Origin of the sequence: Alkalihalobacterium chitinilyticum (assembly GCF_029028005.1) — a bacterium.
GTDB lineage: Bacteria > Bacillota > Bacilli > Bacillales > Bacillaceae_F > Alkalihalobacterium > Alkalihalobacterium chitinilyticum.
Genome location: NZ_JAOTPO010000002.1, coordinates 1 through 230,686, shown reverse-complemented (window position 1 = coordinate 230,686; position 230,686 = coordinate 1). Strand labels below are relative to the sequence as shown.

209 protein-coding genes, 2 tRNA genes, 2 riboswitches and 6 other annotated features (1 of these 219 cut by a window edge) are annotated in these 230,686 nt (G+C 38.1%); of the genes, 29 read left to right on the top strand and 182 right to left on the bottom strand.

The features are described 5' to 3' along the window. The 9 genes from N7Z68_RS03800 to N7Z68_RS03760 all read right to left on the bottom strand — a co-directional run. Positions 1 to 117, bottom strand: the 5' end (the start) of a protein-coding gene (locus tag N7Z68_RS03800; protein ID WP_275117127.1) for a chemotaxis protein CheW. 351 nt of this gene lie to the left of the window's left edge; the window shows 117 of its 468 coding nt (coding positions 1-117); it begins with the start codon at positions 115 to 117; its stop codon lies off the left edge, out of view. Positions 118 to 142: 25 nt separating this feature from the next. Continuing rightward, entirely contained in the window at positions 143 to 2,215 is a 2,073-nt protein-coding gene (locus tag N7Z68_RS03795) for a chemotaxis protein CheA (RefSeq protein WP_275117126.1), read from the bottom strand. Between the two features lie 335 nt (positions 2,216 to 2,550). Beyond that, positions 2,551 to 3,153, bottom strand: coding sequence for a FixH family protein (locus tag N7Z68_RS03790; protein WP_275117125.1), 603 nt, complete (start codon positions 3,151 to 3,153; stop codon positions 2,551 to 2,553). Positions 3,154 to 3,308: 155 nt separating this feature from the next. Beyond that, positions 3,309 to 4,697, bottom strand: a complete 1,389-nt coding sequence (locus tag N7Z68_RS03785; RefSeq protein WP_275117124.1) for a sensor histidine kinase — start codon at positions 4,695 to 4,697, stop codon at positions 3,309 to 3,311. Continuing rightward, positions 4,694 to 5,380, bottom strand: coding sequence for a response regulator transcription factor (locus tag N7Z68_RS03780; protein ID WP_275117123.1), 687 nt, complete (start codon positions 5,378 to 5,380; stop codon positions 4,694 to 4,696). Before N7Z68_RS03780 ends, N7Z68_RS03785 begins: the two co-directional genes overlap by 4 nt. Next, entirely contained in the window at positions 5,373 to 6,356 is a 984-nt protein-coding gene (locus N7Z68_RS03775) for a YncE family protein (protein ID WP_275117122.1), read from the bottom strand. Before N7Z68_RS03775 ends, N7Z68_RS03780 begins: the two co-directional genes overlap by 8 nt. A gap of 119 nt (positions 6,357 to 6,475) precedes the next feature. Continuing rightward, positions 6,476 to 6,949: a thioredoxin family protein gene (locus tag N7Z68_RS03770; protein ID WP_275117121.1), complete on the bottom strand. Its 474-nt coding sequence runs from the start codon at positions 6,947 to 6,949 to the stop codon at positions 6,476 to 6,478. 6 nt (positions 6,950 to 6,955) lie between these two features. Continuing rightward, the gene (locus N7Z68_RS03765; protein ID WP_275117120.1) at positions 6,956 to 7,384 is read right to left on the bottom strand and encodes a disulfide oxidoreductase; all 429 of its coding nucleotides are present in this window, start codon (positions 7,382 to 7,384) and stop codon (positions 6,956 to 6,958) included. A 258-nt stretch (positions 7,385 to 7,642) separates the two neighbouring features. After that, the gene (locus N7Z68_RS03760; protein WP_275117119.1) at positions 7,643 to 9,121 is read right to left on the bottom strand and encodes a methyl-accepting chemotaxis protein; all 1,479 of its coding nucleotides are present in this window, start codon (positions 9,119 to 9,121) and stop codon (positions 7,643 to 7,645) included. 295 nt (positions 9,122 to 9,416) lie between these two features. On the opposite strand from N7Z68_RS03760, the gene N7Z68_RS03755 reads away from it, so the two are divergent. Continuing rightward, the gene (locus tag N7Z68_RS03755; protein WP_275117118.1) at positions 9,417 to 10,316 is read left to right on the top strand and encodes an EamA family transporter; all 900 of its coding nucleotides are present in this window, start codon (positions 9,417 to 9,419) and stop codon (positions 10,314 to 10,316) included. A 34-nt stretch (positions 10,317 to 10,350) separates the two neighbouring features. Here the strand turns inward: N7Z68_RS03755 and N7Z68_RS03750 are convergent, their stop codons facing one another. Then, entirely contained in the window at positions 10,351 to 11,181 is an 831-nt protein-coding gene (locus N7Z68_RS03750) for an HAD family hydrolase (RefSeq protein ID WP_275117117.1), read from the bottom strand. A gap of 237 nt (positions 11,182 to 11,418) precedes the next feature. Between N7Z68_RS03750 and N7Z68_RS03745 the strand changes: the two genes are divergently transcribed. The 4 genes from N7Z68_RS03745 (at position 11,419) to phnE (N7Z68_RS03730) (ending at position 14,870) form a co-directional block, all read left to right on the top strand. Then, positions 11,419 to 12,372 (top strand): phosphate/phosphite/phosphonate ABC transporter substrate-binding protein, encoded by a 954-nt coding sequence (locus N7Z68_RS03745; RefSeq protein ID WP_275117116.1) that lies wholly within the window; start codon positions 11,419 to 11,421, stop codon positions 12,370 to 12,372. A 137-nt stretch (positions 12,373 to 12,509) separates the two neighbouring features. Then, the gene (gene phnC / locus N7Z68_RS03740) at positions 12,510 to 13,286 is read left to right on the top strand and encodes a phosphonate ABC transporter ATP-binding protein (RefSeq protein WP_275117115.1); all 777 of its coding nucleotides are present in this window, start codon (positions 12,510 to 12,512) and stop codon (positions 13,284 to 13,286) included. Then, entirely contained in the window at positions 13,279 to 14,070 is a 792-nt protein-coding gene (gene phnE, locus N7Z68_RS03735) for a phosphonate ABC transporter, permease protein PhnE (protein ID WP_275117114.1), read from the top strand. Before phnC ends, phnE (N7Z68_RS03735) begins: the two co-directional genes overlap by 8 nt. Next, the gene (phnE, locus tag N7Z68_RS03730; RefSeq protein ID WP_275117113.1) at positions 14,070 to 14,870 is read left to right on the top strand and encodes a phosphonate ABC transporter, permease protein PhnE; all 801 of its coding nucleotides are present in this window, start codon (positions 14,070 to 14,072) and stop codon (positions 14,868 to 14,870) included. Before phnE (N7Z68_RS03735) ends, phnE (N7Z68_RS03730) begins: the two co-directional genes overlap by 1 nt. A gap of 52 nt (positions 14,871 to 14,922) precedes the next feature. Here phnE (N7Z68_RS03730) and N7Z68_RS03725 read toward each other — a convergent pair whose 3' ends face one another. The 4 genes from N7Z68_RS03725 to N7Z68_RS03710 form a co-directional block, all read right to left on the bottom strand. Then, positions 14,923 to 15,072, bottom strand: a complete 150-nt coding sequence (locus N7Z68_RS03725; protein ID WP_275117112.1) for a YrzI family small protein — start codon at positions 15,070 to 15,072, stop codon at positions 14,923 to 14,925. A gap of 536 nt (positions 15,073 to 15,608) precedes the next feature. Next, positions 15,609 to 15,971 carry a YisL family protein gene (locus tag N7Z68_RS03720; RefSeq protein ID WP_275117111.1) on the bottom strand — a complete coding sequence of 121 codons (363 nt, stop codon included), beginning with the start codon at positions 15,969 to 15,971 and terminating at the stop codon, positions 15,609 to 15,611. 82 nt (positions 15,972 to 16,053) lie between these two features. Then, complete coding sequence (locus N7Z68_RS03715) at positions 16,054 to 16,758, bottom strand: CBS domain-containing protein (protein ID WP_275117110.1); 705 nt, start codon at positions 16,756 to 16,758, stop codon at positions 16,054 to 16,056. Positions 16,759 to 16,875: 117 nt separating this feature from the next. Continuing rightward, the gene (locus N7Z68_RS03710) at positions 16,876 to 18,501 is read right to left on the bottom strand and encodes a Na/Pi cotransporter family protein (RefSeq protein WP_275117109.1); all 1,626 of its coding nucleotides are present in this window, start codon (positions 18,499 to 18,501) and stop codon (positions 16,876 to 16,878) included. 513 nt (positions 18,502 to 19,014) lie between these two features. Between N7Z68_RS03710 and N7Z68_RS03705 the strand changes: the two genes are divergently transcribed. After that, the gene (locus N7Z68_RS03705; protein WP_275117108.1) at positions 19,015 to 19,356 is read left to right on the top strand and encodes a hypothetical protein; all 342 of its coding nucleotides are present in this window, start codon (positions 19,015 to 19,017) and stop codon (positions 19,354 to 19,356) included. Between the two features lie 312 nt (positions 19,357 to 19,668). On the opposite strand, the gene phoU is transcribed toward N7Z68_RS03705, so the two are convergent. The 10 genes from phoU to N7Z68_RS03655 all read right to left on the bottom strand — a co-directional run bounded on the left by phoU (position 19,669) and on the right by N7Z68_RS03655 (position 29,251). Next, positions 19,669 to 20,322, bottom strand: coding sequence for a phosphate signaling complex protein PhoU (phoU, locus tag N7Z68_RS03700; protein WP_275117107.1), 654 nt, complete (start codon positions 20,320 to 20,322; stop codon positions 19,669 to 19,671). 19 nt (positions 20,323 to 20,341) lie between these two features. Continuing rightward, a complete protein-coding gene (gene pstB / locus N7Z68_RS03695; RefSeq protein ID WP_275117106.1) occupies positions 20,342 to 21,175 on the bottom strand; it encodes a phosphate ABC transporter ATP-binding protein PstB in 834 nt (277 codons plus the stop codon). Positions 21,176 to 21,195: 20 nt separating this feature from the next. Then, complete coding sequence (gene pstA, locus N7Z68_RS03690) at positions 21,196 to 22,080, bottom strand: phosphate ABC transporter permease PstA (RefSeq protein ID WP_275117105.1); 885 nt, start codon at positions 22,078 to 22,080, stop codon at positions 21,196 to 21,198. 1 nt (position 22,081) lies between these two features. Further along, positions 22,082 to 23,011 carry a phosphate ABC transporter permease subunit PstC gene (gene pstC, locus N7Z68_RS03685; RefSeq protein WP_275117104.1) on the bottom strand — a complete coding sequence of 310 codons (930 nt, stop codon included), beginning with the start codon at positions 23,009 to 23,011 and terminating at the stop codon, positions 22,082 to 22,084. Positions 23,012 to 23,153: 142 nt separating this feature from the next. Continuing rightward, positions 23,154 to 24,173, bottom strand: a complete 1,020-nt coding sequence (locus N7Z68_RS03680) for a PstS family phosphate ABC transporter substrate-binding protein (RefSeq protein ID WP_275117103.1) — start codon at positions 24,171 to 24,173, stop codon at positions 23,154 to 23,156. A 332-nt stretch (positions 24,174 to 24,505) separates the two neighbouring features. After that, positions 24,506 to 25,276, bottom strand: a complete 771-nt coding sequence (locus tag N7Z68_RS03675) for a response regulator transcription factor (protein ID WP_275117102.1) — start codon at positions 25,274 to 25,276, stop codon at positions 24,506 to 24,508. A gap of 135 nt (positions 25,277 to 25,411) precedes the next feature. Beyond that, positions 25,412 to 26,227: a phosphate ABC transporter ATP-binding protein PstB gene (gene pstB, locus N7Z68_RS03670; RefSeq protein ID WP_275117101.1), complete on the bottom strand. Its 816-nt coding sequence runs from the start codon at positions 26,225 to 26,227 to the stop codon at positions 25,412 to 25,414. A 62-nt stretch (positions 26,228 to 26,289) separates the two neighbouring features. Continuing rightward, positions 26,290 to 27,144, bottom strand: a complete 855-nt coding sequence (gene pstA / locus N7Z68_RS03665) for a phosphate ABC transporter permease PstA (RefSeq protein WP_275117100.1) — start codon at positions 27,142 to 27,144, stop codon at positions 26,290 to 26,292. Continuing rightward, entirely contained in the window at positions 27,137 to 28,138 is a 1,002-nt protein-coding gene (gene pstC, locus N7Z68_RS03660; RefSeq protein ID WP_275117099.1) for a phosphate ABC transporter permease subunit PstC, read from the bottom strand. The genes pstA (N7Z68_RS03665) and pstC (N7Z68_RS03660) overlap by 8 nt, the downstream gene beginning before the upstream one ends. Positions 28,139 to 28,243: 105 nt before the next feature. Next, positions 28,244 to 29,251, bottom strand: coding sequence for a PstS family phosphate ABC transporter substrate-binding protein (locus tag N7Z68_RS03655; protein WP_275117098.1), 1,008 nt, complete (start codon positions 29,249 to 29,251; stop codon positions 28,244 to 28,246). Between the two features lie 458 nt (positions 29,252 to 29,709). Between N7Z68_RS03655 and N7Z68_RS03650 the strand changes: the two genes are divergently transcribed. After that, positions 29,710 to 29,847 (top strand): hypothetical protein, encoded by a 138-nt coding sequence (locus N7Z68_RS03650; RefSeq protein WP_275117097.1) that lies wholly within the window; start codon positions 29,710 to 29,712, stop codon positions 29,845 to 29,847. A gap of 59 nt (positions 29,848 to 29,906) precedes the next feature. Here the strand turns inward: N7Z68_RS03650 and N7Z68_RS03645 are convergent, their stop codons facing one another. Genes N7Z68_RS03645 through mntA form a run of 3 tightly spaced genes read right to left on the bottom strand, consistent with a single transcriptional unit; the run spans position 29,907 to position 31,473 of the window. Beyond that, on the bottom strand, positions 29,907 to 30,641 hold the full coding sequence (locus N7Z68_RS03645; RefSeq protein ID WP_275117096.1) for an MBL fold metallo-hydrolase: 735 nt from the start codon (positions 30,639 to 30,641) through the stop codon (positions 29,907 to 29,909). 6 nt (positions 30,642 to 30,647) lie between these two features. Continuing rightward, a complete protein-coding gene (gene hepT, locus N7Z68_RS03640; protein ID WP_275117095.1) occupies positions 30,648 to 31,061 on the bottom strand; it encodes a type VII toxin-antitoxin system HepT family RNase toxin in 414 nt (137 codons plus the stop codon). Then, on the bottom strand, positions 31,054 to 31,473 hold the full coding sequence (mntA, locus tag N7Z68_RS03635; protein WP_275117094.1) for a type VII toxin-antitoxin system MntA family adenylyltransferase antitoxin: 420 nt from the start codon (positions 31,471 to 31,473) through the stop codon (positions 31,054 to 31,056). The genes hepT and mntA overlap by 8 nt, the downstream gene beginning before the upstream one ends. A gap of 188 nt (positions 31,474 to 31,661) precedes the next feature. Between mntA and N7Z68_RS03630 the strand changes: the two genes are divergently transcribed. Next, positions 31,662 to 32,591 (top strand): nuclease-related domain-containing protein, encoded by a 930-nt coding sequence (locus N7Z68_RS03630; RefSeq protein WP_275117093.1) that lies wholly within the window; start codon positions 31,662 to 31,664, stop codon positions 32,589 to 32,591. Positions 32,592 to 33,384: 793 nt separating this feature from the next. Here the strand turns inward: N7Z68_RS03630 and rpmA are convergent. The 4 genes from rpmA to N7Z68_RS03610 form a co-directional block, all read right to left on the bottom strand. Beyond that, entirely contained in the window at positions 33,385 to 33,669 is a 285-nt protein-coding gene (gene rpmA, locus N7Z68_RS03625) for a 50S ribosomal protein L27 (RefSeq protein ID WP_275117092.1), read from the bottom strand. A gap of 5 nt (positions 33,670 to 33,674) precedes the next feature. Next, on the bottom strand, positions 33,675 to 34,013 hold the full coding sequence (locus N7Z68_RS03620; protein ID WP_275117091.1) for a ribosomal-processing cysteine protease Prp: 339 nt from the start codon (positions 34,011 to 34,013) through the stop codon (positions 33,675 to 33,677). 11 nt (positions 34,014 to 34,024) lie between these two features. Further along, the gene (gene rplU / locus N7Z68_RS03615) at positions 34,025 to 34,330 is read right to left on the bottom strand and encodes a 50S ribosomal protein L21 (RefSeq protein WP_216828788.1); all 306 of its coding nucleotides are present in this window, start codon (positions 34,328 to 34,330) and stop codon (positions 34,025 to 34,027) included. Positions 34,331 to 34,344: 14 nt separating this feature from the next. Further along, positions 34,345 to 34,422: a sequence feature (ribosomal protein L21 leader region), on the bottom strand. Positions 34,423 to 34,477: 55 nt separating this feature from the next. After that, positions 34,478 to 35,977, bottom strand: coding sequence for an Rne/Rng family ribonuclease (locus tag N7Z68_RS03610; RefSeq protein WP_275117090.1), 1,500 nt, complete (start codon positions 35,975 to 35,977; stop codon positions 34,478 to 34,480). 321 nt (positions 35,978 to 36,298) lie between these two features. Here N7Z68_RS03610 and N7Z68_RS03605 point away from each other — a divergent pair, with 321 nt between their 5' ends. Beyond that, a complete protein-coding gene (locus tag N7Z68_RS03605; RefSeq protein ID WP_275117089.1) occupies positions 36,299 to 36,688 on the top strand; it encodes a response regulator in 390 nt (129 codons plus the stop codon). Between the two features lie 148 nt (positions 36,689 to 36,836). Here the strand turns inward: N7Z68_RS03605 and N7Z68_RS03600 are convergent, their stop codons facing one another. The 29 genes from N7Z68_RS03600 to N7Z68_RS03460 all read right to left on the bottom strand — a co-directional run bounded on the left by N7Z68_RS03600 (position 36,837) and on the right by N7Z68_RS03460 (position 70,972). Then, positions 36,837 to 37,619, bottom strand: coding sequence for a M50 family metallopeptidase (locus tag N7Z68_RS03600; protein ID WP_275117088.1), 783 nt, complete (start codon positions 37,617 to 37,619; stop codon positions 36,837 to 36,839). A gap of 52 nt (positions 37,620 to 37,671) precedes the next feature. Beyond that, positions 37,672 to 38,469 carry a M23 family metallopeptidase gene (locus N7Z68_RS03595; protein ID WP_275117087.1) on the bottom strand — a complete coding sequence of 266 codons (798 nt, stop codon included), beginning with the start codon at positions 38,467 to 38,469 and terminating at the stop codon, positions 37,672 to 37,674. A 668-nt stretch (positions 38,470 to 39,137) separates the two neighbouring features. Next, on the bottom strand, positions 39,138 to 39,935 hold the full coding sequence (gene cobA / locus N7Z68_RS03590) for a uroporphyrinogen-III C-methyltransferase (RefSeq protein WP_275117086.1): 798 nt from the start codon (positions 39,933 to 39,935) through the stop codon (positions 39,138 to 39,140). A gap of 21 nt (positions 39,936 to 39,956) precedes the next feature. Next, positions 39,957 to 42,125, bottom strand: coding sequence for an assimilatory nitrate reductase catalytic subunit NasC (nasC, locus tag N7Z68_RS03585; protein WP_275117085.1), 2,169 nt, complete (start codon positions 42,123 to 42,125; stop codon positions 39,957 to 39,959). 70 nt (positions 42,126 to 42,195) lie between these two features. After that, on the bottom strand, positions 42,196 to 42,522 hold the full coding sequence (nirD, locus tag N7Z68_RS03580; RefSeq protein ID WP_275117084.1) for a nitrite reductase small subunit NirD: 327 nt from the start codon (positions 42,520 to 42,522) through the stop codon (positions 42,196 to 42,198). 15 nt (positions 42,523 to 42,537) lie between these two features. Next, the gene (gene nirB / locus N7Z68_RS03575) at positions 42,538 to 44,970 is read right to left on the bottom strand and encodes a nitrite reductase large subunit NirB (protein ID WP_275117083.1); all 2,433 of its coding nucleotides are present in this window, start codon (positions 44,968 to 44,970) and stop codon (positions 42,538 to 42,540) included. Between the two features lie 48 nt (positions 44,971 to 45,018). After that, a complete protein-coding gene (locus N7Z68_RS03570; protein ID WP_275117082.1) occupies positions 45,019 to 46,527 on the bottom strand; it encodes a NarK family nitrate/nitrite MFS transporter in 1,509 nt (502 codons plus the stop codon). Between the two features lie 1,420 nt (positions 46,528 to 47,947). Further along, positions 47,948 to 48,742: a septum site-determining protein MinD gene (minD, locus tag N7Z68_RS03565; RefSeq protein ID WP_275117081.1), complete on the bottom strand. Its 795-nt coding sequence runs from the start codon at positions 48,740 to 48,742 to the stop codon at positions 47,948 to 47,950. A gap of 49 nt (positions 48,743 to 48,791) precedes the next feature. Then, the gene (minC, locus tag N7Z68_RS03560) at positions 48,792 to 49,481 is read right to left on the bottom strand and encodes a septum site-determining protein MinC (protein WP_275117080.1); all 690 of its coding nucleotides are present in this window, start codon (positions 49,479 to 49,481) and stop codon (positions 48,792 to 48,794) included. A gap of 104 nt (positions 49,482 to 49,585) precedes the next feature. Further along, positions 49,586 to 50,110, bottom strand: coding sequence for a rod shape-determining protein MreD (gene mreD / locus N7Z68_RS03555; RefSeq protein WP_275117079.1), 525 nt, complete (start codon positions 50,108 to 50,110; stop codon positions 49,586 to 49,588). Continuing rightward, the gene (mreC, locus tag N7Z68_RS03550; protein ID WP_275117078.1) at positions 50,107 to 50,976 is read right to left on the bottom strand and encodes a rod shape-determining protein MreC; all 870 of its coding nucleotides are present in this window, start codon (positions 50,974 to 50,976) and stop codon (positions 50,107 to 50,109) included. Before mreC ends, mreD begins: the two co-directional genes overlap by 4 nt. A 19-nt stretch (positions 50,977 to 50,995) precedes the next feature. Next, positions 50,996 to 52,036, bottom strand: coding sequence for a rod shape-determining protein (locus tag N7Z68_RS03545; protein ID WP_275117077.1), 1,041 nt, complete (start codon positions 52,034 to 52,036; stop codon positions 50,996 to 50,998). Between the two features lie 140 nt (positions 52,037 to 52,176). Beyond that, positions 52,177 to 52,869, bottom strand: coding sequence for a RadC family protein (radC, locus tag N7Z68_RS03540; protein WP_275117076.1), 693 nt, complete (start codon positions 52,867 to 52,869; stop codon positions 52,177 to 52,179). 69 nt (positions 52,870 to 52,938) lie between these two features. Further along, positions 52,939 to 53,511, bottom strand: coding sequence for a Maf family protein (locus N7Z68_RS03535; RefSeq protein WP_275117075.1), 573 nt, complete (start codon positions 53,509 to 53,511; stop codon positions 52,939 to 52,941). A 551-nt stretch (positions 53,512 to 54,062) separates the two neighbouring features. After that, the gene (locus N7Z68_RS03530) at positions 54,063 to 55,235 is read right to left on the bottom strand and encodes a hypothetical protein (protein WP_275117074.1); all 1,173 of its coding nucleotides are present in this window, start codon (positions 55,233 to 55,235) and stop codon (positions 54,063 to 54,065) included. A 176-nt stretch (positions 55,236 to 55,411) separates the two neighbouring features. Then, positions 55,412 to 56,635, bottom strand: a complete 1,224-nt coding sequence (locus N7Z68_RS03525; protein WP_275117073.1) for a type II secretion system F family protein — start codon at positions 56,633 to 56,635, stop codon at positions 55,412 to 55,414. A 26-nt stretch (positions 56,636 to 56,661) separates the two neighbouring features. Continuing rightward, positions 56,662 to 57,702, bottom strand: coding sequence for a type IV pilus twitching motility protein PilT (locus N7Z68_RS03520; RefSeq protein WP_275117072.1), 1,041 nt, complete (start codon positions 57,700 to 57,702; stop codon positions 56,662 to 56,664). 10 nt (positions 57,703 to 57,712) lie between these two features. After that, complete coding sequence (locus N7Z68_RS03515) at positions 57,713 to 59,386, bottom strand: GspE/PulE family protein (RefSeq protein ID WP_275117071.1); 1,674 nt, start codon at positions 59,384 to 59,386, stop codon at positions 57,713 to 57,715. 43 nt (positions 59,387 to 59,429) lie between these two features. Beyond that, entirely contained in the window at positions 59,430 to 60,914 is a 1,485-nt protein-coding gene (locus N7Z68_RS03510; RefSeq protein WP_275117070.1) for an SPOR domain-containing protein, read from the bottom strand. Next, positions 60,911 to 61,471 (bottom strand): hypothetical protein, encoded by a 561-nt coding sequence (locus N7Z68_RS03505; RefSeq protein WP_275117069.1) that lies wholly within the window; start codon positions 61,469 to 61,471, stop codon positions 60,911 to 60,913. The genes N7Z68_RS03510 and N7Z68_RS03505 overlap by 4 nt, the downstream gene beginning before the upstream one ends. A 38-nt stretch (positions 61,472 to 61,509) precedes the next feature. Then, positions 61,510 to 62,640: a type IV pilus biogenesis protein PilM gene (gene pilM, locus N7Z68_RS03500; protein WP_275117068.1), complete on the bottom strand. Its 1,131-nt coding sequence runs from the start codon at positions 62,638 to 62,640 to the stop codon at positions 61,510 to 61,512. A 24-nt stretch (positions 62,641 to 62,664) separates the two neighbouring features. Next, positions 62,665 to 63,750 carry a hypothetical protein gene (locus N7Z68_RS03495; RefSeq protein ID WP_275117067.1) on the bottom strand — a complete coding sequence of 362 codons (1,086 nt, stop codon included), beginning with the start codon at positions 63,748 to 63,750 and terminating at the stop codon, positions 62,665 to 62,667. Between the two features lie 11 nt (positions 63,751 to 63,761). Next, the gene (locus N7Z68_RS03490) at positions 63,762 to 64,217 is read right to left on the bottom strand and encodes a PilW family protein (RefSeq protein ID WP_275117066.1); all 456 of its coding nucleotides are present in this window, start codon (positions 64,215 to 64,217) and stop codon (positions 63,762 to 63,764) included. Then, entirely contained in the window at positions 64,214 to 64,672 is a 459-nt protein-coding gene (locus N7Z68_RS03485) for a type IV pilus modification PilV family protein (protein WP_275117065.1), read from the bottom strand. Before N7Z68_RS03485 ends, N7Z68_RS03490 begins: the two co-directional genes overlap by 4 nt. A gap of 11 nt (positions 64,673 to 64,683) precedes the next feature. Next, positions 64,684 to 65,433, bottom strand: a complete 750-nt coding sequence (locus N7Z68_RS03480; protein ID WP_275117064.1) for a prepilin peptidase — start codon at positions 65,431 to 65,433, stop codon at positions 64,684 to 64,686. Positions 65,434 to 65,507: 74 nt separating this feature from the next. After that, positions 65,508 to 65,858 (bottom strand): prepilin-type N-terminal cleavage/methylation domain-containing protein, encoded by a 351-nt coding sequence (locus tag N7Z68_RS03475; RefSeq protein ID WP_275117063.1) that lies wholly within the window; start codon positions 65,856 to 65,858, stop codon positions 65,508 to 65,510. Between the two features lie 202 nt (positions 65,859 to 66,060). After that, a riboswitch (cyclic di-GMP riboswitch) is annotated at positions 66,061 to 66,143 on the bottom strand. A 264-nt stretch (positions 66,144 to 66,407) separates the two neighbouring features. Further along, on the bottom strand, positions 66,408 to 68,144 hold the full coding sequence (locus tag N7Z68_RS03470) for a sensor domain-containing diguanylate cyclase (protein ID WP_275117062.1): 1,737 nt from the start codon (positions 68,142 to 68,144) through the stop codon (positions 66,408 to 66,410). Positions 68,145 to 68,263: 119 nt separating this feature from the next. After that, positions 68,264 to 69,559: a bifunctional folylpolyglutamate synthase/dihydrofolate synthase gene (locus N7Z68_RS03465; protein ID WP_275117061.1), complete on the bottom strand. Its 1,296-nt coding sequence runs from the start codon at positions 69,557 to 69,559 to the stop codon at positions 68,264 to 68,266. A 144-nt stretch (positions 69,560 to 69,703) separates the two neighbouring features. Beyond that, positions 69,704 to 70,972, bottom strand: a complete 1,269-nt coding sequence (locus N7Z68_RS03460; RefSeq protein ID WP_275117060.1) for a bifunctional folylpolyglutamate synthase/dihydrofolate synthase — start codon at positions 70,970 to 70,972, stop codon at positions 69,704 to 69,706. Between the two features lie 124 nt (positions 70,973 to 71,096). Here N7Z68_RS03460 and N7Z68_RS03455 point away from each other — a divergent pair, with 124 nt between their 5' ends. Continuing rightward, positions 71,097 to 71,975, top strand: a complete 879-nt coding sequence (locus tag N7Z68_RS03455) for an ATP-grasp domain-containing protein (RefSeq protein WP_275117059.1) — start codon at positions 71,097 to 71,099, stop codon at positions 71,973 to 71,975. A gap of 117 nt (positions 71,976 to 72,092) precedes the next feature. On the opposite strand, the gene N7Z68_RS03450 is transcribed toward N7Z68_RS03455, so the two are convergent. Beyond that, on the bottom strand, positions 72,093 to 74,735 hold the full coding sequence (locus N7Z68_RS03450) for a valine--tRNA ligase (RefSeq protein WP_275117058.1): 2,643 nt from the start codon (positions 74,733 to 74,735) through the stop codon (positions 72,093 to 72,095). Between the two features lie 150 nt (positions 74,736 to 74,885). Continuing rightward, positions 74,886 to 75,171, bottom strand: a binding site (T-box leader). 174 nt (positions 75,172 to 75,345) lie between these two features. On the opposite strand from N7Z68_RS03450, the gene N7Z68_RS24430 reads away from it, so the two are divergent. Next, complete coding sequence (locus tag N7Z68_RS24430) at positions 75,346 to 75,537, top strand: YszA family small membrane protein (RefSeq protein ID WP_502550502.1); 192 nt, start codon at positions 75,346 to 75,348, stop codon at positions 75,535 to 75,537. Between the two features lie 159 nt (positions 75,538 to 75,696). Here the strand turns inward: N7Z68_RS24430 and ysxE are convergent, their stop codons facing one another. The 9 genes from ysxE to hemA all read right to left on the bottom strand — a co-directional run bounded on the left by ysxE (position 75,697) and on the right by hemA (position 85,893). After that, positions 75,697 to 76,728 carry a spore coat protein YsxE gene (gene ysxE, locus N7Z68_RS03445; RefSeq protein ID WP_275117057.1) on the bottom strand — a complete coding sequence of 344 codons (1,032 nt, stop codon included), beginning with the start codon at positions 76,726 to 76,728 and terminating at the stop codon, positions 75,697 to 75,699. After that, a complete protein-coding gene (locus N7Z68_RS03440) occupies positions 76,725 to 77,648 on the bottom strand; it encodes a hypothetical protein (RefSeq protein WP_275117056.1) in 924 nt (307 codons plus the stop codon). Before N7Z68_RS03440 ends, ysxE begins: the two co-directional genes overlap by 4 nt. Positions 77,649 to 77,801: 153 nt before the next feature. Then, positions 77,802 to 79,250, bottom strand: coding sequence for a stage VI sporulation protein D (gene spoVID / locus N7Z68_RS03435; protein ID WP_275117055.1), 1,449 nt, complete (start codon positions 79,248 to 79,250; stop codon positions 77,802 to 77,804). A 362-nt stretch (positions 79,251 to 79,612) separates the two neighbouring features. Continuing rightward, on the bottom strand, positions 79,613 to 80,899 hold the full coding sequence (gene hemL / locus N7Z68_RS03430) for a glutamate-1-semialdehyde 2,1-aminomutase (RefSeq protein WP_275117054.1): 1,287 nt from the start codon (positions 80,897 to 80,899) through the stop codon (positions 79,613 to 79,615). 18 nt (positions 80,900 to 80,917) lie between these two features. Continuing rightward, entirely contained in the window at positions 80,918 to 81,898 is a 981-nt protein-coding gene (gene hemB, locus N7Z68_RS03425) for a porphobilinogen synthase (protein ID WP_275117053.1), read from the bottom strand. Then, positions 81,891 to 82,682 carry a uroporphyrinogen-III synthase gene (locus tag N7Z68_RS03420; RefSeq protein WP_275117052.1) on the bottom strand — a complete coding sequence of 264 codons (792 nt, stop codon included), beginning with the start codon at positions 82,680 to 82,682 and terminating at the stop codon, positions 81,891 to 81,893. Before N7Z68_RS03420 ends, hemB begins: the two co-directional genes overlap by 8 nt. After that, entirely contained in the window at positions 82,682 to 83,614 is a 933-nt protein-coding gene (gene hemC, locus N7Z68_RS03415) for a hydroxymethylbilane synthase (protein WP_275117051.1), read from the bottom strand. The genes N7Z68_RS03420 and hemC overlap by 1 nt, the downstream gene beginning before the upstream one ends. 48 nt (positions 83,615 to 83,662) lie before the next feature. Then, positions 83,663 to 84,469 carry a cytochrome c biogenesis protein CcsA gene (gene ccsA / locus N7Z68_RS03410; RefSeq protein ID WP_373323106.1) on the bottom strand — a complete coding sequence of 269 codons (807 nt, stop codon included), beginning with the start codon at positions 84,467 to 84,469 and terminating at the stop codon, positions 83,663 to 83,665. Between the two features lie 32 nt (positions 84,470 to 84,501). After that, on the bottom strand, positions 84,502 to 85,893 hold the full coding sequence (hemA, locus tag N7Z68_RS03405; protein ID WP_275117049.1) for a glutamyl-tRNA reductase: 1,392 nt from the start codon (positions 85,891 to 85,893) through the stop codon (positions 84,502 to 84,504). 266 nt (positions 85,894 to 86,159) lie between these two features. Here hemA and N7Z68_RS03400 point away from each other — a divergent pair, with 266 nt between their 5' ends. Then, entirely contained in the window at positions 86,160 to 86,636 is a 477-nt protein-coding gene (locus N7Z68_RS03400; protein WP_275117048.1) for a LiaI-LiaF-like domain-containing protein, read from the top strand. 116 nt (positions 86,637 to 86,752) lie between these two features. Here N7Z68_RS03400 and yihA read toward each other — a convergent pair whose 3' ends face one another. The 16 genes from yihA to ilvE form a co-directional block, all read right to left on the bottom strand. Continuing rightward, complete coding sequence (gene yihA / locus N7Z68_RS03395; protein WP_275117047.1) at positions 86,753 to 87,340, bottom strand: ribosome biogenesis GTP-binding protein YihA/YsxC; 588 nt, start codon at positions 87,338 to 87,340, stop codon at positions 86,753 to 86,755. Then, positions 87,337 to 89,670, bottom strand: a complete 2,334-nt coding sequence (lon, locus tag N7Z68_RS03390) for an endopeptidase La (protein ID WP_275117046.1) — start codon at positions 89,668 to 89,670, stop codon at positions 87,337 to 87,339. Before lon ends, yihA begins: the two co-directional genes overlap by 4 nt. Before the next feature lie 307 nt (positions 89,671 to 89,977). Continuing rightward, on the bottom strand, positions 89,978 to 91,651 hold the full coding sequence (gene lonB, locus N7Z68_RS03385; protein ID WP_275117045.1) for an ATP-dependent protease LonB: 1,674 nt from the start codon (positions 91,649 to 91,651) through the stop codon (positions 89,978 to 89,980). Between the two features lie 428 nt (positions 91,652 to 92,079). Further along, positions 92,080 to 92,604: an Ltp family lipoprotein gene (locus tag N7Z68_RS03380; protein WP_275117044.1), complete on the bottom strand. Its 525-nt coding sequence runs from the start codon at positions 92,602 to 92,604 to the stop codon at positions 92,080 to 92,082. 377 nt (positions 92,605 to 92,981) lie between these two features. Further along, a complete protein-coding gene (gene clpX / locus N7Z68_RS03375) occupies positions 92,982 to 94,247 on the bottom strand; it encodes an ATP-dependent protease ATP-binding subunit ClpX (RefSeq protein ID WP_275117043.1) in 1,266 nt (421 codons plus the stop codon). Between the two features lie 497 nt (positions 94,248 to 94,744). Next, positions 94,745 to 96,040, bottom strand: coding sequence for a trigger factor (gene tig, locus N7Z68_RS03370; RefSeq protein WP_275117042.1), 1,296 nt, complete (start codon positions 96,038 to 96,040; stop codon positions 94,745 to 94,747). A 112-nt stretch (positions 96,041 to 96,152) separates the two neighbouring features. Further along, positions 96,153 to 97,196: a tetratricopeptide repeat protein gene (locus N7Z68_RS03365; protein WP_275117041.1), complete on the bottom strand. Its 1,044-nt coding sequence runs from the start codon at positions 97,194 to 97,196 to the stop codon at positions 96,153 to 96,155. A 316-nt stretch (positions 97,197 to 97,512) separates the two neighbouring features. Further along, complete coding sequence (gene leuD, locus N7Z68_RS03360) at positions 97,513 to 98,097, bottom strand: 3-isopropylmalate dehydratase small subunit (RefSeq protein ID WP_275117040.1); 585 nt, start codon at positions 98,095 to 98,097, stop codon at positions 97,513 to 97,515. A 74-nt stretch (positions 98,098 to 98,171) separates the two neighbouring features. Further along, the gene (leuC, locus tag N7Z68_RS03355; RefSeq protein WP_275117039.1) at positions 98,172 to 99,584 is read right to left on the bottom strand and encodes a 3-isopropylmalate dehydratase large subunit; all 1,413 of its coding nucleotides are present in this window, start codon (positions 99,582 to 99,584) and stop codon (positions 98,172 to 98,174) included. A gap of 100 nt (positions 99,585 to 99,684) precedes the next feature. Then, the gene (gene leuB / locus N7Z68_RS03350) at positions 99,685 to 100,773 is read right to left on the bottom strand and encodes a 3-isopropylmalate dehydrogenase (protein WP_275117038.1); all 1,089 of its coding nucleotides are present in this window, start codon (positions 100,771 to 100,773) and stop codon (positions 99,685 to 99,687) included. A 27-nt stretch (positions 100,774 to 100,800) separates the two neighbouring features. Continuing rightward, a complete protein-coding gene (locus N7Z68_RS03345) occupies positions 100,801 to 102,348 on the bottom strand; it encodes a 2-isopropylmalate synthase (RefSeq protein ID WP_275117037.1) in 1,548 nt (515 codons plus the stop codon). Continuing rightward, complete coding sequence (gene ilvC, locus N7Z68_RS03340) at positions 102,335 to 103,357, bottom strand: ketol-acid reductoisomerase (RefSeq protein WP_275117036.1); 1,023 nt, start codon at positions 103,355 to 103,357, stop codon at positions 102,335 to 102,337. The genes N7Z68_RS03345 and ilvC overlap by 14 nt, the downstream gene beginning before the upstream one ends. Positions 103,358 to 103,412: 55 nt before the next feature. Continuing rightward, positions 103,413 to 103,931 (bottom strand): acetolactate synthase small subunit, encoded by a 519-nt coding sequence (ilvN, locus tag N7Z68_RS03335; RefSeq protein WP_216828844.1) that lies wholly within the window; start codon positions 103,929 to 103,931, stop codon positions 103,413 to 103,415. Next, positions 103,928 to 105,652 carry an acetolactate synthase large subunit gene (gene ilvB, locus N7Z68_RS03330; RefSeq protein WP_275117035.1) on the bottom strand — a complete coding sequence of 575 codons (1,725 nt, stop codon included), beginning with the start codon at positions 105,650 to 105,652 and terminating at the stop codon, positions 103,928 to 103,930. Before ilvB ends, ilvN begins: the two co-directional genes overlap by 4 nt. A 135-nt stretch (positions 105,653 to 105,787) precedes the next feature. Then, positions 105,788 to 106,050 (bottom strand) — a binding site (T-box leader). Positions 106,051 to 106,075: 25 nt separating this feature from the next. Next, entirely contained in the window at positions 106,076 to 107,743 is a 1,668-nt protein-coding gene (ilvD, locus tag N7Z68_RS03325; RefSeq protein ID WP_275117034.1) for a dihydroxy-acid dehydratase, read from the bottom strand. Positions 107,744 to 107,796: 53 nt separating this feature from the next. After that, the gene (gene ilvE / locus N7Z68_RS03320; protein WP_275117033.1) at positions 107,797 to 108,705 is read right to left on the bottom strand and encodes a branched-chain-amino-acid transaminase; all 909 of its coding nucleotides are present in this window, start codon (positions 108,703 to 108,705) and stop codon (positions 107,797 to 107,799) included. Positions 108,706 to 109,085: 380 nt separating this feature from the next. On the opposite strand from ilvE, the gene N7Z68_RS03315 reads away from it, so the two are divergent. Then, positions 109,086 to 109,493: a hypothetical protein gene (locus tag N7Z68_RS03315; RefSeq protein ID WP_275117032.1), complete on the top strand. Its 408-nt coding sequence runs from the start codon at positions 109,086 to 109,088 to the stop codon at positions 109,491 to 109,493. A 160-nt stretch (positions 109,494 to 109,653) separates the two neighbouring features. On the opposite strand, the gene N7Z68_RS03310 is transcribed toward N7Z68_RS03315, so the two are convergent. From N7Z68_RS03310 to glcT, 12 genes are all read right to left on the bottom strand, one after another. Next, positions 109,654 to 109,730 (bottom strand) — tRNA-Arg (locus N7Z68_RS03310). Between the two features lie 4 nt (positions 109,731 to 109,734). Further along, positions 109,735 to 109,808: transfer RNA gene (locus N7Z68_RS03305), tRNA-Gly, on the bottom strand. Between the two features lie 366 nt (positions 109,809 to 110,174). Continuing rightward, positions 110,175 to 110,690 (bottom strand): metallophosphoesterase family protein, encoded by a 516-nt coding sequence (locus tag N7Z68_RS03300; RefSeq protein ID WP_275117031.1) that lies wholly within the window; start codon positions 110,688 to 110,690, stop codon positions 110,175 to 110,177. A 42-nt stretch (positions 110,691 to 110,732) separates the two neighbouring features. Further along, entirely contained in the window at positions 110,733 to 111,326 is a 594-nt protein-coding gene (locus tag N7Z68_RS03295; protein WP_275117030.1) for an XTP/dITP diphosphatase, read from the bottom strand. Continuing rightward, entirely contained in the window at positions 111,323 to 112,099 is a 777-nt protein-coding gene (gene rph / locus N7Z68_RS03290) for a ribonuclease PH (protein WP_275117029.1), read from the bottom strand. Before rph ends, N7Z68_RS03295 begins: the two co-directional genes overlap by 4 nt. Before the next feature lie 185 nt (positions 112,100 to 112,284). Then, positions 112,285 to 113,373 (bottom strand): GerMN domain-containing protein, encoded by a 1,089-nt coding sequence (locus N7Z68_RS03285; protein WP_275117028.1) that lies wholly within the window; start codon positions 113,371 to 113,373, stop codon positions 112,285 to 112,287. A 244-nt stretch (positions 113,374 to 113,617) separates the two neighbouring features. Further along, positions 113,618 to 114,415 (bottom strand): glutamate racemase, encoded by a 798-nt coding sequence (gene racE, locus N7Z68_RS03280; RefSeq protein WP_275117027.1) that lies wholly within the window; start codon positions 114,413 to 114,415, stop codon positions 113,618 to 113,620. 32 nt (positions 114,416 to 114,447) lie between these two features. Further along, positions 114,448 to 114,903: a MarR family winged helix-turn-helix transcriptional regulator gene (locus tag N7Z68_RS03275; protein ID WP_275117026.1), complete on the bottom strand. Its 456-nt coding sequence runs from the start codon at positions 114,901 to 114,903 to the stop codon at positions 114,448 to 114,450. 146 nt (positions 114,904 to 115,049) lie between these two features. Then, on the bottom strand, positions 115,050 to 116,768 hold the full coding sequence (ptsP, locus tag N7Z68_RS03270) for a phosphoenolpyruvate--protein phosphotransferase (RefSeq protein ID WP_275117024.1): 1,719 nt from the start codon (positions 116,766 to 116,768) through the stop codon (positions 115,050 to 115,052). Then, positions 116,768 to 117,031 (bottom strand): phosphocarrier protein HPr, encoded by a 264-nt coding sequence (locus N7Z68_RS03265; RefSeq protein ID WP_275117023.1) that lies wholly within the window; start codon positions 117,029 to 117,031, stop codon positions 116,768 to 116,770. The genes ptsP and N7Z68_RS03265 overlap by 1 nt, the downstream gene beginning before the upstream one ends. A 29-nt stretch (positions 117,032 to 117,060) precedes the next feature. Beyond that, positions 117,061 to 119,031 carry a glucose-specific PTS transporter subunit IIBC gene (gene ptsG / locus N7Z68_RS03260; RefSeq protein WP_275117022.1) on the bottom strand — a complete coding sequence of 657 codons (1,971 nt, stop codon included), beginning with the start codon at positions 119,029 to 119,031 and terminating at the stop codon, positions 117,061 to 117,063. Positions 119,032 to 119,266: 235 nt separating this feature from the next. Next, positions 119,267 to 120,106 (bottom strand): glucose PTS transporter transcription antiterminator GlcT, encoded by an 840-nt coding sequence (gene glcT, locus N7Z68_RS03255; protein ID WP_275117021.1) that lies wholly within the window; start codon positions 120,104 to 120,106, stop codon positions 119,267 to 119,269. Between the two features lie 186 nt (positions 120,107 to 120,292). Between glcT and ctaD the strand changes: the two genes are divergently transcribed. Further along, entirely contained in the window at positions 120,293 to 122,173 is a 1,881-nt protein-coding gene (gene ctaD / locus N7Z68_RS03250) for a cytochrome c oxidase subunit I (protein WP_275117020.1), read from the top strand. 201 nt (positions 122,174 to 122,374) lie between these two features. On the opposite strand, the gene N7Z68_RS03245 is transcribed toward ctaD, so the two are convergent. The 6 genes from N7Z68_RS03245 to N7Z68_RS03220 form a co-directional block, all read right to left on the bottom strand. Then, positions 122,375 to 122,599 (bottom strand): helix-turn-helix domain-containing protein, encoded by a 225-nt coding sequence (locus N7Z68_RS03245; protein ID WP_216828860.1) that lies wholly within the window; start codon positions 122,597 to 122,599, stop codon positions 122,375 to 122,377. 161 nt (positions 122,600 to 122,760) lie between these two features. Next, positions 122,761 to 123,228 (bottom strand): acyl-CoA thioesterase, encoded by a 468-nt coding sequence (locus N7Z68_RS03240; RefSeq protein ID WP_275117019.1) that lies wholly within the window; start codon positions 123,226 to 123,228, stop codon positions 122,761 to 122,763. Positions 123,229 to 123,394: 166 nt separating this feature from the next. Next, positions 123,395 to 124,150 (bottom strand): succinate dehydrogenase iron-sulfur subunit, encoded by a 756-nt coding sequence (sdhB, locus tag N7Z68_RS03235; RefSeq protein WP_275117018.1) that lies wholly within the window; start codon positions 124,148 to 124,150, stop codon positions 123,395 to 123,397. Then, positions 124,147 to 125,916: a succinate dehydrogenase flavoprotein subunit gene (gene sdhA / locus N7Z68_RS03230; protein WP_275117017.1), complete on the bottom strand. Its 1,770-nt coding sequence runs from the start codon at positions 125,914 to 125,916 to the stop codon at positions 124,147 to 124,149. Before sdhA ends, sdhB begins: the two co-directional genes overlap by 4 nt. Positions 125,917 to 125,929: 13 nt before the next feature. After that, positions 125,930 to 126,559, bottom strand: a complete 630-nt coding sequence (locus N7Z68_RS03225) for a succinate dehydrogenase cytochrome b558 subunit (protein ID WP_275117016.1) — start codon at positions 126,557 to 126,559, stop codon at positions 125,930 to 125,932. 644 nt (positions 126,560 to 127,203) lie between these two features. Beyond that, positions 127,204 to 128,550: a TrkH family potassium uptake protein gene (locus tag N7Z68_RS03220; RefSeq protein ID WP_275117015.1), complete on the bottom strand. Its 1,347-nt coding sequence runs from the start codon at positions 128,548 to 128,550 to the stop codon at positions 127,204 to 127,206. A 134-nt stretch (positions 128,551 to 128,684) separates the two neighbouring features. On the opposite strand from N7Z68_RS03220, the gene N7Z68_RS03215 reads away from it, so the two are divergent. Further along, on the top strand, positions 128,685 to 129,107 hold the full coding sequence (locus N7Z68_RS03215; RefSeq protein ID WP_275117014.1) for a YslB family protein: 423 nt from the start codon (positions 128,685 to 128,687) through the stop codon (positions 129,105 to 129,107). A gap of 391 nt (positions 129,108 to 129,498) precedes the next feature. Here the strand turns inward: N7Z68_RS03215 and N7Z68_RS03210 are convergent, their stop codons facing one another. From N7Z68_RS03210 to N7Z68_RS03130, 17 genes are all read right to left on the bottom strand, one after another. Beyond that, entirely contained in the window at positions 129,499 to 130,728 is a 1,230-nt protein-coding gene (locus N7Z68_RS03210) for an aspartate kinase (RefSeq protein ID WP_275117013.1), read from the bottom strand. 109 nt (positions 130,729 to 130,837) lie between these two features. Beyond that, a riboswitch (Lysine riboswitch) is annotated at positions 130,838 to 131,024 on the bottom strand. Positions 131,025 to 131,087: 63 nt separating this feature from the next. After that, positions 131,088 to 132,872, bottom strand: a complete 1,785-nt coding sequence (gene uvrC / locus N7Z68_RS03205; protein ID WP_275117012.1) for an excinuclease ABC subunit UvrC — start codon at positions 132,870 to 132,872, stop codon at positions 131,088 to 131,090. 470 nt (positions 132,873 to 133,342) lie between these two features. Next, positions 133,343 to 133,657 (bottom strand): thioredoxin, encoded by a 315-nt coding sequence (gene trxA, locus N7Z68_RS03200; RefSeq protein ID WP_275117011.1) that lies wholly within the window; start codon positions 133,655 to 133,657, stop codon positions 133,343 to 133,345. 294 nt (positions 133,658 to 133,951) lie between these two features. After that, positions 133,952 to 134,926 carry an electron transfer flavoprotein subunit alpha/FixB family protein gene (locus N7Z68_RS03195; RefSeq protein WP_275117010.1) on the bottom strand — a complete coding sequence of 325 codons (975 nt, stop codon included), beginning with the start codon at positions 134,924 to 134,926 and terminating at the stop codon, positions 133,952 to 133,954. 14 nt (positions 134,927 to 134,940) lie between these two features. Beyond that, on the bottom strand, positions 134,941 to 135,711 hold the full coding sequence (locus N7Z68_RS03190; protein ID WP_275117009.1) for an electron transfer flavoprotein subunit beta/FixA family protein: 771 nt from the start codon (positions 135,709 to 135,711) through the stop codon (positions 134,941 to 134,943). 26 nt (positions 135,712 to 135,737) lie between these two features. Continuing rightward, positions 135,738 to 136,514, bottom strand: a complete 777-nt coding sequence (locus tag N7Z68_RS03185; RefSeq protein WP_275117008.1) for an enoyl-CoA hydratase — start codon at positions 136,512 to 136,514, stop codon at positions 135,738 to 135,740. Positions 136,515 to 136,558: 44 nt separating this feature from the next. After that, positions 136,559 to 137,146 (bottom strand): fatty acid metabolism transcriptional regulator FadR, encoded by a 588-nt coding sequence (fadR, locus tag N7Z68_RS03180; RefSeq protein WP_441296785.1) that lies wholly within the window; start codon positions 137,144 to 137,146, stop codon positions 136,559 to 136,561. Positions 137,147 to 137,665: 519 nt separating this feature from the next. Further along, positions 137,666 to 139,363 (bottom strand): AMP-binding protein, encoded by a 1,698-nt coding sequence (locus N7Z68_RS03175; protein ID WP_373323096.1) that lies wholly within the window; start codon positions 139,361 to 139,363, stop codon positions 137,666 to 137,668. Positions 139,364 to 139,789: 426 nt separating this feature from the next. Next, the gene (locus N7Z68_RS03170) at positions 139,790 to 141,508 is read right to left on the bottom strand and encodes a long-chain-fatty-acid--CoA ligase (RefSeq protein WP_275117006.1); all 1,719 of its coding nucleotides are present in this window, start codon (positions 141,506 to 141,508) and stop codon (positions 139,790 to 139,792) included. A 280-nt stretch (positions 141,509 to 141,788) separates the two neighbouring features. Further along, positions 141,789 to 142,202 carry a DUF350 domain-containing protein gene (locus N7Z68_RS03165; protein WP_275117005.1) on the bottom strand — a complete coding sequence of 138 codons (414 nt, stop codon included), beginning with the start codon at positions 142,200 to 142,202 and terminating at the stop codon, positions 141,789 to 141,791. A 19-nt stretch (positions 142,203 to 142,221) separates the two neighbouring features. Continuing rightward, positions 142,222 to 144,582: an endonuclease MutS2 gene (locus N7Z68_RS03160; RefSeq protein WP_275117004.1), complete on the bottom strand. Its 2,361-nt coding sequence runs from the start codon at positions 144,580 to 144,582 to the stop codon at positions 142,222 to 142,224. A gap of 33 nt (positions 144,583 to 144,615) precedes the next feature. Next, a complete protein-coding gene (gene polX / locus N7Z68_RS03155; protein ID WP_275117002.1) occupies positions 144,616 to 146,328 on the bottom strand; it encodes a DNA polymerase/3'-5' exonuclease PolX in 1,713 nt (570 codons plus the stop codon). A gap of 304 nt (positions 146,329 to 146,632) precedes the next feature. Continuing rightward, a complete protein-coding gene (locus N7Z68_RS03150) occupies positions 146,633 to 147,172 on the bottom strand; it encodes a CvpA family protein (RefSeq protein ID WP_275117001.1) in 540 nt (179 codons plus the stop codon). Beyond that, a complete protein-coding gene (gene zapA / locus N7Z68_RS03145) occupies positions 147,165 to 147,443 on the bottom strand; it encodes a cell division protein ZapA (RefSeq protein WP_275117000.1) in 279 nt (92 codons plus the stop codon). Before zapA ends, N7Z68_RS03150 begins: the two co-directional genes overlap by 8 nt. Before the next feature lie 366 nt (positions 147,444 to 147,809). Beyond that, positions 147,810 to 150,236 (bottom strand): phenylalanine--tRNA ligase subunit beta, encoded by a 2,427-nt coding sequence (gene pheT, locus N7Z68_RS03140; protein ID WP_275116999.1) that lies wholly within the window; start codon positions 150,234 to 150,236, stop codon positions 147,810 to 147,812. 14 nt (positions 150,237 to 150,250) lie between these two features. Continuing rightward, on the bottom strand, positions 150,251 to 151,285 hold the full coding sequence (gene pheS / locus N7Z68_RS03135) for a phenylalanine--tRNA ligase subunit alpha (protein ID WP_275116998.1): 1,035 nt from the start codon (positions 151,283 to 151,285) through the stop codon (positions 150,251 to 150,253). Positions 151,286 to 151,356: 71 nt separating this feature from the next. Continuing rightward, positions 151,357 to 151,593 (bottom strand) — a binding site (T-box leader). Between the two features lie 68 nt (positions 151,594 to 151,661). Continuing rightward, the gene (locus N7Z68_RS03130) at positions 151,662 to 152,417 is read right to left on the bottom strand and encodes a TrmH family RNA methyltransferase (protein ID WP_373323095.1); all 756 of its coding nucleotides are present in this window, start codon (positions 152,415 to 152,417) and stop codon (positions 151,662 to 151,664) included. A gap of 566 nt (positions 152,418 to 152,983) precedes the next feature. Here N7Z68_RS03130 and sspI point away from each other — a divergent pair. After that, positions 152,984 to 153,193: a small acid-soluble spore protein SspI gene (gene sspI / locus N7Z68_RS03125; protein ID WP_275116996.1), complete on the top strand. Its 210-nt coding sequence runs from the start codon at positions 152,984 to 152,986 to the stop codon at positions 153,191 to 153,193. Here the strand turns inward: sspI and N7Z68_RS03120 are convergent. The 3 genes from N7Z68_RS03120 to N7Z68_RS03110 form a co-directional block, all read right to left on the bottom strand. Further along, the gene (locus tag N7Z68_RS03120; protein WP_275116995.1) at positions 153,171 to 153,347 is read right to left on the bottom strand and encodes a hypothetical protein; all 177 of its coding nucleotides are present in this window, start codon (positions 153,345 to 153,347) and stop codon (positions 153,171 to 153,173) included. The genes sspI and N7Z68_RS03120 overlap by 23 nt on opposite strands. 208 nt (positions 153,348 to 153,555) lie before the next feature. Further along, positions 153,556 to 154,641 carry a M42 family metallopeptidase gene (locus N7Z68_RS03115; protein WP_275116994.1) on the bottom strand — a complete coding sequence of 362 codons (1,086 nt, stop codon included), beginning with the start codon at positions 154,639 to 154,641 and terminating at the stop codon, positions 153,556 to 153,558. 81 nt (positions 154,642 to 154,722) lie between these two features. Beyond that, positions 154,723 to 155,220 (bottom strand): dUTP diphosphatase, encoded by a 498-nt coding sequence (locus tag N7Z68_RS03110; RefSeq protein ID WP_275116993.1) that lies wholly within the window; start codon positions 155,218 to 155,220, stop codon positions 154,723 to 154,725. A gap of 171 nt (positions 155,221 to 155,391) precedes the next feature. Here N7Z68_RS03110 and N7Z68_RS03105 point away from each other — a divergent pair, with 171 nt between their 5' ends. Further along, complete coding sequence (locus tag N7Z68_RS03105; RefSeq protein WP_275116992.1) at positions 155,392 to 155,781, top strand: sigma-w pathway protein ysdB; 390 nt, start codon at positions 155,392 to 155,394, stop codon at positions 155,779 to 155,781. A 24-nt stretch (positions 155,782 to 155,805) separates the two neighbouring features. Here the strand turns inward: N7Z68_RS03105 and N7Z68_RS03100 are convergent, their stop codons facing one another. From N7Z68_RS03100 to N7Z68_RS02965, 28 genes are all read right to left on the bottom strand, one after another. Further along, positions 155,806 to 156,378, bottom strand: a complete 573-nt coding sequence (locus N7Z68_RS03100) for a TVP38/TMEM64 family protein (RefSeq protein ID WP_275116991.1) — start codon at positions 156,376 to 156,378, stop codon at positions 155,806 to 155,808. Between the two features lie 79 nt (positions 156,379 to 156,457). Further along, positions 156,458 to 156,718, bottom strand: a complete 261-nt coding sequence (locus N7Z68_RS03095) for a DUF1294 domain-containing protein (RefSeq protein ID WP_275116990.1) — start codon at positions 156,716 to 156,718, stop codon at positions 156,458 to 156,460. Between the two features lie 171 nt (positions 156,719 to 156,889). Next, the gene (gene rplT, locus N7Z68_RS03090; RefSeq protein ID WP_275116989.1) at positions 156,890 to 157,249 is read right to left on the bottom strand and encodes a 50S ribosomal protein L20; all 360 of its coding nucleotides are present in this window, start codon (positions 157,247 to 157,249) and stop codon (positions 156,890 to 156,892) included. Between the two features lie 35 nt (positions 157,250 to 157,284). Continuing rightward, positions 157,285 to 157,485 (bottom strand): 50S ribosomal protein L35, encoded by a 201-nt coding sequence (rpmI, locus tag N7Z68_RS03085; protein ID WP_034627113.1) that lies wholly within the window; start codon positions 157,483 to 157,485, stop codon positions 157,285 to 157,287. Between the two features lie 40 nt (positions 157,486 to 157,525). After that, complete coding sequence (infC, locus tag N7Z68_RS03080; protein ID WP_236034958.1) at positions 157,526 to 158,029, bottom strand: translation initiation factor IF-3; 504 nt, start codon at positions 158,027 to 158,029, stop codon at positions 157,526 to 157,528. 150 nt (positions 158,030 to 158,179) lie between these two features. Continuing rightward, positions 158,180 to 158,296 (bottom strand) — a sequence feature (ribosomal protein L20 leader region). A 161-nt stretch (positions 158,297 to 158,457) separates the two neighbouring features. Next, a complete protein-coding gene (locus tag N7Z68_RS03075) occupies positions 158,458 to 160,602 on the bottom strand; it encodes a sensor domain-containing protein (protein ID WP_275116988.1) in 2,145 nt (714 codons plus the stop codon). A gap of 366 nt (positions 160,603 to 160,968) precedes the next feature. Further along, positions 160,969 to 162,909, bottom strand: a complete 1,941-nt coding sequence (gene thrS / locus N7Z68_RS03070; protein WP_275116987.1) for a threonine--tRNA ligase — start codon at positions 162,907 to 162,909, stop codon at positions 160,969 to 160,971. Between the two features lie 53 nt (positions 162,910 to 162,962). Then, positions 162,963 to 163,225: a binding site (T-box leader), on the bottom strand. Between the two features lie 83 nt (positions 163,226 to 163,308). Then, positions 163,309 to 164,175: a putative sporulation protein YtxC gene (gene ytxC, locus N7Z68_RS03065; protein WP_275116986.1), complete on the bottom strand. Its 867-nt coding sequence runs from the start codon at positions 164,173 to 164,175 to the stop codon at positions 163,309 to 163,311. A gap of 176 nt (positions 164,176 to 164,351) precedes the next feature. Beyond that, positions 164,352 to 164,504, bottom strand: coding sequence for a hypothetical protein (locus N7Z68_RS03060; RefSeq protein ID WP_275116985.1), 153 nt, complete (start codon positions 164,502 to 164,504; stop codon positions 164,352 to 164,354). A 57-nt stretch (positions 164,505 to 164,561) separates the two neighbouring features. Continuing rightward, positions 164,562 to 165,452: an MBL fold metallo-hydrolase gene (locus N7Z68_RS03055; RefSeq protein ID WP_275116984.1), complete on the bottom strand. Its 891-nt coding sequence runs from the start codon at positions 165,450 to 165,452 to the stop codon at positions 164,562 to 164,564. A gap of 390 nt (positions 165,453 to 165,842) precedes the next feature. Next, the gene (gene mqnC / locus N7Z68_RS03050; RefSeq protein ID WP_275116983.1) at positions 165,843 to 166,949 is read right to left on the bottom strand and encodes a cyclic dehypoxanthinyl futalosine synthase; all 1,107 of its coding nucleotides are present in this window, start codon (positions 166,947 to 166,949) and stop codon (positions 165,843 to 165,845) included. Between the two features lie 253 nt (positions 166,950 to 167,202). After that, entirely contained in the window at positions 167,203 to 168,138 is a 936-nt protein-coding gene (gene dnaI, locus N7Z68_RS03045) for a primosomal protein DnaI (protein ID WP_275116982.1), read from the bottom strand. Next, a complete protein-coding gene (locus N7Z68_RS03040; protein ID WP_275116981.1) occupies positions 168,139 to 169,587 on the bottom strand; it encodes a replication initiation and membrane attachment family protein in 1,449 nt (482 codons plus the stop codon). A 75-nt stretch (positions 169,588 to 169,662) separates the two neighbouring features. Beyond that, complete coding sequence (gene nrdR, locus N7Z68_RS03035; RefSeq protein WP_275116980.1) at positions 169,663 to 170,130, bottom strand: transcriptional regulator NrdR; 468 nt, start codon at positions 170,128 to 170,130, stop codon at positions 169,663 to 169,665. Between the two features lie 270 nt (positions 170,131 to 170,400). Beyond that, positions 170,401 to 170,784: an adenosylmethionine decarboxylase gene (speD, locus tag N7Z68_RS03030; protein ID WP_275116979.1), complete on the bottom strand. Its 384-nt coding sequence runs from the start codon at positions 170,782 to 170,784 to the stop codon at positions 170,401 to 170,403. A 195-nt stretch (positions 170,785 to 170,979) separates the two neighbouring features. Further along, positions 170,980 to 172,008, bottom strand: coding sequence for a glyceraldehyde-3-phosphate dehydrogenase (locus N7Z68_RS03025; RefSeq protein WP_275117360.1), 1,029 nt, complete (start codon positions 172,006 to 172,008; stop codon positions 170,980 to 170,982). Positions 172,009 to 172,289: 281 nt separating this feature from the next. Then, positions 172,290 to 172,889 (bottom strand): dephospho-CoA kinase, encoded by a 600-nt coding sequence (coaE, locus tag N7Z68_RS03020; RefSeq protein ID WP_275116978.1) that lies wholly within the window; start codon positions 172,887 to 172,889, stop codon positions 172,290 to 172,292. Between the two features lie 266 nt (positions 172,890 to 173,155). Next, positions 173,156 to 173,815 carry a sporulation membrane protein YtaF gene (ytaF, locus tag N7Z68_RS03015; RefSeq protein ID WP_275116977.1) on the bottom strand — a complete coding sequence of 220 codons (660 nt, stop codon included), beginning with the start codon at positions 173,813 to 173,815 and terminating at the stop codon, positions 173,156 to 173,158. A 60-nt stretch (positions 173,816 to 173,875) separates the two neighbouring features. After that, entirely contained in the window at positions 173,876 to 174,700 is an 825-nt protein-coding gene (gene mutM / locus N7Z68_RS03010; RefSeq protein WP_275116976.1) for a DNA-formamidopyrimidine glycosylase, read from the bottom strand. Positions 174,701 to 174,712: 12 nt separating this feature from the next. Next, complete coding sequence (polA, locus tag N7Z68_RS03005) at positions 174,713 to 177,343, bottom strand: DNA polymerase I (protein WP_275116975.1); 2,631 nt, start codon at positions 177,341 to 177,343, stop codon at positions 174,713 to 174,715. A gap of 144 nt (positions 177,344 to 177,487) precedes the next feature. Next, a complete protein-coding gene (hflC, locus tag N7Z68_RS03000) occupies positions 177,488 to 178,420 on the bottom strand; it encodes a protease modulator HflC (RefSeq protein ID WP_275116974.1) in 933 nt (310 codons plus the stop codon). Then, a complete protein-coding gene (hflK, locus tag N7Z68_RS02995; protein ID WP_275116973.1) occupies positions 178,420 to 179,367 on the bottom strand; it encodes an FtsH protease activity modulator HflK in 948 nt (315 codons plus the stop codon). The genes hflC and hflK overlap by 1 nt, the downstream gene beginning before the upstream one ends. Before the next feature lie 935 nt (positions 179,368 to 180,302). After that, the gene (gene pnpS / locus N7Z68_RS02990; RefSeq protein WP_275116972.1) at positions 180,303 to 182,087 is read right to left on the bottom strand and encodes a two-component system histidine kinase PnpS; all 1,785 of its coding nucleotides are present in this window, start codon (positions 182,085 to 182,087) and stop codon (positions 180,303 to 180,305) included. Continuing rightward, positions 182,080 to 182,799, bottom strand: coding sequence for a response regulator transcription factor (locus tag N7Z68_RS02985; protein WP_275116971.1), 720 nt, complete (start codon positions 182,797 to 182,799; stop codon positions 182,080 to 182,082). The genes pnpS and N7Z68_RS02985 overlap by 8 nt, the downstream gene beginning before the upstream one ends. A gap of 336 nt (positions 182,800 to 183,135) precedes the next feature. Next, positions 183,136 to 184,080: a malate dehydrogenase gene (gene mdh, locus N7Z68_RS02980; protein WP_275116970.1), complete on the bottom strand. Its 945-nt coding sequence runs from the start codon at positions 184,078 to 184,080 to the stop codon at positions 183,136 to 183,138. Positions 184,081 to 184,214: 134 nt separating this feature from the next. After that, positions 184,215 to 185,483 (bottom strand): NADP-dependent isocitrate dehydrogenase, encoded by a 1,269-nt coding sequence (gene icd / locus N7Z68_RS02975; RefSeq protein ID WP_275116969.1) that lies wholly within the window; start codon positions 185,481 to 185,483, stop codon positions 184,215 to 184,217. Between the two features lie 121 nt (positions 185,484 to 185,604). Continuing rightward, positions 185,605 to 186,720, bottom strand: a complete 1,116-nt coding sequence (gene citZ / locus N7Z68_RS02970; RefSeq protein WP_275116968.1) for a citrate synthase — start codon at positions 186,718 to 186,720, stop codon at positions 185,605 to 185,607. Positions 186,721 to 186,941: 221 nt separating this feature from the next. Then, positions 186,942 to 187,415, bottom strand: coding sequence for a DUF441 domain-containing protein (locus tag N7Z68_RS02965; protein ID WP_275116967.1), 474 nt, complete (start codon positions 187,413 to 187,415; stop codon positions 186,942 to 186,944). A 260-nt stretch (positions 187,416 to 187,675) separates the two neighbouring features. Here N7Z68_RS02965 and ytvI point away from each other — a divergent pair, with 260 nt between their 5' ends. Further along, positions 187,676 to 188,791, top strand: a complete 1,116-nt coding sequence (ytvI, locus tag N7Z68_RS02960) for a sporulation integral membrane protein YtvI (RefSeq protein WP_275116966.1) — start codon at positions 187,676 to 187,678, stop codon at positions 188,789 to 188,791. Between the two features lie 282 nt (positions 188,792 to 189,073). Here ytvI and N7Z68_RS02955 read toward each other — a convergent pair whose 3' ends face one another. The 8 genes from N7Z68_RS02955 to dnaE all read right to left on the bottom strand — a co-directional run bounded on the left by N7Z68_RS02955 (position 189,074) and on the right by dnaE (position 199,907). After that, positions 189,074 to 189,469, bottom strand: coding sequence for an FxsA family protein (locus N7Z68_RS02955; RefSeq protein WP_275116965.1), 396 nt, complete (start codon positions 189,467 to 189,469; stop codon positions 189,074 to 189,076). A 174-nt stretch (positions 189,470 to 189,643) separates the two neighbouring features. Beyond that, entirely contained in the window at positions 189,644 to 191,398 is a 1,755-nt protein-coding gene (pyk, locus tag N7Z68_RS02950; RefSeq protein ID WP_275116964.1) for a pyruvate kinase, read from the bottom strand. Between the two features lie 90 nt (positions 191,399 to 191,488). Then, positions 191,489 to 192,448, bottom strand: a complete 960-nt coding sequence (gene pfkA / locus N7Z68_RS02945; RefSeq protein ID WP_275116963.1) for a 6-phosphofructokinase — start codon at positions 192,446 to 192,448, stop codon at positions 191,489 to 191,491. A 120-nt stretch (positions 192,449 to 192,568) separates the two neighbouring features. Next, on the bottom strand, positions 192,569 to 193,543 hold the full coding sequence (accA, locus tag N7Z68_RS02940) for an acetyl-CoA carboxylase carboxyl transferase subunit alpha (protein ID WP_275116962.1): 975 nt from the start codon (positions 193,541 to 193,543) through the stop codon (positions 192,569 to 192,571). A gap of 17 nt (positions 193,544 to 193,560) precedes the next feature. Beyond that, positions 193,561 to 194,403 (bottom strand): acetyl-CoA carboxylase, carboxyltransferase subunit beta, encoded by an 843-nt coding sequence (gene accD / locus N7Z68_RS02935; protein WP_275116961.1) that lies wholly within the window; start codon positions 194,401 to 194,403, stop codon positions 193,561 to 193,563. Between the two features lie 115 nt (positions 194,404 to 194,518). Further along, entirely contained in the window at positions 194,519 to 195,184 is a 666-nt protein-coding gene (locus N7Z68_RS02930) for a FadR/GntR family transcriptional regulator (RefSeq protein WP_275116960.1), read from the bottom strand. Positions 195,185 to 195,208: 24 nt separating this feature from the next. Continuing rightward, positions 195,209 to 196,441, bottom strand: a complete 1,233-nt coding sequence (gene ystJ / locus N7Z68_RS02925) for an NADP-dependent malic enzyme (RefSeq protein WP_275116959.1) — start codon at positions 196,439 to 196,441, stop codon at positions 195,209 to 195,211. Between the two features lie 121 nt (positions 196,442 to 196,562). After that, complete coding sequence (gene dnaE / locus N7Z68_RS02920; RefSeq protein WP_275116958.1) at positions 196,563 to 199,907, bottom strand: DNA polymerase III subunit alpha; 3,345 nt, start codon at positions 199,905 to 199,907, stop codon at positions 196,563 to 196,565. A 242-nt stretch (positions 199,908 to 200,149) separates the two neighbouring features. On the opposite strand from dnaE, the gene ytrH reads away from it, so the two are divergent. From ytrH to N7Z68_RS02905, 3 genes are all read left to right on the top strand, one after another. Continuing rightward, positions 200,150 to 200,482, top strand: coding sequence for a sporulation membrane protein YtrH (ytrH, locus tag N7Z68_RS02915; protein ID WP_275116957.1), 333 nt, complete (start codon positions 200,150 to 200,152; stop codon positions 200,480 to 200,482). After that, positions 200,479 to 200,982 carry a sporulation membrane protein YtrI gene (gene ytrI / locus N7Z68_RS02910; protein WP_275116956.1) on the top strand — a complete coding sequence of 168 codons (504 nt, stop codon included), beginning with the start codon at positions 200,479 to 200,481 and terminating at the stop codon, positions 200,980 to 200,982. The genes ytrH and ytrI overlap by 4 nt, the downstream gene beginning before the upstream one ends. 170 nt (positions 200,983 to 201,152) lie before the next feature. Next, positions 201,153 to 201,362: a YtzJ family protein gene (locus tag N7Z68_RS02905; RefSeq protein WP_275116955.1), complete on the top strand. Its 210-nt coding sequence runs from the start codon at positions 201,153 to 201,155 to the stop codon at positions 201,360 to 201,362. Between the two features lie 223 nt (positions 201,363 to 201,585). Here N7Z68_RS02905 and N7Z68_RS02900 read toward each other — a convergent pair whose 3' ends face one another. Next, a complete protein-coding gene (locus N7Z68_RS02900; RefSeq protein ID WP_275116954.1) occupies positions 201,586 to 202,533 on the bottom strand; it encodes a DHH family phosphoesterase in 948 nt (315 codons plus the stop codon). Between the two features lie 103 nt (positions 202,534 to 202,636). Between N7Z68_RS02900 and N7Z68_RS02895 the strand changes: the two genes are divergently transcribed. Further along, on the top strand, positions 202,637 to 202,936 hold the full coding sequence (locus tag N7Z68_RS02895) for a YtpI family protein (protein WP_275116953.1): 300 nt from the start codon (positions 202,637 to 202,639) through the stop codon (positions 202,934 to 202,936). A 131-nt stretch (positions 202,937 to 203,067) separates the two neighbouring features. On the opposite strand, the gene N7Z68_RS02890 is transcribed toward N7Z68_RS02895, so the two are convergent. From N7Z68_RS02890 to N7Z68_RS02855, 8 genes are all read right to left on the bottom strand, one after another. Continuing rightward, the gene (locus N7Z68_RS02890; RefSeq protein ID WP_275116952.1) at positions 203,068 to 204,375 is read right to left on the bottom strand and encodes a CBS domain-containing protein; all 1,308 of its coding nucleotides are present in this window, start codon (positions 204,373 to 204,375) and stop codon (positions 203,068 to 203,070) included. Between the two features lie 95 nt (positions 204,376 to 204,470). Continuing rightward, a complete protein-coding gene (locus N7Z68_RS02885) occupies positions 204,471 to 204,716 on the bottom strand; it encodes a hypothetical protein (protein WP_275116951.1) in 246 nt (81 codons plus the stop codon). Positions 204,717 to 205,010: 294 nt separating this feature from the next. Then, positions 205,011 to 205,694 (bottom strand): metal-dependent hydrolase, encoded by a 684-nt coding sequence (locus N7Z68_RS02880; RefSeq protein ID WP_275116950.1) that lies wholly within the window; start codon positions 205,692 to 205,694, stop codon positions 205,011 to 205,013. Between the two features lie 63 nt (positions 205,695 to 205,757). Beyond that, positions 205,758 to 206,612: a YitT family protein gene (locus N7Z68_RS02875; protein ID WP_275116949.1), complete on the bottom strand. Its 855-nt coding sequence runs from the start codon at positions 206,610 to 206,612 to the stop codon at positions 205,758 to 205,760. 241 nt (positions 206,613 to 206,853) lie between these two features. Continuing rightward, positions 206,854 to 207,972, bottom strand: a complete 1,119-nt coding sequence (ald, locus tag N7Z68_RS02870; protein WP_275116948.1) for an alanine dehydrogenase — start codon at positions 207,970 to 207,972, stop codon at positions 206,854 to 206,856. Positions 207,973 to 208,109: 137 nt separating this feature from the next. Next, the gene (locus N7Z68_RS02865; protein ID WP_275116947.1) at positions 208,110 to 208,484 is read right to left on the bottom strand and encodes a hypothetical protein; all 375 of its coding nucleotides are present in this window, start codon (positions 208,482 to 208,484) and stop codon (positions 208,110 to 208,112) included. Between the two features lie 221 nt (positions 208,485 to 208,705). Continuing rightward, the gene (locus tag N7Z68_RS02860; protein WP_275116946.1) at positions 208,706 to 209,464 is read right to left on the bottom strand and encodes an SDR family oxidoreductase; all 759 of its coding nucleotides are present in this window, start codon (positions 209,462 to 209,464) and stop codon (positions 208,706 to 208,708) included. A 149-nt stretch (positions 209,465 to 209,613) separates the two neighbouring features. Continuing rightward, complete coding sequence (locus N7Z68_RS02855; RefSeq protein ID WP_275116945.1) at positions 209,614 to 209,763, bottom strand: hypothetical protein; 150 nt, start codon at positions 209,761 to 209,763, stop codon at positions 209,614 to 209,616. Positions 209,764 to 209,945: 182 nt separating this feature from the next. Between N7Z68_RS02855 and N7Z68_RS02850 the strand changes: the two genes are divergently transcribed. Beyond that, a complete protein-coding gene (locus N7Z68_RS02850; protein WP_275116944.1) occupies positions 209,946 to 210,386 on the top strand; it encodes a universal stress protein in 441 nt (146 codons plus the stop codon). A 351-nt stretch (positions 210,387 to 210,737) separates the two neighbouring features. Next, a complete protein-coding gene (locus tag N7Z68_RS02845) occupies positions 210,738 to 211,535 on the top strand; it encodes an ATP-grasp domain-containing protein (RefSeq protein ID WP_275116943.1) in 798 nt (265 codons plus the stop codon). Between the two features lie 93 nt (positions 211,536 to 211,628). Here N7Z68_RS02845 and argH read toward each other — a convergent pair whose 3' ends face one another. Beyond that, the gene (gene argH / locus N7Z68_RS02840; RefSeq protein ID WP_275116942.1) at positions 211,629 to 213,008 is read right to left on the bottom strand and encodes an argininosuccinate lyase; all 1,380 of its coding nucleotides are present in this window, start codon (positions 213,006 to 213,008) and stop codon (positions 211,629 to 211,631) included. Beyond that, positions 213,005 to 214,228 (bottom strand): argininosuccinate synthase, encoded by a 1,224-nt coding sequence (locus N7Z68_RS02835; protein ID WP_275117359.1) that lies wholly within the window; start codon positions 214,226 to 214,228, stop codon positions 213,005 to 213,007. The genes argH and N7Z68_RS02835 overlap by 4 nt, the downstream gene beginning before the upstream one ends. 265 nt (positions 214,229 to 214,493) lie before the next feature. Here N7Z68_RS02835 and N7Z68_RS02830 point away from each other — a divergent pair, with 265 nt between their 5' ends. Next, entirely contained in the window at positions 214,494 to 214,808 is a 315-nt protein-coding gene (locus N7Z68_RS02830; protein ID WP_275116941.1) for a hypothetical protein, read from the top strand. Between the two features lie 122 nt (positions 214,809 to 214,930). On the opposite strand, the gene N7Z68_RS02825 is transcribed toward N7Z68_RS02830, so the two are convergent. The 6 genes from N7Z68_RS02825 to N7Z68_RS02800 all read right to left on the bottom strand — a co-directional run bounded on the left by N7Z68_RS02825 (position 214,931) and on the right by N7Z68_RS02800 (position 223,884). Beyond that, positions 214,931 to 216,391, bottom strand: coding sequence for an NADP-dependent isocitrate dehydrogenase (locus N7Z68_RS02825; protein WP_275116940.1), 1,461 nt, complete (start codon positions 216,389 to 216,391; stop codon positions 214,931 to 214,933). A gap of 215 nt (positions 216,392 to 216,606) precedes the next feature. Further along, positions 216,607 to 217,440 carry an EcsC family protein gene (locus tag N7Z68_RS02820; RefSeq protein ID WP_275116939.1) on the bottom strand — a complete coding sequence of 278 codons (834 nt, stop codon included), beginning with the start codon at positions 217,438 to 217,440 and terminating at the stop codon, positions 216,607 to 216,609. After that, positions 217,431 to 219,884, bottom strand: coding sequence for an ATP-binding protein (locus N7Z68_RS02815; protein WP_275116938.1), 2,454 nt, complete (start codon positions 219,882 to 219,884; stop codon positions 217,431 to 217,433). The genes N7Z68_RS02820 and N7Z68_RS02815 overlap by 10 nt, the downstream gene beginning before the upstream one ends. A 32-nt stretch (positions 219,885 to 219,916) precedes the next feature. After that, positions 219,917 to 220,843 (bottom strand): 3'-5' exoribonuclease YhaM family protein, encoded by a 927-nt coding sequence (locus N7Z68_RS02810; protein WP_275117358.1) that lies wholly within the window; start codon positions 220,841 to 220,843, stop codon positions 219,917 to 219,919. A gap of 344 nt (positions 220,844 to 221,187) precedes the next feature. Further along, positions 221,188 to 222,375, bottom strand: a complete 1,188-nt coding sequence (locus N7Z68_RS02805; RefSeq protein WP_275116937.1) for an acetate kinase — start codon at positions 222,373 to 222,375, stop codon at positions 221,188 to 221,190. Between the two features lie 513 nt (positions 222,376 to 222,888). Further along, on the bottom strand, positions 222,889 to 223,884 hold the full coding sequence (locus tag N7Z68_RS02800; protein WP_275116936.1) for a class I SAM-dependent methyltransferase: 996 nt from the start codon (positions 223,882 to 223,884) through the stop codon (positions 222,889 to 222,891). A 252-nt stretch (positions 223,885 to 224,136) separates the two neighbouring features. On the opposite strand from N7Z68_RS02800, the gene N7Z68_RS02795 reads away from it, so the two are divergent. Both N7Z68_RS02795 and N7Z68_RS02790 read left to right on the top strand, forming a co-directional pair. Beyond that, positions 224,137 to 225,045, top strand: a complete 909-nt coding sequence (locus tag N7Z68_RS02795) for a nuclease-related domain-containing protein (RefSeq protein WP_275116935.1) — start codon at positions 224,137 to 224,139, stop codon at positions 225,043 to 225,045. 33 nt (positions 225,046 to 225,078) lie between these two features. Next, the gene (locus tag N7Z68_RS02790; protein ID WP_275116934.1) at positions 225,079 to 225,489 is read left to right on the top strand and encodes a hypothetical protein; all 411 of its coding nucleotides are present in this window, start codon (positions 225,079 to 225,081) and stop codon (positions 225,487 to 225,489) included. 33 nt (positions 225,490 to 225,522) lie between these two features. On the opposite strand, the gene tpx is transcribed toward N7Z68_RS02790, so the two are convergent. The 5 genes from tpx to sppA all read right to left on the bottom strand — a co-directional run bounded on the left by tpx (position 225,523) and on the right by sppA (position 229,058). Beyond that, positions 225,523 to 226,023 carry a thiol peroxidase gene (tpx, locus tag N7Z68_RS02785; protein ID WP_275116933.1) on the bottom strand — a complete coding sequence of 167 codons (501 nt, stop codon included), beginning with the start codon at positions 226,021 to 226,023 and terminating at the stop codon, positions 225,523 to 225,525. Between the two features lie 214 nt (positions 226,024 to 226,237). Next, positions 226,238 to 226,717 (bottom strand): GerW family sporulation protein, encoded by a 480-nt coding sequence (gene ytfJ, locus N7Z68_RS02780; protein ID WP_275116932.1) that lies wholly within the window; start codon positions 226,715 to 226,717, stop codon positions 226,238 to 226,240. 94 nt (positions 226,718 to 226,811) lie between these two features. Further along, complete coding sequence (locus N7Z68_RS02775; RefSeq protein WP_275116931.1) at positions 226,812 to 227,468, bottom strand: DUF2953 domain-containing protein; 657 nt, start codon at positions 227,466 to 227,468, stop codon at positions 226,812 to 226,814. Between the two features lie 92 nt (positions 227,469 to 227,560). Further along, on the bottom strand, positions 227,561 to 228,049 hold the full coding sequence (locus tag N7Z68_RS02770; RefSeq protein ID WP_275116930.1) for an RDD family protein: 489 nt from the start codon (positions 228,047 to 228,049) through the stop codon (positions 227,561 to 227,563). Between the two features lie 10 nt (positions 228,050 to 228,059). Beyond that, positions 228,060 to 229,058 (bottom strand): signal peptide peptidase SppA, encoded by a 999-nt coding sequence (gene sppA / locus N7Z68_RS02765; protein WP_275116929.1) that lies wholly within the window; start codon positions 229,056 to 229,058, stop codon positions 228,060 to 228,062. A 159-nt stretch (positions 229,059 to 229,217) separates the two neighbouring features. Between sppA and N7Z68_RS02760 the strand changes: the two genes are divergently transcribed. Continuing rightward, complete coding sequence (locus N7Z68_RS02760) at positions 229,218 to 230,015, top strand: NAD kinase (RefSeq protein WP_275116928.1); 798 nt, start codon at positions 229,218 to 229,220, stop codon at positions 230,013 to 230,015. Positions 230,016 to 230,331: 316 nt separating this feature from the next. Beyond that, positions 230,332 to 230,655 carry a transposase gene (locus N7Z68_RS02755; RefSeq protein WP_275116927.1) on the top strand — a complete coding sequence of 108 codons (324 nt, stop codon included), beginning with the start codon at positions 230,332 to 230,334 and terminating at the stop codon, positions 230,653 to 230,655. The last annotated feature ends 31 nt before the right edge of the window (positions 230,656 to 230,686 follow it).

The following is a 230,686-nucleotide window of genomic DNA, read 5'->3' as shown; positions in this document are numbered from 1 at the left end:
TACAGGTTGCATTCTCTCAATCGATTGAATATATTCTACTTCAATCGCATACTCTTCGTCTTTCAACTGAAAAACAATGACTTTTAATTCATTTCCTACTGCACTTTCAACAGACATCAGGGTTTGCCTCCCATCCTTGTAATTACTTAATTAGTGCATTTGTATCGACGATTAAAGCTACTTGACCATTTCCAAGAATAGTTGCACCTGAAATTGCAAATACATTTGTCAAATAGTTTCCTAGTGACTTAAGCACAATATCATGTTGTCCAATTAGAGAATCAACAACAAGTCCTGCAATTTTATCGCCTTTATGAACAATAACTAAAGAATAAAACTCTTCATCTTCCTCTTGTTCTACAGGAACTTCAAAAATATCCTTAAGGAATACGAGAGGTACTACCTTCCCACGGAAGTCAATTACTTTTTGATTATGTGCACTATACACTTCTTGTTTGTTGACAATTGCCGTCTCCACTATCGAAGACAGCGGGATTGCATATTTTTCATCGCTTACTTCTATTAACATAACATCAATAATAGATAGTGTTAACGGTAATTGAATGGAGAAAACAGATCCTTTACCTAGCGTTGAATCAACGGTTACTACACCGCCTAATGATTCAAAAGTAGACCTAACGACATCAAGACCTACACCTCGGCCTGAAACATCAGTCACTTTATCAGCTGTACTAAAACCAGCTCTAAATAAGAGGCCATAGATTTGCTGATCTGTCATTTTACTTGCTTCTTCTTCAGTAACGACACCATTAGTCAGTGCTTTATTTAAAACTTTATCACGATTAATACCGGCTCCATCGTCTTCAATCTCAATAAACACATTATTTCCACTGTGATACGCTTTAAGGTTGACGGTTCCTTCTTCTGGTTTACCTAATTCACGTCGTTTTTCTGGAGTCTCGATCCCATGGTCAATCGAATTACGGATTAAATGAACGAGCGGGTCTCCAATTTCATCGATAATCGTTCGATCTAGCTCTGTTTCAGCACCATGGATTTGAAGATTAACTTTTTTATTTAAATCTTTCGATAAGCTGCGAACCATACGCGGGAAGCGGTTAAACACCTGCTCGACTGGCATCATTCTCATATTTAAGATTATTTCTTGGAGATCACCAGAGATCCGCGACATTCTTTCAACCGTTTCATTCAACTCATTATTTTTTAAATCACTAGCAATTTGCTCTAGACGCCCACGATCAATGACTAGTTCTTCAAATAAGTTCATTAAAACATCTAGTCGCTCAATATTTACTCGAATGGTTTTATTTCCGTCAGTGGATTTTCTTCCATTCTTATTTGTTTTATCTTCCGCAGACGTTTCTTGTACTTGTTGGACAACTTCTTGCTTATCCACTATTTCAGCTTCTGCTTTAACAACACCAGCTTCTTTATCAGAAGATGCTCTCTTTAATTCTTCCAGATTTAATTGATGAACTTGTACATCAACAATTTCTGAAACTTTATTTACTCGCTTAATAATCTCGTCTCCAGCAATTTTGGAAATGTAGGTGACGACAAATTCTAAGTCAAATTTTTCTTCTTCCAGGTCTTCTGCACTTGGATTCGATTTAATAATTTCACCGACTTGTTCAAGTACTTCAAATACCATGAACACACGAGCAGCTTTTAGCATCGTCCGCTCATCTAAAGAAATTTTTACTTGATACGATTGATAGCCTTGTTCTTGCGATTGCGTCAGAACCGTAAGCTCAAACTGATCATAGGAAACATCAAAAGCTGCTGTGACTGTTCCTTCTTCAGCCTCAACAACATTTGTCATTTCTACAGTAGCCGCAACTTGTGAAGGTACGCCACCTTTTTCAATTTGATCTAGTAACTCTGTTACATTTGCAACATCACGCTTACCTGTTCCACCTGAAGCGATGTCATTAACCATTGCTTCTAGGTCATCTACTGCTGCAAAGACAACATCTAAAACAGCTGTTGTCGCTTCCAATTTTTGGTTTCTTATTAAATCTAGTACATTTTCCATACTATGTGTTAAATGAGCTAAATCTTCATAACCCATCGTTGCTGCCATACCCTTTAACGTATGTGCAGATCGAAAAATTTCCCCAACAATAGCTAAATTGCCAGGTTCATTCTCTAATAATAGTAAGTTGTCATTTAATGACTGTAAGTGTTCTTGGCTCTCATCGATAAACACATCTAAGTATTCTGAAGTACTCAAGACTATCTTCACCTCAACATATTAGTCTAACGAAGTTTTGTTATATAAACATCAGTTCTACAAACTTGATACAACACATTAAAATTCTAAAAATCTAAGTATAGTAAACAATTAAATCATACCATAATACATAGTAAAAAAGTAACACTAAAAGAGCCTACTTAACCATATAATAAACTAATCTCACTTAAGAATATAGTCGAATCAATAAATTCTATAAAATAATTACTAATAAATTGACGATTTCTAGTAGAAAGGTTCCAGAGACTAAAAACATAAAAAGCTTAGGGAACATCACTCGTTCTCTAAGCTTTTAGAACATTTTCTAAATATGATTAATGGTTGTGTTCATCTTCTTCTTCATCGTTATTATGATGATCGTGTTCATGCTCATCGTCGCCTTCATGGTCTTCGTGATCTTGGTGCTCATCTTGCTCATCATGCCCTCCGTGTTCACCATGACCTTCCATTTTAGTTGTTACTGTATCTGGTTGAGCTGTAATCGCTTCTACATCCACATCTCCTACGACCACCATCTGCTTTTCCATACGGTGCATCGCACAAGCTGTCACATGATAATAAGCATAATATACGCCTTCTTCTGGGAACGTCCAGTCTAATGTGTATAAACCGTCCCCTTGATTTTCAGTTTCTAACATATGGTGGTAATCTGGGTTCGCATGTTCCCATATTTCAAATTGAACGTCATCGGCCTGTTCTACATTAAATCCATCGTGGGTTACATGAGCAGTGAATTGGATACTTTCATCACTAACTATTGTTTCTGGGTCCCAAGTAAAATCAACTTCAATCGGAACAAGTGGATTTTCACATGGACCACTAGCTACATTAGCTTGTCCATCATCTCCTGTTTGACCGCAGGCTGTCATAAGTCCTAATAATAGAACAGAACCAATAATACTTAATTTCTTTTTCATTTTTAATATCTCCTTCTATGATCATATAAAGACCTTTAGATTACTGTTTCGTCTTCATATACGTTATATTGAATTTGTGATAAAACTTTGAAATCTCTCAAACAAATCTTTGAACATTTAATTAGACACTTTGTTTCACCTGTTTTTATCAGTAATTACTCAAAATCAAATAGTGGGATGGCGATAGAAACGGCTGTACCTTTTCCGACTTCAGAATCGATCATCAGTCTGCCATCATGCAGTTTCACTAGTTGTTGAACAATGGCCAGTCCTAAACCTGTTCCACCTTCACTACGTGTCCGTCCTTTATTTACTCGATAAAACCGTTCAGTAATTTTCTCTACATCCTCTTCCGGAATTCCTTCCCCTTCATCGGTAATTACAAGTACGGCTTCATCGTTAATTGTAGACAGAACAACATTAATTAATCCATGTTCTCTACTATAGCGTATTGCATTATTCAACACATTGGAAATGACTTGAACTAAACGGTCTTCGTCACCTTCAACAATAATCTCTTCATCTAAATTCTTTTGAATATTTATCTTCTTTTCTTTAGCATGCCATTCAAATTTTTCGACCACATCTTCAATAAGCTGTGCGAAAGGCAACGGTACTTTTGTTATTGGATAAGAGTCACCTTCTAATTGTGCTAAATCTAACAAGTCATGTACAAGCCTGCCAATATAGGCAGTCTCTTTTTTCATTGTATCAATATATTTTTCTTGCGATATCATCTCTTCTTCTAATGCCTCTGTATATCCTTTCATATAACTAATCGGTGTTCGCAGTTCATGGGAAACATTAGATAGGAACTCTCTACGCTTCGACTCTACTTGTTCAAGTGAATACGACATTCGATTAATAGACGTAGCTAATTGGCCCAGTTCATCTTTTCTATTAATATTTGCACGTTTAGAAAAATCGCCATCTGCCATCTGGTTTGTGACTTCCATCATTTTTTCAATCGGATGAATAAAAAAACCTGTAATTTTCCGAGTAATTACGCTAATAAAAATGAGTGTGAGCATCACTAATCCAATGAGAATAAAGCGGATCGACTCAAACGGCTCATACACTGCAGCTAAAGGCATATATAAAAAGAGGGCCGCCTCTAGTCCGTTGTTCCCCTGAATAGGGATAACTACTGCTACAATATCTTGAGCAAACCTTGGGTGTTCCCGGATTAGTATAAGTGTTTCACCTTCTAATAACACTTGTCGCTCTTCAAACGTAATTAATGTTTCTTCTATTTCAATCTCAAATGGAAGTCCGCCACTTAGTAACATGGGATCTTTCGTATAAATAACATTCGCTTCTAACACAGTATCCAGCCAGGCGATTTGATCGATTAGTTCAGCCTCTGAAAACTGATCATATTGCGTGGCAACAGCTTGTCCATGATGTTGTAATAACGAGATCTGTTTTTCAACATAAAACTTTTCGTACAAAAAATATGTCAATACAAAAGTTGCTATTACAGTTAAGGACATGAGGAGAATAAAGGACATCCAGATCCGTTGCTTTAACCCGCCCTTCTTCATTCATTGTCTCCATCAAATTTGTATCCAACACCCCAAACCGTCTTAAGCCAATTTCCATACTTTCCTAATTTGATACGCAGTGTTTTAATATGTGTATCAACGGTTCGAAACGTTCCTTTTTCGTAATCCATTCCCCAGACGAAATCATGAATTTGTTCCCGACTAAATACCATCTTTTCATGTTCAACAAGATATAAAAGTAAATCATACTCTTTTCTCGTCAATGTCACGTTTTGTTCATCTGCCATAACGGTTCTTCCTTCAGTATCAATTTCAAGACCTCCAAACCGTATAGCAGAAGCCTTTTTCGTCGTTAGTTCTATCCGCCGGAGTTGTGCTTCAATTCTAGCTACTAATTCTTTAGGGCTGAAAGGCTTAACAACATAGTCATCTGCGCCAATTTTTAACCCTTGCACGCGATCCATTTCACCGCCTTTTGCCGTTAGCATAATAATTGGCATTGTCCATTTTTCCCTTATTTTTTCACATGCTGTATAGCCGTCCATCTTCGGCATCATAACGTCTAGAACAATTAAATCTACTTTTTCTCGCTGTAAAATAGGAAATATTTCGGCCCCATCATGAGCTTTTAATACGTGATAGCTTTCCTTTATTAAGTAAGAAGTAACTAACTCTACTAATTCTTTTTCATCATCAACCACTAATATTGTTTTTCTACTCATTTTCAAACTCTCCTATAGCAATTCCAAATGGTCCAGCAGCCAATTCGATTTCCGTTACTACTTCATAATTTTTACGATCAATAACTGATAAGACATTACCATCTAAACCTGTTACAAAAAGGTGTTGTAACGTGGCACTCATATAATGCGGGTTATCCCCGACAACAACTCGTTCCATAACTTCATACGTGTTACGGTCAACTGCATACAAATCGCTAGAGCCGTGACATAATACGTAAAAATGATCTCCTATCGCATCATCATAAATAAAGATTGGCATTAGACCTACATCAACTTCTTTCACTTTTTCACCTGTAAGCGGATCATATGCCTCAATGCTTTCATTCCAATTTGTAAAGTGCCCATGACCGGCCACCCATAGGTATTTCCCGTCAAAAAATAAATCAGTTGGCAACTCTAACACAGGGAAAGTTAATTCTACTTCATTATTTAAACGATTAATGACTGTTATCGTTGGTGTTTCTCCGCTGCTAAGGACAAATAATAGTTCTCCATTATCATCTAAATTAGCTTGAATTGGATTTGGTTCAACATCTATTGAGATGAGCTTTTGTTTATTTTCTAACTGATAAACATGTAATTGATTTTCTTTCGCGTCTGTAATAAATAAAAGTTGTTCTTGCGCATCCACGTTCATACTCGTGATTCCTGCACCAAATTCAAGTAACGTTTCTATTTTTCCTGAATGCAAATCTACCAGTAATACTTCTTCCTCCAGCTTCCCGGCAATTGCCACTTGATTCGGTCCGATCGTTTCAAGCGAATGAATCTCAAATGGAAACTCTTCGGAATAAACCACCTCGTAGGACTCCAAATCAACAAAACTAAGCTTTTTATCCTTGAGATGTGTCACCATTACGAGCGGCTGTTTATCTGGTAGAGTCAGGTGAAGTTGTTGACAGCCTGTTGAGACAAACACGAATAGCAAAACAGCTATAATTAATTTTTTCTTCATTTTCATCACCTATTTTTACAGTAATCGTTTCTTCGTTTTAAAGTATCATACATTTGTGATGAGTTTGTGAAATCCACAAAAAGAGACTAACGTCTACTGTTAGTCTCCCCTGTTTCACCTTAGTTTAAAGCCTTCACTTGTTCAAACCAAGAACGATATTCTTCTTCTGAATATAAACCTTCCACTCTTCCAAGCTCTTGTCCATTCTCATAATGAACAATCGTCGGTGTTGATTGGATATTGTGCCCTGACCAACCTTCATTAAACTCAAGAAGGTTATATAGTTTTAAATCTATTCCCATGTCCGCAGTCATCGGTACAATAATTGGAGATGCTTCTACACATGCAGGACATGTTGGCTGATAAAAGTACACCGTCATACTTTCCCCATCTTCTAAAGACGATGTAAGTTCGTCCGGTAAAATAATATTTTGATAATTAGGATCATCTAATTGATTGATTGTTAACTGGTTAAGATTAGACTTTCCATATGGATTTCCTTCAACCTTTTTACTCGTTGAAGCATTATTGACAACTGCTAGAGCCGCAAAAATCCCGACAACGACGACTAAAAAAATAATGATTTTCTTCATCGGCTTCTATCTCCCCTGATTTGTTTTTAATATAACGACGCTAATGACAAAAATAATCGTAAAACCAACTAAAGCTAAAAATGGTATCGTAATAAACCCGAACCAATTAATATATTGACTTGCACACGGAATTAGCCCACACGAATCAAGTTTTGTCATCGCTGGTACTTTTTGCACTAAATAATGATAAAACGCAATGATTAAGCCAATCCCTGAAAATACAGCAGAATATAAGGCTTGCTTTGTATCCTTTTTGACCACAGCAATTCCTAGTATGATAACAATAGGATACATGAAAATGCGTTGATACCAGCAGAGTTCACACGGAATAAAACTGAGTATTTCCGAAAAATACAAACTGCCAATCGTAGCGATCAATGAGACGCCCCATGCTGCAAATAAAAGATTTTCGTTTTGTTTTATGTTATTTTTCATCGTTCACCCTCATTAAGCTTATTCGTCATAAACTCTATTCTTAATAGTACAAAAAAAAAGGACATTCAGCAATCAAACACCACTATATAATAATAGGAAATTATGAATAAAATATGAAACTGCACCTACTTTATCAAAAATAAAAGGATCTCAAACTACTTGTTCGTTATTCTTTAGTTTTCGTAAAGAGGAAGCAGTCACAAGAGACCTTTCCAAAACTAACTAAAAAATTAAAAAGAGAAAGGAAGGTCCTCTCTCTTACTCATTGACTAGTGCATTTAATTCTTTTGTTAAGCCTTCTAACTCTTTAAAACTATCAATAATTTCTACTATATATTGGTGCTGCTCTTCTACACTTGCAAATACTTCTTCCACCATTGCACTCGACTCTTGTGTCACATTCGTGACTTCAGATAATTCACCTGAAATCTTATTAGATGCATTTTCTAAAAGAAGCACCATATCCTCTAATTTTTGACTAAAAGAAACCACTTCTTCGGTATTTCTTAAAATTTCATTAAAACTTACTTCTGTATCTTCGGTTACTTTTATACTTTCGCCAACAATTTCTTCGCCTTTTTGAACTTCTTCTGTCACTTTCTCTGTTTTAGTTTTAATGTCTTGTAATATCGTTTCAATTTCTTTTGTTGACCGTTGTGAATCTTCAGCTAAACGTTTCACTTCATTTGCGACAACAACAAAACCTCGTCCATGTTCACCCGCTCTGGCCGCTTCAATCGAAGCATTCAGTGCTAGTAAGTTGGTTTGATTTGAAATATCGCTAATTGTTGTTAGGATGGTACTGATTTTTTGGCTTTGTTCGTTTAATTCCTTCATAACTACAGCTGCTGAAGTAATCACAGATTGAACATTATCCATCGTTCGACTTAACTCATTGACTTGCTTGTTGCCTCTATTCGTATGGTTGAGCGTTTCATTCGCAATGTTCTTGGCAGATTGTGTTAGTGTTGAAACATTTTGAACAGCAGTATTCTTATCACCCATTGACTCATTAATATCACTCACAGTTGAAGCTTGTGTTTCTACTCCTCTAGCCACTTCGGAAAAAGTTGATGTTAAGTCAGTTGAAACTTTTTGTGTGGCTTCAATATTCGTTTTCACTTGTTGACTAAACTCTGTAATGACGTTCACAGAATTCGTCACTTTTGCTAGCAACTGATCTACTTTTTGTTTACCCAGTAATGCTTCTTCTCCTTTTGTTTGAACATCTTTTTGCATATTCTCACCAATACGAGCTTGAGCAATTAAAACACCCGTAATAATAATGACAAAAACATTTAATGAAATGAGAATATTATTTTCTTGCCCAATAAACATGCTGTCTCTCAATGTAAAGAAGAAATAATTCGTCAACAATAACCCAATTCCTCCAGATAAGGCAATCGAGCGATAATTATGGAATAACGTTATAAATACAAGTCCTATGTAAACCATTAAATAATTCGATAGTTTCGGTGAGGTTACTCCCATGACAAAAGTTAACACACCAAGTCCAACAGCAATAGAATATTGTAAAGAATACGGCAACAATTTTTTGTAGGCCATTACTGAAAAAAAGATGGATAGAGACATACCTGTGACAGTATAGGCAATAATTCCTCCCATAGGTACGTCACTAATGAAGTTACTTATTAACCCAAGTAAAAATGCTCCCCAAAGGAGGTTAGATACTAGTTTATTCCTTTTGGCATATACTTCTTTATCTATTATTGACATATAAGTGCCCCCTTAACTTTGCTGAAATAAAAAATGAATGAATGATCATTCATGATCACTTCAGATATACATCCTTTAGTAAAATAGTTTTATAACTAATAGTTTACAAAAATTCTGACTAATACACAACTACTATTTTACAACATGGTAGTAGTATTTATTATTACTTTTGGTCTAGTTTTCAGTCATTTCACTATTATTTCTTTTTACAACTCGGTTTATGAAGAAGTTTTTTACTTGATCAATTTTCCAGCCTTCGATAAGATTAACCCGTTATGAAAAGGAGTTAAGTCAATTGAAATTAAAATATTCGTTATACGTCTTTATTGGAGCATGCAGCTATGGAATACTATCGACCTTTGTGAAACTTGCATATGAACAAGGGTTTATTCACCGTGAAGTCATCAGCAGTCAATTTCTGGTCGGATGGTTTTTATTATTACTTTTATTCTTATTTATAAGAAAACAAAAAGTATCCCGGAAGCATTTCTTCCTATTACTTGGTGCCGGAACGACAACGAGTTTAACAGGAATTTTTTACTATTTAGCTTTAGAAACCATCCCCGCTTCGTTAGCCATCATTTTATTATTTCAATTTACTTGGATTGGGGTATTCATTGAAGCGGTTACTGATCGTAAATGGCCTTCCAAAACAAAATTAATATCCATAGCCATTATCTTGGTTGGAACATTACTTGCAGCAGGACCTCTTTTACAAGTAACCAGCGAAGTGACACTCACAGGTCTCATTTACGGGTTAATTGCGGCTTTTTCATTTGCGTGGTTTATTTTTTTAAGCGGAAAAGTAGCGTTATCTGTTCATCCAATGACGAGAAGTTTCTTATTTATTACAGGTGCAATGATCTTAACGCTAATTCTGTTTCCGCCGACTTTTATTTTAAGCGGTGCAATACAAGAAGGTCTGTGGATCTATGCTCTACCATTAGGTTTCTTTGGATTAGTGTTACCGACGATTTTATTTGCAGTCGGTGTCCCCAAAATCGGTACAGGGTTAGGAACAATTCTCGGGGCTGCCGAATTACCAACAGCTGTTATCATGTCTGTCCTTGTTTTAAAAGAGTATGTCTCTCTTCTTCAATGGATGGGTGTCCTCTTAATCTTAATGGCTATAATCTATTCGCAGCACCAAAACCTGATTACTGAACTTTATAAAAAGAAAAAGCTAGAGACTTAATAAATAGAGTCTCTAGCTTTCTACTATTCTTACCTTACTTAAAACATTCTGAGATTTTATTGACAATTTGAAGAGTGTTCGTTTCCATAAGATCTGTTTCATGTGGTTGTATGTAAATGGCTTTCATCCCAAGTAAAAGGGCAGGGGCGATTTCATTAATAAAATTATCCCCAATAGAGATTACCTCTTCTTCTTTCACATCATACTGATCCATTAAATGCCTGAAAATATCAACCGTAAACGATGGCTTTCTTGCAGATGAAACAATATGTGTAAATACGTCAAGAAGTTCTAATTCTTTTAGTAGCCTTAACACATCTTCTTTATCACTATTTGTAAGTAATACAGTCGTCTTCCCCTGGTTTTGTAATTCAAGGATCCACTCTTTTAATCCAGGAATGGCTTGAAGTTCAAATGCTTCAGTGACCATATATTCCTTAGTTGCTAAATAGCTGCTGTAACAATCGTCTATTCCGTAATGTTTAGCCACAGTAAAAGGAAGCCACCACCCATCTCCTATAGCTACGATATTTTCAAAATCAAAGTTGACTTCATTAGGAAAGAAAGTTTTTATCTGCTCCTCGCCCCAAACCGTGCCGTCCCACTCTTCCACTTTCGTTACCGTCAACTTCATCGGATCAATGGAGAGAAGCACATCGCGGTTCACATCATAGGCTTTACCAATTTGTACGACATGGTTCCCAGATTTCGCTTGTTCATATTCTTTATAAAAAGTGTCTTGAACATCATTAGCCAGTTTATTCATTAAATGTCTCGCATAATAGTCAAAGTGCTCTGTACCTTCGTAAAGTGTTCCATCCAAATCAAAGACAATTAATTGACTATCCTTAAAAATGTGTTTCATTATATTCACCTCGAAAGAATTATATTAGAAAAAAGATAACATACAAATATAATACCTAATATACAGGTTTCACTGATGAAGTAAACCATTCTATTGTAAATTTAACGTAAATTTCGTTAAGATACGAATAATTATTTTAAGAAAGTTTAAAGATGTTCGTACTACCTATAGATTTTTTTTGAATTATGTTGCATAATGACAAAGTACTACAAATTTCTTACAGAGGTGAAAAAAGAAATGAAGAAAATTTATTCATTTGTATTAGCTGTAGCAATGAGTGTTGCACTAGTTGGCTGTGGAACAGCTGATGAAACTCCTGCTCCAGAAGAAACTGCTGGTGGAGACACACCAGAAACTACTGAAGAAGCACCAGCTGCGGATTACCCTGCTGAACTAGTGATGGGATTTGTTCCTTCTCAAGATTCAGCTAACATCGCAGACACAGTTGCTCCTCTTGCAGACCGTCTTTCGGCTGAGTTAGGTGTAACCGTTCGTGGTGAAGTTATGACTAACTACACAGCATTAGTAGAAGCAATGGGTAATGACCAAGTACATATTGGTTTCATCCCAGCATTCGGTTACGTATTAGCTACTGACCGTTATGACAACATTGAAGCTGTATTAAAATCAATTCGTCACGGTAGCTCAACGTATAAAGCTCAATACACAGTTCGTACAGATTCAGACATCCAATCTATTGAAGATTTAGAAGGAAAAGTTTGGGCTTTCCCAGATCTTGCTTCAACAAGTGGTTACTTATTCCCTGCTGCACAATTAGTTAACGAATACGGTGTTGATTCAGAGAACATCGCTGGTTTCTTTTCTGATATGATCCAATCTGGTGGTCATGATAACGCTTTAATTCAAGTACTAGAAGGAAATGCAGATGTTGCAACAACATTCGATGATGCTCGTACAGCAATTGAAGGAGACTATCCTGAAGCTATGACAGATCTTCGTGTACTTGGTTACACTGCTGAAATTCCAAACGACACAATCTCTTTAAATACTAACCTACCTCAAGAGTTAAGAGATGCTATCGTTGCAGCATTCATGGCATTTAACGATGACGAAGAAATGTTAACAATTATGGATGAAGTTTATAACTGGACTGGTATTGATACAGCTTCTGACAGCGACTACGATGTAGTTCGTGAAACAGCTGCCGTTTTCCCAGACATGTTAAAATAATCTAACTAGTTATTAAACTATTAAAAAATGTATTAGGGGAGAAGTTAACTTCTCCCCTCCTCTTATGTCCTATATGAATAGAACATAAGAAGAGGGGCCAAACACCTTCTACAAAGCTTACGAAATGAGGGAAAGAAATGATCGAATTTAAAGACGTATCACTTGTCTATCCTAATGGTACGCAAGGATTAAAAAATGTAAACCTTAAAATAAATCAAGGTGAGTTTGTAGTAATTGTAGGATTGTCTGGTGCAGGAAAATCCACTCTTATTCGTAGTATGAACCGTCTTGTTACACCTACAGATGGTGAATTACTCATTGATAACGAGGATATTCTAAAATATAACCAGCGCAAACTAAGAAAGCTTCGTACTGAAGTAGGGATGATCTTTCAAAACTACAATCTAGTAAAACGTTCCACTGTAATGAAGAATGTTATATCAGGTCGTTTAGGTCATACAGGTACGATTGCTAGTTTACTAAACATCTTCCCTAAGGAAGCCGTTTCACTAGCCTATCGCAGCCTTGAGCGTGTCAACATTGCTGAAAAAGTATATAGTCGTGCAGATCAATTAAGCGGTGGACAACAACAACGTGTAGCTATTGCGCGTGTGCTAACTCAACAACCTAAAATTATTCTGGCAGATGAGCCGGTTGCAAGTCTTGATCCACCAACTTCACATCAAGTAATGACGTATTTACGTAAAGTAAACAAAGAAGACAATATCACAACAATAGTTAACCTCCACTTTATCGATATGGCGATGGAATATGCTGATCGTATTATTGGAATGCGTGCAGGAGAAGTCGTTTTTGATGGACCTGCCAGTGATGTATCTGAACAAACATTTGAAGAGATTTACGGTCGAAAAATTCGAGAGGATGACCTTGTAGGGGGTCAAGAAGATGAGTAATCCCCAAATAAAAAGCGTTGTTTCCTCAAGAGCGAAGCTACGAATGACGATTATTCTCATAGCTATCGTCGGTATATATATTTACACATCTTGGGCTACACGTTCAACACCCGTTGACCTTATTAAGGGTTGGGGCGGCTTTCAGCGGATCTTAACTGATTTATTCCCACCAAACTGGTCGTATGCACCACAAGTTTGGGACAAGCTAGCCGAAACGATCCATATGGCAATTATTGCAACAACTCTTGCTGCCATTGTGAGTGTCCCTATTTTCTTATTATCAGCAGCAAATCTATTCCCGAGTCCTTGGATCCACCAACCTGTACGTTTTATTATGAATGTCTTGCGTACAATACCAGACATTTTACTAGCCATTATTTTCGTCGGTATTTTCGGTGTAGGTGTTTTCCCTGGGATTATCGCTCTATTTATTTTTTCTCTAGGTCTTCTCGCAAAATTAATGTATGAGACAATCGAAGCCATTGATATGAACCCGCTAGATGCTATCCGTGCATCTGGAGGAAATACCATTCAAGTAATCTGGTATGCGGTACTTCCGCAAGTATTACCACAATTCGTCTCCTTTAGCTTGTATGTTTTTGAAGTAAACGTTCGTGCCTCAACTGTTTTAGGTTTTGTCGGAGCTGGTGGTATCGGCTTATTACTTCAGCAACAAATAAGTTTCTTCAATTACCCGAGAGTCATGACGATTATTCTAATCATTTTCTTAGCTGTAATCATCATTGACTACATTAGTAATAAGATAAGGGAGAGAATTGTCTAATGGAACTAATTATGCCACCGAAGAAAAAACGTTCGGTTAAGAAGATTATTCGTAACATTCTTATTGCAGTTGCTATCATTGCTCTATATACTTGGACGTTTGTTTCCATTGATATTCGCTGGGAGCGAATTTTCAGTCAACAAACAATAAACAATTTTGGTCGAGTCATTCCACAACTTTTTTCACCAGATTGGAGTGCCTTTCCAAAAGTCATGGGCTTAATGTGGCAAACCTTACAAATGGCATACACAGGAACACTGCTAGCTGCCATTTTAGCAATTCCATTTGGATTTTTTGCCGCTAGTAATATGGTCAAGAACAAAGTATTAAACAACCTTTCTAAAGGTGCTTTAAACGGTATCCGTGCGTTTCCTGAGTTAGTACTAGCTTTAATGTTCGTTGCTGCTGTTGGTCCACGACCGTTTGCCGGCGTTTTAGCGATTGCAATCGGTTCGATTGGGATGCTTGGAAAACTTTACTCAGAAGTTATTGAATCAATTGACATGCATGTTGTGGAAGCACTTCAAGCAAATGGAGCGAATCGAATACAGGTTCTTTTCTACGGAGTTTTACCTCAGATTATTCCTGAATTTTTATCGTATGCGATCTATCGATTTGAAATTGACGTCCGTGCCTCTACGATTTTAGGAATTATCGGTGCGGGGGGAATTGGTACTTTAATTACCATTTCCATTGCAAACCGTAAATGGGATGAAGTAGGAATGATTTTACTTGTCATAATTATCGTCGTAACGATTATTGACACCATCAGTGCCCAAATTCGTAAGCGTATCGTTTAATGGTAATAGTAAAAGAGCGTTCATTTTAGAACGCTCTTTTTTGATGTTTATATTAGAGATACTGACGCATATGTCGATAACGGTCAATTGTATCTTGCATTCGTTTTTCACTTTTTTCGCGTTTGTAATATTTTTCTATATCACGTCCCGCTTGTTTACGCTTTGTAATCGTAATTGTGAAAAATAAAAATTGAATCGTCATAATTTACTGCCTCCTTTTCATAAAACATGATTAGGTGAGGCCTTTCACCTTTTCATACCAGTTAATTACAGCACATTGAACAATCATCATTGTTATTACCTCCTTTTTTGTATTTTATAAGTCAATATATATAGAAAAAGCCACAGGTCGGCCTCTGACCTGTGGCTTTCTATAACAAAATAAAAGAAAATACATTAAATAGAAAACAGTCTATATCCAGGAACCAAACGTATGATAAAAGTATTTAATTGTAAGATATATGTTGATTTTACTGCTCTCATCATTTTGTTCAGCCCCTTTCCTTTTAATAGTTATTGTTCTTACAAAGGAAATTATAACCAATTAGTGTTCGTTTGTAAATATCTAATTTGTAAAATAGGTGTAAATATTCAAACAGTTAAGTCAATAACGTCACTTCATACATGAAAAAAAAGTAGGAAAAGGCATAATGATCCACCTGAATATTAAACACCGTTCCATATACAGCTTTTCCAAAATAAAAAAACAGACCCACATTGGAGTCTGCTTCTTTTCAATTAGAATGCAATTACATTAAATCCGATTAGAACAACAAGGACTAATGTAGCAACAAACATAATCCAATAGTAAGGTCCTTTGCCTGCTAATGCATCTTTTTTCGTACGAACTAAAATCATTTCCATAAAGTATATTAAAGAGATAGCCAAAATACCTTTTAATACGAATGTGAATGCAAAATTCCACTGAATTAATAGTCCAATTCCTGTAAGAACCATAATCACGTAGAATAGGCGTAAAATCATATGAACGATTTTTGCTCCCTTTTCTTTATTGGCTTTAATTAAGAAATAAGCAATAAAAAATAATAACACTGTTATCGCCCATGAACTGGAATGGGTATGTAATAAACCTGTATACATGTTATCCTCCTAAAACAAATAAATTTATAATCCTCTACCATTATAATATAACGTCGACAATAAACCAAAATAAATAACTTTTTTATGGGATGCGAATTGCATCAAATGGCGTTACAATCCCAAGCAATGGCTCATTTGGATTCCCATTTTCCGTAATCAACACTGCCTCAAGTCGTGTCACTTTTTTATCGATATGGTGTAGAAACAATTCTTTCACATCATAAATTGATTTATTCACACAAACAAACTTCACATTATTCATATGTTTTTCATAAATAATAACATCTGAAATCTTTACCTTATCCACTTCGAAAGCAAATTGATTACGATGATGCGCCAGCCATGCGGTTATACCATAATTGGTAAGAAGGCATTTAAAATTCCCATCTTCATAGATTGGGAATTGCGTATAGGCATGTCGCTCAATCGTTCCTAATACAGTTTCTAGTGGCTCATCGATGTTAAACGTCTTAACTTGTCGTTTATACTTCGGAATGACCATCTCAGGACTAATTAATTCCCGATGGATCTTTTCAATCGTTTGAACAATCCCAGGATGAGGCTCTGCAATGACAAAATCAGGTGCAGTTTGTTCATGAACAATGACATTTCTGAGTTCTGCAAATTTTTTTAAATCCATTTCATATTTTGCAACGAGTGGATGTTTCTTCTTAGCGCCATCAATCATTCGCGAAAAAGAAAAATGACGATGCATATTTAGTTGATCTTTTAGTGCTTTTTCAATTGAATTAAATGCTGCCAAAAATCGATCAGCGTTTTCCCCCATATTTTTTTACAACTCCTATCCCATTCCTGCTGATAGTATACTATTCGCTAAAAAGTTGTAAGTTCCTGTCGAAAATAAAAAAGGCTGGCAAAAATATTGCCAGCCTCAATTTATATTTTATTCGTCTTCTCCGATAACATCGTCAGCAATATTTACCGCATGGTCCCCAATACGTTCTAGGTTACTTACAATATCAACATACACGATACCAGCTTGACCCGTACAGGCACCTTCATTTAATCGAATAATATGCTTTTTACGAAGATCACGTTCCATTTTATCTATTCGTTCTTCTTTCTCCAATACTGCTCTAGCTTCTTCAATGTCATGTGTTTCCAAAGCTTTAATCGACTGTCTGAGAGTAGATAGAGTCAACTCAAACATTTCATCTAGGTCACTAATTGCTGTGTCAGAGAACTTTACTTTATTTGTAATTTGATAGTCAACTAATTCCATTATATTTTCCATATGATCTCCAATTCGCTCAAGATCACGAATCGTACTCATCAGTGTTGAATGGAGCTTTGAATCTTGCGCTGATAGAGAATGAGACGACAATTTAACAAGATAATCTGTAATTTTACGATCTAAATTGTTGATTGCATCTTCAAACTGAGGTACTAGCTCCCCGTGCTTCTTCTGATGTGTTTTCAAGTATAAGCTAGTCTCTTCAAGACCTTTCTCAGCTAATTCAGCCATTCTCAATATCTCTTTTTGTCCTTGTCCTAAAGCAATCGCTGGAGACTGTCTAATAAAGGCTTCATCTAAGTGAACGGCTTTGTACTCTACAGCTGAATCTTTTCCAGGGATGAGCTTTACAACAATCCACGCTAGCACTGCAATAAACGGTAATTGAATTAAAGTATTCGAAACGTTGAAAATACCGTGTGCAAAAGCGATTGTCATTTCAGGGTTAAGCTGCCATGCTCTTTGAATTGTTTCTACTAGATAAGTAAATGGTACTAATAAAATTAAAACAATAATAGTACCGATAAGGTTAAAGATAACATGGGTTGCAGCTGCACGTTTTGCTGCAATTGAAGCACCAATCGCTGCTAATATGGCTGTGATTGTTGTACCAATATTATCACCAAATAATACAGGTAAAGCTGCATTTAAATCCATCGCACCTTGTGCATAAAGGGTTTGTAACAAGCCAATTGAAGCGGATGAACTTTGCACTGCGACTGTAAAAATGGTTCCAATTAGTACTCCTAATAACGGGTTTTCACTCATACTAACCGTTAAATCTGCAAATGCTTGTACATCACGAATGGGCTTTAAGCCATCTCCCATTAATTTCAAACCATAAAATAATGCACCAAAACCAAAAACAACTTGACCATAATTATTTACTTTTCGATTTTTAAAGAAGAAAATGAGAAATGCACCTAAAGCTATAATTGGTAGTGCATAGTCAGTAATTTTAATACCGATAATGAAAGCAGTAACCGTCGTACCAATATTTGCTCCTAAGATGACTCCTATGGCTTGTTGTAATGTCATAAAGCCAGCATTTACTAATCCAATGGTTAATACGGTAGTACCTGAACTGGTTTGCAATAGAACAGTTACAAATATCCCTGCAAACACACCCATTACTGGATTAGTCGTGAAGCGATCCAGGATATCTCTGAGTCCATCTCCAGCAATTTTCTGAAGTCCATCCCCCATTGATTTAATACCGAATAAAAAGATACCCAAACCACCGAAAAACACAAAGAGTATTGTTTGTAAATCCAACTGAAAATCATCCCTTCAAAGTAATTATATCCCCTTCGACAATTCTCTACAAAAAGAACCCCTCATCAATACTAAGGAATTATTAAGAGATTGTAAATATTAATTAATGTAAAGTTTTTGTAAAGTTTATTTATTATTAAAATTTGTTCTTGACATAGCTCATTTTAAAAGGGCTTTACTATTGTTTCCAGATGGATGTGTATGTATGAAAAATTTTTTAATTAGGGGTCAAATTGAATGAAAATAACCATACCTATGTGTAGAGCTGTTTGGCTATTCTATTACTTTTTCCAACACGAGGAATATAACCTTTGCTAAAGCTGAATATATTCGTTATCCGAAACAACCATTTACATTCCCCGTTACAAAAGTATCTCATGTCAATTATTAAATATTATTCTTCTCTTCCTACATTTTTTGAATCATACCCTATTTATAAATTCTTTAAATTACAGTGCACCAAATTGTGGTAAATTCAAAGAGAATAGTTTTTTCCGAAAGGACGTTGTACTAATGGAGATTGAATTATTTGAAGAAAGCTATCTACTTCTTCCACCGTTTTACATAACCGTCATTACCGTTATCATCATTTATTTATTAGTTCGGTGGAAAAAACAATCAGAAATAAGTGGTCTAAAAATTTTCTTATACTTCTTAATTAGTACGCATATTACACCAATATATTCCCATGGATCACAAGATGGTTATTTTCAGCTCTGGGTTCCACTTGGATTTATTTTAATTTCCCTTTATTTGTTTCGAAGTGAAAAATACCATCCATCTAAGATGAAAGCTAGTTTGTTAGGTTTATTAATTGCTATTTATCAAATGATTCAACAGTATATTGGATGGTAATTTCAATTCATTCATTTACTTATATAGAAAGGCAATGAAGGTTGTTTATTCTGAGTAAATAATTTTTTTAACTCCTGTCATTATTGTTGCAATTTTTGTAACACTTATATGCGTCGGGATTTAATACAGAAACATTCCAGCAATCCTCTTTATGTAGGAGTTTGGAGAGTTCCAGTAAAAAGAAAAAGGAGCCAATTCAGTGATAACTACACTTTCAAAGGCTCCATCTTCCATATCTATTCCTAATACCTTGCCCTACTCATTACTCATATGAATCGTTTTCTTTCATGCCGACAGTTTTGTTCTGGTGGTTCAATTCAAATCAAAATATTGCCCATTGACTTCATACACAATACATTCAGCTAAATTAGTAGCATAGTCAGCAATGCGTTCAATATATCGTCCAATGAACGCCAAGTTTATGGCTGTCTCTAAATGATTCTGACTATCTTGTATCTGGAACAAATTTTGAATAAATTCAGCATACATACGGTCTACTGTATCATCAAGAGTTGCAATTTTTTGCGCTTTTAATACGTCACTATGGTAATAAGCAGCAATTGCTCTTGAGAGCATCTCAGTAGCACGTTCGGATATTGCAATTAAGTGATCCCGGTATATATCAAGCTCAGAAGGTTTAACACGTTTTCCAACTTTCGCAATGTCAACGGCCAAATCTCCGATTCTTTCCAAGTCACTTGATATTTTTAGAGCAACAATTAGTTTACGTAAATCCGATGCTACAGGTTGCTGTTTAGCTATAAGTAGAGTGACACTCTCATTAATTTGAAGCTCATATTGATTTACCTTTTGATCATTTCGTATAACTGTGTCCAGTACTACATGATCATTAGTCCTAAATCCATCCAATGAATGTTGTAATGCCATTTCAACGACTTGACCCATCTCAAGTATTTTTGTTTTGATTTCCCTAAGTTCAGTTTCAAAGTTGCCTCTAATCATCATGTTTAATCACTTCACTTCCTTATCCGAAGCGCCCAGTAATGTAGTCCTCTGTTCGCTTATCAGAAGGGTTTGAGAAAATTTTACTAGTCTGGTCATATTCTACTAACTCACCCGTTAAAAAGAAAGCCGTTTTATCTGAAATACGAGCAGCTTGCTGCATATTGTGAGTAACAATTACAATGCTATATTCTTTTTTCAGTTGTTGTACTAGCTCCTCAACTTTAAGGGTAGAAATGGGGTCAAGGGCAGACGTCGGTTCATCCATTAAAATAACATCTGGTTCGATGGCTAAACATCTTGCAATACAAATACGTTGTTGTTGACCTCCAGATAAACCATACGCGTTTTCATGAAGACGATCTTTAACCTCATCCCAGATCGCTGCTCCACGCAAGCTTTTTTCAACAATCTCTTTTAAGATTTTTTTATCCCTAATCCCGTGAATTTTAGGACCATACGCCACATTTTCAAAAATTGACTTCGGAAATGGGTTAGGTTTTTGAAATACCATTCCTACACGTGTTCTTAGTTCTTCCACACCGTAGGATCTGTCAAGAATATTGCGATCTCTATATAATATTTCACCAGAAACCTTAACTGAAGAAACTAATTCAACCATTCGGTTTAATGTCTTAATATACGTTGATTTCCCACAACCTGAAGGCCCAATGATAGCCGTTACTTCATTTTCATAAATTGGAAGATTAATATTCTTTAGTGCTTGATCTTTGCCGTACCAAAGATTCAAGTCTTTCGTATGATAGACGATCTTTTTATTTTCTTTAGGAGAAACCCCTTTTTTTGCCTCTTTATTAACCTTATTGTAATCTACTGAAATTGAAATAGATGACATCTTACATACCCCCATATTAATCAGTATCTATTCTGAAATTTGTTTCGAATAATAATTGCGATCGAGTTCATAATAAACAAAACGATTAACAAAACAAGAATGGTAGCGGCAGCTAAATTTGCATACTCGTCTACTAGTACTGCATCAATTGTCCAATAATAGATTTGCATCGGTAGTGCAGTAAAACTGTCAAAAATACTACCTGGAATTGGAATGAGTAATGCTGGTATTCCGATCACAACTAACGGTGCTGTTTCACCGATAGCTCTTGATAAGGCTAAGATCGTTCCTGTTAGTATACCTGGCAGTGAAGATGGTAAAACGATGTTCTTAATCGTTTGCCACTTCGTAGCCCCCATCCCATAGGATGCTTCTCTGAGGTATGAAGGTACAGAACGGATCGCCTCTTGGCTAGCAACAACAACAATTGGTAAAACGAGTAAAGCCATCGTTAAACCACCGGCAATAATGCTCGGTCCAAAACCAAACGTCCGTACAAATACTGTTAGACCCAGTAAACCAAATACTATAGATGGTACCCCTGCTAAGTTGGTAATGTTGGTCTGAATAAATGAAGAAAGTTTGCCTTTTTTTGCATATTCCTCTAAATAAATAGCTGTTCCTACCCCGAGTATCATTGTCACTGGACCTACAATCAACATGAGCCATAACGTACCGACAATGGCTCCTTTAATACCCGCTCGCTCTGCACTGGTAGAAAGCTTATTAGTTAAGAACTCAAAGTTCAACCACCCGATACTTTCTACAAATACACGATATAAAAGGATGGCTAGAACAACTAGACCAAATAATGTCGATAATAAAAACAAATACTTAAGGAGGTTGTTTAAGAATAATCTCGATTTCATCTTCTTCTGAACGATTTCAGTATCTATATACTTCATTTTAATAAACCTCCCTATATTTGCGAGAGATGTATCTTGCAAGCAAGTTCATCAGTAACGTGAATACGAAAAGAGTCATGGCTACCGCGTATAAGCTGTAATAAGCTGTGGTTCCAGCCGCAGCATCACCACTTGTGACTTCTACAATATAAGCTGTCATAGTCTGCATCGATTGTGTAATATCAAATGTTAAATTTTTTGAACTACCGCTTGCAATAGTAACGATCATCGTTTCTCCAATCGCACGTGAAATTCCTAGTACGAACGAAGCTACGATACCAGAAATTGCAGCAGGGATAACAACACGAAATGTCACTTCTAATTTAGTTGATCCCATTGCTAATGCCCCTTCTCTCATAGCATTTGGGACTGAGTTCATAGCATCTTCCGATAATGAAGCTACCATTGGAATAATCATAATTCCCATTACAATACCAGGGCTTAGAACGTTTGTTGCCTGTAATGCAGGGATGAACTCTCTTAAAAGTGGAGTTACAAATGTAAATGCAAAGAAACCATAAACGATTGTTGGTATTCCTGCTAAAACTTCAATAAGTGGTTTTAATACTTTTCTTGTATTTTCAGAAGCATATTCACTTAAGAAAATGGCTGTAGTTAATCCGATTGGAATAGCTACAAGCATCGCAATTAGTGAACTCATTAGTGTACCGACTAATAATGGCAAGATACTAAATTTTGGTTCAACTGGACTTAATGGTCTTAATTCTTTACTTGTAAAAAACTCGATAAATGAAACAGCTTTGAAGAATAATGTTGTTTCATATATTAATGTAAAGACAATACCTACGGTTGTTAATATCGAAATAAGTGCTGCCCCAAAAAGAAGAACGGGAATAACTTTTCCAGTCACCTTATTAACACTCATCGTTTTATTATTTTTCTGTATTAACTCTTTAACACTAACAGCCATTTAAAACTGTCCCCTTTCGAACGATTCCTTGTTTCAACAATTTCAGGAAAATAAACCCTTTCGTATCTTTAAATGATATAAGATGAGGAGATGCTTTCCTCCTCATCTTATATTTCTTTAATAAGGACTTAACCTACATAAATTATTTAATAGATTGTACAAATTCCAGGTTAGCTTTTAACTCTTCCTCTGGAAGTGGAGCAAATCCAGTCTCACCAGCGAAGTCGTTAGCTGCAGTAAAGATATACTCAGCAAAAGCCTTTACTTGAGCTTTTTCTTTAGCAGCATTAATGCTTAAGTTTGTAAATACAGGACGTGTGAATGGTCCATACTCACCATCTTCTTTAATAGTGTCTAAAGAAGGTGCTACTGGTCCGTTACCAAAGTCAACTGCTACAGCTTTAATTTTGTCAGTGTTGTTCGCATAGTAACCATAACCAAAGAAAGCAATTGCGTTTTTATCTTCAGAAACTAGACTTACTAGAGTTGAATATTCTTGTTGAAGGTTAATTGTTTTAACTAAATCTTGTTTTTCAATAATTACATCTACAAAGAATTCATTTGTTCCGTGGTTTTCGTTTGGTCCGTAGAAGTTAATTTGCTCTTCAGGCCATTCAGAACGAATGTCTGACCACATTACAACATCATCTTCTTTGATGTTTCCTGTAACGAACATCGTTTTAATTTCTTCTTCAGTCATTTCTCCAGCCCAGTCATTTTCCGGGTGAATAACCATTGTTAAACCATCTAATGCTACTTTAAATTCTTTTGACTCAATGTTGTTAGCTTCTAATTCTGCTAGTTCTTCATCTTTAATTCCACGAGATGCGTTAGAAAGATCCGTTTCACCTACTACATATTTCTTCATACCAGCACTCGTACCAGCACGGCTCACTTCAACACTTACTTTTTCTTGCTCATTTAACATGAATTCTTCAGCAAGACGAGCCATTAATGGATAAACTGTACCTGAACCATCAATTAGTACTGAACCAGATAATTCATCTACTTGCTCTTGTTTAGGCTCTGCATCATTATTGTTACTATCATTAGATGATGAACCACCAGTCTCAGTATTTGAACCACTAGATCCACAAGCTGTAGCAAAAAGCATCATTGAAGCCATTCCTAAAGTTAAAGCTGAACGTTTAAAAAATTTCATTAATATTTCCCCCTAAGAGTTAATTGTTTTTTTGATTAGTTTTAATTATTGATAGAATGGTTAAATTGTTTGGAAACCCTCTACCATCCCTCCTCAGCGCGCTTGTGTTACTTACTACGTTTCTAAGAATACTCTCAATCTATTAACCTGATATGAATAAATTGTAAACCTTTTGTAAAGATCACCTTTTTAATCGATTTACATTTCGACACTTTTACGGTAAAAGCCTGACCAATCAACATTTTTCTTGTTCTCCTCTTTAAAAATGTTCCAATTGTTCTTTTCTAAAATAAATAAAAAAACTGCTGACTTCTAGTCAACAGCCTTTAAACTCATATAATTACAACCCAACCAAAACTTAAAACCTTCGAACTCATGTCCTGAAGCATGTATCCAACATTTCTAACGGTTTTAATGTACTTTTTTTCACTATGGGAAGGTTCTATTTTACTGCGAATACGATTAATAAATACGTCTATGATCCGATGGTCGCCTGTCTCCTCATAACCTCGAATGGCAGTTAATAATTTTTTTCGAGACACTGCCTTACCACGATACTCATACAAAAACATAAAGATTTCAAATTCCTTTTGAGTTAATTCAATTGGTTCTTTTTTATAATATACAGTATAACTCTCTGGAAATATATCAATGTCTCCTATAGTTAGTTTACGATTTTTCTTCTGATAGGAAACCACTTCAGCAGGAATCTTGCTTTCACCTAAGCCTACTTGTGCTCTTCGTAAAATGGCTTTTATTTTGGCTACAAGCTTTTTGAAGTGAACTGGCTTTGCATAATAAGCATCTGCACCAAGTTCTAAGCCCAGTACGGCATCTAACTCATGGAAATGATCTGACAATAAAATAATTGGTGTCCAATTCTTTTCCTCATAACGCATGTGGCGACAGAGATCAATTCCATCAATTTCTGGGGCATGTATTTCTGAAATAATAGTTACTGGCTTCTTTACTTTTATTAGTTCAACAGCTTCTTTATCGTGTGATGCAGTCACTAAACCATATCCCACTTCTTCAAGTCGGTACCGTAATGTCTTGATGAGAGATTGATCAGTAGAAATTAATAGGATGTCATTCCCATTCACCTTTTCTTCCCTCCCGAACACCCTAATAATCAGTCGTGGTGTCTTTTTTTATTTATTATACATAATCAATGTAAATTTTTTATAAAATCTTACACAATAAATGCGTGCCTCATCATTAAAGACACGCACCTCCTCTTAACCGAAACGACCAGTAATATAATTTTCTGTACTTTCATTGTTCGGGTTTGTAAAGATCGTATTCGTTTCATCAAATTCTACTAAATCACCATTTAAGAAGAATGCTGTTTTATCTGAAATACGCGCCGCTTGCTGCATATTATGGGTAACGATGATAATGGAATACTCTTCTTTTAATGATTGTATTAACTCTTCAATATTAGCTGTAGAACGCGGGTCAAGAGCTGAAGTAGGCTCATCCATTAAGATCACTTCGGGTTGAACGGCTAAGCAGCGAGCGATACACAGACGTTGTTGTTGGCCTCCTGATAGACCAAGGGCCGAATCATTCAAACGGTCTTTTACTTCATTCCAAAGTGCTGCTTCTCTTAAACTTTTTTCAACTAACTCAGCAAGTTTCTTCTTATTCTTTAGTCCGTGAACACGGGGTCCAAATGCTACATTATCAAATATTGATTTAGGAAATGGATTAGGTTTCTGAAAAACCATACCAATGGCACTACGTAATTCAACTAGATTGACGGATGGATCAAAAATATTCGTATCATGATAGATTACTTCCCCGCTAATTTTCACAATTGGTACTAATTCAATCATCCGATTCAAAGTTTTTAAGAAAGTTGACTTTCCACAACCTGAAGGTCCGATAATTGCTGTAACACCATTTTTAGGAATTTTCATGTCAATATTCTTTAATGCTTGATCGTTTCCATACCATAAGTTAAGACCTTTAACATCGAAGATATTTTCTTTAATCTCTGGCTTTTTATTATCATTTTCATTTGTCTTCAGTACCGTTTCTATAATTGCCATATTCTCTTCCTCCCTTATTTTTTACTCATGTGAAGAAAATTGTCTTCCATCCCTAAAAAAACTTATAATAGTTCATTTTTCTTACGGTAATAGTTTCTAATTAATATAGCTGATAAGTTTAATAGAACAACCATAATAATTAAAACAAGTGCTGTTCCGTATGCGATTGGTCTTACTACAGCCGTTTGTGCATGCTGCGTTGCCAGAATAAATAAATGATAAGGCAGGGCCATAAATTGATCTGTTACGCTTTGGGGTAATACCGGTATAAAGTATGCAGCCCCTGTCAAAATGATCGGTGCTGTTTCTCCAGCTGCTCGTGCGAGACCAAGAATAGAACCTGTTGCCATACCAGGAATTGCTGAAGGAAGAACAAGTTGACGAATCGTTTGCCATTTTGTTGCACCTAGAGCTAAACCACCTTCACGGAAAGAGGTTGGCACCGCCTTTAATGCTTCTTCTGTAGCAGTAATTACCCATGGTAAGACCATAATTGCTAATGTGATAGCAGCAGTAATTAAACCCGTACCTAATTTAAGCATAGATGCAAAAATAGCTAATCCAAATAGTCCGTAAACAATTGATGGAACACCTGCAAGATTTCGAATACTCATGCGGATCATTCGTACAATAGGTCCTTGTTTGGCATATTCATTCAAATAAATAGCAGCCCCTACTCCAACAGGAACTGAAATTAATATAGTCAGTGATGCAACATAGAAAGTACCTACAATTGCCGGCCATATTCCGCCCTCTGTCATATTACTTCGAGGTCGATCAGTTATAAATGTCCAACTTAAAACATGTGCTCCATTACTTACAATCCAATAGAGTAATAGAAGAAGTGCCCCTATGGTCATCGCAGCAAAGAAACCGCAAATGGTAAACCATGCTTTTTCTTTCATTTGTTTAGTCATTTTGTAGTTTCCTCCTTTGCTTCGAAATTAAGATATCTGCAACGAGGTTCACTACAAATGTAATCGTAAATAGAATTAATGCAGTGACGAACAATGCACTATAATGAAGACTTCCCCACGCAACATCCGATCCTTCAATCGCAATATTGGCAGTTAGAGTTCGAACTGAAGTTAGAAAGTCAGGTACTACAACCCCAAAAAATTCACGCAAAGGCATGTCAATTGCATTTCCTGCTGCCATGAGAACAGTCATTGTCTCTCCAACTGCACGACCAAAACCTAACATGCAACCTGCTACTATTCCTGATTTTGCTGCAGGTACAACAATGATCTTAATCGTCTCCCATTTAGATGCACCTAAAGCATATGCCGCTTCACGATAGTCTTTCGGGACACTTCTTAATGAGTCTTCAGCAATACTAATGATTGTAGGAAGAGCCATAACCGAAAGAATAACTGATGCCGTTAAAGCCGTTAAGCCATTCGATAAATTAAAGATATTTGCAATGATTGGTGATAAAATAACTAAGGCAATAAATCCTAATACAACTGACGGGAAAATTGCTAGTATTTCAATAACCGGCTTTAAAAATTCTCGAACTCTTTTAGGGGCAATTTCTGCTATAAATATCGCAGTAAAGATTCCCCAAGGAATAGCAATAGCTAGTGCCCCTAGTGTCACCATAAATGAACCAATAATAAATGGAAGTGCACCATAACCCGCTCCTTGTGGTGATGAAGGATACCATCTAGTACCTGTTAAAAACTCCATTAATCCTACTTCTCGAATAGCTCCTGAACCTTCTCTTAGAAGGAAAAATAGTATCATTGCTAAAATAAATATAGCCATCATTCCAAATAGGAAAAATGCTTTTTCAACCAAATAATCCATAATATTGGACTTGAACGATTTCTGTGTTAATTTTTCTTTCGTTACGAGTTTGAGTTGATTTAATTTTTTACTGTCAGTTGTCTTCTCAGCTTGCAATCCCACGGTTTCCCCTCCAAACCTTTTCATAGACATGTATTCTAGCAGCAATCATAACTATAGGAATTACCCTGGCTGGGCAATTCCTAAGCTATGTGGTTTATTATTTAATTACCAATCGATACCTAGATCAGAATAAACTTTCTTATTATCTTCTTGGTATGCACCAATTTCAAAGAAGCCAGTTGCTTCTACTTGAGCTGTTGCATCTGCATCTTGCAGGACCCAAGTTAAATAATGTAATACTAAACCTTCAGGACTACCGTTTGTATAGAAGAATAGTGGACGAGCAACTGGATAATCACCACTTGCAACGTTTGCTTTGTCTAATGGAGAGAAATACTCTGAGTTCTCATCTAATGCAACTTCAAGTGCTGTAACGTTATCATCGACATAACCAACACCAATATAACCAATTGCATTTACTTCTTGTTCAATAGCTTCTTTAATTGCAGAAGTACCAGGCATAAACTTCGCACCAGCTCCAAAGTCTTCCGTATCCATTACAACTTCATTAAAGAAGACATATGTACCTGAGTTTGATTGACGTGAATATACAGAAATTTCTCCACCGTCTTCCCATCCAAGTTCAGACCAATCTGTAACTACTCCAGTAAAGATATCTTTAAGTTGACCAATTGTCATTTCTGTAATTGGGTTTTCTGGGTTTACTGCTACTGCTACTCCATCCTGCCCTACAACAAACTCATGGACATCTACACCATTTTCTGCTGCTAACTCAATCTCTTCTTCTTTAATTGCGCGTGAAGATTGAGCGATATCCACATCATTGTTAATTAATGCTGTAATTCCAGTTCCTGATCCTCCACCAGTTACAGCAAGACCTGCACCTTCGTTTACATTATCCATGTAATATTCTGCTAATGCCTGTCCTAAGTTAACCATTGTATCTGATCCACGAATTTGTAATGTACCTGATGGCAACTCAGCCTCTTCGACTTCTTCAACTTCTTCTGTTGGAGTTTCGTTTGAGTTATCTCCTCCTGTTGTTCCGCCATCGTTTGCTGTCGGCTCTGATGAGTTACCCCCACCACATGCTGCTAAAGCCATAATTGAAGCCCCTAGAACTACGGATAAAACTCTTCCTCTAAATTTCATCGTATTGCTCCTCCTTCTCCAAATCACACTTTTGTTTTTTGTGTTTCTTATGTTTCATTTCGATTACAAGTATAAAATTTGAATATTAAGGAATTCATGAGGAGGCGTTAACAAAACGTTAAACTAATATAAACAATCATTAATATTTGAAATATGGAGACGTTATTTTACTTAATATTTCTTTAATATACAGATTTTTAAAGTGAATACATTATTAATTTCAGTTGATATTACGCCAATTTTCTACTTTTTTTATCCATAACAGATTCCAGAATATGTGAAACTATATGATGATTTGTAATTATTTAAAAATAAACATGTCTCTCTTATATTTCCAGATTTTTTCTAGTATGATGGCAATAACACATCAGCGATTGCTTATGTGAGATCAATGTCGATGTCACTGTCTCATGAGTAATTAGTTGGAAGACACTCAACTCAACGGAGGGAGAATAATTATGAAAAAATGGTTACTTACTTTAATGTCTGGGGCTTTAGCAATTAGTGTTTTAGCAGCATGCGGGGAAGTTAATGAGGACTTCACGGAAGATCAAACGGATGAAATCCCAATTGAGGAATCTGAAACAACAGATTAATTGCTTTCATAATGTAAAAAGGGTGGAACCTATAATCCACCCTTTTTCTATGACTTCATTTAATTTTCATATACCCAGCCTGTTTTAGCTAGTTCTGCAGGGCCTTGATAGTAGGCTTTTACTTGTTTGATTAACTGATTACGATCACCGAAGTGGGGTAGATGTGTTAATAACAGCTTTTTAGTATTTGCTTTTTGTGCAAGTAAACCGACGTCTCGGCTGTTCATATGTCCTGCTGCGGTAGGATCTTGATGTTCATAAAAGCTACATTCGGCAATTAGTAAATCACAATCTAAAGCAAACTGGTGCAGTTCTTGAAAATAACTCGTGTCTGCTGTATATACAATCGTCGTATTACCATCTGTTATTTTCATGGCAAAGCACGGGGACGGATGTTTGGTTTTCAAAAAAGTGATTGTAAAAGGACCTACATTTAAGACTTTTTCAGGATTATAAGGAATGGCGGTGACATGCGGTTCATAAGATAGCTGATTATATTTCTCCTTATCAAGTAAATGTCCATAGACAGTGAGCTTTTTGTCCTCAGCTTTCCAAGCATTATGTATGAGACGCGCATATTGGAGAACACCAATATCTGAAAAGTGATCATGATGGTAGTGTGAGAAAATTAATGCATCTAGTTTCTCAATTGGGCAATAGTTCTGAAGTTGACTCACTACCCCGCTTCCACAATCAATTAGTAATCGAAAATCATCTTTCTCAAGTAAATATCCACTACATGCCTCCCCCGCTTCAGGAAAACCATGCCAATAACCAAGTACAGTAAACTTCACCCTGCTTCACTCTCCTTTAGTCTGTATGATCGACTTTGTATATTGTTGAAAATCTGTTAAGTGATTCTTTAAGATACTTTCTAAAATAGCTAAATTTACTTTTTGATAATCGTGGACAGCTATATTCCTAAACCCAACCATTGCTTTCATTCTTTGATTTAAACTCTCACAAATGATTTTATTTTCATGCAAGACGTCAAAAGCTTCCCTGCTGGTTTGGGGGAGGCCTAACTTTTTTGTAGCGATTAAATGCATAGCAAGATCAATTGATGCTTCACATGCTCTTTGTATGTTAAGAATAATAGAATCTTGTTTAGTGTAATTCTTCAAGTTTTCTGGATTATTGGCATACTCTTCATTAATTCTTTTTAAACATCGTTCAATGACGGTTACTTTATTAATGATTACGTCATCATTCATATACGCTTCCACTCTCTTTTATTTGATCTATAATAGGTTTTCTTTCTTCATTCAATTTAGCATACTTTTTTAACGTAAGCATTTCAAATTCCTGCCGTGTTCTTTCATCAGAACAATAAATTAACTTTCCATAACCTACAATTTGCGCTTGAAACACAGTGGATGCTTGCTCGAGATCAACTAAGTCCACTTCTCTTTTCATAATATCTGCTAATTGTTGAGCTAACATAAACCTCTCATAATGGGTTAGCTTTATTTTTGATAAAAAGGCAATATCTATATCGCTTTTTTCAGTTTGGGTACCTTTAGCAAAGGAACCAAAAATATAAATCATTATAGGCTTGAGATGGTCTACAAGTTCATCTATTATTATCTTTTCTTTTTGCGATAAAGACTTCATTTGATCCCCCATCTCTTTTATCCACTTTTCATCATGTATAAGTAATTAGCCTCTTATACATTAATTTCCTGCAAAGAAGAAAATTAATACTCTAATTGTACTGAATATTAACTGTAAACTAAGTCTAGTTTTTTCTTGCCCTGGGATCGGATGTTTTCTAAAATGAAAATGAAGTTAGTAAATTTACTAGGAGGGTTTAAATGATTATTAAAGCACGAGAAGAACCATTAGAACTAAGAATGTGGCGAGTTTTATTGTCACGCATGAGGTTATCTGAAAACGATATAAGTTATTACCACAGTTTAGATAAAGGCTTTCAGGGAGAGTTGCAGTTTGACTATTTAATAAGGAATTTAAGGAGTGACATACTAATTCTTAATGATTTATTATTTAAACATAACCATACGATATTTCAAATTGACTCTCTACTGATCACCGGTGACAGCATCTTCTTAATTGAAGTTAAAAATTATGATGGTGACTACTATATCGAAGGAGAAAAGTGGTATCCATTAACAACAACGGAAATTAAACGCGAAGTTAAAAACCCCCTACTCCAACTAAAACGAACTGAAACGATGTTTCTTCAATTACTCCATCATTTAGGTTTTTCATCTATTACATCCACTGTTAAATCACAACTAGTTTTCGTTAATCCAAACTTTTTCCTCTATCATGCACCGCTACAATTCCCTATTATCTTCCCGACACAAATCCAGCGCTTTATTAATAATTTAGACGACATAAGGTCAAAAAAAAAGATTAAGGATATTCATCATAAATTATCAAACGAATTGGTATCTATTCATCTAAAAAATTCCCCATATAACAGGCTTCCACAGTATAATTATGAGCAACTAAAAAAAGGAATACCATGTAAAAAGTGCTCAACATTTATTAATGAATTTAATCATTCAATATTAATTTGTCAGCAATGTGGCTTTCATGAAAAAACTTCAGCTGCCGTTTTACGTTGCATTGAGGAATATGCGTTGCTTTTTCCTGATCATCGTTTCACCACAACAGCAATTTACGACTGGTGTAACATCGTCCCAACTTATTCTATTAGAAAAATTCTCACGAGACATTTCAAACTTATGAGACAAGGAAAGTCATCATACTATGTTTAAAGGAAAGAGCAGCCGATTATGATTGACTTATCGTTGGTTACTGTATGGGTTATCTTAGCGTTATCACGCACATTCCTTGGCCTTCGTTCACATTCTCTACTATTATTTTACTTTAGCGCTCACGATTTTTTCCCTTGCGTTCACGTTTCCTCCTAGTTTTTTCCTCTAGTCCTCACGATTCACTCTCTTTTGTTCACGTTTTCGCCTATTTTTTTCCTCTAGCGCTCACGAGTCGTTCTCTTTCGTTCACGCTTTCTCCTATTTTCTTCCTCTACCGCTCACGATTTTCTCTCTTTCGTTCACGCTTTCCCCTAATTTTTTCCTACAACGCTCACAATTCTCTCTCTTTCGTTCACGCTTTCTCCTATTTTCTTCCTCTAGCGCTTACGTTTCTTTCCCTTTCGTTCACACTTTCTCCTATTTTCTTCCTCTACCGCTCACGTTTCTTTCCCTTTCGTTCACGTTGCCTCCTAATTTTTTCCTCCAGTGCTCACGATCCATTCCCTTTCGTTCACGCTTTCTCCTATTTTCTTCCTCTAGCGCTTACGTTTCTTTCCCTTTCGTTCACGCTTTTCCCTAGTTTTTTCCTCTAGTGCTCACGATTTATTCCCTTTCGTTCACGCTCCCTCCTAATTTTTTCCTCCAGTGCTCACGATCCTTTCTCTTTCGTTCACGCCCTCTCCTAATTTTCTCCACCACCACTCACCACTACACCCCTCGACCTTTTATGTCCACCGCGAAAACAGAAAAACCCGCTGAACTCAAATGAGTTCAACGGGTTTTAGTAACAGCATTATTGTGCTGCTGGGTATACACTTACTTGTTTGCGATCACGACCAACGCGCTCGAATTTAACCACGCCGTCTACTTTCGCGAATAATGTGTCATCTCCACCTCTACCTACGTTTACACCTGGGTAAATGCGAGTTCCACGTTGACGTACTAGAATTGAACCGCCTGTTACAGTTTGACCGTCAGCACGTTTAGTACCTAGACGCTTAGAGATAGAGTCACGACCGTTCTTTGTACTACCTACCCCTTTTTTACTTGCGAAAAATTGAAGGTTCATTTTTAACATTGAATTCACCTCCCCTGATTTTGGATTGTAATATGCTTGCTGTATTCTGCTTCAATTGAGCGTAAGGCAACGACCATACCTTCTAAAAGAAGTTGTACTTTCTCATAGGTTTGTACGTCTAGTCCATCTGGAACCGTACAGCGGAGAAAGCCACCGTCGCCTTCTAAGTCAATATGAGGTTCCACTTGACAAAGCTCTGCGATTGCATTGATCGCTCCAAAAGAAACGGCAGAAGCACCTGCACAAACGATGTCCTGACCATAAGGACCAGCCTCTGCATGGCCACTCATCGTAAATGAATGTATGTGTCGCTTTTCATTACGTTCTATTTGAACTGTAATCATCGATACACCTATTACGCGTTGATTTTTTCAATAACAACTTTTGTGTAAGGTTGACGATGACCTTGCTTACGACGGTAGTTTTTCTTAGCTTTGTATTTGTAAACAGTGATCTTCTTAGCACGACCGTGTTTTTCAACTTTAGCCGTTACTGAAGCACCTTCAACAAATGGAGCTCCAACTTTAACGTCGTTACCACCAACAAATAGTACTTTATCGAAAGTCACTTGCTCATCTTCAGTGTTTAACTTCTCGATGTAAACCTCTTGACCTTCTTGTACTTTAATTTGCTTTCCGCCTGTTTCAATAATTGCGTACATGTACTTGCACCTCCTTGAATTCTAAGACTCGCCATTTGCAGGTAGCTAATGGAATAACTTTTAAAACCTGTTCTGTGCGGTTGTAGCTTTTTGGGTGCGATCCAAATAACTAACAAAAAATATAATACCATATTTAAAAACTAAAAGTCAATCCTCTTTCCTTAACCGTTCCAGCTTATTCTTCGCATCTTCCAGGCTGCCCATAAACGGGATTTCATATTGTTGTTCAGTCATTCCTCGGTTTTCAAAAATAAGAATACGATAATGAAGCGCCTCTTCCAAACGCTTCAAATGCTCATCTTTTTTTCCACGTAAAACATGAGAGACATGCGGTGGTAATTCTAGGACGAGTGCCTCATGATCCATCCCGCGGTATTCCCATAATAGCCGCTCAACATGAAAAGCTTGAGCTTCATCTGAAAGTACAGATCCTTTGCCTTTACACGTAGGACAGACTTTCGACAGGCTGTCTTGTAGATTTTGCCTGATCTTTTTTCGCGTCATCTCGACGAGACCAAGTCCTGTTAATCCAAGAACATTCGTCTTCGTACGGTCTTTTTCCAAGGCATTTTTAAAAAAGTTTAAAACATCAATTTGATCTTGCTCTAACTTCATATCGATAAAATCAATAATAATAATCCCTGAAATATCTCGAAGTCTCAGCTGTCTTGCAATTTCTTTTGAAGCTTCTATATTTGTGCGCTTAATCGTATCTTGTAAGTCGTTTTTTCCAATGAACTTCCCAGTGTTCACGTCAATTACCGTTAACGCTTCTGTTCGATCGATCATGAGATAAGCGCCATTTTTGAGCCAAACTTGTTGTCTCATCGCTTTGTCTAGTTCTTTATCAATACCAAAGGAAGAAAAAATATTTTCTTTCCCTTGGTAAAAATGGAGCTTATCTTTTCTTTGCTCCCCGAGAAGATCAACCATCCGTTTGTAATCATAAAAGTTATCTATGTACACTGCATCTACAAGATCCAATGAAAAATCACGAAAAATACGTTCGATTAAACCGGTATCCTGGTGTATAAGAGCTGGCGGCTTGTCCTCTTTCTTTTCCTTCCAAGTGTCTTCCCAAAATCCTCGTAAAATACGGATGTCTTCTTCAATCTCTTCTGTTGTCGCCCCTTCGCAAACGGTACGGATAATTAAGCCTTCCTCATTCTCAGTCAGCTCTTCTCCTAACTTTTGCAATCTCGTTCTTTCTTCTTCTGAACGAATTTTCCGGGAAACTCCAATGTAATTTCCATTTGGCATATAGACGACAAACTTACCTGGAAACGAAACAACACCCGATAATCGAGGACCTTTTGTACCAAACCCTTCCTTTGTTACTTGTACGAGAAGTTCCTCTCCTTTTTTAACGAACTCACTAATATTCTTCTTCTTTTTTTCTTCATCTGATAAAGCTAACTGCTGAAACGACAGTAAATCATCTCGGTATAAAAATGCATTTTTATCACGCCCAATGTCTACAAAAGCAGCCTGCATTCCTGGAAGGACGTTTACCACACGGCCTTTGTATACATTCCCGACAATTCGCTTTTCAACAGAACGTTCAATTAGTAACTCAACTACTTTATCCTTTTCAAGAATGGCTGCTCGCCGTTCTCTTGTTGCCATATTGAAATAAATACGATACAACTGCCATCACCAACTTCAATTTATATCTTCCTATTGTACTGTAATCTTCACTAAAGTGAAAACTCGTTACTCCTATTTTGTCCTGACTTCTTCACTTTTTTTCTCACTCTGTTCTTCTGACAAGAAAAAAACTTGTTCTAGGACAAAATCAAAAATTCAAACTTAACTAATAAATAAGTTAAGAGATTAACACGGTTCGACGTTTTTCTATTTTTAATTGTAAATTTTTTAATAAAGAAATTGCTATATTTTTTACAAAGAGTTAATATAAATAATAAATAGATAAATAAATATACATTTTTTCATATTGCGGGAGGAATTATGGGTAGGAAACCGTTTATTTATTTGGTTGAAGATGAGCCGGCTCATGCAATGTTGATAACCTATCATATTGAAAAGCTTGGTTATGAAGTTGTTCACTTTGATAATAGTCCTGATTTCCTTCGAGCGCTGCCAGACGATCTTGATTTTCTCATCGTCAGTGATCAATTAGCTGATATTGAAACTTTTAAATTGTGTCAAATCGTCCGAGAGAAGCTCGATAAACCTGTTCGTGTTATTGTAACTAGTACTGGAGTTTTCAATCATCAACTTAGCGAATACGCAACCTTTACTTCTTACTTACAAAAGCCTTTTTCAATATCCGACTTAAAAGAAAAACTACAATTTACGTTTAAACAGCCTGTTCTTACATACCAGCATGGTAACTGAGACAACATATAAAATAAGCAGACGATTTCACTTCGTCTGCTTTTATTTTGTACTTATTTAGCTTAAAAGTATCAATTTAATTGAAAAAATGCTCCTCATATCGATATAACCACTACTCACTATCTTCTAGCTGCCTTCCGTTTCACCCTTAAGAAATAAACACTTCCTTTAACTTTCGGTCAAACGCTTTTTGATTAAAATAAGCATCTAATAACATTTTCTCTGAGACGCAATGATTTCGGTCAATGGTAATCGTATGTTTGTGTCCACGCCGAAACTGCTCCAATACTTGACGGACTTTCATATTTTGGTGCACTTGCAGCGAATATCGCTTTAAATGACGTTCTTCTAAGTAAAAACGATCCAACAGAAACCGCATAAAGATATAATGCCGCTGTTTCCATTCTAGATAGTTGGCAATACATAAAAAGGACAGAACGACCCAAAGATTTAAATGAAAAGGAAATAATTTCAGACTGATCATTCCAATGATGACAATACCTGTTGTAGATAGTAATAATGTTAACTTCTGTCCTTGCTTATAAGGAAGCTTATACGTACAGGCTAAATGTAATATACGTCCGCCGTCCAATGGCCATATCGGTAATAAATTAAATCCGAGTATCATTAAATTATGCCAAACAAAAAGTTGATGATCTGCCGTTGACCAAAGCGGTGTTTGGACCAAAAGAAAAGATGCTCCAATCATCCAGAGGTGTTGGGTTGGGCCGGAAACAATGACAATCAACTCCTCGCGAAACGGTCGATTTGAACTCTCATTCATTTCAGCCACACCTCCGAATGGAAGCAACTCTATTTTTGAAATCCTCCACTTAAACCATTTTGCAGCAAATACATGTCCCATCTCATGAATAAACACGATCAAAAACACCATGATGACTTCTTTAAAATAGCCTGTAATGATCCCCATTCCGAGCACGAACCAAAATAGAGGATTAATTTTTATTTTTGAAAGAAGCGAATTATTCAAAGCTAATCACATCGTTTGGATCAATATAGTCTTCGCCTTCTTTAATGGAAAGATAATATATTCCTTTTTCTGCTCCTTCACTAGCTGAAACTCTACCAACCGGTTTTCCAGCCTCAATATGATCATACAACTTTACATCGACGGTCTCTAACATTCCATACCATGATTGCCCCCCGTCATAATGCTGAATGGCAACGGTACGACCTAGTCTCTCTTCTTCACCTACAAAAATAACAAGACCCGACTTCACCGCTTCAACATTCGCACCGATTTCGGTTTCTACTAATATCCCTGTACCATTTTGTTGAAAGTCTTCACGGATCTGTCCAGTTGCAGGTACAGCATAGGCGACTGGAGGTGCTTCTTCTGTATCTTCAAGTGCTACGTCCATAGACATCGGTAAAAGGGCTAGCGGACGGCCGAATTGATTTTCATACCAATCAGCAATAGCTGCAAACTGAAATTCCTGCTCATAAGACTGCTTGACGACTTGCCTCGCACTTTCAAGCTGGGGCATACTACTATTGAACATGATGGCAACAAGTAAAAATAAAACAACAGCGATGAGTGATCTCATTAAAAACCAATCTTTTTGTTTCCACTTTTCTTCTATGGCCGTTTTCTTTTTTTCTTCTTGAAAAACGTAAAAGTCTGGTTCATCTCTCGATTCGGTATGGCGATCATAAAAAAGCGGTGCTGAACGTTCTCGTTCTTTTCGAGCCCCTTTCCCTTGAGCCTCTCTTCTTCTAGACTCTATTTGTCTCCTAATTTTATCAATTCGTTTAGACATCACATACCCCATCCTTTTCACGACAAATTCTTCTAGTGCGTGTTCAAAAAGGAGGACAAAAAGATCCAAGAAGTTCGAGGCGATGAAGTTGCGAGTACCACAGCGTATGCTATTCATACGTGAGGAACACAGCAACAAACCAACGACATTCCACAGGATGTGGTGACTTCGACGTTCCCACAGGACGTGGGGGGCTTAGTCGAAGATCACTACTGACGGAGATTTTTCCCGGACTTTTTGAACATCCTCTTCTAGTCTCGTCCCACTTTTTTACTCTATCTTATGACTTGTCCGTTCTTTATATGACATAAATCAAATGTTTAAATGTTTCATAGAAACAAGATAAAGCCTAAGCGCCACGTTCGGACTGGAGCCACTGTATCAGATTAAGGAAACACGGTGTGCGCTAGTGAGCCGATGTTGACTTATCGCAAGGTGGTGATTGAGGTTTCCCAGGGGGCTGAAGCTAGATATAGGAAAGCGTAAGGTGCTTCTTATAGAGGACAAGCGCTGGAGGTCCTGTAATAAGTGTCTTGCTCTTTAGACACGTTTGATGTTCCGAAGCGACCTATAGCCGATGGCACCTAAGCTAGACATCTTGGAATTTTATACTTTCAAGCTCATACAAAAAGACACACGGATAGCTGTGTGCCTTTATAAAACCAAAATTATCCAATATTTACTTCTTGCCAATTCGAGATGGAATCAGCTTGAATTTCTTCATACCATGCAAGCTTGTTCCTTAACTGGACGACATCGCCGACAATAATAATTGCAGGGGATTTTATTTGGGCATTAGCGGCTTTTTCAACAATGTTAGCTAGGTCGCCAACGAGTGTTCGTTGCCTTTTCGTCGTTCCTTGTTCAACTAAAGCGATTGGGGTGTTAGGTGAGCGCCCGTAAGTCATTAGATTTTCGCATATCAATGAAAGATTGGACAGCCCCATATAAAATACAAGTGTATCCGAACCCGTTGCAAGGTGCCGCCAGTTCATTGCTTCTCCACTTTTATCTGATCGCTTATGGCCTGTAACAAACGTCACCGACGAACTATAATCCCTATGTGTCACCGGGATTCCAGCAAACATCGGAGCAGAAATCCCTGACGTAATTCCCGGTATAAATTCAAACTCAACCTGATGAGCAGCACAATACTCAGCTTCTTCCCCGCCACGCCCAAACATGCATGGGTCGCCTCCTTTCAGGCGGACGACTTGTTTTCCTCGTTTAGCTTGAAGGACTAATATCTCGTTAATATGCTCCTGTGGAATCGTATGTTGATTAGGCAGCTTACCGCAATATATGAGCTCGACGTTACGGTTTGCATAACCGATCAGTTCAGGATTAACTAATCGATCATAGACGATGACTTCTGCGCCTTGAATTGCTTCTAAGCCTTTAATCGTTAAAAGTTTGGGGTCACCGGGTCCCGCTCCCACTAGAAAAACCTTTCCTTTCGCTTTCATTTCTATCTCCCCCCTCTTTGTTTATGAAATGACCACGGATTCTTGTGCAACCTTTTCTTTTACTGGTTGAACCGGACTGATTTTTACTGAACTGACTTTAAATTCAGGCATCCGACAAACTGGGTCTAAAGCAGGATTCGTAACCCGGTTAATACATTGAAAATCCCCCCAATGAAATGGTGCAAATAGCGTGTCCTCGCGAATACTTTCAGTTACTTTACTCTTTACAATGACAGATCCTCTTTTTGACTCAATCCGGACTAATGTATCGTTTTCAATGTTATATTCTAAGGCTGTTTGTGGATGGATTTCTACAAAAGGTTCCTTTGATCGCTCGATTAGCTCCTGGCTTCTTCTCGTTTGGACCCCTGTTAAGTAGTGCTCCATTAAACGACCTGTCGTAAGAATTAGCGGGTATTTCTTGGTCGCTTTCTCACTACGAATCAGTTCATGGCCAATGTGGAATTGTGCACGACCGTCTGTGGTATGAAAGGATTTTTCAAACAGGCGCAAAGTTCCCTGGTGTGATGAGTCTGGGCACGGCCAGAATACACCTCCATTTTTAACTCGATCATACGTAATTCCGAAGTAATCAGCAGTTCCTCCTTTACTGGCCTGACGTAATTCATTAAATATGTCTTCCACTTTTTCATACGTAAAATAATGATCTTTTCCTAAGGATTTTGCCAACTCACAAACGATTTGCCAATCGTGCTTCACTTCTTTTGGTGCTTTTCGTTCGGCATGCCGGTAAACGACTCTTCCTTCTAAATTGGTCATCGTTCCTTCATCTTCAAGGTAAGAAGTTGTTGGTAATATTAAATCAGCCATTCGAGCGGTTTCTGAAATAAACATATCTACTACAACTAGAAAATCTAGTTTTTCTAATGCCTTCTCTACAAAAACAGCATTTGGACTGGAGACGACTGGATTAGAGCCCATTAAGAACAACGCTTTAATTTCTTCTCGGTCGATCTTTTCGATAAGTTCATAGGCAGAAACACCTTTGCGCGGCAACTCACTTTCATCTACACCCCAAATGTCGGCAATATATTTTCGATCAGTTTCATTTTCGATTGATCGGTAACCTGGGAGCTGGTCGGCTTTTTGTCCATGCTCCCTCCCGCCTTGACCATTCCCTTGACCCGTGACGGCACCGTATCCACACGCATGCTTGCCAATCTTTCCTGTTGCCAATACTAGGTTTAAAAAATGTCGAACGGTTTGATAGCCGTTGGCATGTTGTTCGACTCCTCTAGCAGTAAAAATCATCCCCGTTTCTGCTTGACCGTAGTGACGTGCCGCTACTCGTATTTCATCACTTGTAATCCCGCATTGTTTTGCAATCGTGGCAACGGATACCTGATTTACCTGATCTAGAACTGGCTCAAAACCTTTCGTCCGTTCGGCAATAAAAGTTTCATCACAGTACTTTTCATCTACAAGCACTTTGAGCATCCCCATAGCTAAATTCGCATCTGTCCCTGGTTTCACCTTAATGTGCAGATCAGCAAATTTAGTTGTGGCTGTTTCTCGAGGATCAATCGCAATAATAAAAGCGCCATTCTTTTTCGCTTTCCGGAAATACGGCATAATCGTCGGCTGGCACTCCGCAATGTTCGTTCCGGCTAAGATAATGCACTTCGCATCAGCTATTTCAGTCAGCTGGTTTGTCATCCCACGGTCGATACCAAACGTCGCGTTGGCAGCTGATGCTGCTGCACTCATACAGAAACGTCCGTTATAATCAATATACTTTGTTTTCAAACCAACTCTAGCAAACTTCCCTAGTAAATACGCTTCCTCATTCGTTAATGAACCTCCGCCGTATACGCCAATTGAATCACTCCCGTACTCTTGTTGTAATGACGAGAATTGTTCTGCGATCATCTCAAGTGCCAAGTCCCAGGAAATTCGAACCCATTCTCCATCAATCTTATATAGCGGGTACTTCACACGCTCTCCATTAATCGCATGTTGATGAGCTTGAAGCCCTTTAATACACAGCCTTCCTTCTGACGTTGGATCTTGTTTATTCGGTTTTACTTTAAATCGTTTTCGCTGAATGATGTGCTCTTCAATCAGCTCCATCGAACATTGCATACTACAGTATGGACAACGCCCTTTCATGATCTGTTCAGAGCTTTGTTTTAGCTGCTTTTCACGAAAATATTGAATTAAATCGCTCATTACTTAACACCCTCTTGCTCCCAAAAGTATAGATGGTATCACGGGCTATTTATAGGAACCCTCTATTCTCCTAGTTAATGACAAGAAAAACGGTCTCTTCTTCAATTATCGCTTCATAGGTTTTAACGCAACCTGTATCCGGTTTTTGAACCAATCCATCATTTAAGCAAACCTTCCAATCGTGTAATGGACAGAAAACATGGTCACCGGCGACTATCCCTTGAGAAAGGGGGCCGCCTTTATGAGGACATTTGTTAGCAACCGCACGAACGGCACCCGAAGCCAAGCGGAATACAGCTACACTCTGATCACCGATGATTACTTCTTTCCCATACTTTTTAGGTATATCCGTTAGTTTGCCAATCATCACTTTACTTCCAGCTTGAATTTTACTCATAGACAGTTCCCCCTTTTATTGAATGACTTCAACGTGTTTATTTTTAAATAATTCAGTTTGCAGTTCGTTACTTTCGTAAATTTCGCTCCAAGGTTCTTTAACAGTTGATAAGACAATTTCCATTCGCTCACTTAATTCTTTTTGATTTTGCTCATTTGAAATGACTTGGTCGATGACATAATCAAGTCCCACTCTTTCAATCCAATGCGATGTTCGCTCTAAATAACGCGCATTTTCACGATAAAGTTGTAGGTAAGCAGCCGTTATTTGGAGGACCTCTTCACTTGTTTTTACTTTGCAAAGCAGGTCGCCTTTTCGAAGTTCAGTTCCTCCATTCCCTCCGACATAAATCTCCCAAGCACCTTCAACCCCTACAATTCCGACATCTTTAATTCCTGATTCCGCACAGTTTCTCGGACAAGCAGATACAGCCATCTTGACCTTATGCGGTGTATTTAAGCCTTCGAACTTTTTCTCAAGAGCAATCCCCATTCCAATTGAATCCTGGGTTCCAAAGCGACAGAAGCTCTCACCTACGCATGTTTTTACCGTTCGAAGCGTCTTGCCGTACGCATGACCGGATGGCATCCCAATTTCTTTCCAAACATTCGGCAGGTCTTCTTTTTTTATACCGAGTAAATCGATGCGCTGACCTCCGGTTAATTTCACGAGCGGTACGTTATACCTTTCAGCTACTTCAGCAATTCTTTTTAATTCTGTTGGGTTTGTAACTCCCCCATACATCCTAGGTACAACTGAATAAGTACCGTCCTTTTGGATGTTCGCATGCATTCTCTCATTTACAAAACGAGACTCTCTTTCATCTTCAAAGTTTGTTGGATGAACCATTCCTAAGTAGTAGTTAATAGCTGGACGACATTTTGAACATCCATCTTCATTTTTCCACCCTAGTACATTCATCACTTCTCGTGTATGTGTTAGCCCTTTTTCACGAATTTCAGCAACAACTTCTTCATGAGTTAAATCCGTGCACCCACAAAGGGCTTCTGTTTTGGCAGTAGCGTCAAATTCATCTCCTAATGTATCGGCCAACAACTCTGATATCATCGGCTTACACGTCCCGCAGGAGCGACCGGCACTCGTACAGCCACTGACTTCTTCTACTGAACAAAGGCTTTGATCACGAATTGCTGAAACGATCGTCCCTTTTGTAACACCATTACAGCCGCATACATTGTCATTCGCTGCTAATGAAGCAGTTAAACTTTCAGACACTGCGTCATTACTTTGCAAAATATTAATCGGCGCCATATCTGAAACATCTGCACCTTCATTAATCATACTTAACAGTTTTGTACTTTCTTTTGTATCTCCAAATAATACAGCCCCAACGACTTTGTTATTGCGAATCATTACTTTTTTATAAATCCCTTCAAATTCGTCGTACACTCGGACACTTCTCGTCGAGCCATCATCGACGAACTCACCCGCAGAAAACACATTGACACCTGACACTTTTAATTTGGTTGATAGAACGGTCCCTTGGTAACCAGCACCAGCATTTTCCCCAACAATATGGTTTGCAAGTACTTTTCCTTGCTCATAAAGAGGTGCGACTAACCCATAAACGACTTCGCGATGTTCCGCGCATTCCCCAACAGCATAAACATCTTGAGCATTCGTCTGCATGTAATTATTAACGACTACACCGCGATTGACTTCAATGCCACTTTCACTTGCTACTAGCGTATTCGGGCGGATTCCGACAGCCATGACTACGAGGTCTGCTTCGGTTTCCGAGCCATCTTTAAAAATTACTTTTTCAACTCGATCCGTTCCCACGATTTTGTCAGTAAGCTTTGGCATCAGGAAATTCATTCCTTGTTTTTCAAGCTCTACTCGAAGAAGCTTTGCTGCATCTTGGTCTAGCTGTCTTTCCATTAAATGATCTTGTAAATGAACAACATCGACTTCCATACCTAGGTTTAATAGACCACGGGCTGCTTCTAATCCAAGTAAGCCCCCGCCGATTACGACTGCTTTTTTATAGTTTTTAGCTGCATCAATCATCGTTTCGCAATCTTTTATATCTCGGAAGGCTATAACTCCTTCCAGGTCAGCACCTGGAACTGGTAATATGAACGGGTTAGAACCTGTAGCCATAATGACGTAGTCGTATTTCATTTCTCGGTCTTTGTTCGTATAGAGAACTTTCTGCTCTGTGTCTAATCTCGTGACGGTCTCATTTGTAAACAGCTCAATTTCATTTTCTGTATACCATTCAATACTATTAATCTCGATATCTTTTATCGTCGTATCCCCGGCTAACACCGCAGAAAGCATAATGCGGTTATAGTTGACATGAGGCTCACTTCCGAATATCGTAATTTCAAATTGATCTTTTCCATTAGCCAGCTTTAAAATTTCTTCAATACAACGAACACCAGCCATTCCATTTCCAATGAGCACAAGTTTCTTTTTCTCCATCTTAACCCCTCCTGAAAATCTATAAGTTTTTTATTTGTACGGCTTGCTTTATAGAGCTTTTCTTTCTAGTACTTTTTCCTCTGATCCAACCGCTGCTTCTTCTCGATCAACTGATGATAAATGATAATCTTCACCAAACGAATTATCAGGTTCTTCTAAAAGGAAGTAACAAATAACGAAACTTAGAAATGCCCCCGTTGCTAGAATGAAAAAGAATTGTTGCGGCGTAACGAGTGTAAATAACGTTAAGTAAATAGTTGAACCGACATTTCCGTAAGCTCCTGCCATTCCTGCTACTTGACCGGTAATTCGTTTTTTAATCATCGGAATAACTGCGAAAGTTGCCCCTTCTGCGCCTTGAATAAATACAGAAGTTAAAACAGTAACGGCAACAGCTACAATCAGCGGCCATGATGAGTCGATAAAGCCCATCGCGACTAGGCCTAACGTAATCCCAACCATGTAAACGAGCATGACTTTTCTTCGGCTTCCCATTCGGTCAGATAACATTCCTCCAAGCGGTCTGGCTACTAAATTAATAAAGGCAAATGAGGCAGCGATAAGACCAGCTGATGTGGCACTAAGTGAAAAAGTTAGCTGAAAAAACATCGGGAGCATGGAAACAATCGCTAATTCTGCCCCAAAGTTAGCAAAATACGTACTGTTTAATGCAGCTACATTTTTAAATTTGTATTGATCATCTTTAGGTACACCCTTTTTTAAGATGGGGATATTCACTTTCAGGATTTTATAGACTTGAAAAACAATGGTAAGTGCGATCGCTGTATAAAGGGCATACAGCACATTCGTTGAGATAAAGCCCATTCCTTCCAATCTCCAAGACAGTACGGCTAATGCACCACCTAATGGAACCGTCCAGATAATGAGCCAAACTAAGTCCCCCCAGCTGCTAACTTCCATCGCCCCAGTTCGTTTTGGTTTAATGTACTCTTTTCCTTCCGGGGTATCGCGGACATTTAAGTAATAAATGACCCCATAAACGAGACAGAAGACGCCGGTTAAAGCAATTGCATAACGCCAGCCGTTATCTCCACCAAACATCGTTAAAGCGATCCAAGGTAGTAACATCGCACCTGCAGCTGAACCAAAGTTACCCCAACCGCCGTATATTCCTTCGGCAAAACCAACGTCTTTCGGCGGGTACCATTCAGCTACCATTCGGATCCCAATAACAAAACTTGCACCAATACTACTTAACAACAACCTGGAAATCATCAGTTGTGACCAACTATCTCCAAAGGCAAAGATAAACGTCGGAATGGACATGAGGATGAGTAAACCAGAATAAACGACCCGCGGTCCAAATCGATCTAACAGCACGCCAATAATAATACGGGCCGGGATCGTTAAAGCGACATTGATGATCGCCAGCGCTGAGATATGTTCCCTTGTCAGCCAGTCTGAGCTTTCTAGCATCGTCGTAGCAAGCGGCGCCATGTTAAACCAAGTGAAAAAAGATACAAAGAATGCAAACCAAGTAAAATGTAATATTTTTGTCCTCTCATCCTTAAACGTAAATAAATCCGAAACTTTCAATCCAGTTACCCCCTCAATTTTCTTTGGACTTCTTTCCGACTGGTTGTTGATCTAAGAAAGTTAATTAAAACTATCGGTTTATAAGGAATTATGCTTATAAAAAACTAATTTCCATTAGCTAGTGTAATGGGTGTTACGCAGGCTAAGTTGCAAATATAAAATTCTGACTTTTTTGATTAATTTGATTGTGCCATAAAAGTAATTCACTGTGTTCGAGATTGAAAGAAGATCTAACAAGGTTTTCCCTATAGCAACAATGAAAACGCTATTATTTTTGTTGGTGTTTTGGATGGCAGGTTTGGTAGGTATAAGGGAAGTGATTTGGGGATCAAGCGCGGGAACCACTATTAGAGGGTGTAAAAGAATAGGGTTTGGTATATGTGGGATTGATGAGTATAGATCTTTGTTGGTTGGATTAACTTTTGAGTGCGCTATTAGAAGGGGTTATCGTAATTCATAACACTTGTGAGTCAGCGCAGATCTAAAGGTCAAGGCATACTAAGATTAGAGCACTAATAATTTTATTGACTGTTATCCTCTTTGATTCACACTTCCTCCTAGTTTTTTCCTCCAGCGCTCACGATTCTTTCCTTTGCGTTCACGCTTCCTCCTAGTTTTTTCCTCTACCGCTCACGATCACTTCCTTTTCGTCCATGCTTCCTCCTAGTTTTTTCCTCTACTGCTCACGATTCTTTCCTTTGCGTTCACGCTTTCTCCTAGTTTTTTCCTCTACCGCTCACGATCACTTCCTTTTCGTCCACACTTTCTCCTAGTTTTTTCCTCTACCGCTCACGATCACTTCCTCTTCGTCCACACTTTCTCCTAGTTTTTTCCTCTACCGCTCACGATCACTTCCTTTTCGTTCACGCTTCCTCCTAGTTTCTTCCTTTAGCGCTCACGATTCTTTCCTTTTCGTTCACGCTTTCTCCTAGTTTTTTCCTTTAGCGCTCACGATTCTTTCCCTTTCGTTCACGCTTTCTCCTAGTTTTTTCCTCTAGTGCTCACTATTAGTTCCCATTCGTTCAAGCTTTCTCCTAGTTTTTTCCTTTAGCGCTCACGATTCTTTCCTTTGCGTTCACGATTTCTCCTAGTTTTTTCCTCTAGTGCTCACGATCACTTCCTTTTCGTTCACACTTTTTCCTAGTTTTTTCCTCCAGCGCTCACGATTCTTTCCTTTGCGTTCACGCTTTCTCCTAGTTTTTTACTTAAGCGCTCACGATCCATTCCCTTTCGTTCACTATTCCTCCTAATTTTTTCCTATACTGCTCACGATTTTTTCCTTTTCGTTCACGCTTTTTCCGATTTACTTCCTCTAACGCTTACCATTTCAAGCACCTAGTTAATAAAACTAGCTCCTAACATAAAAAAGCGTAACGGATTTTTGACAAATCCATCACGCTTATAATCTTCAAATCTACTATTAACGGATACCAAAGAACTTCTTTACTTTTGTAAAGACGCCTTTGTCCTCACCAAGTGACATAAGAGGAACCGTCTCACCTTGTATACGTCTTGCGATATTACGGTATGCAAGCGACGCTTTGCTTCCAGGGTGAAGAGCAACCGGCTCTCCTTTGTTTGAATGCTTAATGACATTTTCATCATCAACGACGATCCCTAGTAATTCAATTGCTAGAATACTAACAATTTCATCAACGTCTAACATTTCACCGCTCTTCATCATATGATTACGGATACGGTTTACAATCAGTAATGGTGGTTCAACATTCTCTTTTTCTAGTAAACCGATAATACGGTCTGCATCACGAACCGCTGATAACTCAGGAGTCGTCACAACAATCGCTTTATTTGCACCGGCAACCGCATTTTTAAATCCTTGCTCGATACCCGCTGGACAGTCAATTAAGACATAATCATAATCTCGTTTTAATTCTTCTACGATAATTTTCATTTGCTCAGGTGTTACTGAAGACTTGTCCTTTGTTTGAGCAGCTGGTAATAGATATAAACATTCGAACCGCTTGTCTTTAATTAGGGCTTGCTGCAAGCGACAACGCTCTTCTGCCACATCAACAAGATCATATATGATTCGGTTTTCTAATCCCATGACAACGTCCAGATTGCGAAGACCAATATCTGTATCGATTAAGCAAACTCTTTTACCTGAAAGGGCTAGGGCTGTTCCGATGTTAGCGGAAGTTGTCGTTTTCCCGACGCCCCCTTTTCCAGAAGTAATTACGATAGCCTCTCCCACACATATTTCCCCTTTCTTCCTCTATGTCAAATTCCAACCGATTTTCCTTTTAACTCGTCACTTTTTCAAGTGACCGATTTAAACTTGGACGTAACCAAGGTAATTGTTGAATTCGTTCCAAAACAATCGTATCATCATTGGAATTTATGTACGCACACTCCATTTGACGGTCCACTTGTTCATTTCGATTAGGTTCTTGACGTAAATGTTCATTAATTTTTAACTGTGACGGTGCCATCACAGACGCAGCAATGACTGCTGTTTCATCACCCTCACTGCCAGCATGCGCCATTCCCCGTAATGCTCCCATGACAAAGATATTACCTGAAGCGACTACTGCTCCTCCAGGGTTAACATCACCAATCAATAATAAATCTCCATTAACTTTAAAAACTTGACCCGAACGAATGATTTTAGAGACCATTACCGTTTGCTTTTCCTCTGCCATTCGTTCTGCTTCTTCTTTAGTAATGACTTTTGTTTCAATTTGATCGATTACTAAATTTTTTCCTTCACAAACGAGTTCTTTAAGTTCCTTTTCTTGCTCTACAGTTAAATAACGGTGACCCGTATCAATATAAACTTTCACTGCAGGACCATCGGATTTCTCGTAATGTTTAGAAGATAATTTTTCTTTAAGCTCTTCCATGATACTTTCTAAACTACAATTATCACTTAATAAAAATGTTAATCCGTCTTTCGTCCCTTTTATTGTAACGTGGTGTTTCTTTTGTAACATTTATAGTTCACCTCAGAGTAGGTTAGATCCATTTACACCATTACTGTTATTTCTACAAAAAGACTAAAAACTCCTCTTTTAGCGGAAAGAAAATTCAATTTACTTTAATGTTTTTGTATTTCTTCCATTTTCTTTAAGTAAAGAAGATACTTACGTAAAGGATACAAAATAATGAGTGAAAAAATAAAATTTAAACCTAATGTCGATAATAAACGTCTTTGTAAAAACTCATCATGGGTCATTGCCGTAATATTAAGCATCGAATTAATTCCAAAAGTAAAATATTCTACAATAATTACCGCCACTAATGTAAGTAACACAACAACAGTATAGCTTCTTCTCACATAAAGGTGTGATAAGGATAATAGATAAGCAATGAACCCAAGGCAAAACATATACACACCAAGTAATTCTGTATAAACGACATCATAAAGAAGGCCAAAGATTAAGCCATATATAATTGCATGAGTCTTCCCTAAGAAAATACCGATAATGATTATTGCAACGACCACAAATCTTGGGATATAAAGCAAATCACTCCCATATTGCTCAGGTGCATACACTTGAAAAAGTGACCCTTCAATGACAAAAATAAACAACATAATTAAAGGAAGAAGAATTCGATTCACAATCCATCTCCCTCCGTAAGTTCAGGATCTAATGTCGTACTTGTTCGTTCAATTACAATCACATAGTCTAAACCATAGAAATCTGCTGCAGGTTGGATGTACGCATTTTTTGTTAATCCGTATTCATCCGGCTCAATCTGAACAATTTCACCGATAATTAAACCACGTGGATACACCCCGCCAAGTCCCGAAGTTGTAACGGTTTGTTCTACTTCGATATCAGCGTCAATATCTAATTTTTTCAACATCAGCATTCCTGTCTCAGGATCAAAGCCTTCAATAAAACCATAAGCAGGTACTTCAGCTTGAACCATTGCAGATACACGGTTGGTGCGATCATTATCGGTTAACAATTGAACTTTAGAAGAAAATTGTCCGACTTGATGGACCTTACCAATTAAACCGCCTGCCGTAATGACCGCCATATTTCTTTGAATGCCATGTTCTGATCCGCGGTTAATTCCTATAAATTCGCTCCAGCGGTCTGGGTTACGATGAATGACCGTTGCTGTTCGCATTCTAAAATCACTTAACGTTTCTTCTATTTCGAGAGTTGCTTTTAACGTATCATTTTCAGCCTTTAACATATTACGCTCCACTGATACTTGAGCGTACTCTTCTAATCTTGCTTTTAATACTTGATTTTCCGCATAGAGTCCTTGTAATTCATTAAGATTCTCAAAGAAACCCGCTGCAAATTGAGCGGGTTTGGAAACCAGGGTTTGAACCCATCCAACAGTGTCCTTCATAAATTGCTCTGGCCAAGTTACTCGGTCACGGTCACTCATGGAATATCCAATTAGCGCAACAAGTATAATAATGCTCACCATTAAGACAATGAGCCGTTTATTTGAAAAAAATGTCATTGTCTACACCTACTTACAATTACGATTTGCGACCGGAACGAACTGTGATCCCCGCTCTTGAGCGGAATAAATGAATATTTTCTAATGCTCGACCTGTACCAAGTGCTACACAATCGAGTGGATCTTCTGCAACAATAACCGGCATATTCGTTTCATCACTAAGTACACGATCTAAGTTACGAAGAAGCGCACCGCCTCCTGTTAAAACGATTCCACGATCCATAATATCTGCTGCTAATTCAGGAGGAGATTTCTCTAGTGTATTTTTCACTGCATCTATAATTGCATCCACCGTATCTTTTAGGGCATCTGAAATTTCGACAGCTGTAACTGTAATCGTCTTTGGCAATCCTGTTACAAGGTCACGACCACGAATGTCCATGTCCTCTACACCTTCAGGAGAACCTGCGGAACCAACTTCTAGCTTTAATGCTTCTGCTGTACGTTCACCGATCATTAAGTTATACGTCTTTTTAATGTATTGAATAATTGCATCGTCCATTTCATCACCGGCAACTCGGATCGATTGACTGGTTACAATACCGCCTAAAGAAATAATGGCGACTTCTGTCGTTCCACCGCCAATATCAACAACCATACTACCGGTTGGCTCCCATACTGGTAAATCTGCGCCAATCGCTGCTGCAAACGGCTCTTCAATCGTATAAGCTTCACGAGCACCCGCTTGCTTTGTCGCATCTTCAACAGCACGCTTTTCAACAGCAGTAATTCCTGATGGTACACAAACCATCACATTTGGTTTTCTTGTAAAAATCGAACGTTGCCTCAGAGCTTGTCGAATAAAATGTTTTAGCATTGTTGCAGTTGTATCGAAATCAGCAATTACACCGTCTTTCATTGGACGAACCGCAACGATGTTTCCTGGAGTACGACCGATCATATTTTTCGCATCGTTACCTACCGCCTCAATCGAACCTGTATCTGTTCGCAGTGCAACTACTGAAGGTTCACGAACAATAACACCTTTACCCTTCACATATACGAGGGTATTGGCTGTACCTAAATCAATTCCTAAGTCTTTTGAAAAACCACCAAACATCTATGTATCTCCCTTCATGAAACCCAAAACTCATAAAGTATATTATACTGAATATCCTTGCAAATGAATAGTCTCAAAGTACTCTATGCGATAATTTTACACGTTTATTACAAGAGTGAAATATTGGATTTCTTAATATTTTATGTCAAATATCCTTTCTCCTTTAAACTTATATACGTTCGATCCCCAATTATGACATGGTCCAACAGCTCAATTCCAAGAATTTTTCCACACTCGCCTAAACGTTTCGTTACCTCAATGTCCTCCCGACTTGGCGTCGGATCGCCTGAAGGGTGATTGTGCAGACAAATGAAAGAAGCTGCCGAACGGCGAAGGGCTTCTTTAAACACCTCCCTTGGATGGACGATGCTGGCATTCAAGCTGCCGATAAAAATCGTTTCCCGATGAAGAACGTGATTTTTCGTATTCAAATAAAGACATACGAAATGCTCTTGCGTTAGAGACCGCATGTCCTCCATTACGTACCGTGACACATCTTCTGGTGATCGTATGACATATCGTTCTTCAAGTTTAAGGCTCGTAATTCGTCTTCCTAACTCTAGGACCGCACAAACTTCAACCGCCTTTGCTTCACCAATCCCTTTAATTTCCTTCAGTTCTTCAACAGTCGCATCCTTTAGCATCGTTAACCCGTCAAATTTCTGTAAAACACGTTGAGCCAGTTGTAAAACTGATTCATCTTTTGAACCCGTTCGTAAAATAATTGCAAGCAGTTCTTGGTTCGATAAATACTTTGCCCCATCCGCTAGAAGCCTCTCGCGGGGACGCTCGTGATTAGGAACATCACGAATCAGAAGGGACTGCTTGGTCAAGTAACATCCTCACCTTCCTAGCGTTTGCCATTTTTCTTCATTTCATCCAAATAGAATAGGAATTTTTATCTATATATTAGGGGTAATTCCAAAGTGGCTTAATTCTCGAACGGTCAAAGCCAATGGCAAACCTACAACCGCAAAATAATCACCAGCAATTTCTCGGACTAATGTAGCTCCAAAACCTTGAATTCCGTATGCTCCTGCCTTATCAAAGGGTTCATTCGTCTCCAAATAACGTTCAATTTCGGCATTGGACAGTTCCCAAAATTGCACACGAGTCTCAACAAAAAAGGTCTTTTGTTGTTCGCTGCTTAAGATGGCGACACCTGTTATTACAGAGTGCTGCTTTCCTGATAAAGCAGTGAGCATTTCTTTGGCGTGATCACGGTCTGCAGGCTTTCCAAGAATTTGGCCTTCTAATACAACAACGGTATCCGAACCTAGCACGACAGCATCTTGATTTGAATTAAATACAGCTTCTGCTTTTTGTAAGGCTAACGACTGAACGAATTGTTCGGGGGAAAGGACGGGATCGATCGTTTCATCAATATCGCTCGTTTGTACGGTAAACGAAATGTTCGCTTGTTCCAATAACTCTTTACGGCGCGGAGAACCTGAGGCTAATATGAATGGTTTCATGAAGGGCACATCCTTTACAATAAAATATCTTAGTAATAGCTCTATTGTACAAGGATTAGTTAAACTATACCAAATGATACTATCGGATTTAAAGGGGTGGCAGCGAAACTTTACAGTAATTAAACATTTCGATAAGATGGTTCGGTAAGAGTTCAATTAACTAAATATATGGGGGGACGACATCTATATATCGGACTGAGGATAAATAAAATCCTGTCATGTCGATGACCACAGCATGAAACTTGAAGTCCATTAATTAAGGGGACTGAGAGGCTCTTATTTGCGCTAAATCCTACTAATTAGACGATTTAAAGGACTGAGAGGCCCTTATTTGGTTGATTTTTTTAAAAATCAACACAGATTGTAGTAAATAAAGGCCCCTGAGTCCGTTACGGAGTCAAAAAAGCCATTTTTTACTGAAATAAGGGCCTGTGAGTCCGCAAAAAAGTGTCAACACCAATACTTAGGTCTATTAAGCGTAAGTGCTCCCAATTCATGGAAACACAAAACGCTCAGATTATACTCTGAGCGTTAATAGAATTTGTTTTAAGTTATTTTATCGTTTGAACAAATGCGTCATACGCAAGTAATGCTTCTAGGAGATGTTGTTGGATGCCCCATAGGTTTGCTTCTTGTTGTTCACCTTTATACGCTTCAATTTGAGTAGCGGCCCCGGCCATGCTTGATAGGAATTGCTCAGCATGCCCTTGTGCTTCTGTCGGCAGTTCAGCAATTACGGTTGACCCTTGATTGCTCCACTTCTCGTATTGCTCTAAAAAGGTGTCGATGTTTTCCAAAGCGTAACTTTGTCCGGATAAGCCAGCAATTGAAAAGCGTGCCAAGTCGTTAAACATTAAGCCACCTTGAGCAAAGAACTCTTTTACTGCTTCACTTTCAATCGACTGCATCGAACCATTTACGGCAAACGGCTTCACATACGTATCTTGACCGTGTTGTTGATATATTTGGCTTAAGCGACCGGCTTCTTCTTTTTGGAGTCCGAGACCAATGAACATCAGCATTGGATCACCATTGGTTTTTAATACAGCTGCTTGTCCTCTGCTTTTTATGGAAGAAACAATTTCATTTCCTTTTTCACTGCTTGAAAAAGCGCCGCCTTGAACAATTTCAACCGATAAGTCCGGCAGCGTTACAGCTGAGGCCTGTCCATTCGCCATTGTTTCAACTGCTTCAGTTGGTGGAACTAGCGAAGCGGCGGTGTTTCGTTCCGCGTCTCCGGTAAAAGCGGTTAAGACCATAAATCCGAAACCGACGCCGACGATAATTGCAGATACACCAGCGATAATAAGTGAAATCGGCAAGCCCGAGAACGTGTTCTTTAGTCGATCTCCCGCCTTTTTCTTTCGATTGTTCGGCGGGAGTTTTGGCACCCACTTCCGGTTCCCATCATCCCAATACGGTTGTTCTCTCGTTTCTCTTTCTTCTTTCATCTGATTAAAGTCGATGATATTGCTTGTAAAATAACTTGGAGTATCCTCCACCTTTTCCGCCTGCTGTTCTTCTATTCGTTCCGTTCTTTTTTCCTCTTTCAATTCGAAGTCTGGTTTTAACGGCGGTGGTTCTGGACTTTTGGGTCGGATCGGTTCATTCAAAGGACTAGGCTCAGCCGGCTGAGCGTTTTTTGTTTTCTCTATTTGATGAAACGAATGTTCTTTACCGTTCAATTTCACTGAAATGCGTTGCTTTTCTTGCTCCACCATCACTCTCTCCTCTCCTGCTTCTTATTTTCTTAATTCTATTCTATTAATTTGAATTAGTAGATAGAACTAAAAGTAGAAATTTAATAGAGAAGAATTTGAAATCATTCAAAGCACGACTCCAGACAATAAAAAAAGAACAAAACTTAGGATTAAGTCTTGTTCTAGCTGCTCGTTCGATATTACCCAAAGTTGTTATAAATAGAAAACATCGGCAACATCGCTGCAAGCACGATCGTACCCACTATCACCCCTAAGATGACGATCATTAACGGTTCGATGATCGCACTCATACGTGAAGCCATTTGTTCTACGTCTTCTTCATAAAAATCGGCTACCTTTTCTAGCATGGTATCTAACTGACCGGTTTCTTCGCCGACTTTAATCATATGACTGACAATCTTCGGGAAAACCCAGCTTTTATCCAATGGCTCTGACAGACTTTCACCTGCTCGCAGTGACTCTTTTGATTCATTAAGTACTTTAGCTACAACATCATTGTTAGCTATTTCTGCACTCATCGTTAAGGTTTGCAGGACCGGAACTGAGCTGGAAAATAACGAAGCCATCGTTCGGGTAACTCTGGCGATAATCGTTTTTTGAAATAATAAACCGAAGACAGGAATCTTCAATTTTAAATAATCTAGCATAAAATGCCCTTTAGGATTTCGATAGATCGCAATAAAAATAAGCACAAATAAAGCAACAAATAATAGAACTAAATACCATCTGTATATAAGGAAATCAGAAATACTCATGACGATTTGAGTAGGAACTGGTATTTCTCCACCCATGCTCGTTAAATTGTTTAAAAGACTCGGTAAAACATTCGTTAATAAAATGATCACAACGACTACAGCAATAATCGATACCGCAATCGGATACATCATCGCTGATTTCACTTTTTCTTTTACACGATGTTCTTTTTCATAGAACGTTGCTAATCGATCCATGACATTTTCTAAGTCTCCACTCGTTTCCCCAGCACGAACCATATTAACAAAGACTTTATCAAAAATCTTTGGAAAGTCAGAGCAAGCTTCAGAAAAGGATGTCCCAGAACGTATATCATTATAGACATCTTCAAGCGCTTTTTGAAAAATCTTCGATGAGACTTGTTCTGATAGAATCCGAATCGAGTCAGTGATCGGTGTTCCTGCCTTTAATAAGGTAGCTAACTGCCGGCAAAAAACTACGAAATCTCGGTTTTTAACAGGCTTCCCTATGACGATGTTTAACTCATCTAAATCTTTATTCCAAACCGTTTCCTTACGCTTTGAAAGCTCAGCAATATAAAGCCCTTGACCTTTCAATTCCTTAACAGCTACTTCTTGTGTCGGGGCGTATAATTTACCTTTTACTTCTTTTCCGGTTTTTGAATCAATTGCTTTATAGAGAAAGAGCATAATGTTCTCCCTTTCATACAAGTTTTTTACTCATGTCGGTCCCATCCAGGAACAAATTCATCAGCGACAGCACGAGTCACTACCCCTTTTTGAACAAGGTCAGTTACTGCCATGTTAATCGTCTGCATGCCGCTACTTTTACTCGTTTCTAAGATCGTTAAGATTTGATGAATTTTATCCGAACGGATCAAGTTCGCAACTGCTGGATTACTTACTAATATTTCTAATGCTGCAACTCGTCCTGTTTCGTCTGCAGTGGGCATTAAACGTTGTGAAATAACACCAGAGAGCGTACTCGCTAATTGCATTCGAATTTGCTGATGCTGTTCTCCTGGAAACACGTCTATAATCCGGTGAACCGTTTGAGAAGCTGTTGTCGTATGAAGAGTACCTAATACAAGGTGACCCGTTTCAGCAGCTGTAATCGCCGTTTGGATCGTATCTAAATCCCTCATCTCACCTACTAAAATGACGTCAGGATCTTGTCTTAATGCTGCACGCAAACCAATCGAAAAGGATTGACTGTCTTGTCCAATTTCACGTTGGTTGATGATACTCTTTTTATGATGATGTAAATACTCGATCGGATCTTCCAGTGTTAAAATATGCTTACTCATATGGTCATTAATATAATCAATGATCGCCGCAAGCGTTGTCGACTTCCCGCTTCCAGTAGGGCCTGTGACCAGTAATAAACCTTGTGTTTGTTTGGCAAAAAACTTTACGACATCTGGTAGGTTTAAATCGCCGATCGTAGGGACTTTACTATGAATGACACGAAATACAATACCTACGGCTCCCATTTGTTTAAATAAATTAACACGGAAACGACACGCATCTTCTAATGCATAGGAGAAATCTAACTCGCTCGTTTGTTCAAATTTTTCGAACTGGCTTGGAGTGGTAATCTGCCGGGCTAAGTCAAGGGTCAGCTCTTTTGTTAAAAATTGTGAGCCTACTTTTTTTAGCTTACCGTTAATTCGTACAATCGGTGTCGTATCGACCGTAATGTGTAAGTCTGATGCTCCATTTTGAAAGGCAAAATATAATAGTTTTTTCATATCCATGACCAATCACCTACTCCCCAACGGTTACTCTATAGATTTCATCCAATGTCGTTAATCCCTTAGCTACTTTCATGAGGCCATCTTCAAACATCGCCACAAATCCTTTTTGCTCTACGTAATGACGATACTCAGAATCAGAAGCTTTTTTCGTAATCATTTCTCTTAAAAAATCATCAATCATTACAGTTTCGTGAATCGCCATTCGTCCTTTGTAACCCGTACTATTACACGTGGCGCAACCTTCGCCTTTTACGATTTTTGTTGTTTCAATTCCTCTTGAAGTGAACAGTTCACGTTCTTTATCGGTTAATTCGTATGATACTGCACACGAAGGACATACCCGGCGAACGAGTCGTTGCGCAACAACACCGGTAAGTGATGATGACACAAGGAACGGTTCAACTCCCATATCGATCAAACGGCTAATCGCACTAACGGCATCGTTTGTATGCAAAGTGGTCAATACTAAATGTCCAGTCATCGCTGATCGCAAAGCAATTTCAGCCGTTTCGGAGTCACGAACCTCACCGACCATAATAATGTCTGGATCTTGTCGCAAGATCGAACGAAGACCAGCGGCAAACGTCATACCGATATTCGAATTCACTTGTACTTGATTAATTCCTTTTAACTGGTACTCGACAGGATCTTCAACCGTAATGATGTTAACATCATCTGAGTTTAAGTTTGATAAAGCGGAGTATAAGGTCGTTGACTTACCGCTTCCGGTAGGACCAGTAACAAGCATTATCCCATAAGCTTGTTTAAGCATCTTTCGGAAATTCGCTTCATTTTTTTCAGAGAAACCTAGTCGGTCAATTCCTAATAAAACATTACTAGTGTCCAAAAGACGCATGACCACTTTTTCACCAAAAATGGTAGGTAAACACGAAACACGCAAGTCTATTCTGCGGAGATCTACATCCATTTTAAAACGTCCATCTTGCGGCAAACGCTTTTCAGCAATGTTTAAATGCGATAAGATCTTGACCCTTGAAACGAGAACATTGTGCATGTTTTTAGGGATCGTTCGTTCAGGACGAAGAACACCATCGACACGGAAGCGAATGACCGTTTCCGTGTCTAGTGGATCAATATGAATATCACTGGCACCGACTTGAGCGGCTTGGCTAATCAACTGATTAATCATTTTTGCAACCGGTGAATCATCGGATTGTTGCGCCTCGATCAGCACTTCTTCATCATCATTCGTATTGATATCTTTTAACATCTGATCAATCGATCTCTGCATTCCGTAGTAACGATTAATCGCTAAACGCAGCTCTTCTTTTTTCGCAATCGCCGGCTCAATTTCAAACCCCGTACTCAACCGAATATCATCAATCGCAAAGTAATCTAGCGGATCTGCCATCGCAATCATCAAACGGTCTCCAGTACGTTTAACTGGAAGCAGTTGATAGCGACGTGCTAATTCTTCATTAATAATCCCAATAATTTTCGGGTCAATTTTTTGTTTATATAAATTGATATGAGGAATGCCAAGCTGAAACTCAAGGACCTCAATAATTTGTTGTTCGTCAACAAAGTTCAATTGGACGAGCTGGTCTCCTAAGCGATTTTTCGTTGACTTTTGTTCATGAAGGGCTTCCATCAGTTGATCTTCCGTGATGACACCTGCTTCAACGAGCAAATCTCCTAAACGCCTGCGTTTTTGTATGGCCATCTTTATAGCTCCTTTTCTATCAAACTAGCTATTAAGGCTGTAATTACTTTTCTGTAAAATTAACATATCCATTCAAGGTAAGCATGAAATCAAGCATCGCGCCTTGTGCCTGCCACAAGTGAGATCGTTGGTTTTGATTTTGGTAGTTCTTTAACGCCGTTTCAAGTTGTTTTGTATAAATTAACGTATTTTCTAATTGTACTTTCCAATTCATATCCGAGCTATTCGCCATCGCTTCTGTCGCTCTTAATTCATAGACACGAATTTTAGCAGCAATCAGTTCCATTTGTTCGGATGAGATTTGATAATCCGTTTCCGTTAACCCTTTTGTAATAACAGGAGAAACAGAAGAAACCACATCCTGTGCATCTTTTGCTAATGCCGTATTTCCTTTCACACTAAAAGGAACTTGATCGACCCACGAATGAAAATCTTTATTTACTGACTTTAAGTAATTAGCTAACTGTTCAGCAGAGGATTTGTCATGAGCCACCCCAGTATAAACGACAAATCTAGTTTCATTGGCTTGGTTTTCTCTTTCGACTTCTCTTGGGAACATGCCGGCATTTCGCAAATTAGTGACTTGTTCATATAACGTCGCTTCCGTATTGTACCCGCCCGTTTGAACAACGTAAAATGCTAGATTAGCTTCTTTTTCACCTGCCACAGGATTAAAGTATCGTTTAGACTGATCAACAGGCTTAGCTTCTATATTTGATGTTGATGTGTCTGATGGTGCAGCAGATGAATTTTCACCATTCGTTCCTGTCTCATTCGGACCTTCACTTCCACTGCTTATTTCAGGTGTTACTTCTATATATCGGTTTAATTTATTGGGATCAAAATTATAATCTAATTTAAAGTCACCGGCATCTTCAATAAACTCTAAAAAGTCTTCACAATAAAAGGCACGGAGTGTTGCCGAAGCCTGTAATCGTTCCGTGTCACTATCTAGTGAATAATCATAGCTCTGTACATGGATGATTCGCTTTAGCTTTTCAATTTCTTCAATGAAAGAATGAACATCCGCTTCTTTTCCGTTCATACTAATAGACAATTCAATAGAGGAGACATGGAGCGCATTTACATCAGCTACTTGTGTTTCAAGAAGGGAATATAAGTCCTCATCTAAAATGTTTCTCCAGGAATAAACGTCTTGTCCTTCATTTTCCTGTGCCTCACTTCGTTCACTTGGATGAATACTAATCGATACACTGTCAATCACAGCACCTGTCTCCAGCTCGGTTCTTTCTAAGTCCGCAATTACTTGTTCCACATTAGGGCGCATCGGTACACGGTCAAGTAATGTCTTTTTCTGCAGTGGTGTTAAAGATTGAGCAGTTAGTTTACTAATCTGTGTTTGATAGTGAGCGATGTCCGTTTGAATACGATGGAGTTCCTCTTGTTGACTGCGTTCCTCTGCCTGTAAAGGACGAATGAAATACATAAAGAATACTACTAATAATAAAAAGAAAATAAGAACACTGTATAAGATCGGATTTTTATTGTTATTCAACCATTCAGTCACGATTCTTCACCTACTATCGTATCGAGCTTTAACGTAAATTGAGATTGATAAAGCAAATCTTCATTAGAAGTTGAAATCGTTTGTACTTCAGCACTCGTCACTAAGTCAGCATTTAATAGCCGATTTAAATAAATCGCAGCATCGCCTTTTGAATGGAACGTGATTTGCATCGAAAGATCACCATTGTTTAAAAAGGAATAAGAATTTACTTCCGCTCGATCAGGTAGCAACATGTAGACACGTTCTTTTAAATCAATCGTATCTTTGTAGATCGTATCTAGTAAAGTGTTCATATTCGTATAATAATCAATATAATTGTATTCCGTCATTCCCGTTGTTTTCGTAAGAAACTCCTGTTGAGCCGTGTTACGGACTTCCGTTTGAGCCGCAACTTCCTGTTCTAACGATTGAACGGAGCTTTTCGTATCAACATACATAAAAGTAAGAAAGCTAGCGGCTACAATAACCGTACAGGCCCCCGCAACTGGAATGACAGGAACGCCTCCTCTTTCTTTTGCTTTTACTCGTTGAGGTAACAAATCTATGCTAATGTTCACAGGTATCGCTCCAATCCTTTTGAAACGTAAGTAGTCATTTACTTCTTTTTCTTCTCTCTTTTTTCATTGCCCCGCATCGCTAGCCCGATCGCAACGCTGCAACGATCCAGCAAGTCATGTTGCATAAATCCAATATCAACAATAGAGCTATAATCAATATGAACCACTTCATTCGGAAGTCGTTCAACTAACCTTGAAAAAATGTGCTGCGTTTTTTCTCCCGTAACAATGATTCGATCAAACTCACTATCTCGTTCCCCTAAAGAATAGCGGTAGAAGTTTTGTGCTTTTTGAATTTCATTGAGTAAATCTTCAACATACGAATCCATTTTATCTTCTTTTGTAATTTCTGCTGTTGCAGCCACTTCATCCTGTAAAGTTAATTCCTTTGTATCAAAAGAAAGAACATCGTCTGCTGGATTTAAATCTACCGTTAATTCACTACGGTTTAGCTCCATCGTCCGTGAAAAAACAATTAATTCGTCTTTGAAAATATGAATATCCACAGACCCACTAGACGCATCAATAATCATTTCAGTACCATTCAGCCAGTTCGGATGCGTGTGTAGTAATAGACGTTGAAGGGCTAACGCTCTTAATTCCGCTGTTAACGGTTTAAACCCTGCCTCTTCACAGCTTTCTAGCAAACCTTCCGAAAGTTCACGAGACGTTGCGAAAAATAAAACTTCACTGCGCGGTCCTTGCAGCTCCTTCTCGACACTTTCCGTTAACTCTTCTAAAGTAAAATCATCTTCTTCTGAAGCATTTTCTTTTTCTCGTTCAGGTTGGATTGAACCAATTTTAACAAAATCATAGATCGGATCTTCAAACGGAAGGTGGATCGTTTCACCAATTTGAAAGTGAAGCAGCTTCGCTAATTCAGGCTCCCCTACATCAGGTAGTGTATTCACTTTACGAATTAACGAATGCTGTGTCGGGATCGCTAAATGCGCATGCTTAGAAGCTTCTTTATGTTGCTGTAAGTAGGTTCGAAGTGCCGTTTCAAGCAAACCCTTTTCTTGCACTTTTCCACCAGCAATAACCGAATCTGTTAATGTCGTTTCATAGACTTGCTGCAGGACGGGCAGCTCCTTGTCCATTTTAATCGTCGCAAACGTCACTTTCTTCTCACGAAAATCAATGCCTGAGTATTTGTTGTTGAAAAACATAGGGTCACACCTTCTATCGATTATTTATCTTTCTGTTCTCATATCTAAAATCGTGTCGATATCTGAACTTACAGTATAATCACTTTCAGTGATCGTTGGTCTAGGAGGCTTATATCCCCCACCTTCACCCGTATCTGGATTAACACCTGCTCGAGCGTCAATAGTTATAGCATTTGAACCAAACTCTACATCTTGACCAATTAGTGCACCTACCAGATTAAATTTACCATTACCAGTAACCTTTAAGTCATTTATAATTAAAAATCCATTGATAACAAGAGTCCCCCCTGTACTATGAAACTGTTGTATATATACTAAGTGGCCTTCAGGTATGGTTATCGTGTCATGATTACCGATACTAATACTATTAAAATGATGTTTATTTTTAGTAGAGTCAAATTTATATGCTGAATTTAAATTTCCTGAAGCTAAACTGGGCTGTAATTGATAAAAACTTAGAATTTCAGCAAAGCTAGTACCTATCATAGTAAACGCAGGATTTTCCCGTAGGTTTGGGTTTAAGTCTAACTTCTTTGTGGCCTGTACAGCAGACCCTGTAAAAGGTGGGATTGGTGCAGGAACTTCTACCCCTTCAAATATAGTTGGACCTGTTCCTCTATTGATTTTTAAATCTATATTTCTTTGAAGCTTAGAATTCGCTACTTGTTTTGCATTCAACGTGATATTGTACACGTCTCCTGTAAGCGTCTCATTCAAAATATGGACTTCAATTAATTCTCCATCTATGTTATAAGTTTGTACTCTCGGATTCGTATTATTTGCAAGATAAAAGAATGGACCTTTTTTAACGATTGGTATTTGCTCTCCATTCTCTGTAATTGGGTGAAGGTTTCCATTACCATCTTTATACTTTAATACATCATTTTCACTAGAATCTTGATAATGGTTCATTTCACTAATAAAAAGGTCGATGGCTCCCTCTAATTTATAAAACTCTTGTTGTTCTGATAATGCCGTCACATTTGTTTTTTTACCATAAAAAGTAGTGTTCAATAATCCAGCCCCTACTATTGAAACAAACACGATAATAAATAATGTTAATAAGAGTGCTGCGCCTTTTTCATTCTTGATTGGTATTGTCTGTCTCACTCACTATCACCTCATCTTTTAAAACGTGAGTTTGCATCATGGTAAACTGTTGTTTCTAATTGGAAAGTACGATCTCTATTTTTTAATCGTAGTGAAACATTATATTTTACTGGATTTTCTATAGGCTCCGGATGAACTTCAAAATGTTCAACATGACTTGATAACACAGTGTCTCCGTCCTTTAAATAAACTTCATTTAATGAGTGATTATAGCGAATAAAGACCTCACTACCTTTTCTTAATTCCCAAGAATCTGCGGAAGATTGAATACGTGCACCATCTCTTATTTTCTCGCTTATATACTGCGTAATAAACCTCGCCTCATGTTGCAATTGATTATCAATACTCGTTTCTTGATGAACTTTCATCGTACTGTTAACTAACAAAAAAACTGGGGCCGACACTATCCCCATAATTGTTATCGTTAATAGTAACTCAACTAATGTTATTCCCCGTTGGTTTCTCATGTTTGCTTTTTCACCACCGTCACCAACATCACTTCATGACTGTTTGGTTCGCTCGATTTAACTACCACTTCGATCTCATAAAAGTTTTTTTCTAGCAGTTCATTTCGACTCGACTCATTAGTTGCACTGGTTAAAACTTGAAAGTGAATTTCATACAAGATTTCAGAACTTGTCAATGTAGGCATTGAAAGTTTATTTGTATCAATTTCTGAACAGCCTGATTCAGGTGTACAAACTCCGTATATTGTTTTACCACCTAAGTTACCTGGAAAGGAATTAACTCTTGCCTCTTCTATTACTTCTTGAGCAAAATATTGAAGCTGACTTTCTTTTCCTTGAGATACGGTATTCGTAAAAGTCCCTGTCATTAATGTGAGAATAGGAATGACAACAATCCCCAAAAGGGTAATGGTTACAAGTAACTCGATTAATGTAATTCCTCTTTGATCCTTCATAATCTCACACCCTACCATAATAAGTTCAAATACCAAATCCATATGTCATATCCAAATAAATAAGCTAACAGCGTCCCAATAAAAATAAACGGCCCAAACGCAATCGGTTGTTTACGCTTCACGATGCCAAGCACCAAGAGCGTAATGCCAACAATCGTACCAACAAATGATGCTAATACGAGACTCATAACGGTCATCCACGGTCCTAATGCAACACCGATCGCCGCATAAAGCTTTACATCACCACCACCCATACCACCACGGCTGACGATAGCAATCAGTAGTAACAATGCAAAACCAACAACCCCACCAAGTAAATAGTACCAAAACGGTTCCGAACCAATGAGTAGGCGACTTATAATCAATAAGCCAAGCATTGGTAACGTCACCACATCTAAAATAAGTTGTTTGCGAATATCGGTTAGTACTGAGATAACGAGTAAAATAGTTAAAAGAAGTGCCGGAATTAATTCTAGCTGAAGACCGACAAATTTATAGACGATAAAAATTGATGTTGCTGTTAATAATTCTCCAAATGGATATAGAGGAGAAATTTTTGTTTGACAGTAACGGCATTTTCCTTTTAAAAATAGGTAACTGAATACAGGAACTAGATCGAGTACTGATAACTTATGCTTACATTGTGGACAATGGGAAGGTGGGAAGGCTATGGATTCTTTATTTAATAGACGGATGGCTACTACGTTTAAAAAACTACCTATAACTAAAAATAATGCTAGAATATAAATGTCTATTAACATTTTCCCATTCCACCCCACTGTAAAATAAAATTTATAAAATAGCTGCCACTAATAAGCGACAGCTATCTAATAGATTAATCTGTATTTCCACACTTGTTATCTGCTACTAACATGCCATTAGCATCAACAGTAAAAGTTTTTGTTGCACCGTTTGCACATTTTGGGATCTCTCTAAGGTAATTTGCATTTTTTAACGCTGTTGCATCTGCTGCATAACTACCAGTGATAGCAAAATAACGGTCGTGTGCATCCTGAACTATTTTATTTGTTTGAGCATTAGCTTCTTTTACAGCATTTGTACGATTATCCATCAACGACGGTATCGCTATCGCCGCAATAATCCCCAAAATAACAATTACTACTAGTAACTCGATTAGTGTCAAACCTTTTTGGTTTTTAAGACGTTTTTGAATAAGTGCCTTCATTTAAAAATCTCTCCCTTTTTTCTCATAGTTAATTTATTTTTTGAGCTTTCTGCTCTCAAAACCGTGTCTTCGTTCTTGTTGCTAGAGTTGATCTACTTTTGGTGTTTTTGACCTTGTTCGCTAACTTTTTTACCTTAATTTGTCATAAAGTGACAGTTTAAGAGCAAAAAAATAACCTTTACTAGACCACCTCCGAGATGTCATATGTAAAAGCCGGTTGCACCACTAGCTCCGTACGACTTAGGTGCCCACATATAAGTCGTATTTCATCGCGCCTTTATTTTCGATATATTGAACAATTCTAGTAATAAATACCCTAATTCCTTCTGTTTCAAACCTATTATAACAAGTTCTACTCCTCTGGTCATTAGAGTTGTTAAATTCCCTTTAATTTACTAGTCTGTTTGCTTCACCCTTATAGCTCTGATTATAGCAAGAATCTCCTAAATGAAAATACTTTTCGATAAAATTTTTTATGGAATTTATATCAAATTCATGACTTTAGTCACAAAAGTGACAATAGTAATAACTATTAGAAATTATATACACTTATCTCGTTAACGTATCTTCCATCGTACCTGCTGCTATTTGTACTACTGGTCCATCCCCATACACCGCAACGCGGTTCCTGCCTTTTTGCTTTGCTCCTGTATACATCGCCCGGTCTGCTTGTCGGACAAGTGATACCGGATTAGACTCTTCATTATCGCTAGTTGCCACACCAATACTCGCTGTGACCTGGATCGTTGTCACTTCTCCTTCGTTGAGGTCGTTATGAATAAGGAACTGGTGTTGTGCAATTCGACTGCGTAATTCCTCCGCTTTCATGTATGCGACCGTTGAATTTGTGTTTGTTAACAGAATAACAAACTCTTCACCGCCATAGCGAGCAACAATTCCGCTTTCTCCTATCGTTTCTTCCATCAGTCTCGCGATTTGACAGAGTACTTCATTGCCGGCTTGATGCCCGTACGTATCGTTTACAGATTTAAAATGATCTAAGTCTAGTAAAATGACAGCTGCTTTTTCGTTCTGAATGAAGCTTCGTTCATAGTTTTCAATTAATAGTCGCTCAAACGAACGATAATTATAGAGACTTGTCAGCGGACACCGTTCACTTTCCTTTTTCGTTGCTTCGTAATGCCGGGCGTTATCAATGGCAACACCGACGAAATTTGCGAGGATTTCAATTAACATGACATCTTGTTTTTTATAAGCACTTTTTTGATTAACGGCGATAGTGATGATCCCTTTTAATTCACGATGCTGGATCATCGGGACGACCATTACCGAATGAGCTGTTTTTAACCAAAGTCGCTCTGGCGTCGGCCATTGGCTCCTGTTTTGAAAGACAACTGCTCTTTTTCTGCGGTACACTTTTTCCGTTACCGAGTCAATTGTTTTTCCGGTTGAAAATAGATCCGTTGGGTCTTTTTGATAAGCTTCAAGAAGTTCCAGCCTGGTGTTTTCTATTGTATATAAGTAGATGTAATCGCTTGGGAATAAATCTTTTATTTTATTGATAAATAAGTGAGCCGTCTCATTTACTTCCCACGTACTGCTTAATTCAATGCCGAGTTCATTTACTTTTTTCAGTTGTTCATTCATCAATTCACTTCGACGGTAGACTTTTAACATAATAGAAATACCGATAAAAGCAACTGCGACGATTCCAGACGCTCCGTAACCAATTTCTTGGTACATCATGACAAGGATTAAACTCATCGGCAGGACGAGCGCTGCCGTTGCAAGTTCCCACAATGTTCCTCTATCAATAAACTTTGTTTTGATTTTAGCCAAATGATTTCGAATGAGGAAGATTAACACATGGTTAACGAACAAAAATGTACAAACATAGGCTGCTAAAGGAACAAAAAATTCTAGCGCATTGGGAAGCGGTAATCCTACGACGAAGTAATACACACCCGCAGCAGAAAGAGACGTAATATAGAACATAATGGAATTCAGTGGAATTCGATACAAGCTTTCACGATTAATTTTCATTAATAGAAGGGAAAATAGCAGTGCAAATTGGGTCACAATGATTTCAATTAAGAGACCATATAATAGAAAACTAGCAAGAGATACCCATTGAAATAAGACGAATGAATACCCTCGATAATGAATGGGAAAAACTGCAGCAATTGCAGCTAATACGAATAAAGAGAGGATTTCTTTTTCATTTCCAGCAATTTGAGAGAAAGCATATTGATCAAAAGCAGTGATAAAAAAAACAGTCATAATAAACCAAATTGTCCACAATGATGCTTTTACTGAACCCGACACAAACCTTCCCCCCTATTAATTATTTTCTGAAATTTCGATCTCTCTTTATTATATTACTACAATAGTGTAAAAATTCCTACTTTAAACATAGTGATAATATAATTAATGGTATTATTATACTATGAATTTACTTTTTCAAAATGTAACCTTGCTTGTGAAATAAAATATAATGATCCTGTTATAAGAAATAAGTCCCACTCTTCTAGCATTGGCAGTTTCGTTTGAATGTAACTCTTCCAGTCAGTGACCATCGTTTTATCTTCATAGCTGCAATTTTCATATAAATCGGTTGCTGTAGCTGCCCGCGGAAAATCAAAACTAGTAAAACTAATTTCATCTATTACGTCATATAGAGGAGTGAGCATCTTTTCAACATCTTTTTCTTTGGTGGCCGCGAATAACACCTTAATGTTCTTATCTGCAAACTGTTCACGTAAAATGCTTGCTAAGGCTGCTATTCCTTCCTCGTTATGAGCACCATCGATATAGACAAGAGGTGTTTCACTGATTTTTTCAAAGCGTCCGATCCACATCGCCTTCTTTAGGGCCCTTCGAATTTCTTCTTCTGTAATAAGAAGCGCTTGATATGTTTTTAAATAATCAATAACCATTAAGGCAAGTGACGCATTTTTGATTTGATGTTGACCGAGCATCGTTAGTTCCAGATCCTCTATTTTCCGAAATGGTGATGTAAAGGTGAACGTTTGTAAACCACTTGTTGAAGCCGTATCTTCGACGAAAAAGTCATTGTCTACCATATAAAGTTTCGAGCGCTTTTGCTTTGATTGGTGTTTAAAAATCTCCAGGATGTTCTCATCACTTTCCGTCGTGATGAGCGGTACGCCCGCTTTAATAATTCCTGCTTTTTCCCATGCAATCTCTTCTTTCGTTTCACCTAGTAAATGCATGTGGTCCATGCCGATATTTGTGATCGCAGTTACTAGAGGCATCGAGACATTCGTTGCATCGAGTCGACCTCCCATTCCTGTTTCTAAAAGTAAAAAATCGACTGGACGAACTTCTGCAAAATAGTAAAACATCATGGCCGTTAAACTTTCGAATTCAGTCAACATCGCTTGTCCACTTGCTTCAAATCGTTCGCGTGCTGGTGTTAATTGATCAAAGACGTGGACAAAGTCCTCTTTCGTAATCGGTTTTTTATTAATAGAGATTTGCTCTTCATAGCTGAGTACCGCAGGAGTTGTAAACGCACCGACATCGTATCCGGCTTCTAGTAACAACTCTCGAATAAAATTTAACGTTGATCCTTTCCCGTTCGTACCAGCAATGTGAATGATCTTTAACTTTCGCTGAGGGTTTCCGATCTCTGCTAGAAACCCTTCCATATTTTCTAGTCCTAGTTGAATAACATTACGTCCTTGTATAAACTCAACTATTTCTGCAAATGTTTTCATCCGTAATACGCCCTTTCTTCCGAACTAACAGTGTCTATATTATTATCTCCTACTCACCTCAAATAGAAAAGCCCCTGCACAAAAGATTACTCTTGTAACTGAGGCATTTCTATTACTTAATTATCTAATTTATCTACCTATTTCTCAAGCTTGCCTCACAAACGAAAGAAAATTAAGCGAGCCAGTGACGACGAGAACCTCGTCCTCTTGCAGGTCACCTCTTAATTGGTGGAAGGCGATTTTGTAATCTTCTACAAATTGAAGCGAATGATGGTCAAGTACACGATAAATCTCATCTCGCTGAATAGAACGCGGATGAGGGAACGTTGTTACGATAATCTTATGGGTGAGTTGCTGCAACGATTGGATCATTTCTTTTACCTCTTTATCGACCATCGCTGAAAATAGGACGATGAATTTTTTATCCGGAAACGAGTTTAGTAATGTATCGACAAGGGCTTTGATCCCCTCTTGATTATGACCGCCGTCCATGATAACCATTGGCTCAGTTTGCACGACTTCAATTCGGTTTTTTATTGTTGCTTGTTGTAGGCCCGACCTTAATGCCTCTTGTTGTACTTGAACATCGTGAAATGCTTCTAGTAGTTCAATCGTTTGTATAGCTAATGCAGCATTGGTTTGTTGATGGGTACCGAGCATGGCAAGCTGTAAGTCGGTGTAGGTATGTTGTTCAGATGTATAAGTAAACGTCTCGTTTGAATGGTGTACCTCAAATTGACTTCCTAATTGGTGTAGTGATGATTGTTGTTCTGCTGCCGTTTTCTGGAGCAGTGAGATGACTTCTTGCTGCGTACATCCTGAAACGAGAGGAATTGAAGGTTTAATAATTCCTGCTTTTTCATTTGCGATTTGCAGCAGGTCATTTCCTAAAAATTCGATATGATCAAGGCCAATATTGGTGATAATCGCAACTAGTGGTGTAAGAACATTCGTCGGATCTAACCGGCCTCCTAATCCTGTTTCAATAATCACAAAGTCAATATTTTCTACTTGAGCAAAATACATAAAAGCGAGTGCTGTCATCACTTCAAATTCAACAGGTGCACCGTAATCCGAGCGTTTGAGCTCTTCGATAACCGGGAGTATTTGTTCCACTAGTTGTACAAAATCTTCTTGTGAAATTGGCTTCCCGTCTAGTTGAATTTGATCGTTTCGTTGAAATAGATAGGGTGATGTAAATGTACCGACGCGATACCCAGCCTCATTTAATATAGAACGCAAATAGGTTAAGGTCGACCCTTTTCCGTTCGTGCCGGCAAGGTGAATACTTCTTGTCTTCTCATGCGGGTTCCCTAGCTTTTCAAGTAAGACTTGCATTCTTTCAAGTCCGAAATAAATTTTGTTTTCCTTTGTTTGTTCGATTAACTCATTTGCTTTATGGTAAGAAAGCATGGATAAGCTCCTTTGAAAAAAGTATGCAAAATAATGTCTTTTCCTTTATGATGAAACAAGACAATTCAATATACTCTATTTAATCACTTATTGTTGTTCAAAGAAATAGATCAGGAGAGGTTTTATGAAAAAAAAACGAACAGGATGGCTCATTTATAACCGAGAAGATGCTGACAAAAATCAAGCCTATATCGATTGGATGTTAGAAGAAGCTAACTTATTAGGCATCGATTTATCCTTTTACCTAAAAGAGGACCTCCTTTATGGCGTCATAGATCAGCAGCTGTTTATTCACCACCATCAAAGTGAACTTCAACTACCCGAATTTGCGATTATGCGAAATATTGATCCACTTTTTAGTCAACAACTAGAAGCACTAGGTGTTACTGTTTTTAATACCTCGTTCGTTTCCGGGCTTTGTAACGATAAAGCAAGAACGCACCAATTTTTAACGCGGGCTGGCATTCCGATGTTGAATACCTTATTTGTAAAAAAGAATGAATTTGTGCCCTTGCACCTTCCGTTTTCTTATCCGATCGTTGTCAAAGAAGTATCAGGGAGAAGCGGACAGCAAGTATACGCTGTGGAAAGTCTGCAGGCATTAGAAGCGTTGTTAGCTAACATCACTTCAAACGACTTAATCATTCAAGAGATGGGAGACGTTCCTGGGAAAGATGTTCGCGTCTTTGTCATTGGCTCGACAATCATCGCTGCGATCTTACGCTATTCTTCAACTGATTTTAAAGCGAATTTTTCTTTAGGCGGAAGTGCTAAAATATATGAGTTAAATGATGAGGAAACCGCATTAGTGGAAAAGATTATTGCCCAATTTGACGGACAACTTGGCCTGGTTGGGATCGATTTTCTGTTCGATAAAGAAGGACAGTTCATCTTTAACGAAATTGAAGACGTCGTAGGCTCACGAACATTATCAGCTAATTCGAATTACAATATCGTCCGACTATACTTACAGCATATGATGAAAGTATTAGCGGATGTTTAAAGAGAACACGTCCCTTTTTCTACTAAGGTAGCAGATTGTATTAGTTCGAAGTCAAGTAAAAGAAGACGAAAATCTCAGATTTTCGTCTTCTTTGTGCTTTTGTATTTGGATGTTGTTTTACCCTTTTAACTCCGCAATGCGCGCTTTCACAGATTCGCGTTTTTCAATATAATCTGCTTCTTTCGCTTTTTCTTCTTCGATGACTTTCTCTGGTGCTTTTGCAATAAAGCCTTGATTGCTGAGTTTCTTTTGTACGCGTTCTACTTCTTTGTCGTACTTCTCCAGTTCTTTTTCAAGACGGGCAATTTCTGCATCGAGATCAAGCAGACCTGCCAGCGGTAAGTATAACTCCACACCCGTTAGGACGTTAGACATTGACTTTTCAGGTGTCGGAATGTCTGTTCCGATTTTTAATTCACTTGGGTTACAGAACTTCTCAACATACTGAAGGCCGCGATTTAATTGGTCTAATACTTGAGCATCTTTTGCTTTAATGTGAAGCTCAATTTGTTTACTCATAGGGACATTTAACTCTGAACGTGTATTACGAACCGAACGAATGATGTCTTTTAACAGGTTGAAATCGGCTACAGCATTTTCAAACATTAAGTGCTCTTGCTTTTCTGGCCAAGCTGCAACAGTAATTGATTCGCCATCATGCGGCAAATGCTGCCATATTTCCTCGGTAATAAACGGCATTAACGGGTGTAATAGGCGAAGCGTTTGATCTAACACATAAGCGAGAACAGAACGTGTCGTTTTCTTCGCTTCTTCGTTATCACCGTAAAGTGGAAGCTTCGCCATTTCAATGTACCAGTCACAGAAATCATCCCAAATAAAGTTATAAAGGACACGGCCGACTTCACCAAATTCATACGCTTCCGTTAAGCGAGTCACCGACTCAATCGTTTCTTGAAGTCTTGTTAAAATCCACTGATCGGCAATCGTTTTTTCTCCAGTCAGATCAATTTCCTCGTACTTCAAGCCGTTCATATTCATTAAGGCAAATCGCGAAGCATTCCAAATTTTATTCGCAAAGTTCCACGTCGACTCCACTTTCTCCCAATAGAAACGTAAGTCATTTCCTGGAGAGCTTCCTGTCGCAAGGAAGAAACGAAGCGCATCTGCACCGTACTTGTCGATTACATCCATCGGGTCCACACCGTTACCGAGTGATTTACTCATTTTGCGTCCTTGTGAGTCACGAACGAGTCCATGAATCAGTACATCTTTAAATGGACGCTCATCTGTAAATTCAAGACCTTGGAAAATCATCCGTGCTACCCAGAAGTAAATGATGTCGTATCCAGTAACGAGTACATCGGTTGAATAGTAACGTTTAAAGTCTGCACTTTCTTGGTCCGGCCAGCCCATCGTTGAAAAAGGCCATAATGCAGATGAGAACCACGTATCTAGTACGTCATTATCTTGCTCCCAGTTCTCAATATCTGCTGGAGCCTCATGTCCAACGTACACTTCACCGGTTTCTTTATGATACCAAGCCGGGATACGATGTCCCCACCATAATTGACGAGAAATACACCAGTCACGGATGTTCTCAATCCAGTGAAGATATGTCTTTTCAAAACGTTCTGGAACAAAGTTTACTTTTCCTTCCGACTTTTGCAGTTCAATGGCTGCTTCAGCTAGCGGCTCCATTTTAACGAACCATTGGGTTGAAAGGTAAGGTTCAACAACAGCTCCGCTGCGTTCAGAATGGCCGACCGAATGTGTATGTTCTTCAATTTTGAAAAGTACACCCATATCTTGAAGATCTTTTACGATTTGCTTACGGCACTCGAAACGATCCATTCCTTGATACTTATCTGCATTCTCATTCATCTTGCCGTCTTCCGACATAACGAGTACGCGCTCTAAATTATGGCGATTTCCAATTTCAAAGTCATTCGGGTCATGTGCAGGTGTAATTTTAACGGCACCTGAACCAAATTCCATATCAACGTAATCATCACCGACAATTTCAATTTCACGGCCAACGATAGGCAGTTTTACTTTCTTGCCGATTAAATGCTTATAACGGTCATCTTCTGGATGAACCGCAACAGCTGTATCTCCAAGCATCGTTTCTGGACGTGTAGTCGCCACTTCAATAGAGCCACTTCCATCGACAAGCGGATATTTCATATGATAGAACGCACCTTGTACGTCTTTATAAATAACTTCGATATCAGATAAAGCTGTCTTTGTTTGCGGATCCCAGTTAATTATATACTCGCCGCGGTAGATTAAGCCTTTTTCATATAAGCGGACAAAAACTTCACGAACGGCTTTAGATAGACCTTCATCTAATGTAAAACGTTCACGAGAATAGTCTAGAGCCAGTCCAAGCTTTGACCATTGCTGGCGGATATGTGAGGCATACTCTTCTTTCCACTCCCATGATTTTTCTAGGAACTTTTCACGGCCTAAATCGTAACGGCTCAGCCCTTCTTCACGAAGTTTACCTTCTACTTTTGCTTGGGTCGCGATACCAGCATGGTCCATTCCAGGCAACCAAAGCGCATCGTATCCTTGCATTCGTTTCGTACGGATTAAAATATCTTGTAAAGTTGTATCCCAAGCGTGACCTAAATGAAGCTTTCCTGTTACGTTTGGCGGTGGGATGACGATCGTATAGGGTTTCTTTGCTTCGTCTCCTGTTGCTTCAAAAAACTTTCCATTGACCCAAAATGGGTACCATTTTGCTTCTGTATCTTGCGGGCTGTACTTCGTTGGCATTGTTAAATCTTGATTTTCCATTTTGTGACCTCCTTTATATGTATAGAAAGAATTGGCTATCCCTGATTTAAAATGAGTTCAAGCCTTACTTTTTCTGCTATTTACACTCGGCAACTTAACCGATGAATCACTATGATAAGTGCCGTAAAACATCAAAAAACTCCCTCCACCTCAAAGGACGAAGAGAGTTGTATTCGCGGTACCACCTTTGTTTGCAAGCTAAAAAAGCTTACACACTTCATTCAGGTAACGGCATCTGCCGACTCGATCTACTAGTATCCAAATGATAACGTCTCTTTCCGCTTGTTCCATTGTAAACGGATGACACTTCATTTAGTTTCGTTCAAACGAGCTGCTCAAGGGTGACGTTCAATTCATACATCCTGAAAAATCTCTCAGCGACTGATTTTTCTCTCTGAAGGGTTCTGAATTTACTCTTCCCTGTCTAAGCATTTATGTATATGATGTTAAAAAAATCGGGTTCTGCATATTATTCTACCTTTTTCGGTACTTTTTCGTCAATAAAAGCATCGCCATTTTTTTCTTTTTTTATGCATAGGCTCTTGATTTCACATGAATACAGCCTATGCATATGTATATAGAAAGACTGTTCTGAGGAAGGAGCCTCGATATGCCAAAGCGATATAAGCGTTTTCGACCACCCTTATGGTTAGTAAAACTACGGTTAGCTCTAATACAGATCCTGTTTCCACTTCTATGCTTTCAGTTTATCCGAACCTTGCTTTTTCCAACATCCTTTGATGTCATTTTACTAGCTTTTATGGCTATTTTATATGGGTTATTTTTCGCTGGTATCATATAAGGGTTAACGATGCCGTGTCTAAAATGGAAGTTCGTCCATATAAAAGGCTGTCCCATTTGTATGTGTAAAGCCCCCTAAGCCTAAATTGATATAAAGAAACATAATTTGCATCTCTTTATATCTCTAGGCAAGGAGCTTAGACACTTTTGGGACAGCCTTTTATTGTTGTTCAAATTGCGGTGTTTGTTCTTCTTGTTTTATTAAATATCCTTTTAACCGCTGCACTTTTCTCATCATATGAAAACGTTTCTCTAGCCTTTGGACATGATAGATTTCAGGTTTATCTTGGTTTTGTTGCAAATAAAGTTGTAGTGAAAATAGTACAGGTTCTGGGAAGCATAAATAGCCAAACAGCAACTCTTTTTCTTCATCTAGTAATGTGATGTTTCGATCATACGTTCCAAACCAGCGCACCATTTCTTCTTCATCCCATAGGTTATAACCAAACGATTGCCGACAAAATAGCGCTAGATCACGGGCGGGTGTATCCATGGACGCACGTTCAAAGTTAAATAAAATCGGATCACCGCTTGCTGTAAAAATCGTATGCTTTCTTGAGGCTTTTCCGTGACATAAAACTGTTCGATACTTCCCTTTCTCCAAACAAATATCATACCAATTTTTCAAATGGCGCTTCGCATCTTCGACCATAAGTAACATTTGATGAACGTGTGTTAAATACGTTAACTGGAAGGGAGAAATATACGTTTTTCCTTCTGCTTGATCTGCAAATCGTTCTAGATCTAATCTACGCATATCCCATCGTTTTAATAACGATTGATAAGCTTCATCAATCGTTTCTTTTGGATAATCGTCCGTCTTCGCAGTTAGTCGATGAATGATACCGAGTTGGTCCATAATCTTTTCTTCTCTAGACGTACGTCCCTGATACGGTTCCTCTTCTATCCATGGCATTAAATAGTAGGTTCGATCATCTGTTGAAAGGACATATTCTCCATACTTCGTAGGCAAGATAGGAATCATTTGACGATACCCTAACCGATCTAATTTTCGCATCACTTGTACGAATAGCTCGCCTTGCTGCCGATTCATATGAGCTTCTTTCAAGGCAAACATGCCGCGGTTTGTTTGTACTTGTTGGACTTTCCCCCAACTCTCAATATGCTCAGGATACAAATCGTAATGAAACAGGATAGGCGCATAACGATCTAATAGAGCTCGATTGGTCATGTGGCCACCTTCTTTCTATCTTCTTTTAGCCAATTAAGCAGCGTCAGTACGAGTTGCCGGCGGTCATTCCATTCTTTTTGGAACGTTGAAAAATGAACTTCTATCTCTTCCTCCTCTTCACTTTGCTGAAGATGTTCCATTGCATGAACTAACTCCCACGGAAGCCATGCTTCTGCCAACAATTCATTACCATACATCTGCCGGAATGGAATTTGCTCTTCCATCTCATTTAAAAGTTTGATTAACGATTCTTCTCCATTTTCTCCGACCCATTGTTGTAAAAAGTGAGTGAAGCTGACAAATCCGTACTCAGGTGCTTCTGCAGTACCTTGCCAAACAAACAGTTCATAAATCTTCTTGGCTTGAGTAGTAGACGAGACCTTGTCCATTATAGGAAGTCTTTTTTCTTTATCTTTTTTCCTCAATTCTAATGCTTTGTGCTTTCTGCGCATGGCCTCTTGAATACACGACTGGAGGATTTTTCGCTTTTTTTCATCGAGCAGCTTTGTTTTAGAGACCCATACTTTCCACTCTGAAGCAGACGGAAACTCACGTTTAGCCGTTGAAATACAATCATCTTTTGTTGTCGTACCGATTTCAATCATACGAGCGATAAAATGAGCCCACTTTTGTTCAAAATCTTTGGTTGGATAGGGATCAATAATATCATCGTGTACGGTTAACCAGACATCTTCTACCTTAATGGCTTTTCTTTTATCTTTCGTTTGCAACATCCGATCGGTCAATTGGTACGGATTTTGACTGCATTTTTCACGCCATTCTTGATGCCAATTTAACAATGCTTCGTCATGCCAAATCCGATATCTTTTTCGTCCTTGGTTCGTATCAATAATTCCATGGTCTAATTGGGTTTTCACTTCAAACGGATAATTTTCTTTAATTAATGGGAGAATATCCATACTCATTTTTCTCCTTTTTTTATAGATGGAGGGCAACTCATTAGTACTTATGGCCTCACAAAGATATCCAAAGGAAAATTCATCGTTCTCCTTATCTATCATTGTGAGGTGTTTAGCACTTCGCTAATGAGTCACCCTCCTCGTTTTTACATATTAACGCTTAGAGCCTACTGGGATGTACAAGATTTGTCCTTCCTCTACTCGCTCTTCATTTAGCCGGTTCACTCGAATGATTTGACTGGTTGAAAGTTCATAACGTTCCGCAATTGTATCTAATGACTCATTTTCTTGAATGATGCACATCTTTAATTTTGAAAACTGTTCTTCCCCGTCTGCCAGCATTTTCGTTAAGTAAAGTGCATTTTCATCCGTTCTCGATTTTGGAACTTTAACAGCTTCTGCGGCCGGCTCATCTTGATTTTCTACAGCAGCTTCATCCTCTAGTTCTTCTACTGCAGTCGGAGGCCTTTCGGATAACTTTTTCAACGGGGCAAAATTGATTTTTGTTTCTTCTTCTTCACGGCCGGCAGGTGCTTCTGCGGCTTGAAGTCCTGCTTCTAATGCTTCTTCTTGCTCTACTTCTTCTATCGGTCGTTCCTCTTGTTCAGTCGTTTCCTGATTTAAATGAGCTGCTTGTTCTGAAGAACGTTGGTTGTTCGGAACGAGATTATCGATTGGATTTCCTTCTTCAGGCTCAATGACATCAGGACGAGCTTCAAAGTTAAGTCCTGGAGTGTGTTTTGGTATTACAGGCTCTTGATTTTGTATCGGCTCACTGCCTTCTACTTCAAATTTTGGCGTTTCATATTGTTGTTCATATTCAGGCTCTTCCATCGCTGGAACGAGTTCCTTCGCTTCTACTACAGGCTCTTCTGCTTCTGCTTTCGGCTCCGGTATCGCCTGTTTTCTCGCTTCAAAAGAAAATGACGGAAACGGTTGAAGCGATGGTGGCTTCTCCATCTCAGGCAATTCTTCCGAGAATGAAGGATCATGCGGGATTGACGGTTGCTCCACATTAGATGTTGCATCCGTATAATAGGAAGGTCTTTCCTCCCTTTCATATGCTGTGTCTGAATAAGAAGGTTGCTCTGAATAAGATGGTTCTTGTTCATAGGATGGCTCTGAATATGACGGCTCTTGTGCATAGGATGGTCGGTTCACTTCTTGTTGCTGAGTACTCATCCCGCTGATCGCCACATCTGCTGTTAGTTGCAGACAACTTTTTTCAGGAAGATCGTAATCAAATGTCTCCACTTGTACGTAAACATCATCAATGTTTTGAATACGACTTAACGGGATGGTCACATCAATTGGGAAGAAATGTTTAATTTCACCGATGTTCTGGTCATTTAAAGTGACTTCTTCAAATGAACGAAATGCAGCAACTTCTCCCTCTTCTGTGTTTTCAGCATCATTTTGCACAGGACGGTATTCTCCGAGTAAGCGGAGACCACCTTTAATAACTACGTGGTCGTTCTTTTCTTCAATGCGGATTTCGGGATCTAATGACATTGAAAGGATTTCTGCAACTTCTTGCCCTTTATTTAACCACACCGATTCCTCAATGGAAAATGACAGTTTAGATGGATGATCTTGTGTCAATGGACGTTCCTCCTTGTTTCAAAAAGTTTACCCCCAGTTACGCTCATGCTCTGTACATTAAACTGTATGACAAGACCTTCCTCGATATGAAAAGAATTTAAAAAAAATAAGGAAAAAGTTGAATGAGGAGTGAGTATGGTGCTCTTTCAGGTAAGCAACATCACATTAGGTTTACTAATCCCAGTATCAGGAAATATTCAGTTGTAAATCTCCTATTGAGCTTGCTTTTTTATCCATTGTTAGTAAATACCTGGGAGAATGAAGTATCCATTAGCTCCGCCCCGATGAATAAAAAAGAAGCTCAGACCTAAAGTCTAAGCTTCTCTCCTCAAGTATATGTTAGGCAATGCCTAACAACACTATTACTTCAGTTTTGAAAATGCGATGTCCGCAGCTGCAATCGTGTCATCAATGTCTTTTTCAGTATGCTTGGTTGATAGGAACATACCTTCAAACTGTGATGGTGGTAGAGAAATTCCTTGGTGGAGCATCTCTTTAAAGTAAGCTGCAAAGAAATCTAAGTTGGATGTTGAAGCAGATGCAAAGTCTTTAACAGGTTGATCGGTAAAGAAGAAACCGACCATTGATCCTGCTCGACTTGTCGTATGAGGAATGCCATGCTTTGTTGCTGCAGCAGATAAGCCTTCTGCTAAACGCTTACCGAGACGGTCAAACTCCTCATAATGTTCTGGTTGAAGCTGTGATAGTGTTTCATATCCAGCTGTCATTGCCAGCGGGTTTCCTGAAAGTGTTCCTGCTTGATAAATCGGTCCAGCCGGCGCGATTTGCTCCATAATTTCGCGACGCCCGCCGTAAGCTCCAACTGGCAAGCCTCCACCGATTACTTTTCCAAGGCACGTTAAGTCAGGTGTTACTCCAAACTCGCCTTGCGCACAATGATAACCGACACGGAATCCTGTCATAACTTCATCAAAAATCAGTAAGCTACCGTGAGAGTGAGTGATATCGCGAACTGCCTCTAGGAAGCCAGGCTCCGGACGTACAACACCCATATTTCCTGCCACAGGTTCTAAAATTACCGCAGCAACGTCATCGCCGAATTTTTCGTAAGCTAGTTTTAAACTTTCTATATCATTATAAGGAACGGTTAGCGTATTTTGAGCGACGGATTCAGGTACTCCAGGACTATCCGGCAATCCAAGTGTCGCTACACCAGAACCGGCTTTAATTAATAATGAATCACCATGGCCGTGGTAGCATCCTTCAAATTTAATGATTTTATTACGGCCTGTATAGCCGCGTGCTAGACGTAAAGCACTCATTGTTGCTTCTGTTCCTGAGTTCACCATACGAACGACTTCAATCGAAGGAACACGGTCAATAACGAGCTTTGCTAGTTTCGTTTCGAGCTCACTAGGAGCACCAAAGCTTGTTCCTTTTTCAACCGATTTCTTTAAAGCTTCAACGACTTGATCATCCGCATGACCTAAAATAAGCGGTCCCCATGACAATACATAATCAATGTACTCGTTACCATCAATATCATAAATACGTGCGCCTTCTCCTCTTTCCATAAAAACAGGGTCCATCTTCACAGATTTAAAGGCACGAACAGGGCTATTTACTCCGCCTGGCATGACTGGTTTTGCTTCTGAAAACGCGGCTTGCGATTTTTCATAGGTTCTCAACTGCTTCACCTCTATCGTTTATTTTTCATTCAACCAACGTACAACATCTTTTGCAAAGTACGTTAAGATTAGATCTGCACCGGCACGTTTCATACTCGTTAATGTTTCTAATACCACACTTTTTTCATCAATCCAGCCGTTTTGAGCAGCTGCTTTGATCATTGAATACTCACCGCTGACGTTGTACGCAACGACAGGAGCACCCGAAAAATCTTTTACTTCACGAATAATATCCAAGTAGGATAGTGCTGGTTTAACAATGAGGAAGTCTGCTCCTTCATTCATATCTGACTCCGCTTCACGAAGTGCTTCTAAACGATTGGCAGGATCCATTTGATACGTTTTGCGGTCACCGAATTTAGGCGACGAATGAGCGGCATCACGGAACGGTCCGTAATAGCTTGATGCATACTTTACGGCATACGACATAATTGGAATGTCGTGATACCCTGCTTCATCTAAACCGTGACGAATCGCTGCTACAAATCCATCCATCATATTGGAAGGTGCAATTATATCAGCTCCTGCTTTCGCTTGAGACACAGCTGTTTTTGCTAATAACTCAAGGGTAGGATCATTTAATACTTTTCCTTCTTCAATGACACCGCAGTGACCGTGATCGGTAAACTGGCATAAACATGTATCTGCGATAACCGTTAGTTCAGAGTGTACTTCTTTAATTTGCCTAATCGCTTTTTGAACAATACCATGGTCGCAATAAGCAGATGTCCCGACATCATCTTTATCGTTTGGTACACCAAAAACAATAATGGCTGGAATACCTAAATCAACAACTTCATTTACCTCTTCATCTAAAAGATCAAGTGAAAGTTGAAATACACCCGGCATGGATGGTACTTCTTGACGCACTTGTTCACCTTCTGTCACAAAGATCGGGTAGATTAAGTCTTCTTTATGTAAATGTGTTTCCCTTACCATTGAACGAATCGATGCCGTTCCTCTAAGTCTGCGGTGACGACTGAAATGTAATTCAGACATGTTTGGGCCTCCCTTTATGTTCGATAATTTCTTGAATCATACCTTCAGTAGTGAATTCCTTTGCTACTAAAAGCGGTTGCAAGTTCCACTGTTCAGCAGCCTGAGCCGTTATTGGACCGATACACACAAAAGTTATCTGTTCATCTAACGTTAAATGGTTCTTATTGACCATGTTTATGAAATGTTGGACCGTCGACGGACTTGTAAATGTTAAATAGTCCAGTTTATGATTCGTTAGCATATGTACTAGATTGTCTTCTACTTCTTCGTTTTCCACCGTTTCATAAACGGTTACTTCTTCCACCGAAAAGCCATCTTCCTTTAGGCCGTCATAAAGTACATCTCGGGACAGGTTACCTTTCACAAGTAAGATGTGACTATCTTTGTGCAAGTTTGTCTGAAGCTTTTCTAACAAACTTTCAGCCACAAATTGATCAGGAAGCAGCGAAGCTGTTAACCCATAAGATTGAAGAACTTCTTCTGTCTTTGTTCCAACAACAGCAATTTGTTTTGTCATTAATTCTGACCGCTTGTCCATCTCGTCGACTTCATTAAGAAAAAAATGAACGCCATTTGCACTCGTAATTACGAGCCAATCGTATGTATGTAAATGAGACAAAGCTTTTTGAATAGGTTGTTTGTCTTTAGGTGATTGAAACGCAAGGAGCGGGACAGCAACTGCAATCCCTCCTTGAGCTTCTATCTTCTTTATAAAAGAACGAGACTGCTCCTTAGCTCTCGTTACTCCGATCGTAACACCAGCAAGAGGAAGCGAAGTCATCATTATAGATCTAACTCTTTCTTCACTTGAGTTAAAATTTCTTTTGCACCTTTGTCGAGCAGCTTTTGGGCTGCTAATTCACCAAGGTCTTGAGGATCACTTCCAGTTAACGTTTCGTGTAAAATCGTTTTTCCGTCTGGTGAACCAACTAGAGCTGTAATCGTAACATCGTTATTGTCTTCAAGTGTCGCATACGCCGCGATTGGTACCTGGCACCCGCCTTCAATTTTGTGAAGGAATGCGCGTTCTGCAGCTACGGTACGAGCTGTTTCTGCATGATTTAGATGTTGTAAGATATCAATCACTTCTTGATCGTCTGTGCGACATTCAATTCCTAATGCGCCTTGACCAACGGCAGGAATACATATTTCAGGCTCTAAATATTCAGTAACAACATCATTAGACCAACCCATACGTTGCAGGCCTGCAGCAGCTAAAATAATCGCATCGAAGTTTTCTTCTTTTAACTTACGAAGTCTCGTATCAATATTTCCACGGATCCACTGTATTTCAAGGTCTGGTCGACTCGCTAAAATTTGTGCCGAACGACGTAAGCTGCTCGTTCCGACAATTGAACCTGCAGGGAGATCAGCTAATTTTACATGATCATTTGAAATGAACGCATCACGAGGATCTACTCGCTCAGTCACTGCAGCTAACGTGAATCCTTCCGGTAATTCTGAAGGAACATCTTTCATACTATGAACCGCAATGTCAATTTCTTTATCACTCATCGCTTGCTCGATCTCTTTAACAAATAACCCTTTTCCCCCTACTTTTGAGAGAGTAACATCAAGAATTTGGTCACCTTTTGTTACAATCTTTTTGACTTCAAACTCATTTGGGACTCCTGCTTTTTTTAATTGTTCAATGACCCAATTTGTTTGAGTTAATGCTAGTTGACTCTTTCTTGACCCGATTACTATTTTTCTCATTCGTATCCTCCAAGTGTGTTCGTTTTTTCTATACACATTATACTGAATTTAATACCATAGATGAAAGTTTGAGAAACTACTTGATAAAAAGTAGTTAATTAATACAAGTAGAAAAGTTGCGATATTGGTTAATGCCATTAAGTAGCCTTTCGCATTTTTTACAGTCCTTTGGTATAAGTAATAGCCATACATCGCTAAAACGATAAGTGAACTGATTACTTTTGCATCAAGCCACGGAAGTTCCCCAAATTGGATTGACGCCCAAATAAAACCGAGAATAATACCTAGAAGTAATAACGGAAAGGCAAATAAAGCACTAAAATAGGAAAGTTTATCAAGCTTGGCTAGGTTCCCAAAACGTACCAGTCGTTTTCCCCATAGTTTTCGCTTTAACATTTGGTGTTGGATGACATACATTGAGGCAAAAGCAAATGATAATGTAAAAGCGGCATATGAAAGTAATATGAGTATCACATGAATAATTAAAAGTTCTGAAATTAATAATTGTGAAAGTTCTTCGGGAATATCGCCCGTCGGTGTAAACACACTAAGTGACATTAAAATAAATCCGACTACGTTTGTAATAAGGACGAGGAAATCTACCCGATAACGCCAGTTAATAATGAGTGAAAGCGTGACGAGCAGCCAGGCGAAAAAAAATAGTCCTTCAAACGTTGTAAGAACCGGGAACCGATTGACTTCTAACATTCGTAAAATAAAAAAAGAGGTTTGTAAAACCCAGACAATAGAAAGCAACCAGAAGGCCATTTGGTTGACCTTCCGGTTGTTTTGTATGAAATCAAAAAAGTATCCGAGGACACTTAAACTATATAAAATAACCGTTAAAAGATACATCCAATTTAAACTGATCAAACGAAGACTCCTCCTTAGGAGCGTACGGCAACACCTTTTACGTTTGTAAATTGTACAGTTTCAGCTTTCTTTTTATCCCACTGAAGTTCTGCCATTTCAATACGAAGCTTTTCTTGTTCCTTTACCTTTTGTTCTGCTAACTCATCTTCTAGAGCAAAAATCTTCGTAAACAACTCAAGTGAACGCTGTGCATCTTCTTCTGCAGCTAGTTCTTTTACTCTTGTAATTGGTTCTTTTAACAACTGATTGACGATACTCTTCGTATGTTTACTTAGTACCTTTTTATCACGCTCAGTTAAATCTGGCAGCTTGCGAACGAGACTGTCCATCGTGTCCGCTTGAATAGCTAACGCTTTTGTACGTAAAGCAGAAATAAGTGGCACAACTCCTAATGTATTCAGCCAGCCATTAAACTCAACGATTTCTTCTTCAATCATCAGCTCAATCTTTTCTGCTTCTTTTTTACGCTCTGCTAGATTCGCTTGGACAATTCCTTCTAGATCATCGATATCATATAAATAAATATCATCAAAATCTGCAAGCGCTGGATCTAGATCACGAGGTACTGCAATATCGACCATAAAGAGCGGGCTGCCTTTTCTCTTCTTCATCGCTTGTTTCGCGACCGCTGGCGTAATTACATAGTCTCTAGCACCAGTTGAACTTATTAAAATATCAGCATCAATGAGTGCATCTGCTAACTGCTCCATCGGACGAGATGTTCCTAAGAAACGCTCCGCTAGTTCTGCAGCCTTTGCTTCCGTCCGGTTAATGACTGTAATTTTACTCGCGCCGTTTGCATGTAAGTGTTTTGCCGTTAATTCACTCATTTTTCCTGCGCCTAGAATTAACACATGCTTGTCTTTAAAATCACCAAATATATTTTTCCCTAACTCAACAGCGGCATAACTAACAGACACTGCGTTATTACCAATCTCCGTCTCTGAATGAGCGCGTTTCGCTAGTGTCACTGCTTGTTTGAATAGGTGATTAAAAATCGTTCCCGTCGCACCATTTTCTTGAGCTAGTAAAAAGCTGTCTTTGATTTGCCCTAGTATTTGCGTTTCCCCTAGAACCATTGAATCTAAACCACAAGTTACTCGTAAAAGGTGCTCAATAGCATGCTCATCTTCACGTATATCTAAATAGCTTGTAAATTCTTCACGAGCTAAGTTAAACCATTCTGAAAGAAAAACTTTTGTGAAATGTCGACCTGTATGCAATTGATCTGAAACTACATAAATCTCTGTACGGTTACAGGTAGAAACAATCGTACATTCTAAAATACTTTTCATATTACGTAACTTATGAAGCGCCTGTGGAAGTTCTCCCGCTGGAAAGGCAAAGCGTTCACGAATTTCTACAGGTGCTGATTTATAATTTAATCCGACAACTAAAATATGCATGGTAAAGCTTCACCCCCACTAATAATCCTATCTATTTATTATCGGGATTTCTCTCTCTTTTCCGACATAGTCTGTCCTCATTATAACATGCTTTTTTTTCTATACAAAAAAAAATTGTGAACAGATCATGAAAGCCTGTGATATCATGATGGTATTGTCTTGGTTTTCCTGCCAGATGTTTATGATAATAGTAAAAACTTGTAAACAGGAATATATATGTAGCATATCCACCTTCGTGCCAATATATGAAAGGAGACGATAATTTAATGAAAAAACAAGGAATTTTCCCTGGAATTTTATTTATCGGTGTAGGTGCCTATTTTCTTCTGCAACAATTTGACCTCCCGTTTGCTAAGCAATTATTAACATGGCCTTCGATCCTTTTAATTATCGGGATTGCTTTTTTATTTCAATCGTATTTAGGCAATGATTCAGGTTCAATCTTCCCTGGGGCTCTTCTCGTAGGTTTAGGCATTCATTTTCATGCGATTGTGATGTTTTCCGGCTGGCCGCAACATTGGGCAATGTTTACGTTAATTGTCGGTCTTGCCTTTATGCTCTTATACTTAAGAACCAAAAGAGACGGCCTTGTTCCAGCTATCATTCTTTTTATTGTTTCAGGTTTCGGCTTCTTCTCTTCTGACATGATAAAATGGCTTGGCTCTTTCTTAGATATATTCGAAGGCTTCTGGCCAATATTATTAATCGCATTAGGGATCTATCTTATCTTTAGAAAAAAATAAGGGCAGAAGTTTTCATGTCAAAATTTTACCGAATTTCTACAAACTAAGAAATAAGCTTAACAAAAATTTCCTCGCAAAGAAAACACCACTAGAATGAACTAGTGGTGTTTTTCTGGTTATTTTTTCATATAGGCTAAGATTGTATTCCAGGCTTCTTCTTTTCCTTGAGCTGTTTCTGAGGAAAAGACGATTAAAGGGTCTTCTTTATCTTTATTCAGTACTTCTCTAATAACTTTACAATGTTTATCCCATTTTCCTTTAGGGATTTTATCAGCTTTCGTTGCAATGAGAATGACCGGAATTTCATAGTGCTTGAGCCACTCGTACATCGCCCGGTCATCTTTGGATGGCTCATGACGAATATCAATAATTTGAAGAACTGCTTTTAGTTGGTCTCTATTTTGAATGTACGTTTCAATCATTTTACCCCAAGCTTCGCGTTCCGTTTTGGATACTTTGGCAAAACCATAACCTGGTACGTCAACAAAATAGACCATCTCATTAATGAGATAAAAGTTTAACGTTTGGGTTTTACCCGGACGTTGTGACGTTCTCGCTAACTTCTTGCGATTTAACATTTTATTGATAAACGATGATTTTCCAACGTTTGATCGACCTGCAAGACCAAACTCAGGTAAACCTGTCGTCGGATACTGCTCTGGCTTTACGGCTACCGTTCCTAATTCTGCTTTTGTTACTTTCATTTTTGTTTTTTCTCTCCCAACGCTACTTTAAGGACTTCATCTAAATGCGAAACGGGTATAAATGTAAGTTCGTCACGCACACTTTTCGGGATGTCCTCTAAATCTTTTTCATTATCTTTCGGCATAATGATCGTTGTTAAACCAGCGCGGTGTGCACTCATTGATTTTTCTTTTAGCCCGCCAATTGGTAGAACTCGACCTCGAAGTGTAATTTCTCCAGTCATACCGACTTCTTTCTTAACTGGTCGCCCTGTTAAAGCCGATACGAGTGCAGTTGCCATCGTAATCCCAGCGGAAGGTCCATCCTTTGGAGTTGCTCCTTCAGGCACATGGATATGGATATCATTTTGCTCATGAAAACTTGGATCGACTTCAAGTTCATAAGAACGTGAACGAATATAACTAAATGCAGCTTGTGCCGATTCTTTCATAACGTCACCAAGTTTACCTGTTAAAATTAATTTTCCTTTGCCTTGGACAACAGACACTTCAATCGATAACGTGTCTCCACCAACTGTTGTATAAGCAAGCCCAGTAGCTGCACCGATTTGGTCTTCTACCTCCGCAAGTCCATAGCGGAATTTCGGTTTTCCGAGCATATCTTCAACTGTTCTATCTGTAACGACCACTCGTTTTTTCTCACCTGATACTAACATTTTTGCAGCTTTACGGCATAAAGTCGCCATTTGACGCTCCAGGCTACGAACTCCTGCTTCTCGTGTATAATAACGAATCACTTTTAATAATGCATCCTCTTTTACCTGAAGCTTACCTTTGGTCATCCCATGTTCTTTCATCTGCTTCGGTAACAAATAATTACTGGCAATGTGCTGCTTTTCTAATTCAGTATAGCCAGGAATTGATATAATTTCCATTCGGTCAAGCAACGGACCTGGGATCGTACCAATATTATTAGCTGTAGTTACAAACATGACTTTGGATAGATTATATGGCTCTTCAATAAAGTGATCGCTAAATGTACTGTTTTGTTCTGGATCTAATACTTCTAGTAATGCAGCTGAAGGGTCACCCCTGAAATCTGAAGCCATTTTATCAATTTCATCAAGTAAGAAAACAGGGTTAATGGAACCTGCTTTTTTCATTCCTTGGATGACTCGACCCGGCATAGCTCCAACATAGGTACGTCTGTGTCCGCGAATTTCTGCTTCATCTCGTACACCACCGAGTGAAATACGAACAAATTCACGATTTAGTGACCGAGCAATTGATCTTGCCAAAGAAGTTTTACCGACACCTGGAGGTCCAGCTAAACAGAGAATTGGACCTTTTAATTGCTTCGTTAATTGTTGGACCGCTAGATATTCAAGTACACGTTCTTTTACTTTTTCGAGTCCGTAATGGTCTTCATTTAAAATATCTTCCGCATGATTAATATCTAAGACATCTTCCGTTTCTCTCGTCCACGGTAAATTGAGTAACCAATCAATATAGTTGCGGATTACGGAACTTTCTGCTGAAGATGCAGGCATTTTTTCATAACGATCTAATTCCTTTAAAGCTTTCGTTTCAATACTTTCAGGCATGTTAGCTTCAAGTATTTTTTCTCTTAATGACGCTATTTCACCAGAGCGGCCTTCTTTATCGCCCAACTCCTTTTGAATAGCCTTCATTTGCTCACGAAGGTAGTATTCCTTCTGTGTTTTTTCCATCGATTTTTTGACGCGTTGACCGATTTTTTTCTCAAGACCTAATACTTCTTGTTCATTATTTAAAATCTCGATGATCTTTGTTAAGCGTTCTTTAACAGAGGTCATTTCAAGAAGTTCTTGCTTTTCAGCAATTTTTAATGGCAGGTGCGATGAAATAACATCCGCAAGTCTGTCTGCTTCCGTAATGTCAGCAACGGATGCTAACGTTTCATTTGAGATCTTTTTAGAGAGTTTGATGTATTGTTCAAATTGATGAAGAGTATTTCGCATTAATGCTTTTTCTTCAAGCGTATTATCCATGTGCTCTTCTTCAAGAATTGAAATTTCGACCTCAAACATTTCCGTATTATCCGTAAAGCGTTCAATTTTTGCACGGCTAAGACCTTCAACAAGAACGCGAATCGTTCCATTCGGAAGTTTTAACATCTGCTTTACTTTTGCTAATGTCCCGATCGAATAGATTTCATCTTCACCCGGTTCATCTATTGAGATTTCTTTCTGGGTAGAAAGTAAGATTTCATGGTCTTCTAACATTACTTTTTCCAGCGCATTAACTGATTTCTCACGTCCAACATCTAAGTGCAGAACCATTGTTGGAAAGACCAGCAGTCCTCGTAAAGGTAGAAGTGGAATCACTCTTGTATTATTATTTTCAACCATTTTAACAGCACCTCCGACCACCATAGTTCGTTCATCAATACTATGGAGATGTTCACAATGAACGATAGGATTAGTTCCTAATTCCTAATAAAATATGTAGAAAAGTTTACCAAGATTTCTTTTATACAATTCTATCCTATTGCCCTTTCTTTGTCTAATTTAAGTTCGTGAATAGCTTTTTGATAATGAAGAGGATAGTGACGCCATATCGAGTCGTCAATCCCTCTCCATTTTTCATTAGATTAAGAAGCTTGTGAGAAGAAAGTTAGGAGCGAAACTGATTTGCATCGCTCCTATTTTTAATTCATTATACAGATGCAGCTGGGGAGGAAACGGATCCGCTTGCTGGGATAACCTCTTCTTCTTCTTTTTCTTGCAGTAATGCAATATCAAACACTTCTTGAATAGTGGTTACAGGAATGATATTGACATCTCCTAATTCTTTTAAAATCGCTTGTTCATTTTCTTTTGGTATAATGACCGTTTCCGCTCCGGCTTGGATCGCTGCTTCTACTTTTGCGACAACTCCGCCGATAGGTTTTACCGTTCCGTGAATGCCAAGTTCACCTGTCATAGCAACTTTATTACTGATTTTAACTTCTCTAATCGCTGAGAAAATTCCTGTAGCGATCGCGATACCTGCTGATGGACCATCCACCGGTGTTCCTCCCGGGAAGTTCACATGAATATCAAAGTCACTAGTAGGTATACCCATTTTTCGTAAAACTGTAACTACATTTTCTACAGAACCTTTCGCCATACTTTTTCTTCGCACGGAACGGGCTTGGCTTCCTGAACTTTCTTCTTCTACGATACCCGTAACGTTAATCGTGCCTTTACCTTTTGCAACAGAAATGACATTTACTTCAATTTCCATGAGAGCACCAAGGTTAGGACCGAATACAGCCAGTCCATTGACGAGTCCAATTTGAGGCTCGGGATATATCTTTCGTTCTGGTCTCGGGGATAATTGACTCGATTGAATGACCCATTCAACGTCTGCTAGGGAGATCACTTTTCGATCTTCACCTGTTGCTATCCCAGCTGCAATTTGAATAACATTTACTGCTTCGCGTCCATTCGTTGCATATCCACCAATTTTTTCTAAAACACCTTCATCCGCATCAAAACCAATTTTATCGACTGATTTTTTCGCGATTGTCACGATTTCCTCTTGTGTTAGAGCTCTAAAGTAAACTTCTAAACAACGTGAACGCAAAGCTGGCGGTAACTCTTGAGGATTACGCGTTGTTGCCCCGATTAAACGAAAATCTGCCGGCAGTCCTTTTTGGAATATTTCATGAATATGTCTTGGAATATTTTGATTATCTTCATTATAATAAGCACTTTCTAAAAATACTTTTCGGTCTTCAAGTACTTTTAAAAGTTTGTTTAATTGAATCGGGTGTAACTCACCAATCTCGTCAATAAATAGTACCCCGCCGTGCGCTTTCGTTACGGCCCCTTGTTTCGGCTGTGGAATGCCGGCTTGTCCCATTGCTCCAGCCCCTTGATAAATCGGATCGTGAACAGAACCGATTAACGGGTCAGCTATACCACGTTCATCAAAACGAGCCGTTGTTCCATCTAATTCAACGAAGACTGCATCTTGTTTAAACGGTGTTTTTCCGTTTTTCTTTGCTTCTTCTAATACGAGTCGTGCGGCAGCCGTTTTACCGACACCTGGAGGTCCGTAGACGATGACATGTTGAGGATTCGGGCCACAAAGGGCAGCACGTAATGCGCGGATCCCTTCTTTTTGCCCGACGATTTCATCAAAGTTCCCTGGACGAACACGCTCTGATAAAGGTTCACTTAATGTAATTGATTTCAGCTTTCTAAGATGATCCATTTCTTTACGTGATTCTCTATCAACCGACGTCTTCTGATTGCGCTGGCTCTTTAATAAATTCCAAAAATACAGTCCAATAATTGTCCCGAATACTAATTGTATGAGTAGTGCAATTCCTGTCCAATTCATTCAAGTACCCCCTGTGTAAGTTTATGTATGACATTTTCTTTTAGTATGCTTTGATGTCTTTGGAGGTAAACGCAGAAAAACTTGCCTATTTCTGTTAATAAAAAAGTCATAAAGAAGTGTGAAAAGTATGAATGAAAGGAAGAAGAAAAGAATCCGTGCATCAAGTCAATAGAGCAGTGGATAAAAAGAGACCAGCATTAATTGCGGATCTGCTGTTTATATTAGTATTCGTTTCGCTTTGCTAATTACCACATAAAGGGAAATTGCTGATCTAAATATTTCTAATTTATTCAGTATATGTAAAATTCCGGGTCTAAAACACAGCTTTTTAAATAACAAAAGGACCACAACCCGTATGGTTGCAGTCCTTCTACTACTTCAATTGTATTGGTTGTTCAACAGCATAGCAAAACCAAGCGATATATTTGTTAATTTGGTAAATTATCTATAGCATATTGCGCTTGTTCGTTTGTATATTGATCGCCGTATTCTGATGTGAGCTGGTCAAATAGTTCTTGGTCAGACATCGGCATAATATCTAGATAGTTTATCGCCGCTTTAAGGGCTTGTTCGTTATAATCCACTTCTATATTTTCTATAGCGTATTGAGCAGCGTCCTCCGGATATTGGTCTCCATACTCAGAAGACAATTGTTGAAAAAGTCCTTTTTCTGAAAATGGCATGAAGCTGATATAATTTTCTGCAGCTCTTAAAGCATTTCGATATTCACGCGGAACGTCAGCAGCTTCTTGTTCAGCTGGTTCAACCTCATCCACTTCTTTCGCTTCTTCCACTTCGTCTGTTACTTCCACTTCTTCATCTGTAGTTTCAGTATCAATTTCCAGTTCTTCTGCTTCCTCTGTTTCAGCAGGTACTTGGTCTTCTGCTTCTCCACATGCAGTCATAACGGCAATCAATAATGCCATTAAGGTTATAGATAGTATTTTCTTCATAGTAACTTAATTCCCCCTGTATGTTTTATGTACCAGTATAATTATACCACCATTTCCAATAAGTTGTAACAAATCGTTCCAAGTAACACATATACCCCTACTAGGGTTTAGCGCTATAAGTAGTCTTTGTATCTGATGCGTCCATAGTATCGTCCTTTACAGCAAAACAGTCAGTATCCAATTCGATCCTACTGGAATTAAACTCCAAAGTAAGCCAATATGACGTATCTTAAGAAGGGTGAGCGAAGTGTTGCTAGTCGCTCACTAGGTACTGTAGCTAAGTGGTGGTACCAGGCACCTTTATCACAGTAAAGAGATAAAGGTGCCTGGTACCTAAAAAAAGAAGCTGACGGGGTCAGCTTCTTTTGGGTTTTGATTTAAGCACTTTCTTTTGGTACTTCGATTTCGTCGCCGTCTTTTGTGAGCAGCTTCGGCATTTGGTTATCTTCAACTGCTTCTTTTGTAATGACACATTTAGCAATATCTTCTCGTGACGGTAAGTCGAACATTACGTCTAACATGATTCCTTCAATAATTGAACGGAGACCACGTGCACCTGTTTTTCTTTCAATTGCTTTGTTCGCAATTGCACTTAGTGCGTCTTCTGTAAATTCAAGTTCAACATCGTCCATCTCTAATAACTTTACATATTGTTTGACTAGTGCGTTCTTCGGCTTCGTTAAGATTTCAATTAGAGCACCTTCATCTAAAGGCTCTAAGCTTGAAATGACTGGTAGACGACCGATAAACTCAGGAATTAATCCGAAGCGTAATAAGTCTTCTGGAAGAACTTTTGTTAAGTATTCACCTGGTTTTAAGTCTTCTTGTTTCATATCTGAACCGAAACCGATGACTTTTTTACCTAAGCGACGTTTAATAATTTGTTCGATCCCATCAAACGCTCCACCACAAATAAAGAGAATATTTGTCGTATCAATTTGAATGAACTCTTGGTGCGGGTGCTTTCTGCCACCTTGTGGAGGTACACTCGCTGTTGTTCCTTCAAGAATTTTAAGTAATGCTTGTTGAACACCTTCACCAGAAACATCACGAGTAATCGATGGGTTTTCTGATTTACGTGCTACTTTATCGATCTCATCAATATAAATAATTCCTTTTTCTGCTTTCTCTACGTCGTAGTCAGCAGCTTGAATTAATTTCAAGAGAATGTTTTCCACATCTTCCCCAACATAACCTGCTTCAGTTAAAGAAGTCGCATCTGCAATTGCAAACGGAACATTTAAAATTCTCGCTAACGTTTGAGCTAATAATGTTTTACCACTACCGGTAGGTCCAATTAGTGCAATATTACTTTTAGCGAGCTCAACATCTTCTGCAGACTTACCAAGAGAATTAATACGCTTATAATGATTGTACACAGCTACGGATAGTGACTTTTTCGCACTATCTTGACCAATAACATAGTCATCTAAAATTTCACGGATCTCATGGGGCTTAGGAACTTCTTGGAACTCAACTTCTTCTTCTGTTCCTAATTCTTCTTCAACGATCTCTGTACATAACTCGATACATTCATCACATATATAAACGCCTGGTCCCGCAACTAATTTACGAACTTGATCTTGCGTTTTTCCACAAAAAGAACACTTCAACTGTCCCTTTTCATCATTAAATTTAAACATCGTATCACCCCTTACAGAATTGTACCACTCCGATGCATCTTTCCATCATTGGCTTACCGACATCACAACACCAATTTATGAATGAGATTACCTCAATCTTAGAAAGTCACCAATCAAGTGTTTTATTATAGAAACATTCTAATTTGCCCCAATTATGTATAGCATTGTATCACAAAATTGTAACGAAGCGTTAATAGTAAAGCTTATGTCATGAAAGAAAAGAAGTTGCCTTACAAATTGATGTCAGTAAAATTTTCTATGCTATAGTACATTCAAGATTACTGGTAAAAAATCCTCTTTCTTTTTTACCTTTTAAGATTATGTATCGCTTATTGATAAAAACAGGAGACGTTTCTATTCATCTTGTTCAACTAGAGCGAAAATCATACTTGCATTTTCCAGTTGATTACTTTTTTAATATATGTATAACATAAACACATTATCTCTTATATATATGTAAAACAAGGCACGATACTTCGCGCCTTGTTCTTTGTTTATTATTCAGCAGTTTTACTATTTTCAACAAGTAGTTCTACTGCTTTTTGTACTTTTAAGTCTTCTTTAATCGCGTTTGTACCGCCTTGAGCAGCAAGTAAAGATTTAATTTCCTCTACAGAACGCTTGTACATTTCAGACATTTTCTCAAGCTCTTTGTCAACATCTTCGTCAGTTACTTCGATGTTTTCAGCTTGTGCAATTGCCTCTAATGTTAAGTTCACTTTAACACGCTTCTCAGCATCTACTTTGAACTGTTCACGCATACCAGCTTCGTCAGTACCTGTGAATTGTGCATACATTTCAAGGTTCATTCCTTGCATTTGCAGGCGTTGTCCAAATTCTTGAAGCATACGGTCTGTTTCCGTCTCAACCATTGCAGCTGGGATATCAACCGTTGCGTTTTCTGCTGCTTTTTCAACAACAGTATCACGTTTTTGGTTTTCTGCTTGTTGAGCTTTAGATGTTTCTAATTTTTCTCTTAAGTTTTTCTTTAAATCCTCAAGAGTTTCAACTTCTTCATCTACATCTTTAGCAAACTCGTCGTTAAGCTCAGGAAGCTCTTTACGCTTAACTTCGTGAAGTGTTACTTTGAATGTAGCAGCTTTTCCAGCTAAGTCTTCTGAATGATATTCTTCAGGGAAAGAAACTTCAACATCTTTTTCTTCACCAGATTTTAAGCCGATTAATTGCTCTTCAAATCCTGGAATAAATTGACCAGAACCGATTTCTAGTGGATAGTTATCACCTTTTCCACCTTCGAAAGCTTCTCCATCAATAAATCCTTCAAAGTCGATAACCGCTGTATCACCTTCACCAACAGTACCCTCTTCAACAACAACAAGCTCAGCTTGACGCTCTTGAATTTGCTTTAACTCTGCATCTACATCTTCATCAGTAACTGCAGTGTCAACAGCTTCTACTTCTAAGCCTTTGTATTCACCAAGTTCTACTTCTGGTTTTACAACTACTGTCGCTTTAAAAATTAGGCTTGAACCTTTTTCCATTTGCTCGACATCGATGTCAGGACGATCTACAGGCTCAATACCTGTTTCTTGAATTGCAGCCATATAAGCTTCTGGTAATAAAATATCAAGAGCATCTTGGTATAAAGACTCTACACCAAAACGTTGCTCGAATAATGGACGAGGAATTTTCCCTTTACGGAATCCAGGTACATTTACTTTTTGACTAACTTTTTTAAATGCTTCATTTAAAGCTACATCTACTTTTTCAGCGTCAACTTCAATAGTTAAGACACCGTTGTTTCCTTCTAACTTTTCCCATTTAGCAGTCATTAATTATTTCCCTCCAACTTATAAATACATTCATTCCGACTAATATATATACTTGACAACCACTCTATTATAACATACTAGAGAAGCATTTCAAGAAAAGTTCAATACAGATTTACATCTCAACCCCTTGAAATACCTGCTCTTCGACTTCAACGAGTTCATTGGCCGCCTTTACTAACTCTTGTACATTGACATTGTACAGGTTTGAAATTTCATTTTCATCAAATTCGCCGCCTAAGCTTTCTATCACTACTAGATGAACTGCCCCTGCCCAAATGTTCTCATCTTGTGGCTGCGGGAGAAAGGGAACGAGTGCGAATAAATACTGCCACCATAATTGCAACACCATGTCTTTTAAGCTCGGATTGTCTTGTTCTAACTGATATGTAATAATACTAGCCACTTTTTGACCAAAAGGATTTTCAAATAGATCATTTAATTCTTGAGGATTTATGTATTTAACTTGGTCTAGTTTCCTGATTTCAACTTGGTCTTCTATGTTCTTATCTTTAAGACTTTGTAAGATAAATGTTTTAAGGACTAGATCTTTTTCTTCATCTTTAAGGTATTCTAAGTATTTTTCTAAGACATGTGGGTGGTTGTGTTTTTTCAGCTTTTGAATAGCTGCCCATTGTTTTTTTACATCAGGATCTTCTAACAAGTTCAATTGCTCAATTGGTGGCTCTTCCTCTTTTTCTTGGAGGTTGATCACTGTATCCTCTATAATAGGTCCATCTTCACTCATTTGCCGACTAAAATGTAATAATTGGTACAACGTCTCAGCTTGGTTTGAAGGTACCTTTCCTTCAACCAACACTGCTTCGAGCATCGTCACCACTTCTTCGTAACACGCTAATTGTACTAGTAAAGAGACATGAACTTGTAAAACATCAAAATAGTCTCCAATCCCCTCTTGAAGCATTCGTTTACTTTCGGCTACCGCATCATCCAGCTGACCTAATTCAATATATGTAAGAACAACTCCGTATCGAGCTTGAGGGTGACTTTGATCATATTTTAATGCTTGCTGAAAATCGTCTAGTGCATCTTGTAAACGTTTCTCTTTTAATGAAGCCATTCCTTTCTCAACAAGTTTTTCACCAACTCCAGGAAATGGAATCACATTTTGTTCTTTACTTTTCGTTTCATCATTCATATGAACGCTCCACTCTTGGATTTATTGACCATTTACTAATAAGTCTAACAGGTAGTAAGTTGAAATACAAACCTTTATATAGTAGAAACTAGTGTAAAATCTAGCTTAAAACTTGTAAAAATTATATGGAAAATCAACTAACTCTCAACATGCATTTTTATATGGAAGCGTTTTCAATTCTCTCTTTAATTTTACCTCCTAAAAAGAGAATTTAGAAGGTATTAAGGTTATTTTCCCATTATTTTTTTGTTTTATGATCTGAAATGGAACCAAAGAGGATCAAAAGCTGAGGAAATGTTCCTCAGCTTTCTTTATATTATGCATTTGCTTTTTCGTATTCAGTGATCTTATCTTCATAACGTAATGTTAATCCGATTTCATCCCAGCCGTTTAAAAGCATTTCTTTCCAATATGGATCGATTTCAAAAGAAGCTTCAAAACCTTCAGCATCTGTAATCTTTTGATCTTTCAGATTTACTGTCAATTCGTAAATATCTTTGTCTGCTTTTTCAATCAGTTCATAAACTTGATTTTCGTCTAAACGAATCGGCAGGATCCCATTCTTGAAGCAGTTATTGTAAAAGATATCCGCAAAGCTTGGTGAGATAACTACTTTAAATCCATAGTCTTGCAATGCCCAAGGCGCATGTTCACGAGATGACCCGCAGCCAAAGTTATGTGCTGCTACTAAAATCGTTGAACCTTGATTATGAAGCTGGTTTAATTCAAAGTTCGGGTTGTCTGTCCCGTCAGCATTATAACGCCAGTCAAAGAATAAGAACTTTCCAAATCCAGTACGCTCGATACGCTTTAAAAACTGTTTCGGAATGATTTGATCCGTATCTACATTAACACGATTCATTCCGGCCGCTTTTCCTGTATGAACAACGATAGGTTCCATATATTCCACCTTCTTCTACTATTGATAAAGATTGATTTATTAGAATTACGCCTTAGCGATTTTTAGATAAAAGATTAAACTGGGGATTTCTCTAACGTACGAACATCCACAAATTTGCCGTTGATTGCCGCAGCTGCAGCCATCGCTGGACTCACAAGATGTGTTCTCGCCCCTTTACCTTGACGCCCTTCAAAGTTACGGTTTGAAGTAGACGCACAACGCTCTCCTTCAGGAACAAAATCTGGGTTCATACTTAAACACATACTACATCCAGACTCACGCCATTCAAAACCAGCCTCGATAAAGATTTGATCTAATCCTTCATCTTCAGCACGTTGTTTGATTTTTTGTGAACCAGGTACAACAATTGCACGAACACCTTCTGCCACTTTTCTTCCTTTCGCAACTGCTGCTGCTGCTCGAAGGTCACTCATGCGGGAGTTCGTACATGATCCGATAAATACGTGTTGAATAGCAACTTCTGACATCTTTGTTCCAGGCTCTAGACCCATGTACTCAAGCGCCTGCTCAATTGCTTTTTTCTCCGATGTTGCTTCAACATCATCTGGACTTGGGATTGGCTGATGGATTCCAATACCTTGTGCCGGGTTTGTACCCCAAGTTACCATTGGTTGAATTTCATCCGCTTCAATCACAACAGAATGATCATATACTGCACCTTCATCTGTCGCTAAGGCCTTCCATTTTTCAACTGCTTTATCAAACTCTTCACCTTCAGGAACATACTCGCGCCCTTTTAAATAATCATATGTCACTTGGTCTGGACTAATTAAACCAGCCTTTGCTCCAGCTTCAATTGACATATTACAGATCGTCATACGTTCTTCCATCGTCATTCCGTGGATCGCTTCCCCTGTATATTCCATAACATATCCAGTTCCGAAATCTACACCGAATTTAGAGATAATTGCTAAAATCACATCTTTTGCTGTAATTCCTTGTGAAAGACGTCCGTTAACCCGTACTTCTAACGTTTTCGGTTTACTTTGCCACAATGATTGCGTTGCTAACACATGCTCTACTTCACTCGTACCAATTCCGAATGCTAATGCACCGAAGGCACCGTGGGTAGCTGTATGACTATCGCCACAAACGATCGTTTTTCCTGGTTGTGTCAAGCCAAGCTCTGGTCCAATAACATGAACAATCCCGTTATCAGGACTATCAATACCGGCAACCGTAATACCAAACTCGTTACAGTTGTTTTCTAACGTTTCCATTTGCTTTTTAGCAATAGGGTCTGTCACGTTAAAGCGGTCTACTGTCGGCACGTTGTGATCCATTGTAGCAAACGTTAAATCCGGACGGCGGACTTTTCGACCATTAATTCGAAGACCTTCAAACGCTTGCGGTGAAGTAACTTCATGAACCATATGCAAATCAATATATAATAGATTCGGTTTACCGGGCTCATCTAGAACAGTATGGTTTTCCCAAATCTTTTCGATAATTGTTTTTGGTGTCATTCTCCTCTTCCTCACTTTCATATTTTCCATAAAAAGAGTTCCAAAGATCCAAGATTGTCATTTACTCTCGGATCTTCTTCTCCTCTGCCGTAAACGAATTTTATACGACTACTTCCCCTTTGATTAACTCTATAACTTTTGCTGTCATTTCTGTCGTTGAAAGAACTTCTTCCCCTGGATTCGCGATATCACCTGTACGGAAACCAGCTTCTAGTACTTCACTAATTGCTTGATCAATTGCATTCGCTTCTTCAGCCATTCCAAACGAATACTTAAGCATCATAGCAACCGAGGCAATTGTCGCAAGCGGATTCGCTTTGTTTTGTCCTGCAATGTCAGGAGCTGATCCGTGAATAGGCTCATATAGACCTGGTCCACCGCTTCCGATACTTGCAGAAGGAAGCATTCCTAGTGATCCCGTAAGCATCGAAGCTTCATCACTCAGAATATCCCCAAACATGTTCTCTGTTACCATCACATCAAACTGCTTTGGATTGCGGATTAATTGCATCGCTGCGTTATCGACTAGCATATGATCTAGCTCAACATCTGGATATTCTTTTCCAACTTCAATCGCAACTTCACGCCATACACGGCTTGATTCTAAGACATTCGCTTTGTCTACTGAAGTTAACTTCTTATTACGGACTCTTGCTAATTCAAAGCCTTGCTTCATAATACGTTCAATCTCACTGCGCTTGTAAGCTAACGTATCTACAACAACTAAATCGTCACCTTCTTCGCGACGTTCACGCGGTTCTCCAAAGTATAAGCCACTCGTTAATTCACGAACGATCATTAAGTCTACACCGTCAATAACTTCCCTCTTTAATGTTGAAGAGTCAGCTAAACTGTCATGTGCTGTTACTGGGCGTAAATTAGCAAAAAGGTCTAACTCTTTACGAATACCGAGTAATCCTTTTTCTGGTCTCATATGACCAGGCAACGTATCCCACTTTGGTCCTCCAACAGCTCCAAGAAGAACCCCGTCACTTGCTTTACAAGCATCAATCGTTTCTTGTGGAAGCGGAGTATCACATTCATCGATCGCAATTCCACCAATTTTAGCGTAAGTATATTCAAACTCATGATTGTATTTGTTTGCTATTGCGTCTAGTACTTGGAGAGCCCCTTGGATGACCTCAGGGCCAATTCCGTCACCAGGTAAAACGGTAATCTTTTTTTTCAATTCACTCATCTCCCACTCATTCATCCATTACAAGTTCACTTGTTCAACTGGATCTAGTTCACGTGATCTTCGATTTAACACACGATTTACAGCATTTATATAAGCTCTAGCAGATGCTTCTAATACGTCATGTGCTGTTCCACGGCCACTTGTTTCTGTACCGTCGAAGCGAACTTTAACGTATACTTCTGCTAATGCATCTCTGCCGCCAGTAATTGATTGAATACGATAGTCTAATAGCTTAACAGGTGATGCAATGATGCGCTCAAGCGTGTTATAAATCGCTTCAACACTTCCCGAACCTGTTGCTGCTTCTTGAACAATTTCACCGTCAGGCATTTTCATTGTAATCGTCGCTGTCGGAATATTTGTAGTACCGTAATTCACTTGTAAGCTGTCAACCTCATAGTATTGAACAGCTGCACCAATTTTCTCTTCTGTCATAAGAGCGAAAATATCATCTTCTGTAATCTCTTTTTTCTTATCCGCAAGTTCTTTAAATGCCTTAAAGACTTTATTAATTTGTTCATCAGTCGCTGTGTATCCGAGTTCTCTAATTTTATCTTTAAACGCATGGCGACCTGAGTGCTTTCCAAGTACCATACGGTTTGATGATACACCGACAAGTTCTGGTGTAATAATTTCATAGGTTGTTTTCTCTTTAAGTACTCCATCTTGGTGAATACCCGATTCGTGGGCAAATGCATTATTACCGACGACAGCCTTGTTATTAGGTACGACCATCCCTGTTAGCTTACTAACTAATGAACTCGTTCGTTTTACTTCTTTTAATGTCAGGCCGGTTGCTGCTTTATAAAAATCATTTCGGATATGAAGAGCTACTGCAACCTCTTCTAGAGAGGCATTTCCAGCTCGTTCACCAATTCCATTGATCGTTCCTTCGACTTGATCTGCACCTGCTTCAATCGCTGCTAATGAGTTTGCTGTTGCCATCCCTAAATCGTCATGGCAGTGCGTCGAAAGTTTGGCTTTGTGCATATTTGGTACGTTTTCTTTTAAATAGCTGAAAATATGCGTAATTTCTTTCGGAGTGATATACCCGACTGTATCTGGGATGTTAATGACGGACGCACCCGCATCTATTACTTGCTCAATAATGCGAACTAGAAAATCTAGATCAGAACGACAAGCATCTTCAGCAGACCATTGAATTTTAGGGAACCTTTGCGCAGCATATTTTACAGAAGCAACGGCATTTTCGATCACTTGGTCTGGTGTCATCCGCAATTTATGTGTCATATGAATAGGAGATGTTGCGATAAATACGTGAATTCTTGGATCCACTCCGCCTTTTAGTGCTTCCCAAGCTGCATCGATATCCGATTGTACACTTCTTGACAATCCAGTTACCGAACTGCCTTTTACGAGGTCTGCAATCGCTTTAACAGACTTAAAATCTCCAGGGGATGAAGCCGGGAACCCGGCTTCAATGATATCGACCCCTAGTCGTTCTAACTGTCTAGCAATCTCCAGTTTTTCTTCAAAGTTTAAATTAACACCTGCGGATTGCTCACCGTCTCTTAAAGTTGTATCGAATACATCAATTTTTCGCACTACCTACCACTCCTTTTGATTTGGCCTTGACGAAAGGCATCATTTCACGAAGCTCGCGACCAACCACTTCAATTGGATGATTTTTCTCACTTTCATTGATTGCTGTAAACTCTGGACGATTTGCTTGGTTTTCTAAGATCCAGCCTTTAGCAAATTTACCTGTTTGGATATCACTTAAAATCGATTTCATTGCTTTTTTCGTATCTTCTGTTACGATTTGCGGCCCAGCAACAAAGTCTCCCCACTGAGCTGTGTCAGAGATGGAATAACGCATGTACTCCAGTCCACCTTCGTACATTAAGTCAACGATAAGCTTTAATTCATGTAAACACTCAAAGTAAGCAACTTCAGGTTGGTAACCTGCTTCTACTAACGTTTCAAAACCAGCTTTTACTAGAGCTGAAGTTCCTCCACAAAGTACTGCTTGCTCACCGAAAAGATCTGTTTCTGTTTCTTCTTGGAATGTCGTTTCAATTACTCCACCGCGTGCAGAACCAATTTGTTTTGCATAAGCTAATGCTAACTCTTTTGCTTGACCTGTAGCATCTTGATATACCGCGATTAAACCTGGTACACCAGCACCTTCAGTGTACGTACGGCGAACTAAATGTCCTGGACCTTTAGGAGCTGCTAAGAATACATCTACATCTGCAGGTGGTTTAATTTGGTTGAAGTGTACGTTAAATCCGTGTGCAAATACTAACGCTTTACCTGCTGTTAATTCTGGTTCGATTGACTCTTTATAAACTTTCGGTTGGTTTTCATCTGGAAGAAGGATCATAACCACTTGAGCTTTCGCTGCTGCTTCTTGAACTGTAAGTACCTCAAAACCGTCACTTACCGCTTGATCCCAAGATTTCCCTGGACGTAAACCTACAACTACACTTACTCCACTTTCACGTAAGTTTTGTGCATGTGCATGACCTTGAGAACCGTATCCGATAATTGCAACTGTTTTTCCTTGTAATACGCCTTCGTTGATATCTCCGTTATAATAGATGTTTGCCATAATAAATCTCTCCTCTTTTATAGTTAATTTGATTTGGTTTTTATTTAATAAATAGTTAATTAATTAGCGTAATTCTGTTTGCATCTAGAGATCTTTTTGTCCCGCGCTTAAGGGCAGTGATTCCAGTACGAGCAAGGTCTTGAATTCCATATGGTTTAAGAAGGTCTAACAATGCTTCGACTTTTTCGTGATCTCCGGTAATTTCAATGGTCATATTTTCACGACCCACATCAATGATTGATGCTCTAAATGGATTGACGAGAGCTCCAATTTCAGCTCTTTGTTGCGGTGTCACACCGACTTTTATTAATGCTAATTCTCTAGCAACGGTTTGTTCATCGGTTATGTCTCTTACCTTCAGAACATCCACTTGTTTGTTTAACTGTTTTATAACTTGATCGATGTTTCCAATCGTATCTACAACAACGACAAACGTCATTCTAGAAATCGATGGGTTCTCTGTAATTCCTACTGTAATACTTTCAATATTGAAATTACGTCTAGCAAATAACCCCGTGATACGATTTAATACACCTGACGTATTATTTACAAGAGCAGTGATTGTTCGTTTCATGGTTTAATTCCCTCCATTTCATGCTGACCTTTACCAGGAGCAATCATTGGATATACGTTCTCTACTTGAGTAACTCTAAAGTCCATTAAGACTGGACCGTCATGTGCAAGTGCCTCTTCTAATGCTCCTTTGACATCCTCAACTTTATCAATTCGCATTCCTTTTACGTCATAAGCTTCTGCTAGTTTCACAAAGTTAGGTTGTGTGTTAAATACTGAATTAGAGTAGCGCTCTTCATAGAAGAGTTGTTGCCATTGACGAACCATACCGAGTGAAGAGTTATTGACGATAATGATCTTAACTGGCAGGTTTAAATCTTGCAGAATAGAAAGCTCTTGAGCTGTCATTTGAAAGCCAGCGTCTCCTAATATGGAGATAACAGGTGTATGAGGTTCAGCAAATTGTGCTCCAATCGCTGCTGGGAAACCGAAGCCCATCGTTCCTAAGCCACCTGATGTAACCCAACGATTTGGTTTATTAAACTTCAAAAACTGCGCTGCCCACATCTGGTGCTGCCCTACATCGGTAGTGACAATCGCTTCACCATTTGTTACTTCGTAGATTACTTCCATAAGCTTTTGCGGCTTAATCGTTTCTCCATCTTCTTTGTACCAAAGCGGATATTCAGCTTTCATCTTGTCTAACTCAGCTAACCAAACTCCTGTTTCACCAGCAGATCCATTTTCCTCCAACAACATTTTCAATGCTGCTTTGGCATCTCCAACAACTGGAATGTGTGTTTCCACGTTTTTCCCGATTTCAGCTGGGTCGATATCAATGTGAGCGATTTTTGCACTCGGTGCAAAATGTTGTAATGCTCCTGTTAATCGATCATCAAAACGTGCACCTATGCTAATGAGCAGATCACTTTGATGGATAGCCATATTTGCTACGTATGTTCCGTGCATGCCTGCCATTCCTAAAAATAGTTCATGTTCTCCTGGAAAAGCACCAAGCCCAAGTAACGTACTTGCAACCGGAATACGCATTTTTTCAGCATATTCAAATAATTCATCGTAAGCATGTGCATGAAGAACGCCAGCCCCCGATAAAATACATGGCTTTTTCGCTTCCGCAACAGCTTCAGCAAGCTTTCTTATTTGCAATTTATTTGGTACTACCGTCGGTTGATAACCTGGTAAATCGACTTCCTTGTCATAATCAAAGAAACCTGTCGCCACCGAAACATCCTTAGGTAAATCAATAAGGACTGGACCCGGTCGCCCTGTTGTTGCAATGTGGAATGCTTCCTTCATAATTCTCGGAAGGTCTTCTATTGTTCTTACTTGAAAGTTATGTTTTGTAATTGGCATTGTAATCCCAATCATATCTGCTTCTTGAAAGGCATCTGTTCCAATGACCGAAGTAGCAACTTGACCTGTGATCACAACAAGTGGTAAAGAATCAATCAACGCATCGGCAATTCCTGTAACTACATTTGTAGCCCCTGGGCCTGATGTAACAATACATACTCCTGGTTTTCCTGAAACTCTTGCGTACCCTTCTGCAGCGTGAATAGCTCCTTGTTCATGGCGAGCTAGAATATGACGAATACCTGATTTATAGATTTCATCATATGTCGGTAGAATTGCCCCGCCTGGATAGCCAAAGATAACATCTACACCTTCTTTAGCTAAAGCTTTAATCAACATGCTAGACCCTGAAACTGGCTGCTTCTCCTCTACTACATTTAGCTCTTTGTTTCTCAACTTGGTACTCACTTTTTCTTCCTCCCTACTACCAGTTGATTTTTTAATTCATATTTAAAAATTTATATATTTTAAGAAAGAAAAAACCTTTCTTATTACCAAATAAAAAACACCTTCTCACCCCATCATGAACCTATTGGTCCTACTAGAAGGGGTGAAAAGATGTTTTCTTTCCACGGTACCACCCTTTTTTATGACACTTTTACAAATGCCACCTCATGGACGTGAGTATAACCGGACGTCCAGTTTTAATAACGAGTGCAGTGAACACCCGACCAACCCTACTAGCTTACGTTCGAATTGGCACTCCGAGGTGAGTTCATCGAAAGGAGCATCGCCGCCTCTCAGCATAAGCGGCTCTCTGTGGATGCTGATCCTTTTCAACTACTTTTCCTCTTCAACGTTTTTACCTCTATGTTCTTTTTTTCTATTTGTTTATATTTTCATAACCCCGCCAGTATTGGCAGATGTGACAAGCTTTGAATAACGAGCGAGATAACCTTTTTTAATTTTAGGTTCAGGCTCTTTCCAATTTTCTCTTCTATTAGCTAATTCCTTGTCATCGACATTTAATGTGATAGAACGATTTGTTAAATCAAGAGTAATCGTATCTCCATTTTCAACAAAAGCAATCGGTCCGCCTTCAGCAGCTTCTGGACTAATATGGCCGATTGAAATTCCTCTTGAAGCACCAGAAAAACGTCCGTCTGTAATGAGAGCAACCTTTGTACCTAGACCGCGTCCAACAATCGATGAAGTCGGCGCTAGCATTTCTGGCATTCCCGGACCACCTTTAGGGCCTTCATAACGAATGACCACGACATGACCAGCTTTTACATCCCCATTATTGATCCCTTCAAGTGCTTCCTCTTGTGAGTTGTAGACGATTGCTTCACCTTCAAACACTTTAATCGACGGATCAACTGCCCCTACTTTTATAACTCCACCATCTGGAGCTAGGTTCCCAAATAGGACGGATAATCCACCTACAGGACTATAAGGGTTATCTTTTCGGCGAATGACATCATCATTCGTAATTTCAGCATCCTTAACTGTTTCATAAATCGTTTTACCTGAAATCGTAATACGATTAGGATGAATAGCTCCTTCAATTTCACATAGTTCCTTAATAATTGCACTTACTCCTCCAGCTTTATGAACGTCGTCCATTGAATAATCTGAGGCAGGACTAATTTTACTTAAATAAGGAACTCTTTCTGCTACTTTGTTAATATCATTTATGTTGTATTCTATTTCAGCTTCATTAGCGATGGCTAATATGTGTAATACTGTATTTGTAGAACCACCCATCGCCATATCTAACGCAAATGCATCATCAATTGTTTCTTTCGTAATTATGTCACGTGGACGAATATCTTTTTCAATCAACGTCATCAAGTGCTTCGCAGCGTCTTTAATTAGCTGATGTCTACCTTCTGAAGTTGCAACTAATGTTCCATTTCCAGGTAAAGCAACCCCAAGCATTTCCATTAATGTATTCATTGAATTGGCTGTAAACATCCCTGAACAGGAACCGCATGTTGGACAGGCAGATTGTTCAATCTCTAGTAATTCCTCACGAGACATACTTCCTGAAGCAAATGCTCCAACTCCTTCAAATACGGATGCTAATGATAAACTCTTACCATCCGCCGTTCTACCGGCTTCCATTGGTCCGCCGGAAACGAAGACTGCAGGAACATTCGTACGAACGGCTGCCATCAGCATTCCTGGTGTAATTTTGTCACAGTTTGGAATGTAGAAAACTCCATCAAACCAGTGCGCATTAATGACCGTTTCAGCTGAATCACAGATAATTTCTCTACTTGGTAAGGAGTAGCGCATTCCGATGTGTCCCATTGCAATTCCATCGTCAACACCAATCGTATTGAATTCGAATGGAATACCGCCTGCTTCTCGAATAGCTTGCTTTGCTACTTCAGCAAATTTATTCAAATGCATGTGTCCTGGAATGATATCAACGTAGGAATTACAAACACCGATAAACGGTTTATCCATATCTTCTTCTTTTACCCCAGCTGCTCTTAGTAAGCTTCTATGTGGGGCGCGATCTATGCCTTTTTTAATCATATTACTTCTCATATTTGTCCTCTCCCACATCTATTGTATTTTTTGCTAGTACCTTAACTGTATATTTAGCTGACTTCTACTTGAGAGTTCACTGCTGTGTATACTTTTTCCCCATCTTCTACTACCTTTTTACGGAACGCTTTAAGTAACTTATTAGTCTCTTTACCAGGCTTTCCATCACCAATGACTCTTCCATCTACCTTTACAACTGCAATAACTTCAGCTGCAGTTCCAGTTAAAAAGACTTCATCCGCTACATACACATCGTGCCTTGTGAATGGCTCCTCTTTCACGTCGTACCCAAGGTCTGAAGCGATGTCGATAATGGCATTCCTCGTAATTCCTTCAAGTGCTCCTACATAGCCAGGTGGTGTAAGAATTTTATTTCCTTTAACGATGAATACATTATCAGCAGATCCTTCGGCTACGTATCCTTCATTATTGAGCATTAGTGCTTCACTAACTCCTGCTAACGATGCTTCTATTTTTACTAGAATATTATTTAAGTAATTTAAAGATTTAACCTTAGGACTTAATACATCCGGACGATTTCGTCTTGTCGGAACAGTAACAATTTCTAGACCATTTTCATAAAGCTCTTTCGGGAAGAGTGTTAACTGTTCAGCAATTACTATGACGTTAGGTGTAGGGCATGATGCTGGATCTAACCCTAAATTACCTACTCCTCTTGAAACAACGAGGCGAATGTAAGCATCTTGTAATTCATTTACTTTTATCGTTTCAACGATGATCTGAGTTAACTCCTCGAGTGAATGAGGAATGTTAAGCATAATCGATTTCGCTGAATTATATAGGCGTTCTAAATGTTCTTTTAATTGGAATATGTTACCGTCATAAACACGAATACCTTCAAATACACCATCACCGTATAAAAATCCATGATCGTAAACTGAGATTTTCGCATTATGTTTTTCGACAAATTCCCCGTTTAAATAAATCCATTGCTGACTCATACGAAACACTCCTCTTGATGCTTCCAATTGTTAGAAAATTTAGAATTTTCATCATAGACACGTACACAATTTTGACTTAACAACATGTATAAGTGATTAATTATAAGTGCTTGGAAATTTTCATGCACTGCTTTTGTTAATTTTCTTTTCAAACAATTTTGTATTTGAGGACTATAATACGCTTATTATCAGTGCTGGTCAACCACTTTTTCTAAAATTTTTTGACTATTTTGATTTATGAATATCATTGTATCCGCTTACATCATTACTGCATCTGGATTACGTTAGTTAAACACATTTTTTCTCATTAATTCAAAAGATTTTTCCTGCTTTTGTAATAGGAAATGAAAGAATAGTAAAAACTAGGATCGGTGATGATTATGTTAAAGATAAAATGGAAAACTCAAAAATTGTTCTTTCTAAAAGTCTCTTTACCGAGACTAGCTACGAGAAGAAAAAAACCACCTTATCTGGTACCTGTTAATTTAGAGGAACATAAGTGTAAAAAAGAATGTGAGCGAAAGTTGTATCAAGCCCTGTTCTCTCAAAATTATTATGTAACACCTTATTTAGAATGTGGCCGGTTTGTCATTAATCTAGCACTTATTCCTTTTCGAATAGCGGTCATTGACGAAAAGCAAGCCGGTGATGAAAAATTTGAAAGAGCATTGAAGAAAGATGGTTGGACGGTGATATATTATAACGAAGAAGAATTAAATGAAAATCTAAAATCTACTCTTTTGCAGATCCAACAAGAAGCGAGCAGCTATAGACAATTATTATCATAGGAAAAATGAGTAGCGGATGAGATCGGTTTTCGGACCGGTCTTTTTTCGTGCACTCCTGTAGATAGATACTGATATTGATTAATATCAGTATAAAAAATTAATCAACTCAATAAAAAACATCCATATCTACTGATATGGATGTACTGATTACGTTATGTAGTGGCGTCCCAGGAGAGATTCGAACTCCCGACCGACGGCTTAGAAGGCCGTTGCTCTATCCTGCTGAGCTACTGGGACAGTTTGGAGCGGGTGATGGGAATCGAACCCACGACATCAGCTTGGAAGGCTGAGGTTTTACCATTAAACTACACCCGCAGTTTATTCACTTAAATGTCATGCCTCTTTCTCTTCTAGCATAATCTAAGATGTTTATGCGTCGAGGCAACTCGTCGTTTATTCACAGCCGTTTCGCTCGTGGCTGAGGTTTTACCATTAAACTACACCCGCAGTTTATTCACTTCAAATGTTTTTGCTTTCGTGTAATGTTTGTAACGACAATTATTAATATATAACATTTTGGATCCGATGTCAACTGTTCTTTAGATTTTTTTTTGCATTGGCTGACTTTTGATTTCGGCTGTTCATTCCACGCTATCTAGTATATCATATCTCATAACATTTTATTAGTGTCTCAAAATAATATCAACTAGTCAGCCAATGCTCGCGGTTCATTCTACATCCTTACATGTTATATCGAGTAGATAACTCTTCTACTATATTGCCCTCTATCGTGTAAAACGTTACATCGACTGAGTTCTTATCAATTGTGCATAAGCAATACGTATATTCTTTCCGGTTCCGTGGTAGCCTTAAACTCCCTGGATTAATATAGATAACATCATTTTCTTTAAAAGTAGTTGCTACATGAGAATGCCCGAAACAAACGAGACGCGCCCCTACTTCTTCCGCTCGATAGGTCAGCGGGACATATGTCATTTTTACATTGTAATGATGACCATGGGTTGCATAAAGTAAAATATCGTCTGTTATTTGGATCATCGCATCTTCAGGAAAATCAGTTCCCCAGTCACAATTACCTCTAACCACATTTACTCCCTTGAGTTGTTTTGCGTCCCCTTCTAATTCGGAGTCGCCACAATGGATCATATAATTGACTTCATCGCGATGACGATCAATTACATTTGCTAATTCTGTTTTCCATCCGTGACTATCACTAACAATTAGAATTTTAACCATTAACTCATCTCCCGTCATCGCACCTATCTATTATGAGATCTATTATGAAATCTCTTTCCATTTCTCTTTAAGTTGTTGAAGCGCCTTAGCCCGATGGCTAATCGCATTTTTTTCCTCAGACGTTAATTGTGCCATTGTTTTTTGTTTTTCCACTATGTACATGATTGGATCATAGCCAAACCCATAATCTCCAACTGGTTCTTCTGTTATTTTCCCTTCACAATTCCCTTCAAAACATTCAGTTCGCCCGTCTGGATAAGCTAGTGCAATTGTGCAATGAAATCTTGCTGTTCTTTCACTTTGAGGGATCCCCTTCATTTCTGCTAATACCTTTTTAATATTTTCGGCATCGTTTTTCTCTTCTCCTGCATAGCGGGCTGAATAGATACCCGGTTTTCCATCTAAAGCGTCAACAATCAGCCCTGAATCGTCTGCAATCACCGGCTTTTGAAGAGCGTTTGCGATCGTCTCAGCCTTTAACTTAGCATTTTCAGCAAAAGTTGTACCTGTTTCATCAACTTCTGGCAGGCTAGGATAGTCAAAAAGTGAAGTAACCTTGTAGCCTAGTTCACCTAGGATGGCATCGAACTCTTTTACTTTGCCTTTATTTTTGGTTGCTACAATGATCTCCTTCATTCCGTTACTTCCCCTTTTGGAGCTTCTATTTTCTCTGCTAGCTTATTCGAAATTTCGTTACCGAGTGCCAGCTTCTGTTTTGCAATTAAGTCCTCAATGCCAAGTTCAGCTAAATAAAGTAATTTGTCTAATTGACTTCGTGAAAAAGTCGCTTCTTCTCCAGTTCCTTGAAGTTCTACAAATTCACCTTTACCAGTCATTACTACATTCATATCAACGTCAGCACTAGCATCTTCTTTATAACATAAATCTAATATTTCACCATGCTCATTATCGATTCCTACAGAAACAGCAGCTAAAAAGTCGGTAACTGGTAATTCTGTTAGTTTCTTTTTCTCTACATATTTTTGTAATGCAAGTACCATAGCTACATAAGCACCCGTTATTGCTGCTGTACGTGTACCACCGTCTGCTTGGATAACATCACAATCAATCCATACGGTTCTCTCACCAAGCTTTTCTAAATCTATAACTGTTCGTAATGCTCTGCCTATTAAACGTTGTATTTCCATCGTCCGTCCACTAACTTTTCCTTTTGACGATTCACGAATATTTCTCTGCTCTGTAGCACGTGGTAGCATTGAATACTCAGCTGTAATCCACCCTTTGCCTTGATTTCTCATAAACGGCGGCACACGATCTTCAATCGATGCAGTACAAATTACTTTCGTGTTTCCAAATGCAATAAGTACAGACCCTTCAGGATGCATTAAATAGTCTGTTATAATTTCTACTTTTCTTAATTGATCTTGTTCTCTATTATCAACTCTCATTTGATAAAACCCTCCCTTGAAAAGCCTTACTTATGTAGTATCAACTTTTTCTATCCATTCTATAAGAGGAATGCTCTTATATAGTAAAAAGCTTTAGCCACGTAAAAAGGCAGCAAGTCGCTGCCCCTTTTCGTTACTACTTCGTTATTATAACAAATTTTTCTTCAATCTAATATGATAGTGTATTAAAACTTCCCTGTATTCACATTAACCGGACGTGAAACCGGCTCTGTTAATGGCTCTCCAGATACTTTTAATACTTTTGCTTCACCATTTACTTCGATTGCTACTTTTTCAACACCAGGTTGTTCTGTTAAAGACAAGACGATTAAGTTTAATACCTCATCTGAAATCGCTGTGTTTTCCATTTGGTTTAAAATGGCTTCATTAAAATTCAGCGTTACAACACCGTTCTCATATTTCGGACTATCAAGCAATTCTGCTCCGTTGCGAATGTCTGTCAGTAAGTTAGAATAAATAGATGGACCCGCTAGTAGTTGATTAACGACTTCCTTAATTGAGTCATCTGTATTCTTTACTCGTCTCGTTACTGGTACATAATAAGTGTTGTCCCCATTTTGGGCAAGGAAGTAAAGGGTTACCCCTTTACTGTTCACCACATCAGCTACTTCGCTTTTTTCAAGATTAATTCCATTCGCTCGACTATATCCTTCTCCAATTGGAGTATTGCCGACTGGCATCGTTTCCTGATCATACCCATTTATACGAATTTGGACTTTATCTACATTCTCAAATTGAGTCAATGTCCATGTAATTGATTGAAGAATTTGTAATTCTTGTTCGGGATTATATGACTTAAATTCCTCGGAGAAATCAGCTACTGCTGTACGCTCATCTTCTTTAAAATGAACATCTACTTCAGTTCCTGCAGGTAATACCGCTTGGAACCCACTCGGTAATAGATTTGATACCGGCCCGCCATCAACTAAATACTCTAATGATTGTCTAAGGACCCCTTGAGTCTTTGGTAAATCAAATGTTTTTGAAACCACCATTCCATTTTGATCAATTAAATATAGTTCTCTTGTTACCGTTTCAACTGGTCCCTCTTCGGTTTCTGCTTGTTCTTCAATTGGTTGTTCCTCAGAACCAATTAATTCTGTTTCCTCATCTAGCGCTTCTCCCTCATCGACATAATTTATTTGAGGAGTATCCATTTCCTGCATCGCTTTATTTGAGCCAAAGGAACATCCAGATACGACTAACGTTAGAAGAAGCAGCGTTGGGACCCCTGTTTTGAACAATTTCCTCATTCTTTTCCCTCCTAAGGTAGTTTGTACTAGTATGTATACGAGCCTTTTCCAAAAATAGACCATCTTTGTCTACAAATTTAAAACAGGTTTATAAACAAACCTGCTAGAATACGGTTTTCATAAGACAAACATTAAAGAAGTTTTACGTTACAGGAGGAAAATTAACTGCAGGTAACAAGTAGATAAACACAAAATCGCATTGGATTTACGCTCCAATGCGATTTTTTATTACGGGCCTCTATAATTATCCTAAATAGATCGTCTCCACATGATCGAGGTCAATTTTCAGCCAACTGCTAGCGATCTTTTTAAATGTTTCATGATCGCCTGTCGTGTAAAAAATATGAGTCGGTTTCCGATTTTCTTTATAAAGTAAATCTTGATGATATAAGAGCGCACTAACTTCTCGTGCCGTCTCATCACCAGAACTAATTAACGTAATATCATTTCCTACAACACGTTGAATGACCCCGCGCAATAACGGGTAGTGTGTACATCCAAGTATTAACGTATCAAACTTATTAGTCAGTAATGGTTGTAATGTTTCTGAAACGACCCTCACCGCTTCTTCGCCTTTAAAAATCCCTTGTTCTACTAAGGGAACAAAAGGCGGACATGCCATACTTTCAACTGTAATATTACTATTAATATCTTTTAATGCTTTATCATAAGCTTTACTTTGAATCGTTCCTGTAGTTCCAATAACAGCCACATGATCATTTTTCGTTACTTTAAGAGCTGTAATCGCTCCTGGGTGTACAACCCCAATCACAGGTATAGATAGCTTTTCTTTTACTTCGTCTAGGACGACAGCTGTTGCTGTATTACAAGCAATGACGAGCATCTTAATGCGTTCTTTTAATAGACGATCAATCATTTGCCAGGTAAACGTTCGTACTTCTTCTGCGGGTCTTGGTCCGTATGGACAACGAACGGTATCCCCAATATAAACAATTTGTTCTTTCGGTAACTGTCGAAGAATTTCTTTTGCAACGGTTAATCCTCCAAGTCCCGAATCAATAACTCCAATCGGTCTATCCAAAATTCTCCCTCAATTTCTATCTTCTTTTTTCATTAGCTGTTAAGTTCTTTTGCTGAAGATTCCATTTCTTCATGAAGGACATGTAAGTTCTTTTCTAAAAATGCAATATCCTCATCCGAGAAGTTTTGAAGAATATCTTTTAAATAATCTTGTCGTTTCTTAATTACTTCTTGGATAATCGTTTCACCTTTTTCTAATAAGTGAATACGAACGACTCTGCGATCCTTTAGATCTTTCACTCGTTCTACTAATTCATTCTTTTCCATACGATCGACAAGATCTGTTGTCGTACTACAGGCTAAGTGCATTTTATTCGATAAATCACCGATCGTCATATCACCTAATTCATTTAACCATTGTAAAGCAACGAATTGAGGTGGTGTGATCGGAAACTGATTTAGAATAACACGACCTTTTTGTTTAATGATTTGTGCTATTTTTCTTAACGACTTTTCAATATGTTCTACTTGTTCAAATTCTGCCATCATCTTCCCTCCTGTGTATGAATTCTATATATACTAGGTATTTTTTTATATTATCTTATTTATTTTCCCTGTTTTCCTATAGAATTGCAATAGAAAAACATTAAGAAATGTGAAGAAGAGTTGTCGAAAGACAACTCTTCTTTGAACTATTATAGACTGCCAAACCTAGTCTTAACCGCTTCTTGGACTTCTTCTGATGTATTTTTCATTAACATTTCTTTTGCGAAACTTTCTAATTCTTGCTTAGATAATTTGGCCATTTGACTTCGAGCTGGTAAAACAGATGTTGCACTCATACTAAATTCATCAAGTCCTAATCCTAAAAGAATTGGAATTGCAATTTCGTCTCCAGCCATTTCACCGCACATACCTGCCCACTTTCCTTCCTTGTGAGCCGCTTCAATCACCATGTTTACGAGACGAAGGATTGCTGGGTGATATGGTTGATACAAGTAAGAAACTTGTTCATTCATTCGGTCTGCTGCCATCGTGTATTGAATTAAGTCATTGGTCCCAACACTGAAGAAATCAACTTCTTTAGCAAAGAGATCAGCAATGACAGCTGTTGAAGGGATTTCTACCATCATCCCTACTTCAATAGAGTCAGAAACTTGTTGACCTTCATTTAGAAGATTTTGTTTTTCTTCCTCTAAAATTGCTTTCGCTTGTCGTAATTCTTCAAGCGCAGCGATCATCGGAAACATAATCTTTAAGTTCCCAAATGTACTCGCTCGAAGTAATGCACGAAGTTGCGTACGGAATATGTCCTGATGCTCCAAGCACAGTCTAATCGCACGGAAACCAAGAAATGGATTCATTTCTTTAGGAAGCTCTAAGTATGGAAGTTCTTTGTCTCCACCGATATCAAGGGTACGAATTACGACAGGCTTGCCTTCCATTCTTTCTAATACCGTTTTATAAGCATTATACTGTTCCTCTTCTGTTGGCAATTGGTCTCGTCCCATATAAAGAAACTCAGTTCGGTATAAGCCGATTCCTTCAGCACCATTATTAATTACGCCTGTAAGATCGTCTGGTGTACCGATATTAGCTGCTAATTCTACATGATGCCCATCAATTGTTTTCGTTGTTTCGTTAACAAGTTTAGCCCACTCTAACTTTTGTTGTTCATACGATTCTTTTTTCTGTTCATACGCTTGCATTGTTTCATTATCTGGTTGAACGATAACGACACCTTCTAGTCCATCGATAATAATAGTATCACCATTCTGGATAGAAGATGTTGCCTCTTTCGTTCCTACAATCGCAGGAATTTCCATCGATCGAGCCATGATTGCTGAATGAGATGTACGTCCACCGATATCAGCAGCAAACCCTTTAACAAACTTCGGATTTAATTGCGCTGTGTCTGAAGGTGTTAAGTCTTTTGCAATAATAATCGTTTCTTCATCAATCGCAGCTAACGATTTCATTTGGATCCCAAGTAAGTAACCTAGCACTCGCTTGGAAACATCTCGGATATCGGCTGCACGTTCTTTCATATATTCATTATCCATCGATTCAAACATTGAAATAAATGTTTGCGAAACGTCATGGACGGCACTTTCTGCATTCACTTTTTCATTATCAATATGAGCTTGCATACCGCCGATGAATTCTGGATCACTTAACACAAGAAGGTGAGCAGCGAATATCGCTGCTTCTTCTTCTCCTAGATCAACTTCTGCTTTTTCTTTAATCTGAGCTAGGTCCGCTTTCGCTTTCTCTAGCGCAGTTTCAAGTCGTTCTTTTTCAGCTGCAGGGTCAGTATCTGTTATTTTCTCAAAGGAATAGTCAGGCTCTTCCAATATATATGCGGTTGCTATTGCAATTCCAGCTGACGCAGCTATCCCTGAAATTTGTTTCATTATTCTCCTAACCCTTCCTTGATTACAGCTTCTAATGCTTGTAATGCATCATTTTCATCTGAACCTTCTGCTTTAATTGTTACTTCTGCTCCTTGTCCAACGCCTAGAGACATTACACCCATAATGGACTTTAAGTTCACTGACTTTCCTTTATATTCTAAGTTAATATCTGAAGAAAATTGTCCTGCTTTATTTACTAGTTGAGTTGCTGGTCTTGCATGAATTCCTGTTTCTGCTGTAATTTTAAATGTTTTTTCTACCATGAGATCTACCTCTTTCTCTAAAATATAATTTATTTATTTTTAATGGAAACTAATCCAGTTTCTCCAAGTTCAACTGCTGCTTTTTCTTGCAGGCTGATTATTTCGTTTTCTTTTAAGTTGGTGAATACAATCGGTGTAATCGTTGATGAGGCTTTTTGTTCGATTAAGGCTAAATCCATTGTAACCAGTTTTTGACCTTGTTCGATTTCATCACCTTCTGAAACGAATACTTCAAAGCCTTCTCCATTCATTTGAACAGTATCAATACCTATGTGAATTAGAATTTCATGACCAGTATGAGCTAAAATTCCAATGGCATGCTTTGTTGGGAAAACATTAATAATTTTTCCGGCCACAGGTGAGACTACGAGTCCTTCAGTAGGTGCGATCGCAAAGCCATCTCCCATCATCTTTTCTGCAAACACTTTATCAGGAACTTCTGTAATAGGTAAGAGCTTACCTTTTATAGGTGTAGCCACCTGTAATCTACCTTCTTCGTCGGCAGACTCACTGTTTGATTGCGGGATGACCTTCGTTTCATCAACTTCTTGATCATCGATATCTTGCATTACTTCTTTACCATCAATCAAATCTTTAATCTGTCCTTTTAACGCGTCGGATTGTGTGCCAAAGATCGCTTGTATATTATTACCCATTTCGAGGACACCTGAAGCCCCTAATTTTTTCAATTGAGAGCTATCTACTTCTGCAGGGTCTTTTACCGATACCCGAAGCCTAGTAATACAAGCATCTAACGCTGTAATATTATTCTTCCCACCTAGAGCATGTAATACATTTTTAGCTAACTCTGATTTTTTTCCTTTTGATGGCGTATCGCTTACTTGTTCCTCTGGTTCTCGTCCTGGCGTTCTTAAGTTCCACTTTCGTATTGCAAAACGGAACCCGAAATAGTATATGAATGCAAATCCAATCCCCACTGGAATGATCATCCAAGAATTTGTTGATAATCCCCAATAAAGCACATAATCAATAAATCCACCGGAGAATGTAAATCCTGCTTTAACACCTAGCAAGTCCATAATAACGAATGAAAAACCTGCAAATACACAGTGGATTAAAAATAGGACCGGTGCAACAAATAGAAATGCGAACTCAATCGGTTCTGTAATACCTGTCAAAAAGCTCGTCAACGCGGCTGATGCCATAATACCTGCGACTGCTTTCTTTCGCTCTGGTCTTGCTTCGTGATAAATCGCTAATGCTGCAGCTGGAAGACCAAACAACATAAACGGGAATAAACCTGCCATAAATGTTCCTGCTGTAGGATCTCCTGCAAAGAAACGAGTCATATCTCCTCTAACAACATCTCCAGCAGCAGTTGTAAACGTTCCAAACTCGAACCAAAACGGTTGATAAAAGATATGGTGTAAGCCGAATGGAATTAGTGCTCTTTGCGTAAAGCCGAATACAAAAGCTGCAACCGTTGTTCCTGTTTCCGTCGCTAAATGAGAGAACCAATCAATCACTCCTTGAATTGGCGGCCAAATGAATACAAAAGCGATACCTAATAAAACAGCTGTAGCTGCTGTAATTATTGGAACAAATCTTTTACCGGCAAAAAATCCTAAAAACGGTGGCAACTCTATATTATAGAATCGTTTATAAAGAGTTGCAGCTACAAGACCCATTATAATACCACCGAAGACACCTGTTTGTAGGGTCTCAATTCCAAGTACTGTAACTGTTTCAGCACCGTAGTATCCAGCCATTATACCTAACGTAGTATTCATAACAAGGTAACCAATAACAGCCGCTAACCCTGCAACACCATCACCATCTGCTAAACCAATGGCAACACCAACCGCAAATAAAAGCGCTAAATTACCGAAAATGACGCCACCTGCCTCGGCCATGATTGGAATGTTTAAAACATTTTCATGCCCTAGCCCCAGTAATAAACCGGCTGCAGGTAGTACGGATACAGGTGTCATTAGTGCACGACCAACACGCTGTAACGTTCCAAATGCCTTTTTGAACATACTCTCACTCCTTTATGTCGTATCTAGTTGTTTGAGATCATCCACACCTAAAGTAATCGTTTTCACTGATCCAGCTCATTCTTCTATGTAAAAACAAAAAAGACATGAATAAAAGAAAGCATACGAGCGAGCCAGGGAATCCTATGGATAGATTGCCCAAGTTCTACTTCATATACACTTCTTTTACTCATGCCTGATCGTATCAGTAACACGTAAATAGAGTGTGTTAAACTATTTATTTTTGAGTAAGCCTTTGCAAATGCATCGCTAAGTATACTGCTTCCGCATCAGCAACGGGTAATTGATAATGAGTTTGAATGATCTTAATCAACTTCCAAGCAAGATTATAGCATAGTGGATACTCTTGCTTCAATAGTGTCACAAATTTTTCATTTAATTCTACCGTTTCATGATGAAGCACACGATCTAGGACGTGACGAAGATGAATAACAAGCCGCGAGTATTGAAGAGAATTCTTCTCTATTTGAACTTTTAAACCTGTTTCTATGAGATTTATTAACTTTTTTAAAAGTAATGCATCATCTTTTATTTCGGATAAAGGTTTATTCTCTAACGCACTATGAATATGCAGCGTAACAAAACCAATTTCGTCTTTTGGCAATGAAATCTCTAATTGTTGATTAATCAGATTGATTACTTGTTCTGCAATTTGAAATTCGACTGGGTACATCGACTTTGTTTCAGTTAAAAAAGGGTTTGTAATGACAATTCCTTGTTCTAACCTCCGAATAGCAAACGCAATATGGTCAGTTAACGCGATATGAATATGCTCATTTAACTTTTGATCTAGCCTCCTGCTTATTAAAACGATCGCATCATTGATTGTTTCCATAATGGAATCGTCAATTTGCAATAACAATTGTTTATACTCTTCTTGTTGTTGTTCATTTACGAGTTGAAAAAGTTGATCAATATTTTGCTGGTCAATCAGGTCCCCTTGTTTTTTTCCAAATCCCAGACCTTTCCCGATGATTATCATTTCTTCATTTATTGTATTAAGCGCTATGACTACATTATTATTTAAAACTTTTTTAATCTTGTACGTTCCCCTCATTTGGCTTTTCCTTTCTAAATAGCTTCGTAAGTCATCGTAATCTGCAACATCTATTTTTTCAAGTATAACGTTTCTAAAAGTGAGACAAAATAGAAAGGAAAATTTTAGCGTGATAGTATTTTATTCCGTTAATGACATTATTTATGTTTTTTATTATTAGTGTCAGTTTAAAAAGGAGGATTTTCAGTGGAATTAGGTACTGCCAAAGTAGAAACAAATAGAAAAAAGAAAAGTGTCGTCTGGGACTGGCTGACAACTGTTGACCACAAAAAAATCGGTGTCATGTACTTAATTGCTGGGACATTATTTTTTGTGAAAGCAGGTGTTATGGCCTTACTGATTCGTATACAGCTGATGTACCCAGAAAGTTTATTTATCAGCGGTCAGACGTACAATGAAATCTTAACGATGCATGGGACTATAATGCTCTTTTTTGCCGCCACCCCAATTATATTAGGGTTTATGAATTTCATCGTCCCTTTACAGATTGGTGCGAGAGACGTCGCGTTTCCATTCGTTAACGCGCTTGGATTTTGGATCTTCTTTTTTGGGGCAAGTTTGATGAGTTTAACGTGGTTTTTTGGCGGTGGTCCTGATGCTGGTTGGACGGCATATGTACCGCTATCAGGAAGAGATTACGCTGGGATTGGGTTAGATTTCTATGTACTCGGTCTACAAGTAAGTGGAATAGGTACATTAGTAGCCGCCATCAATTTTTTAGTTACCATTATTAATATGCGTGCTCCTGGAATGACTTTAATGCGAATGCCTTTATTTGTTTGGACGACATTTGTTGTATCGACTTTAATTTTATTTGCATTTACTCCATTAGCAGGTGGTTTATTATTACTTATGTTAGATCGTCTGTTCGGTGCCCAATTTTTTATGCCTGATATGAGCGGTAATGTTATCATCTGGCAGCATATCTTCTGGATCTTTGGACACCCGGAAGTTTACATTTTAGTTCTGCCTGCTTTCGGGATCGTCTCAGAAGTAATCCCTGCGTTTTCAAGAAAACGATTATTCGGGTATACAACGATGGTATTTGCAACGATCTTAATTGCGTTTCTCGGGTTTATGGTTTGGGCCCATCATATGTTTACCGTTGGGATGGGACCAATTGCGAACTCGATTTTTGCGATATCAACGATGCTCATTGCTGTACCGACTGGTGTAAAAGTATTTAACTGGTTATTTACGATGTGGGGCGGTAAAATAACGTTTAACACAGCCATGTTGTTTGCTTCTTCATTCGTTCCGACGTTTGTCCTCGGTGGAGTTACCGGTGTCATGGTCGCAATGGCTCCTGTTACGCAGTTATACCACGACAGTTACTTTGTCGTTGCCCACTTCCATTACGTTATTGTTGGAGGTATTATTTTAGGACTGTTCGCTGGCCTATTTTATTGGTACCCAAAAATGTTTGGACATCGCTTAAATGAGACACTCGGGAAATTGATGTTCTGGATTTTCTTTATTGGCTTTCATTTAACTTTCTTTGTTCAACATATTCTTGGGGTCATCGGAATGCCTCGCCGTGTCTACACTTACCTTGGCGACCAAGGCTGGGACGGAATGAATTACATTAGTTCGATTGGAACCTACTTTATGTCAGTAGGAGTGATCTTACTAGTCATTAATATCATTTATTCTGCTTATAAAGGAGAGCGTATCAGTAACGGAGATCCATGGGATGGAAGAACACTGGAATGGTCCACTCCAAACCCGGTCCCAGAATATAACTTTGCGCAAACACCGCAAGTCCGTTCACTAGATCCTTTATTTTATGAGAAAGTACATGGAAACGGCAAGATGAAGCCTGCTGAACCGTTGCAAGACATTCATATGCCAAATGGTTCAATACTGCCGTTCATTATGTCTGTCGGATTATTTTTCATGGGGTTTGGTTTTATTATGATCAATATGAACAATCCTTGGGTTAACCCTTACCTTGTAGTGGCATTAGGTTCTGTTCTAACTTTCGGTGCAATGATCGTTCGCTCGGTTAAAGAGGACCACGGGTTTTATATCCCTAAAGAAGAAATTAAAGAAGAAGAAATGGGTTAATAATTCCCCCACTTTCGTGCCCGAAAAGTGAGGGAGTGTATCACAGGTATAACAATATTTACTTACTACCCTTCATGTAAAAAATAAAGAAGCTGACTCAGATTAGTGTCTAATGAAAAGCTCCATAGCAATATATAGCCTACTATTAAAGTAGGCTATATATTGAGTGGCTATAACACTTAAGAGTCAGCTTCATTTCAATTAAATCTCAAGTTCACCTAGTCGTACTAACTCGATCACTGCCTGGGAGCGCCCCTTAACCCCAAGCTTCTGCATCGTGTTTGAAATGTGATTGCGAACTGTCTTTTCACTAATGAAAAGCTGCTGAGCAATTTCTTTCGTAGTTTTGTCTTGAACCAATAGCTCAAATACTTCTCGTTCCCTTTTTGTAAGTAAAGGTTTTGGTCCGTATTCTGCTCCTTTCAATGAATTCACCCCTTCTTGCTCAGGCTGTACACCAAAGAGGCTTCAGATAAGAGAAATCCAAACGCGAAAAGGTTCAGGTAGACTCTTACAGAAGGTATTTAGTCAAAATATTATATGTACTGTACATTGACCTTGTGAATTCATATAGCCTTAAAGTGTTATTAAACCTCTATTTTTTTTCGAGCCGACTTCATTTTTTCAATCATTTGGTCTGTCCATTCCACAGGTTTTCCAGTTTGTTTGGAAATTTGAACAATTCTACCTCTTCCCGTAATACAGATATCTCCTTTTTCATTCTTAACCATATAATGCAAATCAACCGAAGTGTTTCCAATATGATGAGCTGTGACGTAAACTTTTAACTGTTCATCAAAAAATACTTGCTTAATATAATTACACTGAAGATCAGCCGTGACGATAATACAATCATTTTCTTTTTTCATCCATTCGCTCATCAAACCTAATGATTTAAAATATTCTATTCTTGCTTCTTCAAAATAAACAAACACTCTTGTATTGTTTAAATGTCCAAACGCATCTGTCTCAGAAAAACGAACTTTAATAGGACAGTAGTATGAAAATGTTTGTTCCCACTCTTTGATATTTTCAATATAAGGAATACTTGCCATTTGATTTACCTCAACTTTCTAATTTACCTTTTTATTTTTTTAATATATCTTTATTTTTCTGCTATATGGAATTTTAGCATAATTATGCAAAAACACAAAGTAGCAATCATAAGATGATACATAAAAAAAGGCTCTCCTGTAGGTAAGGAGAGCCTTCTTGGTGTTATTAATAGCTTCCGAAGAAGTTTTTGAATGATTGGATCGTTGTTGAACGGTTAAGAGCTGCGATAGAAGTTGTTAATGGAATACCTTTTGGACAAGACTGAACACAGTTTTGTGAGTTACCGCAGTTAGCAAGTCCGCCATCTCCCATAATTGTTTCTAAACGCTCTTCTTTGTTCATCTCCCCTGTTGGGTGAGCATTGAATAATCGAACTTGAGATAATGGTGCTGGTCCGATGAAATCTGATTTACTGTTTACATTCGGACAAGACTCTAAACATACACCACAAGTCATACATTTTGAAAGTTCATACGCCCATTGACGTTTTGTTTCCGGCATACGTGGTCCAGGACCTAAATCGTATGTTCCATCAATTGGAATCCATGCTTTAACTTTCTTAAGTGAGTCGAACATACGACTACGGTCAATGACTAAGTCACGAACGACAGGGAAAGTTTTCATCGGTTCAACACGAATCGGTTGTTCTAATTGATCAACAAGAGCTGTACACGATTGGCGAGGCTTTCCGTTGATTACCATTGAACATGCTCCACAGACTTCTTCTAAGCAGTTCATTTCCCAGTTTACTGGTGTCGTATTTTCCCCTTTTGTATTTACTGGATTACGACGAATTTCCATAAGAGCCGAAATAACGTTCATATTTGGACGATATGGAACTTCAAATTCCTCTTGATAAGGGGCGCTGTTAGGATCTTCTTGACGAGTTACAATAAATTTTATAATTTTGTTTTCACTCATGATTTAGCAGCTCCTTGTTTTTTCGACGTATAGTCACGTTTACGTGGTGGAATTAAAGAAACGTCAATATCTTCGTAATGGAATTCAGGGTTACCAGTAGAAGCATTGTATTTAGCCATTGTTGTCTTCATGAATTCTTCGTCATTACGCTCTGGGAACTCAGGTTTATAGTGCGCTCCACGACTTTCGTTACGGTTGTAAGCACCTAGTGTAATTACACGGCCTAGGTTTAACATACCTTTTAATTGACGTGTAAATGAAGCACCTTGGTTACTCCACTTCGCTGTATCAATAATATTAATGTTGTTATAACGTTCCATTAATTCTTGGATCTTTTCATCGGTTTTTAATAACTTGTCATTGTGACGAACAACTGTAACGTTGTCAGTCATCCACTCACCAAGCTCTTTATGAAGAACATACGCGTTTTCTTTACCATCCATTTTTAGAATGTTATCGTAGCGCTCTTGTTCTTTCTTCTTCTCATCTTCAAATACGCTTGAAGAAACTGCATCAGCAGACTTTTCTAAGCCTTTGATATATTCAACTGCGTTAGGTCCTGCAACCATACCGCCATAAATAGCTGATAATAATGAGTTAGCACCTAAACGGTTGGCACCATGTTGTGAATAATCACACTCACCCGCAGCAAATAGACCCGGGATATTTGTCATTTGGTTGTAATCAACCCACATACCACCCATTGAATAGTGAACCGCAGGGAAAATTTTCATTGGTACTTTACGAGGGTCATCACCCATGAACTTTTCATAAATCTCGATGATACCACCAAGTTTAATATCAAGTTCCTTTGGATCTTTATGAGAAAGATCTAAATAAACCATGTTTTCGCCGTTAATACCTAGTTTTTGCTCAACACAAACATCGAAGATTTCACGTGTTGCGATATCACGCGGTACTAGATTACCGTATGCAGGATATTTCTCTTCAAGGAAATACCATGGTTTACCATCTTTATATGTCCAAACTCGTCCACCTTCTCCACGTGCTGACTCACTCATTAAACGAAGTTTGTCATCACCAGGGATTGCTGTTGGGTGGATTTGAATAAACTCGCCATTTGCATAATATACTCCTTGCTCATATAAAGAAGCAGCAGCATATCCAGTGTTAATAACTGAGTTAGTAGATTTACCAAAGATAATACCAGGACCACCAGTAGCCATGATTACTGCATCAGCTGCAAAGTGATGGATTTCCATCGTCTTTAAGTCTTGTGCAGTAATCCCGCGACAGACGCCTTCGTCATCCTTAATAGCAGATAAGAATTCCCAGCCTTCATATTTTGTTACAAGACCAGCAACTTCCCAACGACGTACTTGCTCATCTAGTGCATATAGTAACTGTTGTCCAGTCGTTGCACCTGAGAACGCTGTACGGTGATGCTGAGTACCACCAAAGCGGCGGAAATCTAGTAATCCTTCTGGAGTACGGTTAAACATTACACCCATGCGGTCCATTAAGTGAATAATTCCAGGAGCCGCCTCACACATTGCTTTTACTGGTGGTTGGTTTGCTAAGAAGTCTCCACCGTAAACTGTGTCATCAAAGTGTTCCCAAGGTGAGTCACCTTCACCTTTTGTATTTACAGCACCATTAATTCCACCTTGCGCACATACTGAGTGAGAACGTTTAACTGGAACTAATGAAAATAAATCGACTGGTACGCCTGCTTCTGCAGCTTTAATAGTTGCCATTAATCCGGCTAATCCACCACCGACAACAATAACTCTTCCTTTACTCATAATCGCTCACTCCTTAAATGTTTGCTAGTTCTGGATTAATAAATGCTAAGATTGCACGAACACCTACCCAAGTAAGGGCTACAAAAATACCGATTGTTACGTAAGTAGAGATAACTTGCGAACGAGGAGTAACTGTAATACCCCAAGAAACAGCAAATGACCATAATCCATTCGCAAAATGGAAGATCGTAGCGATAACACCAACAAAGTAGAACACTAGCATAAACGGACTACTTAAGATATCCGCCATCATATTATAATTAACTTCAGCGCCAAACGCTGCTTGAATACGAGTTTCGTAAACATGCCATACAACGAAGACTAACGTAATGACCCCCGTCCAACGTTGTAAAACAAACATCCAGTTACGGAAAAATCCGTAATTATTTACATTATTTCTAGCTTGAAAAGCAATATAAAGTCCATAAATTGCATGATAAAGTAATGGGATAAAGATTAAGAAAATCTCTAAAAAATAACGAAATGGAAGATTTTCCATGAAGTGCGCTACTTCGTTGAAAGCACTAGCACCTCTAGTAGCAAAATGGTTAATAACTAAGTGTTGAACTAAGAATAATCCAACTGGAATGACACCCAATAACGAGTGCAGCTTCCGATTCATAAACTCTCGATTTCCAGCCATACAAATGTCCCCCCACAAATTTTTTTGACTTTTAGCACCTTGTTCTCTAGTTATCTCTTTTCTTTTCGCTTATAATGCTGTACCTCCCTATCCTGTTTTCGTAAAGCATTAATAAGATAAAATATGAAACTTTAGTAAAGTTTCTGTGAATATATTGCGACAAATTCATTTTACTCCCATCGACTTATATCGTCAAGAAAACGTATACAGGATATATTCAAAAAATTCAAATTTAACACCAGTTTAACTAGAATATATATTATTAATGAATGATTTACTAGAAAATACACCTCGTTCATTGAATATTATAGGGGTTTCTTATAATATTTTCTCATATTTTGCGTAAATTGTAATGAAAAATATGAAAATAGTCTTAAATTTCATAACCTACTAAGTTAAGGAAACTTTTAATAGTAAGGATCATGTTTTGTATTGATCTTCTTTTTGCGGTTCAGTCGTAAACTGCGCTAATGCTGTGCTTTTGCGAAACTAAACGAAATAGGCAATATGCGATGGCCAAACATTAAATCTTATAGAAACAATCAAATAAAAGAGCCAAGCAAAGCCTGGCTCTCAAACTCTTCTCTCTTCTACACAACGTAAAGCTGTTCGGTTTCAGGTTGGAAAACGATAACCTGATGCTATTAACCGATAATAATTCGCTCAGTTGGATATTTATAATGACTTTTTGTTTCCTTACGTCGGATGGAGAATAGGAACGCTACTAAACCCACCCTACCGATAAACATTAAAATCATTAGAATAAACTGACTGGCTAGATTTAAGTCAGCTGTTATCCCCATCGACAACCCGCATGTACCGAACGCAGAGGCTGTTTCAAAGATAATCGCCATCAATGGGACTTTACCGCCTTCAAATGCTGAGATCAAAATGACTGCACTAAACAACAGCAGTATAAAAACACTTAATACAATGAAAGATTTTTGACGGTCTTCAGGATGAATTTCTCTGCCAAAAACCTTTACATCTGATTTACCTAAAGCAAAGCTCCAAATCGTTAAGAACATAACCGCAAGAGTCGTAGTACGTATTCCACCACCTACAGAAGAAGGACTTGCTCCTATAATCATCAGACCGGAAATAAATAGGAGCGTGGCTATGCTTAATTCCGATACATCCATCGTTGCTAGACCACCACTACGTGACGTTGCTGAGTTAAATAAAGAATAAAATAATTGCTGGTGCCATGCGAGCCCTTCATAAAAATGACCTAGCTCAAGCAGCCATATGCCAATAACACCAACCAGAAAAACCGCAAAATAAGTTGTTGTCGTGATTTTCGTAAATAAACTAAATTTGAAGTTTGGATTTTCTTTTGAAAAATATTCTTTTACTTCTAACAAGACCGGGAAACCAATAGCCCCCGCGAAAATTAATAAAATAACAACTAGTTGAACATAATAGTCATTCGCAAAAGGAATTAAAGATTGACCTGTAATATCAAAACCAGCATTTGTAAATGCACTTAATGCTGCAAACGCTCCTTGATAATACGCTTCCCCAATCGTATCAAAGTATCTTATATAATATGTACCAAGAATAAGGGCACCAATTAGCTCAATGATTAATGCGACAAATAAGATCCCCCTCATTAAATTCACAAGACCTGAAAATGTATTTTGATTTTGGTCGACCATGATGAGCATACGCTGGGATAAGATGATCTTTCTTCCAAATAACATCCACACGAACGTTCCTAGTGTCATAATACCTATTCCACCTAACTGGATCGCCAGCGCTAAGAAAAAAATTCCAAAATAACTGTATGTTTCTGAGACATTGACGACGGTTAACCCTGTTACGCTAACCGCGCTAACAGAAGTGAACAATGCCTCTGAAAATTTAAGAGTTACACCTTCCTGATGAGATATGGGAAGATACAAAAGGATACTGAAAACAATCATTGCAATAACATACGATAATAAAATAATTCGAAAAGGTGTTAGAAACTGGTTAAGCGCTAATTTCATAAATTTACCTCCGCTTCGTTCGCGGTTTAGTATACATGATTAATTTTATAAAGTAAATTTAAAATCCAACAAATTGAACATAGAGAAAAACAAAATGTGTGATTATAATAAATGATAAGAGAGGAGTTACATAAATGAAGAAAACCGAGCAAACTATACAAAAGAGTGAACAGGTGATTCCTCTATTTGGACACCATTTAATACGAAATGTTCTCATGTCTGATTTATTAGGTAAAGATCATGAAAATATCTTATATTGGGCTGGGAAAAATATTGCAAGACAGTATCCAAGAGAAAATATGGACGATATTATTGAGTTTTTCTCTACCATTGGTTGGGGAAGCATAACTCTCACTAAAGAAAAAAAGGATGAACTCATTTTAGAACTTGTTTCCCCTTTTCATCTGGAGAGAGTCCCTGTTACTTATCAACTAGAAGCAGGCTTTTTAGCGGAACAAATTGAAAACCAAAAGAAACTTATCACCGAAGCGATTGTTCAAGAAAAAAAAGATAAGGCACTCATAACATTAAAGTGGGATTTAAAGGACCCTGTATAGGGAAGGCGCATTCGGCCGTTTGGCGTCGATTCAAAGGTGAGCCTTTATATTGTTTCGATTGTAGCGTTTTTGAATGCAGCGCTTTGAATGCAGTGCGCGTTTTAAATGCAGTGCGCTTCGAAATTTAATTGAGCGGACTCACAGGCCCTTATTCCTGTCGAATGTGTAGTATTTATTAATTTAGAGGACTCAGAAGCCCTTATTTACTACTATTTGTGATATTTATCAGTGATTTGGACTAGATAAGGGCCTGTGAGTCCGGGAAATATCCAAACATGATGGTTTTCGCTAAAATAAGGGCCTCTCAGTCCGCAAAAAAATAAGCACTATTAAAAGTCCCCACTTAATGTCATAAAGACGATCAAGTGAGGACTCTTTATAAGGAAACTTTTTATACAGTTACTTCTTGCTCTTCTAATTGAAAGGCTCTATGAAGTGCCTCTACAGCAGGAACCATAATCTCCTCTTCAACTAAGGCTGAAACTTTAATTTCTGATGTACTAACCATCTTAATGAGAATTTCATTTTCAGCTAGAATTTTGAACATTTGCGCTGCAACCCCCGGATTGGAAACCATCCCTGATCCGATAATGGATACTTTTGCAAGATCACCTTCATGTGTTAATTCTGTAAACTGAAGCTGCTCTTTATGGTTATCTAAAACTTCTAATGCTTCTTCTAATGAAGAGCGACTTGTTGAGAAAGAAATGCTTGTTTTTTCTTCAGCTGTTTGGTTTTGAATAATAATATCTACATTTATACCGTGTTCAGATAATAAGCTAAATACATTTGAAAGTGTTTCGATTTGATTAGGTAACCCTGAAACAGTGATTTTCGTTACATCGTTTTCAAATGCAATCCCGCGTACAATTAAATTTTGCTCCATTGAAACTTCCTCCTCGATTAACGTACCTACTTCCTCAACCATACTTGAGGCAACCATTAATTTCACTTGATAGTTTTTTGCAAACTCCACAGCTCTAGGATGTAAAACACCTGCTCCTAAATTAGCCATTTCTAACATTTCGTCATAAGAAATCGAATGCAACTTTCTCGCCCCGCTAATGAACCGTGGATCTGTTGTATACACACCTGTCACGTCTGTATAAATATCGCACCGGTCTGCTTTTAATGCAGCTGCGAGCGCAACAGCAGTTGTATCCGAGCCGCCTCTACCTAGCGTTGTAATTTCGCCGTCATGTGTCGCACCTTGAAATCCTGCCACAATCACAACATTCCCTAAGGATAACTGCGATTGAATTTTTTCCGTTTGAATATCCAAAATTCGTGCATTACTATGACTGTCTTCCGTCACGATGCCAGCTTGCCATCCAGTGTAAGATGTCGCTCCCAGGCCTCTTTTTTGAAGTGCCATAGCAAGTAAAGAAATGGTTATTTGCTCACCAGTTGTAAGAAGCATATCCATTTCACGTTTGCTTGGTTTATCCGATATTTCACTTGCTAACTTAACGAGTTGGTCCGTTGTTTTCCCCATTGCTGAAACGACAACAACTACTTGATGTCCTTGTGCTACTGTTTTGGCAACACGTCCTGCAACGTGTTCAATTCTTTCGACTGACCCTACAGAGGTGCCACCGTATTTTTGTACTATGATCGCCACTATTTTTCATCCTTTCTTGTAAAGGAGAAAGAAACAAAAAAAGCAACAGAAAGGAAAAGTCCTCACTGTTGCTTGGAATACCAAAAAAGGTAATAGTTGTTCCCTTGCTCCGTGAGATAGTTCTCCACACAACTTTTGGGTTGGTTGCGTGACAGCCTTGTACTTATTCAATACAAGTCCAGCATTAAGAGAGATGAGACTCTCAACACTTCGGCGAATTCCCCTTTCAGCAAAAGTCTATGGAACCCATCTTCCTCACTTTGCCTACTCTTGGTTTTCGCTCCTCTACCACCACTTCAAATTAGAAGTTCGGTATATTAAGTTGTTTTCATTTTAACAGAAGACGTTTATTCTGACAATCACTTTTTATCTTCACTGCTGTTTAATACACGTAGGATTTCTGTTGCCACTTTTTCTGGAATAGCAATCTTTCTAAAGTCTTCGACGTTTGCTTCTTTCATTTTTTTGATCGAACCGAAATGCTTGAGAAGTTTCCGGCGTCTCTTCTCTCCTACTCCAGGAATGTCATCTAAAATAGAAGAAAACATCGTTTTGCTTCGTGCTTGTCTGTGAAAAGTGATCGCAAACCGGTGAACTTCATCTTGTATCCTTTGCAATAGATAAAATTCATGGCTGTCTCTTTGTAATGGGACTACTTCAGGTGGATCTCCCATTAGAAGTTGTGATGTACGGTGCTTTTCATCTTTAGCTAAACCACAAACAGGAATGGAGAGACCAAGCTGATCCTCCAGGACGCTTTGAGCAGTGGCGATTTGCCCTTTTCCTCCATCGATGACAATTAAATCTGGAAATGGACCATTCTCTTTTAACAGCCTTGAATAACGACGGTAAACGACCTCACGCATCGATGCGTAATCATCGGGGCCTTCAACATCTTTTACTTTATACTTTCTGTAATCTTTTTTACTAGGCTTGCCATCTAAAAATGAAATCATCGCTGAGACTGGATCAGTTCCTTGAATGTTCGAGTTATCAAATGCCTCAATCCGGTATGGTGTAGAAATACCTAATGCTTTCCCTAAATTTTCAACCGCTTTTATCGTCCGCTCTTCATTTCGTTCAATGATCGCGAATTTCTCTTTTAATGCTACTTCTGCATTCTTTTGGGCCAGGTTCAGAAGATCTTTTTTATTACCTCTTTTCGGTTGAAGAACTTTGACCGACAGCAGTTGCTCCACTAAATCGGCTTCGATTTCTTCAGGTACTAGAATTTCTGACGGTTTAACATGTTCTTTTTTTAAATAAAACTGACCGATAAACGTTAAGACATCGTCGAGAGGCTCTTGATAGAATGGAAAAATCGAGACATCTCTCTCAATCAACTTTCCTTGTCTCACAAAAAACACTTGAATACACATCCAACCTTTATCGTAGGCATAAGCAAACACGTCTCGGTCAATTCTATCGTTAATCGACATCTTTTGTTTTTCCATGACCGTTTGCATTTGCTGAATTAAGTCTCGTAATTCTTTTGCACGCTCAAAATTCAAGTCTTCTGCTGCTTTATTCATTTTATCTAGTAATTGATTTTTCACATCTTCATGACCATACTTTAAAAATTTCGTAATTTCTTGTACCATCTCTTGGTTTTGCTCTTTAGTCACTTCCTGAACACATGGAGCTAAACATTGACCAATGTGATAATAAAGGCAGACACGGTCAGGCAGGGTATTGCATTTTCTTAATGGATAAAGTCGATCGAGCAGCTTTTTCGTTTCAGTTGCTGCGCCTGCATTTGGATAGGGACCAAAATATTTTCCACCGTCTTTTTTTACATTTCGTGTTGTTATTAAACGCGGATGTTCTTCTGATGTGATTTTTAAAAACGGATATGATTTATCATCTTTTAGCATGACATTGTATTTCGGATCATGCTTTTTAATTAAATTCATCTCTAAGATAAGTGCTTCAAGATTTGAAGATGTAATAATATATTCGAAATCGGCTATTTCACTGACAAGTCTTTGTGTTTTTGCATCATGTGTTCCAGTAAAATAGGATCGTACTCGATTTTTTAGTATTTTAGCTTTTCCAACATAGATGATCGTTCCTTGCCGATCTTTCATCAAATAACAACCTGGTTGATCAGGAAGTACTGCTAATTTTTCTTTCAGAGTAGACATACTTTTTCCTCCCTCCTCTCTATTGTTCTCAAAAGGAAGGAAATTTGCAACTAAAAGGTACAATCTTTTAAAAACTGGCAAATGTGGCAAGTGCTAGATGTACGGTTAGGAGAAGGGCTCTAGAAGGACTATTGTCCGCGCTAGAGACTTGTGCAGTGAAGCAGTTCTTCCTGTGTTTCTTATTATTTGTGGAACTGAGGGGACCTTATTTGCTTAAAATCACTGATATTTTCTATGAAAACTTGTAAATAAGGGTATTTGAGTGCTCTAATTATGAAAAACAGCAGGATTTGATTGAAATAAGGGCCTGTGAGTGCTCTAATTTCATTCTGCACCTAAAAAAAGTATATTCCTCACTCGATGCCAAGTGGTGGAATGATATAGCCGAATAGCAATTTAAAACAACCACTGCCAGTATAGCTATAAAAAAAAGACCCCGTTATGAACGGAGTCAATTACACTGTTATCTATTAAAGATGTTTATTTAAAAGCTCAACTAAAGCTTCTTTCGGTTGGAAGCCAACTACTTGGTCGACTTTCTCACCGTTTTTGAATACCATTAATGTAGGAATACTCATTACACCGAATTTTCCAGCTGTTTCTTGGTTTTCATCAACGTCTAATTTAACGATCTTCACTTTGTCGCCCATTTCTTCATCAAGTTCTGTTAAAACAGGAGCGATCATTTTACAAGGTCCGCACCACGGAGCCCAGAAGTCCGCTAATACTACACCTTCTCCAGTTTCAGTTGCAAAGTTTTGATCAGTTGCGTTTACAATTGCCATTATTAAAATCCTCCTTATAATCCAACTTTTTCTACAAATGCATTATACCATTACGGTATTATGATTGCTATAATGTTGCTCACACAAGTATGATACCCTTTACTATATAAATTAACGCTTTTTTATGTATATCTTTGTTATTTTAGTGTCATTTTGATTGTTGCATTTTATACTGATTGTGTCGAACGATCAAGAACGCGCGTAATTCAACTACGTGTATTTACGTTAACATACCTTTAGAAAAGATTGTTAAAAAAACCGCTTCATGTAGAAGCGGTTTCTTATTTAACCTTATTAAGATACAACTACTTTTTTAAGTTCTTCAGTTAATAGAGGAACTACATCGAATAAGTCGCCTACGATACCGTAATCTGCTACTTCAAAGATCGGTGCTTCTGGATCTTTGTTAACAGCAACGATAACTTTAGAGTTAGACATACCCGCTAAATGTTGGATTGCTCCTGAAATACCGAATGCAAAGTAAAGGTCAGGTGTTACAACTTTACCTGTTTGACCAATTTGTAATGCGTAATCGCAATATTCTGCGTCACACGCACCACGAGATGCACCTACTGCAGCACCTAATACGTCTGCAAGTTCTTGAAGCGGTTTGAAACCGTCAGCACTTTTCACGCCACGTCCACCAGAAACGATGATCTTCGCTTCTGAAAGGTCAACTCCGCCAGTTGCTTTACGTACAACTTCTTTAACAATTGTACGAAGATCTTTAATTTCTACAGAAACACTTCCAACATCTCCAGAACGAGACTCGTCCTTCTCTAATGGAGTAATGTTATTCGGACGGATTGTTACTAAAACAGTTCCTTCTTCAACCTGCTTTTTCTCAAATGCCTTACCTGAGTAGATTGGACGAGTGTATACAGCTTCACCGCCGTCAACTTCAACGTTTACTACGTCAGAAACTAAACCAGCGTTTAATTTCGCAGCAATACGAGGAGACACGTCTTTACCTATTGAAGTATGTCCCATAACAACGCCTTCTGGTTGTTCAACGTCCATAACTTGTAGAATAGCTTGTTGGTAAGCATCTGTTGTATATGCTTTTAAGTCAGCATGTTCAACTTTAACTACACGATCAGCACCAGCATGGATCATAGCGTTTGCTAGATCGCCTACTGATTCACCTAATAACGCAGCAACTACTTCTCCACCGTCTGCGATTAGTTTAGCAGCTGCAACTGCTTCAAACGAAACATTACGAAGTTCACCTTCACGAATTTCACCTAAAACTAGTACTTTCTTTGCCATGTTGATCCCCCCAATTATATGACTTTCGCTTCAGACTTTAATAATGAAACAAGTTCTTTTACTTGAGCATCCGTTTCGCCTTCAAGAATTTTACCTGCTTGTTTTTGCGGTGGTAGGAAGATTTCTACCGTTTTAGTTTTTGCTTCTACATCTTCTTCTTCTAAATCTAGGTCATCTAAATCAAGTGTTTCTAATGGCTTCTTCTTCGCTTTCATGATTCCAGGAAGAGATGGATAACGAGGCTCATTTAAGCCTTGTGTAGCTGTTACAAGTACTGGTAATGATACTTCAACCGTTTCCTCATCACCTTCAACATCACGTACGATTGTAGCTTTAGTTCCATCGATTGTTAACTTAGTGATTGTAGTTACTGAAGGCATACCTAACATTTCAGCAACGCGAGGTCCAACTTGTCCAGAACCGCCGTCTACTGCTACGTTTCCTCCTAAGATTATATCAATCTCTTGGTCTTTTAAGTATGTTGCTAGTAAAGTAGCAGTTGTGAATTGGTCAGTTTCTTCAACGTCTTCACTATCAATTAGAACTGCTTTATCAGCACCCATTGCTAGAGCTGTACGTAGTTCTTTTTCAGCATCTTCTGTTCCTACAGTAACAACAGTTACTTCTCCACCGTGCTCGTCACGAAGAACGATTGCTTCTTCAATTGCATACTCATCGTATGGGTTAATGATGAACTCAGCTCCGCTGTCATCAATTTGCCCGCCATTGACATTGATTTTCTCTTCTGTATCAAAGGTGCGTTTCATAATAACGAAAATATTCATTATAGTCCCTCCCTAAAATAGTTAACTTATTTATTTTTGAATTCTGGCTTACGCTTTTCTATAAATGCTTGGATACCTTCTTTACTATCATGAGACTCTCCAGCAGCACCAAAGAGCTCTGCTTCTTTCTCTAAACCTGCAGTAAAGTTTGCATCCTTCGCATAAGTTAATGCTTCTAATGCAAGCTTAATAGTAAAACTACTTTTCTTTGCAATTTTACCTGCTAGTTTATAAGCTTCTTCCATCATGAGCGCTTGCTCAGAATGCACTGAATTAATAAGACCTAAAGATAAAGCTTCAGATCCGGAAATCGGCTCACTCGTTAAGATTAACTCTGTTGCCTTTGCTTGGCCGACAATACGCGGTAAGCGTTGTGTACCTGCAAACCCAGGAATTAATCCTAATTGAAGTTCAGGCAAACCAAGTTTCGTATCTTCAGTAGCAAGACGAATATGGCACGCCATCGCTAACTCTAAACCTCCGCCAAGTGCTGCTCCGTGAATAGCTGCGATCACCGGCTTAGGAAAAGCTTCAATACGGTTCATTAATCGCTGACCCTCAGTTGCTGACTCAGCAAACTTGGCACCGCTTTCAAGCGTAGTAAACTCTTTTATGTCTGCTCCTGCAGCAAAAAAGCGCCCTTCTCCATGAAGAATGATAACACTCACATCTTCATTATGCTCAACCTCATCAAAAGCCTGTGCCAACTCTTGAAGCAATTGAGAAGATAAGGCATTTGCTGGAGGTCGATTTAAAGTGATTGTGGCTATTTGTTGTTCCACTTTTACAGATAAGGTTTCCATCTGTCTTTACTCACTCCTCTCATGGTAGCATCCTCTTTTTCTATTTATCTACTGCAAAGTCCACCTACCAGTAATTGATGCATTGGCTTTGCAAGTGAGACCAGATCATATTTACAATCTTTCATTACCCAGTTTGTAACTACCTCATCTAGTGTACCAAAAATCATTTGTCTTGCTAACCGGAAATCTAAATCTTCTGAGAAGTAACCGCTTTCTTTCCCTTCTGTTAGAACGGTGTCCATTAAATCTAAATATTTCTTTAACACTTCATTTATTTTCCATCTAAGCTCAGGGTTAGACTGGCGAAGCTCTAATTGCGTTACAATAGCAAGCGGTCGATTTTCTGCCAGTTGTTTGAAGTGCATTTCAATTAAGATAAAAAGTTTGTCTTTTGCAGTTAGACTTCCTTCGATCTGTTCCTGAATTTTATCAACAAATCTTCCCATCTTTTCTTCAAATAAAGATATAAGTATATCTTCTTTGTTTTTAAAATAGAGATAGATTGTTCCATCAGCAACTCCAGCTTCTTTTGCAATTTTTGATACTTGAGCGTGATGATAGCCATTTTCAGCGATTACTTTCACCGCTGCCTCAATAATTTGATCGTATTTAGGTCCTCTTTTCTTACCCATGGCATTCTTCCTTTCAGAGCAACTTTTTATTAGATTGCTCATTAAAATGAATGACCATTCATTCATATTTCATATTCTAGGGTAAGGACCGTTATTTGTCAATGGAATTATTTAAGTTGTGAGAATTTTTGAAAACAAAACTCTTTTTATACAACTCTAAAATGTAAGATAACACCTTATACATTAGTTCTATCATATAATGAAACGTATAGTAAAGCAATGTATGAAACCTTTATGAACATTACATCAAAAAAAAACGGGGGCAAAAACTCCTTTAGTTATAGCCCTCAAAACACTTTATTTACCAATAGTTACCGCAAATAAAAATGAAAGCGCAATCTTTTTGAATGTTATTTTATATAACAATCTCTTTTATTAAAGATTTTTGCTGTTGCTCTAGATCTCAAGCCAAACAGGTGGTTCGTCTTCAAGCATTTTCAAAAAACGGTCTAAAAGCAACGAGTTATACGAAGACAGCCATATAAAAAAGACTGACACAAGGTCAGCCTTTTCTATTTATTAACTAGATTTTTTCTCGTTCATTTTTTGTTCTTCTTCCTCGACTAGAACGCGACGCAATACCTTACCTACCATTGTCTTCGGCAGTTCTTTACGGAATTCATATTGACGAGGGACTTTATACGCTGCTAAACGAGCTCTACAGAACTTATCGAGCTCTTTATCTGTAACTGACTCACCTTCTTTTGTTACGATAAAGGCTTTAACAGTTTCTCCACGGTACGGATCCGGTACACCAATAATGACTGCTTCTTGGATCGCTTCATGCTCAAAGAGTACTTCTTCAATTTCACGTGGATAGATATTAAATCCACCTGCTATGATCATGTCTTTTTTACGGTCGACGATGAAGAAGTAGCCATCCTCGTCCATATAACCCATATCCCCTGTTAACAGCCAATCCTCATAGAACGTAGCTTGTGTATCTTCAGGACGATTCCAGTAGCCTTTCATAACTTGAGGCGCACGGACAGCAAGCTCTCCTACTTCACCTGGTTTAGCCACTTCTCCCGGTTCCACAAAAATAACAGCTTCAGTGTCAGGCCATGGCAGACCGATACTTCCTCCACGTCTTTCTCCCCAAATCGGGTTACAGTGTGTAACTGGAGAAGCTTCTGTTAAACCGTATCCTTCTACTAATTTTCCGCCTGTCAGTTCCTCAAACTTCACCTGAACTTCAGCAGGTAATGAAGAAGATCCACTAATACACGCCTCAATCGATGACAAATTATACTTCCCGATTTCCGGATGGTTAATTAAACCGATGTACATCGTTGGAGCACCAGGGAAAATCGTAATTTTGTGTTTATCAATAATTTGCAGGATTTCTTTTGGATCAAATTTAGGAACAATAAACATTTGCGAGCCAGTCATAATTGACAAGTTCATTGATACGGTCATTCCATACACATGGAAAAACGGAAGAGCTGCAAGCGTTCGATTTTCTTTCCCGTTTAGGTGATACATCCAATGGAAACATTGAGTCGTATTTGCAACTAGGTTGCGGTGTGTAAGCATAACACCTTTCGCTAACCCTGTAGTTCCTCCTGTATATTGAAGTAAAGCTAGATCTTCTTTAGGATCTACTTCGACTTCCGGTACTTTCTCTTTACCTTGTGAAAGAAAGGAAACAAACTTCACTGTAGTACTATTATATTCCACTTCTGGTTTAAATCCGTAATTCTTCTTTTGAATAAATGGATAGATTAAACTTTTCGGAAATGGTAAGTAATCCTTGATAGCGGTTACAATTACCTTTTCAACATTCGTGTTCTTCTTTACTGTCATTACACGTGAATAAAGAAGATCTAAACAAAGTATAAATTTTGCTCCAGAATCTGCAAGTTGATGCTCTAACTCTCTTTCCACGTATAGTGGATTCGTTTGTACGACAACACCACCAGCCATTAACGTTCCATAATAAGCAATAACAGCTTGCGGACAGTTAGGAAGCATGATCGAAACGCGGTCACCTTTTTGTAAACCAGCATCCATAAGCGCATTTGCAAACTTGCATGAAGACTGATAGAGTTCCGCATACGTCATTTGTTTGCCAAAAAAGTATGTAGCATTTTTTGATGGCGACTTTTCATACGTATCTTTCAGAAGACCATGTAGTGTTTGATCTTCATAGTTAATAGATTGAGGGACTTCTTTAGGATATTTATTATGCCAATTCATTTCAGTAACAGTTGCCAAGGTAATTCCTCCTTAAGTCTCTCCTTTTGCTACAAAACATTCATTCTCTCCTATCGTCTATTGTACTGAATGTTTGTTCATTTTAAAACAGATTTTTGAAAATTTTTTTAATTTTTTTATATATAAGTATAATAAGCACTGAAATAAGCTCAATTAGTAGAATTGTATAATTGTTAAAAATCCTACAACATACATCAAAAATTGACATTTATCTTATGTATCCGCTTACATAAAGTCATCTTAATGAACATATATCTCCCACTTTACTGTTGCTATTCTAAAGATAAAGATATATTAGTCTAACTTTTGATTAAGGGAAATGAACTCAGGCTTTAACTGTTCAATTATACAGTTTAGAAAAACAATCAATAATGTAATTCTTTTGCACAAAAAAACAACTGCCCATATGGCAGCTGCTTTTTGTGCTTATGAAGTTTGTTTATTATCCTCATTTGCTTTATCCGCGTACTTGGCTTTTTCCTCGTCGACGAGTACACGTCTTAAGATTTTTCCAATTAACGTTTTCGGTAATTCATTTCTAAACTCATATAGTTTTGGAACTTTATAGGCCGCTAAATTCTCACGGCAGTATTTGTTTAGTTCTTCTTCTGTTAAACTAGTACCCTCTTTAAGCACAACAAATGCTTTAACCGTCTCACCACGATATGGATCTGGAACACCGATAACAACCGCTTCTTGAATTTTATCATGCTCATATAAAACTTCTTCAATCTCACGTGGATAAATATTAAATCCACCTGCGATGATCATATCTTTTTTACGGTCAACGATATAGAAATATCCGTCTTCATCCATGTACCCCATATCTCCAGTTAAGAACCAATCATCTTTGAACGTTGCAGCCGTCGCTTCAGGACGGTTCCAATATCCTTTCATAACTTGCGGTCCACGAATGATAATTTCACCGACTTCTCCAGGCTCACAAAATTCACCAGTTTCGGCTGATAAAACAGCTGCTTCTGTATCCGGCCAAGGTACACCGATACTTCCTTCCTTACGTTTACCCCAAATTGGAGTTGAAATCGCTACTGGCGACGTTTCGGTTAAACCGTATCCCTCAACGAGTTTTCCGCCCGTTAACTTTTCAAACGATTGTTGAACTTCAAGCGGTAATGGAGCAGCACCGCTCAAACAAGCTTCAATTGATGATAAGTCGTAATTTTTAATCTCAGGATGATTAATCAATGCCACATACATCGTTGGCGCACCTGGGAAAATCGTAACTTTTTGCTTATCAATAGTCTTTAATACATCTTTTGGTTCAAACTTAGGAACAACAATCATTTTAGACTGATACATGATCGAAACATTCATAATAACCGTCATTCCGTAAACATGGAAGAAAGGTAATGCCGCAAGAACTCTTCCCTCGCCTTTCTCCATCTTATACATCCAATGTAAACATTGGGTTGTATTAGTGACTAAATTATGGTGAGTGAGCATAACACCTTTCGCTACACCCGTTGTCCCGCCCGTATATTGTAAAAGTGCTAAATCTTCCTTTGGCGATACTTTAATATCAAGTTCCTTTTCAGATCCCGCTTTAAGAAATTCAGCAAAGTTTAATGTTTTTGCATCATACGTAATATTTACGGTAATTCCTGTGTTTTTCTTTTGAATAAATGGATAAATTAAATTTTTAGGAAAAGGTAAATAGTCCTTTATGCCTGTGACAATAACATGTTCAAGGTTCGTTTTATTACGAACTTTCGCCACACGCGGGTATACTAAGTCAAGACACACGATGACTTTTGCACCAGAGTCATTCATCTGATGTTCAATTTCTCGCTCAACATATAGTGGATTGGTCTGTACTACGATAGCTCCTGCCATAAGTGCTCCATAGTAGCAGATAACAGACTGAGGAGTATTTGCTAGCATTATAGCTACTCGATCACCCTTCTTTACTCCAATTCCTTGTAATTGGTTCGCAAATTTCTTCGATAACGTGTAAAGCTCCTGGTACGATAATTCTTTTCCTAAAAAGTGAATCGCCTTCTTATCTGGTACCTGCTCTGCAGCTTCTTTTAAGAACGATTGAAGGCTCCTTTCAGGATATTGAATCGATGTAGGTATTTCTTCTGGGTAATGCTTCAGCCAACGCTTTTCAACCGTAGTAGTCACAGTTAAAAACCTCCCTTTTATATTCGTCTCCTTTCCAATCCATTCCCTCTCTATACTCTATTGTAGTGTAAACGGTTACAAATTTAAACTAATTTTTTAAAATTTTTAGAAAAAAGCGACAAAAACATATAAAAATGTTTCTATCGCTACTTTTTTACTCTCTTTATAGTATTATTCTATAAGTTAAACGCCATAAAAATAACTCCTATTAGTATAAATACTCCACATAAAATATAAAGTACTTTCCAAAGTGTTTCCAATTCTTTTCCTCCTACTCCAATTACGCAGACATAATACTAGCACCAATGATATAAGAAAGAGCTATTGAAATGGTCATCGCAATAAAACCTACAGCACGGTTATCATTAGCAATTTCATCATCTACCTTAAAACTTGGTGTTAAAAATTCAAACATGAAATAACACAATAATAGTAAAATGAATCCAACAACTCCCCAACCGAGCATTTCTAGTAATGAATCGTTATGAAGGATTGAATACCGAAAAATATTAGCCACACCAAATATTTTCCCTCCGGTTGCCAAAGCGACCGCGATATTCCCCTTCTTAATTTCCTCCCAATTGTTATATTTCGTTACGATTTCAAACACCGCTAAAAACACAATAATTGCAAGTACGGATACACTGTAGTAAGCTGCGGTTTGAATATAAACATTTTCAAATAGATTCCCCATTGCTATAACCGCCTTTTATCTACTTAAATTCAACAACTGTATTTCCGAGACCACCTTCATTCATGCCTCCATCTCGTGAGGATTTAACATGCCGGTGTTTTTTTAGATATTCTTTAACTCCTTTTCGAAGAGCCATCGTACCTTTCCCGTGAATAATTGAAACTTGATGATATCCAGCAAGCAGGGCATCATCGAGGTATTTTTCTAGTTTTATTAACGCTTCTTCATACCTTTGTCCTCTTAAGTCGAGTTCAGGCTTTACATGATGGTCATTTCCTTTTACAGTCGCTAATGGTTTCGTTTCAACAGGCTTTGGACGATCTAAATATTGAATATCGTCGATGTGCACTTTCATTTTCATGATGCCTAGTTGTACTTGGTACTCTTTTTCATTCACTTTTTCAACGATATGGCCTTTTTGCCCGAAACTAATGACTTTAACTTCATCTCCAGGCTTTAATTCTTGGCGTTTCGCTGCTTTCTTTATCTTTTGTTGCTTCTTCTTATTTTTTAATGAAGGCGTTGCTTCTTCTAATCTCTTTTTCGCTTCAATGAGCTGATGTTCTTTTATTACATTTGCATCTTTTTGCAGTCTACGAAGATCTTTTATGACTCCTTCTGCTTCTTGACGTGCTTTACTTACAGCATCTTCTGCTTTCTTCTCAGCTTCAGCCATCACTTGATCTTTTTCATCTTCTAGCAACTCTAGCTTCTCAATGAGGTCATTTCGTAATTTTTCAGCTTCTTCCCTAAGCTTAATGGTTTCTTCCCATTCAGCTCGTGAAGACTTTTTACTCTCCTCAAGCGAAGCAATCATGTTTTCAATCTGACTGTTTTCCGTATTAATTTGTGCTTTAGCCAAATCAATAATTTCTTCTGATAGACCTAGTCTTCTTGAAATCGCAAACGCATTACTTCGGCCGGGCACACCGATTAATAAGCGATATGTCGGACGTAGTGTTTCAACATCAAATTCCACGCTGGCGTTCATTGCGCCTTCACGATTATAAGCGTACCCTTTCAATTCGCTATAGTGGGTGGTAGCAACAACTCTCGCACCACAACGATACACATGGTCTAAAATAGCAATCGCTAGGGCAGCCCCTTCAGTCGGATCAGTTCCAGCTCCAAGCTCATCAAATAAGACGAGGCTTTCATGATCGACCTTCTTTAAGATATCAACAATATTGACCATATGAGAAGAAAACGTACTTAAGCTTTGTTCGATCGATTGTTCATCGCCGATATCTGCAAATACGGTTTGGAACACTGCCGTTTCTGACCCTTCTTCTGCTGGTATGTGCAAACCGGATTGCGCCATCAGAGTTAGTAAACCAATCGTTTTCAATGTAACTGTTTTTCCGCCCGTATTCGGCCCCGTAATAATCAAAGAAGAAAAGGTTTTTCCTAGCTCCACATCAATTGGTACAACTTCTTCATCCGCAATGAGTGGATGTCTTGCTTGAAACAGCTGTACTTGTCCGTCCGTATTTAACTTAGGCTGAACAGCTTTAAGACGTTTACTATAGTGAGCTTTAGCAAAAATAAAATCAACGTCTCCTAAAATATCGACATACACAAGTAATTCGTCGGTATGTTCACCAACATGAGCTGATAGTTCAGCTAGAATACGTTCTACTTCTTTCGTTTCTTTTGCCTTCGCTTCCCTTAGTTGATTATTCATTGTAACGACAGCTTGGGGCTCAATGAATAATGTCGCTCCTGATGCAGATTGATCGTGAACAATTCCACCAAAGGATCCGCGGTACTCTTGTTTTACAGGGACAACAAAGCGGTCATTACGAATCGTAATCAAGGCATCTGATAACATTTTTTGCGTCGACGAAGAGCGGATGATATTTTCTAACTTCGAACGGATCCCCGATTCAAAGCTGCGAATTTGATGGCGGATCGTTCGTAAAGCGGAGCTCGCTGAGTCTAACACTACACCATAGTCATCAATACATTGTTTAATGGCTCGTTCAAGATCAGTTAACGGAACGATATTTTCTGCCAACTGTTGTAATAACGGAATTTCAACTCCATCTTCCGCTAAGTCTTCTATAAAGTGCTTAAATCTGCGCCCGCCATATATCGTGCTACTGATTTCAATAAGCTCGGATGGGGATAATGAACCGCCTATCCCTGCTCTTTTCACACTTGCTCTTATATCAAATATACCACCTAAAGGAGCTTGTCCTTTCAAACGTAAAACCTTTGTTCCTTCAAATGTTTCATTTTGTCTTTGCGAGATTTCTTCAATCGAAGTAGATGGTATTAACTGCTCTACTTTCGATCTTCCTAATGATGAAGAAACGTGTTCTATAAGTTGTTTCTTCATTTTTTCATATTCTAAAACTCTAATAATTCTTTCTTGCACGAGCAATTGCTCCCTTCTAGTTCACTATACGTATTAGTGATGTCGGTTAATAAATCGCTCAAACTCTTCTCTCGTGAACGTATTAATAACCGTTTCCTTTTTTATCATTCCTTTTCTTGCAACACCTACACCAATTTCCATAAAATCAAAATGATCCGAATGGTGAGCATCGGTGTTAATAGACAGTTTGACCCCTGCATCTTGTGCTTTTTTGAGCCACTCAGCTGACAGGTCAAGTCGATGCGGGTTTGCGTTTAGCTCGAGGGCTGTGTCCGTTTCTTTCGCTAATTGAATGAGCATTTCGATATCTACATCATATCCACTGCGTCGTCCGATTAAGCGACCCGTTGGATGAGCGATTAAGTCTACATGGTTGTTACGTAATGCAGTCGTTAATCGTTTCATAATCGTTTCTCGGTCTTGTGAAAAGGAAGAGTGGATGGAGCCGATAACAAAATCAACTTGCTCTAATAATTCATCTGAGAAATCTAGTGTACTATTCGGTAATATATCCATCTCTATACCTGTAAAGATTTTAAAATCATCGTATTCTTCATTTACTCGTTTAATTTCTTTCATTTGTTCTATTAGACGTTCTTCTGTTAAACCGTTGGCTACTTTTAAATACTGCGAATGATCAGTAATCGCAATGTACGAATATCCTTTGGCCCGAGCGGCTTCAGCCATCTCTTTAATAGAGTAAGCCCCGTCACTCCATGTTGTATGCATGTGTAAATCAGATTGAATATCTTTTAGATCAATAAGATCTAAGGTCTCCCTCGATGTTTCTACTTCTCCTTGATCTTCACGAGCTTCCGGCGGGATAAAGCAAAGGTTAAAATGTTTGAAAAACTGTTCTTCGGTTTCAAACGTCTTTACTTCACCTGTTTCTACATTCTCAACTCCATACTCGCTGATTTTCTCGCCTCGTTCTTTCGCTAACTGTCTCATTTTCACATTATGGTCTTTAGAACCTGTGAAATGATGAAGTGTCGTTGCAAACTCATGAGGTTTTACTAGACGAAAGTCAACTCCCACAGGATAGTCGTATCCTAACTCGACTGATACTTTCGTGTTTCCAGCCGCAATTACGTTAACAATGCGTGGAAGGCTTAACAGCTGTTCTTTTACTTTCTCAGGGTCGTTCGTGCTGATGATAAAATCAAGATCTTTTACAGTCTCCCTTAATCTTCGCAAGCTGCCTGCTCTTGAGTACCGTTCAATATGATCGAATTGCTCTAACTGCTTTTCAATTTCAACTGCAATTGGAAGAACATAAGCGATCGGAAACCGCTCAGGACGCTTTTCCACTTCTTCAATCGCAACGAGAATTTTTTCTTCTGTCTTCTTACCGAATCCAGCCAGCACTTGAACTTTTTTCGACTCGCAAGCTTCTCGCAAACTTTCAAGATCCGTTACATTTAATTCTTGATAAAGCTTCCCAATTTTTTTACCGCCTAATCCAGGTAATTTTAATAATGGAATTAAGCCCGATGGTAACTCAGCTTGCAATTCTTCTAATAAGGAAGAAGTACCATTTTCTTTTAACTCTAAGATTACTTCACTTGTTCCTTTACCGATCCCTTTCAATTTCGAAGGATCTTCAATTTCAGCTAATGTTCGTTCATCACTTTCTAACGCTTGAGCCGCTTTACGGTACGCTGAAACCTTAAAAGAGTTCTCGCCTTTAATTTCCATATATATCGCAATAAGTTCGAGTACTTTAATGACTTCTTTCTTATTCACATTCCTCGTCCTCTCTATAATTTCTATTTATAACTATGGAGTTTAGATTTCTGCTAAAACTCCATCATGGAGCCTCGTTTGAAGGTTTTATTGTCCGATTTGATTAGTTTATTGTCTGATTTCTAATTTTATTGTCCAAATTCTAATTTTATTGTCCGTTTTTCATTTTTATTGTCTGATTTGGATTTTTTATTAGCCAAATTGTGTCCGTTATCTATTTTAAAAATTACTATCTTAATGATCATACAAATAATAGTCTGTAAAAATCAAATAAAAAACTGAGCATTATTACGACGCCCAGTTTTTACAACTTATTATTAATCCAAATTTCCTTAATCCAACTTGATAAAAATGGAGTATAATCTAAGATCAGATGTGCAAGTGAGGATTTTTGTAACTGTTCTTGAACAAATTCAACCGGTAATAGCGCTGCAACATGAAGAACAATAAATAGAATTAAATAAGCTTCTAAGAAACATAAAATGCCGCCAAGCCAGCCATTAATCGTTCTTAAGATCGGTAAATGTGCAACAAAATCTAGCATTGAACCGATAATATGCAAAGCGATTTTCGTACCGAAAAACAGTATGGCAAAAGCTATACCTGAATAATATACACTTTCAAAATTAAATGCTTCGATAAACATGGAAAATGCACTATCGCTCGAAAATTGTGGATACGGGATCCATAAGCGAATATATGAAGCTAGTTCCCCGTAATAGAGATAAGCTACAATTAATGCCGCAAAAAAACTTGCGAGATGGATCAGTTGGAGGATGAAACCCCTCTTTAAGCCAATGAAAAAACTACTAATTAATATAAAAAATATTAGTAAACTAAACATCTTTTTTGTCCTCTTCCTTTAATTTCGCTTCTAGTTGTTCTAGCCTTTTAGTCATTTTCACATAATCGTCAGCGACATTAAGTGCAGTTAAAACTGCCAGTCTAGTTGTATCTAACAATGTATTACGTTTGCGAATTTCTTTCATTTTTTGGTCGACATGTTGAGCTACCTCTTTAACATGTGCAGCTCCCTCTTCACTAACAATCGTATATTGCTGGCCGTATATTGATACAGTCGTGCGAGTTCGTTCAGTTTCTCTTTCCTCTGACACCCAAAAAGCCTCCTATCACGATCTATGGCTTCTTACTACTTCCATAATTAGCAATTTGAAAAATCCTAAGTTCTATCATAACATGAAGCGCCGGTGTTGAAAATATAAAGCCAAGCCTATTAGTCATTTCTGACGATAATTTCTAATTATTTTAACAAGAAAAGCGCAAGGCGCCTGCTTATCGGCGACAAGCGCTGGAGGGCCAGCAATACGTGTCTCGCCTTTTAGACACGTTTGCTGACCCGAAGCGACCTCGAGCGGATGGCGCCTGGAGCTAGACACCTTAGAATTTTATACTTACTCTATTCAAAAGGCAGAAAAGAGCAGATGGAACGATAAACAGTTCCTCTGCCCTCTCTTAGGAGCTTAAGCTCTTAGCTCTGCTCCGATTTCTGTTTTTAATTGATCTAAAACCTTTTGATGAACTTGGCTGACTTCTTCATCTGTTAACGTGCGCTCTGGATCAAAATACATAAGTGAAAATGCTAGCGATTTTTTACCCGCTTCCATATGCTCGCCTTGATATAGGTCAAACAACTGTACATTCTTTAATAATTGACCGCCAGCAGTGACGATCACTTGTTGCACTTTTCCTGCATGAACCGCTTCATCCACAACGAGAGCAATATCACGAGAGATGGAAGGGTAGCGCGGAATTGGCTCGTAAGCTACATCGTCTTGCTTGTAGTTGAGCAATTGCTCTAAATCGATTTGGAACACATATGTCTCATTCAAGTCTAGTTCTTTTTGTAACGTTGGATGAATTTGACCGATAAAGCCAACTTCACTTCCGTCGAGTACGATCGAAGCTGTACGTCCAGGGTGGAGTCCAGGCTTTTTCGTTTGTTCGAAAGCGATCAAGTGACTTAGACCAAGCTCTGAAATTAGCGCTTCAACTACACCTTTTGCTACGAAAAAGTCTACTGCTTTCTTTTCACCTTGCCATAAATGACTATGTGCAATTCCCGTAAAGGCTCCTGCCACCATTTCTTTTTCAGTCGGTTGCTTTGTGACTTCTTTTTCTTCTGATAGGAAGATGGAACCTACTTCATAGATCGCCACATTGTTAACTTTGCGGTTTAAATTGTAGCTGATAACATCTAATAAATGAGGAATTAAGCTCGTTCTTAACGTACTTCGATCCTCACTCATCGGCATCGAAAGTTTAACCGGTGTTAAATGTTCATTTTCATTGCTTAAACCAGTTGCTTTCTTAGGCGTTGTTAAAGAATACGTAATCGCTTGGTAAAGGCCTGCTGCTTCTAGAGACTGACGGACCTTTCTGCGACCAGCTTGATAATCTGTTAATCCCCCAGGTGTTGTTAATCCAATTGGCAATGTCGTTGGGATATGATCGTAACCGAACAACCTCGCGACTTCCTCAACTAAATCCTCTGTAATCGAAATATCATTTCGTCGTGAAGGTGCCGTTACATCGAACACTTCTCCATTTTGTACATAAGAAAATTGGAGTCGGTCAAAGATTTTTGCAATGTCTTCAGTTGTTAAACTCGTTCCAAGAAGTCGATTTACTTGTTCAGTTGAAATCGTTACTTCTCGCTCCGCTATATTTAATGTATCTACTTCAACAATGCCGTCTGCAACTTCTCCACCTGCTAACTCTGCTATGAGTTGCGCTGCACGTTCAGCTGCTTCACGCACTCGTTTAGGGTCAACCCCTTTTTCATAGCGCATGCTTGATTCACTGCGAAGACCTAAATCTCTTGAAGCCTTGCGAACCGTTTGGCTATTAAAATATGCTGACTCTAATAGAATTGTCGTTGTATCATTTTGTACTTCAGAAGTTGCTCCACCCATTACACCAGCTACTGCCGTTGCTTCTGTTCCGTTTGTAATGACTAGATGATCAGCGCTTAGCTTTCGGGTTTCATCATCCAATGTCACAATTTCTTCTCCGTCACGCGCACGACGAACAACTATTTCTTTTGATCCAAAACGATCATAGTCAAAAGCATGAAGTGGTTGACCGTATTCAATCAGGACATAGTTTGTTACATCGACTACATTACTGATCGGACGAATTCCAGCAGCTGTTAAACGGTTTTGTAACCATAACGGGGATGGTCCGATTTTTACATTTTTAATAATTTTAGCGCCGTAATACGGGTTGTCTTCTGATGCTTCCACTTTGACCGATATATAGTCAGATGCTTTTTCATTGCTTGAGCTTTCAGTGATTGTTGGGTGTTTTACCTCGCGACCTAACAATGCAGCCATCTCATAAGCAACACCTAGCATACTTAAACAGTCTGAACGATTGGGCGTTAAATCTAATTCTAAAATTTCATCTGTTAAATTAAGAACTTCGAGTGCATCTTGGCCAGGTTCAACATCTGCTGGAAAATTATAGATACCTTCAGCAAACTCTTTAGGAATTAATTTTCCTTCAATTCCTAACTCTTGAAGTGAACAAATCATCCCTTGTGATAACTCGCCACGAAGTTTCGCTTTTTTAATTTTGAAGTTCCCTGGTAATACAGCACCTACTGTTGCTACAGCTACTTTCTGGTCTGCACCAACATTGGCTGCACCACAAACAATTTGCAAGTGTTCTTCTGCACCTACATCTACTTTACACACTCTTAATTTATCTGCATTTGGGTGTTGAGTACATTCCACTACATGTCCAACCACCACTCCGCTCATTCCTTTTTTCAGGGAATGAATGATGTCTACTTCAATACCGCCTTTAGTCAACTTATCCGCTATTTCTTTCGGCGTTAAATCAGCCACATCGATATATTCTTGAAGCCACTTATAAGAAACTAACATATTCTCTCCTCCTCTTATACCTGTTTAAACTGTTCTAAGAAACGTAAGTCATTTGTATAGAAATGACGAATATCATCAATACCGTACTTTAACATCGCCAGGCGTTCCACACCCATACCGAATGCAAACCCGCTATACTTCTTCGGATCAAACCCACCCATTTCAAGTACACGCGGGTGAACCATCCCAGCTCCAAGTACTTCAATCCAGCCTGTTTGCTTACAAACTCGACAACCTTTTCCACCGCAAATCCCACAAGAGACATCAACTTCAACTGAAGGCTCTGTAAACGGGAAGAAACTCGGTCGAAGACGAATCGTGCGGTCTTCACCGAAATATTGTTTTGCAAATGTATCTAGCATCCCCTTCAAATCACTCATACGTACATTTCCATCGATGTAAAGCCCTTCGATTTGCATGAATTGGTGAGAGTGTGTTGCATCATCGTCATCACGTCTAAATACTTTTCCTGGGCATATGATTTTAACCGGCCCTTGTCCTTTGTACTTTTCCATCGTACGAGCTTGTACAGGAGAGGTATGTGTACGTAATAAAAGTTCATTTGTAATGTAAAAAGAATCTTGCATATCACGCGCTGGATGGTCTTTCGGTAAGTTCAACGCTTCAAAGTTATAGTAGTCTGTTTCTACTTCAGGACCTTCAGCGACTTCAAATCCCATTCCAATAAACACATCTTCTACATGTTCAACAACCGCAGTTAACGGATGACGAGCCCCTTTTACCACTGGTCGGCCTGGAAGTGTAACATCAATACTTTCCTCTGCTAATTTACGCTCTACTTCTTGTGCCTCCAATTGCGTTTCTTTTTCTTCTAGTTTTTCAGTAATCGCCGCACGAACATCATTAGCCATTTGTCCGATGAGAGGGCGTTCTTCAGCTGATAACTGCCCCATTCCTCGTAATACTTCAGTAATCGGACCTTTCTTTCCTAAGTATGCAACACGAATGTCTTGTAAAGCTTTTAAAGAGTCAGCTTGTACTACTTTTTCAAGCGCTTCATTTTTGAGACCTTCTAAACGATCTTTCATTTATATTTCCTCCTTCTTTTAATAACAAATTTCAATTGTTACCTAAAAATAAATAGAGCCATCGCCCCAAATTAAGGGACGATGGCTCGTGGTACCACCCTTATTAGCAATAGATATTATCTACTGCTCACTTCATTAGATAACGGTTTAAACCGATAACACCTTAATAAGACAAGTTAACCATCCTATGTTCCGGTGCTAGCTCAAGAGTGAATTCACCTGTTTCATCCATAGAAATGCTTTCAGTCTAAGACATTTCCTCCCTAGATGGTGATTGACAGCCTACTACTCTCCTTCAACGCTTTTGACAATATTCGAATATGTAATATCAAACTTATTAAAGTATAGAAAAAAATGACACACAGTGCAAGTCCATTTATTTATTTCGCAATCCATAAAGTAAAATGGCCGTAGCAATCGCCACATTTAACGACTCCGCCTTGCCATAGATTGGTACATATAAATTAGCATCCGTTTCTTTTAAAAGCTCTTTAGAAACCCCTTCACCTTCATTTCCAACCATTAAAGCAAATGAAGATGGTGACTCTATTTCATTGTAGTCTTGTCCATTTTCAAGAGCTGTTCCGTAAACAGGAATATCCAATGTCTTCAGTTTTTCAATCCACTCCAACAAATTACCTTTTACAATCGGCAAATGAAACAAGGAACCTTGAGTGGAACGAATGACTTTTCCATTATAAAGATCTACTGATCCATCTCCTAAAACAATTCCATCAACACCAGCAGCATCTGCCGTGCGGATGATCGTCCCAACGTTTCCTGGGTCTTGAACGGCGTCTATTAATAAGTATCGGCCTTGACTTGGAATAAGTTGATGTTCAAATTGCTGACAGATTGCAATGACTCCTTGTGGAGATTTCGTCTCACTTAACTCCATCATGACACGATCCGTAACGTATGTAATGGGCACTTGCCAATCCGACCAGTTTTTTGGAACATCGTACTCTTCAGAAATGATCAATTCTAAAGGATCAATACCAGATTTCCGAGCTTCTTCTATGAGATGCGTTCCTTCAATCAAAAATTGATGATCGGTATCGCGCCCTTTTTTTGTATGTAACTTTTTCCATTGTTTTACTTTCGGGTTTTTAGCTGATTCAATACGATTCATTACAAACTCCTCATCTTTATCAAAATACATTTGCTATATCATTCAAAAAGGAGGACAAAAAGAACCAAGAAGTTCGAGGCGGTGCAACTTCGAGGAGCACAGCGTATGCTTATAATACGTGAGCACAAGCTCGTATCTTCGTGAGCATAATCACCGCACGCCGGAAAAGTGACCTTCTTTTCCAAGGACCGCAGAAGCAACCCAACGAGCTTCCACAGGATGTGGTGACTTCGACGTTCCCACAGGACGTGGGGCCCTTAGTCGAAGATCAACTTTCTCAGTTATTTTTCCCGGACTTTTTGAACTTCCTCTCAATCATGTTCAAAAAGGAGGACAAAAAGAACCGAGAAGTTCGAGGCGGTGTAGCTTCGAGGAGCACAGCGTATGCTTATAATACGTGAGCACCGCAGAAGCAAACCAACGAAGAAATTCGACAGTTATTTTTCCCGGACTTTTTGAACTACCTCTCTTTTTTATAATTATACCCTCCAAATTATACATAATCCCTAAAAAATTTCACAAACTAGGAAAGATTTAATATCTACTTAGTGAAGGAGTGCTTAGCGATGAGCTTTAATTTAAGAGGTGCTATTTTAGCAAATGTTCAAGGTAGCAGTGAAGACCAAGTCGAGGCAACAATTACAGACGCAATGGCTAGCGGCGAGGAAAAAATGTTACCTGGTTTAGGTGTGTTATTTGAAGTTTATTGGAGAAATGCAGATGAAAATCAAAAGCAGCAAATGGTTACACAAATTACAAACGGTTTACAAAGATAATCCGGCGATCTTCGCCGGATTTTTTTCTTTCTTTAATGTGAAGCAAAAGCGCCCAGCGAGACGTCGCTGGGCGCTTCCACTTTTCTTGTCTAGCTGCAGGTGTCATCGGCTCGTGGTCGCTTCGGTCTATCAAATGTGTCCAAAGGCAGGACACATATTGTTAGTCCTCCAGCGCTTGTCGCCGATTAGCAGACACCTTTCGCTTTTCTTGTCTAGCTGCAGCGTCCAGCGTCTAGTGGACTTCGCTCCCCTCCTTACGATAAGTCAACATCTGCTCGTTAGCACTCGCCGTGTATCCTTTATCTCATACGGGGCGCTCCAGTCCATACGCCGCTTAACGGACGCTTCCACTTTTCTTCTGATCAATCAAATGTAATTTGTTTTACTGTATCTGTATCTAACTTTTTGATGACTTCCACAATTAGCTTGACAGCATTTTCAAAATCATCACGATGCAAGATGGCTGCGTGTGTGTGGATATAACGAGTTGCAATCGTAATTGACAGTGACGGCACCCCGTTAGCTGTTAAGTGGATGGCACCAGAGTCTGTTCCTCCACCTGCCACATAATCAAATTGGTAAGGGATGTTGTTTTCTTCAGCTGTTGAAGTCACAAAGTCTCTTAGCCCTTTATGAGATACCATTGATGCATCATACATAATGATTTGCGGGCCTTCACCCATCTTAGCCAATGCATCTTTTTCGCTTACTCCTGGTGTGTCACCAGCGATACCCACATCGACACCGAAGCCGATATCTGGTTGGATAAGGTGAGCTGACGTTCTAGCTCCACGTAGACCTACTTCTTCTTGAACAGTTCCTACACCGTATACAGTGTTAGGGTGATCTACATCTTTTAATTGTCTAAGTACTTCAATCGCAATCGCACAACCGATACGGTTATCCCAAGCTTTCGCCATTAAGTACTTTTCATTTTTCATTACGGTAAAGTCGCAAACTGGAACGACTGCATCTCCAGGGCGAACTCCAAACTCCATTGCTTCTTCTTTACTTGACGCACCAATGTCAATGAACATATCTTTTTTATCAACAGGCTTTTTACGTACTTCAGGAGAAAGAATATGCGGCGGCTTCGAACCGATAACACCTGGGACATTACCATTTTTCGTCATAATCGTCACACGTTGTGCTAGCATAACTTGCTCCCACCAACCGCCGACTGTTTGGAAACGCAGATAGCCTTTATCGTCAATGCTCGTTATCATGAAACCGATTTCATCGAGATGTCCGGCTACCATAATTTTTGGTCCTTCTTGAGAACCCGTTTTCTTAGCGATTAAGCTTCCTAAGTTATCAGTATAAACTTCAGTCGCATAAGGCTCAATAAAGCGTTTCATCACGTCACGCGGCTCTTTTTCATTACCAGGAATTCCGTTAGCATCTGTTAATTCTTTTAACATTTGTAAAGTTGGATCTAAGTTTGCCATATGTAAATGTCCTCCCTTATATGTATTCTACTCTAGTATAAACGAGTGTGTTTCGATACTCAAACAATCACCTTTTAATGTTTAATACCCTTCATCCTGACGACGATGATTCACTTCATTCTTATCATAATAAGCTTGCTCCATTTCGTCAGTCGAAAACCCTAATTTTTCACCAAGAATTAAATAGTCATCAAATAGTTCCTTGTAACTCTCAAAGGTTTGCTGCTCATGCAGTTTCGTAATTATATCGTATACTCGCTGGAAAGCTTGAACTAATGTTATCGTCTTTTCTTCACGTTGCGTATGTACTTGAATATCTTCAAATTCCAAGACAATTCCTAACGAGAGGATAAAATGTAGACCATCTACATATTCTTCTAATATGATATGACGTTCAGCAGGCGGTTTATTGCTCCAATATTTAAAACACCTTGTCTCATTGGCCAGTTCTCCTAGCTCGACTTCAAGAGCTAAAATTTGTTCAGCCAACAAATTCCGTTCTTCCAGTTTATGCTCTTTTATGATCCGTTCATTTAACTGTCGCTGCATATCAAATAATTTTTTCAAGTTCACAATCATTTCTCTCCTTCTAAATACTTTCATTCTTTTACTTTGTAGTATAAGATAAAATAAAATTGATACAAAAATAAATCACTAATATTATAGCAAATGTGCAACCTTTTTTCGTTTGAATCGTATATAAGAGAAAGAATGAAGAATGTTTTAGGCCAAGAATAGGAGGAGTTATCAATGGTCATATTATTTCGTTTACTAATCATTATTGCGTTTATTGTGATTATATATAGTGCAATTAAATACATTACAAACCCTAAACGAAAATTTGAACTTGCTCATGAAAAGAAGCAATTTCACTTTCATGACGAAAAGCAAAATGTACGGAAGAATTTCTTTGTCACCTATAAAGGGGTTTTATTTGAAGGGGAAAAATATTTAGGCACGACGGATAAAGCATTTGAAGTCATTTCGGCTCAAGTATGGGTGAAAAATCCTGAATTACTTCAAGGGTTAGACCGAGAGGATTTTGAAGTGATTGAAAAGGAAATACTTATTCATTACCCAAATGCAGAAATTGAATGGAAAAGCCCGGTTAAGGAATTCCTAAAGAAAAAGGGAGAATAGTTGCTCTAAGCACTGTTCTCCCTTTTATGATTTTGTTGCAAAAAAATCATTCCACTTGTACGTTACTTCTCTTCTACCGAGAATTGTAAAAACTACGAATAAGGCACCAACTAACGTTAAACTGATTGCGAGCGGCATTTCATGAATCATATGTCCAAAAGCAGTGAAAACAAATGCTGGCGGGATACATGCATAAAAGGAGTATTTCGTATACTCCTTCACGTTTTTAGACATCTCTAACAAATATAAAGAAATTAAATGAAAATGAATAAAGGGCATTAAACGAACAATAAACATTTGCATTAAACTCATTCTATGGTACGACCCAAAATATTTCTTTTTTAAATAGAAAAGCTTTGTCGTGACTTTAGGAAACCTTTTGGCAATCACATAAAATGCTAGACTAGTAAACGTTAAACCGACTAAGGAATAGATCGTTCCATAAAATACACCAAACAAATAGCCGCCTAATAAGCAAACGAGAATAACAGGTATAAAGAAAACTTGCCTTAGAACGTGCAGTAAAATAAAGAATAGAGGGGCTAACCATCCACTTTCCTCAATGACAAACTGAATGGAATCTAATGACTGTTCCACTACATTCCCCCTTTCATTGACACCCACCTTATTTTATTCTATGAAAACATTGTTCGAGGTAGGATTCAATTTTTTATACTTAATAGTAAAGAAAGAATAATAAGATGACTTGGCCAACGATGATCACAGGTATACCCAAATTAAACTTAGGCTTTTTCGTCTTGTGCCGAAATTGCTTCATTCCAAAATAAATACCAACAGACCCGCCGATGAAGGCAAATAGTAAAAGTGTCCGTTCAGAAATTCGCTGATCCCCATTCACCGCTCGACGTTTGTCCAAACCCATTAACAAAAAACTAACGATACTTACACCAATAAAATATGAAACAATATATATCATTGTTCTCACCTTTGATCAAAATGTGTGAATAAGGAGTGCTTTAATCCGCTTTACGGAAAGAACCGAAAAGAAACAAAAAAGGGACTAGTAAATATACCAGTACCCTTATTGTTTATTTTATATGATCCGTTCACTGAATAGCAAGTCATAACGACCACTAAGCAGTTTAACTTATGCGTTTAAGCTTGCTTTTGCTTTTGCAGCTAATTCTGCAAATGCTTGCTCATCGTTTACCGCTAAGTCAGCTAGCATCTTACGGTTAACGTTGATTTCAGCAACTTTTAAACCGTGCATTAAACGGCTGTATGATAATCCGTTAATACGAGCAGCCGCGTTAATACGAGTGATCCATAATTTACGGAAATCACGCTTCTTTTGACGACGGTCACGGTAAGCGTATAAGAATGATTTCATTACTTGTACTTGTGCTGATTTAAATAAACGGTGTTTGGAACCGTGGTAACCTTTTGCTAACTTTAATACCTTTTTACGACGACGACGAGCTACATATCCGCCTTTTACTCTTGGCATAGTAGTTCCCTCCTTGTTTCTTTAGCTTTTGCCAGTTATTTTTTGTATGTTAACATTTCTCTAATACGTTTGAAGTCACCAGAATGAACCATTCCTGCTTTACGAAGCTTACGCTTTTGTTTTTGTGACTTGTTACCGAATAAGTGGCTTGTAAATGCGTGCGAACGCTTTAACTTACCAGAACCAGTTTTCTTAAAACGCTTAGCAGCGCCTCTATGAGTTTTCATTTTAGGCATTTGTTTATTCCTCCCTTAATCGTTCTTCGTTGACGTACTATTACTTATCACTTTTAGGAGCAAGTACTAAGAACATGCTTCGGCCTTCCATTTTAGGCTTTGCCTCAACAATCGCAATGTCCTCACACTCTGTCGCTAATCGCTCTAATACTTTACGGCCAATCTCAGAGTGAGTAATTGCACGACCACGGAAACGGATAGCAGCTTTAACTTTGTCACCTTTTTCAAGGAACTTTCTCGCATTACGAAGTTTTGTATTAAAGTCATGATCTTCAATCGTCGGACTGAGACGTACTTCTTTAATATTAATAACTTTTTGATTTTTACGAGCTTCTTTGTCTTTCTTTTGCTGCTCATACTTAAACTTACCAAAATCCATGATACGGCACACTGGTGGTTTTGCATTAGCAGCAACCATAACCAAATCAAGGTTTGCCTTTTGTGCCATTTCTAAAGCTTCTTGTTTCGACTTAACTCCAATTTGATCGCCATTTGGACCGATGAGACGTACTTCACGGGCGCGAATGGCCTCATTGATCAACATGTCCTTACTAATAATGAGCCACCTCCAAGTGAGTTTAACACGGACAAAGCATTCATGCGCTAGTTCTCAAAAGACTTCATTTAAAAAGGTATGTGTCTATGTTGGTATACCAATTTTACATTGAAGTCTTGCTGATATTCAGCGTTCTTTTCAATAAAAAAAGTGCGAACGCATACTACGCCCACACTGATCCTTTAAAAACTAATCAAAACCTGTTAACAGCTCTTGCGTCAATCAGGTGAGAAGCGGGCGCTCCTGCTTGTAAATGTCCTTAATTAAATTACTTAATTAATTTATCACAGCTAAGACACGATGTCAAACATTTAGTCTAAAAAACTTAGCTATCTCTGTTTTTCCAGTTCATTTGTAGCTATGCGCCAATTTTATAACGGTTATATAGCTAAAAACAACAACCTTTTATTAAAAGCTTAATTAATAAATTTCATGAATTGATCTGCTGGTAATGGTTTACTGTAATAATACCCTTGCATGACATCACAGTGTTCACTTTTTAAAAACGTCAGTGCCTCTTCTGTTTCTACTCCTTCAGCAACCACTTCGAGCTTTAAATTTTTTGCTAAATTAATTATCGTAGTCACAATCGCTCGGTCCTCGCCGTTATTCATAATATCTCTAACAAACGATTGATCTATTTTTAAAGTCGTAATCGGAAAAGATTTTAAGTACCCTAATGATGAATACCCTGTACCAAAATCATCAATTGAGATGCCAATATTATGGTCTCTTAATTTTTTTAAGGTAAGAGCCGTATCCTTTGTATTTTCCATCAAGCTGCTTTCATTAATTTCTAGTTCTATTTTATTTCCATCTACATTTGCGTTATATAATATCTTTAGAACATTCTCAGAGAAGTCACGTCGTTTAAAGTGGCTTGTCGCTATATTAACCGACATTTTGATATTATCAATTCCTGCAGCTTTCCACTCATTTAAGTAGTCGCAAGCCTTTCTTAACACCCAATCACCAATCGGTATAATAAGGCCTGTTTCCTCTGCAACCGGGATAAACTCGGCTGGTGAAACTAACCCTTTTGTCGGATGGATCCAACGAATCAATGCCTCGACACCAATCATTTGATTGGATTCTAAGTTTAATTGCGGTTGAAAAAATAACACAAATTCTTCCCGCTCTAACGCTTTACGAATATCGCTTTCAATTTCAATTTTTCTTATAAGTTCTTCATTCATTTTCGGTGTATAAATTCTACATGAGTTACGTCCCTCATCTTTAGCTTTCAATAGTGCTAAGTCTGCTTGCTTAAGTAACTCCTCTTCATCATCTGTTTGCTTATTCGATAATCCGATACCTGCACTTAACGTTAAATAAAAATCTACGTTTTTATAAGCGAAAGGTTGTTCTATGGTTTGATATAAGCGCGAAATCATCTTGCTTACATCTTCCTCATCGAAACTTTTAATTAGAAAAACAAATTCGTCCCCACCAAGATGATACAGTTTTACTTCTTCTACTAAGTCCAATAAGTACAGGTCGGAAAACCTTTTTCCAACCTCAACGATAACTGCATCGCCAACCACATGGCCAGCTGTATCATTAATCTGTTTAAATCGGTCAAGGTCGACCAATACTACACCGAGGTTAACCTGTTTTCCTTTTCTCGCTTTCTCTAATTCACTTTTTAAGTCTTCAATTAGTTTCATACGATTCGGAAGGTCAGTAATATGATTATGGTAGGCCATATGCTTTATTTTTAACTCCGACTGCTTCAGCTCTGTCAATTCACTGACAGACCCAACAATAGCCGTAACCGCTCCATCTTTATGGATCGGCGATAACGTGACATGATAGTACCTGTTATTAACATCGAATTCGAACGAAGTATTTTCGCCTGTTTTAAAAGTTGTGACGAAGTATCCTTCTGCTAAATTACGTATTTTAGTTGAGAAAGCTTCATTAATGGATTTGTTAAGAATGTCTTTATTTTGTAAACCCAATACATTTACTAATTGACCATCAAATAGTGTAATAACAAATTCTCCGCTTATCTTTTCAACTTTAAAAACTAAATTATGAAGGTTTTTTACTACATGCTTAAAGTCATTTTTCAGTCGTTCTCGCAGTTGCTGTTCATACTTCTTTCCCTCAGTAATATCTGTTCTTGCTGAAATAAATTTATAAGGTTTTCCTTGTTCGTCTAAAAAAGGATAGATTGCAGTCTTCACCCAATAAAAAGTTCCATCTTTCCTACGGTTTTTAATTTCCCCTTCCCATACTGAACCACTGTTTATCGTTTCCCATAAATCCTTGTAAAACTCTTTGCTATGATAGCCGGATTTTAGGACATTATGGTTTTTTCCAATTAGTTCAGACCGAGAATATTGCGAAATTTTACAAAATGTATCGTTAACATCAATAATGATCCCGTTTCCATCTGTGACCGCTAATATAGAAGAATCATTTAAGACCTTCGCATAATCTTCCAACTGCTGCAGGCTTATCTGTGTTTCAATGTTAAGCTCTAATTTCTCTATGTTTTGTTTTACTTTTTCAAAAATTGTGAGTAAACCTTGTTCATACCCGATATTATTACTCACAGATCCTCCCCCTCAAAGCCACATAGGACATTTGGCTTTCACCTAATTCTAAATACCTATAAACAATAAATTGTTAAAATAGGCGAAAGCAGCATTTCCCTTAAGGCTATCATCATTAAACCCCAAGTTACTATTCTATTGTAATCGACTTTTCTTGATAAAAACAGCGTTTTTTTGTCATTAATCATCTTAATGAATTAAAATTGTTATTAGTTGTCCACATTTAACATCGCGTACTATAGTACTATTTTTGTTTTTTTACATAAAGACCCTTTTCCCTTTTCTTTAAAGGATTAAACCTAAATAACTAAAATAACTAAAATAACTAAAAAGGCTGACTCCATTAGAGCCAGCCTTCTCTATAACTTATTTGCCACGTTGTTCAACAATTTGTCTTAGTTCACTTACAAAGTCAACTAGTGGAACGGAAGTAGACTTCTGTTCCCCATATTTACGCACATTGACCGCTTCATTCTCAATTTCTTGATCACCTAAAACGAGCATGTAAGGGATTTTTTGAATTTGAGCTTCACGGATTTTATATCCGATTTTTTCATCACGCTCATCGATTTCTACACGAATACCTTCTGCCTGTAAGGCTTCAGTTACACGCTTTGCATAATCTAAGTGAACGTCTGGAGAGACTGGGATCACTTGAACTTGAACTGGAGCAAGCCAAGTTGGAAACGCTCCTTTATACTCTTCAATTAAGAAGGCAACAAAACGTTCCATCGTTGAAACGACACCACGGTGAATAACAACAGGACGATGAGGTTTACCATCTTCACCGACATATGTTAAATCAAAACGCTCCGGTAGCAAGAAATCCAGTTGAACCGTAGATAACGTTTCATCTTTTCCTAATGCTGTTCTCACTTGAACGTCTAATTTCGGTCCGTAAAACGCAGCTTCTCCCTCAGCCTCGAAGTACTCTACATCGAGTTCATTCATCGCATCTTTTAACATACCTTGAGCTTTGTTCCACATTTCATCATCGTCAAAGTATTTTTCTTTATCTTCAGGGTCTCTGTACGATAATCGGAAAGAATAATTATTCAAACCGAAATCTTTATAAACCTCTTGGATTAGACGAACGACGCGAATGAATTCGTCTTTAATTTGATCTGGCCGACAGAAAATATGTGCATCGTTTAACGTCATTCCACGGACTCGTTGCAGCCCTGTAACCGCACCGCTCATCTCATAACGATGCATCGTTCCAAGTTCAGCAATTCGAATAGGCAATTTGCGGTAACTGTGAATGTCATGCTTATACACCATCATGTGGTGAGGACAGTTCATTGGACGAAGCACAAGTTCCTCATTATCCATTTCCATCACAGGAAACATACTGTCGCGATAATGATCCCAGTGACCAGAAGTTTTATATAGTTCTGAACTGCCGAGAACTGGTGTATAAACATGGTCATAGCCTAAGCGAACTTCTTTGTCGACGATATATCTTTCAATCAGACGGCGAATTGTCGCTCCTTTCGGAAGCCATAACGGCAAACCTTGTCCTACTTTTTGTGAGTTTGTAAATAAGCTTAGCTCCTTACCTAATTTACGATGATCACGTTCTTTTGCTTCTTCTAGTAAGCGTAAGTGTTCGTCTAGATCTGCTTTTTTGAAGAATGCGGTACCGTAAATACGTTGAAGCATTTTGTTTTTACTATCGCCGCGCCAGTAAGCACCTGCAATACTTAACAATTTAAACTCTTTTATTTTCCCAGTCGATGGAACGTGAACCCCGCGACAAAGGTCAAAGAATTCACCTTGCTCATAAATCGTTACTTTTTCTTCCGCAGGAATCACTTCGATCAGTTCAAGTTTCAGTTGATCGTCAATTTCTTTATAACGAGCCACTGCTTCATCTCGGCTCACTTCTACACGATTAATGTCTAGGTTCTCATTGACGATTTTCTTCATTTCTTTCTCGATTTTTGGTAAATCTTCAGCCGTAATCGGTGTGTCGCTGTCAATATCATAGTAAAACCCGTTTTCAATAACCGGCCCTACACCGAGCTTCACGTTACCGAAGAGCCTCTTCACAGCTTGGGCTAATAAGTGAGCCGTACTATGGCGCATGACTTCTAATGCGTCGACCGAATCTTGAGTCACGATTTCTATTTTTCCATCTGTATGAAGAGCTGTACGTAAATCGATTAACTCACCATTAAATTTACCTGCAATTGATTTTTTCTTTAATCCTGGACTAATGGAAGCTGCAATATCTTCTGTCGATGTTCCCGCAGGAAACTCCTTTACAGCGCCATCAGGAAATGTAATTTGCAATACGTCAGACATCTTACTCACTCCTATTTTTTCTTTTTGAAAACATAAAAAAACACCCATCCCAAAAAAGGGACGAGTGTTAGTCTCGTGGTTCCACCCTTGTTTCCATAATTGCAAAATCAAATCCCTAAACACTTATGACCTTACATAAGCGTGCAATTATAGCTCAATTCTACAGAATAACGGCCTGGAGCCGTTAGCAGATACTGCAATTTCCCTGCTAATGTTCAAAGGTGGTAAGTCGACATTCCGTGTTAGGTAGTTCTCAGCAATCCTACCTTCTCTGGAAACCGTAAACGAAGACTCATGTCCTTATCATTACATCACACATCATTTAATTTGATATGTAAGTAATTATATGAATTGCTTAGGAGAAAATCAAGTTTTCATTTAAAAAACACGCTGAATTTTTTACGTTACACGATGAAATACACCTAAAGGATATATGACGGCTCTTTCTTGAAAGATCGTTTGCAATGTATAAATAATTCCTTGGTCTACGTCATCGGTGTAAATATGGAGTGTTTCTGGGTTAATACTAACGAGTGGTGATACAACCATCTCGTCGATGTCTAAGTCTCCTTCAAAAACTAAGGCCTCTTCCAGGAAAAGCTCTTTCTCTTCTCTGCTAATCTCTTTAAATGCACCATCGTAAAAAGAAAATTCACCATCATGTACAAGATGAAGCTCTTTCATTTTCTTTGGAGCCGTCTTTAGGTAGTATCGAAGGCTTTCCACAATGTTTTGATACTCTTGTTCTAGTAAGTACTCATCTATGGCAATTTCAACACAGTCAATTAAAATTTCACCATAATCTTTCAAACGAAATGTTAAAAATGGTTCGTAGTAAAATGTAGTATGTTTGTCAATTCCCTTTGCAAAGGCTTCATATAAATAATTTTCGCGCTCATAAAAACAATGAATAGCTGGTATATCTTCTCGATCGCCGTTTATGATTTCACAAGCTAAGCTTAGTATTTGTTCTTGCTCTTCGGGATCATTAAAATAAAACATGTGTTCAATAATTTCTAGCAACCAATCTTCTTCTTTCGTTTCAATTACATGCTGAGAAAGAACAGATGCTAATAAAGGATGAAACGAATCATAGAAGTTGATTTCATCGTCTTCATATTGGATGTATATCGTCGTATCTTCTTCACCCTCTTCTATGTCTAACGTTACTTGTAAACCTAACTGAGTATATTTAGACATATACCGGGTAAGTTGATTATATACTTGCTGGCAATCTTGCTGAGATTCGAATTGAATAGCAATCAATGGTAAATCCCCCTTAACCGATGAATTAACAATTTATTGTACCGTCGCCCGGTTGTAAGCCTTCGTGCATGACAAATCATTCTAATTCATTCCTATGACAAGCTGTAAAAAAAAGAACTAAAAAATACGCTTATTTGTTATAAAAACAAATAAGCGTACGATATATGCTGAGTTCTTTATCTGTCATAACTGCTGACAATCATTTGTGCTAAAGATTTATAAAACTCTTTGGATTCATCATCATATAAATCGTCGTCATGTTCAGTAAGTTCAATTAAACAATGGTCACATTCAAAGGTTGCATACGTTCGATGCCCATCCATCTCCAATGGAACATTCTCCCCCTTTCAACTTATTATTAATATAATTCTCTTATTAGTCTATTTTTATTTTGTCACTGCATATGCCTTGGGCATTTCAGATACAGTAAGGTTAAGACGCCGTAGATGTTTTCGGATTCCACAACGTTCCCACGTTTTAAAAATAGGTACTTTTAGTACTTCTTTCGGGTAAAATATCCCAATGTTTGTTAATTCTTCAAAGCTTAATCCTTGCCGAGCATAATAATCGATCATTTCATCGCGCTTATCGATTACTTCTAAAAATCGCTGCATTTCACTTTGGAATTCTTGTTTAGTAAATAAGCCTTTTTGGTGCCCTGTTATAAAGGTATCTGCATCAAGAGTCAGCAGGCGTTTCCCAGACTCAATAAAGTCCTCGATACTTCCATCCGTACCGTTATACCACGGACCAAATGTCGTCATGTCATAATCGCCAACATAGACTACACCCAACTCAGGGAAGTAAGGCGAAGATAAACCAGCTGTGTGTCCTGGTGTGTGTAAGAGGACCGTTTTCACTCCCCCAAAGCAATATTCGACTTCATACTGATACGTCCCCGAAATTTGCTGTAAATTGTTTACCCACTCCTGAGGCAGCTGTTTTTTCCACTGCTCAATTCCAGCTTCTCCCCATTCTTCATAAATCCCATTAGCTTTGGCAATCCCTTCAATAGATCTTGCTGTCTCAAACTCAAGTGGATTGATCCACTTTTGGGCTTTTGGGAAAAGATGATTATATTGAGTATGATCTGGATGATAATGAGTATTTACTATTAATTCAATACCAAACTGGTCGTTAACCTCTAAAAGAGTTTGAGGATCTGCTCCACAATCGATTAACACTTTTTCAGGACAATCAATAAATATATTTCTAGAATAAGGTACTTTGCTGTTATTTTTACCTTCTATGATCATCAGTGGCCCCATACGCTTCATTTCTTTCACCTCTTAAAGTGTTATTAGTTCTAGTACAAAAAAGCATTATTTGAAGGCTGTTCTCATAAACTTTGAGAAAACGTGTCATTCCGAGTGAATGTTCATTCATTATATCACATTATTTTGAAATTTTTAACTAATCTGCAATCATTATAGGGAAAGTGCAAGTGCAAGCACCCGTTCAGCAACGTACAGACTGAACTAAACCGTAAAGATAAAGGAAACACGGTAAACGGAAGTGAATTGTTGTTGACTTTTCGTACGAAGGTGAGCGAAGTGTCGCTAGGCGCTGGAACTTGACCACTTCAAAAAAATTGTACACTTATCTGCATAAAAAAAAAAAAAAAGGAGCTGGCCTCTTAAGGCCACCCCCTCTAACATTGTTCTCAATTAGTTTTGCATAACAAAATCTTTTTCTGTTTTTTCATCGTTATCAAATACGCGCAAAATATTATATTTAGTATTACGTTGCGCTGGGATTTTCCCCGCTTCGCGTATTAATTGCAAAATTTGATTTGTATTTACTTTATGAGTTGTCCCTGCAGCAGATACAACATTTTCTTCCATCATCGTACTGCCGAAGTCGTTACAACCGTATGATAACGACTGTTTTCCTACTTCCGGCCCCATCGTTACCCATGACGATTGGAAGTTCGCAATATTATCTAAGAAGATACGAGAGATTGCGACATTTTTTAAATATCCGCGCGGTGAAATTTTTTCACCTTTTAAATTAGTGTTATCGGGTTGGAATGTCCAGGAAATAAACGCAAGGAAACAATCCGTTTCATCTTGTGCATCACGGACCCGTTGAAGGTGAAGTGCACGTTCTTCAATCGTTTCTCCTAAACCAATAACCATTGTCGCGGTGCCATGCATGCCCACTTTCTTAACAGTTTTCATACATTCGATCCACTCTTGCCACGTATCTTTAATTCTGCTTACACGTCTGCGAGTCTCCTCAGTTAAAATCTCAGCACCGCCACCCGGCACAGAATCTAACCCAGCTTCTTTTAATTGAATAAGTACTTCTTCTAAAGAAAGGCCGGAGACTTCAGCCATTTTGTAAATTTCAGCAGGTGAAAAAGAGTGCATCGTAATATCAAAACGTTCTTTTATCTTTTTTAATAAATCCGTGTAATATGAAAAAGGCAGATCGGGATTCGTTCCACCTTGCATTAAAATTTCCGTTCCACCGACATCAACAGTTTCTTGAATTTTCTTTAATACTTCCTCATCTTCAAGAACATAGCCTTCTGCATGCCCAGGTGGTCTGTAAAATGCACAAAAACGACAATACGTATCACAGAAATTTGTATAATTCACATTCCTACCGATAACAAAAGTCGTCACTGGTTCTGGGTGCCATTTTTTCATAATGGTATTTGCTGCTTCACCCATCTTCTCTACTTCATCACTTTTATAAAGCTCTATGCAGTCTTCTAATGAAAGTCGTTCCCCGTTCACTGCACGCTCTAGAATGTGGTCAATGCTCATTTGATTCATAACCCCCAACTTTATCAACTAGTATTATACTATCATAGATTATTAAAAAATGCCCATTCTAAAGAAAAGCGGAAGCGCCCGTTTTGCGACGTACGGACTGGAGCACACCGTATGAGATAAAGGAAACACGGTGATCGTTAGTGAGCCGATGTTGACTTATCGCAAGGAGGTGGGCGAAGTCTCGCTAGTCGCTGGGCGCTGGAGCTAGACACCTTCGAATTTATACTTTATTTCTCAAAAAAGACTAATTCTGTTCTCTTCGATTGGAACCATCAACATAAACCGGTCTAGTATAATGACGAATCCTTTCCATAATCCGTTTCGCTTTTAACTGTTCAAATCCGCCACGTTCTGAGTAAGACAGGTGTTCTTCCAGTTCTTCATAGTCAAAATTCGATGTAAATAAAGTTGGGAGCTTTTCAAGCATTCGATATTGAAGGATAACGCCTAAAACATCATCACGTATCCAGCTGGACAGACTTTCCGCACCGATATCATCTAAAATAAGCACCCCGGCATTTTTTACGCGTTCTAGCTTTTGATTTAATGTGCCGTCACCAATCGATTGCTTCATTTCCCTAAAGAAGTCCGGAGTATAAACGAGCATCGTTTCAATTCCGCGGTCTGCTAAGGCGTTTGCCACAGCACCCATAATATACGTTTTACCGACACCAAATTTTCCATATAAGTAAAGGCCCATTGAATGGTTCCCTGGGTCAGCTTCCATAACAAATTCTAATGCTGCTGCAGTCGCAGCCATTCGCAACTCTTCTCTTTGATCAATGTTTTCAAACCTTGCTTCAAGAATATCTTTAGGTATATATAAACTTTTAATAAGAGATTGTTGTTGTTTTTGTCGATCTATTTTAAGTTTAGTTTCACAAATCTCAAAGCGAATATCCACATAATTTCTTTCTATCACTAGGCGAGGTTTGTATCCTTGCATTAAGTTAGAACATTTTTCGAGTCCCGGACAGTTATTACACGAATTCAGCTCTTTTCTATATTGATCTAACTTCGGCAAACTCTTTTCAAGCATTTCAAGAGAAACTTGAGGGTTCTTGCCAATAAACTCATTAATAATTGGATCTGTAAAAATCTCGTGCTTCATCTTTTCGTATTGCTTTAAAAATTTTTCCCCGCTCATCATTTTTTGAAGGGAGGATTGAATGGATTCCATCTAATCTTCCTCCTTTAGCGATCTATTTTGCTTTAATTGCTCCATCATTTTATTAAACCTTTCTTTTTCCTGAGCAACTTTAGGGTCTTGACTATTATGGTCTGAAGTCGCCGCCGCAGACTTTTCTTCTTGTTCTTTTAAGAGCCATTTCGGTAATTTCTCTTTTCGTACAGACGATTTTTTCGGTCGGCCTTTAGCAACTGGGGCTTCATTTTTACTTTGTTGGTACGCTGTATTTTTTTGATACTCAAGTCTGGCTAATTCCATTGCCTCTTTTACGGTTTTAATATTCTTTCTGGACCAGTGACCAGCAATTTTATCAATTAAAGCTTTGGTCAGCTTCATATCATTTCGAATTAAAATAGAATCAATCAGTACGTTTACAACACCAGGCATTAACTGATAATCAAGAAGTAAACTCTCAATAATTTTTACATCAGCTAAAGGAACTTTGGCACCATCTGACCGGCTCTCAAGTAAATCTAACGGCGATGTGGTTTCATACAGTGATATCATTTTTTCCTCTTCAGTTTGTGGAACTTTGCCACTCATTTCACGGTGTTCTAATGGATGAGTCTTTAAACCAAGGGTAGGAGGCTCATTTCCATACTCTATTTTATACCATTCTTGCGCTCGTTTCCTTAATTCCTCTACATTCAATTCATCATCATGAAGAAGAGCTTGCTGAATTAATCGGCTCATCTCTAATGGTTCAATGCGATAAACAAAAGCGAGACGAATAATAACTTTTTTAATTTCTACTGTCAGTAACTTTTTTGCATTACTAAACGTAGCTAGATCAGATTCTAACAATTGAAAGTCGAATGAACGGTCCGCAAACAACAGGTCTTGTTCTTGCCCTCTTTGAACGACTTCTTTGTTTGGGTCTATTTCTAATGCCTCTATCAACTCTGTTTGGTGATGAGTAGCAATTTCTGAATGTGATAAAGAAGTGAAAACTTCATCAAACGCATACGTTACTTCCTCGTACCCTTCTTCATCTAATTTGTCGATTAAAAACCGCTCTCTAATTTGTCGATATTTCGTCTTCCCTAATCGATTATATAGATAAACACTTAAAACGTCATTTGTAAAAAATGCCTGTGGTGACATCGGCGGCTGAAGTTCATATAGATAAGTGGAGTAATCATCCTTTTTTTTCTTGTACGTTTTTAGTAATCCGATCGCTTCTAACTTTTTTCTTTCTTGAAAAAGTTGTGGTAACGGCAGATCCATACTAATCATTAACTGACGATGTGTAGTCTCTTCACTCCAGTAAATATCATCTTCAAGCTCACTCCACAAGGTCATGTACAAGCTGTAAGCTACTGCACCAATTAGAGGTTGATATAATAATATAAGTACTCTTTGATCTTGCACCGTTAATTGGTCTTTCGCTCGAATCATCAAACGGTCAACTGGCAAAAGCTCTTTCCAATGCCATTCCATCAATACCACCTAACCTTACTTCAATCTAATCTATAAAAGTGAAAAAGAGCTCTCAGCAGACTGCTTAAAGCTCATTTATTTCTTAGTCGTATTTCGATCAATTAGATCTTTTAGTTCATCAATAAAAACATTTATATCCTTAAATTGACGGTAAACGGATGCAAAGCGGACATAGGCAACATCATCTACACCTGCTAATATTTCCATGACTAACTCACCGACAACTCGGCTCTCAACTTCATTCATCCCTTTGCTTCGAAGCTCACGTTCAACCTTCGTCACAATTTCATTGAGCTGCTCTAGCGAAACCGGTCGTTTTTCACAGGCGCGAATAAGCCCTCTTAATATCTTTTCACGGCTAAACTCTTGTCTCGTACCATCTTTTTTAACAATAATAATTGGGTGCTCTTCAACAGTTTCAAACGTAGTAAAACGATAATTGCAAGATTCACACTCTCTTCGTCTACGTATTGATTTCCCTTCATGACTAGGTCTCGAATCAAGAACTTTAGTTCCATTGTATTCACATGCTGGACAACGCATTCGGTATCAACTCCACTTTGTCTTGCATTTAGCTTAGCGAACAAACTATACTACTTTAATAATAAATAAAAACTCGAAAAATGACAAGAAATCGTTCACAGATCTGATTAGAAAAAACTCTCTCTATGGAAATGGAGAAAATCCATGGGAATGAATAAACTGTATTTAATACTCTTCCCTAAAACAAGAGACACTACATAATACCTTAATCTTTAGCAATATTAAAAAAAAAATCAAAAGAGAGGTGGTTTCCCACCTCTTTCTTACGCATTACAATGCTTTACTTTTCGATTTTTCAACTTTGATAGGACCCATTCCCCTTGGCACTTCAATTATTTCACTGGTTGTTGCCCGCAGTGCTCTAGATATATAATCTGAAGCTACATTCGGGTCAATTCGATCACCGCAAGTGTAAACATCAATACTAGCGTATCCATGTTCCGGAAAGCTGTGGATTGTTAAATGTGATTCCGAAATAATCACAACGCCACTAACACCGTGTGGGGCAAACTTGTGAAATGCAACTTCACGTACTTCTGCTCCCGACTCCAGTGCAGCATCAACGAATACTCGCTCAATAAAATTCATATCATTCAACTTCTCTACGTTACATCCCCATAATTCAGCAATTACGTGACGACCCATAGTATCCATAAGTTGAATCCCCCTTTTCAAAAAAAATGTCATGCCTTCTCAAACATGTAGGAATGTTAAGGTACCACAGGGGAAGTATCACTTTATTGTTAACCCACTTTTATTCGTATATACTCTTTCAGACAGAAACAAAATAAAGCTGACCTGGGTAATAGCCAGGTCAGCCGTGAATTATTACATACTGATTAGGTTATATTAAACGTGAAGTTTTGCATCGTTTACAATATTCTCTGCAACAAGGTTAACAAGGTCTACAACACGACAAGAGTAACCCCACTCATTATCATACCAAGCTAAAACTTTTAACTGGCGGTCTCCTAATACCATTGTCGATAAACCATCAATAATAGATGAATTTTCATTACCATTAAAATCTATAGAAACAAGCGGCTCATCAGTATAACCTAAAATGCCTTTCAACTCATTGTTCGCAGCATTTCTTAATACTTCATTCACTTCTTCTACCGTTACATCATTCTTAACTTGAACAACAAAGTCAACCAAAGACACGTTAGGTGTTGGAACTCGTAATGCCATACCATTTAATTTTCCGTTCAGGTTTGGTAAAACTTTCGCAATTGCTTTAGCTGCTCCAGTTGATGTTGGAATAATCGATTGAGCGCATGCACGAGCTCTTCGTAAATCTTTGTGTGGATTGTCAATATTCTTTTGGTCGTTTGTATACGAATGAACAGTTGTCATCATTCCTGTTTCAATTCCAAATGCTTCATCTATAACTTTAGCAACTGGTGCAAGACAGTTTGTTGTACAAGATGCATTTGAAATCACATCGTGCTTTTCATGAATGTAATCGTCATCATTTACACCCACAACTACTGTAACATCCTCATCTTTACCTGGTGCAGTAATTACTACTTTCTTTGCTCCAGCTTCGATGTGGTAACCAGCCGTCTCTTTTGATTTAAATTTACCCGTTGCTTCAACAACGATATCTACATTCATTTCTTTCCATGGTAATAGTTTTGGATCACGTGATTGTAAAAGCTTAACGACTTTACCGTTTACGATTAGTTCGTTATCCCCCGCTTCTACTTCTCCTTGGAATGGCCCGTGGATACTGTCATATTTTACTAAATGAGCTAATGTTTCCGCAGGGTAACTTGCATTTACCGCTACAACATCTAATTTATCGTCAAGAATTGCTTTTCGGAACACCATTCTCCCAATTCTTCCAAATCCATTAATCGCCACTTTAACCTTCATCATAATTAGATCCTCCCCATTTATATATGCTATACTAAATGTCCTCTGATATGAAATAGTATAACATATAATATGCATTAAGAACTAATAATTTTATAAAAAGATAATAAATAAAAATAATTAGGCAATTCAATTAATTCTATGGTTATCGGTTCTAAATTATCACTGGGGCAAGGGCCCGCCAACTAAATGAAAAAACACTAGGATATTAAGATATCTTAGTGTTTTTCCTATGAACTCATCTTTTCTTAGATCACCATAAAACGATGAAAAAGTATAACTCAATGGTTTATTATTTGCCACTTTATTAATATTTGTGTCAATTGCTCTTCGGTATCTTCGATGGTTCCGTTATTATTAATGACTTCATCCGCTAACTTGATTTTATCCTTTAACGGCATTTGGGATTGGATACGACTCATTGCTTCCTCTTTAGAAGACTGATCTCGCGCCATTAACCTCTCTAACTGAACTTGTTCTTCCACATAGACCAACAATACTTTGTCGACCATATGACGTAGATCACTTTCAAATAGTAAGGGTAAGTCATAAACAACTACAGAATGGCCTTCTTTATAAAATCGATCTTTCGTTTCAATCATCCGCTTCCGAATCGCAGGGTGAACGATGGAATTTAATATCTTCCGTTCTTTCTCATCATTAAAGATGATTTCACCTAGTCGTTTTCGAGCAATTGTACCTTCCTCATTGAGCACCTGAGTGCCAAAATGAGAAACGATTTGTTTAAAAGCTTCTTCTCCAGGTTCGACAACTTCCCTTGCTATTACATCTGCATCAATAATGGGTATTCCTAATTTCGAAATGAAATGAGATACTGTACTCTTACCACTAGCAATTCCACCTGTTAAACCAATTATCATCCTTTAAACTCCTTTATTTATTCCCGTATGCTTTTAATACACGAGCAACGCAGAAGCAAGCCAACGCCGAAATTCGACCGCTATTTTTCCCGGACTTTTTGAACTCCCCTTCTATCCTGCTTCAAAAAGGAGGACAAAAAGAGCCGAGAAGATCAAGGCGGCGTAGCTTCGAGTAGCGCAGTGTATGCTCTTAATACACGAGCAACGCAGAAGCAAGCCAACGCCGAGATTCGACCGCTATTTTTCCCGGACTTTTTGAACTACCTCTAAATGAGACTCCATACACCTAGTATAATCAGTAATAACCCAGGAATAAATGAAAACTTCTTCATTACATATGAATCAGAGAAGCGGTATCCACTTTTCATCCCAAACGTAACAAAGGAAGCACTCATAATTGCAACTGTAAGTGCCATTAACCAAGGTGAAAACCCTATGAGGGCTGCACCAATTCCCGCTCCAAACGCATCTAGTGATAAAGCGACTCCTAATAAAATCGCTTCTCTTCCTGTAATTGTTCCTGATTTATCAATGTCAGCTTCCATCGGCTTTCTCAGTATTCGTATCACTAAGCCAAGCATTTTAATCTCTAAGTTGATGAGGACTTTATCATCAACTTTTTTTGGAACCGCTTCCTCTTCTTCATCTGCATTTTTTGTTGGTCGAAATACTTGATAAAGTGCCCATGCACCAATCAAGATTAAGATGATCCCCCCGAGAGCTTCTGCAAACTGAGGAGATAAGTATCGTTGGATCCAATTTCCGAATGTCATGGCTAAAAGGATAGAAGCTGCTGAACAAAACGCAATAAATAATAAGGACTTAAACGGTAATTTCATCTTCCTAAGTCCATACGTTAGACCCACACCAAAACTATCTAAACTAACAGCTAATGCTAATAGTAGTAATGAGAAGATTTCTACCATGTAAAAAGCTCCTTCCATGACTGATACGATAGTATATGGCAGGAGCCTATCCAATGTACTTTATTTTTGGCAATTCGGACAGAAGTGCGTCCCACGTCCCCCGACTACCGTTTTTTCAATCAGTGTTCCACATGTTCTGCACGGCTCGCCTTTTCGACCGTATACAAACAAAAATTGCTGAAACATCCCCATTTCCCCTTGACCATTCACATAAGATTTTATCGAACTTCCTCCTTGTTCAATGGCTTTACCTAATGTTTCGATAATTTTTTCATGGAGTAACGGTAGCTCTTCTTCCCTTACCTCTTTGGCTAAACGCTCAGGAAGGATGCCTGCATGAAAAAGAGCTTCATCAACATAAATGTTTCCTAAGCCGACAACAATCTTTTGATCTAATAACGCCGTTTTTACCTTCCTGTTGGTTTTAGCCAGACCCTCTTTCAAATGTTCAATTGTAAATTCTTCAGCAAAAGGCTCTAACCCTAAGTCCATTAAAGGTAAAGAACGTTCTTCTTCTCCCTTAACGAATAAGTGCATGGTACCGAACTTACGAACATCTTGATAACGCAGCTGGGTTCCATCAGAAAAGTAAAAAATCACATGAACATGCTTATTAACTTCTTCATCTGCCTGATACATTCCGTATCGACCTTCCATTCGTAAATGGGAGACTAAGACATAATCATCTAAGATAAACTTTAAAAATTTGCCTCGTCGTCCCATTTCACGAATCGTTTGGTTTTGTATAAGTGCTTTAAAATGTTCGGCATCATCTGGCTTTTTGATCATTTTGGGCCAAAAAATTTCTAAATCCGTTATCGTTTTACCGATGACTAATCGTTCTAATGTTCGCTTTACCGTTTCTACTTCTGGTAATTCTGGCATCGTTCTTACTCCTTATTTTGCGTCGTACCAACTGTCTCCATAGGAAGAATCTACTTTTAAAGGTACATCTAGTTCTATTGCATTTTCCATCACGTCTTTGACCATTTTTTCAACAGTTTCGATTTCATCTTTTGGCACTTCCAAGATCAATTCATCATGAACCTGAAGTAATAAGCGTGCATTTAAATTCGCTTCTTCTAGTTGTTCACCTAATTGAACCATCGCCTGCTTGATAATATCTGCAGCTGTTCCTTGTATTGGTGTATTCATTGCGGTTCTTTCCGCAAAACTGCGCAAGTTGAAGTTTCGACTTGTAATTTCAGGCAGATATCTTCGACGATGTAATAACGTCGTTACATATCCATTTTCCCGTGCTTTTTCAATTATGCGATCCATGTAATCTTTAACTCCAGGAAAACTTTCAAAGTAACGTTCAATAAATTGAGCCGCCTCTTTTCTCGTAATACCTAGATTTTGTGACAAACCGTAATCACTAATACCGTAAACAATTCCGAAGTTAACCGCTTTTGCACTTCTTCTCATATTGGATGTTACTTCATCTTCTTTGACATGAAATACATCCATTGCAGTTTTTGTATGAATATCCATATCTTCTTTAAAAGCCGTTATTAACCCTTGATCCTGAGCAATATGAGCAAGTACCCTTAATTCAATCTGTGAGTAGTCAGCAGCGAAAATGACCCAGTCTTTCTCAGAAGCAACAAATGCTTTACGAATTTTTCTTCCTTCCTCCAAGCGAATCGGGATGTTTTGTAAATTCGGTTCCGTTGAACTTAAGCGACCGGTCTGGGTTAACGCTTGATTAAAAATCGTATGGATCTTGCTCGTATCGTGATGAACGACTTTAAGTAAACCTTCAATATACGTTGAATTTAGTTTTCCTAATTGACGGTAGTGTAAAATTTTACCGATAATCTCATGTTGATCTTGTAGTTTTTCAAGGACATCGGCTGAAGTCGAATAACCCGTCTTTGTTTTTTTTATTGGCGGAAGGTTAAGTTTTTCAAACAGAATTTCTCCTAATTGCTTTGGCGAATTAATATTAAATGAAACACCAGCTAATTCATGTATTTCCTTTTCTAATAAAGCTAGTTGCTCTCCTAATTCTTGCCCCATCGCTTTCAACTGTGGCTCATCGACTTTTACACCGGTAATCTCCATCTTTGCTAAAACCAGAGCTAGTGGCATTTCTAGTTCACTAAACAATTCAAATTGCTCATTCTTTTTTAATTCATTTTCAAGATCTTCTTTTAATGTATACACAACTTGTGCTTTATTAATGAGATGCTTCTCTAAAATTTCTCTTTCAGGAACTTTACGTTTTGCTCCTTTTCCATAAACCGTTTCGTCATACTCAACTAGTTGTTTGCCCCGCTCTTTTGTGACATCAGCTAACTCGTAAGAAGAACTTGAAGGATTTAGTAAGTATGATGCTAAAAGGATATCAAAGGCCACACCATTCAGCTCAATATCTTTCCATCCTAAAGCAACAACAGCTCGCTTCGTATCAGCTAACCATTTTTTCTTGGTCGAGTCTTTCGCCCAATCCATAAATACATCCGATTGGCTTGCCACTTCTGTTGGAATGAAGTATTTACCACTTTCATTAACAATTGTAAAACCGAGTACATCTGCTTGGTGATAGTTTTCAGATATCACTTCAACAATGAGCGCAGACGGACTTTGAAGGATTTCCTCTGTTACTTCATCGATGACCTCGTACTCAATGTCCTCATCTTGTAAGGTAGTTTCTTCCGTTTCACCGACATCTAATTTATTTAATAATGTATTGAAGTCTAGCTCTTTAAAAAGCGCAACCACTTTCTCTTTATCATATTCTTCAAATGTAAATGAATTTAAACTTCGATCAATAGGAACATCACTAAAAATGGTTGCCAGCTTTTTACTCATCAGAGCCTGTTCTTTATTCTCCTCGAGTCTTTCTTTCATTTTCTTACCAGATATTTTATCGATAGACTCAAGAACGTTCTCAACCGTTTCGTATTCTTTCAAAAGTTTTAACGCTGTTTTTTCTCCTATCCCAGGAACACCAGGTATGTTATCGGAACTATCTCCCATAAGGCCTTTCATATCAATAATTTGCAACGGCGTAATTCCATATTTATCTGCTATCGCTTGCTCATCATATGTATCTACATTTGTAATCCCTTTTCGAGATAACGTCACTTTTACTTTCGGGGACACTAATTGAAGTAAATCTTTATCTCCCGAATAAACACTTACATTCCAGTCTTCTTTTTCGGCTTGTTTAGCAAGTGTACCGATAATATCATCTGCTTCATAATTCTCAATTTCATATCTTGAAATTTGAAATGCATCTAACAATTCCCGAATGAGCGGGAATTGTTCCGATAATTCTCCAGGTGTCTTTTGACGCCCGCTTTTATACTCTCCATAGGTTTCGTGTCGGAATGTTGTTTTGCCTGCATCAAACGCGACGACCATATGAGTTGGCTTTTCTTCTTCGATGATTTTAAGAAGCATCATCGTAAAGCCGTAGACTGCATTTGTATAAACTCCTTTATCATTGTTCAATAAAGGAAGTGCAAAAAACGCGCGGTATGCAATACTGTTTCCATCTACAAGAACTAATTTATTCATAAGAGCACTCCTCTCAATTTCCATACTTAATTTTCATTTTAGCACAACCATCTGGCGTTTAGAAAATATCGGGAATCATGTCAGTTCGTATCTGTGTAAGACGAATAAAGACACTTTGCCAAAGCAAAGTGTCTTTATCATTTATTAATTAGTATAGCCCATCAAAATACGAGCATATGGTGAGTCAGCCGGAAGGACAATAACCGTTTCATCTTCAATTGTTTTTTCATACGATTGAAGAGTGCGATATAAGTTATAGAATTCTGTGTCACGTCCAAAAGATTCATTGTAAATACGTGCAGCTTCAGCTTCACCTTCACCGATGATTTCATTAGCATCAGCTGTTGCCTTTGCTACGATTTCTTGTACTTCACGGTCAGTGTTTGCACGAATACGGTTCGCTTCTGCATCACCTTGTGATAGATAATCTTGAGCTGTCGATTGACGCTCAGAGATCATTCGACGGAAGATTGCCTGCTCGTTCTCTTCAGGTAAATCCGTACGTTTCATACGAATATCAGTAAGCTGGATTCCATAGCTATCTCTTGCTAACAACTCATTGACACGGTCGCGGACACGTTCATTAAAACTTCCTCGGTTAGATGCTTCGTCATTAATGATTTCGTCATAATCGAGTTGACCTAATTCTGCACGGATAACAGAGAAAATAAAGTTACCCATAATCGATTCAGCATTTTGAATGGATCTTGCATTAGAAATCATATCTCGCGGGTCGTCAACACTCCATACCGCATACGTATCAACAAGCATACGTTTTTTATCTCTTGTATTAATTTCTGCTGGTGTAATGTCATATACCATTTGATATTTCGGTAATGTTGTCACCGACTGAATGAATGGGATCTTATAACTTAAACCTGGTTCACTTTCAATCCTTACAACTTCACCAAATTGACGTACAACCTTATATTCACCTTGTTCAACGATGAATAAGTTAGAGAGGATGGTTGTAACTACGGCGATAACAATAACTAATGAAACCCCGAGGCGTGTATATTTTTTCCACTCTTCAGTTGGGCGGCGTTCCTCTAAATCTACAATATTATTATCACTCATTAGTTGTTCCCCCCTTCACTAGATTGACGGCGTTCAATTGGTCGGATCGGTAAATAACTTACCGTATCACTGTTATTATCCATAATGTAAATATCTGTCCCTGGTAATACTTCTTCTAGCGTTTCTAGAACAAGACGCTGTCTAGTAACTTCAGGATTAATTAAATACTCCTCATAAAGGGCGTTAAATCTTGCAACATCCCCGCGGGCACGTTCCATACGCTCTGCTTTTGTACCTTCCGCTCGGGAAATGATTGCATCTTGCTCCCCTTTTGCTTCATTAATTAACTGGTTACGATATTTATTAGCTTCATTAATTTTCGTTAATCGTTCCTCACGAGCATCTGTAACTTCTGTAAATGCACGTCTTACTTCCTCGTTTGGCAATTCAACGTTTTGAAGCTTTACGTCCATGACGGTAATTCCGACTTTATAAGTCTCCATATAAGACAGTAGATTTTCTCTTACTTTTGCTTCAATTTCTGGTCGTTCGTCTGTCAAGATAGCATCAATTCTCGAACTTCCAATAACCCCTCTTAATGAAGCCGATGCTGCATTAAATAGAATTTGTTCTGGATTATCGGCATTAAATAAATACTCTTCTGGATCTGTAATTCTCCATTGAACGATCAGATCAGCTAAAACGATGTTTTCATCACCCGTAATCATCTTGGCTTCATCTGTATAATTAAGTTCTCCATTTCGATCTTCAAAGCCTACACGAAGGTTATTTGTCGTTCTTGATAAGATTTCGACTCGCTGAATCGGCCAAGGCATTTTAAATTTAAGACCTGGTTCAGCTATTGTTTCTTCAACTTTACCAAACGTAATTAATGCCGCTTGGTCTGTTTCGTCAACAATATACCAACCTGTCGTTATAAATAATGCTAAGATACCAATTCCGATTGCAGATAAAAACCCTACAATCAATTGCTTAATTGTGACCATTTCATCCCCTCTTTCTATTTCACATGATATTAGAAAGTTACACTTTCTTTCTCTTAACTATTACGAAACACTTAAGAAAAAGTTTCATACTAATATTATAGTATATAAGTTTACAAGAATATAGGATAAATCACATACTCCCATTGATTTAACAAAGTTACAATTTTTGGAGTTAGACAATAGAAAGGCGGAAGGTGTCTGTTTATCGGGACAAGCGCTGGAGGACTAACAATACGTGTCCTGCGTTTGGACACGTTTTATAGACCGAAGCGACCTCGAGCAGATGACACCTGGAGCTTCTTCGGATGAGCTAAAGGATTTGGCAGTTTTAACTTGTAGCTATCAGGATTTCTTTTAGGGCACTGAGAGGACGCTATTTTAACTAAAAGCACCATATTTAACGATTTAGGGAACTGAAAGGCCTCTATTTACTTAGATGTATTCAAAAACAACAAGAAAATTAGTAAATAAGAGCTTCTGAGTGCCTTAAAACTGAAGACTGGGCTATTTTAACCGAAATAAGGGTCTATGAGTTACCTATCACATTTTGATGCTACTTAATACAATGAGATTACTCATACAAAAATGGATGGAACCGCTATAGGTGTATAGGCTAGAGTCTTGCCATATGTGGTAAAGGGTATACGGCAACCATAGTTACCGGCACCCGCTTTGAAAAAGAGGGATATCTCCGCAAAAAAAGCAGGACAAAAGCTAAGGGGAAGCTTTTGTCCTAACAAGGGGATGTAAAACAACTTCCGTAAACTGCATGAAGGGATGAGCTTAAACATCCAGTTTACAGGCATTGATGAAACCGTTCGAGATAATTATAACTTTCAACCGTAAATTTAGAATGAAGGAAATGTTAATCTTTTGTAAATATACATACTAACCTTTCCATCTATTTCATTGTTTTTGGCTTGGCTTTAAAAAATCTAAAAAAAGCTATGTTCAGCTTTCGCTTCTTTATTAAAAGTAATTATAAATAGTGTACCTTTTCCTACATGACTTTCCACATCAATTTTACCATGGTGTGCTTCTACTAAATGTTTTACAATTGCAAGCCCTAGTCCTGTTCCACCCGAGTTACGGCTCCTTGCACGATCTACTCGATAAAACCGCTCAAAAATACGAGGTAATTCGCTTTCACTCATCCCAATCCCTGTATCTTTTACCTTTAATACAACTTCTTTACCTTGTTGATCCACTTCAACGAACACAACACCGCTCGCTGGAGTATACGTAATACTGTTGTTAACAAGATTAATAACGATCTGCTTTATTCGGACAGGGTCGCCATCTATAACCGTGTCACCGCTGCATTTTATATTCAATTGAATATCTTTTTCTGCTGCTTTTGGTCTTAAAAGAGTATGAACATCCTCTACAATATCTGATATGTTCGTTTTCTGCCAATTTAACTTGAAATATTGCTGCTCAATTCGCGAGAGCTCCAGGAGATCATGAATTAAGTTTTGCAGCCTCTCACTTTCTTTCCAGATAATTGTTAAAAATTGTTCACGGAGCTTTTGATCTTCCATCGCCCCATCTAAAAGGGTTTCAGTAAACCCTCGAATAGAAGTCACTGGCGTCTTCAATTCATGTGAAACATTAGCAACAAAGTCTTTTCTCACTTGCTCTAGTTTCTTTAATTCAGTGATATCATGGAAAACAAGAGCAATCCCGCGGAGCTTTTCATCTTCCCCAATAATAGGAGCTCCATATACGTCGAAGTGTCGTACTTCTAAGTGAATGGGTAATTTAATTTGTTTCCTTTGTTTCTGTTCTGTCATAAAAATATCTTGTACAATTTTAATGATTTCCTTATGCTTTATTGCTTCGTGATACAAACGATTTAACCATAAATCCGTATCTTCTTGGAAAATATCTTTACATGACCGATTGATAAGTGAAATATCTCCTCGTGGATTAATAAAAATTAAACCACTTCCCATATTTTCAATTAACGTTTCCATTCTTTCTTGTTGAATTTGATGTCTTCTTGTAATTTGGTCCAAGTTATAAGCTAATACATTAATAGAACGGCTTAGTTGCCCAACTTCATCATGATTACCTTCTATTGTTCGAGCCTTATAATTTCCTTCAGCAAGAGAGTTTGCCACTTTCGTTGCTGCTTCAATTGGACGAATCATTTGATTAGCTATTCGATACGAAACGGAAACAATAACGAAAAACGCTAGAGAGAAACTAAAAATAAGAAGACCCCAGATTTTTTGGTTCATTTTATTAAGCTCTTCAAAAGGGATCCCAAGTCGTAAAAAGCCTATCGTTTCCCCTGCTTCTTCAACTGGAACTGCGTAATATAACAGTTCTTTACCGACAGTATCGCTATATCGAATTTCATATTGACCTTCCCCCTCAATCACAGACTGAATTTCAGGCCGATTAATGTGATTATCCATAAGTTGCGGATCTGTGGCCGATTCGCCGACGACTGTTCCATCTGCTAAAATAATCGTTACCCTCGTTTCAAGCTTCTCACTTATTCTAAATGCCAGTTCCTGAGAATGTCCATTTTCGTTCAATCCTGCTTCTAATACACTGAATCCTGCTAGTTCAGCTTCTTTCTTTAAACGGTCTGTAAGACTTTCGAAGTAAAATTCCTTAAATAACTGACCAATGATTAGGCCCAAACTAGCGAGCACGATAAGCGTGACTGCAAGTAATGAAAACACTAATCGAAATCGAAACTTACCCATTTAATTGAGGCTCCTCTAACTTATAACCTAATCCACGAATGGTCTTAATATAAATCGGTTTCTTTGTATTCGGTTCAATCTTCTCTCTTAAGTGGCTGATATGAACGTCCACGATCCTAGTATCTCCAACAAATTCATAGTTCCAAACTGCATTTAATAATTGGTCTCGAGTCAATACTCTTCCTTTATTACTTGCTAAATATAAAAGGAGCTCAAATTCTTTTGGTGTTAAATCCATCGGCTGTCCTTTATACTGCACCTCGTAGTTTTCTGGATAAATATCGACTTCACCAACACTAATGACTGTACCTTCAGTCCTTGATACTTCTTGGTCATTTTGACTTTGACCGACCCTTCTTAATATAGCCCGTACCCTTGCAACAACCTCTCTTGGACTAAAAGGTTTTGTCATGTAGTCATCCGCACCAAGCTCTAAACCTAATACTTTATCGAACTCATCATCTTTTGCGGTTAACATCAAAATCGGTGTCATTAATTTATTTAAACGCATTTGCTTACATACATCTAATCCATCCATTTCAGGAATCATTAAATCTAAAACGATTAAATCAAACGGCTGTGATTGCGCTAGTTCAAATGCAGATGCCCCATCCATAGCCGTCACTACTTCATACCCAGCTTGTTCCAAGTTAAATTGAAGTAACGTTACAATAGACTCTTCATCATCTACAACTAATAATCTTTGTGTCATAGCGTCCTCCGATATTAAGGTTATTTAAAATTGTAATCTTTATTTTGATTATAGCAAACGAATGTAAATTTCATGTAAATTTGTTTGAGAATTATTTTCAATTACACAACTAATGATGTTTTATTAACTATATTTATCCTAATTAAGTTCTTTTATAAAGGAAACACGGTGAACCCTAGTGATCCGATGTCGACTTATTGTAAGGAGATGACCGTAGTCTCGCTAGTTGTTGGAAGCTAAAGCAAGACACTTTTGAATCTATACTTAACATAAAAAAATGACACACGTAGCAAGACTACGTGTGTCATTCGATAAATCCTTTTTAAGTTTAACCATTTATGCTTTCGGTAAAGCTGCCATTACGTTACGAACAGACTCAACAGATTGGTCTAAAGCGGATTTCTCTTCAGCTGTTAATTCTAATTCGATAACTTTTTCAATACCGTCTCCACCGATAATTGTAGGAACTCCAACATATAGATCGGTATATCCATATTCGCCTTCTAAGTACGCAATTGTAGGGATAATTCGTTTCTTATCTTTAAGGATGGCTTCAACCATTTGAACTAATGAAGCAGCTGGTGCGTAGTACGCACTTCCATTTCCTAAGAGACCAACGATTTCACCGCCGCCTTTACGTGTACGTTCAACAATTGCATCAAGACGATCTTTTGAAATAAGCTTTTCTAATGGAATTCCACCAGCATAGGAATAACGGATAAGTGGTACCATATCGTCTCCATGTCCACCTAGAACAAAACCAGTTACATCTTCCACTGATACGTTTAATTCTTGAGCAACAAATGTACGGAAACGAGCAGTATCAAGAACACCTGATTGACCTAATACGCGATTCTTCGGGAATCCTGACTCTTTATATACTGTGTATGTCATAGCATCAGCAGGATTAGTTAATACGATAATGTAGCATTCTGGTGAGTGTTTTACAACTTCTTTAGTTACAGCCTTCATGATACCAGCGTTTGTGTTCACTAGGTCATCTCGGCTCATACCTGGCTTACGTGCAATACCTGCAGTGATAACTACAACATCGGAACCAGCAGTATCTTCATAGTTAGAAGTACCAATAATGTTAGAGTCAAGACCTTGAACCGGTGTAGACTCAAGCATGTCTAATGCTTTTCCTTTAGTTGGTCCTTCCATCTGTGGAATATCTAGAAGTACTACATCTCCTAATTCTTTTTGCGCTACCATAAGTGCAGTTGTTGCACCCGTAAAACCTCCGCCAATTACAGAAATCTTTCTGCGTTTGATTGCCATTATTCACACTCCCTTTGCGTTATTAGTGGTTGTTTGAAAAATCCAGATATTTAATCTTTCATCTCAAACAACTAGATAAGGTTGTTCAATAGTGTTGAACACTTTCCTTGTTAAAAATCTAAACTTAAAGGGTATTAAAGGTTTTTAATAAGTTCATTTGCAAATTCAGAACACTTAACTTCCGTTGCACCTTCCATTAGGCGTGCGAAGTCATATGTTACAACTTTACTTGCAATTGTTTTTTCCATTGAACCCATGATTAAATCAGCAGCTTCAGTCCATCCAAGGTGACGAAGCATTAATTCACCAGAAAGTAATACTGAAGATGGGTTAACTTTATCTAAACCTGCATATTTCGGAGCTGTACCGTGAGTAGCTTCAAAAATAGCATGACCAGTGTCATAGTTAATGTTTGCACCTGGTGCGATACCGATACCACCAACTTGTGCAGCTAATGCATCAGAAATGTAATCACCATTTAAGTTCATTGTTGCAACTACATCAAACTCAGCTGGACGAGTTAAAATTTGTTGTAAGAAGATATCAGCAATTGCATCTTTAATGATGATTTTGCCTTCAGCTTCTGCTTTTGCTTGTGCTTCATTTGCAGCGTCTTTACCATCACGCTCTACGATTGCATCGTATTGAGCCCAAGTAAATACTTTGTCTCCAAACTCTGCTTCAGCAAGCTCATAACCCCAGTTCTTAAATGCACCTTCAGTAAATTTCATGATGTTACCTTTATGAACTAGTGTAACGCTCTTACGTCCTTCAGTAATTGCATATTGAATAGCAGCACGTACTAGACGTGAAGTACCTTCTTGAGATACTGGCTTAATACCAATACCTGAAGTTTCTGGGAAACGGATTTTGTCAACACCTAATTCATTTTGTAAGAAGCTGATTAATTTCTTAACTTCTTCAGAACCAGATTGATACTCAATACCCGCATAAATATCTTCAGTATTTTCACGGAAGATCACCATATCAGTATCTTCAGGACGTTTTACTGGTGATGGAACACCTGTAAAGTAACGTACAGGACGTAAACAAGTGAATAGATCTAGTTCTTGACGAAGTGCAACGTTTAATGAACGGAATCCTCCACCAATTGGAGTAGTTAACGGTCCTTTAATCGCAATTATGTATTCACGTACAGCCTCAAGAGTCTCCTCTGGTAACCAGTTACCTGTTTCATTAAATGCTTTCTCACCAGCAAGGATTTCTTTCCACTCAATTTTCTTTTCACCGTTGTATGCTTTTTCAACTGCAGCATCTAATACTCTTGAAGCAGCTGCCCAAATATCTGGTCCAATTCCATCTCCCTCAATAAACGGAATGACTGGATTATTTGGTACTTCTAAAACCCCATTATTTACCTTAATTGCTTCTCCATTTGCCATAATCACAATTACCTCCCTAACTAAGATTAGTTAAAAGCACAGAAATCATTCTATGTTTTTAACAATTAAATATGTACAAGGAGGAGTTTCCTCCTCCTGACATTATACACTAATAATCTTATTAACGTTGGTCAATTGGAACGTAAACTTGTTTGTCTGGACCAACATATTCTGCACGTGGACGAATTAGACGGTTGTTGCTGTATTGTTCTAAGATATGAGCTAACCATCCTGAAGTACGACTCACTGCAAAGATTGGAGTGAACAAGTCATATTTAATTCCAAGACTATGGTATACGCTTGCTGAATAGAAATCAACATTTGGTAATAAACCTTTTTCACCAGTTACCATTTCGTCAATTTTAATTGACATTTCATACCATTTAGGCTCACCAGTAATAGCAGTTAATTTCTTAGACATTTCACGTAAGTGTTTTGCACGTGGGTCACCATTTTTGTATACACGGTGTCCAAAGCCCATAATTTTTTCTTTATTATCTAAAGCTCGGCGAATGTATGGCTCAACATTTTCTACTTCACCGATTTCATGTAACATTTTCATAACAGCTTCATTAGCGCCACCATGTAAAGGTCCTTTTAATGCACCAATTGCAGCTGTGACCCCAGAATACACATCAGATAAAGTAGCAACACAGACACGAGCAGTAAACGTTGACGCATTTAACTCGTGATCAGCGTGAAGCACTAGCGCTTTATCAAATGCATTTATCGCGATCTCATCTGGCTCTTCTCCTGTTAATGTATAAAGGAAATTTGCAGCAAATCCTAAATCTTTACGTGGAGTGATTGGATCCTTACCTTCACGAATACGAGAAAAAGCTGTTACAAGCGTTGGAATTTTTGCTTGTAAACGAATAGCTTTAAGGCGATTAGCTTGCTCGTCCATTACATCAGCTTGATCATCATACAATGCTAAGCTAGAAATCGCTGTACGAAGAGCTGCCATAGGATGAACGTCCTTATTTGGGTAAGCTTTCATAAAATCTAAAATTTCTTGAGGAATGTCAGCGTTGTCCGCTAAATCCTTCGTTAATTGATCAAGCTCATCTTGTTTCGGTAATCTACCGTTCCAAAGTAAATAAATTACTTCTTCAAATGTTGCGTTATCAGCTAGATCATCAATATCATATCCTTGATAAGTTAAAACGCTATCAATGATAGAACTCACACTGGAAGTTGTTGCTACAACTCCTTCAAGACCTTTTGTAGTACTCATTTCTCAACCTCTCCTTTTACCCTGTTATATTCATACAGATATTACACGAGGAAAAGTAAATGCTTACATTTCCATCTAAAAACTATGTAGGAAGGAAGTTTCAATCAACTTACATTATAAACATTTTTTAAGATTTTGTGAACGTTTAATCAACATATTCATCGCATATCATTAAAAGTTTTACTAATCTGAGTTTTCTGACAATAGTAAACGAGGCAAAATTAGCCCCCATTAGTTGTAAAAATTGATATAAGTTGAATAATTAAGTATGCGATTCCTGCGGCGATTAAAGGACCTACTGCAATACCTTTGAACAATACAACTGCCAAAATAGTGCCTAGTACTAACGCTGTTGTAATGTGCGGGTCGTCCTTCAGAAGATCGACTCCGCTCGCTGCAATTAACGCGACGGCTATACCAGAAAATAATGCAATCCATGCATACGACGATTTTAGTGATTCTGTAAGTTGCTTAAACCCTATTTCACCAGTTGCAATGGGTACTAAAACGGCAATCGTAAGTATTGTTACTCCCCAATTGATCCCTTTTGCTTGTATAAGCGGAAAGAGTTTGTCACCCAGCCCAGTCCACTTAAGTAATAGGAGTGCAACAACAGCTACTAGTAAAGACTGGTTTTTCCCTAACCAGCTAATGACTAGTAGAATCAGTAAAAACAATGATGATTGAGACAACAAATTAACTGTTCATCCTTCCTCCATAGACAATCCTCAAAACACATCATATCATAATTTCTCAATATTCGCTATGTTTCATAATAGAAGATTATTTTTTGCATCTATTATAGTACACAGCTTGATTTAATAATTTATATCGGAAAAATAAAAAAGCTATTCTTGTATCCTTACAATAAAAATGCATATATTTTCGCCACTCTCCTCATTTTTTTTACACCAGGTTCATATGATGTACAAGCAGAGCATTAGGGGGCGATTTTTTGAACAAAGAGCAATTATCTTTGGCTTTGCGTATTCTTTTTGTTATCTTTATTATCTTTCTTGTGTTTATTAGTTCGTATTATGTTACATCGGTAACCTACCCCTTTCTATTTGGATTTATACTAGCATTTATCATGAATCCACTCGTCAATTTTTTGGAATTTCGCTGGAAGCTGAACCGAGCAATAGCCGTCCTATTTTCACTTTTACTAATACTGATTATTTTTTCTGGACTTATCACTTTATTCATCGCAGAAATCATCTCTGGATCTAACCACTTAGCAAACGTTCTTCCTCATCATATAAATACATTAGTCCTTTATATGGAAGGATTTTTCTTTACGACACTACTTCCTATTTATGAACAAGTTATTCGTTCAATTAATGCGCTAGATACCGAACAGCAGTCGACGATCATGAATTATATCCAAACGTTCAGTTCAGAAATTGCAACAACTGCAGGAACAGCGGTTCAGAAAATTTTCAATGGATTATCAGAATTTCTTATTTCATTGCCAAATTTAGCAACTGTATTTATTTTTACTATCATGGCTACTTTTTTTATTAGTAAGGATTGGTATAAAATAACTCGTTTCATTCGTAGGACGTTACCTCATAAAGTGACCGAGAGTTCGATTAAGGTACTTAATGATTTAAAACAAGCTCTTTTCGGCTATATGGTGGGGCAACTTACACTAATTTCAATTACATTTGTATTCGTACTTTCCGGTTTGCTGTTTCTTAAAGTGGATTACCCGTTTACAATAGCTGTGGTCATTGCCATCGTTGATTTAATACCATACTTAGGAACTGGTCTTATCTTTATTCCGTGGATTATATATACCTTCTTTGCCGGGCAACTATCATTAACAATCGGTCTTTGTGTTCTTTATGGAGTTATATTAATACAGCGTCAATTATTAGAGCCAAAAGTTTTATCGAGTAGTATAGGGGTTGATCCTTTAGCGATGTTAATCGCTTTGTTTGTAGGGTTTCAATTATTTGGGTTTCTCGGATTAATGATTGGACCAGCCAGCTTAGTTTTTCTTAATACACTGTATAAAGCAAAAGTTTTTCATGACATCCGTGATTTTATTTTCCAGAAAAAGGTGTGATTGCTTCATATGAGTTTGTACCTCCTATTACTTAGAGAAGATCTAAAGTCATAGGTTAAATAACAGACATACAAAAAAGGTTGGGTTTCATAAATTTACCCCAACCTTTTCGTCTATAATGTATATAGAGTTCTTATAAACTTATAACACAAGGTTCGTCCTCCATCTGAAGACTATCTTACTTGCAATTCTGCCTTGCTTTTGTCCTTCATCCCCCCTACGAAGGAGAAGGACACTTCAGGTTGGAGTTCTATCTTGTTATGTCCCTCATGGAACCATAGATTACTTTCTTGAAATAAAAATAAAATTACCACTATTGATCATTCGTTGTGAGATCTTCATTAAGAAGGCTTTTGCTGTTGCACGAGTAAATGGAATTAATAAATAAAAACCAATAAAGTCGGTAATAAATCCTGGAGTGAGTAGAACAACTCCTCCAATTAAAATACATATTCCATCTAAGATTACGCCACTAGGTAACTGTCCCTGTTGCATTTGCAATTGCGCCAAACGCAGGGTTTGAAGCCCTTCTCGCTTAGCTAACCAAGCTCCTATTACTCCTGTTAACACAATAAGAAAAATAGTAGGCCATACACCTAAATAATTGCCGGATAATATTAATACTCCGATTTCTAACGCCGGAACAATGATAATTAATAATAATAACAATCGAAACATACTAAAACCTACTTTCTAACTACCTTAAAGTTTAGACTGGCAGGGTGAATTTAAGTATAAAAGATAAGACTTTGCCGTTCATACTGACTTTGAGTTTTTAACTAACCAACATTCATCCATAGTCTTGAAAGTAACGATAATCTAAAAAAAGAAGGGAGACCCCTTCTTTTCTAATTATAAAACACTAGCGTGTCCTCTGTAAATATCGCCTCTTGCGCTGTCGACTGTCACTTCTTCACCATCTTTAAATCGTTCAGAAGCTAATTCAACACCAACAATTACAGGCTTCCCTAAATTTAATCCAACAACGGCTGCATGAGAAGTTAAACCACCTTCTTCTGTAATAACTGCAGCTGCTTTCTCAAAGGCAGGGATCATATCTTTATCAGTACTTAGTGTAACTAGAACATCGCCAACATTTACTTTTTCGTTCGCTTCTTCAGCTGTTGATGCCACAACGACTTTTCCTGTAGCCGTTCTGCGGCCGATACCTTGTCCCTTTGCAACAACTTCACCAATTACGTGTACTTTCAGTAAGTTTGTCGTACCTGTTTCTCCAACCGGTACTCCTGCTGTAATAACGACTAAATCACCGTGTTTAACATAACCTGAATCCATAGCAGCTTGTACCGTAATATCAAGCATTTCATCTGTTGTTGAAGCTTCTCTTCCTAGTTGTGGTACAACTCCCCAAACTAGCGCTAAACGACGTAATACTTTTTCGCTGCTTGTTACTGCAATAACTGGTGCTTTTGGACGGTATTTCGCCGTTACTTTAGCTGTATATCCACTTTCAGTTGCAGTTAGGATTGCTGATGCATTTAAGTTATACGCTGTATGAGAAACCGACTGACTAATTGCACTTGTAATCGTTACTCGAGTATCTTTAATGCGTTTAGACAACATTTCTTTATAGTTTAATGCTTCTTCTGTGCGTTGTGCAATCGTGTGCATTGTTTGTACAGATTCAACCGGATAATCCCCAGCCGCCGTCTCTCCAGACAACATAATCGCATCTGTGCCGTCAAAAATAGCATTCGCTACATCACTTGCTTCTGCTCGAGTTGGACGAGGGTTACGTTGCATTGAGTCAAGCATTTGTGTTGCTGTAATAACAGGTTTAGCAACTGCATTACACTTTTTAATTAATTCTTTTTGGACAAGCGGTACTTCTTCGGCAGGAATTTCAACACCTAAGTCCCCACGAGCTACCATTAAGCCATCCGCGATTTGTAGGATTTCATCGATGTTATCAACACCTTCTTGGTTTTCGATCTTAGGAATAATATGGATATCTGATGCATTATACTTTTCTAACAGCTCTTTCATTTCTAAAACGTCAGATGCTCTTCTTACAAATGAAGCTGCTATAAAATCAACACCTTGCTCGACTCCAAATTTAATATCTTCAGCATCTTTTTCAGTAATTGCTGGTAAATTAACACTTACATTTGGTACATTAACACCTTTTTTATTTTTTAAAGTACCTGTATTTAGCACTTTTGTTCGAATATCATTTGTTCCTACTTCAATAACTTCTAACCCGATTAAGCCGTCATCTAACAAAATCTTAGATCCGGGATGAACGTCATGAATAAGACCAGGATATGTAATTGAAATTTTTGATGCGTTGCCAACTACTTCTTCCATGGAAATTACTAATTCTTGGCCTTGTTTAAGTTCAACTGATCCACCTTCAACCGTTTGTGTTCGAATTTCTGGCCCTTTTGTATCTAATAAGATTGCTACATTCTTTCCTGTAATCTCAGCAGCTTCACGGATATTTTTAATTCTAGCACCGTGCTCTTCGAAATCACCGTGAGAAAAGTTTAATCGCGCTACATTCATACCAGCTTCCATTAAAGAAACTAATTTTTCAACCGTTTCACTAGCAGGACCAATCGTACATACTATTTTTGTTTTACGCATGTTATAGTATTCCTCCCTATCTAATTGTTTAACTCTAATTGTTAACTATTCACAAGTTGTGTTTTATTCGGTTCAAGATACTAAATCGTTTTATATTGACAGTTCCTGCGAAAGTTTATACATTTCATTATCAATACTATGTTTTACTTGTAGAATTTCATTTATGTCGTGATGAACAAGTTTATTGTTCTCGATCCCTACCGTTCTTCCAGCTTGACCTTCAAGTAACAACTCTACAGCTTTTGCCCCTAGGCGACTTGCTAGTACACGGTCAGCTGCAGTTGGGGAACCACCGCGTTGAATATGTCCTAATACTGTCACACGTGTTTCTAAGCTCGTTTCCTCTTGAATTTTTTTACCGATTTCAATTCCGCTTCCTACACCTTCGGCGACAATAATAATACTATGCTTTTTACCACGCTGATGACCTCTTTTTAGACGACTTACAATTTGCTCCATTTCATAAGGAGCTTCAGGAATGATAATTGATTCTGCACCGCCTGATAGTCCAGCGCACAATGCTAAATCACCTGCATCTCGCCCCATTACTTCTACAACGTATGTTCGTTCATGAGAGGTTGCTGTATCACGAATTTTATCGATCGCATCAATAATTGTATTCAATGCTGTATCAAAGCCAATCGTGAAGTCCGTACCTGGAATGTCATTATCAATCGTACCTGGTACCCCTATAGTAGGAAATCCATGTTCCGTTAATTTTTGTGCCCCGCGGTACGAACCGTCACCACCGATAACGACTAATCCTTCAATACCAAATTTATTTAACTGCTCAATTGCTTTTTTCTGACCGGCTTCTGTTTTAAATTCTTCACAGCGTGCTGTATGTAACATCGTTCCTCCACGATGAATAATATCACCAACGGATCCAATTTCTAACTTTTTAATTTCTCCTGTAATTAGACCGGAATAACCACCATAAATACCGTACACTTCTAACCCATGAAAAATTGCCTTACGGACAACTGCACGTATGGCAGCATTCATTCCTGGCGAATCGCCACCACTAGTTAACACACCAATTTTTTTCATTTCATTTTCCTCCTTACGTGTGTATCTGCATTATTCAATCTACCATGTTGAAATAAGGAAAACAATAGCTCTATTTTTAAAAGAAAAGTGCTTTCTATTGTTGATAGAAAGCACTTTTCCTTATCTTATGCCAATGGTATCGTTTACAAACGTATATTGCCCAATATTTTTGTATTTTTTATGTCGATCCTCAACAAGCTCTTCTGGAGAAAGAGACGACATTTCATTTAATGCCTTTTGGATGATATTGTCAATCAGTTTTGCTTGTTCCTTCACATCACGGTGAGCCCCGCCCCTGACTTCAGGAATAATATCATCAATAACCCCTAACTCTTTTAAATCCGGCGCCGTAATTTTCATCGTATCTGCTGCACGTTGGGCTTGACCTGCATCTTTCCAAAGTAAAGCAGCTGCACCTTCAGGAGAAATAACTGAAAACCAAGTATTTTCTAACATATAGATTCGGTTCCCTACCCCAATTGCTAGAGCACCGCCACTTGCTCCTTCACCGATGACAACACAAATAATAGGAACGGCAAACCCTGACATTTCCAGTAAATTACGAGCAATGGCTTCACTTTGCCCTCTCTCTTCAGCTGACATTCCAGGATATGCTCCTTTTGTATCTAAGAAACAAATAATCGGTCGTCCGAATTTATTGGCTTGTTTCATTAATCGTAAAGCTTTTCGAAACCCTTCAGGATGAGGCATACCAAAGTTTCTGCGAATATTTTCTTTCGTATCTTTACCACGCTGGTGTCCAATAATCGTTACTGGATTTCCTTTATACTTGGCAATTCCACCGACAATTGCTGCATCATCGCCATATAAGCGGTCTCCATGCATTTCAATAAAGTCAGTGAATAGGTTATCAATATAGTCTAGTGTAGTCGGCCTGTCACCCAGACGGGCAATTTGTACACGTTCCCAAGGTTTCAAATTTCCGTAGATCTCCGTTTCTAATTGTTCAAGTCTAGATTCTAGCTTTACAATTTCAGCGGAAAGGTCAATATCCTTTTCTTGTGTAAAGGATTTAAGTTCTTTAATTTTCTCTTTTAATTCTACAATCGGTTTTTCAAAACTTAACTCAGACATTTATTCCACCTCCTGACTTATTGATGCATTGAAATAACTTTTACAAGTGTGTCTTTCATGTCCTGACGATGAACAACTCTATCAAGTTGCCCATGCTTTAATAGAAATTCAGCCGTTTGAAAATCTTCAGGAAGCTCTTGACGAATAGTTTGTTCAATGATTCTTCGACCTGCAAAGCCAATTAAAGCTTTTGGTTCTGCAAAGTTATAATCACCAAGAGAGGCAAAACTAGCAGAAACTCCCCCTGTAGTAGGGTGGGTCATAATTGATATAAATAAGCCGCCTTGTTTATCTAGCTTCTGAAGTGCAGAGCTTGTTTTTGCCATTTGCATCAAGCTTAATACACCTTCTTGCATTCTCGCTCCACCTGAAGCAGAAAATAGGATAAATGGTTCTTTTCTATCAATCGCTTGTTCAATCGCACGTGTAATCTTTTCACCGACGACAGAACCCATACTTCCCATGCGGAAGCGTGCATCCATGACTCCAATCACCGCAGGATACCCGTCCATTTCCCCGCGTCCAGTCACAACAGCTTCATTTAGTTCTGTTTTCTTCCGGTCCTGCTCTAACTTTTCTTCATATGTAGGAAAGTTTAATGGGTCCTTCGCTATCATATCTTTATCAAACTCTTCAAAAGTTCCTGCATCGACTAAACTGTCAATTCTCTCATAGGAAGTCATTCTATGGTGATGTCCGCAAGAAGAGCAGACAAATAAGTTCTTCTTTAATTCTTTTGTGTACATGATCGTTCGGCACACTGGACATTTGGTCATTAACCCTTCTGGCACCTCTTGTTTGGCACGCTCAGATGGGATCGTTGCATACTTTTTCTTTTTTGAAAAAAAGTCTCTTAACACAATGACACCTCTCTCTAACTAGAGATAATTTTTCTATCAAAATTTTACATTATCATATCATACTAATTTCTTTAATCGCAATAAACGGCCTGATGAATCGTTCGTGAAAAAACGATTAAAATCGACTGTTTTCCAAGTGTTTTTCTAAAGCTTTGACAGCGTCTTCTTCGTTCTTTCTCGACAATGCTTCAATTATTTCTTCGTGTTCAGCAATTGATGCATCAGGTCTTCCTTCACGAGCCAGTGATTCCCGAATAGACACTTTGTTATACTCTACTAACGGCATCCATAAATTTAACATGAGAACGTTATGACAAGCTTCTACAATTGTTTTATGGAATAAGTAGTCTTCTTCAACAGGAAAATCACCATGACTCCATTCATTTTTTGATTTCTCAATCAGTTCTTTTAATCTAACAAGTTGCTCATCTGTAATACGTTGGCATGCTAAGCGTAAAGCTTCAACTTCAACGATCTTCCTTGTCTCAGCCAAATCTTCTCTAGCACTATCATCATTTAATATAAAAGATAAGATAATTTCTACTAATCGATGACTTCCTACTTTTTTAATAAACGTTCCTTCTCCTCGACGCGTTTCAATCAGCTCTAGTAATTCAAGTGCACGAAAAGCTTCTCTTACAGAAGAACGTCCCACCTGAAGACGCTCACTTAACTCACGCTCAGATGGGAGGCGGTCTCCGCTTTTTAATTGGTCGTTTCGAATAATTTGATTTAGTTGTTTAATGATCTCTATATACACTTTCGGATGGTCGTTAGCCACTAGACTCACATCCTTTTTCTTAAACTATTCAATAACCGCAAGTTTTCTCGTTTTTTCTGCAACTTGTTCTGGGTCGACCTTCTTCCGTGCTACCCCTGTTTCCATTGCTGCTTTCGCTACAGCTGCAGCTACAGCCGGTGCTACTCTCGGATCAAATGGGGCTGGAATGACATAATCTTCATTTAACTCTTCATCACTAACTAAGCTTGCAATCGCTTCTACTGCAGCTACTTTCATTTCTTCGTTTATGTGAGTTGCACGAACATCTAAAGCACCACGGAAAATACCCGGGAACGCTAAAACATTATTCACTTGGTTTGGAAAGTCTGAACGGCCTGTACCAATTACTTTTGCTCCAGCGGCTTTTGCTTCTTCTGGCATAATTTCTGGAACTGGGTTGGCCATGGCAAAAATGGTAGGCTCATCATTCATACTTTCAATCATTTCTTTCGTAAGTGCACCTGCTACGGATACACCGATAAATACGTCAGTTCCTTTAATCACATCTTCTAAGCTGCCTTCTTTTTGTTCACGGTTTGTAAATTTAGCGACTTCAGCTTTCACGTCATTCATACCGTATGGACGGCCTTCATAAATTGCACCTTTTGAGTCACACATAATGATGTCGCGGACACCCATGCTATGCATTAATTTAATAATGGCAATTCCAGCTGCCCCTGCACCATTGGCTACTACTTTTATCTGGGCCATTTTCTTCCCTGATAGTTTTAATGCGTTGATTAAACCGGCTAATGTAACAATTGCTGTTCCATGCTGGTCATCATGAAATATTGGAATGTTTGTCTCTCTCTTTAAACGTTCTTCAATAACGAAACAATTAGGTGCTGCAATATCTTCTAGGTTGACCCCGCCAAATGTCGGTTCAAGAAGCTTAACCGTTTCGATAATTTTCTCTACATCATTCGTCTTTAAGCAGATTGGAAACGCATCTACTCCAGCAAAAGACTTAAATAAAACCGCTTTTCCTTCCATTACAGGTAATGCGGCTTCCGGACCGATATTTCCTAATCCTAAAACGGCTGTACCATCTGAAACAACAGCAACCATATTACCTTTCATCGTGTATTCATAAACGTTTTCCACGTTATCAAAAATTTCTTTACACGGTTCAGCTACTCCAGGGGAATAAGCAAGACTTAAATCTTCCGCATTTCGAACGGCGACCTTTGATTTTGACTCTAACTTTCCTTGATTTATTCGATGCATATGTAGGGCTTCTTCTCTGAGTGTCGACATGTGCATTCTCTCCCTTCTCTCTCTACCTATTGGCAATCCAGTAAAATTTTCAATGTTTTTACTGGTCTGACCACTAACAAACTGACTACATTATACCAGAACCAATAAACCGTTACACTACTTATTCGCTTTTTATAACAACATTTTTTGTACCTAAAATTTCCTGTAGCTGTCCAATCGCATCACCTGTACTAGTAATCGAATACTGGTCGGCTAAAATCACTTTTTTATTTGTTTTCTCGTAAAAAAGAATGACTTGCGCTTCTCCTTGATTAGTTAAGAGAATATTTTTCACCTTTTCCAAGACTGCCTTATTCTCATACTTCTCTTGGATACGCAGAAAAATTCTTGTTTGTTTCGGTTTTTCTTTTAACTCTGTTATTAAAGCTAGGTGTTGTCCAATAAATGATCTTCTTTCTTGTCTTTCTTCTACTAACACCTCGACAAGAATTAATTCTTTTTCTTTCATAATTTGTTTATAGTGTTTCCAAACTTGAGGGAATATAACGATTTCTGCTTCACCTTCTTCATCTTGAAGGCGAATAAATCCCATTTCTTCCCCTTTCTTCGTTTTTACTATTCTTACACTTTGCAAAAAGCCTGCCAAAATATGCTTCGTTCCCTTTTCTTTCACTATGATTTGTCTGCTCGTTATTCGATTATAGGATTTCAACACCTTACTGTAAATTTCGATTGGATGACCTGAAAGATACATCCCTGTCATCTCTTTTTCAAAGCGGAGAAGTTCTTCTTCGCTAAACGGCGGAACCGAATAATAATGAGGTGGATCGAGTTGCATAGAAAATAATTGTCCATCCGTCGTTTGATTTTTCCTTATTTCGTCTCCGTACTCCATCGCATCATCTAATGTTGCTAGTAGTTGTGCGCGGTGATAGCCAAATTCATCAAAGCAGCCAGCAACAATTAAAGCCTCCAACGCTCGTTTCGTAACAATACGGGTGTCTACTCGGGCACAAAAATCAAATAAGTCTTTGAACTCTTTTCTCATCCTTTGCTTAACGATTTCTAACGCAGCTTTTTCTCCAACGTGCCTAATCGGTGCAAATCCAAAGCGAATCCCCTGTTCTTCTAAAGAAAAAGGATAAAAACTATAATTAATATGAGGTGGTGAAATAGTAATTCCATGATTTTTGGCTTCTGCGATATATTGGCTAAGCTTTTCTTGATGAAAAATAACACTCGAAAACAAAGCAGCATAAAACGGTTTAGGGAAATTAGCTTTTAAATAAGCCAACTGATAGGCAATCATACTATAGGCCACCGCATGACTGCGGTTAAATCCATAATTAGCAAATCGAACAATCATGTTATAGACGTCGTTCGCACTCGCTTCTTCATATCCTTGTTCTTTTGCTCCACTTACGAAATGAAACCTTTGTTCTTCTAAAACTTCCCGCTTTTTCTTACTTACCGCCCTTCTTAATAAATCCGCTTCTCCTAGAGAGAAACCTGCCATCGTTGCGGCAATCTGCATAATTTGCTCCTGATAAACGATTACTCCGTACGTTGGCTTTAAGATAGGTTCTAAGTCAGGGTGCGGATAAGTCACTTTACGCTTTTGATGTTTACCATCAATATACGTCCCGATAAATTCCATTGGACCCGGACGATAAAGGGCATTAACAGCGACGATATCTTCAAATTCAGTAGGCTGGAGTTGTTGTAAAACTCTTCGCATGCCTTGAGACTCTAGCTGGAATATTCCCGTCGTTTCTCCTCGAGACAGAAGCTCAAACGTCTTTCGATCATCTAAAGGCAATGCATCTAACTCTATGTGTACACCTGTACTTCTATGAATGGCATAAACAATTTGTTCTAAAAGCGTTAAATTTCTAAGACCGAGAAAATCCATTTTTAATAAGCCAATTTCCTCTAAAATATCCATTGGATATTGGGTTAATGATGCCCTGTCTTCCTCAATTAGGAGCGGGACATGATCCGTCAGTGGCGTTGAACTCATCACTACACCTGCAGCATGAGTTGATGTGTGGCGAGGTAAACCTTCAACTAATAATGCAGCATCGTATAATTTTTGGGCTTCAGGTGTATCTTCCAATACCGACTGTAATCTCTTATTGTCTGTTAATGCGTGTTCGAGCTTGATTCCAGGTGTATTAGGTAGTAGTTTAGCGACTTTATCAACGACTCTTGTATCGACACCCAGCACCCGGCCGACATCACGAATTGCAGCCCTAGCAGCCAATGTCCCGAACGTAATAATTTGCGCTACATGTTTTTCGCCATATTTTTGCCGGACATATTCGATGACTTCATCGCGACGATGATCCGGAAAATCGATATCAATATCAGGCATCGTTACTCGTTCCGGATTTAAAAACCGTTCAAATAAAAGTCCGTATTGAATAGGATCAATCTTTGTAATATCTAAAAGGTAAGCGACCAATGAACCAGCAGCTGACCCACGGCCTGGACCTGTAATCATTCCTTCTTCTCTAGCAAACTTCATAAAATCCCAAACGATTAAGAAATAATCACTAAAGCCCATCTTTGAGATGACTTGAAGTTCGTATCTTAATCTTTCTCTTATTGGTTCTGTCACCTCTTGATATTTAAGTCTGAGCTGGTTATGGCAAATATCAGACAAGTAATGATCGCTCGTATCGTTTGAACTTAACGGGAACTTTGGAAGATGGATATTTCCTAGGTTAAGTGAAAGTGAACAGCGCTCAGCTATTTTTAATGTATTGGATAGAAAACTCGGATACTTCTTGAAAAGCTGTTCCATTTCTTCTTGTGATTTCAAATAATATTGTTCATGTCGACTTTCTTCCTCCAGCCATTGTCCATTTCGAATACTATTAACAATTTGAAAACCTAATAGCTGATCTTGATTTGTAAAATAGACATGGTTAGAAGCGACGACCTCAATTTTTAATGAGTGAGCAAGTTGAACCAGCTTATTCATCGTGACTAAGTCTTCCCGCTGGTGAATTTGCAGTTCAATATACAAATCATCTAAATTCATCTGGGACGTTAACTTAGAGATATAACTTTGAACTTGTTCGTAATGATTCGAATGAATCGCATCTAGTACCAACCCGCCTTCATAACCAATAACGATAATTACATCATCACTAAACTTAAGGACCGTTTCCAAGTCTACTAGAGCTGTATCGGATTGATTCGCTATGGTGGAAAGAGAAATCAATTGTCGATACCCTGCTTCATTTTTGGCATATAACAAGAAAGGAAAGACATTTTTTCCCCCGTCATTCGTTACTTTCAATTCTAATCCTATGATTGGTTTAATCCCTTCTTCAAGACAAGCCTTATAAAAAGGAATTACACCAAAAAGAACATTCTCGTCAGTAATCGCAAGTGCTGTAAAACCAATTTCTTTAGCACGGTGAACCACTTCACGGATACGGCAAGTTCCTTTTAATAAACTGTACTCAGTATGTAAATGCAGATGTACAAAACTCATCTGTTTTCTCTCCCTTTTATATAGGATGTTTCCATTCGTATGCCTTTGTCTCTTTTACTAACAGCATCATCTTTTGGATCATCCACTTACTGTATGGCAATCAATTATTATTTTCTTCTTCTATTCTCCATTTTTATTATACTACGCATAAACACAAAGGAAAAAACAAGCATATTATTCGTTCAGACGAGCTATACATGTAAAGAGGAAATTAACTAGTATAGATAAAGGAGAGGTTCTTTATGGACCGAAATTTTGCTGCTACTCTCGTCGTTGACTTCTTTGTCGCTTTCGGTGTAATCATTGGAGGAGCAATCATTGGAGGTATAAGTGCTTTTTTAATTGGGGAACCACCGTTACAAAAAATTAGTGAACTAGCTGCAAGCTTAAAGATTTGGGCGATTGTTGCCGCCATTGGTGGAACTTTTGATGCGTTTACGAGTTTAGAGCGAGGATTGTTTCAAGGTACACACGATGATATTTTTAAAACGCTATTCATGATTTTTGCTGCCTTGTGCGGTGCTCAAGCAGGAACAACAATTATTCACTGGCTGACTCAGAGTAGTGCTTCATGAGAGTCCCTCCTTATTATAAAAGACCGGGCTGGCAGCGCTTTTTTGCAGGTGTGATAATCGGTATGATTATCGGCTGGGTGTTCTTTGTTTATGAATTCGGCACTATAAATGAAACATTAGTAAGTGAAATTAAAAAGCAGCAAATTACAATTGAAAATTTAAACAAAGACATTGAAACGTTACGGAGTGTAGAAAAAAAGCTGAATGAGGAAAATGAAAAAAGGCTGACGATCCAAGAGCTAGAAATGTACTTTACTAATGAAAAACAAGTAAAGTTGAGCGAGTTGACATTATATGAGCTTAAACAAAAAGGATTAAATGAACTTCGCTTTCTCAAAGGAAAAGATATCGCTACGGTTGCCTCAACAAATGAACTGATGATCAAAACGCTAGAAAATACTGTATTTCAAATTGGTGATGGTCGGTACAAACTAAAAGTTGACCAAGTCTACTTATACACAACCTTGAAGCTGTATGTGAAGATTGAGCGGGTGCTTTGATTATTTTCAACTGCGCACCGTTCGTTTATAGCCATATTTAATCGCATGTTTTAACGATTTGCAAAAAATACTTTCAAAACACTCTCATTTCCGAGCTTTTTCCGTTATAATATATTTAGCATATTTGTCTCATCGTACAAATTACTCCAATGCCTAGGAGGTGCTTTACCATGGATGTTACGGGAAAAGAAATGGTGATTAACCGAAAAGAAATGGCTTTAAAGAAAGTTGAAAAGTTGAAAGCTGGCTATTCTGCTTTCGCAGAATCTAAAGAAGTAACCGAAATGATAAAAAAACAACTTGCTAAAGAAGGTATTGATGTTTACGAAGACGTTACTGAAATGGGTTCATGGTTTATTCCAGCCAACAAAAAAGATTAATTTCAAGGAGAGGCTATCCTAAAGTATCACTGACTGGTGAATTTTTTGGATAGCCTCTCTTCTATTAGGAAGCGTTTTGCTCTCGTGTTATGCTTGATCCTGTTTCAACTTCCGTGTGATTTCTTAGTGTGCTCGCACTCGCACCTTAATCCCGCTTTAGATCGTGATTATTCCAGTTAAAGGGAAAAATAAACTCTATATCTTCGCTTATCAAACATAAATTCTATTGATAGCTTCTACAAGCTTCATGTAAATCTGCAACAATGCTCTTCGTCTCTTCCCAATCTTTTGCTTTTGCTCCGGACGCCATTGGGTGACCACCCCCGCGATACTTTTGTGCTATTTGATTAATATGCGGGCCTTTAGATCGTAAGCGCACCCGTATATCCTCACTATCTTCATCTTCTACAAAAAACACCCAAGCTTTCAGACCTTCCACGTCACTGAAGCAGTTTACTAGTTGCGAGGATTCATTAGCGGTAACATTAAATTGTTTAAGAATGTCTGATGTAAGGTTCATGACACCCAGACCGTATTCATTCACTTCAAAATGCTGAAAAATGTACCCTTCTAGCCGCGTCATTTTTAAATCCTTCTTATAAAATTGCGAATAAAATTCACTTTGATCAATGTTAAACTTCAACAGCTCACCCGTGTACTGATGGGTTTTCGTCGTTGTATTGGGATATCGGAATCGTCCTGTATCCCCGACCAGTCCAGCGTATAATACGAGAGCTCCCTTATCTGAGAGGCTAAAGCCTCTTTTCTTACCTTCCAAGTATAAGTCGACAATCATTTCACTAACTGAACTTGCTTCAGTATCCACCCAAACGATATCGCCATAAGGGTCCTCATTTGGATGGTGATCGATCTTTATAAGAAAGTCGCCTTTACTATAACGCTGGTCGCTAATTCTCTCTGTGTTCGCCGTATCACATACAATAACGAGAGCTCCTTCATATGTAGAGTCTGTAATTTCATCCATTGTGGAAAGAAAACGTAATGATGGTTCTTCTTCACCGACAACATAAACTTTTTTCATCGAATAGGTAGATTTAATCAACTCTGCTAAACCGGATTGTGAGCCGATCGCATCCGGATCTGGGCGTTCATGGCGATGAATGATAATCGTTTCGTATTCCTCGATCTTATTTAAAATTGTTTCAATCACTTGTCATTCTCCTTTGATAACTAGATTTCTTAGACTTTTCACGATAAAATATGTAATGTGCTTGTCCACTCATGGACGCAAAGCTTAAGGAGGTCCTTACTACATGACACAATCATTGCTTATATTAATTGTTATCTCGCTCGCATTCTTTATTTATTTTAAAATAAAGTTCTGGCGCACGTCAGCTGAAATTGAGAAAAAGTGGCAACAAACTCGAGCGAATATTGCACTAGGTTCATTTCTCATTTTCTTCGGTCTTAATCTACTTGTGTTTCCTAGAAGTACAGTAGATATTATTATTGGTATTATCTTTGCTTTATTAGGTGCTGCTAATGCGTACTTTGGATTGCAGAACTATAAACATTATCTTCCCCAAGTCATTGAAGAGCGAAAAGCAAAATAAGAAAAAAAGAGGCTGACTCATTACCTGCCCGGCCCTCAACTATCCTATATAATTACTTGTACTTTTCGTACGTTCTGTAACTATATATTCATAAGAGGAGCGTAGACACTTGGAGTCTGCCTCTTTTTCTTTTAGTCAAGAAGCTGTGCCATCATTAAGGCTTTCCCGACAATTTCACCATTATGATAAAGCTCTACATCAATTTTTCCATTCTTCCTTCCGATTTCAAGCACTTTCGGATGAATATCAATGGTCGTATCAATTTGAACGGGTTTAATAAAGTAAAGGGTTACGTTTTCAACGACAAGATCGCCCTTTTTATATTTTCGTAAAGCTCTACTGCCTGCTTCTGTCACAATCGTTGTAACAACTCCATATGATAACGTTCCAAGATGGTTTGTCATTTGAGGTGTCACTTCACATTGAAACAATAAATAGTCTGAAGTCGAATGATCCGAAAAACGACTTGTCACAACGTCCTCAATCGTTTCTCCCACATGGGGCTGACGTTGAATCATTTGAAGGGCTTTTAGAACATCCTGACGACTAATAACCCCCATCAATTTTCGTTGTTGATCGACTACAGGAAGCTGCTCGATAGCTTCCCATACCATTACGTGAGCTACTGAAGCGACGGATGTTCGTTCATTCACCGTTATTGGGTTTTTCGTCATCACTTTCTCAATAGGCGTTAACCGGTTTACCCCTAAAACATCTTTAGACGTGACCATCCCTTGAACTCTAAACCCCTCGTCTACTACAGGATAACGGCTATGGCCTGTTTTTTGATTGAGCTCATGCCATTTCTCAACTGAATTATTTATCGTCATATAGTATGTATCTTGTAATGGGATTAAAATATCATCAACAAGAACAATTTCCTTTTTAATCAGCTGATCATAAATGGCGCGATTAATCATTGTTGCTACCGTGAATGTATCATAGCTTGTAGAAATAATCGGAAGCTCTAACTCATCTGCCAATTTAATAACTTCATCACTTGTATCAAAGCCGCCTGTAATTAATACAGCAGCTCCAGCCTCTAAAGCGATTTTATGAACTTGGTATCTGTTTCCTACAATTAATAAGTTGCCCGGGTCTACATAACGCATCATCGCATCAAGTTTCATTGCACCGATTACAAAGCGATTTAATGTTTTGTATAGACCTTGTCGTCCACCTAGAACCGACCCATCTACAATATTGACGACTTCAGCAAACGTTAGCTTTTCAATATTTTCTTTCTTTTTCTTTTCAATTCGTATCGTCCCGACGCGTTCAATCGTCGAAACAAATCCTTGATTTTCAGCTTCTTTAATGGCGCGATAGGCTGTTCCTTCACTGACATTAAGTGCTTTTGCAATTTGACGAACTGATATTTTTTCACCGATTCCTAGATCATTAATATATTGCAATATTTGTTCGTGTTTCGTTGCCATATCCCCTCACCACACTTTCTTATAAACTGTATCTATTAAAATTTTCTAAACTGTATTAGTTCTATTATAACTGTTTGGGGATAGGCACTTCAAGACTACCTGCTATATCTTCTTAGTTTATTTCCTTCCTTTCTAGTATCTTCCGTCAATACTGGTGCTTTTCTTCTTTCCTTACCATAAAGAAGTCCTACTAGATTTCCGCCGACAACAATTAATGCAAAAAGGAGCCAGGCAATCGCAAAAATTCCTCCTAAACCGGGATCACCTAATGGAATACGAGGAACAGCAAAATAAATAAGGGCAAATGCGAGTAGTAGACATAGTAACAGCCTTTGTTTCATTTCGTTTCATCCTTTCAAATAACTTATTGTAAGCTAATTTTCGGAGTACTTATAATCGATTGACAGAAAATTAAAGTTGTCCTACTTTATTCTATGAATTTACTTTTAAAAAAGAAGCATAACTTGCCAATTGTCTTTGCCTATTTGTTTGACTACCGTTTTTTTTTTCGTTTCTCCTTTTTCGGGTCTTGGTTCATAGATAGAGTAGAGCCTTTGAGATCTTCAGGAAACAAAAAAGGAATAAATGTGGCAAAATAAAAAGGACAACGTCACTGTTGTCCTTTTTCCTGACACTTATAATTCAAAGCCTTCTCCAGCTTCTAAAACTTTTCCAACACCTTCAGGCAGTTTTTCTGCAAATTGGTTTCCGTCTTGCTCAATAACAGGGAATGTATTGAAATGAATCGGAACAACCTGCTTCGCTTGGAGCCATTTTGCGGCTATAACTGCATCTTCCGGTCCCATTGTAAAGTTATCCCCGATTGGCAGGAAAGCTACATCGATCGTATTCAGTTCACCGATCATTTTCATGTCTGAGAATAACGCCGTATCCCCTGCATGGTAGATCGTCTTACCTTCAGCTGTAAACAGAATACCACTTGGCATACCTGTATAGATAATTTCATTTTCTTCTTCTTTCACATAGGCCGATCCGTGAAACGCTTGTGTTAACTTCACTTTTCCAAACTCAAACGTATGAGAACCACCAATATGCATCGGGTGGACATTCACGCCTTGCCAGCCTAAATACGTTGCTAATTCAAAAGGTGCCACAACTAATGCATGATTACGCTTTGCCAGTTCAATAGTATCTCCTACGTGATCGTTATGACCATGAGTTAGTAAAATAACATCTACTTTTACGTCATCTGCCTTTAAATCAGTTTGTCCATTACCTGAAATGAACGGGTCTATAATAATAGACGTACCATTCGTTTCAATCATAACAACAGAATGACCATGATAAGAAATCTTCATTATCTTCAGCTCCTTTTTCATATCTACTCTAATGAATACGAGGTGATAAGATTATTTCCTGCTCTAATTTTTCGACGATTTTGAGTCCGGAAACACCTGCTTTCTCTTAATACCTTGAGTTTCCGTCACAAAGGACGCTTCCAACACAGCATTCGGATCGATCGTTAGCACAACTTCCTTTAGTTTCGGATACATAAAGCGGCTTGTAATACAATAAATGATAAGTCGTTCATCACCAGTATATCCACCTTGTCCATGAAGATAAGTAATTTGTACATCTAATTCTTTTAAGAGACTCTCCCCTACTTCATACGGACGGTCAGAAATAATCATTACCGATTTTCCTTGATTTAAACCATCCAACACAAAATCAATCATTTTTGAAACAATATAAAAAACAGCTATAGAAAACATCGCCTTTTCTAGTGTAAAAACAAAAGCAGCTGCTGTTAAAATAAGCGCATTAACAGCTAATAAAAACGTGCTGATTGGTATATGAAAGCGCCTTTGCATCCAAATCGCAATCATCTCTGTTCCGTCAACTGCACCACCGGATTTAACAACGAGTCCGATCCCAACTCCTAATAGAAGTCCACCGTAAAGGACAATTAAAACTTCCGAAGACGTGATTGCCGCCATTGGTGCTAACCACATCAGACCGAGTGTTGTGACAACATTGGCATAGACCGTCCGAATCACAAAACGTTTCCCCATAAAATTAGCGGCAAACAATAGCGTTGGAAGATTTAAGGCAATATAAACGGCCCAGATCGGAAAACCCCAAACGTAATTTACCATAATCGAAATCGCTGTTACTCCACCATCAACTAAACCATTTGGAGCTAGAATTAATTCAAGACCAACAGCAGTGATTAGAGAGCCAATTGTCAGCAGTAAATAATCAATTATTTTCTTCATTCGTTTCCCCTTTAATTTTTCTCTAACTCTATCTTAACATATGCCCTCTTTCTCTTTGATATCAAAGGCTTGTAAAATTTTTTGCAGAATTAAGAAAACTCGCCGATTGGCGAGCCTTAGAAGGTGATAGAAGAGTACTACTTATACCACCACTTCCAAATGAATTAATTTGCTGAAAATTAATACGTAACGTGGCAAAAAAAGCTAAAGAATATCCTCTTTAGCTCATTTTACTATATATTTACGTTTGAAGAAGTTCCAGTGCATTCTTGTATTCTACCCCTTGGGCTTCAGCAACCGCTTGATACGTTACATACCCATCTAGTGTATTAATTCCTTTGAGTAGTGCTGAATTATCGAGACAAGCTTGACGATATCCTTTGTTCGCTATTTGTGCAGCGAACGGGATAGTAACATTCGTTAAAGCAATCGTTGATGTTCGAGGTACTGCCCCTGGCATATTCGCCACTGCATAGTGTAAAACACCATGCTTTTCATATGTTGGATCATCGTGAGTCGTAATACGATCTGTCGTTTCAAATATTCCACCTTGATCAATCGCCACGTCAACTACGACAGAACCTGGTTGCATTGATTTAATCATTTCTTCCGTAACAAGACGCGGTGCCTTAGCGCCTGGAATAAGAACAGCTCCGATTACTAAATCCGAATCGCGAACTGCATCAGCAATATTCATTGGGTTAGACATCATTGTATTAATTTCTTTTCCGAAGATATCATCAAGCTGCCTTAATCGATCTGGACTTAAATCAAGGATCGTAACATTGGCACCTAGCCCAATCGCAATTTTCGCTGCGTTGGTCCCGACAATACCTCCTCCAATAATGGTAACTTTTCCGCGGCTAACTCCTGGAACTCCTGATAAAAGTGTTCCTTTTCCACCGTTCGGCTTTTCTAGAAATTGTGCACCGATTTGCGATGCCATTCTACCTGCCACTTCACTCATCGGAATAAGCAGAGGCAGTGAACCATTTGGCGGCTGTACCGTTTCATAGGCAATTCCAACAACTTTCCGGTCCATTAATGCTTGAGTTAACTGTCGTTCTGGAGCTAAATGTAAATAAGTAAATAAGATCTGGCCTTCATAAAAATAATCAAATTCCTCTGCAAGTGGTTCTTTGACTTTCATGACCATTTCTTGAGACCACGCTTCTTTTGCTGTATCAACGATCTTTGCCCCAGCATTTATATACTGTTCATCTGTAAAACCAGATCCGTTTCCAGCACCTCTTTGGATATAAACCTCATGGCCCAGGTTAACGAGTGTAATGACACCCGCAGGCGTCATCGCTACTCGGTTTTCATTATTTTTTATTTCAGTTGGAACACCAATTCTCAAAGTTTACACCTCATTTGTATTAGTTAATCATACATAATCTTTTATATCACCATTTTGGAAGAAGTCCCATTTTAGTCATTCCCAAATCTTTATTTCGCATTAATGAATGACGTCAATTACGGTTGAACTAAAAACAATTAATCTTTGTTCCATACCCACGTAAATAACTTTCCTTCACCGTTTATCATTCGTATATCGAGTCGCTCGATATCTTTGTAGCCGTTTTCCTTTAATTGTTTGACCATAAACTCCACTTTTGTGTCTTCACGAAGTTGAATGAGGGAAATCATTGCTTGTACCTCTTTTTCTGCCTCTTTCCCCCTTTTTATAACATTACCGGTTTCAAATTCGAATTTATCAGGGTTATCATATTCCCATTCATGTATAATCCCGTTTTCAATGACTGTAATACGAATAGCGAATTTATCCATAAGTTCCGACGCTAATCCAGTCGCTTGAAATGAGAAAAACACTGTTAGTAAAACCATTAAGAAGAATAGCCTTTTTTTCATGATGATCACCTCTAGTATTAAGGTGTTCAATTTATGGAAAATAATACATATCTTCTATTCGAAAATAACATTATTTCCTGCATTAATAACTTCTTAACTTGCAAAAAAGCCGAGGTGAAAATCACTAACCATTTTCACCTCGACCAGAATTCTTATAATTATATTGATTGAATTAACAACACACCAGAAACCCGGCCGTTAAGCTACGCTCACTTCACGAGTTATCTGTGGCTGTTAATAACATCTAAACCACCCGTGATCTCTAGTACTGTTCCAGTGATCATATCGGAATTATCTTGACAAAGGAAACTAATAGCTCTCGCAATATCTTCACCAGTCCCCGAACGACCAACTGGTGTCTTTTCATCAAAAAATTGGCGTGACTGTTCAATGGTTGCTTCTTTCATTTCACCTAGTATATTGCCTGGACAAACCATATTCACAGTTATGCCGTGTTCCGCTTCTTCGATTGCTAAGGTTTTCATCAATGATACGAGACCTACTTTTGCGGCAGCATAAGCTGAACGATAAATCCACCCTGGTGCATCGTTTGCTCCTTGAAACCCATAAGCAATAATCCGGCCAAACTTCTGTTGTCTCATTAATGGAATAACACCTTTTGCAATATGAAAAAAGGAACTCAAGTTACCCTCTACCATTTCATACCACTCGTCATCTGCGTAATCTACGAGCTTTTTCCGTTCAAAAATGTAAGGGCCGGCATTATGTATAAATATATCGATCTTGTTGAATTTTTGTATTGAAGATTGGATGAGTTCGTCTAAATCCGCTTTTTTCGTAACGTCAGCTCTTACAAATTGAAGCTGATCAGCTTTTGCTTCCCAGCGCTTTTTTAAATTCTCAACTGCACTTACATCGCTGCGGTAACTAACCGTTACGGAGTACCCTTCTTCTAATAATTGTTCAGTAACTTTTAGGCCAAGCCCTTTCGTACCTGCAGTAACAATCGCGTGTCGCATAAACGTCCCACCTTCCACCTATTGAAACCCGCTTCTATACTATTGATCATACAATGAAAGGGACATTAAGTAAAAAGGATTGCACTCTGTTTATATTAAGTTTACGTAAAAAGAAGGCTGACTCTAATTTGTCAGCCTCGTCACCCGTCTTATCCTTTAAGTTCTTCATTGTTTCGCTGTTGTCCATTTACTCGTTCATCTTCGGTTGTACCGACACGATAGGAATCCATGATTTGTTCTAATACCATCGTTTCGCCTTGTTCATCATAAATTGTACCCGTTAGCTTATGTTCTTTCATACGTCTACCCCCTTCTCTCGTCATTGAAACAAATTTATTATTTAACAATTCATGAACTTTTATTACCAGTTGTATTATTATTACAATGTTTTGATACAATGTTATTGTGGTAAACATAACAACAAGAGAAGCCACTTGGTTAAATTGTATATTCACAATTTATTTTAGGGGAGTAGATAGCAATGGAAAATAATTATACTAATGTTTTAGTAGCAGTAGATGGTTCTGAAGAAGCAAAATTAGCTTTAAATAAAGCTTTCACGATTGCAAAAAAAGAAAATGCTCATTTATTTATCGCACACGTAATTGACACTCGCACTTTTGCTACAGTTGAACAGTATGATCGTACAGTTGTCACTCGTGCAGAAAATTATGCAAAGGAACTGCTTGAAGAATATAAAGCAGAAGCTGAAAAGGCAGGAGTTACAAACATTACAACAGTACTTGATTTCGGGTCACCAAAAGTTAAAATCCCTAAAGATATCGCTAAAACACATGAAATTGACCTAATTATTACTGGAGCTACAGGTTTAAATGCTGTAGAGCGTATTTTAATTGGAAGTGTTTCTGAGTCTATTACAAGAAATTCTAAATGTGATGTGTTAATCGTTAGAAATCAATAGACATTTATAATATTAAATCAAAGAGGATGGCTCCTTTGCCATCCTCTTTTCTATGCAATCAACCTCGTAAACAAGACTTATTCATACAATGAAGCTGGGGATAGTTGACATTAAAAAAATTATCCTTTTTTTCCACTAAAAAAGTTGTTGAAATTCTTCCCCCAATCAGTAAAATTAGATTAGGTAAAAACGCTTTTTATTTTACTTCCGTAATTTTGTGCTTCCATACTCTTACTACAAAGACCTTAATAGTTTTTTGAATATTCAATAATTTATTCAAAATGGTTTTTATTTACGTAATGATCCGAAAATTTTGACAACAGAATATTGTTTAGGGAGAGAACTGAAGAAATGAAACATATTACATTTAACCCTTATCGTACGATAGGTATTAAAAATACTACCTATTTAAAGTCTGATTCTATGTTCAAACATATTGATCAAATCAAAGAGTCTGATTGGGTTTTGTTTCCTGAGTATTGGCAAGTCAATTCACTCGTTTACGGTTTAAATAAAAAGATTTTTCCTAGCGTTAACTCTTACCATTTAGGGCATGACAAGATTGAAATGACCCGTGCCTTACTTTCTATTTGTCCACAAAATGTGCCTTATACACTCATCTTACCTAATAATGAGTCGGGGTTTGAAACAGCTCTTAATGAAATGCCATTTCCGTTTATCGCTAAAGAAGTTAGAAATTCAATGGGGAAAGGTGTATATCTTATTAATGACGTCAGTGAGTTTCGTGAGTATGCATCTATTAGTAATGTATTATATGTACAAGAGCAACTCCCTATTGATCGTGATATGAGAATCGTCTATGTTGGTGATGATGTCATAGCTGCTTATTGGCGTGTTGGGAATGGAGAGAGCCACTTAAACAACGTTTCACAAGGTGGGGAAATCGTATTAGAACTTATCCCGAGAGAAGCTATTGATCTTGTAAAACATGTAGCTCAAACATTAGGAATTAACCATGCTGGCTTTGACGTTGCGATGGTTGGAGATCAATTTTATATATTTGAATTTAATATCCTATTTGGAAACGTTGGATTTCAAAAATTAGATATTTCTGTAGAAGATAAAATCGTAGAGTACATGCAAAAAGAAGATAGCAAATTAAATATAGATACGATGTTTGTTTCTTAAATTAGCCGTTAAAATCATAACTTACGAAGTCAAATAACATTAAAAAGGTAACGGAAAAACAAATTCCGTTACCTTTTTAACGTTATGATTATGTTATTTATTATTTAATAAGGACTCTGCTTTTTCTATAGCAAGTTGAACTTGAGCAAAGCCTGTACCACCAGCACTATTTCTTCGAGCAACTACTGTTTTTGGCTGCAACATTTCATAGATATCTTCTTCAAATAGTGAACTTGCTTCTTTATAGTCCGCAAAAGGCAAGTCTAGCAGGAAATGCCCTTTTTGAATACAATGAAGAACAAGTTTACCTACCACTTCATGAGCTTCACGGAATGGCATTCCTTTGCTGGCTAAATAATCAGCAAGCTCAGTAGCATTTGAGAAGTCAGAATGCGTTGCTTTTTCCATCACATCTGTATTAACGGTCATTGTCTCAATCATACCCGTAAAGATCTTTAGTGAACCTTTAACTGTTGTTACCGTATCAAACATGCCTTCTTTATCTTCTTGCATATCTTTGTTGTATGCAAGCGGCAGACCTTTTAGAATCGTTAACAAGGAGAATAAACTCCCGTAAACTCTTCCTGTTTTTCCTCGAATCAGTTCCGCCATATCCGGATTTTTCTTTTGCGGCATAATACTGCTTCCAGTTGCAAATGCGTCATCCAGTTCAATAAAACGAAACTCTTGCGAAGACCAAAGAATGATTTCCTCACAAAGTCTTGATAAGTGCATCATTAAAATTGAAGAACCGCTTAAGAATTCTAAAATGAAATCACGATCACTCACTGCATCTAGACTATTTTCATAAATTCCATCGAATCCTAATAATTCCGCACTGTAATCGCGATCGATCGGAAACGTAGTACCAGCTAACGCCCCTGCACCAAGTGGCGAGATGTTTACACGTTTTAAACCGTCTGCAAAACGATTATAGTCTCGCTCTAACATCCAGAAATAAGCCATTAAGTGATGGGCAAATGAAACTGGCTGCGCACGTTGTAGATGTGTATAACCTGGAATTAATGTCTCTACATGTTGTTTTCCTTGTTTGACTAATGCATTTTGTAAACTTTTAATTTCAGATAATATTTCTTCCATTTGTTTGCGCAAGTATAAATGCATATCTGTTGCTACTTGATCATTTCGACTTCTACCTGTATGAAGCTTACCACCGACTGGACCGATCTCATCGATTAAAAACTTTTCCACATTTAAGTGAATGTCTTCATTTTGAACAGAATATTCAAGTTCGCCGTTTTGAGCTTTTACTAAGATCTTCTTTAGACCTTCTGTAATTTTCTCCACTTCTTCTTCTGCTAAAATCCCACACTTACCGAGCATTTTAACGTGTGCAAGACTTCCTTCGATGTCTTCTTCTACGAGTAGTTGGTCGAAGCCAATAGAGGCGCCGAATTCATCGACCCACTCCTCGGCTGTTTTTGTAAATCGACCACCCCAAAGCTTACTCACAGTTTGACCCCCTTATTGCTGTTAACGTCCTTGTTTACTTTACTGCTTACTTTTGTTGGCAGGCCCCAAAGTTTAATAAATCCTACTGCTGCATTATGGTCAAACTCATCATCAGTAGAGTATGTTGCTAATTTCTCATCGTATAAAGAGTACTCCGATTTACGTCCTTCAACGATAGCATGCCCTTTAAATAGTTTTACGCGAACAACACCAGTAACATTCTTTTGAGTTTCTGCTAAGAATGCTTGAAGCGCAGGAGTTAATGAAGAGAACCATAATCCGTTGTAAATCAGTTCCGCTAGTTTTTGACTGATTACTGGTTTAAAGTGTGCTACATCTTTAGTTAATGTTAAATCTTCTAATTCTTTATGGGCTTTAATAAGTGTCATCGCACCTGGGCACTCATACACTTCACGAGATTTAATCCCTACTAGGCGGTTTTCAACATGGTCGATACGTCCAACCCCATGTTTACCTGCGATTTCGTTCAATTTTAAAATAAGTTCATGCAGTTCATACTTCGTTCCATCTAAAGAAACCGGCACACCTTGCTCAAAAGCAATTTCTAAGTACTCTGGCACATCAGGCGTTTTTTCAAGAGGTGCTGTCATTTCGTATGCACCTTCTGGTGGAGTTGCCCAAGGATCTTCTAGTACTCCACATTCGTTTGCACGTCCCCAAAGGTTTGCATCGACTGAATACGGATTATCTAAGTCAATTGGAATAGGAATGTTATTATTTTTTGCATATTCAATTTCTTCATCACGAGACCAGCCCCACTCACGAACTGGAGCAAGTACTTCTAAGTCTGGGTTTAACGCTTGAATAGAAACTTCGAAACGAACTTGGTCGTTCCCCTTACCAGTACAACCGTGAGCAACTGCGTCTGCCCCTACTTGCTCCGCAATTTCTACTAACTTTTTCGAAATTAATGGACGCGATAACGCTGAAACAAGCGGATATTTTTGCTCATATAATGTATGAGCTTGAAGTGCTGGTAATACAAATTCTTCTGCAAATTCTTTCTTCGCATCAATTGTATATGACTGAATAGCACCCACTTTAAGTGCTTTTTCTTTAATAAAATCTAAATCTTTACCTTCTCCAACATCTAACCCAACTGCAACAACATCGTATCCTTGATCGCTTAACCATTTAATTGCTACAGATGTATCTAATCCTCCAGAATATGCTAAAACCACTTTTTTCTTACTCATGATATTCCCTCCAATAATTTGTGAATATAAATTCTCTGTTTATAATTTTTATGCATTGATGTTTTAAAAAATAAGAGGATCTATCTCCTCTGCTGAATGAATAAACTTAAATGAAAACTAATTATTATTCATTACTTTATCAACTATCTTACTTTTTGGCAATAGGTTAATTTAAAAAAATGTATAATCTTTTTCTTTTTGCGTTTTCACTATCTATATGTTTAAATCTCAAAAAAGTTCATGTAAAATTACTATAGGGGGTGGAGAAGTGGATTATCAATTTATTTATGATGAGCGTTTAGGAATAAAGCTTCCCGACTTTGATAAAGACTGGGATGAATATACATTTTCTACACAAACAGAAATTTTACTTCAATGGGAAAAAATACGTGGAAGTATACCTGATAGAATTGCTGATTTAGAAGTATTAATTAATAAGAAGCAAGCTGCATTAAATAATGAAGAGAACTTTCAAAAGTCATGTGAGTTAAACAGTGAAATCTCAGAATTAGCTTCTATTATTAATGATTTATGGATTTGGTATCGTACCAATCAAAATATAAGTGATAAAATCCATCAATAAAGTGAAACTTTTTAAGAGGGATTTTTTTCATCGCCTCTGAAAATAAGTTGAAACTATCGGGGTGTTACCAGCGCTTCCCTCAAAAGCTTGAAGTGGGAAGCGCCAGTATAACGAGATAAACATTATTGACCTTGTCCTAAAGAGTATCCCTTTTCACCATTAAATGTATAAAGATTTTCGGTTTTTATACAATGTAGCCCTGCATCATCTATTCGTTGTAATAAATTTAGGATTTCTTTATTGGTTTTATCAGCATTTGCTTTAAATTGAAAACGGCATCTCCAATGATCTGTTGTAAAAGTTTCTGGAAACCCTCCTGGATAGACTTTTACTCCTCGATTAGTGATCACAATTAACTCCAAGTCCTCTCCAGTTACTGACTCTAATTGCTCTCCTAACTCGTCTGAGGTATACGTATTATTTAGTACAAAAACATCTACCCCGTCTAACTCTTGAATGACATCGGGCTTTACACGATCCTTCGCTAATGGAGACATTTCATACTTTATCTCATTTTTTTCTAACCCTACCTTATACATAACAGGAGCAAATGTCGTTGGGCTTTGACCTAACCGTTCAATTACAGCCTCTGCAAACTCAACTGTCCCAACAGATGGCCCGCCTTTTGCAATATCTGCTGTAAATATTCCGTCTTCTATTGTTTTTAACCAAGCATTGTGTATTTTCGTTGCTGCTTCTGCCTGCCCGATATGAACTAACATCATAATAGCTCCATGAAGTAAACCAGACGGATTAGCTATTCCTTTTCCTGCAATATCTGGAGCACTTCCGTGAATGGCTTCAAACATTGCTACATGGTCACCAATATTTGCCGACCCAGCAAGACCAACACTTCCAGTAATTTGAGCAGCTACATCGGAAGCGATATCGCCGTACAGGTTCGGCATCACGATTACATCAAACTCTTGCGGTGTATCCGCAATCTTTGCAATTCCAATATCTATAATCCAATGATCTGTTTCAATTTGTGGATATTCTTCAGCTATCTCATTAAATGTTTTATGAAATAGCCCATCCGTCAGCTTCATAATGTTGTCCTTGGTAAGACAAGTAACTTTCTTACGGTTGTTTTTCACCGCATATTCAAATGCATAACGTATAATTTTTTCACATCCAGGTTTCGTAATTAACTTTAAACATTGGACAACTTCTGGTGTATGTTGATGCTCAATACCTGCATATAGATCTTCTTCATTTTCTCTAACGATGATAAGGTTTACATCTGGATGTTTCGTTTTTACAAATGGATGATAAGAAATATTAGGACGAATATTAGCATATAACCCTAAAGTTTTTCGAATAGTAACATTCAAACTTTTATAGCCTCCACCTTGTGGAGTCGTAATTGGAGCCTTTAAGAACACTTTCGTTCTGCGTAGCGATTCCCATGCTTCGTTACTAATCCCGGCTGTTTCTCCCGATAAATACACTTTTTCTCCAATATCAATAAACTCTGGTTCAATCATTGCTCCTGCAAATTCAAGAATTTTTAAGGTAGCATCCATAATTTCAGGTCCTATTCCGTCTCCTCGGGCTACTGTAATCTGTCTTTTTTCACTCATAAATACACTCCTTCATTGAATAAGCGTCATAGTTGTTTCTATTAATTTGTGCCTAAACCTCAGGAATAATCAAAGTAAAAACGAAAACCTCACTCATAAAGTCCAATAAAATGTTTTTCTCGCCTGCGCGTGATTTTCTTTAAAAAGAAAATAGAAGAGATCTACTTTAATAAGTAAATCTCTTCACAAATAAGGTTGTTATAACTAATTTAACTTTAATTTCTTTCAAGTAATAATCGTTTCTGATAAAAGCGCTGTGCTACTTCAGTCACTTGTCTGGAAAACTGATAGTTCATCGTCGCTCCAAAAGCCATACCGATGAGCGGTACCCCTTGAATTAATTTTTTTCGCAGTAACATAATGACCATTACTTTAACTAATTGTCTTAACGGTTGCTGGATCCAAGAAATATCTGCAATTTCCTCATTTCCTGTATAAAACCACTCATCATAGTCTGCTGTCTGCACTTCAGCCCATAACGCATCCCATGCACCACCTTGTAAGTCCTTAGGAAGTGAGGCCACATGGAAAACTTTTAGCGCAATCATCATTTCGGATGGACGTTTTACATCATAACCGTAAGATAAGGCAATCAGTTGAATCGCTCGCATATTTATAGCGATCATTGCCGGCAGGTCTATTCCTAATAAAACAATTCCTCCCATACCAGAAACGCCGCCTTGCCCTAAAGACAGTAAGCGCTGCTTAGCCATTTGCTGTTTGGCCATAAAGTTAAGCTTTTCAATCGATAACTGTCTGATATCTTGAATGTCTTCAATTTCTCCATCAAACACTTTGGCTTGATCTAAAATTCTCTCTCGTGCCTCTTCATGAAATCGCGAGTTTTGGATCATCGCATGTAAATGGAAAAGAAAATTATCAATCGTATCTAAAACTTTCGAGCGTTTTTCTGTACCTAGTTGATCGAGACTCACATTCAGCCATTTTTGATACATCATTTCAAAATCTGTAGGATCATGTTCAAAAAAAGTTTGTTCCCAACGTTCTACTTCAAGTAACAAGCGTTCTTCTTGTACCTTTAAAGACACTCGCTTTGCCTCCTTTCGTTTGAACCATTTTTGCGAAACCATTGGACCATTTCATTTAATCGTAATTCAACTCGGTGATAGATCGTTCCTTCTGGATAGCCATGTATTGGATCGTACGCCCCTGCTTCATATCCCGTTAAAAGTTCAATGCCTTCTTGGATTGATTCAATTGCCCAAATGGAAAACTGACGATCTTTTACTGCCGTAACCACTTCTTCATCTAACATTAAATTTTTTACATTTTGTATCGGGATGATGACACCTTGTGTTCCTGTTAAGCCTCTTAACTTACATGTATAATAAAACCCTTCAATTTTTTCGTTTACCCCGCCAATTGGCTGTACTTCACCGAATTGGTTGACAGACCCTGTCACAGCAATTCCTTGGTTAATTGGCAGATCGGCCAAGGAAGATAGGATTCCATAAAGTTCTGTACTAGAAGCGCTGTCACCGTCTACCATATCATACGACTGTTCAAATGTAATGCTAGCAGCTAAAGGTAGCGGATGGTCTTTTGCAAATTCACCTTGCAAGTAACCTGATAAAATAAATAGTCCTTTGGAGTGAATAGGCCCGCTCAAGTAAGACTCACGGTCAATATTAATAATTCCTTTTGACCCAATATACGTTCTAGCTGTTATTTTATTCGGTTGACCAAACGTATAATTACCGGTACTTAATACAGATAGACCATTAATTTGGCCGACCTTCTCTCCTTCTGTTTCAATCATGATCGTTCCTTCTTCGATAGAGCCATTAATTTTTTCTTCGATTAAGTTTGAACGTTGCTTACGTTCTTTTAAGGCTTTATCGACATGAATTGCTGTCACAGACACAGCCTTTTCTAGTGTCGCCCAATAATTCGCCTCTACTAGCAACTCTGTGATTTCATGAAAACACGTCGTTAGTTTGTTTTGATTGTTACTTAATCGCGTACTATAATCAATGACTCTTCCAACAGCCTCTTTTGTATAATGTAATAAATTTTGAGTTTTACAATAAGTATGGATAAATGATGCATACTTCATACAATGTTCATCATTTCTTTCCATTTCCACATCAAAATCTACTTTTACTTTAAAGAACTTTTTAAAGTCTTCATCATAAGTAAAGAGAAGTCGGTAGATATCGATGGTCCCTATTAAAATCACCTTCATTTCAACGGGGATCGGCTCTGGTTTAAGCCCTGCAGAAACAACAGAATTACCGCTGTCCTCTAACAAATTCTCAATGCGCAATTCACCGGTTTTAAGCATGCGTTTTAATGCATTCCAAGAATACGGATTCGTTAGCAGATCTGACGCCTGAAGAATGATATATCCTCCATTAGCCAAATGAAACGCACCTGGCTTCATCATCGAAAAACTAGTCATCAATGATCCAAAGGCACTTTTAAAGTCAAACTTCCCAAATAAGTTCGTATATGTAGGATTGTTTTCGTGGATTACCGGTGCCCCTTTTACCTCACTATTATCTATAAACACATTCACATGGTAGCGAGAGTCGTCTTTCTTCTCATTTTTTTGTAATAAAGAAGCAAACAAGTCTTCTTCTTGATCCATATGTGAGTCAATCAAATCCTGCCAGTTTTTGATAATATCTTTTTCTAAACTCATTATATATTCAGCCAGTTTTTCTTGGCCTGGATATTTTTTTACTAACAGTTCAATATAAGGATGGATTGTCTCCAAGATCGTATTTTCTTCAAGGTCTTGAATACTTTTCTTTAAATCACGTTCTAATAGAGCTGTTCTTCGGTTAATCTCAGTCAAACGTTTATTAAGCTCTCTCGTCTTTTCAGCAATTTGTTGTTTTTGTTCATTGGATAGATTGCGATAGGTTTCTTCCGTGTGCGCTTCTCTATTTTCATCTAATGGAATTGCCATCAGGCTCGATGAATTTCGTTCAATCTGAAAATATTCATTGTAAGCTAAATCATCTAAGTCTTGCCACTGCAGGTTAATGGTTTCTTCGTAATATTGAATGATATCTACTTTCGATTGCTCAAAATCTTTACTAGAAAGCACCTTTTCAATCTCTTGCCGAACTTCCGTTATAAATTCTGAAATGTCTTTTTGAAAAATAACACCTTGTCCGGGCGGTAACGATATCGCAATCGGTTGATCCGAATGCGCAAAATTATAGACATAGATCCAGTCTGATGGTGTCGACTTCGTTGCAGCAACTTCTTTTACCTTTGATTTTGCAAACGTTGTTTTGCCAGTACCACTCGGCCCTACTAAAAATAAATTATAACCTTCTTGTTTGACAGTTAACCCAAAATCAATGGCTTGAACCGCCCTTTCTTGTCCGATCATTTCCCCTGTTAAACTGCCTGCATCTGCTGTCGTTTCGAACGGAAATTGGCTTGGATCCATACGATTCGTTAATTGATCATATGTTAACTTTTTTTTCTCTATTTTTTCTAGCGATACTCGGTTCATCTCTTGGTTCCCCCTCAGTTGTCAATCCAACTTTACTTTCGATTGGTATACATTCTTCTCTTAAACATCGGTGAAAAGGTCCAATCTTCATTCGCTTCATTTCCTATCATAAAGAGAGCATTCAATTGGTTATCTAGCTTATTAATATGTTGAAAAAATATAGCTTCTGCTGTTTTGCTGCTTACCCCGCTTTGCAGGCTGTCATTTACATGACTAGATAGGATACAATGCTTTACTGCTAAAACTTCGTGATCATCTGTCGAAATTCCTGCTTCTATGGCTCCTTCTAGTATCATTTCTATACTTAAAACAACATGACCAATTAATTCACCATTCGTTGTATAGTCTGGTACAACCGGATCAGTTAACGCTTTTGTTTTTCCGATATCATGTAAAATACAAACTGTCATAATGACATCTTTATTTAATTGCGGGTATACTTGCAAGAGTTGAGCTGAGACATGACAGAGTGTAACAATATGCTCAAGCAACCCGGCATAATAGGCATGATGATACTGCTTCGCTGCAGGAATGGTTGTTAATTTTTCACGGATCTCTTTCTTCCTTAACAGTGTCTTTACTAATTCTCGAAGCGTTTCACTGTCAATTTCTTCGATAAACATTCGTAACTCTTGCCATAAATCTTCACGTGGAATGTTCGCATGGTTTAATAAATCATTAATTTCAATTGCATCTTCTTCCGTTACTAAGCGAACCCGCTGGATCGTTAATTGACGCTGCCCGCGATAAAATGTAATCAGTCCATCGACTTTAATAAGCGCTCGTTTATGCAGCCATTCTTTTTCTTTTTCTGTTACATCCCATAATTTCGCTCGTATAATTCCATCCTTATTACTTAAAGTGAGAGATATATATTCGCTTCCATTCGTCGCAATGCTCGTTTCACGTTCTCTCACGATGAAATAGTCGACGATACGTTCTCCTTCTTGTTTGTTCATCCAAGTCAATTATGAACACTCTCCCAATAATTCTAAGTTACTTCCATTGTATGCGATCTAATTCGGGAATAAAAGGTTTTTACGTTGGGATGTAGAGGGAGCCTATTTGTAAGGACGAGAGTGATTAGATGGTAGTCAAATTTGAGGATTTATATGGAGCGTTTATTAGGTTTTACAAAAGCATTTTTCGTATACTTTGTTGCATTTGTTACGTTTTCGCTTCACACAAGGCGTTAAGCTTTTACGTGGCTCGATCCAGAAGCTAAGAGCAACATTCTTTAAGAAAAATGCAAAGAAAAAGAGGCTGACCATTTGGATAGGCCGCCTCTTTAAACTAAACAGTATTATTGTGCTAATCTTACTGTATCTCTAGCAATCATCACTTCTTCATTTGTCGGGATGATTAGCACTTTTACAGGAGAATGAGGATAATTAATAAATGCTTCTTTTCCTCGTACTTTATTTAATGTTGGATCCCAATACACACCCATGAACTCTAATCCACGAAGTACGCGTTCGCGAATGACATCACTATTTTCACCGATACCTGCTGTAAAGATGATCGCATCAACACCGTTCATACGCGCTGCATAAGAACCAATATATTTATGAATTCGTGAAGTAAACACTTCAAGAGCTAATTCTGCACGCTCATTACCGTTTTCCGCTTCTGTCTCAATATCACGAAGGTCACTTGAAAAACCAGAAACTCCAAGCATCCCACTGTTTTTATTTAATACGTCTAACACTTCTTGAGCTGTCTTGCCTGTCTTCTCCATAATGTACGGAATTAAGGCAGGGTCAATATTACCAGAACGAGTTCCCATCGTTACCCCTGCTAGAGGTGTAAAGCCCATCGATGTATCAATGGATTTCCCCCCATCAATCGCAGCAATACTTGCTCCATTTCCTAAATGACAAGAGATCAAACGAATTTGTTCTAGCGGCCGGTCAAGTAATTCTGATGCACGTTGCGATACATATTTGTGTGATGTCCCGTGGAAACCGTATTTACGAATGCCGTATTCTTTGTAGTAATCGTAAGGCAAACTATATAAAAATGATTTTTCCGGCATCGTTTGGTGGAAGGCTGTGTCAAACACACCAACAGCAGGTACATTCGGTAACACTTCTTTAAAAGCTTTGACTCCAACAATGTTAGCTGGGTTATGTAATGGTGCTAGTTCGGAAACTTCCTCAATTCCCGCTAATACTTCATCTGTTATTAAGACGGAGTCATTAAATTTTTCACCGCCGTGTACGATACGGTGACCAATACCTTCAATTTCATCTAATGACGAAATAATGCCAAGAGTTGTTAACTTATCAAGTAACATTTTTACAGCAAACGAATGGTCTGGGATATCTGTTGTTTCTTTTTTCTTATCACCGTCTACTTCGATTGTAAAAATACTGTCACCTAAACCTATTCTCTCAACGATACCTTTCGTTAACACTGTCTCTTCTGGCATTTCTAATAATTGAAACTTTAGTGAGGAACTACCTGCATTGATTGCTATTATCTTTGCCATTATTATGAACCGCTCCTTCTTTATTGTACTGAGTGGATAAATAAATCACACTCATATCTATAATCATGTATTACTTTTGGTCATGAGTTGTTGCTGTAAATCTAAATAATCATATGATGACCATACCTATTTAAACATTCAAATTCAGCATTTTCAACTACCTTTAGTAAAGTCTTTAAATTCAGAAATGAATACGCTTTAAAACTGTTAATAAACAGTAACCCATCACTTAATGTAACCGAATGGCAAGACTTTTATTTCCATTTTGGTAGCTTTGTTAATTTTTTGGCTTGAACGTAGCAGTAGTTATCCTTGCTAATTTACTTTTACCCGTTTGGTTGCGAAACATTATTGGGGTTACTTTTAGACAAACTAAAAGGCCCCTTGTTGTATTTGACTTAGGAGCCATGAAATTTCATGGTTCGTGAACATCAAATATTAAGGAAGCCTTTATTATTGTTCTTCAGGAATTTTTAATGGTTTACTAGGCAGCTGTTCCAGGTTTTGAAGGTTTTATGAAAGATTTAATTCCTCTTTAAACCAACGATCAATTTGCTTTAACATATCTGCCAATGCGTCTTGACGTGAAAAAGATGGCATTTCTGCGAGCAACGCTTGGCGTGGTTGAATTGCATCTGGTCCTTTTTTCTGCAAGATTAATATACTTTTTCCAGATTGAGCGTTTTTAAACATCGTCTGTGGCAATTGTAATAAACCTAAAATGATTGATTTTTCTTTAAGGTACGCATTAAGTGCAGGTGCTTGATCACTTTCAAATAGGAAGTTAGGAATTAGAAAAATGAGATAGCCATTTTCCTTTGTTAACTCCAATGATTTTTCAATCATTAAATGGTGTACAAACGACCGTCCTTCTTTCGCCTTCAACTCATAATTGGCAGCAATGTCATCGTTTGGATAATACCCTATTGGTAAATCCGATATCATTACATCTACAGGAGCCAAGCTTAACGGACGAATGCTGTCCTGATGATACAGTTCAATTTCTTGTTGCTGTAAATTTGCACTGACAAACGCTAAGTGTAGTAGTGTTTCATCCGCTTCTAATCCGTAGCTTTTGGATTTCTTCGGAAGCCCATTCATAACAGCCGTTAGTAAGTTTCCTGTTCCAACAGCTGGATCGCCTATTGTCACGTCTTTCATTTTGCTTGTCACTTTATTAACTAGATAACTGATAAAAACCGCTACAGTATCCGGCGTTAGAGCATGATTCGGTTGGGTCGCTTCTTTCATACCTTTTAGGACCGCCAACTGGAGCGCTTTTCGCACCTCTTCTTTATGTAAGGATTCTACATCGACTTGTTGTAAACGTTGTTCTAATTGCTTTTTAGTAGAAGAAGTGAGATCTTGTACGACTTCCCCTTGAAAAAAGTTTTCTCCTGCTTCTGCTAAAGCTTCTAGGTACGTAACGTCAAGCTCTTCTTTTAATAGTTCCGCACTCTCATCTAGTACTACGAAGAGTTTTTCTAAATTCGTTTTCGCTTCTAACACGATTTCTCCTCCGTTCTATTTTTTGTCCATTCGTATATTTTAGCAAAAACATTGAAATAATAAACCTTTTGTGGTGATTTTTTATTTATAACTTTATTTTAGATTGAGATTATATCACTATCTCACCTGACTCACTTTTCATAACCTAAAGGAAAAATTGTTTCTTCATTTACACCTATGAGTCAATTTTTACTTGTCATATAATCAATGCTTTCATATGATTAATTTAGAGTATTTTAAAGGAGGTGACACATGATTATTAAACCGCGTAGTGAGTCACTTGAACTAAAGGTTTTAAGGTGTTTGAATGTACGGACTACCCTTACAAAAAAAGAAAAGAATTACTTAACTAACCTTGAAAAGGGGCATATAGGAGAAGTGGCCTTTGATAAGTGGTTGAAGAACCTTTCACTGGAATGTATTGTTCTCCATGACATATTATTTGAGACTAACAATACGGTCTTTCAAATTGATACGTTATTGTTGACTGCAGATACACTATACATTTTTGAAGTGAAAAATTATGAAGGTGATTTTTATATTGAAAAAGATCTATGGTATACGCTTACTAAGTCTGAGATCAGCAATCCCTTGCTACAATTGAACCGAAGTCAATCGTTATTGAACCGTCTTCTAATTGAACATGGAATTCACGTTTCGGTTGTCCCCTATCTCATTTTTATCAATCCAAATTTTCACCTCTATCAAGCTCCACTGAATTCACCCATCATTTTCCCCACCCAATTAAACCGCTTTATCAACACAATGAACAACAAATCTTCAAAACTCAGCAAAAATCACTTTAACCTTGCCGAAAAGCTATTATCTATAAGACTTACTCAGTCCCCCTATTTACGCTTACCTGATTATAGTTATGAACAGATCAAGAAAGGTATAGTTTGCGGCTCATGTTCGTCCTTTATAACCGAATTCTCAGATGGTGTATTAATATGTAGCTGTGGTTTTAGAGAAGGTATCACTCCAGCAGTTATTCGTAGTGTAGAAGAATTCAAAGTCTTGTTTCCCGATAGAAAAATAACTACTAGCAATATTCAAGAGTGGTGTAACATAGTTCCATCCAGAAAAATTATTAATAAAATTCTTAGGACGCATTATAAACTAATGGGATATGGGAAGAGTTCCTATTATAGTGAATACTAAGAGACTTTCATTGATGTGATGGTGGTTTTTGGAATGATTTCTCCGGTTTCTGCTTTATTGCTTCCCGTTGCTAGTGTTATTGTTGGGTTCTTATCCTCTGGTTACGGCCCACTTCTTCCTGATACTGGTAATATCGAGTTCAGATCTTCTGCTTCTGACTCACTCATTCCTTATATTGGTAATATTAGGTTCTTAACTTCTGCTTCTGGCCCATTTATTCCTGATACTGGTAATATCGAGTTCGTATCTTCAGCTTCTGGCCCATTTATTCCTGATACTGGTAATATTGGGTTCGTATTTTCAGCATCTGGCCCATTTATTCCTGATACTGGTAATACTGAGTTCGTATCTTCAGTTTCCGGCTCATTTATTCCTGATACTGGTATTGTCGGGTGCATATCTTCTGATTCTGGCTCATTTCGCTTACAGCAAAAAAGAGGCTGACCAATTCAGCCTCTTCTGCATTAATGTTATTTATTATTGAGCTGCTTTTACAGCTTCGATTGCTGCTTCGTAGTTAGGATGGTTTGTTGCTTCGGAAACATATTCTACATATGTTACTTTATCGTTAGCATCAATAACAAACACAGCACGAGCTAATAAACGCAGCTCTTCGATTGCTACACCAAATGCTTTACCGAAAGATAAATCACGGTGGTCAGAAACCGTTTGAAGGTTTTCGATACCGGCTGCAGCGCACCAACGTTTTTGAGCAAACGGCAGGTCAACACTTACTGTTAGTACTTGTACATCACCTAGACCTGCTGCTTCTTCGTTAAAACGACGTGTTTGTTGGTCACAAACTCCAGTGTCAACAGATGGTACTACACTAATTAAACGTACTTTTCCTTTGCTGTCTGCTAATGTTACTGGAGATAAGTCGTTAGCAAGCACTGTGAAATCTGGTGCCGTGTCACCTGCGTTTACTTCGTTACCTAATAATGTTACTGGGTTACCTTTAAATGTTACGTTTGCCATAATAAATTTCCTCCCTAGTTATTAACATATGTACAGTGTTAATCATAATTTTTTTTAGCAAAATTTTCAACCTATTTGTATTTCGTTATCTTCTTAAAAATACCTGCATAAATAATTAGTTCGAATTTATTAAAACCATCTGCACAAAATGAATTGTAAAATATCACACAGAAAAAACGAAGGGTAAGATGGTTACCCTTCGTTTTCTAACTTTTTAAGTTAAACGATCTGGATCAATATCTTCTAACGTTGATGTCGTTGAAGTTGTTGTTGTAATTTTTGTTTCATCTTGGTTTTGGTTGTCACTACCACTGTTTACCATTTGTTGGATTTTTTCAACAACTTGTGGTGCAAAATCAAGAAGTTTTTCATATAAGTGCGTACTGCTGTCCAAATGAACCATTTTAACACCTGTTGAACTAACAACTAAGAAGGCGATTGGTGTAATGGAAACACCGCCCCCGCTACCTCCACCAAAAGGATGCAACGTTTCAGTTGTACCTGTAGCTGTTTTATGGTCAACTACGAATTCACTACCACCCGCAGCAAATCCGAAGCCGACTTTTGATATTGGCATAATGACACTGCCGTCAGGAGTCTCAACTGGGTCACCAACGATTGTATTTACATCAACCATTTCTTTTAAATTTTCCATAGCTGTTTTCATTAGGCCTTGAATAGGATGATCTGACATAATAAATACCTCCTGTCATTTTTGTTATATTTCTATTGTCCCCAATTATCAACCTTTTATATCTTAAGATTTGAATTATGTAGTTGTAATTGAGCTACGCCTTTTCCTCACTTGGTTTAAGTGATGCTGGCCGTCTTTTCCAGTGTCTTAATACAAGAAGACCCGCGATGATAGAATGTCCGATTCTAAAGGAAACTATACATTTTAAATCGGTTTGAGACAGGGTTTGTTGAAAATGAGGATTAATCGTTAGCTTCGGCATATTTCTCATTCTTGTGTAATTCGCAATTAAGCCGACAATCCCGCCTTTTACAGACCATGCCATTCCTGAAAGAAAGCCTGTTAAAGCTGCATCAGATACTCCAACATTTGTCGTCCACCTTAAATCCTTAACTGATACATGTTTCAGAAACCGGCGTACAATCTTATGGAACCCGACAACTTGCTGTAAAAAATCCTTTGCCCTTTCAAGTTCTCTCATGATCCTCTCAAATGTAATTTTTACTTTTTTCTCATCTTCTATTCCACCGATTTCTTGTTCTTCTTCTACAATTAAAGATGGAGAGTCTTTATCAATTTTGATTAACGGTGCTTTAAACGTATAAGAGAGAACTTTCCACATGCGGACACGCACCATTAGTTCATCGTCATCGCCATTATGATAATAGCTGATAAAGATCGTTAATTTTGTTATACAAATAATAAATAAGAGCAAAAAAATTATTAATATAACGAGAATGAAGATATTCATTCTAATCACCATTTCATTTTAAGATTATTAATAAGTCGTAACCTTTTCCATTATTGACCAAAGTAAAAAAAATAAACCTGTCGAATGACAGGTTATCTTTCTTCATGTATGACATAAGTGTCAGCAATGCGATCATGTAGCCCTTGTTTTGTTTGTGAAAAAGGAATGATCAAATAAAGCAACTTTAAAGGTAAAAAAGGATGGTGTAAATATCTGCCGATCACTTCTCGAAATACAGCCGTTTTCCATGAAAGACTATCGCCATTGGTTTGCACTACTTTTAGACCAAAAACTTGTTTCCCTAACGTTTGAGAAAACCACTTGGTCAACAGTGTGAAATATATAAATCCAACCAGCGTTGTTAAAGCCCCGGCAACTGAGAAAAACCAAATCGTTTCTCTTGTAAGGTCTAACCATCTCAAAACAGGGGTAATTAAAATTCCGTTGATACTAAAAATGATTATACTGTCTAACAAAAATGCCCATAGTCGCATCCAAAATCCAGCATAGCGGTATTCTCGTCCTGCATTATCGGTCACTTCAATTTGTTCTTCTTGTAATTCGTTATAGTTATTTTCCATAAACCTACTCCTACTTCGTATATAAATACATTAAGGACGGGGAATTTGTTTGTCGCAATAATTGCTGCAGTCCAAGTAAATCACCTTGATTTGTCGTTAACCTTTGTGCCGATAATTGCAGTAAATCATTAAAACCTACAGATGTCTCATATCTGATCACTCGTAAGTTTCCAAAGCCTAAATCTTCAATTAATGCATCAACTGTTTCTTCATAACTTCCAATTTCATCAACTAGATCTAGTTGTTTCGCTTGAGCGCCACTGTAAATTCGACCGTCAGCAATGTTTCTTACTTCAGCCTCAGGTAAACCTCTTCCTTCAACGATGACATTCACAAATTCATTATAGGCATCATCTATGATCGACTGAAGGATCTCTCTCTCATCATCTGTCATATCTCTTGTCGGTGACATAATGTCTTTAAATTCTCCACTTTTAATCGTCTGTTCTTTAATACCAATTTGTTCAGCCAATTCAGAAACATTGTACGACTGCATAATAACCCCTAAAGACCCGGTAATTGTCGAGGTATTTGCAAAGATTTTATCAGCCGGTGCCGCTATGTAATATCCACCAGAAGCAGCCATACTGCCCATGGAAACGTATATTTTTTTAAAGTACTCCTCTTGAATACTGCGGATTTTATCATACACCTCAGCACTTTCAACAACTCCGCCACCTGGCGAATTCACGCGAATAATAATTCCTTCTACATCTGGGTCTTTTCCAGCATGCTCGAGCATTTGTAAAAAAGTTCGATGCCGGTACCCTGGTGTTTGAAACAGTAATGAGCTGTCCTCTTGATCTTGAATTACACCATTGACATCCAGAACAACAATTTTTTCTTTTCTGTCTCCTTCCCGTATTGTTCGTTCCACCCACTTACGATCAACGCCGGTAAAAACTTCATCCCAATTCGTTGTTGTAGTTGCTGTCCTGAAGTTAATCGTTGTGGAAAGGATAAATAGTACTACAACTGCTAGCAACCCAAGCCATCTTTTTTTACTCATAATTCATAAACACCCCTATACATTAAATACATTGTTAAATTTTAGCATATTGTTTGAAATTATGAAACGAATGTACATTCAGAGAGATGACAATACTACGTATGAAAAAAATAATGTACCATAAGTAGGTAGTCTATTTTTGAAAGGAAGTTACATAATATGCCCAATCGTAAAAATCTTTTTTTCTTTTATAAAAGAACCCCAGAAATGGAGGAAAAAGTTTCTTCATTACGCGATTTAGCTCATCGACACGATTTTGAAATCGTTGATCAAGTTGACAAAGCCAACATCATTGTTTCTATCGGCGGTGACAATGCGTTTTTGCAAGCTTTACGAAAAACAAACTTTAAGGACGATTGCTTATACGTTGGAGTCAACACAGAGGACATTGGTTTCTATACCGATTTTACCATCCAAGAAGTAGATAAAATGATGGCTTCGATGAGTAGTGAAGAAGTAGAAGTAAGAAAATATTCAACCATTGAAGTAAAAATTGATGAAGAGAAGCCGTACTATTGTATAAATGAGTGCAGTATTCGCTCTAACGTAATCAAAACATTAGTTATCGAAGTTTTTATTGATAATGAAAACTTTGAAACATTTCGCGGTGACGGAATCATCGTTTCCACTCCTACAGGCAGTACAGCTTATAACAAGTCAGTTCGCGGAGCCATCGTAGATCCACGTCTCCCTTCCATGCAAGTAAGTGAAATTGCGTCTATTAATAATAACGACTACCGGACACTCGGAACTTCATTTTTATTGAGTAATACGCGAACATTAAAGCTTGAAATTGTGCAGGATGGAAATGACTTTCCGATTATCGGTTTAGATAACGAAGCGATGAGCATTCGTCACGCGAAACAATTAGAGATAAAAGTATCACCACGTCAAATTAAAGTATTAAAGTTAAAAAACAATTCATTCTGGGAAAAAGTTCAGCGGAAATTTCTTTAAATAATTAGAAATGCGGAAGGCGACAAGCACTGGAGGGTAAGTACCGCGCTCTTTGGGCACGTTGGATGGACCGACCGAAGCGACCTCGAGCGATGGCCAGCGGGAGGTACCGTTTTAGGAATAAATGGATAAGCTATCAACACAGGTAGTACTGCACAAAATTGTTTTAAAAATAAGCGGACTGAGAGGCCCTTATTTTAACGAAAACCACTATTTTTTAGGTTTTAGCGGACTCAGTGCAATTAGAATAAAAAGTGGACACCCCTTTAACGAACATCATTTTTGGATATGATGATAATAACAAGGAGGGGTTCCCATGGGTGAACATCGGCAAAGGTATAATGAAGAATTTAAGCGACAAACGGTTAAATTCGCACAAGAACAAAGACAAAGGAAAACAATGAGAGATATTGCACAGGAATTAGATATTCCGCTTAGTTGCTTACATCAGTGGATGACTCAATATCGTGAGTTTGAGAATGAACCTTTAGCAGCTGAAGAACGTAACCTTCAGTTAGAACAACAGCTACGTGATAAAGAGCGTCAATTGAAAGAAAAGGACCGCGAGCTAGCATCTACAAAAGAAGAATTAGCTATTGTAAAAAAGGCGGTGCACATCTTCAGCAGACCACGGCCATGAGGTTTGAGTTCATTGAGAAACATCGCTCCGA

Excerpts from the sequence above, each read along its gene's own strand:
- N7Z68_RS03790 (WP_275117125.1), bottom strand. The coding sequence starts at position 3,153 with ATGAAAAAGAAATTAAGTATTATTGGTTCTGTTCTATTATTAGGACTT.
- N7Z68_RS03785 (WP_275117124.1), bottom strand. The coding sequence starts at position 4,697 with ATGAAGAAGGGCGGGTTAAAGCAACGGATCTGGATGTCCTTTATTCTC.
- N7Z68_RS03780 (WP_275117123.1), bottom strand. The coding sequence starts at position 5,380 with ATGAGTAGAAAAACAATATTAGTGGTTGATGATGAAAAAGAATTAGTA.
- N7Z68_RS03775 (WP_275117122.1), bottom strand. The coding sequence starts at position 6,356 with ATGAAGAAAAAATTAATTATAGCTGTTTTGCTATTCGTGTTTGTCTCA.
- N7Z68_RS03770 (WP_275117121.1), bottom strand. The coding sequence starts at position 6,949 with ATGAAGAAAATCATTATTTTTTTAGTCGTCGTTGTCGGGATTTTTGCG.
- N7Z68_RS03765 (WP_275117120.1), bottom strand. The coding sequence starts at position 7,384 with ATGAAAAATAACATAAAACAAAACGAAAATCTTTTATTTGCAGCATGG.
- N7Z68_RS03760 (WP_275117119.1), bottom strand. The coding sequence starts at position 9,121 with ATGTCAATAATAGATAAAGAAGTATATGCCAAAAGGAATAAACTAGTA.
- N7Z68_RS03750 (WP_275117117.1), bottom strand. The coding sequence starts at position 11,181 with ATGAAACACATTTTTAAGGATAGTCAATTAATTGTCTTTGATTTGGAT.
- N7Z68_RS03745 (WP_275117116.1), top strand. The coding sequence starts at position 11,419 with ATGAAGAAAATTTATTCATTTGTATTAGCTGTAGCAATGAGTGTTGCA.
- phnC (WP_275117115.1), top strand. The coding sequence starts at position 12,510 with ATGATCGAATTTAAAGACGTATCACTTGTCTATCCTAATGGTACGCAA.
- phnE (WP_275117114.1), top strand. The coding sequence starts at position 13,279 with ATGAGTAATCCCCAAATAAAAAGCGTTGTTTCCTCAAGAGCGAAGCTA.
- phnE (WP_275117113.1), top strand. The coding sequence starts at position 14,070 with ATGGAACTAATTATGCCACCGAAGAAAAAACGTTCGGTTAAGAAGATT.
- N7Z68_RS03725 (WP_275117112.1), bottom strand. The coding sequence starts at position 15,072 with ATGACGATTCAATTTTTATTTTTCACAATTACGATTACAAAGCGTAAA.
- N7Z68_RS03720 (WP_275117111.1), bottom strand. The coding sequence starts at position 15,971 with ATGTATACAGGTTTATTACATACCCATTCCAGTTCATGGGCGATAACA.
- N7Z68_RS03715 (WP_275117110.1), bottom strand. The coding sequence starts at position 16,758 with ATGGGGGAAAACGCTGATCGATTTTTGGCAGCATTTAATTCAATTGAA.
- N7Z68_RS03705 (WP_275117108.1), top strand. The coding sequence starts at position 19,015 with ATGGAGATTGAATTATTTGAAGAAAGCTATCTACTTCTTCCACCGTTT.
- phoU (WP_275117107.1), bottom strand. The coding sequence starts at position 20,322 with ATGATGATTAGAGGCAACTTTGAAACTGAACTTAGGGAAATCAAAACA.
- pstB (WP_275117106.1), bottom strand. The coding sequence starts at position 21,175 with ATGTCATCTATTTCAATTTCAGTAGATTACAATAAGGTTAATAAAGAG.
- pstA (WP_275117105.1), bottom strand. The coding sequence starts at position 22,080 with ATGAAGTATATAGATACTGAAATCGTTCAGAAGAAGATGAAATCGAGA.
- pstC (WP_275117104.1), bottom strand. The coding sequence starts at position 23,011 with ATGGCTGTTAGTGTTAAAGAGTTAATACAGAAAAATAATAAAACGATG.
- N7Z68_RS03680 (WP_275117103.1), bottom strand. The coding sequence starts at position 24,173 with ATGAAATTTTTTAAACGTTCAGCTTTAACTTTAGGAATGGCTTCAATG.
- pstB (WP_275117101.1), bottom strand. The coding sequence starts at position 26,227 with ATGGCAATTATAGAAACGGTACTGAAGACAAATGAAAATGATAATAAA.
- pstA (WP_275117100.1), bottom strand. The coding sequence starts at position 27,144 with ATGACTAAACAAATGAAAGAAAAAGCATGGTTTACCATTTGCGGTTTC.
- N7Z68_RS03655 (WP_275117098.1), bottom strand. The coding sequence starts at position 29,251 with ATGAAATTTAGAGGAAGAGTTTTATCCGTAGTTCTAGGGGCTTCAATT.
- N7Z68_RS03650 (WP_275117097.1), top strand. The coding sequence starts at position 29,710 with ATGAAAAAATGGTTACTTACTTTAATGTCTGGGGCTTTAGCAATTAGT.
- hepT (WP_275117095.1), bottom strand. The coding sequence starts at position 31,061 with ATGAATGATGACGTAATCATTAATAAAGTAACCGTCATTGAACGATGT.
- mntA (WP_275117094.1), bottom strand. The coding sequence starts at position 31,473 with ATGGGGGATCAAATGAAGTCTTTATCGCAAAAAGAAAAGATAATAATA.
- N7Z68_RS03630 (WP_275117093.1), top strand. The coding sequence starts at position 31,662 with ATGATTATTAAAGCACGAGAAGAACCATTAGAACTAAGAATGTGGCGA.
- rpmA (WP_275117092.1), bottom strand. The coding sequence starts at position 33,669 with ATGTTAAAAATGAACCTTCAATTTTTCGCAAGTAAAAAAGGGGTAGGT.
- N7Z68_RS03620 (WP_275117091.1), bottom strand. The coding sequence starts at position 34,013 with ATGATTACAGTTCAAATAGAACGTAATGAAAAGCGACACATACATTCA.
- rplU (WP_216828788.1), bottom strand. The coding sequence starts at position 34,330 with ATGTACGCAATTATTGAAACAGGCGGAAAGCAAATTAAAGTACAAGAA.
- N7Z68_RS03605 (WP_275117089.1), top strand. The coding sequence starts at position 36,299 with ATGGGTAGGAAACCGTTTATTTATTTGGTTGAAGATGAGCCGGCTCAT.
- N7Z68_RS03600 (WP_275117088.1), bottom strand. The coding sequence starts at position 37,619 with ATGGGGATCATTACAGGCTATTTTAAAGAAGTCATCATGGTGTTTTTG.
- N7Z68_RS03595 (WP_275117087.1), bottom strand. The coding sequence starts at position 38,469 with ATGTCTAAACGAATTGATAAAATTAGGAGACAAATAGAGTCTAGAAGA.
- cobA (WP_275117086.1), bottom strand. The coding sequence starts at position 39,935 with ATGAAAGCGAAAGGAAAGGTTTTTCTAGTGGGAGCGGGACCCGGTGAC.
- nasC (WP_275117085.1), bottom strand. The coding sequence starts at position 42,125 with ATGAGCGATTTAATTCAATATTTTCGTGAAAAGCAGCTAAAACAAAGC.
- nirD (WP_275117084.1), bottom strand. The coding sequence starts at position 42,522 with ATGAGTAAAATTCAAGCTGGAAGTAAAGTGATGATTGGCAAACTAACG.
- nirB (WP_275117083.1), bottom strand. The coding sequence starts at position 44,970 with ATGGAGAAAAAGAAACTTGTGCTCATTGGAAATGGAATGGCTGGTGTT.
- minC (WP_275117080.1), bottom strand. The coding sequence starts at position 49,481 with ATGTTACAAAAGAAACACCACGTTACAATAAAAGGGACGAAAGACGGA.
- mreC (WP_275117078.1), bottom strand. The coding sequence starts at position 50,976 with ATGACATTTTTTTCAAATAAACGGCTCATTGTCTTAATGGTGAGCATT.
- N7Z68_RS03545 (WP_275117077.1), bottom strand. The coding sequence starts at position 52,036 with ATGTTTGGTGGTTTTTCAAAAGACTTAGGAATTGATTTAGGTACAGCC.
- N7Z68_RS03535 (WP_275117075.1), bottom strand. The coding sequence starts at position 53,511 with ATGAAACCATTCATATTAGCCTCAGGTTCTCCGCGCCGTAAAGAGTTA.
- N7Z68_RS03525 (WP_275117073.1), bottom strand. The coding sequence starts at position 56,635 with ATGCTCTTTCTCTATAAAGCAATTGATTCAAAAACCGGAAAAGAAGTA.
- N7Z68_RS03520 (WP_275117072.1), bottom strand. The coding sequence starts at position 57,702 with ATGGATATGAAAAAACTATTATATTTTGCCTTTCAAAATGGAGCATCA.
- N7Z68_RS03515 (WP_275117071.1), bottom strand. The coding sequence starts at position 59,386 with ATGGCCATACAAAAACGCAGGCGTTTAGGAGATTTGCTCGTTGAAGCA.
- pilM (WP_275117068.1), bottom strand. The coding sequence starts at position 62,640 with ATGTTTTTCAACAACAAATACTCAGGCATTGATTTTCGTGAGAAGAAA.
- N7Z68_RS03490 (WP_275117066.1), bottom strand. The coding sequence starts at position 64,217 with ATGAGAAACCAACGGGGAATAACATTAGTTGAGTTACTATTAACGATA.
- N7Z68_RS03485 (WP_275117065.1), bottom strand. The coding sequence starts at position 64,672 with ATGAAGGATCAAAGAGGAATTACATTAATCGAGTTACTTGTAACCATT.
- N7Z68_RS03480 (WP_275117064.1), bottom strand. The coding sequence starts at position 65,433 with ATGTTAATAGACATTTATATTCTAGCATTATTTTTAGTTATAGGTAGT.
- N7Z68_RS03475 (WP_275117063.1), bottom strand. The coding sequence starts at position 65,858 with ATGAAGGCACTTATTCAAAAACGTCTTAAAAACCAAAAAGGTTTGACA.
- N7Z68_RS03465 (WP_275117061.1), bottom strand. The coding sequence starts at position 69,559 with ATGAAAACATTTGCAGAAATAGTTGAGTTTATACAAGGACGTAATGTT.
- N7Z68_RS03460 (WP_275117060.1), bottom strand. The coding sequence starts at position 70,972 with ATGCTTTCTTACCATAAAGCAAATGAGTTAATCGAACAAACAAAGGAA.
- N7Z68_RS03455 (WP_275117059.1), top strand. The coding sequence starts at position 71,097 with ATGAAAAAAAAACGAACAGGATGGCTCATTTATAACCGAGAAGATGCT.
- N7Z68_RS03450 (WP_275117058.1), bottom strand. The coding sequence starts at position 74,735 with ATGGAAAATCAAGATTTAACAATGCCAACGAAGTACAGCCCGCAAGAT.
- N7Z68_RS24430 (WP_502550502.1), top strand. The coding sequence starts at position 75,346 with ATGCCAAAGCGATATAAGCGTTTTCGACCACCCTTATGGTTAGTAAAA.
- ysxE (WP_275117057.1), bottom strand. The coding sequence starts at position 76,728 with ATGACCAATCGAGCTCTATTAGATCGTTATGCGCCTATCCTGTTTCAT.
- N7Z68_RS03440 (WP_275117056.1), bottom strand. The coding sequence starts at position 77,648 with ATGGATATTCTCCCATTAATTAAAGAAAATTATCCGTTTGAAGTGAAA.
- hemB (WP_275117053.1), bottom strand. The coding sequence starts at position 81,898 with ATGTCTGAATTACATTTCAGTCGTCACCGCAGACTTAGAGGAACGGCA.
- N7Z68_RS03420 (WP_275117052.1), bottom strand. The coding sequence starts at position 82,682 with ATGATGACTTCGCTTCCTCTTGCTGGTGTTACGATCGGAGTAACGAGA.
- hemC (WP_275117051.1), bottom strand. The coding sequence starts at position 83,614 with ATGAGAAAAATAGTAATCGGGTCAAGAAAGAGTCAACTAGCATTAACT.
- ccsA (WP_373323106.1), bottom strand. The coding sequence starts at position 84,469 with ATGTATCTTTTAACGGTTATTTTATATAGTTTAAGTGTCCTCGGATAC.
- hemA (WP_275117049.1), bottom strand. The coding sequence starts at position 85,893 with ATGCATATTTTAGTTGTCGGATTAAATTATAAATCAGCACCTGTAGAA.
- N7Z68_RS03400 (WP_275117048.1), top strand. The coding sequence starts at position 86,160 with ATGAAAAAACAAGGAATTTTCCCTGGAATTTTATTTATCGGTGTAGGT.
- yihA (WP_275117047.1), bottom strand. The coding sequence starts at position 87,340 with ATGAAAGTAACAAAAGCAGAATTAGGAACGGTAGCCGTAAAGCCAGAG.
- lon (WP_275117046.1), bottom strand. The coding sequence starts at position 89,670 with ATGGTTGAAAATAATAATACAAGAGTGATTCCACTTCTACCTTTACGA.
- lonB (WP_275117045.1), bottom strand. The coding sequence starts at position 91,651 with ATGAATTGGACAGGAATTGCACTACTCATACAATTAGTATTCGGGACA.
- N7Z68_RS03380 (WP_275117044.1), bottom strand. The coding sequence starts at position 92,604 with ATGAAGAAAATACTATCTATAACCTTAATGGCATTATTGATTGCCGTT.
- clpX (WP_275117043.1), bottom strand. The coding sequence starts at position 94,247 with ATGTTTAAATTTAATGATGAAAAGGGACAGTTGAAGTGTTCTTTTTGT.
- tig (WP_275117042.1), bottom strand. The coding sequence starts at position 96,040 with ATGACTGCTAAATGGGAAAAGTTAGAAGGAAACAACGGTGTCTTAACT.
- N7Z68_RS03365 (WP_275117041.1), bottom strand. The coding sequence starts at position 97,196 with ATGAATGATGAAACGAAAAGTAAAGAACAAAATGTGATTCCATTTCCT.
- leuD (WP_275117040.1), bottom strand. The coding sequence starts at position 98,097 with ATGGAACCTATCGTTGTTCATACAGGAAAAGCGGCCGGAATGAATCGT.
- leuC (WP_275117039.1), bottom strand. The coding sequence starts at position 99,584 with ATGACACCAAAAACAATTATCGAAAAGATTTGGGAAAACCATACTGTT.
- ilvC (WP_275117036.1), bottom strand. The coding sequence starts at position 103,357 with ATGGCAAACATCTATTATAACGGAGATATCAACGAAGGCGTATTACAA.
- ilvN (WP_216828844.1), bottom strand. The coding sequence starts at position 103,931 with ATGAAACGAACAATCACTGCTCTTGTAAATAATACGTCAGGTGTATTA.
- ilvD (WP_275117034.1), bottom strand. The coding sequence starts at position 107,743 with ATGAGAAGTAATATGATTAAAAAAGGCATAGATCGCGCCCCACATAGA.
- ilvE (WP_275117033.1), bottom strand. The coding sequence starts at position 108,705 with ATGAGTCAGCAATGGATTTATTTAAACGGGGAATTTGTCGAAAAACAT.
- N7Z68_RS03315 (WP_275117032.1), top strand. The coding sequence starts at position 109,086 with ATGTTAAAGATAAAATGGAAAACTCAAAAATTGTTCTTTCTAAAAGTC.
- N7Z68_RS03300 (WP_275117031.1), bottom strand. The coding sequence starts at position 110,690 with ATGGTTAAAATTCTAATTGTTAGTGATAGTCACGGATGGAAAACAGAA.
- N7Z68_RS03295 (WP_275117030.1), bottom strand. The coding sequence starts at position 111,326 with ATGAAGGAGATCATTGTAGCAACCAAAAATAAAGGCAAAGTAAAAGAG.
- rph (WP_275117029.1), bottom strand. The coding sequence starts at position 112,099 with ATGAGAGTTGATAATAGAGAACAAGATCAATTAAGAAAAGTAGAAATT.
- N7Z68_RS03285 (WP_275117028.1), bottom strand. The coding sequence starts at position 113,373 with ATGAGGAAATTGTTCAAAACAGGGGTCCCAACGCTGCTTCTTCTAACG.
- N7Z68_RS03275 (WP_275117026.1), bottom strand. The coding sequence starts at position 114,903 with ATGATGGCAGAATTTGAACAAGTAGAACATATTGAAAAGTCGTTAAGA.
- ptsP (WP_275117024.1), bottom strand. The coding sequence starts at position 116,768 with ATGAAACAAATTTCAGGGATAGCTGCGTCAGCTGGAATTGCAATAGCA.
- N7Z68_RS03265 (WP_275117023.1), bottom strand. The coding sequence starts at position 117,031 with ATGGTAGAAAAAACATTTAAAATTACAGCAGAAACAGGAATTCATGCA.
- ptsG (WP_275117022.1), bottom strand. The coding sequence starts at position 119,031 with ATGTTCAAAAAGGCATTTGGAACGTTACAGCGTGTTGGTCGTGCACTA.
- glcT (WP_275117021.1), bottom strand. The coding sequence starts at position 120,106 with ATGAGGGGAACGTACAAGATTAAAAAAGTTTTAAATAATAATGTAGTC.
- N7Z68_RS03240 (WP_275117019.1), bottom strand. The coding sequence starts at position 123,228 with ATGGCAAGTATTCCTTATATTGAAAATATCAAAGAGTGGGAACAAACA.
- sdhB (WP_275117018.1), bottom strand. The coding sequence starts at position 124,150 with ATGAGTGAAAACAAAATTATAAAATTTATTGTAACTCGTCAAGAAGAT.
- sdhA (WP_275117017.1), bottom strand. The coding sequence starts at position 125,916 with ATGAGTAAAGGAAGAGTTATTGTTGTCGGTGGTGGATTAGCCGGATTA.
- N7Z68_RS03225 (WP_275117016.1), bottom strand. The coding sequence starts at position 126,559 with ATGGCTGGAAATCGAGAGTTTATGAATCGGAAGCTGCACTCGTTATTG.
- N7Z68_RS03220 (WP_275117015.1), bottom strand. The coding sequence starts at position 128,550 with ATGAAATTAGCGCTTAACCAGTTTCTAACACCTTTTCGAATTATTTTA.
- N7Z68_RS03215 (WP_275117014.1), top strand. The coding sequence starts at position 128,685 with ATGAAGAAAACCGAGCAAACTATACAAAAGAGTGAACAGGTGATTCCT.
- uvrC (WP_275117012.1), bottom strand. The coding sequence starts at position 132,872 with ATGTCTACTCTGAAAGAAAAATTAGCAGTACTTCCTGATCAACCAGGT.
- trxA (WP_275117011.1), bottom strand. The coding sequence starts at position 133,657 with ATGGCAATTGTAAACGCAACTGATCAAAACTTTGCAACTGAAACTGGA.
- N7Z68_RS03195 (WP_275117010.1), bottom strand. The coding sequence starts at position 134,926 with ATGGCAAAGAAAGTACTAGTTTTAGGTGAAATTCGTGAAGGTGAACTT.
- N7Z68_RS03190 (WP_275117009.1), bottom strand. The coding sequence starts at position 135,711 with ATGAATATTTTCGTTATTATGAAACGCACCTTTGATACAGAAGAGAAA.
- N7Z68_RS03185 (WP_275117008.1), bottom strand. The coding sequence starts at position 136,514 with ATGGAAACCTTATCTGTAAAAGTGGAACAACAAATAGCCACAATCACT.
- fadR (WP_441296785.1), bottom strand. The coding sequence starts at position 137,146 with ATGGGTAAGAAAAGAGGACCTAAATACGATCAAATTATTGAGGCAGCG.
- N7Z68_RS03165 (WP_275117005.1), bottom strand. The coding sequence starts at position 142,202 with ATGGGGAATCTATTTGAAAATGTTTATATTCAAACCGCAGCTTACTAC.
- N7Z68_RS03150 (WP_275117001.1), bottom strand. The coding sequence starts at position 147,172 with ATGTTTAGTTTACTAATATTTTTTATATTAATTAGTAGTTTTTTCATT.
- pheT (WP_275116999.1), bottom strand. The coding sequence starts at position 150,236 with ATGTTAGTTTCTTATAAGTGGCTTCAAGAATATATCGATGTGGCTGAT.
- pheS (WP_275116998.1), bottom strand. The coding sequence starts at position 151,285 with ATGAAAGATCGTTTAGAAGGTCTCAAAAATGAAGCGCTTGAAAAAGTA.
- N7Z68_RS03130 (WP_373323095.1), bottom strand. The coding sequence starts at position 152,417 with ATGAATCGTATTGAATCAGCTAAAAACCCGAAAGTAAAACAATGGAAA.
- sspI (WP_275116996.1), top strand. The coding sequence starts at position 152,984 with ATGAGCTTTAATTTAAGAGGTGCTATTTTAGCAAATGTTCAAGGTAGC.
- N7Z68_RS03115 (WP_275116994.1), bottom strand. The coding sequence starts at position 154,641 with ATGGCAAACTTAGATCCAACTTTACAAATGTTAAAAGAATTAACAGAT.
- N7Z68_RS03110 (WP_275116993.1), bottom strand. The coding sequence starts at position 155,220 with ATGATTGTGAACTTGAAAAAATTATTTGATATGCAGCGACAGTTAAAT.
- N7Z68_RS03105 (WP_275116992.1), top strand. The coding sequence starts at position 155,392 with ATGGTCATATTATTTCGTTTACTAATCATTATTGCGTTTATTGTGATT.
- N7Z68_RS03095 (WP_275116990.1), bottom strand. The coding sequence starts at position 156,718 with ATGATATATATTGTTTCATATTTTATTGGTGTAAGTATCGTTAGTTTT.
- rplT (WP_275116989.1), bottom strand. The coding sequence starts at position 157,249 with ATGCCAAGAGTAAAAGGCGGATATGTAGCTCGTCGTCGTCGTAAAAAG.
- rpmI (WP_034627113.1), bottom strand. The coding sequence starts at position 157,485 with ATGCCTAAAATGAAAACTCATAGAGGCGCTGCTAAGCGTTTTAAGAAA.
- infC (WP_236034958.1), bottom strand. The coding sequence starts at position 158,029 with ATGTTGATCAATGAGGCCATTCGCGCCCGTGAAGTACGTCTCATCGGT.
- thrS (WP_275116987.1), bottom strand. The coding sequence starts at position 162,909 with ATGTCTGACGTATTGCAAATTACATTTCCTGATGGCGCTGTAAAGGAG.
- N7Z68_RS03055 (WP_275116984.1), bottom strand. The coding sequence starts at position 165,452 with ATGAAGCGTATGGGGCCACTGATGATCATAGAAGGTAAAAATAACAGC.
- mqnC (WP_275116983.1), bottom strand. The coding sequence starts at position 166,949 with ATGAGCATTGACCACATTCTAGAGCGTGCAGTGAACGGGGAACGACTT.
- dnaI (WP_275116982.1), bottom strand. The coding sequence starts at position 168,138 with ATGGAATCCATTCAATCCTCCCTTCAAAAAATGATGAGCGGGGAAAAA.
- N7Z68_RS03040 (WP_275116981.1), bottom strand. The coding sequence starts at position 169,587 with ATGGAATGGCATTGGAAAGAGCTTTTGCCAGTTGACCGTTTGATGATT.
- nrdR (WP_275116980.1), bottom strand. The coding sequence starts at position 170,130 with ATGCGTTGTCCAGCATGTGAATACAATGGAACTAAAGTTCTTGATTCG.
- speD (WP_275116979.1), bottom strand. The coding sequence starts at position 170,784 with ATGGATACTATGGGTCGTCACGTAATTGCTGAATTATGGGGATGTAAC.
- N7Z68_RS03025 (WP_275117360.1), bottom strand. The coding sequence starts at position 172,008 with ATGAAGGTTAAAGTGGCGATTAATGGATTTGGAAGAATTGGGAGAATG.
- coaE (WP_275116978.1), bottom strand. The coding sequence starts at position 172,889 with ATGATAATTGGTTTAACAGGTGGAATTGCTAGTGGTAAGAGTACAGTA.
- ytaF (WP_275116977.1), bottom strand. The coding sequence starts at position 173,815 with ATGGTAGAAATCTTCTCATTACTACTATTAGCATTAGCTGTTAGTTTA.
- mutM (WP_275116976.1), bottom strand. The coding sequence starts at position 174,700 with ATGCCAGAATTACCAGAAGTAGAAACGGTAAAGCGAACATTAGAACGA.
- polA (WP_275116975.1), bottom strand. The coding sequence starts at position 177,343 with ATGAATAAATTAGTTCTTGTAGATGGAAACAGTATTGCATACCGCGCG.
- hflC (WP_275116974.1), bottom strand. The coding sequence starts at position 178,420 with ATGAGTGATAATAATATTGTAGATTTAGAGGAACGCCGCCCAACTGAA.
- hflK (WP_275116973.1), bottom strand. The coding sequence starts at position 179,367 with ATGGTCACAATTAAGCAATTGATTGTAGGGTTTTTATCTGCAATCGGA.
- pnpS (WP_275116972.1), bottom strand. The coding sequence starts at position 182,087 with ATGGGTAAGTTTCGATTTCGATTAGTGTTTTCATTACTTGCAGTCACG.
- N7Z68_RS02985 (WP_275116971.1), bottom strand. The coding sequence starts at position 182,799 with ATGACACAAAGATTATTAGTTGTAGATGATGAAGAGTCTATTGTAACG.
- mdh (WP_275116970.1), bottom strand. The coding sequence starts at position 184,080 with ATGGCAATCAAACGCAGAAAGATTTCTGTAATTGGCGGAGGTTTTACG.
- icd (WP_275116969.1), bottom strand. The coding sequence starts at position 185,483 with ATGGCAAATGGAGAAGCAATTAAGGTAAATAATGGGGTTTTAGAAGTA.
- citZ (WP_275116968.1), bottom strand. The coding sequence starts at position 186,720 with ATGAGTACTACAAAAGGTCTTGAAGGAGTTGTAGCAACAACTTCCAGT.
- N7Z68_RS02955 (WP_275116965.1), bottom strand. The coding sequence starts at position 189,469 with ATGTTTCGATTGTTATTATTATTAATTATCATTGTTCCGGCGTTAGAA.
- pyk (WP_275116964.1), bottom strand. The coding sequence starts at position 191,398 with ATGCGTAAAACAAAAATAGTATGTACGATTGGTCCTGCTAGTGAAACG.
- pfkA (WP_275116963.1), bottom strand. The coding sequence starts at position 192,448 with ATGAAAAAAATTGGTGTGTTAACTAGTGGTGGCGATTCGCCAGGAATG.
- accA (WP_275116962.1), bottom strand. The coding sequence starts at position 193,543 with ATGTCTGAGTTAAGTTTTGAAAAACCGATTGTAGAATTAAAAGAGAAA.
- ystJ (WP_275116959.1), bottom strand. The coding sequence starts at position 196,441 with ATGTCGACACTCAGAGAAGAAGCCCTACATATGCATCGAATAAATCAA.
- dnaE (WP_275116958.1), bottom strand. The coding sequence starts at position 199,907 with ATGAGTTTTGTACATCTGCATTTACATACTGAGTACAGTTTATTAAAA.
- ytrH (WP_275116957.1), top strand. The coding sequence starts at position 200,150 with ATGGACCGAAATTTTGCTGCTACTCTCGTCGTTGACTTCTTTGTCGCT.
- ytrI (WP_275116956.1), top strand. The coding sequence starts at position 200,479 with ATGAGAGTCCCTCCTTATTATAAAAGACCGGGCTGGCAGCGCTTTTTT.
- N7Z68_RS02905 (WP_275116955.1), top strand. The coding sequence starts at position 201,153 with ATGGATGTTACGGGAAAAGAAATGGTGATTAACCGAAAAGAAATGGCT.
- N7Z68_RS02895 (WP_275116953.1), top strand. The coding sequence starts at position 202,637 with ATGACACAATCATTGCTTATATTAATTGTTATCTCGCTCGCATTCTTT.
- N7Z68_RS02890 (WP_275116952.1), bottom strand. The coding sequence starts at position 204,375 with ATGGCAACGAAACACGAACAAATATTGCAATATATTAATGATCTAGGA.
- N7Z68_RS02885 (WP_275116951.1), bottom strand. The coding sequence starts at position 204,716 with ATGAAACAAAGGCTGTTACTATGTCTACTACTCGCATTTGCCCTTATT.
- N7Z68_RS02880 (WP_275116950.1), bottom strand. The coding sequence starts at position 205,694 with ATGAAGATTTCTTATCATGGTCATTCTGTTGTTATGATTGAAACGAAT.
- N7Z68_RS02875 (WP_275116949.1), bottom strand. The coding sequence starts at position 206,612 with ATGAAGAAAATAATTGATTATTTACTGCTGACAATTGGCTCTCTAATC.
- N7Z68_RS02865 (WP_275116947.1), bottom strand. The coding sequence starts at position 208,484 with ATGAAAAAAAGGCTATTCTTCTTAATGGTTTTACTAACAGTGTTTTTC.
- N7Z68_RS02860 (WP_275116946.1), bottom strand. The coding sequence starts at position 209,464 with ATGCGACACGCGATTGTTACTGCAGGTACGAAAGGGCTTGGCCTAAAA.
- N7Z68_RS02855 (WP_275116945.1), bottom strand. The coding sequence starts at position 209,763 with ATGAAAGAACATAAGCTAACGGGTACAATTTATGATGAACAAGGCGAA.
- N7Z68_RS02850 (WP_275116944.1), top strand. The coding sequence starts at position 209,946 with ATGGAAAATAATTATACTAATGTTTTAGTAGCAGTAGATGGTTCTGAA.
- N7Z68_RS02845 (WP_275116943.1), top strand. The coding sequence starts at position 210,738 with ATGAAACATATTACATTTAACCCTTATCGTACGATAGGTATTAAAAAT.
- N7Z68_RS02825 (WP_275116940.1), bottom strand. The coding sequence starts at position 216,391 with ATGAGTGAAAAAAGACAGATTACAGTAGCCCGAGGAGACGGAATAGGA.
- N7Z68_RS02815 (WP_275116938.1), bottom strand. The coding sequence starts at position 219,884 with ATGAACCGAGTATCGCTAGAAAAAATAGAGAAAAAAAAGTTAACATAT.
- N7Z68_RS02810 (WP_275117358.1), bottom strand. The coding sequence starts at position 220,843 with ATGAACAAACAAGAAGGAGAACGTATCGTCGACTATTTCATCGTGAGA.
- N7Z68_RS02805 (WP_275116937.1), bottom strand. The coding sequence starts at position 222,375 with ATGGCAAAGATAATAGCAATCAATGCAGGTAGTTCCTCACTAAAGTTT.
- N7Z68_RS02795 (WP_275116935.1), top strand. The coding sequence starts at position 224,137 with ATGATTATTAAACCGCGTAGTGAGTCACTTGAACTAAAGGTTTTAAGG.
- N7Z68_RS02790 (WP_275116934.1), top strand. The coding sequence starts at position 225,079 with ATGATTTCTCCGGTTTCTGCTTTATTGCTTCCCGTTGCTAGTGTTATT.
- tpx (WP_275116933.1), bottom strand. The coding sequence starts at position 226,023 with ATGGCAAACGTAACATTTAAAGGTAACCCAGTAACATTATTAGGTAAC.
- ytfJ (WP_275116932.1), bottom strand. The coding sequence starts at position 226,717 with ATGTCAGATCATCCTATTCAAGGCCTAATGAAAACAGCTATGGAAAAT.
- N7Z68_RS02775 (WP_275116931.1), bottom strand. The coding sequence starts at position 227,468 with ATGAATATCTTCATTCTCGTTATATTAATAATTTTTTTGCTCTTATTT.
- N7Z68_RS02770 (WP_275116930.1), bottom strand. The coding sequence starts at position 228,049 with ATGGAAAATAACTATAACGAATTACAAGAAGAACAAATTGAAGTGACC.
- sppA (WP_275116929.1), bottom strand. The coding sequence starts at position 229,058 with ATGAGTAAAAAAAGATGGCTTGGGTTGCTAGCAGTTGTAGTACTATTT.
- N7Z68_RS02760 (WP_275116928.1), top strand. The coding sequence starts at position 229,218 with ATGCCCAATCGTAAAAATCTTTTTTTCTTTTATAAAAGAACCCCAGAA.
- N7Z68_RS02755 (WP_275116927.1), top strand. The coding sequence starts at position 230,332 with ATGGGTGAACATCGGCAAAGGTATAATGAAGAATTTAAGCGACAAACG.